General features: G+C 46.6%; 198 protein-coding genes, 1 tRNA gene and 1 riboswitch (1 of these 200 running past the window's edge). Of the genes, 83 read left to right on the top strand and 116 right to left on the bottom strand.

Annotation, left to right across the window (positions count from 1 at the left end; genetic code table 11):
• Positions 1-35: 35 nt before the first annotated feature.
• Positions 36-1,367 carry an epoxide hydrolase family protein gene (locus OI18_RS00205; RefSeq protein ID WP_240312686.1) on the bottom strand — a complete coding sequence of 444 codons (1,332 nt, stop codon included), beginning with the start codon at positions 1,365-1,367 and terminating at the stop codon, positions 36-38.
• Between the two features lie 301 nt (positions 1,368-1,668).
• Between OI18_RS00205 and OI18_RS00210 the strand changes: the two genes are divergently transcribed.
• The 4 genes from OI18_RS00210 to OI18_RS00230 all read left to right on the top strand — a co-directional run bounded on the left by OI18_RS00210 (position 1,669) and on the right by OI18_RS00230 (position 7,438).
• The gene (locus tag OI18_RS00210) at positions 1,669-3,201 is read left to right on the top strand and encodes an arylsulfatase (RefSeq protein WP_052272726.1); all 1,533 of its coding nucleotides are present in this window, start codon (positions 1,669-1,671) and stop codon (positions 3,199-3,201) included.
• Positions 3,202-3,346: 145 nt separating this feature from the next.
• Positions 3,347-5,329: a M1 family metallopeptidase gene (locus OI18_RS00215; RefSeq protein WP_039135987.1), complete on the top strand. Its 1,983-nt coding sequence runs from the start codon at positions 3,347-3,349 to the stop codon at positions 5,327-5,329.
• 325 nt (positions 5,330-5,654) lie between these two features.
• The gene (locus OI18_RS00225; RefSeq protein WP_039135990.1) at positions 5,655-6,458 is read left to right on the top strand and encodes a M90 family metallopeptidase; all 804 of its coding nucleotides are present in this window, start codon (positions 5,655-5,657) and stop codon (positions 6,456-6,458) included.
• On the top strand, positions 6,455-7,438 hold the full coding sequence (locus tag OI18_RS00230; RefSeq protein WP_052272727.1) for a CapA family protein: 984 nt from the start codon (positions 6,455-6,457) through the stop codon (positions 7,436-7,438). The genes OI18_RS00225 and OI18_RS00230 overlap by 4 nt, the downstream gene beginning before the upstream one ends.
• On the opposite strand, the gene OI18_RS00235 is transcribed toward OI18_RS00230, so the two are convergent.
• The 14 genes from OI18_RS00235 to OI18_RS00300 all read right to left on the bottom strand — a co-directional run bounded on the left by OI18_RS00235 (position 7,413) and on the right by OI18_RS00300 (position 27,752).
• A complete protein-coding gene (locus OI18_RS00235) occupies positions 7,413-8,411 on the bottom strand; it encodes a zinc-binding dehydrogenase (protein ID WP_039135992.1) in 999 nt (332 codons plus the stop codon). The genes OI18_RS00230 and OI18_RS00235 overlap by 26 nt on opposite strands.
• Before the next feature lie 46 nt (positions 8,412-8,457).
• On the bottom strand, positions 8,458-8,670 hold the full coding sequence (locus OI18_RS00240; RefSeq protein ID WP_039135994.1) for a helix-turn-helix domain-containing protein: 213 nt from the start codon (positions 8,668-8,670) through the stop codon (positions 8,458-8,460).
• Between the two features lie 3 nt (positions 8,671-8,673).
• Positions 8,674-9,198 carry a DUF2975 domain-containing protein gene (locus OI18_RS00245; RefSeq protein WP_039135996.1) on the bottom strand — a complete coding sequence of 175 codons (525 nt, stop codon included), beginning with the start codon at positions 9,196-9,198 and terminating at the stop codon, positions 8,674-8,676.
• 103 nt (positions 9,199-9,301) lie between these two features.
• The gene (locus tag OI18_RS00250; protein ID WP_039135998.1) at positions 9,302-9,628 is read right to left on the bottom strand and encodes a hypothetical protein; all 327 of its coding nucleotides are present in this window, start codon (positions 9,626-9,628) and stop codon (positions 9,302-9,304) included.
• Positions 9,629-9,680: 52 nt separating this feature from the next.
• Entirely contained in the window at positions 9,681-10,709 is a 1,029-nt protein-coding gene (locus OI18_RS23500) for a PAS domain-containing sensor histidine kinase (protein WP_052272728.1), read from the bottom strand.
• A gap of 44 nt (positions 10,710-10,753) precedes the next feature.
• Entirely contained in the window at positions 10,754-11,659 is a 906-nt protein-coding gene (locus OI18_RS00260; RefSeq protein ID WP_039136000.1) for an NAD(P)/FAD-dependent oxidoreductase, read from the bottom strand.
• The gene (locus tag OI18_RS00265; protein ID WP_039136002.1) at positions 11,649-11,873 is read right to left on the bottom strand and encodes a putative antibiotic biosynthesis monooxygenase; all 225 of its coding nucleotides are present in this window, start codon (positions 11,871-11,873) and stop codon (positions 11,649-11,651) included. The genes OI18_RS00260 and OI18_RS00265 overlap by 11 nt, the downstream gene beginning before the upstream one ends.
• A gap of 78 nt (positions 11,874-11,951) precedes the next feature.
• A complete protein-coding gene (locus OI18_RS00270; protein ID WP_039136004.1) occupies positions 11,952-12,812 on the bottom strand; it encodes an AraC family transcriptional regulator in 861 nt (286 codons plus the stop codon).
• 167 nt (positions 12,813-12,979) lie between these two features.
• Complete coding sequence (locus tag OI18_RS00275; protein ID WP_039136006.1) at positions 12,980-14,947, bottom strand: glycoside hydrolase family 127 protein; 1,968 nt, start codon at positions 14,945-14,947, stop codon at positions 12,980-12,982.
• An 11-nt stretch (positions 14,948-14,958) separates the two neighbouring features.
• On the bottom strand, positions 14,959-18,291 hold the full coding sequence (locus OI18_RS00280; protein WP_039136008.1) for an amylo-alpha-1,6-glucosidase: 3,333 nt from the start codon (positions 18,289-18,291) through the stop codon (positions 14,959-14,961).
• 10 nt (positions 18,292-18,301) lie between these two features.
• Positions 18,302-21,103, bottom strand: coding sequence for a formylglycine-generating enzyme family protein (locus OI18_RS00285; protein ID WP_052272729.1), 2,802 nt, complete (start codon positions 21,101-21,103; stop codon positions 18,302-18,304).
• 21 nt (positions 21,104-21,124) lie between these two features.
• Positions 21,125-22,468: a RagB/SusD family nutrient uptake outer membrane protein gene (locus OI18_RS00290; protein ID WP_039136010.1), complete on the bottom strand. Its 1,344-nt coding sequence runs from the start codon at positions 22,466-22,468 to the stop codon at positions 21,125-21,127.
• A 22-nt stretch (positions 22,469-22,490) separates the two neighbouring features.
• The gene (locus tag OI18_RS00295) at positions 22,491-25,529 is read right to left on the bottom strand and encodes a SusC/RagA family TonB-linked outer membrane protein (RefSeq protein WP_039136011.1); all 3,039 of its coding nucleotides are present in this window, start codon (positions 25,527-25,529) and stop codon (positions 22,491-22,493) included.
• Between the two features lie 207 nt (positions 25,530-25,736).
• A complete protein-coding gene (locus tag OI18_RS00300) occupies positions 25,737-27,752 on the bottom strand; it encodes a beta-L-arabinofuranosidase domain-containing protein (RefSeq protein ID WP_039136012.1) in 2,016 nt (671 codons plus the stop codon).
• A gap of 120 nt (positions 27,753-27,872) precedes the next feature.
• Here OI18_RS00300 and OI18_RS00305 point away from each other — a divergent pair, with 120 nt between their 5' ends.
• Positions 27,873-28,874, top strand: coding sequence for a LacI family DNA-binding transcriptional regulator (locus OI18_RS00305; protein WP_039136017.1), 1,002 nt, complete (start codon positions 27,873-27,875; stop codon positions 28,872-28,874).
• A 30-nt stretch (positions 28,875-28,904) separates the two neighbouring features.
• On the opposite strand, the gene OI18_RS00310 is transcribed toward OI18_RS00305, so the two are convergent.
• The 4 genes from OI18_RS00310 to OI18_RS00325 form a co-directional block, all read right to left on the bottom strand.
• Positions 28,905-29,192, bottom strand: a complete 288-nt coding sequence (locus tag OI18_RS00310) for a TFIIB-type zinc ribbon-containing protein (protein WP_039136019.1) — start codon at positions 29,190-29,192, stop codon at positions 28,905-28,907.
• 218 nt (positions 29,193-29,410) lie between these two features.
• Positions 29,411-30,208, bottom strand: a complete 798-nt coding sequence (locus OI18_RS00315) for a TerC family protein (RefSeq protein ID WP_039136021.1) — start codon at positions 30,206-30,208, stop codon at positions 29,411-29,413.
• A 35-nt stretch (positions 30,209-30,243) separates the two neighbouring features.
• The gene (locus tag OI18_RS00320) at positions 30,244-30,888 is read right to left on the bottom strand and encodes a DedA family protein (RefSeq protein WP_039136023.1); all 645 of its coding nucleotides are present in this window, start codon (positions 30,886-30,888) and stop codon (positions 30,244-30,246) included.
• An 81-nt stretch (positions 30,889-30,969) separates the two neighbouring features.
• The gene (locus OI18_RS00325) at positions 30,970-31,389 is read right to left on the bottom strand and encodes a hypothetical protein (protein WP_152616682.1); all 420 of its coding nucleotides are present in this window, start codon (positions 31,387-31,389) and stop codon (positions 30,970-30,972) included.
• Positions 31,390-31,452: 63 nt separating this feature from the next.
• Here OI18_RS00325 and OI18_RS00330 point away from each other — a divergent pair, with 63 nt between their 5' ends.
• Positions 31,453-33,480, top strand: a complete 2,028-nt coding sequence (locus tag OI18_RS00330; RefSeq protein ID WP_039136028.1) for a DUF5723 family protein — start codon at positions 31,453-31,455, stop codon at positions 33,478-33,480.
• A 64-nt stretch (positions 33,481-33,544) separates the two neighbouring features.
• Here the strand turns inward: OI18_RS00330 and OI18_RS00335 are convergent, their stop codons facing one another.
• From OI18_RS00335 to OI18_RS00345, 3 genes are all read right to left on the bottom strand, one after another.
• Positions 33,545-33,820 (bottom strand): hypothetical protein, encoded by a 276-nt coding sequence (locus tag OI18_RS00335; protein WP_039136029.1) that lies wholly within the window; start codon positions 33,818-33,820, stop codon positions 33,545-33,547.
• Positions 33,821-33,962: 142 nt separating this feature from the next.
• The gene (locus tag OI18_RS23505; RefSeq protein ID WP_052272731.1) at positions 33,963-36,332 is read right to left on the bottom strand and encodes a ChbG/HpnK family deacetylase; all 2,370 of its coding nucleotides are present in this window, start codon (positions 36,330-36,332) and stop codon (positions 33,963-33,965) included.
• A 38-nt stretch (positions 36,333-36,370) separates the two neighbouring features.
• Positions 36,371-37,282, bottom strand: coding sequence for a VOC family protein (locus OI18_RS00345; RefSeq protein ID WP_039136031.1), 912 nt, complete (start codon positions 37,280-37,282; stop codon positions 36,371-36,373).
• Between the two features lie 203 nt (positions 37,283-37,485).
• Between OI18_RS00345 and OI18_RS00350 the strand changes: the two genes are divergently transcribed.
• Both OI18_RS00350 and OI18_RS00355 read left to right on the top strand, forming a co-directional pair.
• The gene (locus tag OI18_RS00350) at positions 37,486-37,806 is read left to right on the top strand and encodes an ArsR/SmtB family transcription factor (protein WP_039136579.1); all 321 of its coding nucleotides are present in this window, start codon (positions 37,486-37,488) and stop codon (positions 37,804-37,806) included.
• Positions 37,803-38,240, top strand: a complete 438-nt coding sequence (locus OI18_RS00355) for an SRPBCC family protein (RefSeq protein ID WP_039136034.1) — start codon at positions 37,803-37,805, stop codon at positions 38,238-38,240. The genes OI18_RS00350 and OI18_RS00355 overlap by 4 nt, the downstream gene beginning before the upstream one ends.
• Here OI18_RS00355 and OI18_RS00360 read toward each other — a convergent pair whose 3' ends face one another.
• From OI18_RS00360 to OI18_RS00375, 3 genes are read right to left on the bottom strand one after another with little or no spacing between them, the layout of a single operon-like run.
• Positions 38,241-38,636: a VOC family protein gene (locus OI18_RS00360; RefSeq protein ID WP_039136036.1), complete on the bottom strand. Its 396-nt coding sequence runs from the start codon at positions 38,634-38,636 to the stop codon at positions 38,241-38,243. It abuts the gene before it with no gap.
• Between the two features lie 16 nt (positions 38,637-38,652).
• Positions 38,653-39,699 carry a toll/interleukin-1 receptor domain-containing protein gene (locus OI18_RS00365; protein ID WP_039136038.1) on the bottom strand — a complete coding sequence of 349 codons (1,047 nt, stop codon included), beginning with the start codon at positions 39,697-39,699 and terminating at the stop codon, positions 38,653-38,655.
• A 10-nt stretch (positions 39,700-39,709) separates the two neighbouring features.
• Entirely contained in the window at positions 39,710-41,113 is a 1,404-nt protein-coding gene (locus OI18_RS00375; RefSeq protein WP_052272732.1) for a patatin-like phospholipase family protein, read from the bottom strand.
• Between the two features lie 49 nt (positions 41,114-41,162).
• On the opposite strand from OI18_RS00375, the gene OI18_RS00380 reads away from it, so the two are divergent.
• The gene (locus OI18_RS00380) at positions 41,163-42,173 is read left to right on the top strand and encodes a hypothetical protein (RefSeq protein ID WP_152616683.1); all 1,011 of its coding nucleotides are present in this window, start codon (positions 41,163-41,165) and stop codon (positions 42,171-42,173) included.
• Here OI18_RS00380 and OI18_RS00385 read toward each other — a convergent pair.
• The 5 genes from OI18_RS00385 to OI18_RS00405 form a co-directional block, all read right to left on the bottom strand.
• Complete coding sequence (locus OI18_RS00385; RefSeq protein WP_039136042.1) at positions 42,133-43,704, bottom strand: membrane dipeptidase; 1,572 nt, start codon at positions 43,702-43,704, stop codon at positions 42,133-42,135. The two genes, OI18_RS00380 and OI18_RS00385, sit on opposite strands and share 41 nt — an antisense overlap.
• A 100-nt stretch (positions 43,705-43,804) precedes the next feature.
• Complete coding sequence (locus OI18_RS00390) at positions 43,805-45,217, bottom strand: RtcB family protein (protein WP_039136044.1); 1,413 nt, start codon at positions 45,215-45,217, stop codon at positions 43,805-43,807.
• Positions 45,218-45,248: 31 nt separating this feature from the next.
• On the bottom strand, positions 45,249-46,184 hold the full coding sequence (locus tag OI18_RS00395) for a hypothetical protein (RefSeq protein ID WP_039136046.1): 936 nt from the start codon (positions 46,182-46,184) through the stop codon (positions 45,249-45,251).
• A 36-nt stretch (positions 46,185-46,220) separates the two neighbouring features.
• Positions 46,221-46,514, bottom strand: a complete 294-nt coding sequence (locus OI18_RS00400; protein WP_039136048.1) for a GNAT family N-acetyltransferase — start codon at positions 46,512-46,514, stop codon at positions 46,221-46,223.
• A 16-nt stretch (positions 46,515-46,530) separates the two neighbouring features.
• Entirely contained in the window at positions 46,531-47,385 is an 855-nt protein-coding gene (locus OI18_RS00405; RefSeq protein ID WP_039136049.1) for a pirin family protein, read from the bottom strand.
• A gap of 98 nt (positions 47,386-47,483) precedes the next feature.
• Between OI18_RS00405 and OI18_RS00410 the strand changes: the two genes are divergently transcribed.
• Entirely contained in the window at positions 47,484-48,101 is a 618-nt protein-coding gene (locus tag OI18_RS00410) for a hypothetical protein (protein WP_039136051.1), read from the top strand.
• Between the two features lie 23 nt (positions 48,102-48,124).
• Here OI18_RS00410 and OI18_RS00415 read toward each other — a convergent pair whose 3' ends face one another.
• Positions 48,125-48,610, bottom strand: coding sequence for a DUF1203 domain-containing protein (locus tag OI18_RS00415; RefSeq protein WP_039136053.1), 486 nt, complete (start codon positions 48,608-48,610; stop codon positions 48,125-48,127).
• Between the two features lie 92 nt (positions 48,611-48,702).
• Between OI18_RS00415 and OI18_RS00420 the strand changes: the two genes are divergently transcribed.
• A complete protein-coding gene (locus OI18_RS00420; RefSeq protein WP_039136055.1) occupies positions 48,703-49,062 on the top strand; it encodes a cupin domain-containing protein in 360 nt (119 codons plus the stop codon).
• A gap of 79 nt (positions 49,063-49,141) precedes the next feature.
• Here the strand turns inward: OI18_RS00420 and OI18_RS00425 are convergent, their stop codons facing one another.
• From OI18_RS00425 to OI18_RS00455, 7 genes are all read right to left on the bottom strand, one after another.
• Complete coding sequence (locus OI18_RS00425) at positions 49,142-51,499, bottom strand: TonB-dependent receptor (protein ID WP_152616684.1); 2,358 nt, start codon at positions 51,497-51,499, stop codon at positions 49,142-49,144.
• Positions 51,500-51,510: 11 nt separating this feature from the next.
• Entirely contained in the window at positions 51,511-54,870 is a 3,360-nt protein-coding gene (locus tag OI18_RS00430) for a ThuA domain-containing protein (RefSeq protein ID WP_039136058.1), read from the bottom strand.
• A 57-nt stretch (positions 54,871-54,927) separates the two neighbouring features.
• On the bottom strand, positions 54,928-56,283 hold the full coding sequence (locus tag OI18_RS00435; protein WP_039136060.1) for an FGGY-family carbohydrate kinase: 1,356 nt from the start codon (positions 56,281-56,283) through the stop codon (positions 54,928-54,930).
• Positions 56,283-57,554, bottom strand: coding sequence for a sugar isomerase (locus OI18_RS00440; RefSeq protein WP_039136063.1), 1,272 nt, complete (start codon positions 57,552-57,554; stop codon positions 56,283-56,285). Before OI18_RS00440 ends, OI18_RS00435 begins: the two co-directional genes overlap by 1 nt.
• A 22-nt stretch (positions 57,555-57,576) precedes the next feature.
• A complete protein-coding gene (locus OI18_RS00445) occupies positions 57,577-59,691 on the bottom strand; it encodes a bifunctional rhamnulose-1-phosphate aldolase/short-chain dehydrogenase (RefSeq protein WP_039136065.1) in 2,115 nt (704 codons plus the stop codon).
• A gap of 21 nt (positions 59,692-59,712) precedes the next feature.
• Positions 59,713-60,768, bottom strand: a complete 1,056-nt coding sequence (rhaT, locus tag OI18_RS00450; RefSeq protein WP_039136069.1) for an L-rhamnose/proton symporter RhaT — start codon at positions 60,766-60,768, stop codon at positions 59,713-59,715.
• 65 nt (positions 60,769-60,833) lie between these two features.
• Positions 60,834-63,233 (bottom strand): alpha-L-rhamnosidase-related protein, encoded by a 2,400-nt coding sequence (locus tag OI18_RS00455; RefSeq protein WP_039136583.1) that lies wholly within the window; start codon positions 63,231-63,233, stop codon positions 60,834-60,836.
• A gap of 167 nt (positions 63,234-63,400) precedes the next feature.
• On the opposite strand from OI18_RS00455, the gene OI18_RS00460 reads away from it, so the two are divergent.
• Positions 63,401-64,420: a GntR family transcriptional regulator gene (locus tag OI18_RS00460; RefSeq protein WP_039136070.1), complete on the top strand. Its 1,020-nt coding sequence runs from the start codon at positions 63,401-63,403 to the stop codon at positions 64,418-64,420.
• A gap of 121 nt (positions 64,421-64,541) precedes the next feature.
• Here OI18_RS00460 and OI18_RS00465 read toward each other — a convergent pair whose 3' ends face one another.
• The 8 genes from OI18_RS00465 to OI18_RS00500 all read right to left on the bottom strand — a co-directional run bounded on the left by OI18_RS00465 (position 64,542) and on the right by OI18_RS00500 (position 78,226).
• A complete protein-coding gene (locus OI18_RS00465; protein ID WP_039136072.1) occupies positions 64,542-65,213 on the bottom strand; it encodes a DUF4412 domain-containing protein in 672 nt (223 codons plus the stop codon).
• Between the two features lie 37 nt (positions 65,214-65,250).
• Positions 65,251-66,519: an MFS transporter gene (locus OI18_RS00470; RefSeq protein ID WP_039136074.1), complete on the bottom strand. Its 1,269-nt coding sequence runs from the start codon at positions 66,517-66,519 to the stop codon at positions 65,251-65,253.
• 35 nt (positions 66,520-66,554) lie between these two features.
• Positions 66,555-70,442, bottom strand: coding sequence for a caspase family protein (locus OI18_RS00475; RefSeq protein WP_039136076.1), 3,888 nt, complete (start codon positions 70,440-70,442; stop codon positions 66,555-66,557).
• An 83-nt stretch (positions 70,443-70,525) separates the two neighbouring features.
• Positions 70,526-71,467, bottom strand: coding sequence for an NAD-dependent epimerase/dehydratase family protein (locus tag OI18_RS00480; protein ID WP_039136585.1), 942 nt, complete (start codon positions 71,465-71,467; stop codon positions 70,526-70,528).
• 70 nt (positions 71,468-71,537) lie between these two features.
• Complete coding sequence (locus tag OI18_RS00485) at positions 71,538-72,167, bottom strand: Crp/Fnr family transcriptional regulator (RefSeq protein WP_052272734.1); 630 nt, start codon at positions 72,165-72,167, stop codon at positions 71,538-71,540.
• A gap of 196 nt (positions 72,168-72,363) precedes the next feature.
• Positions 72,364-73,902 (bottom strand): RagB/SusD family nutrient uptake outer membrane protein, encoded by a 1,539-nt coding sequence (locus OI18_RS00490; RefSeq protein ID WP_039136079.1) that lies wholly within the window; start codon positions 73,900-73,902, stop codon positions 72,364-72,366.
• 39 nt (positions 73,903-73,941) lie between these two features.
• Entirely contained in the window at positions 73,942-77,088 is a 3,147-nt protein-coding gene (locus tag OI18_RS00495; protein ID WP_039136081.1) for a SusC/RagA family TonB-linked outer membrane protein, read from the bottom strand.
• A 133-nt stretch (positions 77,089-77,221) separates the two neighbouring features.
• Positions 77,222-78,226 carry a LacI family DNA-binding transcriptional regulator gene (locus OI18_RS00500; RefSeq protein ID WP_039136083.1) on the bottom strand — a complete coding sequence of 335 codons (1,005 nt, stop codon included), beginning with the start codon at positions 78,224-78,226 and terminating at the stop codon, positions 77,222-77,224.
• Between the two features lie 82 nt (positions 78,227-78,308).
• Between OI18_RS00500 and OI18_RS00505 the strand changes: the two genes are divergently transcribed.
• Together OI18_RS00505 and OI18_RS00510 are read left to right on the top strand one after the other, a co-directional pair.
• Positions 78,309-79,265, top strand: coding sequence for a glycoside hydrolase family 5 protein (locus OI18_RS00505; RefSeq protein ID WP_039136084.1), 957 nt, complete (start codon positions 78,309-78,311; stop codon positions 79,263-79,265).
• 98 nt (positions 79,266-79,363) lie between these two features.
• The gene (locus OI18_RS00510) at positions 79,364-79,543 is read left to right on the top strand and encodes a hypothetical protein (RefSeq protein WP_039136086.1); all 180 of its coding nucleotides are present in this window, start codon (positions 79,364-79,366) and stop codon (positions 79,541-79,543) included.
• A gap of 70 nt (positions 79,544-79,613) precedes the next feature.
• On the opposite strand, the gene pbpC is transcribed toward OI18_RS00510, so the two are convergent.
• Positions 79,614-81,887 (bottom strand): penicillin-binding protein 1C, encoded by a 2,274-nt coding sequence (gene pbpC, locus OI18_RS00515; RefSeq protein ID WP_039136088.1) that lies wholly within the window; start codon positions 81,885-81,887, stop codon positions 79,614-79,616.
• A gap of 97 nt (positions 81,888-81,984) precedes the next feature.
• Here pbpC and OI18_RS00520 point away from each other — a divergent pair, with 97 nt between their 5' ends.
• Positions 81,985-87,375 (top strand): alpha-2-macroglobulin family protein, encoded by a 5,391-nt coding sequence (locus OI18_RS00520; protein ID WP_052272735.1) that lies wholly within the window; start codon positions 81,985-81,987, stop codon positions 87,373-87,375.
• 23 nt (positions 87,376-87,398) lie between these two features.
• Here the strand turns inward: OI18_RS00520 and OI18_RS23510 are convergent, their stop codons facing one another.
• Complete coding sequence (locus tag OI18_RS23510) at positions 87,399-87,821, bottom strand: META domain-containing protein (protein WP_052272736.1); 423 nt, start codon at positions 87,819-87,821, stop codon at positions 87,399-87,401.
• A 60-nt stretch (positions 87,822-87,881) separates the two neighbouring features.
• On the opposite strand from OI18_RS23510, the gene OI18_RS00530 reads away from it, so the two are divergent.
• A complete protein-coding gene (locus OI18_RS00530; RefSeq protein WP_039136090.1) occupies positions 87,882-88,778 on the top strand; it encodes an aldo/keto reductase in 897 nt (298 codons plus the stop codon).
• Here OI18_RS00530 and OI18_RS00535 read toward each other — a convergent pair whose 3' ends face one another.
• Positions 88,779-89,162: a group III truncated hemoglobin gene (locus OI18_RS00535; RefSeq protein WP_039136093.1), complete on the bottom strand. Its 384-nt coding sequence runs from the start codon at positions 89,160-89,162 to the stop codon at positions 88,779-88,781.
• Positions 89,163-89,165: 3 nt separating this feature from the next.
• Positions 89,166-89,414, bottom strand: coding sequence for a hypothetical protein (locus OI18_RS00540; protein ID WP_039136096.1), 249 nt, complete (start codon positions 89,412-89,414; stop codon positions 89,166-89,168).
• 179 nt (positions 89,415-89,593) lie between these two features.
• Between OI18_RS00540 and OI18_RS00545 the strand changes: the two genes are divergently transcribed.
• Positions 89,594-89,797 carry a hypothetical protein gene (locus OI18_RS00545; RefSeq protein WP_039136098.1) on the top strand — a complete coding sequence of 68 codons (204 nt, stop codon included), beginning with the start codon at positions 89,594-89,596 and terminating at the stop codon, positions 89,795-89,797.
• A 15-nt stretch (positions 89,798-89,812) separates the two neighbouring features.
• Here OI18_RS00545 and OI18_RS00550 read toward each other — a convergent pair whose 3' ends face one another.
• A complete protein-coding gene (locus tag OI18_RS00550) occupies positions 89,813-90,196 on the bottom strand; it encodes an SRPBCC domain-containing protein (RefSeq protein WP_039136100.1) in 384 nt (127 codons plus the stop codon).
• A 53-nt stretch (positions 90,197-90,249) separates the two neighbouring features.
• Between OI18_RS00550 and OI18_RS00555 the strand changes: the two genes are divergently transcribed.
• Positions 90,250-91,260: an acyl-CoA dehydrogenase family protein gene (locus tag OI18_RS00555; RefSeq protein WP_052272737.1), complete on the top strand. Its 1,011-nt coding sequence runs from the start codon at positions 90,250-90,252 to the stop codon at positions 91,258-91,260.
• On the opposite strand, the gene OI18_RS00560 is transcribed toward OI18_RS00555, so the two are convergent.
• The gene (locus tag OI18_RS00560) at positions 91,249-91,725 is read right to left on the bottom strand and encodes a hypothetical protein (RefSeq protein WP_039136102.1); all 477 of its coding nucleotides are present in this window, start codon (positions 91,723-91,725) and stop codon (positions 91,249-91,251) included. The genes OI18_RS00555 and OI18_RS00560 overlap by 12 nt on opposite strands.
• A 63-nt stretch (positions 91,726-91,788) precedes the next feature.
• Between OI18_RS00560 and OI18_RS00565 the strand changes: the two genes are divergently transcribed.
• On the top strand, positions 91,789-93,111 hold the full coding sequence (locus tag OI18_RS00565; protein ID WP_039136595.1) for a DEAD/DEAH box helicase: 1,323 nt from the start codon (positions 91,789-91,791) through the stop codon (positions 93,109-93,111).
• 32 nt (positions 93,112-93,143) lie between these two features.
• Here OI18_RS00565 and OI18_RS00570 read toward each other — a convergent pair whose 3' ends face one another.
• The 3 genes from OI18_RS00570 to OI18_RS00580 all read right to left on the bottom strand — a co-directional run bounded on the left by OI18_RS00570 (position 93,144) and on the right by OI18_RS00580 (position 99,109).
• On the bottom strand, positions 93,144-95,471 hold the full coding sequence (locus OI18_RS00570) for a ribonucleoside-diphosphate reductase subunit alpha (protein WP_039136104.1): 2,328 nt from the start codon (positions 95,469-95,471) through the stop codon (positions 93,144-93,146).
• Positions 95,472-95,526: 55 nt separating this feature from the next.
• On the bottom strand, positions 95,527-96,498 hold the full coding sequence (locus tag OI18_RS00575; RefSeq protein ID WP_039136106.1) for a ribonucleoside-diphosphate reductase small subunit: 972 nt from the start codon (positions 96,496-96,498) through the stop codon (positions 95,527-95,529).
• A gap of 110 nt (positions 96,499-96,608) precedes the next feature.
• Positions 96,609-96,748, bottom strand: a riboswitch (cobalamin riboswitch).
• A gap of 105 nt (positions 96,749-96,853) precedes the next feature.
• Positions 96,854-99,109, bottom strand: coding sequence for an alpha-L-rhamnosidase-related protein (locus tag OI18_RS00580; protein ID WP_052272738.1), 2,256 nt, complete (start codon positions 99,107-99,109; stop codon positions 96,854-96,856).
• Between the two features lie 105 nt (positions 99,110-99,214).
• On the opposite strand from OI18_RS00580, the gene OI18_RS00585 reads away from it, so the two are divergent.
• On the top strand, positions 99,215-99,805 hold the full coding sequence (locus OI18_RS00585) for a peptidylprolyl isomerase (RefSeq protein ID WP_039136108.1): 591 nt from the start codon (positions 99,215-99,217) through the stop codon (positions 99,803-99,805).
• Between the two features lie 19 nt (positions 99,806-99,824).
• Positions 99,825-100,640, top strand: coding sequence for an ion transporter (locus OI18_RS00590; protein WP_039136110.1), 816 nt, complete (start codon positions 99,825-99,827; stop codon positions 100,638-100,640).
• Between the two features lie 40 nt (positions 100,641-100,680).
• Here OI18_RS00590 and OI18_RS00595 read toward each other — a convergent pair whose 3' ends face one another.
• The 7 genes from OI18_RS00595 to OI18_RS00625 form a co-directional block, all read right to left on the bottom strand.
• A complete protein-coding gene (locus tag OI18_RS00595; protein ID WP_039136113.1) occupies positions 100,681-101,370 on the bottom strand; it encodes an NUDIX hydrolase in 690 nt (229 codons plus the stop codon).
• A gap of 16 nt (positions 101,371-101,386) precedes the next feature.
• Positions 101,387-103,072, bottom strand: coding sequence for a sodium:solute symporter family transporter (locus tag OI18_RS00600; protein WP_039136114.1), 1,686 nt, complete (start codon positions 103,070-103,072; stop codon positions 101,387-101,389).
• A 24-nt stretch (positions 103,073-103,096) separates the two neighbouring features.
• Positions 103,097-104,596, bottom strand: coding sequence for an L-arabinose isomerase (gene araA / locus OI18_RS00605; RefSeq protein ID WP_039136115.1), 1,500 nt, complete (start codon positions 104,594-104,596; stop codon positions 103,097-103,099).
• Positions 104,597-104,618: 22 nt separating this feature from the next.
• Entirely contained in the window at positions 104,619-105,314 is a 696-nt protein-coding gene (locus OI18_RS00610; protein ID WP_039136116.1) for an L-ribulose-5-phosphate 4-epimerase, read from the bottom strand.
• A gap of 17 nt (positions 105,315-105,331) precedes the next feature.
• On the bottom strand, positions 105,332-107,008 hold the full coding sequence (locus OI18_RS00615; RefSeq protein ID WP_039136118.1) for a ribulokinase: 1,677 nt from the start codon (positions 107,006-107,008) through the stop codon (positions 105,332-105,334).
• Between the two features lie 169 nt (positions 107,009-107,177).
• Positions 107,178-108,320, bottom strand: a complete 1,143-nt coding sequence (locus OI18_RS00620) for an aldose epimerase family protein (protein ID WP_039136120.1) — start codon at positions 108,318-108,320, stop codon at positions 107,178-107,180.
• A 35-nt stretch (positions 108,321-108,355) separates the two neighbouring features.
• A complete protein-coding gene (locus tag OI18_RS00625) occupies positions 108,356-109,915 on the bottom strand; it encodes an alpha-N-arabinofuranosidase (RefSeq protein ID WP_052272739.1) in 1,560 nt (519 codons plus the stop codon).
• A gap of 125 nt (positions 109,916-110,040) precedes the next feature.
• Between OI18_RS00625 and OI18_RS00630 the strand changes: the two genes are divergently transcribed.
• From OI18_RS00630 to xseB, 3 genes are read left to right on the top strand one after another with little or no spacing between them, the layout of a single operon-like run.
• Positions 110,041-110,520: a YdeI/OmpD-associated family protein gene (locus OI18_RS00630; protein ID WP_082037802.1), complete on the top strand. Its 480-nt coding sequence runs from the start codon at positions 110,041-110,043 to the stop codon at positions 110,518-110,520.
• A gap of 22 nt (positions 110,521-110,542) precedes the next feature.
• Complete coding sequence (xseA, locus tag OI18_RS00635; RefSeq protein WP_039136126.1) at positions 110,543-111,922, top strand: exodeoxyribonuclease VII large subunit; 1,380 nt, start codon at positions 110,543-110,545, stop codon at positions 111,920-111,922.
• Positions 111,882-112,094 (top strand): exodeoxyribonuclease VII small subunit, encoded by a 213-nt coding sequence (xseB, locus tag OI18_RS00640; protein ID WP_240312687.1) that lies wholly within the window; start codon positions 111,882-111,884, stop codon positions 112,092-112,094. Before xseA ends, xseB begins: the two co-directional genes overlap by 41 nt.
• Here xseB and OI18_RS00645 read toward each other — a convergent pair.
• On the bottom strand, positions 112,082-112,432 hold the full coding sequence (locus OI18_RS00645) for an L-rhamnose mutarotase (RefSeq protein WP_039136130.1): 351 nt from the start codon (positions 112,430-112,432) through the stop codon (positions 112,082-112,084). The two genes, xseB and OI18_RS00645, sit on opposite strands and share 13 nt — an antisense overlap.
• An 85-nt stretch (positions 112,433-112,517) precedes the next feature.
• Here OI18_RS00645 and OI18_RS00650 point away from each other — a divergent pair, with 85 nt between their 5' ends.
• The 4 genes from OI18_RS00650 to OI18_RS00665 all read left to right on the top strand — a co-directional run bounded on the left by OI18_RS00650 (position 112,518) and on the right by OI18_RS00665 (position 114,865).
• Positions 112,518-113,423 (top strand): metallophosphoesterase family protein, encoded by a 906-nt coding sequence (locus OI18_RS00650; protein ID WP_039136132.1) that lies wholly within the window; start codon positions 112,518-112,520, stop codon positions 113,421-113,423.
• A 30-nt stretch (positions 113,424-113,453) separates the two neighbouring features.
• Entirely contained in the window at positions 113,454-113,891 is a 438-nt protein-coding gene (locus OI18_RS00655; protein ID WP_039136134.1) for a RidA family protein, read from the top strand.
• A 129-nt stretch (positions 113,892-114,020) separates the two neighbouring features.
• The gene (locus OI18_RS00660; protein ID WP_039136136.1) at positions 114,021-114,281 is read left to right on the top strand and encodes a hypothetical protein; all 261 of its coding nucleotides are present in this window, start codon (positions 114,021-114,023) and stop codon (positions 114,279-114,281) included.
• An 83-nt stretch (positions 114,282-114,364) separates the two neighbouring features.
• A complete protein-coding gene (locus OI18_RS00665; RefSeq protein ID WP_039136139.1) occupies positions 114,365-114,865 on the top strand; it encodes a GNAT family N-acetyltransferase in 501 nt (166 codons plus the stop codon).
• Here OI18_RS00665 and OI18_RS00670 read toward each other — a convergent pair.
• Complete coding sequence (locus OI18_RS00670; RefSeq protein WP_039136142.1) at positions 114,860-117,754, bottom strand: DEAD/DEAH box helicase; 2,895 nt, start codon at positions 117,752-117,754, stop codon at positions 114,860-114,862. The two genes, OI18_RS00665 and OI18_RS00670, sit on opposite strands and share 6 nt — an antisense overlap.
• Before the next feature lie 97 nt (positions 117,755-117,851).
• On the opposite strand from OI18_RS00670, the gene OI18_RS00675 reads away from it, so the two are divergent.
• Entirely contained in the window at positions 117,852-119,108 is a 1,257-nt protein-coding gene (locus tag OI18_RS00675) for a pyridoxal phosphate-dependent aminotransferase (protein ID WP_039136144.1), read from the top strand.
• A 55-nt stretch (positions 119,109-119,163) separates the two neighbouring features.
• On the opposite strand, the gene OI18_RS00680 is transcribed toward OI18_RS00675, so the two are convergent.
• On the bottom strand, positions 119,164-119,409 hold the full coding sequence (locus tag OI18_RS00680; protein ID WP_039136145.1) for a hypothetical protein: 246 nt from the start codon (positions 119,407-119,409) through the stop codon (positions 119,164-119,166).
• Positions 119,410-119,868: 459 nt separating this feature from the next.
• Between OI18_RS00680 and OI18_RS00685 the strand changes: the two genes are divergently transcribed.
• Entirely contained in the window at positions 119,869-120,672 is an 804-nt protein-coding gene (locus tag OI18_RS00685) for a glycosyltransferase (RefSeq protein ID WP_152616685.1), read from the top strand.
• Between the two features lie 3 nt (positions 120,673-120,675).
• On the opposite strand, the gene OI18_RS00690 is transcribed toward OI18_RS00685, so the two are convergent.
• Positions 120,676-121,170, bottom strand: a complete 495-nt coding sequence (locus OI18_RS00690) for a SixA phosphatase family protein (protein ID WP_039136147.1) — start codon at positions 121,168-121,170, stop codon at positions 120,676-120,678.
• A 205-nt stretch (positions 121,171-121,375) separates the two neighbouring features.
• Positions 121,376-123,223 carry an amidophosphoribosyltransferase gene (locus tag OI18_RS00695; RefSeq protein ID WP_039136149.1) on the bottom strand — a complete coding sequence of 616 codons (1,848 nt, stop codon included), beginning with the start codon at positions 123,221-123,223 and terminating at the stop codon, positions 121,376-121,378.
• Positions 123,224-123,279: 56 nt separating this feature from the next.
• Between OI18_RS00695 and OI18_RS00700 the strand changes: the two genes are divergently transcribed.
• Positions 123,280-124,404 (top strand): hypothetical protein, encoded by a 1,125-nt coding sequence (locus tag OI18_RS00700; RefSeq protein ID WP_152616686.1) that lies wholly within the window; start codon positions 123,280-123,282, stop codon positions 124,402-124,404.
• A 6-nt stretch (positions 124,405-124,410) separates the two neighbouring features.
• On the top strand, positions 124,411-124,848 hold the full coding sequence (locus tag OI18_RS00705; protein WP_240312688.1) for a DUF3127 domain-containing protein: 438 nt from the start codon (positions 124,411-124,413) through the stop codon (positions 124,846-124,848).
• Here OI18_RS00705 and OI18_RS00710 read toward each other — a convergent pair whose 3' ends face one another.
• Positions 124,849-125,181, bottom strand: coding sequence for a hypothetical protein (locus OI18_RS00710; RefSeq protein WP_039136153.1), 333 nt, complete (start codon positions 125,179-125,181; stop codon positions 124,849-124,851).
• A gap of 168 nt (positions 125,182-125,349) precedes the next feature.
• On the opposite strand from OI18_RS00710, the gene OI18_RS00715 reads away from it, so the two are divergent.
• The 3 genes from OI18_RS00715 (at position 125,350) to OI18_RS00725 (ending at position 126,994) form a co-directional block, all read left to right on the top strand.
• A complete protein-coding gene (locus OI18_RS00715) occupies positions 125,350-125,949 on the top strand; it encodes a DUF4142 domain-containing protein (protein ID WP_039136154.1) in 600 nt (199 codons plus the stop codon).
• A gap of 2 nt (positions 125,950-125,951) precedes the next feature.
• Complete coding sequence (locus OI18_RS00720; RefSeq protein ID WP_039136156.1) at positions 125,952-126,164, top strand: hypothetical protein; 213 nt, start codon at positions 125,952-125,954, stop codon at positions 126,162-126,164.
• A gap of 101 nt (positions 126,165-126,265) precedes the next feature.
• Positions 126,266-126,994, top strand: a complete 729-nt coding sequence (locus OI18_RS00725) for a hypothetical protein (protein ID WP_039136158.1) — start codon at positions 126,266-126,268, stop codon at positions 126,992-126,994.
• On the opposite strand, the gene OI18_RS00730 is transcribed toward OI18_RS00725, so the two are convergent.
• Positions 126,991-127,575: a DUF937 domain-containing protein gene (locus OI18_RS00730; RefSeq protein WP_039136160.1), complete on the bottom strand. Its 585-nt coding sequence runs from the start codon at positions 127,573-127,575 to the stop codon at positions 126,991-126,993. The two genes, OI18_RS00725 and OI18_RS00730, sit on opposite strands and share 4 nt — an antisense overlap.
• A gap of 22 nt (positions 127,576-127,597) precedes the next feature.
• Positions 127,598-128,089, bottom strand: a complete 492-nt coding sequence (locus OI18_RS00735) for a hypothetical protein (RefSeq protein ID WP_039136162.1) — start codon at positions 128,087-128,089, stop codon at positions 127,598-127,600.
• Between the two features lie 171 nt (positions 128,090-128,260).
• On the opposite strand from OI18_RS00735, the gene OI18_RS00740 reads away from it, so the two are divergent.
• Positions 128,261-128,611 carry a hypothetical protein gene (locus OI18_RS00740; RefSeq protein ID WP_152616687.1) on the top strand — a complete coding sequence of 117 codons (351 nt, stop codon included), beginning with the start codon at positions 128,261-128,263 and terminating at the stop codon, positions 128,609-128,611.
• A gap of 147 nt (positions 128,612-128,758) precedes the next feature.
• Here the strand turns inward: OI18_RS00740 and OI18_RS00745 are convergent, their stop codons facing one another.
• On the bottom strand, positions 128,759-128,911 hold the full coding sequence (locus OI18_RS00745) for a lmo0937 family membrane protein (protein WP_152616688.1): 153 nt from the start codon (positions 128,909-128,911) through the stop codon (positions 128,759-128,761).
• A 185-nt stretch (positions 128,912-129,096) separates the two neighbouring features.
• Here OI18_RS00745 and OI18_RS00750 point away from each other — a divergent pair, with 185 nt between their 5' ends.
• The 4 genes from OI18_RS00750 (at position 129,097) to OI18_RS00765 (ending at position 133,594) form a co-directional block, all read left to right on the top strand.
• Positions 129,097-130,008: a YihY/virulence factor BrkB family protein gene (locus OI18_RS00750; protein WP_039136166.1), complete on the top strand. Its 912-nt coding sequence runs from the start codon at positions 129,097-129,099 to the stop codon at positions 130,006-130,008.
• 53 nt (positions 130,009-130,061) lie between these two features.
• Positions 130,062-131,216, top strand: coding sequence for an NAD(P)/FAD-dependent oxidoreductase (locus OI18_RS00755; RefSeq protein WP_160290177.1), 1,155 nt, complete (start codon positions 130,062-130,064; stop codon positions 131,214-131,216).
• A 9-nt stretch (positions 131,217-131,225) separates the two neighbouring features.
• Positions 131,226-132,719 carry an alpha-amylase gene (gene amyA / locus OI18_RS00760; protein ID WP_039136171.1) on the top strand — a complete coding sequence of 498 codons (1,494 nt, stop codon included), beginning with the start codon at positions 131,226-131,228 and terminating at the stop codon, positions 132,717-132,719.
• A 206-nt stretch (positions 132,720-132,925) separates the two neighbouring features.
• Positions 132,926-133,594 carry a porin family protein gene (locus OI18_RS00765; protein WP_052272741.1) on the top strand — a complete coding sequence of 223 codons (669 nt, stop codon included), beginning with the start codon at positions 132,926-132,928 and terminating at the stop codon, positions 133,592-133,594.
• A 78-nt stretch (positions 133,595-133,672) separates the two neighbouring features.
• On the opposite strand, the gene OI18_RS00770 is transcribed toward OI18_RS00765, so the two are convergent.
• The 4 genes from OI18_RS00770 to rpoN are packed head-to-tail and all read right to left on the bottom strand — an operon-like array spanning position 133,673 to position 140,040.
• Positions 133,673-135,133 (bottom strand): hybrid sensor histidine kinase/response regulator, encoded by a 1,461-nt coding sequence (locus OI18_RS00770; RefSeq protein WP_039136172.1) that lies wholly within the window; start codon positions 135,131-135,133, stop codon positions 133,673-133,675.
• Positions 135,134-135,142: 9 nt separating this feature from the next.
• Positions 135,143-137,119, bottom strand: a complete 1,977-nt coding sequence (locus OI18_RS23515) for a sensor histidine kinase (RefSeq protein ID WP_052272742.1) — start codon at positions 137,117-137,119, stop codon at positions 135,143-135,145.
• Positions 137,119-138,594, bottom strand: a complete 1,476-nt coding sequence (locus OI18_RS00780; protein WP_039136173.1) for a sigma-54-dependent transcriptional regulator — start codon at positions 138,592-138,594, stop codon at positions 137,119-137,121. The genes OI18_RS23515 and OI18_RS00780 overlap by 1 nt, the downstream gene beginning before the upstream one ends.
• Positions 138,595-138,630: 36 nt before the next feature.
• Positions 138,631-140,040 (bottom strand): RNA polymerase factor sigma-54, encoded by a 1,410-nt coding sequence (gene rpoN / locus OI18_RS00785; RefSeq protein WP_039136175.1) that lies wholly within the window; start codon positions 140,038-140,040, stop codon positions 138,631-138,633.
• A gap of 198 nt (positions 140,041-140,238) precedes the next feature.
• Between rpoN and OI18_RS00790 the strand changes: the two genes are divergently transcribed.
• The 3 genes from OI18_RS00790 (at position 140,239) to OI18_RS00795 (ending at position 142,396) form a co-directional block, all read left to right on the top strand.
• Positions 140,239-141,633 (top strand): sensor histidine kinase, encoded by a 1,395-nt coding sequence (locus tag OI18_RS00790; RefSeq protein WP_039136177.1) that lies wholly within the window; start codon positions 140,239-140,241, stop codon positions 141,631-141,633.
• Between the two features lie 91 nt (positions 141,634-141,724).
• Complete coding sequence (locus tag OI18_RS24120; protein WP_072038920.1) at positions 141,725-141,889, top strand: DUF1328 domain-containing protein; 165 nt, start codon at positions 141,725-141,727, stop codon at positions 141,887-141,889.
• Positions 141,890-141,964: 75 nt separating this feature from the next.
• Positions 141,965-142,396 carry a response regulator gene (locus OI18_RS00795; protein ID WP_039136179.1) on the top strand — a complete coding sequence of 144 codons (432 nt, stop codon included), beginning with the start codon at positions 141,965-141,967 and terminating at the stop codon, positions 142,394-142,396.
• A 3-nt stretch (positions 142,397-142,399) separates the two neighbouring features.
• Here OI18_RS00795 and OI18_RS00800 read toward each other — a convergent pair whose 3' ends face one another.
• From OI18_RS00800 to OI18_RS00810, 3 genes are all read right to left on the bottom strand, one after another.
• Positions 142,400-142,792, bottom strand: coding sequence for a hypothetical protein (locus OI18_RS00800; protein ID WP_039136181.1), 393 nt, complete (start codon positions 142,790-142,792; stop codon positions 142,400-142,402).
• Positions 142,785-143,126, bottom strand: coding sequence for a phage holin family protein (locus OI18_RS00805; protein WP_052272743.1), 342 nt, complete (start codon positions 143,124-143,126; stop codon positions 142,785-142,787). Before OI18_RS00805 ends, OI18_RS00800 begins: the two co-directional genes overlap by 8 nt.
• 67 nt (positions 143,127-143,193) lie before the next feature.
• The gene (locus tag OI18_RS00810; RefSeq protein ID WP_039136183.1) at positions 143,194-143,463 is read right to left on the bottom strand and encodes a YtxH domain-containing protein; all 270 of its coding nucleotides are present in this window, start codon (positions 143,461-143,463) and stop codon (positions 143,194-143,196) included.
• Between the two features lie 202 nt (positions 143,464-143,665).
• Between OI18_RS00810 and OI18_RS00815 the strand changes: the two genes are divergently transcribed.
• Both OI18_RS00815 and OI18_RS00820 read left to right on the top strand, forming a co-directional pair.
• On the top strand, positions 143,666-144,013 hold the full coding sequence (locus tag OI18_RS00815) for a response regulator (protein WP_052272744.1): 348 nt from the start codon (positions 143,666-143,668) through the stop codon (positions 144,011-144,013).
• A gap of 53 nt (positions 144,014-144,066) precedes the next feature.
• A complete protein-coding gene (locus OI18_RS00820) occupies positions 144,067-144,654 on the top strand; it encodes a YceI family protein (protein WP_039136185.1) in 588 nt (195 codons plus the stop codon).
• A 203-nt stretch (positions 144,655-144,857) separates the two neighbouring features.
• Here OI18_RS00820 and msrB read toward each other — a convergent pair whose 3' ends face one another.
• A complete protein-coding gene (gene msrB, locus OI18_RS00825; protein WP_240312689.1) occupies positions 144,858-145,295 on the bottom strand; it encodes a peptide-methionine (R)-S-oxide reductase MsrB in 438 nt (145 codons plus the stop codon).
• Between the two features lie 273 nt (positions 145,296-145,568).
• On the opposite strand from msrB, the gene OI18_RS00830 reads away from it, so the two are divergent.
• Positions 145,569-146,150: an adenylate kinase gene (locus tag OI18_RS00830; RefSeq protein WP_039136189.1), complete on the top strand. Its 582-nt coding sequence runs from the start codon at positions 145,569-145,571 to the stop codon at positions 146,148-146,150.
• A gap of 34 nt (positions 146,151-146,184) precedes the next feature.
• Here the strand turns inward: OI18_RS00830 and OI18_RS00835 are convergent, their stop codons facing one another.
• Positions 146,185-146,652 carry a hypothetical protein gene (locus OI18_RS00835; protein ID WP_039136192.1) on the bottom strand — a complete coding sequence of 156 codons (468 nt, stop codon included), beginning with the start codon at positions 146,650-146,652 and terminating at the stop codon, positions 146,185-146,187.
• 101 nt (positions 146,653-146,753) lie between these two features.
• On the opposite strand from OI18_RS00835, the gene paaZ reads away from it, so the two are divergent.
• Together paaZ and OI18_RS00845 are read left to right on the top strand one after the other, a co-directional pair.
• A complete protein-coding gene (gene paaZ, locus OI18_RS00840; protein WP_039136194.1) occupies positions 146,754-148,799 on the top strand; it encodes a phenylacetic acid degradation bifunctional protein PaaZ in 2,046 nt (681 codons plus the stop codon).
• A 31-nt stretch (positions 148,800-148,830) separates the two neighbouring features.
• Positions 148,831-149,610, top strand: coding sequence for an enoyl-CoA hydratase/isomerase family protein (locus OI18_RS00845; protein ID WP_039136197.1), 780 nt, complete (start codon positions 148,831-148,833; stop codon positions 149,608-149,610).
• A gap of 24 nt (positions 149,611-149,634) precedes the next feature.
• On the opposite strand, the gene OI18_RS23520 is transcribed toward OI18_RS00845, so the two are convergent.
• The 6 genes from OI18_RS23520 to OI18_RS00875 are packed head-to-tail and all read right to left on the bottom strand — an operon-like array spanning position 149,635 to position 155,035.
• Positions 149,635-149,958, bottom strand: coding sequence for a hypothetical protein (locus tag OI18_RS23520; RefSeq protein ID WP_052272745.1), 324 nt, complete (start codon positions 149,956-149,958; stop codon positions 149,635-149,637).
• A gap of 13 nt (positions 149,959-149,971) precedes the next feature.
• Positions 149,972-150,748, bottom strand: a complete 777-nt coding sequence (locus tag OI18_RS00855) for a TIGR02757 family protein (protein ID WP_039136200.1) — start codon at positions 150,746-150,748, stop codon at positions 149,972-149,974.
• 20 nt (positions 150,749-150,768) lie between these two features.
• Complete coding sequence (locus tag OI18_RS00860) at positions 150,769-151,908, bottom strand: cystathionine gamma-synthase (protein ID WP_039136202.1); 1,140 nt, start codon at positions 151,906-151,908, stop codon at positions 150,769-150,771.
• Between the two features lie 41 nt (positions 151,909-151,949).
• Positions 151,950-153,809 carry an asparagine synthase (glutamine-hydrolyzing) gene (gene asnB, locus OI18_RS00865; protein WP_039136204.1) on the bottom strand — a complete coding sequence of 620 codons (1,860 nt, stop codon included), beginning with the start codon at positions 153,807-153,809 and terminating at the stop codon, positions 151,950-151,952.
• A gap of 11 nt (positions 153,810-153,820) precedes the next feature.
• The gene (locus OI18_RS00870; protein WP_039136206.1) at positions 153,821-154,384 is read right to left on the bottom strand and encodes a DUF2911 domain-containing protein; all 564 of its coding nucleotides are present in this window, start codon (positions 154,382-154,384) and stop codon (positions 153,821-153,823) included.
• Positions 154,385-154,432: 48 nt separating this feature from the next.
• A complete protein-coding gene (locus tag OI18_RS00875; protein WP_039136208.1) occupies positions 154,433-155,035 on the bottom strand; it encodes an acyl carrier protein phosphodiesterase in 603 nt (200 codons plus the stop codon).
• A gap of 389 nt (positions 155,036-155,424) precedes the next feature.
• Between OI18_RS00875 and OI18_RS00880 the strand changes: the two genes are divergently transcribed.
• From OI18_RS00880 to OI18_RS00890, 3 genes are all read left to right on the top strand, one after another.
• Entirely contained in the window at positions 155,425-155,871 is a 447-nt protein-coding gene (locus OI18_RS00880) for a hypothetical protein (protein ID WP_039136210.1), read from the top strand.
• A 57-nt stretch (positions 155,872-155,928) separates the two neighbouring features.
• Positions 155,929-156,381 (top strand): hypothetical protein, encoded by a 453-nt coding sequence (locus OI18_RS00885; protein ID WP_039136213.1) that lies wholly within the window; start codon positions 155,929-155,931, stop codon positions 156,379-156,381.
• Positions 156,382-156,474: 93 nt separating this feature from the next.
• Positions 156,475-157,449, top strand: coding sequence for a deoxyhypusine synthase family protein (locus OI18_RS00890; RefSeq protein ID WP_039136214.1), 975 nt, complete (start codon positions 156,475-156,477; stop codon positions 157,447-157,449).
• Positions 157,450-157,535: 86 nt separating this feature from the next.
• Here the strand turns inward: OI18_RS00890 and OI18_RS00895 are convergent, their stop codons facing one another.
• From OI18_RS00895 to tatC, 4 genes are all read right to left on the bottom strand, one after another.
• A complete protein-coding gene (locus OI18_RS00895) occupies positions 157,536-157,802 on the bottom strand; it encodes a hypothetical protein (RefSeq protein ID WP_152616689.1) in 267 nt (88 codons plus the stop codon).
• 92 nt (positions 157,803-157,894) lie between these two features.
• Positions 157,895-159,427: a M28 family peptidase gene (locus tag OI18_RS00900; protein WP_039136218.1), complete on the bottom strand. Its 1,533-nt coding sequence runs from the start codon at positions 159,425-159,427 to the stop codon at positions 157,895-157,897.
• A 63-nt stretch (positions 159,428-159,490) separates the two neighbouring features.
• On the bottom strand, positions 159,491-159,937 hold the full coding sequence (gene rpiB, locus OI18_RS00905; RefSeq protein WP_039136220.1) for a ribose 5-phosphate isomerase B: 447 nt from the start codon (positions 159,935-159,937) through the stop codon (positions 159,491-159,493).
• A gap of 44 nt (positions 159,938-159,981) precedes the next feature.
• Positions 159,982-160,833, bottom strand: coding sequence for a twin-arginine translocase subunit TatC (gene tatC / locus OI18_RS00910; protein ID WP_039136222.1), 852 nt, complete (start codon positions 160,831-160,833; stop codon positions 159,982-159,984).
• 122 nt (positions 160,834-160,955) lie between these two features.
• Between tatC and OI18_RS24610 the strand changes: the two genes are divergently transcribed.
• Complete coding sequence (locus tag OI18_RS24610; protein WP_160290179.1) at positions 160,956-161,129, top strand: hypothetical protein; 174 nt, start codon at positions 160,956-160,958, stop codon at positions 161,127-161,129.
• 103 nt (positions 161,130-161,232) lie between these two features.
• On the opposite strand, the gene OI18_RS00915 is transcribed toward OI18_RS24610, so the two are convergent.
• Positions 161,233-164,997 (bottom strand): DEAD/DEAH box helicase, encoded by a 3,765-nt coding sequence (locus OI18_RS00915; protein ID WP_039136224.1) that lies wholly within the window; start codon positions 164,995-164,997, stop codon positions 161,233-161,235.
• 148 nt (positions 164,998-165,145) lie between these two features.
• On the opposite strand from OI18_RS00915, the gene OI18_RS23525 reads away from it, so the two are divergent.
• The 4 genes from OI18_RS23525 to OI18_RS00935 are packed head-to-tail and all read left to right on the top strand — an operon-like array spanning position 165,146 to position 168,201.
• Positions 165,146-166,786 carry a M28 family peptidase gene (locus OI18_RS23525; RefSeq protein ID WP_152616690.1) on the top strand — a complete coding sequence of 547 codons (1,641 nt, stop codon included), beginning with the start codon at positions 165,146-165,148 and terminating at the stop codon, positions 166,784-166,786.
• Between the two features lie 36 nt (positions 166,787-166,822).
• On the top strand, positions 166,823-167,257 hold the full coding sequence (locus tag OI18_RS00925) for an IPExxxVDY family protein (protein WP_039136226.1): 435 nt from the start codon (positions 166,823-166,825) through the stop codon (positions 167,255-167,257).
• A 15-nt stretch (positions 167,258-167,272) separates the two neighbouring features.
• A complete protein-coding gene (locus tag OI18_RS00930; protein WP_039136228.1) occupies positions 167,273-167,512 on the top strand; it encodes a 4a-hydroxytetrahydrobiopterin dehydratase in 240 nt (79 codons plus the stop codon).
• A complete protein-coding gene (locus OI18_RS00935) occupies positions 167,509-168,201 on the top strand; it encodes a class I SAM-dependent methyltransferase (protein ID WP_039136230.1) in 693 nt (230 codons plus the stop codon). The genes OI18_RS00930 and OI18_RS00935 overlap by 4 nt, the downstream gene beginning before the upstream one ends.
• Here the strand turns inward: OI18_RS00935 and selD are convergent.
• The 4 genes from selD to OI18_RS00955 all read right to left on the bottom strand — a co-directional run bounded on the left by selD (position 168,198) and on the right by OI18_RS00955 (position 173,350).
• Positions 168,198-169,253, bottom strand: a complete 1,056-nt coding sequence (gene selD / locus OI18_RS00940) for a selenide, water dikinase SelD (protein ID WP_039136232.1) — start codon at positions 169,251-169,253, stop codon at positions 168,198-168,200. The genes OI18_RS00935 and selD overlap by 4 nt on opposite strands.
• Positions 169,254-169,258: 5 nt before the next feature.
• Positions 169,259-170,320, bottom strand: a complete 1,062-nt coding sequence (gene mnmH, locus OI18_RS00945) for a tRNA 2-selenouridine(34) synthase MnmH (RefSeq protein ID WP_039136234.1) — start codon at positions 170,318-170,320, stop codon at positions 169,259-169,261.
• A 137-nt stretch (positions 170,321-170,457) separates the two neighbouring features.
• On the bottom strand, positions 170,458-172,170 hold the full coding sequence (gene rho, locus OI18_RS00950; RefSeq protein WP_039136235.1) for a transcription termination factor Rho: 1,713 nt from the start codon (positions 172,168-172,170) through the stop codon (positions 170,458-170,460).
• Between the two features lie 193 nt (positions 172,171-172,363).
• Positions 172,364-173,350: a 2-hydroxyacid dehydrogenase gene (locus tag OI18_RS00955; RefSeq protein ID WP_039136237.1), complete on the bottom strand. Its 987-nt coding sequence runs from the start codon at positions 173,348-173,350 to the stop codon at positions 172,364-172,366.
• A 58-nt stretch (positions 173,351-173,408) separates the two neighbouring features.
• On the opposite strand from OI18_RS00955, the gene asnS reads away from it, so the two are divergent.
• Entirely contained in the window at positions 173,409-174,845 is a 1,437-nt protein-coding gene (asnS, locus tag OI18_RS00960) for an asparagine--tRNA ligase (protein WP_039136239.1), read from the top strand.
• 93 nt (positions 174,846-174,938) lie between these two features.
• Positions 174,939-175,484 (top strand): biopolymer transporter ExbD, encoded by a 546-nt coding sequence (locus tag OI18_RS00965; RefSeq protein ID WP_039136241.1) that lies wholly within the window; start codon positions 174,939-174,941, stop codon positions 175,482-175,484.
• Here OI18_RS00965 and OI18_RS00970 read toward each other — a convergent pair.
• Positions 175,450-176,508, bottom strand: coding sequence for a DUF3089 domain-containing protein (locus OI18_RS00970; RefSeq protein ID WP_052272748.1), 1,059 nt, complete (start codon positions 176,506-176,508; stop codon positions 175,450-175,452). The genes OI18_RS00965 and OI18_RS00970 overlap by 35 nt on opposite strands.
• Positions 176,509-176,552: 44 nt before the next feature.
• Between OI18_RS00970 and OI18_RS00975 the strand changes: the two genes are divergently transcribed.
• From OI18_RS00975 to OI18_RS00995, 5 genes are all read left to right on the top strand, one after another.
• On the top strand, positions 176,553-177,497 hold the full coding sequence (locus OI18_RS00975; RefSeq protein ID WP_039136245.1) for an isopenicillin N synthase family dioxygenase: 945 nt from the start codon (positions 176,553-176,555) through the stop codon (positions 177,495-177,497).
• A 142-nt stretch (positions 177,498-177,639) separates the two neighbouring features.
• The gene (locus OI18_RS00980; protein WP_039136247.1) at positions 177,640-181,098 is read left to right on the top strand and encodes an amidohydrolase family protein; all 3,459 of its coding nucleotides are present in this window, start codon (positions 177,640-177,642) and stop codon (positions 181,096-181,098) included.
• A gap of 588 nt (positions 181,099-181,686) precedes the next feature.
• Positions 181,687-182,055 (top strand): PadR family transcriptional regulator, encoded by a 369-nt coding sequence (locus tag OI18_RS00985; protein WP_039136249.1) that lies wholly within the window; start codon positions 181,687-181,689, stop codon positions 182,053-182,055.
• Between the two features lie 28 nt (positions 182,056-182,083).
• Positions 182,084-184,345 (top strand): PspC domain-containing protein, encoded by a 2,262-nt coding sequence (locus OI18_RS00990; RefSeq protein WP_052272749.1) that lies wholly within the window; start codon positions 182,084-182,086, stop codon positions 184,343-184,345.
• 196 nt (positions 184,346-184,541) lie between these two features.
• Positions 184,542-185,198 carry a response regulator transcription factor gene (locus OI18_RS00995; protein WP_039136620.1) on the top strand — a complete coding sequence of 219 codons (657 nt, stop codon included), beginning with the start codon at positions 184,542-184,544 and terminating at the stop codon, positions 185,196-185,198.
• Positions 185,199-185,215: 17 nt separating this feature from the next.
• Here the strand turns inward: OI18_RS00995 and OI18_RS01000 are convergent, their stop codons facing one another.
• Positions 185,216-185,953, bottom strand: a complete 738-nt coding sequence (locus OI18_RS01000; RefSeq protein WP_039136250.1) for an HAD family hydrolase — start codon at positions 185,951-185,953, stop codon at positions 185,216-185,218.
• Positions 185,954-186,202: 249 nt separating this feature from the next.
• Here OI18_RS01000 and gcvT point away from each other — a divergent pair, with 249 nt between their 5' ends.
• The 3 genes from gcvT to OI18_RS01015 all read left to right on the top strand — a co-directional run bounded on the left by gcvT (position 186,203) and on the right by OI18_RS01015 (position 188,606).
• Positions 186,203-187,288: a glycine cleavage system aminomethyltransferase GcvT gene (gcvT, locus tag OI18_RS01005; protein ID WP_039136253.1), complete on the top strand. Its 1,086-nt coding sequence runs from the start codon at positions 186,203-186,205 to the stop codon at positions 187,286-187,288.
• A 73-nt stretch (positions 187,289-187,361) separates the two neighbouring features.
• Positions 187,362-187,835 (top strand): SRPBCC family protein, encoded by a 474-nt coding sequence (locus OI18_RS01010; protein ID WP_039136622.1) that lies wholly within the window; start codon positions 187,362-187,364, stop codon positions 187,833-187,835.
• Positions 187,836-187,871: 36 nt separating this feature from the next.
• Positions 187,872-188,606: a 2-phosphosulfolactate phosphatase gene (locus tag OI18_RS01015; protein ID WP_039136254.1), complete on the top strand. Its 735-nt coding sequence runs from the start codon at positions 187,872-187,874 to the stop codon at positions 188,604-188,606.
• On the opposite strand, the gene OI18_RS01020 is transcribed toward OI18_RS01015, so the two are convergent.
• Positions 188,601-189,164 (bottom strand): GNAT family N-acetyltransferase, encoded by a 564-nt coding sequence (locus OI18_RS01020; RefSeq protein ID WP_152616691.1) that lies wholly within the window; start codon positions 189,162-189,164, stop codon positions 188,601-188,603. The two genes, OI18_RS01015 and OI18_RS01020, sit on opposite strands and share 6 nt — an antisense overlap.
• Positions 189,165-189,253: 89 nt before the next feature.
• Between OI18_RS01020 and feoB the strand changes: the two genes are divergently transcribed.
• The gene (feoB, locus tag OI18_RS01025; protein WP_240312690.1) at positions 189,254-191,383 is read left to right on the top strand and encodes a ferrous iron transport protein B; all 2,130 of its coding nucleotides are present in this window, start codon (positions 189,254-189,256) and stop codon (positions 191,381-191,383) included.
• Here the strand turns inward: feoB and OI18_RS01030 are convergent.
• From OI18_RS01030 to OI18_RS01040, 3 genes are all read right to left on the bottom strand, one after another.
• Positions 191,380-192,297: a DMT family transporter gene (locus OI18_RS01030; RefSeq protein WP_039136260.1), complete on the bottom strand. Its 918-nt coding sequence runs from the start codon at positions 192,295-192,297 to the stop codon at positions 191,380-191,382. The two genes, feoB and OI18_RS01030, sit on opposite strands and share 4 nt — an antisense overlap.
• Positions 192,294-194,531 carry a helix-turn-helix domain-containing protein gene (locus OI18_RS01035; protein WP_039136262.1) on the bottom strand — a complete coding sequence of 746 codons (2,238 nt, stop codon included), beginning with the start codon at positions 194,529-194,531 and terminating at the stop codon, positions 192,294-192,296. Before OI18_RS01035 ends, OI18_RS01030 begins: the two co-directional genes overlap by 4 nt.
• A 72-nt stretch (positions 194,532-194,603) precedes the next feature.
• A complete protein-coding gene (locus tag OI18_RS01040; RefSeq protein ID WP_039136623.1) occupies positions 194,604-194,954 on the bottom strand; it encodes a single-stranded DNA-binding protein in 351 nt (116 codons plus the stop codon).
• A 178-nt stretch (positions 194,955-195,132) separates the two neighbouring features.
• Here OI18_RS01040 and OI18_RS01045 point away from each other — a divergent pair, with 178 nt between their 5' ends.
• Positions 195,133-195,522, top strand: a complete 390-nt coding sequence (locus OI18_RS01045; protein ID WP_039136264.1) for a hypothetical protein — start codon at positions 195,133-195,135, stop codon at positions 195,520-195,522.
• Between the two features lie 115 nt (positions 195,523-195,637).
• A complete protein-coding gene (locus OI18_RS23530; RefSeq protein ID WP_052272751.1) occupies positions 195,638-196,315 on the top strand; it encodes a VOC family protein in 678 nt (225 codons plus the stop codon).
• Here OI18_RS23530 and OI18_RS01055 read toward each other — a convergent pair.
• Positions 196,293-197,705 (bottom strand): cation:proton antiporter, encoded by a 1,413-nt coding sequence (locus OI18_RS01055; protein ID WP_052272752.1) that lies wholly within the window; start codon positions 197,703-197,705, stop codon positions 196,293-196,295. The two genes, OI18_RS23530 and OI18_RS01055, sit on opposite strands and share 23 nt — an antisense overlap.
• Positions 197,706-197,757: 52 nt before the next feature.
• Here OI18_RS01055 and OI18_RS01060 point away from each other — a divergent pair, with 52 nt between their 5' ends.
• A complete protein-coding gene (locus OI18_RS01060) occupies positions 197,758-199,731 on the top strand; it encodes a glycoside hydrolase family 97 protein (protein WP_240312691.1) in 1,974 nt (657 codons plus the stop codon).
• Between the two features lie 391 nt (positions 199,732-200,122).
• Here OI18_RS01060 and OI18_RS01065 read toward each other — a convergent pair whose 3' ends face one another.
• Complete coding sequence (locus OI18_RS01065) at positions 200,123-200,518, bottom strand: winged helix-turn-helix transcriptional regulator (protein WP_039136269.1); 396 nt, start codon at positions 200,516-200,518, stop codon at positions 200,123-200,125.
• A 107-nt stretch (positions 200,519-200,625) separates the two neighbouring features.
• Here OI18_RS01065 and OI18_RS01070 point away from each other — a divergent pair, with 107 nt between their 5' ends.
• A complete protein-coding gene (locus OI18_RS01070) occupies positions 200,626-201,012 on the top strand; it encodes a DoxX family protein (RefSeq protein ID WP_039136271.1) in 387 nt (128 codons plus the stop codon).
• A 234-nt stretch (positions 201,013-201,246) separates the two neighbouring features.
• Here the strand turns inward: OI18_RS01070 and OI18_RS01075 are convergent.
• Together OI18_RS01075 and recQ are read right to left on the bottom strand one after the other, a co-directional pair.
• Positions 201,247-201,319: transfer RNA gene (locus tag OI18_RS01075), tRNA-Phe, on the bottom strand.
• A 106-nt stretch (positions 201,320-201,425) separates the two neighbouring features.
• Complete coding sequence (recQ, locus tag OI18_RS01080) at positions 201,426-203,711, bottom strand: DNA helicase RecQ (RefSeq protein WP_082037803.1); 2,286 nt, start codon at positions 203,709-203,711, stop codon at positions 201,426-201,428.
• Between the two features lie 343 nt (positions 203,712-204,054).
• Between recQ and OI18_RS01085 the strand changes: the two genes are divergently transcribed.
• From OI18_RS01085 to OI18_RS01125, 9 genes are all read left to right on the top strand, one after another.
• Complete coding sequence (locus OI18_RS01085; RefSeq protein ID WP_039136273.1) at positions 204,055-205,023, top strand: KpsF/GutQ family sugar-phosphate isomerase; 969 nt, start codon at positions 204,055-204,057, stop codon at positions 205,021-205,023.
• Complete coding sequence (locus tag OI18_RS01090; RefSeq protein WP_039136275.1) at positions 205,023-206,105, top strand: mannose-1-phosphate guanylyltransferase; 1,083 nt, start codon at positions 205,023-205,025, stop codon at positions 206,103-206,105. Before OI18_RS01085 ends, OI18_RS01090 begins: the two co-directional genes overlap by 1 nt.
• A 204-nt stretch (positions 206,106-206,309) precedes the next feature.
• Entirely contained in the window at positions 206,310-206,699 is a 390-nt protein-coding gene (locus tag OI18_RS01095) for a RidA family protein (RefSeq protein WP_039136277.1), read from the top strand.
• 27 nt (positions 206,700-206,726) lie between these two features.
• Complete coding sequence (locus OI18_RS01100) at positions 206,727-207,644, top strand: helix-turn-helix domain-containing protein (RefSeq protein WP_039136279.1); 918 nt, start codon at positions 206,727-206,729, stop codon at positions 207,642-207,644.
• Positions 207,645-207,826: 182 nt separating this feature from the next.
• Entirely contained in the window at positions 207,827-208,972 is a 1,146-nt protein-coding gene (locus OI18_RS01105; RefSeq protein WP_039136281.1) for a methionine aminotransferase, read from the top strand.
• A 105-nt stretch (positions 208,973-209,077) separates the two neighbouring features.
• Positions 209,078-209,767 (top strand): response regulator transcription factor, encoded by a 690-nt coding sequence (locus OI18_RS01110; protein ID WP_039136282.1) that lies wholly within the window; start codon positions 209,078-209,080, stop codon positions 209,765-209,767.
• A 1-nt stretch (position 209,768) separates the two neighbouring features.
• Positions 209,769-211,151 (top strand): sensor histidine kinase, encoded by a 1,383-nt coding sequence (locus OI18_RS01115; RefSeq protein WP_039136283.1) that lies wholly within the window; start codon positions 209,769-209,771, stop codon positions 211,149-211,151.
• Positions 211,152-211,273: 122 nt separating this feature from the next.
• Complete coding sequence (locus OI18_RS01120; RefSeq protein ID WP_039136285.1) at positions 211,274-212,074, top strand: universal stress protein; 801 nt, start codon at positions 211,274-211,276, stop codon at positions 212,072-212,074.
• A 16-nt stretch (positions 212,075-212,090) separates the two neighbouring features.
• On the top strand, positions 212,091-213,710 hold the full coding sequence (locus OI18_RS01125) for a tetratricopeptide repeat protein (RefSeq protein WP_039136286.1): 1,620 nt from the start codon (positions 212,091-212,093) through the stop codon (positions 213,708-213,710).
• A gap of 131 nt (positions 213,711-213,841) precedes the next feature.
• Here the strand turns inward: OI18_RS01125 and OI18_RS01130 are convergent, their stop codons facing one another.
• From OI18_RS01130 to OI18_RS01165, 8 genes are all read right to left on the bottom strand, one after another.
• Positions 213,842-215,089, bottom strand: coding sequence for a chromate transporter (locus tag OI18_RS01130; protein WP_039136288.1), 1,248 nt, complete (start codon positions 215,087-215,089; stop codon positions 213,842-213,844).
• A 48-nt stretch (positions 215,090-215,137) separates the two neighbouring features.
• The gene (locus OI18_RS01135; RefSeq protein WP_039136290.1) at positions 215,138-218,002 is read right to left on the bottom strand and encodes a PD-(D/E)XK nuclease family protein; all 2,865 of its coding nucleotides are present in this window, start codon (positions 218,000-218,002) and stop codon (positions 215,138-215,140) included.
• A 16-nt stretch (positions 218,003-218,018) separates the two neighbouring features.
• Positions 218,019-221,279 (bottom strand): UvrD-helicase domain-containing protein, encoded by a 3,261-nt coding sequence (locus OI18_RS01140; protein ID WP_039136291.1) that lies wholly within the window; start codon positions 221,277-221,279, stop codon positions 218,019-218,021.
• 29 nt (positions 221,280-221,308) lie between these two features.
• Positions 221,309-222,634, bottom strand: a complete 1,326-nt coding sequence (locus OI18_RS01145; RefSeq protein WP_039136292.1) for a sensor histidine kinase — start codon at positions 222,632-222,634, stop codon at positions 221,309-221,311.
• The gene (locus OI18_RS01150) at positions 222,631-223,311 is read right to left on the bottom strand and encodes a response regulator transcription factor (protein ID WP_039136631.1); all 681 of its coding nucleotides are present in this window, start codon (positions 223,309-223,311) and stop codon (positions 222,631-222,633) included. Before OI18_RS01150 ends, OI18_RS01145 begins: the two co-directional genes overlap by 4 nt.
• Before the next feature lie 10 nt (positions 223,312-223,321).
• A complete protein-coding gene (locus tag OI18_RS01155; protein WP_052272754.1) occupies positions 223,322-224,194 on the bottom strand; it encodes a hypothetical protein in 873 nt (290 codons plus the stop codon).
• A gap of 20 nt (positions 224,195-224,214) precedes the next feature.
• Positions 224,215-224,541 (bottom strand): hypothetical protein, encoded by a 327-nt coding sequence (locus OI18_RS01160; protein WP_039136294.1) that lies wholly within the window; start codon positions 224,539-224,541, stop codon positions 224,215-224,217.
• Between the two features lie 64 nt (positions 224,542-224,605).
• Positions 224,606-225,037: a hypothetical protein gene (locus OI18_RS01165; RefSeq protein ID WP_152616693.1), complete on the bottom strand. Its 432-nt coding sequence runs from the start codon at positions 225,035-225,037 to the stop codon at positions 224,606-224,608.
• Positions 225,038-225,188: 151 nt separating this feature from the next.
• Between OI18_RS01165 and dgt the strand changes: the two genes are divergently transcribed.
• Entirely contained in the window at positions 225,189-226,568 is a 1,380-nt protein-coding gene (gene dgt / locus OI18_RS01170) for a dGTP triphosphohydrolase (protein ID WP_240312692.1), read from the top strand.
• A 16-nt stretch (positions 226,569-226,584) separates the two neighbouring features.
• On the opposite strand, the gene nadD is transcribed toward dgt, so the two are convergent.
• Entirely contained in the window at positions 226,585-227,163 is a 579-nt protein-coding gene (gene nadD / locus OI18_RS01175) for a nicotinate (nicotinamide) nucleotide adenylyltransferase (RefSeq protein WP_039136300.1), read from the bottom strand.
• A gap of 46 nt (positions 227,164-227,209) precedes the next feature.
• The gene (locus tag OI18_RS01180) at positions 227,210-227,467 is read right to left on the bottom strand and encodes a FeoA family protein (RefSeq protein ID WP_240312693.1); all 258 of its coding nucleotides are present in this window, start codon (positions 227,465-227,467) and stop codon (positions 227,210-227,212) included.
• 25 nt (positions 227,468-227,492) lie between these two features.
• Here OI18_RS01180 and ybeY point away from each other — a divergent pair, with 25 nt between their 5' ends.
• Together ybeY and mnmG are read left to right on the top strand one after the other, a co-directional pair.
• Positions 227,493-227,939, top strand: coding sequence for an rRNA maturation RNase YbeY (ybeY, locus tag OI18_RS01185; protein ID WP_240312694.1), 447 nt, complete (start codon positions 227,493-227,495; stop codon positions 227,937-227,939).
• Positions 227,940-228,343: 404 nt separating this feature from the next.
• A complete protein-coding gene (gene mnmG / locus OI18_RS01190; RefSeq protein WP_039136302.1) occupies positions 228,344-230,212 on the top strand; it encodes a tRNA uridine-5-carboxymethylaminomethyl(34) synthesis enzyme MnmG in 1,869 nt (622 codons plus the stop codon).
• Between the two features lie 23 nt (positions 230,213-230,235).
• Here the strand turns inward: mnmG and OI18_RS01195 are convergent, their stop codons facing one another.
• Positions 230,236-230,686, bottom strand: partial view of a lipase family protein gene (locus OI18_RS01195; RefSeq protein ID WP_039136303.1) — the final stretch only. It continues 647 nt past the right edge of the window; 451 of the gene's 1,098 nt are visible here — the last part of the coding sequence; its start codon lies beyond the right edge, outside the window; its stop codon occupies positions 230,236-230,238.

The raw sequence follows: 230,686 nt of genomic DNA on the forward strand, positions 1-230,686 counted from the left end.
AACGTGGGTTCTTTGTTTCCGGCCTAATCGGAGCTTCAACGGACAGATTTGAAAGCGGCGCGTATTTCTTTTGTAAAGAGTTCGGGCTGTTCCCATGCCGCAAAGTGACCTCCCTTGTCGAGCCTGTTGTAATGGATCAGTTTGGGATATGCTTTTTCAGTCCAACTTCTGGGTGCCTGGAACAATTCATCGGGGAAAGCACTTACTGCCACCGGGATCTTAACTCCCATCGGTTTAAAAAAGACGACTTTGTTTTCCCAGTACAGGCGGGCAGATGAAACTGCAGTTTTCGTCAGCCAATACAGGGTGATGTTATCAAGTATATCGTCTTTTGTGAGCCCTTCCTTCTTATCATCAAAAGTGCGGGCAATGAGTTCATAGCTGCGCGCATCATGATCCAGGATCCAGGATGCTAGTCCGATTGGCGAATCTTCGATGCCGTACATTGTTTGCGGGCGACTTGCCATCTGCTGTGCATAAGAAAGACCTTTTTTGAAGAAGAAATCGATCTGGTCCCATGCTTTCTTTTCATCAGCTGACAGTGAAGCTGGTGCCGGTTGGTGCGTAAATAATGCTCCCAGGATCTCATCGGGAACAACGGATGGCAGGTTGGTATGAATTGCCTGCAATTCCGGCGGAGCTAATACACCCATTTTCTCTGTGACCGCATCTCCCCAGTCACCACCCTGCGCCACATAGCGTTTATAGCCAAGGCGGTTCATTAAGGTGATCCAGGCTTTTGCAATCCTTTCAGGCTCCCAACCACCTTCGGTGGGTTGTCCTGAGAATCCATAACCGGGAAGCGAAGGAATCACGAGATGAAAGGCATCTTCCGGTTTTCCACCATAGGCGGTGGGATTGGTCAGCGGATCAATGATTTTCAATAGTTCGACAACAGAGCCAGGCCAGCCATGTGTAACAATCAGGGGCAGTGCATTCGGATGTTTTGAGCGTACGTGGATAAAGTGAATGTCGAGACCATCAATGCTGGTGATGAAATTCGGATACGAATTCAACTTATCTTCTGCCTTGCGCCAATTGTATTCTTTAGCCCAATACTTTGCCAGCTTCTGGATGGTAGCCAGTTGCACACCCTGCGATGCATCAGCAACAGTTTCACTTTTCGGCCATCTTGTTGCCAGTATGCGCTGGCGAAGATTGTCCAGTTCACCATCGCTGAATTTTACCTTGAAGGGTCGGATGTTTTCGGGCGGACTTACATGATCCGTAGAGTCTGCCAGTGCAAAACCAATTGAGGCCTGCAGGGCGAGGGAAACCTGTTGGGCCTGGACCACACCTGGCAGGATAAACGCTGCCAGTCCTGCCAGCGCCATTACAAAAGCCATTAACATTCTTTTCTTTTTCATTGCTTCAATCATTTATGTGTAGAATTTTATTGCATGTCAAAACTAGTCCTGAGCGGAAGGGAAGTCAAGCTTCAACTAAGCCAGGCGTACGATGTAACCCGTGAAGCAGGCAATTCGAAGCCGAAGAACTTATTGCCTGGCTAAAGTTTTGTCTTCTATTTACTGTTTAATGCGTGCCCGACCTCAATTTTCTCATTTGTATTTGGCGAATAGTCAACGTGAGAAGTGTCATTGTTACTAATGAATACCCACGTACCGGTACTCATGAGTGAAGAATTTCAGAACTATTAAATCAATACAAATGGCAACAAAGAAAAATGGTAAACAAAAGCAACCCAACATCTTAGTCATTTTTGGGGATGACATTGGAGTTCCCCAGGTAAGTGCATATACCAGGGGGTTGATGGGTTATCAGACGCCAAACATTGACCGTATTGCTAACGAGGGTGCAATGTTTACAGATTCCTATGGCCAACAGAGTTGCACTGCGGGACGTGCATCTTTTATTCTGGGCCAGGAACCGTTCCGGACCGGCTTGTTAACAATTGGTATGCCTGGTGATCCACATGGTATCACTGACTGGATGCCTACGATCGCCGATGCGCTGAAAGAGCAGGGTTATACCACAGGCCAGTTCGGGAAAAATCACCTGGGCGACCGCGACTATCACCTGCCAACTATGCATGGTTTTGATGAATTCTTCGGTAATCTTTATCATCTCAATGCGGAAGAAGAGCCGGAGGGTTATTTCTACCCGAAAGATCCTGACTTCAAAAAGAAATTCGGACCAAGAGGTGTCATTCACTCCTGGGCAGATGGAAAAGGCGGACAGAAAACTGAAGATACAGGTCCGCTCAACACAAAACGAATGGAAACCATCGACGAAGAATTTCTCGATGCTACAAAAAAATTCATTGATAGTGCCTCCAAGGGTGATAAACCATTCTTTGTATGGTTCAATACCACCCGCATGCATGTCTTCACTCATTTAAAACCCGAATCCCGGGGCAAAACAGGTAAGGGAACACATGCCGATGGTATGGTAGAGCATGATGGTCATATCGGGCAATTGCTTGATCAGCTCGATAAACTCGGCATTGCAGACAATACTATCGTTTTGTACACAACTGACAATGGAGCAGAGATCGCTCTTTGGCCGGATGGTGCGATGACAATGTTTCATGGTGAAAAAGGTTCAACTTGGGAAGGCGGCTTCCGCATTCCGATGATGGTTCGCTGGCCTGGGGTAATCAAGCCGGGCACTGTTTACAACGAGATTATCTCACTAATGGATTGGTTCCCTACTTTCCTGGCTGCAGCAGGTGTTTCGGATATCAAGGAAAAACTTGCCAAAGGAACTACATTCAGTGGCAAAAAATTCCAGGTTCACCTTGATGGATATAATTTCCTGCCCTTTTTCCAGGGCGAAGAAAAGGAAGGGCCGCGTAAGGCGATTTACTATTTTGACCAGGGTGGTAATCTTAATGCCGTTCGCTATCTCGACTGGAAGGTTAGCTTCGCTACCCAGCATGGGAATATTGCTACCGGCGTCCGGTCTGTATCTGCCTGGGCATTGATCGCCAACCTGCGTATGGATCCATATGAACGGGGAATGGAAGAAGGTGGCGGTGCGATTGATTTCCTTGCCCGGAACATGTGGCTATTGGTTCCAGTACAGGCACAGATCAAAGAATTCTTCAAGGACTTCGGGAATTATCCTTACCAGGAGGGATCAACTCTCAATGCGGGAGGAATTAACTATGCAATGCTGAAACAGCAGGAAGCCATGAAACGATTGAAAGAAGTCGAATCCTTTGCGACAGGCGGTGTCTGAAAGGAACACATCATGATCATATGGATATCGTACTAAAAACCACGGAGCATCATTGTGTGCACCGTGGTTTATTCATTAAAGAGGAACAGGTTCAATGCGGTGAAATTGTTATTTTTAAAACTTCATACTTACAAAAAGCACAGACATGAGATTCACCAAACTTGGCTTTCCCCTGGCTATGTTACTGGTTTCAGCAAGCAGCTTTGCACAAACGGACACAACTAAAAAATCTGTTTACGACCAGCATGACGCGTTCGCACCGTTGTTTTATCCTTCACAGGGAGACGATATCCGGGCAGCCGACGGCACACCTGGTCCAAACTATTGGCAGAACCGAGCCGACTATGTCATTAATGCATCGCTCGATGATACTGAGCATTCAGTAACAGGAAATGTGACGATAAACTATACTAACAACAGCCCGCAGGCGCTCTCGTTTGTCTGGCTGCAGCTCGACCAGAATATCTATAACCAACAATCGCGGGGCGTTGCCACTACTGCCATTTCAGGCGGTCGTTGGGCGAACCGTAACGCATTTAACGGAGGTTATACGATCAGTTCAGTTTCCTTAATACAAAACGGGAAGCAAACGCCCGTCAAATTCGAAGTGTATGATACGCGGATGCAGATCAAACTGCCTTCAACCATTCGTGCCAAAGGAGGCAAGACCAGTTTCCGGGTTGAGTACAAGTTTGTCGTTCCTGAATATGGCACTGACCGGCTGGGCCGGTTGAATACCAAAAACGGTTGGGTGTATGAAATCGCCCAGTGGTTCCCGCGCATGTGCGTGTATGATAACATCAATGGATGGAATACCCTGCCATACCTGGGCCAGGGTGAGTTCTACCTGGAATATGGTGATATCACATACAATATCACCGCGCCTTCCAATCATATTGTGGTTGGCTCAGGCGAATTACTGAATCCGCAGGAAGTATTGACTGCAGAGCAACAAAAGCGCTGGGCTGCCGCAAAGTCTAGCGATAAAACAGTGATGCTGCGTTCGGTTGCAGAAGTGACAGAGCCATCTTCACGGCCAGGCGGAAAGAAAACACTGACCTGGAAGTTCAAATGCGTACAGACGCGCGACGTGGCCTGGGCATCTTCCACTGCATTCGTATGGGATGCCGCAAGAATCAATCTTCCGGGTGGTAAAAAAGCGTTGGCCATGTCAGCATATCCTGCAGAATCAGCAGGCGATACTGCCTGGAGCCGTTCAACAGAATATGTAAAGGGTGCGGTTGAATTCTATTCACGTTACCTCTATCCGTATCATTATCCCGTGGCTGTAAATGTTGCCGGAATTGTAGGTGGAATGGAATATCCGGGGATTGTGTTCTGCGGCGCGCGTGCAAAACGCGATGGATTATGGGGCGTTACTTCGCATGAATTCGGTCACCACTGGTTCCCGATGGTAGTAGGCTCCGACGAACGTCGCTTCCCCTGGATGGACGAAGGCTTCAACACATTTATCAACGAACTGGCGGACAGAGACTTCAATAACGGTGAATATGCCCGCAAGACAGCAACAAATGCGAGAAACTATGTGCGACCATTCTTCGGTCCCACCTCAGAAAGCATATTAACAGTGCCGGATGTAACTGCGGGGGCGAATCTCGGTAATGTTGCTTACGGAAAACCTGGTTATGGCCTGGCCCTTCTGCGTGAAAATATATTGGGCCCTGAGCGGCTAGACAGTGCATTGCGATATTATGTTCACAAATGGGCGTTCAAGCATCCTACTCCATACGATTTCTTTCATTGCATTGAAAACTATGCAGGTGAATCACTTGATTGGTTCTGGCGCGGATGGTTCATGAATAACTGGAAGATCGACCAGGAAATCCAGGGTGTCGCTTATGTGCAGAATGATTCCTCGAAAGGATCAATCATCACCATCGCAAATATGGAAAAGCTGCCTATGCCGGTTGTTCTTGAAATAAAAGAAGCCAATGGAAAAACAAATCGCGTTAAACTGCCGGTTGAAATCTGGCAACATGGAAATGTCTGGAAATTCCATTTTGCTTCGACCGATAAAATCACTTCTATAACATTGGATCCGGATAACACACTTCCGGATGTGAATTCGAAGAATAACGTGTGGACTGGCGAAAAGCTTGGGTTTTAAACTTTTTGTCTGATTGATTTCCAGACTAGCCTTGTACTTCGGTACAAGGCTTTTTTAATAAGACACAGCAAAATCGTATCTTAAAAGAAATCGTTCTTACCGTGTTCAGGCGAAACTCTTTTCGCGACATAATAATGGCTACAGTTATTATGTTCTGCGGCCTGGGATTTAGTGCCAGGTCACAGCAAGGTTTCTATATGTCTCCCGGCAGAGTTATTAAATCAATTGACGCTATGACACTCAACTGGATGGGTGGGGGGATGCACTGCGCATCGCAGAACGAGCCCAAATCAGCGCGGAAGAATGCGCGCTTAACTGAAAAAGAATGAGTATTTACCTGGCAATTGCATTTGTAATCGGCGGACCGATACTGGTATACCTGCTGCTTTCCCGCAGGCAAAAGTATGTTGCACCTCCAGGAACATTCCCTGAATCTTACCGCGAAATCCTGCTGAAGGATGTACCGTTTTATGCAAGACTCGACGCAACGGGAAAGACGTTGTTTGAAGAAAAGATGTGGCGCTTTCTAAGCCGAACAAGAATCACCGGCGTAAATGCGACTGTTCAAGACGTCGACAAAGTATATATCGCGGCCAGTGCAATCATCCCGATCTATGGATTTAAGGATTGGGAATACAACAACCTGGCTGAGGTATTGCTTTATCCCGAATCGTTCAGCCACGACTTCGGACAGACGGGCGACGGCAGGAATACATTGGGTGTTGTCGGTGAAGGTCCATTACAACGCATTATGGTTTTGTCGCAACATGAACTCCGGCAGGCATTCCTGAACAGAACCAGCAAGGAAAATACCGCTATCCATGAATTCGTGCACCTGATCGATAAATCAGACGGAAGTGTCGATGGCATTCCGGAATTTTTCGTGGACCGCCAATATGTGAAGCCATGGGTGCAACTCATTCATAAGGAAATCAGGAAGATCCTGGACAACAGGTCTGATATTGATCCATATGGCGCTACCAATGAAGCAGAGTTCTTCGCCGTGGTATCGGAATATTTCTTTGAACGACCGGACCTGCTGGAACTAAAACATCCTGAGCTATACCAGCTTCTCACGGAAGTATTCAATCAACAGCCTGCGGAAGAAGCAAGGCAGGATAAAATATGACCGCATCAACAGACAGCCTGCTCATCGGGTTTGCCGGCGACGTGATGTTGGGTCGCAATGTAAACGGGCAAATTACGAACAGCGATCACAGATACCCCTGGGGCAATTTGATACCGGTGCTCAGAAGTACCGACCTGAATATTATCAATCTCGAATGCGCCATCACCAATCACAACAAGAAGGCCGCCAAAACATTCAACTTCAAAATGGACCCTGCCAATATTGGTGTTCTGACTGCCGCGGGAATCGATGCGGTTAGTCTTGCCAACAATCATGTGCTGGACTATGGAATTCCCGGGTTATTGGACACCATGCTTTTGCTAAAAGCCGCCGGCATCAGTCATGCCGGTGCAGGACAAAATGCTATAGAGGCCTCGCAGGCTGTCCTACTCACCAGGAAGAATATACGCGTGGCGTTACTTGGATTTACTGACAATGAACCCGGCTGGCGGGCGGGCAACAACAACCCTGGTACGAATTACGTGGTGGTTGGTAATATTGAACCAATAACAACAGCCATCAGGAAAATAAAATCACAATGTGACCTGGTTATAGTGAGCTTGCACTGGGGACCGAATATGCGTGAAGCGCCAACGCAGGACTTTATTGATTTTGCCCATGCCATCATCGATAATGGCGCCGATATCATTCACGGTCACAGTGCCCACATCTTCCAGGGAATTGAATGGTATAAGGGAAAACTGATCATGTATGACACCGGCGATTTTATCGATGACTACCGGGTAGACCTGGTCTACCGGAATGACCGTTCATTCCTCTTCCTATGCGAAGCTGGCAGGCATGTCATTTACCAGCTTAAACTAGTGCCGGTTGTTATTTCAAACATGCAGGTGAACATGGCTTCCGGAAATGAATATGACTGGCTGTTAAAACGTATCAGGGAAATTTGTCAGCCGTTTGGAACGATCATAAGCGAACATAGCCGGGAAGGGATTATTTGTCGCCCACCTGCAGCATGATCTTACCAAAATGTTCACCGGAATTCATATAATCGCGTGCTGCGTTAACCTCATTCAACTGGAAGGTCTTATCAATCGTGGGGCCCAATTTGTGTTTGCTGTAGAATTCCAGCATGGCCTTGAATTCCGCAGGTGTGCCCATCATTGTTCCCAGGATCTGCAGCTGCTTATTATACACCAGCCAGGGTTTCAATCCATTGATATTCCCGGCTGTTCTACCGAAATTAACAATCCTGGCACCAGGGTTGGCAACATCTGCCAATACCGCGAAGCCATCGCCACCTGCACTGTCAATGATCACATCGAAGCCACCAATCTCATCCTTTGCTTTAGTCACCCATGCTGCGTCCCTGTAATTATACCCCCCTTTGGCTCCCATGGCTATTGCCCGCCGGATCTTCTCTTCAGAGGATGATGTAACATAAACCGAAGCTCCGGCGGCATTAGCGATCTGCAACAGGTAAAGTGCAGCGCCGCCACCGATACCGGTGATAAGAACTTTGTCAGACGGTTGCAGGTCTGCCCTGGAAAAAAGCGCCCGGTAAGCGGTCAGTGCTGCCAGTGGTAATGCTGCAGCTTCTTCCAGATTCAGGTGAGCGGGTTTTTCGTGTACATATTCCCGTGGAATCGTGATGTATTCTGCAAATGTTCCGTTTGTCGGGTTGCCCAGGATCTGGAAATTCTTTCCGGTGAACCGCTCATCGTCACCCCAATATAAACCCGGGTTAATGATCACTTCCTTCCCGACAAGTGATTTATCCACGCCTCTACCGACCGATTCCACTACGCCGCTACCATCAGCACCCGAGATCACGGGTTTCTCCAGCACTTTTTCCTGCCAGATCCAGAGATCAAGATGATTGAATGCGGCAAAAGCTAACCTTATCAACACTTCTCCGTCCGCGGGTACCGGCGTGGGAACTTCCTTAACTTCCAAAGGCAAATCCTTTGAAAGAAACTGCACTGCTTTCATTGCTAATAAATTTTCCGGTAAAGGAGAAGATAACAGCAAATTGTGCCTATTGTTTATTCCCTACAAATTCTAATATGTCTCCAGGTTGGCATTCCAGCACTTTACAGATGGCTTCGAGTGTACTGAATCGGATGGCTTTCGCTTTGCCCGTCTTCAGGATCGAAAGATTGGCCAGGGTGAGGTCAACTTTTTCTGACAGCTCGTTCAAAGACATTTTCCGCCTGGCCATCATGACGTCGAGGTTTACAACGATGGGCATAGGTTATACGGTTAATTCGTTTTCGGATTGAATTTCCACACCCTTCTTGAAGATCTGCGAGAACACAAAGACTACTCCTGCCAGGAAAATAAATTCACCCGGGATCGTGTTCAACTGGAGTCCATCAACCCTTTTTGACAACCAGTCGGTATGCACATTGGACAACATGGCAACGATCCAAATGCCCAGGATGAAGTAACTGATTCGTTCCAAAATGTGTGAAACTTCTATCGTAAAGGGATTCGCCATTTTTATTTTTGAAAGGGCGCTTGTCACCAGGAAAGCGACGTAAGCCTCAAGAATAAGTATGGCGACCATAAAGCTTACGGAAACTGTGTAATGAAAGAAACTAAACTCTTTCAGTTGAGAAAGGTCCAGACCCTTGTACAGGTTTTTTGGCGGAAACAGGTTAAATGTGCTGATGCCGTAGGAAACCAGGATCGCACCGGCCTTGACCATTAAACCAATGAATGTTATCCATGCCAGGACATTCATTACTGCGAGGATCTGTTCTGTCTTTGTTTTCATAAACCAATATTTATGTGTTTAAGAACAACACAAATATCGGTAAATATTTATCGATATTCAATAATTATATTACGAATTTCATTAAAATACCCGGAAACCCGCATTAGTCCCCTTCTCTTACGACCTCGATCCGCCGGATGAAATCATCATAGCCTTCCGCCTGGTCGGAGTCTGCTCCATATACATCGATGCTGTACCCGATAAGGCCGTCATTTGCTTCTATCAGGTAAATGATAGACATATCGGCGGGATTTGAATCTCCCTCGAAGCGGTAGGTCCTGATGATCTTCAGGTCTTCGGGCTGGTAATCTTTTCCTTTGCCAGCGTGGAATGCACCGTTCTCGTATTGAAACTCAATATCCTGGTTTCGCTTGCGCAGGTGTTCCAGGACTTCAGTAATAGTGGTCATTGGTGTGTTGGAAGTATCCATAATTCGCTTTTCCCCACATTATGCAAATCGGGGGCCCGACGAAGGTTAGGGATCAACCTGTTTTCGCCACGAGTAAAGTAATAGCGCTGCCGCCGTCCTCCAGCGGTAACAACGAGAGGCTACCATTGAAGGTTGCCGCACGACTATTGATATCTTTCAGGGCGGCGTGGGAAAATAATTCTTCGCCGTTGATTTTCTCTCCTGAGATGGCGATGGTCAGGCAATCTGATTCTTCTGCCGTGGTCAGGGTTATCTGCACCTGGCTTGCGTTGCCTGTGACATGCCGGAGGGCTTCCTGGCAGATGCGGAAGAAATCAAGTTTCATTTCATGGGTAAAGCGGGAATCTTCGAAGTCGCCTTCGAAGTAACAGGGAATATTGTGGTGCATGGAAAACTCCCAGCACAAGGCGTTCAATGCCGAATGCAGGCCGGTATCTTCAACCATATTCGGACTGATGGAAAAGGAAACCTTTCCAATAGTGCGGATCATGAGATCGGTAACTGCCATTGCATGTTCCATCCTGTTCTTCACCTGTCCGCCAGCTTCCGGGATGTTGTTCATCAGCCAGTCCATATCCATTTTGATAACGGTTGCAAGCTGCGCAATCTGTTCATGCAGTTCGGTGGCGATCAGCTTGCGATCCCTTTCGATGGACTGTTTAAAATGCGCAGTGAGTTCCCTTAGTTCCCGGTACTTGTCCTGAACCTGGCGCTCAATCAATTTCCTTTCTGTAATGTCTTTTGCAATGGCGAAAACAACTTCCTGGTCAGCAATATAAATGGATGTCCAATGGAGCCACACTACACTACCGGGTTTGGTAATGTACCGGTTCTGGAAATTAATCAGTGGCGTTCCATTAATGAGTTTTACCCGTTCGCGATGTGTAAGTTCCTTGTCTTCAGGATGGATAAACGAAGCAATCGGCCTTGAAAAAAGTTCTGCCTTATTATACCCGAGGCATTTGTAAACTGACTGGTTGACCTTCCGAAAGTAACCGTCGCGACTGGCAATACAGACCAGGTCGGGGGTCATTTCAAAGAATGGCGTCAATTCATATTGCATATCAGGAGCCTCGAACATGGGCTAAAAATAAACCTTACTATGCAAATTGAGGGCCGCGAAGTCTAGAAGTCCTCCTCGAGTAGCATCCTGTTTGCCATCATAGCGGCTGTGGTGCCTGTAGCAACTGCGTTTGACAGTGTCCGTAACCGGGAGGCATTGTCACCGCACGCTAAGATTCCTGCGACAGTTGTTTCCTGGAATGAGCCGGTTTGTATATATCCGTCTTCAGTCAGCTCACATCCGAGTATTTCGGGTATTGCACAGTTCTGATCAAAAGGTAGCCGGGCATAAAGAACTTTTGTCGGGGATTTAGCACCATCCTTGAATACAATGTTCCGGATCACGCCCATTTCATGCTCCAGCTTATCAATTTCATTTTCGTTTATCCTTATACCGTGACTGTTTAATTTTGCCGTTTGTTCCGTGGTCAATTCCGAATCGCCATTGGTGAACAGGGTCAGTTCATTTGTCCAGTTTGAAAGAAGTCTTGCGAACTCAAAAGCTATTTCACCGTTGGCAAGGATGCCCGTTACTTCATTTCTTACTTCATACCCATGACAATATGGACAGTGAAGTACGGAGATTCCCCAACATTCAGCGATTCCTTCGATGGGTGGAAACCTGTCTTTAATCCCTGAAGCAAAAATCAACTTCCGTGCGGCAAAAGTTTCACCCGTAGACACCCTGATTTCAAACCCTTTGTCCGTTTTTGTTGCACGGGAAGCAATGCCGTTGAAGAATTCAATTGTATTGTATTGTTCAACCTGTTGCCGGGCAACTGTTGCAATAACTTTCGGAGTGCTGCCATCCTGCGTAAGAAAGTTATGTGAATGCGGCGTTTGACTGTTGCAGGGTTCTTTGCTGTCAATGATCAATACCTGTCTCAATGCCCGGCCCAGGGCCATGGCGGCTGACAGCCCGGAGTAACTTCCGCCTACGATGATCACATCATACTGTTTATTTGCCATTGGATTCAGATGAAAAAGTTTTGAGAATAAAATCAACAAAGGGGACACCAATAAATACGATCCATGGTACGAGGGATATCGTTAAGATAAATGTTCTTGCATACAATGGCAAAAGAGATAATTGTTTCCCGAAAAAGAACAGGAACAGGGTAATGGAAGGATAGATCACAATCCAGATCTTTAAGGATGCCAGTAATCTTGCTTTTGTTTTCATGACAATGTTTTTTAATGAACACAAAAGTAGATGGTGCATGAGGCGGGGTGATAGGACAAACACGGAGTCGGACAGCACTTATACAGAATTTCTAAATGTCTCAGGTGTGAAGCCAGTATGCTTTTTAAAGAACCTGATGAAGTAAGACACATCTTCATAACCGAGGTGATCTGCTACCTGGTTCACCTGTTCAGAAGTTGCAAGAAGCAGTCGCTTCGCTTCCAGGATGATTCGTTCATTGATAAGATCAGAGCAAGTTTTACCAAGAGTGGATTTAGTGATGGCGTTGAGCTGGTAGGGAGTAAGGTGCATCCTGCCGGCGTACTGCGCCACCTGTTTCTCCGCCTTCAAATGGGTGTCGAGTAATTCGAGCAATTCTTCAAGCCGTTCCTGTGTATAGGAATTATTACCATTCAAAGGACTGCCAGGTTGCCGGCTTTGCCTCGCGAGTTCAATGAAAAAGATCTCCATATAGGCACGGATGGATTCATAATATCTTTCCTGCTTGGCATTGAACTCTTCGAGGATACTGGTTAAGGCCGCATATAGTTTGTTGAAACTGTGCACACCACTCTTACAATAATTTTTAGAACTCACTTTCCTTAACCCCTGGATGGCCGATTTTCCCTGCGGGGAATAGAAGGTATTATCGAACCCCATCATAATGCCTTTGCTTCCCTTCTTCAATGTAAGGTGGTGAACCTGACCAGGTCGCAGAAAATAAACTGAGCAGTTGCCCACCGGGTACGCAGTAAAATCTATTTCATGTTTTCCCTTCCCATTAGCAAGCGCCAGCACATAATAGAAATCATGCCGGTGAAGCTCCTGCACCAGGTCCTGTTCATGTAACAAAATGCCCAGATCCCGGATGTTAAAGCCACCGGTAAAAGCCGGTTCCTTAAGGGCTGGGGAGATACGTCTTACGGGAATTCTATCCATCGGCAGGTTAATGTAAGACCCCGAATATACAGCCTAAAAAATTTGCAGCGGATTGGCGGAAGCTTGTTGACTTTGGTGTCTTATTTATGTTTGTATCTGGTCAAAAACGAAAAAGGGGTCCCTGGTTTGCCGGGACCCTTTTCGTTTTCATACAGGTAAAGACGATACTATTGCTGGGTTGTATTCACTTTCAGTTGCTTAAAGGCAGTTGGCAGCCATACCTGCATTTCATCCGCACCGCGGTTGTTCCAGGCGAAATAAGGAATTGCCTTAACGGGAACTTGCGTAGTCGTGAGTGACTGTCCGTCAGCTGAAGCAGCAGCGCCTTTTGCAGTAAAGGAAATCGTGTTAACGCCACCCAGTAGTCCAGGTTCGTAATTCACGTTAAACGAGGGCGCGGAGGGAACGATAAAGTTCCAGGCATGTTTTCCGTTGTCAGCGCCTTCTACACAATATACCATTGGGCCATACTGGATGGCAACGCGATCGTTATTCTGCTTCAGTTCGGGGCGGCTGGAGATCATGCGGACTTCCATCGGCGTTGCTATTTCCACCACATCGCCTTTCTTCCATTTACGGGCGATCACGGCATAACCTTTCTCCATCCGGATGTCGACCGGTTTGCCGTTTAACTGTACCTGAATCTTTCCTTCAGTACCACCTTTGTAAGTGTAAAGGTCGCCGGGGGCGGGTTCTTTCATCCAACCCGGCTGGCGGAGCCGCAGTTCGCACGACTGTTTCGGTGCTTCGGTAATTGAAATAGTAGTTGTTCCTTTCCAGGGATAACCGGTTTGCATGGACAAACCAAGTGCTTCCTTAGCCATCGGGATCCTGACATTACTGCCGATATAGAGGTTTACCCAGGCTGCATTTGCCGAGTGACTGTAAACATAATTGCCGAGCGATGAAACCAGGCGGGCGATATTCGAAGGGCAGCAGGCGGTACCGAACCATTCGCGGCGTTTGTGTGTGGCCTGCGAAGCAAGCGGGTTGCCATAGAAGAACCGGTCACCAGAAAGTGATAATCCGTCGAGTGCGCCGTTATAGAGGCTTTTCTCCAGGACATCGATGTATTTGGAATCACCAGACAACATGTTCATGCGCTGGTTCCAGAATACCATACCAACTGACGCACAGGTTTCGCAATACGCGGATTCGTTCGGAAGGTCGTAGTCGAGGCCGAAACCTTCGTTCGTGCCCTGGGCGCCGATGCCGCCTGTGATATACATATTGCGGTACACTACATCTTCCCAGATGCTGTTCATAGCTTTTACATAGCCGGCGTCATTGGTAACCGCCGCAACATCAGCAGCCCCTGCATACATGTACATAGCTCTTACTGCATGCCCGGTGATTTCCCGCTGATCCTTAACTGGCAGGCGATCCTGGCAATAATCAGGATCTTTCCACTGATCCCAGATCACGCCTTTACCATGGCCTTTGCCCCTTTGCTCAAGGAACCATTGGGCGAGTTCGAGGTATTTTCTTTCACTGGTATGGTGGTAGAGACGCATGAGCGCCAGCTCGATCTCCTGGTGACCACTGACCCATGGACGGTTAGCGCGGCGGAAAGTGGAATCGATGTGTTCTGTGAACCGGGTTGCCACATCGAGAAGCTGGCGTTTGCCCGTAGTGTTATGATAAGCAATCGCAGCTTCGATCAGGTGACCGGCGCAATAGTCTTCATGCTTTTCCATGTCGGTCCAACGCTTGTTGAGGTCCGTCAGCTCATAGAATGTATTGAGGTAACCATCCGGGAGTTGCGCTGCTGCAATTTTGCTGATCCATTCGTCAGCTTTCTTTTCGATAGCCGGGTTTGGGTTGTTCTTTAGCGAGTAGGCCATCGCCTCAATTGCTTTGTACACATCTGAATCATCATAGTAGATGCCTTCATGCTTACCACTTCGGGTGGCAGCTTTCTCAAAATTGCGGATGCGCCCGGTCTTGTTTTCCGTATACAAAATACAGGCGTCGAGTGTGGCAGTTGCAACGGTCTGCATCCTGCCCTTCCAGAACGGGTCAGTGATAGCAACCTGCGAAAAATTTACGGGGTAGAGTTTCTGCAACGACTCCTGTGAATACGCTGAAGAACCAGCCAGTAAAAGTCCTAGTGAAAGAGTTCTGACAATTCTCATAATTCAAATCATTAAAAGGAAACCGTGATGGTTTGCCTGCTATAAATTTCCGGTGATTCCGGCATTTTTATTTCTAATGTGATAATATTCTCATTAACGGATAATACCCGTGCATTGCGGACTTCCTTAACCGGATTTTCCGCGAAAGCAGTGAAGGTATAAGTTTTACCAGGTCTTCCTTCTGCCAGCCATTCCATTTGATTGCCTGCGGAAATTTTTTCGGTGAGGATCTTCAGTCCCGAAGAAGGTTGGTTAACAACTGCAGCCGTAACGACTGGCAATACTCCTATACCACCGGATGTGGAGATCCGGAGATCGTGATGGCCCGCATCAATGGTTGTTTTCACACAGACCCTGATACCGTCAGCTTCCTGTCTAAGTGTGAAGGGAACCTGTTTACCATCGAGTTCAACAGCATTGATTCCAGTCAGTGGTGGAAATGCGGGTGAAAAATCGAGTCCGGTTTTCCTGTTTACATCAAATGAATAAGAAGTTTCGCCTTTAGTTCTCTTCATGTTCATAGACATCACTGTGCCGCCCATGCGAATATTGGAAACTTTGGCCGTGGGCCAATGCCAGGGGAAATAAGGTGCGAGCCGGATAACTTTTTTGATGGCATCGGGTTCAAGTCCCAGCATGCCTTCGATGGCAGGCTGCAGCACCATTGTTTCACTCCAGCACTGGTGACTGCAAACGCCATTCGGCTTGTATACCTGGCCATTCAATGTTTCTTCAATGCTGCCTGGAGACCAGTTTTTATATACCAGCATATTCGACAGAATATACTGGTAGCCTGCTTTATACAGTCCATTGCTGAATGCGCCGAGTGAACCCCAACCGCCGTAAAGGGGCCATACCATGCCGGCATGGTAACTACCGGCTTTATATTTCGGGTTGTCTTCTTCCAGCATCCTGATGCCCCAGTCGGTTGTGAATTTGCTTCCGGTTATGCTATGCATCACAGCGAAAGACTTTGCTGAGTCAGTGATGGCTTTCAGGTACATCGGAACTGTTGCAATGCCGGTTGAATGATCCATAAAGCTGCCGTCGGCCATCTTTCCATTGTAGAAATAGTTCTTGTCGCTGTTCCAGAATGCGGTGTTGATCGTGTTCCTGACATTGTCTGCCTGCTTACGGTAGTTCCCGGTTGATCTGCTGGTTGCGCCAGACATATATTCCATGGCATCAAGGGTTGCTGCCCAGCAGCCGGCGAGATAAAATTCAGTATGGGTCCCAAAGAGCGCGCCGCCTTCGATCCAGCCATGGCCAACATTGGTATTTTCAATAAGGCCGTCGCCGTCGGTGTCAGTGCTATAGCAGAACTTCATCGCGCTTTCGATCGCAGGCCAGATCCGGTTGATATATGCAACGTCACCACTGTATTTCAGGTAGTGAGCTGCAAGAATGATGAACAGCGGTGTAGCGTCTGATGCGTCATAGTGGGCAACGGCACTCGAAGTGAGTTCGTGGTAGATCTTACCGTTAAGGTCCTGGAACCGAACGAAGGTTTCCAGTTGCTCTTTTACCATTTTGAAATCACCGTATGCATTGATGGCCATTGCACTCCATTGGGCATCGCGGCCGAAGTACCAGGCATATCCGGGTCTTCCGCTAATTGCCTGGCGGCCATTCCAGCCGCGGGCGGTGGTGCCGAAACCAGCCATGAGTGCGGTTCCCAGTCCTGGTGTGGTCTGAAGGAACTGATCAGTACGTGCCAGTGCCCAGGCATATCCCTTGTTGAACATGGTGTCGGGTGTTTCAAAATTTACGAAGCCCGCCAGCAGGTTCCGGTAATATTCATTACTTGTTTTGAAGAGTGTATTAAACTGATCGCGGTTGGCATAAAATGGTTTCAAGGCATCAGCAAGACCCGTAGAGCTGCCGCTGAAATAGATGTTTACCGGCTTCGCGCTGGTAATGGCAAAATGAGCTGAAGCATGAACTTCATGTCGGGCAGGATTTGCTTCTGTCGATTGGCTGGCAGGTTTCTCACTGTATAGTACAGCTGTGTTCAATGCACCATCCTGGCCGCTGATGATATGACCGTTTACCGCCGCATCGAAAGCAAACTTGAGGCTTCCGGTTGCAAGGTGACTATAAGGCCACATATATCGTAGGTTGGAAGCAAATTTCACCTGCAGTTCCTCTATGGGTTCACCGCTGATTTCATAATGCGCCACCCCGTATGGCTGGTCGAAGGAAACCGTATAAATTTCTTTCAGGGTTGTTTTTCCAAGTGAATATGTTCTGACCAGGTATTCAGGCGTGACGAGGACTGACGCATGCATATGCTTTAGCCAGCTGACGCTGTCATTGCCTTTCAATTTCACTCCCGCTTCGAAATCTCGTAGTGACATATTGGGATGGATCCAGAGTTCTTCCATTCCACCGTTCAATTTTCCCATCCACAACATGCGCCTGCCTACGAGATCATAGAATGCGGTGGAGAGTGTATCAACACGCATGGATAGCGAAGGCTCAGGTAATTTCCACGGACCCGCCTTGATCGGGACAATTCTTTTAAGGTTGAACCTGGTGGTGATAAAAGTTGGCGCATTGTAATTCCAGTAATGTGCATCCCCTTTCAGATTTCCTGAGAGGTACCTGAATACATTCCCTGTGAATTTAGCGAGGTGATCCTGGTTGCGGTTGGGAGCTGCATAATATAGGTAAGCACCTGCAGCCAGTACCTTCCCTTTCCCTTTATCGAGCTCTAAAAGCAATTTGTTGTTCTCCGTGAAAGTGATGTAGGTCCAGTCGATGCCCAATACTTTAGATTTCGATGGAACAGCGTTACCGAAAAATCCATGTTTACGGACGATGTGATCTGTGGGTCGCTTTGACGTGTAGGCGCCGCCCTGTAATCCAGTGAAAAGCGGATGCGACTTAAATGCGTGGAACCCAAGCGGGCGACCGAAGCCATTATCCTTTACCGTATCGCGCTGCATGGTGATTGCGCCTGGTTCCCATCCCCAGTTATTGAGAAGCGGCATTGCTTCCATGGAAAGAAAGATCTTTCCGCCGGCTTCTGCGTAGGCCCCGAGTTTTTTACCAGCTTCCTTTTCAGTAGCATCAAAAGCCGTGGTATCGGTGCGGTGATACCAGATGTGTGAAAATGCAGCGAGGTTTCTTCCGTTCAATTCTTCCAATGAGAGAAGGTTGACCTTGAATCCGTGATCCTTTTCAAGCAACCTGCTGATTGCTGATAATTCATCATTATCGGTATGGTTCTTAATCACTGCGATGTTCACAGACAGCTGTGAAAAGGAATCGGCCGCTGTTACCAGCGAGCCGATTACAACCAAAACATACTGCAGAGAATCTTTAATACTTCGTAAACGCATTACTCTGAATTTATTTCGCATCCTTAATGCACCTGAAACCTACGGTGGCGTTCCGTTCGAATCCCTGGCTTACCCGAAGCAGGAACTGGCGGTAATGAAGTTCCCTTGCGCCACCCTGTACGTACCACCAGCTTGATGATGGCTTGAAATAGGAGCCGCCTTTCATCATGATATAACGATGGCTTCCGCTCATGTAGACATCATTTGTCAGTTGCCATACTGATCCTACCAGGTCTTCAAGTCCGTAAGGGTTGGCGCCAGCAGGATAAGAACCTACTGCGTGGGGTTTACCATCGCCCAGGTTACTGACACTTGGATCGATGCCTTCGAGATGGCTCACGGTAAGAGTATTGGTAACGTACTCCAGTTTGCGGGTTACAGGTTGCTTCTGCTCCCATGGCCATTCGCGCAGGGCCGGAGTCTGTGCTGCATATTGCCATTCAATTTCTGTTGGCAGTCTTTTTCCTGCCCACTTAGCATAAGCTCTCGCATCTTCATAACTGATATAAACAACCGGGAATTTTTCCTGGCCGGCAGGGATCTTTCCATTTTTCCAATGCTTCAGGAAATTCGCGGGATCTGATGGCTTGTATTTTGTAGCAATGAGGAATTTGCTGAATTGCTCATTTGTAACGGGATGTTTATCCATGTAGCAGGAAGGCATTTCGAATGTGCTGTCGACATCCTGTTTAGGATAGGCAATGAACTCATCACCGTTGGTGGCCTTGAACTTGAATTTCCCTGCAGGGATGCGAACCATTCCTGCGGGCACTTCGGGTGTACCGCCGGTTTTTGCAACCAGTGAAACACGCCTTGCTGTACCAGGCACAATTTTAACAACCTGTTCATCCATTAAAATACCCTCTTTCATCTGCTGGATAACGACAGCGCCTTCAAACCTGTCAAAGTGTTCGCTGATCCTCACCATGTGAGTCCCAGGTTTCAGTTTCAGGGGTTCTTTTTCATACGAAGGCGCTCCAGCCCAAATGCGAATTTCATCGCCGTCGCCATTGCTGGAAACGGCAAGCTCGTCACCATTAAGCTTTGCGGACAAGAGAATGGGCAACCTGGCTATACAGTCAACTTCGCCTTCATTATTTGTTCCCAGGTCGCTTGCGTTGAAGGCATCTGTAGAAGCTTCAATAAACCACTTGTTGTCTTTTTGTTTTGGTTCAAGTAAAGTATGGTGCCAGAGGTCAACATAGTGAAAGCCTGTTGCAGGCTGCACTTCAATAAGTTTTCCTTTAAAACCCTGTGGAATGATACTGTAAATGGTGTAGATGGTCTTTGCACCCAGCTCCCATTTGTTTGCCCAGATGCTGTCGGCAATAACCGGTACGATCGGCGTGTATCCACGCGATACAAAGTTGTGCGTGTTTTCGCGGAGGATTCGTGTTGTTCTGCCGAGATATTTATACTGTTCAATGGCCCAGTCTGGTTGTCCGGGAGCCATTATGTTTATCTCCGTTCCGTAGCCATTGAAGAATGATGTGGCAAATTCGCGGCGGATTTTTTCCTTGAAGAGTTCTGCCACGCGGTAGATCGTGAATTCAGGTTTGATCAATTTGTTCAGGTTCAGCATGGGCGCATAGTAGAGCGCGTTATGAACACGTCCGGAAACTATTCCTGCCATGTCTTTTGGAACAGCCATGCCTTCGCTGTACATGATCACACCGTCGCGGACAACGTCAGCGGCATCCTGCAGTTCGCGGCTTGATTCCCCTTTTGTATCCAGCACCACGCCGTCGGCAGAAGTTTCCGCTATCAGTTTTGACAACCCTTTGAAGTGATTCTCGCTCCTTGTGCTTTCGTCCCACGGGTTGTAACAGATAAAAAACTTTGTTCCCTGGTTACGGCTCAGTGCAGCCTGTTTTCCCATAGCTGCCGTGCCGCCCGGGAGATCGCGGAAAAGATCGAACTGGTTGCGCTGATCGAGTCCAAGGGTCGGCCAGGTCGGCCAGATGCTTACGATATCGTCGCCACCATAAAGTTTTTTACCACGTTGTAAAAATTCCTGCAGGTGGTACTTCCCATCTTTGATGTCAAAATAGAATTTATCCCATGCATCCACCAGGTGGAGCACATAAGTATGCCTGATCCACTTCAGGTCTTTGCGCTGGTAAAGGCTATCGTTGAAGGCCTGCTGGTCGTACAGCATTTTTTCCTGGAAGATCTTAACCAGGCCATTCTGCCAGTTTCCCTTATAAGGCTCTGCATAAAGTTTGTATTGCACTGAACCACCAGGATTGAGGATTGTCTCGAACCTTCTTCTTGAACCCTTTACAATCGTGTTCCTGTCGCGCCTGGTAAGCATCGCTATTTTCTGATCACCGTTGATGGTCAGAGAGCTGTAACCAAGGTCCCAGGCATTATCCGGAACGATCACGTTCACAGGCAATTTACCGGGGAGGAAAAGGTGGGTACGCGATAAACCATGCGTACCCAGTCCTGTTATGTAGGCATCTGTTCCTTCTTTATCGAGCGGCATTACGTTCCTGAGTTCTACAGTATCGCCGGAATTATTTTTGAATTCGACAATCGCGTATACCAGTCCGGTGGTGTCTTTCCAGTTCACTTCGCAGCTCACCCTGGCATCCTGCCTGTCGGAGCGGAAATATTTCTTATCCACTTCATAAGACACAATGGGCATGGCCTGGCTGAGTGATAAGCTGCCTGAGCTGAGTTTCACCGAGGTGATCCTCTTCTGTGGATCAAGCTGCACAGCCTGCAGTGTTTGTGCAACACCGGAAACTTTCAGGATCACCAGGTGAGCCAGGAGTGCACAACCGTTTTTAAAGAAGTTTTTTTTCATGATGCTTTTAAAAGATTACTCTTAATATCCTTCGTTCTGTTCAATCTTCTTATTCGTCAATACTTCTGTTCCGGGAATCGGGAAAACATATTTTTTGGAATCTGAAACACCCAAAACTGCGTTAACGCGGTTAGTGCGGATCAGGTCGAACCAGCGGTGCGGTTCAAATGCGAACTCTATCCTTCTTTCTTCTTCGATTGCAAGCAGCAATTCGTCTTTGGTTGTGGCGTTCGTTCCTGCTAGTCCTGCCCTGTCACGAACAACATCCAGGTCTTCAACTCCTTCCGTTGCCCTGTCCTGGTTTGCCCTTGCTTCTGCCCTGATCAGATACATCTCTGCGAGCCTGATGATGGGATAGTTGTCGTCTTTCGTTCCACCGAGTGCTTTGCGGAACCGGTTTCCGAATACAACACCGCCTTCTTCTGCAAGCAATACGCTACGGGTGCCGGCAACTAATGGATCTTTCAGCAGTGCTTCCAGTGCATCAGTTGGACCGGTACGATAGTACCCACCTTTAGCTGTCGGATAGAAATAAGCAGAGAGCTCATTCCTGTCGACCTGGTTATAATCCAGTTCAAAGATCGATTCAGTATTCTTTTTTTCTGTGATGATCTTTTCGAAAGGCATTACCAGGGAGAAATCTGTGGAGGCGTTGATCACCTCCGTTGCCATGCTTTCAGCCGTTGCCCAATCTTTCTGGTACAAGGCTACGCGGGCACGCAAAGCCTGTGCGGCTTTTTTGTGAGCGATATTGCGGTTTACCGTAGATGGTAGGTTAGATTCTGCAGCAGTAAGGTCACTAACCACCTGGGCATACACCTGGTCAACAGTGCTACGTGCAGGGAAGGATTCGTCTGTAAGTCCGCGTGTAGGTGTAAGTACCAGCGGAACACCACCCCATGTCCTGACCATATCGAAATAAACGAGTGCACGTATGAACTGCGCCTGGCCGAGGATATTCTTACGGTCTTCGTCGGTCATGGCGGGGTCGCTGACTTTGCCCGCTGCATCGATCACATTGTTTGCAGCATTGATGGCCTGGTACATTGACTTCCAGGTAATCTCCATAGTATTGGAGGATGCGAGAACGGCATGCCCATCGAACTGCAGGTCGGTTGTACCTGCGCTATATGGTTCCACGTTATCATCTGACAACCATACTGCGTTCGGCCATTCAGCGCCGTAATATTCGATAACCTGCAGGCGGCTGTATGCCCCTGTGAGCGCGCGCTGAATGCGCTCCTTCGTTGTGAGTGCCACTTCCTCACCAATCTGGTTGACAGGCTGGATCTCCAGGAATTTCTTACAGGAAGACAGCGATACTGAAGCGATCAATATGGCACCTATATAATGTTTTGCTTTCATGATGTTTTGCTTTTGCGATGAATTAAAATGTTACACTGATACCACCCTGGAAAGTGCGTGGCTGGGGAACGGTGAACATTTCCACACCACCAACTGTGCCTTTACCACCACCGGCATTGATCTCAGGATCAAGTCCGCTGTATTTGGTGAAAGTGAGCAGGTTAGTTCCCAGTACATAAACCCTTGCATTGCTGATACCGATCTTTTTCGTGATGTTACCCGGGATCGTGTAACCCAGAGTTACATTACGCAGTCGGGTGTAAGAACCATCTTCAAGTGCGCGGCTGGTAAACCTGCCATAGTTGTTGGAACGTTCAGCTGCTGTACCACCAACTTTCGGAATGTTGGTACGGTCGCCTGGCTTTTGCCAACGGCTCAGCTGTTCCGGATAATAGCCCCATGTTGCCTGGCCATTTGAACCATTCATCCTTGTACCACCGGAAACCATGAAAAATGTGTTCCAGTTAACGAGTTCCTGGCCCCACTCATAGTTGAAAGCAAAGGAGAAATCAAACCCTTTGTAACGGAGCGTTGAGCTGAGCCCACCAAGCAGGTTAGGCTGGTTTGATCCGAGGATGCTGCGGTCATCATCGTTGATGATACCGTTCTTGTCGCGGTCAGTGTATACTGCGTTACCAGTCTGCTCATCAACCCGCTCCTGGTTCCACAGCCAGAAGCCGTTTACAGGATGTCCCTCCTGGAAGAGAATGAAGCGCCTGCTGAATGGCTCGAAATAAGGAGCATCGAGTCTTTCGATCATGTTCTTATTGTGAGCTACGTTGAAGTTCACATCCCAACGGAAATCTTTTGTTCTCACGATTCCAGCGTTGATAGAAACTTCCACTCCTTTGTTGCTGATGTCACCGCCATTGTATGCCATCGTGCTGAAACCTGTTGACATTGGCACCGGCTTATTCAGCAAAACGCCGTTGGTCATTTTGTCGTAGTAGTTTACTTCAGCTTCAATACGGTTGTTGAGGAAGCCGAATTCAAGACCGATGTTGAATTGTTTGGTTTGTTCCCATTTCAGGTTTGGGTTAGCGATCTGCGAAGGCATTGTTCCCGGCTGCATGAGGTAGTTGTCGTTACCTACCCACAGACCGCGGCTTGCATATTCGCTGATGGTTTCCTGTGAACCAGTGATACCATAGCTGGTCTTGAATTTCAGGTTGGAGAACAATTCCTGGTTTTGCATGAAGTCTTCATTAATCACCCTCCAGGCAAAACCGGCAGAAGGGAAGAAGCCCCAGCGATTGTTGGCACCGAAGCGGCTTGATGCATCGCCTCGTGCACTCACATCAAAGATGTACTTTTCGTTGAGGGAATAGTCTACACGGCCGAAGAATGAAACGAGGGCACTTTGTGTTTCGCCGCCATTCCAGCCGGTTGATTGTGCAGCTGAACTGATGTTACGCAAGTCGTCATTTGGGAAGTTAGAAGCACTAACCCCAAAGTATTTGGTGGTGGTCTGCTGAACTGTGTTACCTGCGAGGAAGTTAAAGTTGTGCTGAGCTGAGGGACGCCAGTTATATCGCAGCGTTTGTTCGTTGATCCAGGTAACCTGGCGGTTGCTTTGTTCGTAAGCATTTGCAACGGAGCCTGGTCCATTCAGCTTAGTGCTGCTGAACGCACGGTTGTTGGCGTCATTGAAATCTAGGCTCCAGCTGCTCTTGAAAAGAAGTTTAGGAAGCACTTCCCACTCACCATAGATATTTCCGATGTACCTGATACCGGTAGAAGTTTCATCGCTTTCATTGATGAGGGCGATGGCGTTATTACCTACAGGTCCACGGAAGTATGTGCCATCGGGGTTGTAAGTGGGATAAATGGTTGAGTTACCAAGTCCCATAAGCAGCAAACCACCACCAGAGTTGTCATTGGGCACGATCTTGCGGAAGTTGCGAAGAATGGTATTTGATGTGCTGATCTTGAATTTGCTGGTCAGCTGGTTATCGAGGTTAAGCCTGAAGGTAGCGCGATTGAATTCCTGCGGCTTCAGAATACCTTCCTGGTTGAAATAGGAACCGCCGATAAAGTAAGAAGTTTTTGCATCGCCCCCTGTAACGCTTAGGTCAATATTGGATGTTGCTGCTGAACGGAACAAATCATTTACACGATTATACGTTTTAAGCGATGAAGGGTCTTGATAAGGAACTTTTGCGGGGTCTTTTCCATCATTGATCCAGATCTCGTTGAGGAGCTCTGCAGTTTGCGGAGCGTCGATCAGTTCAGGAAGTTTGGTGGCTTTTGACTGCCCATAGTATGCGTTCACACTTACCTGTGCTTTCTTGTTCCTTGATCCGCGTTTTGTAGTGATGATCACAACACCATTGGCACCACGGCTTCCGTAGATCGCAGTGCTGTTCGCATCTTTCAGTACTTCAACAGAAGCGATATCAGCCGGGTTGATGTCTGCGAGCGGGTTAGCTATCTGCTGTTCTGTTCCATAACCTGCAGGTCCGAGTGGTGTGGTATTCATGAATACACCATCAATGATATACAGTGGTTGAGATGCCGGTGAACCTGCAGAGAACGAAGAAGTTCCGCGAACCCTTACTGTTACACCACCACCTGGAGTTCCACTCTGGCTGGAAATCTGCACACCTGCTGCTTTTCCCTGCAACAGCTGGTCAGCGCTTGCCATTGGCATGTTTCTGATCTCTTCTGCATTTACGCGGGCAACAGAACCGGTGAGATCTTTTTTACTTTTCCTGCCATAACCTACTACAACAACATCTTCTTCCTGATCGGCAGCAAGATCAAGAGAGATAACCAGGTTATCGTTTCCGCCTACCTGAATCTCCCTGTTGGCATATCCAATGCTGGAGATGATTATTCGTGCGTTGTTGCCGGAAACTGTAATTGAGAAATTTCCTTCCGCATCTGATGCTGTTCCCTGCTGTGAACCTTTCACACTGACAGTTGCACCCTGGATCGCTGATCCATCTTTGTTGCTGCGCACTTTTCCCCTGATTGTTTTCTGTTGCGCCCAAACACTGGCGGTGCAACAAACCAGGACAAGCATGGTGCAAGCAATTCGCTTTAAAAATGATTTACCCATAGCAGTTTAGTTTTTAAAAATTTGCCTGACTAAATTAATTGCCTGCACACTTTAAAATTTTTTTTGAGGCCTGTTTCTTGCTTTTGGGAACCGGCAACGTTCTCGGAAAATCAAACAGATGGGAGTTCTTTACCATACAGCATTTGCTGGAAATCAAAAGGCTTCTCCATAGCGGAGAAGCCTTAACACAAAAAGTAATATAAAATGTTACTGAACTACAGGAAATTGACTTATTCGCAACGTAGTGCAACCATAAGGCAGTAATTCAATCTCTTCTTCGGGTGTTTCTTTCAAATACTTGATTCCGCTGTATGGAACCGGGCCTGCGCCATCGTTATACAACTGCCACTCAGGTATCCTTTTTCCTTTTGCTTTCAATGTAACCGGTGCGTTTTCAAGGTTCCATGGATTGCCATTAACCGGTTTCACTTTTCGGAACTGGAAGACACTATCCATCCTTTTTACCGCGAGATCTGTAAGCCCGTAGTTCCAGGGAGTTGAAGGATGAACTTCGCGGAAGTTGCCATACTTGTCCTGGTTTTTTACTTCTTTCCAGTTCTCACCAATCTTCAACGCATAAACAAGCGGGCCTCTTTCTACTACAACCGACTGGTTGAATAATCTTGAGTTGCTCAGGTGCATGGGCAGTTCCAATGTAACCACGTCCTTATCTTTCCATTTTCTTGTAAGTTTAACCACCTGGTTTCCATCAGCTTTCATCCACAATTCTCCATTCACATAAATGTTGGCTTTCTTACACCAGCCGGGAATGCGAAGGTGCATGGGGAAGAGCACTTGGTGCTTCGAATTGTACGTAAATTTCACTTTATCGTCGAACGGGTATTCTGTTTCTTCTGTGAACTTTACTTCTTTTCCGTCGGCAACTTTTACGGTTACTTCAGAAGAAGCATATTGAAGTGCGGCGACTCCTTTATCAGCTGTCGCGTGCCACAGCTGTTGCACGAACTTCGGCCAGCCCTGGTGCATGTTGGTAGTACAGCAGGGAAAGCCGGTAAGCAATCCGAAACACTGGTCTGTACCATCATAGTTGGTTACGAAGTTGCGGTGGTGACGACTTACCATCACCTGGTTGGCCTGTTGGTAATACTGGCGCGTTGCATAGTCGTCGCTTACCTGCGTTGGCAGTGCATTGAAAACAATTTTTTCGAGGTAGTCCATTTGCGAAACATCGCCGGTGATAGTGATCATATTCTCGAGCGAATACATCATTTCAACAGCGGTACACAATTCAGATCCGAGGTTGGGATCGTTACCACGTGTGAGTTCATCGGCGCCATATAGTCCATGTGCCTGAGCCTGATATGTACGGATATCCTGGAAGGCCTTCTTAACTGCGTCGAGGTAATGTTGTGAAGGTTGTTGCTGGTAGTAGATCACCGGCTCCTTGATCCCCTGCGCAAGGTTCACGCCATGGAATTTGAAATTGGTTGCGAGGTTGTTGGTGTAAAGGAAGGTATTGGTCCAGTCGAAAGATTGTTTGTGGATCATCTCTGCGAGTTCGAGGAGGAATTTTTCGCCGGTCACATTGTACAGCCACTGAACTATGACCAGGTTATCGCCACCGCGCTGCGAGCCCCACCAACTGTAATGACCAAGCGGAGTCACAGGGAGAGTTTTTAGCTGGTAACGCGCATACCTCAGCATCAGGTCAATGACACGCTGATCGCCGGTAGCCATATAGTATTGCTGCAAAACTTTAAGCATCACCATTTTAGGCCACCAGTCACGGGCGCGATCGCGCTGAAGTCCGGGCTCGGGTGAAGGTTCCTTTTCGGGTGGGATGGGTCCGAAATAGCCGTCTGCCATCTGGTTGGCGATTGACCATTCGATCCAGGGCTGCAATTTCTTTTGCAGTGATTTGTCGTCGAGAATATATGCAAGGGGTGCAAGACCGTCGAGCCAGTAAGGACCTCTTTCCCACACATCACCGTCTCCACCGAGCCAGCCATTTCTTTTTCCCAGAACTGTAGGATAAAGTTCATCGAGATTACCGCACATTCCATCTTTCATCTTTACGAGGTTCTCTTTCAGCCATCCTTTTGGCTGAATGCTGCCAAATGGCAGGTCGAGGTACGGTTTTTCACGGAGCGGCAGCCTGTTCTGAAGGTAGTTCGGTAGCGTATCACCACTGCTTTGATGAGCGCCGGCCTGCACAGTCGCAGTCAGAAACATCATTGAGGTGAAAAATAACTTAGCTTTCATGCTGAATAAATTTTCTATAAAACTTGAGGGGCTCAAATTAGTTATTCATAAACGTGGATGTACGAATTGAGCGACCGGGAACTCCGGTAACGTTGCCGGGATTTTTGAAGGAGATAAGTAATGATCAAACCAGTAACGATTAAAGATCTTGCCAGGCAGTTGAATATTTCCATTTCAACGGTATCGAGAGCTTTACGGAATGCGAATGACATCAACCCTGATACAAAGGAAACCGTGTTGAAACTTGCGCGGGAACTTGAATACGAGCCCAATTTCATTGCACAGAGTCTTGTCAAGAAACAGACCAGGATCATTGGAGTAGTTGTGCCATTGATCAATTCAAATTATTTTTCTGAAGCACTTAGCGGAATGACCGACCTGGCCATCGAACAGAATTACCATCTCATGATCTGCCAGAGCAATGAGCGGGTTGACCTGGAAAATAAAAGCATCCGCAAACTGGTGGCATGCAATATCAACGGGTTGCTGATTTCAGTATCGAAGGATACCAAATCGCCGGAAGTAATCAGGGAAGCGCAGAATAAGAATATTCCTGTTGTGATGTTTGACCGCATCATACCCGAAGTGAGCTGCACAAAAGTGATCGTTGATGAATATGAAGGTGCATATAAGGCTGTGGAGCATCTAATCCGCAAGGGATGCAAAAAAATAGCCCACATAGGCGGACCACGCGACCTGTCCGTTTCGAAAAAGAGGAAACAGGGATATCTTGATGCGTTGCGTGATTACAAAATAGAAGACGATCCCAAACTTATCATCCATTGCAAGTCTTTTGAAGAGGATGCATCCAACGCGATCCGGAAGGTCCTGGCGGAAAGCCCGGATGCAATATTCTGCATCAATGATCTTACAGCAATCATGGCAATCCAGTATGCGCGCAAAAAGGGCTTTTCGATTCCAGGCGATATACGCATAGTGGGATTTAATAACGACCCGGTAAGCGGAGTAGTGCAGCCGGCATTAACGACTGTAATGCAACCGGGTTATGAGGTGGGTAAACTGGCGATGGGGGTGTTGATTGATGAGATTGAGAAGAAGACTGCGAAGCATAAACTATTTACGCTTCGCACAAGACTGGTTACGCGACTGTCGAGCAGGTAGACCGTCAACAGAGATAGTTTCAATTTATTCTTAATCAAAATCAAAAAGATCGCCCAAAAAGCCTCCTCTCTTTTTATACGGTTTATTGCTATGCTCCCTTTTATGCCTGCCGAAAAAATCATCATTTAGGTCAGTGTCATCATAACGGTTGGGTTTTTGTAGCTGTTGCTGACTGGATTGATCAACAAAAGATCTTTCAATGATTTTATCCAGTTCCCCTTTGTCAAGCCATACACCGCGGCACTTTGGGCAATAGTCAATTTCGATTCCCTGTCTTTCGGTCATTACAAGTGTTTCATCACAATTCGGACATTTCATAATGGTTGTTTTTTATTTAAAAGATTATTGCGCGGATGCCAATATGACGGCATCCAGGGGCTAACGGATACCGGCCCTGGGGTTAAAAAGAAGTTTTTCAGGCATTCTATTCCTCCACTCATCCTCCACTCATCCTCCACTCATCCAATACTCAGGGTATTACCAGGAATTGCCGGATTTATGCCCCTGCCTTTTTGGCAAAAAACTCAGCGTCCGGATCATTCCTCTTCGACCTTTAAATTCTCAGGCTGTGGGTTCAGCTGTACATTTTCAGCCTTCCGGCGAAGGCGGATGTTCAGCATTTCAACACCAAGCGAGAAGCCAAGGCAGGAATAGATGATGCTTTTGCTGACTTCCTGGTGGAGGCCGCTTGCGATCAGTACGACGCCGATTACCACGAGGAACGACAGGGCGAGCATCTGCAGGGTGGGCTGTCGGTTGATCAGGGTCGTTACCGGGCCGGCAAACAGCATCATGATGGCAATGGATACGACAACGGCAATGATCATGATGAGCACATTATCGACCAGTCCGACCGCTGTCAGGATGGAATCAAATGAGAAGACCGCATCGACCAGCACGATCTGGAAGATGACATTGGAAAAACCGATGGCTTTCCGGCCGCTTTCCTTTTCATGAGCGCCGCTATCCTTCTGGAGCTTATGGTGGATCTCAAGTGTACTTTTGACGATCAGGAAGACGCCGCCTGCTATAAGTATTAGATCCTTCACACTCAACGGGATGCCGGCGGACTCACCGGAAATTGACGGAATGGTGAACAGGGGGTCCTTAAGGCTGATGATCCAGTTGATGCTGAGCAGCAGTCCCACCCGGAATACCATAGCCAGCAACAGACCGATATTACGGGCTCTCCGCTGTTGGCTTTTGGGCAATTTGCCGGCAACTATGGAAATAAAAATGATATTATCGATCCCCAGTACGATCTCAAGAAAGCTGAGGGTAAGTAAGCTGATCCATACCCCAGGGTTTGCAAAGTCGGGTATTATAAAGTCCATAACCTAAATTTTTTCAGTGAATAAAGTTAGTGCGGCTATACGCCCGGCCTGAATTTCTTTGTGATCATCTTCAGGATAACCGGTGCAGTCGCTGCCATCACAATTCCTATCACGATCCATTCCAGGTGCGACTTTACCCATTCATTCTCTCCAAGCAGGAAGCCGGCCGAAACAATAGTGCCAGCCCAAAGAAAGCTGCCGAGAATGTTATAAAATGAAAATTTCCCTGCATTCATTTTCACCACACCAGCTATTATCGGGGCAAAAGTCCTGATGACAGGGACAAACCTGGCCAGTACAATAGCGCCGCCGCCCTTCCTGTCATAAAAGGCCCTTGCCTGGGTAAGGTATTTCTGTTTGAAGATCCAGGTGTCCTTGCCCTGAAAAAGCAGTCCGTCGGATTTCCGTCCGAACCAATAACTGACGTAATTGCCAATGACCCCGGCCGTTGCAATCAGCACAATCCAGTATAACAGGTTCAGCAATGGCAGGCTGAAAGGGGCTATCGTGTTGGCTATGATCATACCTGCAATGAATAAGAGGGGGTCACCCGGTAAAAAGAACCCGAAGATCAGCCCGGTTTCAATGAATACGATGAGCACTACTATATAGAGTCCACCATTCTGAACGATCCACTGCGGATCAGTAAGGTTATTCAACAATTCGGTAATTATTTGCATAGAGAGAAAGCAATTTTGTAACCCACTTTCGAGTGGGAGTCAAAGTGAACAGGTCACTAGGTGAATAAATGAGTGGGCTTTCTAAAACAGGTTGTACCTGAACAGGAAGGCGTAATAAGAAGGTCTTACCAGTGCGGTGGCAACAAGTGAAACAGGATCATACAAGTTGCCTGAAGCCGGATTTTCATTCCCAGGCCCGGTGATTTTCACCGGACGGTCAGGGTTGTGCCGGCTTTTTGTGGAGAATATGCTACTGTGCAGATCCTTGGCAGCGTGTGTACCCTCCTCACCATCCGGGATACCTGAAGAAGTTTCTACGGGTACGGATACGATCATTTCCGTACCGGAATAGACCCTGTTAAGGGAAGGCAATGAAAAAATACAACCCAGCAGGAGCAGGTATACGCAGATCTGCTTAATCTTCAGACCAGTATGAATGCTTGACTTCAATGTATTATTTCCCAAATTACAGCCCGCAAAATTACCGGAAAATAGTTCCATAAATGTTAGTGTTTTAATAAACTGGCAAAGCAGGCTATCTTTGATATTAAGGCAAACGGTCATATGAAAAGGTTCTGCCTGTACTTTCTGCTCTTAATGGCGCCGGTTTTTTTGAAGTCCCAGAACTTTCCAGGCTACAGGGCTTCCAACTACACTGGTGTTACGGGTGTTTTTTTCAACCCGGCCAACATTGCCGACAATCGTTACAAATGGGATGTCAATATTTTTTCTGCTGACGGGTTTGCAGGCAATAACCAGCAGGGACTGACCTTCGGCGACGTATTTGATGCTTCTTTCAATATTGACACGCTTAAATCCATCCTGTTAAGCGGAACAGGTCCGGGCCTGCGAGCGCTGGGCAGGCTTGACATTATCGGTCCATCGGGCATGTTAGAGCTGGGCGGCAGGACCAGTGTAGCTGTCATGACCAGGGGACGGATATTTTCCAATGCGAGGGAAATTGACGGCCGGTTGGTATATGCGGTTATTGATGGCAGAATGACACCCGCTTACCCTTTCCGCTTTGATATGGAATCAGCACTGATCCATAGTGTTGGCTGGAATGAAATCGGGGCGGCAGTAGCCCATACCTTCACGAAAAAGCCCGGGCGGCATTTTATTAAGGGCGGAGTGACCTTAAAATACCTTGCCGGAGTTGCAGATACCTACCTGAGGGTACAGGACTTTACCGGAACTGCCGGTTTTGGCTCCCGGGGAACATATCTTACCGGCACTACCGGCAGACTGAAAATGAACACAACGAATGCCAACTTCGTGGATTTCCATTTTAATGATTTTTTCAAATTCAATGGGAGTGGTTTCGGCGGGGATATCGGTGTCGTTTATGAGTTTCGGCAGCCGCAGGACTATTCCGCATATACCAATGACCGGTTTGCCAACAAGTACAAATTCAAGGCGGGGCTGGCCATACTGGATCTTGGCTGGATCAGTTTCAACAGGAGTGGCAACCAGAATGCCCAGTATACCGTAAACATCCCGGTGGATCAGCAATACACCCTCGCACGGTTCAGGACCAGGTCTGTGAAGGACTATAAACAGTTTTTTGACAGCAGCCCGCAGTTCACAGCAACAGAGGATAACGATGACGCCTATTCGGTCACATTACCATCGATTATACATGTAGATGCTGATTACCGCTTCCGGAAAGATTATTACCTCAGCTTGTCAGGGCAGCTCGATCTGAATAAATCCGACGGACTGAACCTCTTTGCTTATAATTCGGTAACGCTTACCCCGCGTTTCGAAAATGAGAAATACACCCTGGCTGTTCCACTGTCCTACAGCGAGGTCACCGATTTTAACGCAGGCATATCCTTCAGGTACAAAACGTTCTTCATCGGCTCCGGCAGCCTGTTCACGGCGATCTTCGGGTCGAAGCAGGCGGATCTTCATATAGGTTTCCGGTATGGGTTGTTGCACCGGAAAACCCCGCGCCCTGACCGGGATAAGGATGGAATATATGATGATGCAGACCTTTGTCCGCTCGATTTTGGCCTGCCGAAGTACCGCGGTTGCCCTGTTCCTGACAGCGACCAGGATGGCATACCGGATGATGAAGATTCCTGTGCTACTATTCCGGGGCCAGTAAAATACCATGGCTGCCCGATCCCGGATACGGATAAGGATGGTATCGATGATGAGAAGGATCAATGCCCTGACACAGCAGGCACGCCAGAAAATAATGGATGCCCCGAGGCTGATAAGGCGAAGGAAGCGGAGGCAGTGAAGGAAATAGATACGATAACCGTTCGCTTTGAACATGGCAGTCCACGGCTTCTCCCACTTGATGAATACGACCTGCTGCAACAGATTGGCAGGATGAACATCCGGTATCCTGAAGCACATTTCTACATCGATGGATATACAGACAACACCGGAACTGCGGCAATTAACAACAAACTTTCCAGGCTCAGAGCGGAACAGGTTGCGATACTTTTCCGCAGGGCTGGCCTGGATTCGCATCGCTTTACGATTCGTTCATTCGGGATGACCAATCCGAAGTGCGGGAATGATACAGAAAGCGGCAAGGCCTGCAACAGGCGTGTGGAAATTATAAGACAAGGAGAATAGGTCAATAAGTGAATTTGGCGTGTACATATTCACTTATTGACCTATTTACTTATTCATTGGTCGGTTAACTTTCGGGCAAGACCTCATCTAATTTGTTTTCTTTTACAAATTTGTCGCGGGCTGCAGTAAAGTCTGCCTGCAATGACGTTACATCTGCCAGTGCTTCATCGATTTTTGCGTATACATCCGGCAGTTTCTTTTCAATCAGTCCGTTGCCAAGATTGATATTGTCCGCTTCTATCTGTCCGATCTTCTTCAGCAGTGAGGTTTCACTATTTGCAAGATCTTCCAGTTCACGAACCACCTTGTCCATTACTTTCATTTTTTCCATTTTGCCCATAACTGATGTATTAGTTCAACAGATTTGCCCCAAATACGATGCCCAAAGCAGGTTCATTTGTTAATTTCCCTTATGTTAAAAGCCCGCCAAAACTGCTGAACACGCGCGGAATAAAGCGAATGAAGGAAAAAGGTAGTGAATATCACTTTCCCATTGTCGTCAGCTCTTTATAGCTGACCAAGCGAATTCCCCGACGAACAATGGCTTCTTTCAGTTTTTCGCTGGTGAGCATGTCGGTTACTGCCTGCCGGTCCTGCGCGACATTTTCATAACCGATGTGGTGAATGGCTTTGAGTTCATCGTTATCCATTCCTGGGTGCTCCACATAAACGTAGGTGTGGCCAGGTTTCAGTTCATCAAGTTTGGTAATGAAGGCGTCGATGCGTTGGTCTGTCGACATATTCCTGCTGTCGAACCAGATGTATTCTGCATTGAATACGTTTTCACGTCCACCGTCTACCAGGGTAAGATTAAATTCTTCAGCAACTCTTTTTGACATTTCCTTTACTTCCCCTGAAAGTGATATCGATCCCATATGCCCGGAGATATGGCTGAGCCGCGGGATATACTTCAAAGCAAGTGCGAGCTGCGCCCTGAGTTCCTTTTCGATATCCTTCAACGCCGCGGCGTTCTCAACTACTGATTGTGACGGGTAATGTTTATTCGGAAAGGTCATCGGGTAGAAATAGCCATCGTTGTTCCGTAGGCTTGGTGCATCGCTGAGCGGCCGCCATTTAACATTATCCCATTCGCTTGAAACAGCGAAGTGGAGGCCAACATCGATCTGTGGATTTTGCTGCAGGTATTTTGCCGCTTCAGGGAACCAGGGAGAAGGCGCAATTACTTCGATTGATGTAAGTATGCCTTCTTTGTATGTTTTAATGAGAGCTTCGTTGGCGCTGTGTGAAAAGCCCATGTCATCGCCCCGGATTACGAGTCGTGCAGGTTGGTCAATAGTTTTTGTAAGGACAGCCTTATGCCGGATCTCTTTCTTAGTGAAACTGTTTGTAATAACAAGGTTTGCATAATCGTCGTTGAAGCTGCAGCGGATAGTTTCAGTATGTGGACTTTCCATATACCTCAGTCGCAGTTCAATCGTGTTGTCATCTATCCAGTCATAGTTTCCGGCAACCCGGAATGGTGCCAGGCCAACCCGGTTGTTCCGCGCAACAGTAACCAGGTAAGGGCCATATTTTCCAGTTACGCCCTGTTCCCATTTACCGCTTCCGAATTTAAGTGTATGTGACGCGCTGTCCGTTTTCATTATCAATTCACAGACGTCATTCTTAAAATTGAACTGAACAGATTCCAGTGTGCGGTCGGAAGAGAAGACACCGAATGTTCGCCCGGAAATCTGGCTTTCACGGCCCTGATTATTTTTCCTGCGGGGAGTCAGGCTCAAATCGGCAATCTGTGATTTCATCTGTTTGAGTGAACGGGAATCAGCCGGAAGCTTATCCTTGCTGAATGCAGGAAGCAGCAAGGACCACACGAGATTGATCTCGTTCTGCATATTGGGAGTTTCGGATGTAATGGCGATGACAGCATCCTGTTCCGGAAGAACCAGGATATATTGACCGAAGGCTCCGTCTGCGCGGTAAGAGTTGTTCCTGCTTCGCCACATCTGGTAAGCATATCCCTGGAGCCAATCGCTGGAATCTTTTTTTACCTGCGGAGCATCCGGTTCCTGTTCGATCTTGAGCGTTGAGGCTTCCTCGATCCACGAAGCAGGGATAACCTGTTTTCCTTCCCACTTGCCTTTCTGTAAAAAAAGCTGACCAAATTTGGCCATGTCTTCCGTCTTCAACCGCAGTCCCCAACCACCCACATTAATTCCGGCAGGATCGAGTTCCCAGTCGATCCCGGTTATACCGAGGGGCTTAAAAAGTCGCGGTTTCAGGTAGTCGAAAACCGTATTCCCTGTTACCTTCTGAACGATGGCCGACAACATATAGGTTGCAGCGGAATTGTAAAGAAACTTTGAACCGGGCTTATAGACCACCGGGATATTGAGAAAGGTCCTGATCCAATCATCTGTGGCTGCCACTTTACCTGTCGGATCTGTTTCGTGTCCTACACTCATACTGAGCAGGTCTTTGATCCGAAGTTCCCGCAGGTTCTCACTAACGGTATCGGGCAGCCGGTCAGGAAAAAAAGAGATGACCTTATCGTCGACAGTGAGTTTCTTCTCTGCTACGGCAAAACCAACGGCAGTTGCAGTAAAACTTTTGCTGACCGAATACATCGTGTGTTTGAGTTGCGGAGCGTATGGATTCCACCAGCCTTCCGCAACCACTTTACCATGACGCAGCACCATAAAGCTATGCAGCTCATTGCTGCCGGACTTAGCAGAGTCAAGGAAGCGAATGATTCCCTGTGAGGAAACACCTTCTGCTTCAGGAGTGCTGCGCGGAAGTGAAGTCGGCTTCTGGGCCAGCAGTGTAGAAGAGACACATGTGAACAGTACGAATATTACGATATTACGTGCACCGGGTATGCGCGGAATTTTCATGTCAGCGATTTTCCAATAAGGTAGTGCAAATCCCGGAACTATGCACCCTCAAAAGCTTCTTCCAGCTTTTCAATATCAAATTTTTTCATTTGCATGAATGCTTTAGTAACCCTTTGGGTTTTCGCCTTGTCCGGATCCTTAAGCATTTCGCTGAGTTGTACCGGTACAACCTGCCATGAAACACCAAACCTGTCTTTAAGCCAGCCGCACTGAACGGGCTCGCCACCCTCTGTCAGTTTTGCCCAGTACCTGTCAATTTCTTCCTGTGTTGTACAATTGATGCAAAATGAAACACCTTCATTAAAATTGAACTTATGGTCATGCGAACTATCCATTGCCATAAACACCTGGTCAAGCAGCCGGAACTGGGCATGCTTTACATTTCCGGGTATGTCCTGTTCACCTTTTTCATATTTCATGACCCCCTCGATTTTTGATTCTTTGAAAATGGAAGTATAAAATTTCATAGCCGCTTCCGCATGTCCTTCTTTGCCAACAAACAACAGGGAAGGAGTGATTCTCTGGCCGACCTCTTCAACCTTTCCCTGGGCTATCTGCCAGGATACACCAAACCTGTCTTGCAGCCAGCCATATTTTTCGCTCCACGGATATTTATCCAGGGCCATGAGTACGGAGCCTCCCTTCACGAGCTGATTCCAGACTTTATCAGTTTCTTCCAGCGTATCACAGACAGCAAAGAATGAAACTGAAGGATTAATTTTAAAGACAGGGCCACCATTCAGGCCAAGGAATCCAAGGCCGCCGAGCCGAAATTCAACTGTCATTACGGACCCTTCCGGTTGCCCATGGAACTCGAAACCCTCCTTGCCATAATAGGCGGTATTATCAATCCCTGAATCCGGGAATAAGGATGTGTAAAATTTTGCCGCTTCTTCGGCTTCTTTGTCAAACCACAAACAATTGGTGATCCTGTTCAGAATTTTTGCCATGACTACTGGATTTGAAGATGTGATTGAAAGATTAATTGACAAACCAAAAATAAGCCGCCTCCTGTTCTGATAGCGGGGGCTAAAACGACAAGTTAGCGGGTCGAATGCGCCTAGCCCGATAAGGACTGAAGGAAATATTTTGCGCAACCGATCGATTGCATTAATTTGCAACCGTTCAGTTGCATAATAAACAAACATTCAAGATGAGACGAGATGTATTCCAGGCAATTGCTGATCCGACAAGGAGGGAAATAATCGATGTCATCTCCCGTGGTTCCATGAACCTGAATGCGGTAGCAGAGACTTTTGACATCAGCAGGCAGGCAGTTTCGAGGCATATCAAGATACTTACGGAGTGCGGACTGGTGGTGATCAGGCAGCAGGGCAGGGAAAGATATTGCGAGGCCCGGTTGAAGAATCTCAACGAGGTGTCGGAATGGATCGACCAGTACAGGAAATTCTGGACAGGAAAACTGAACGCGTTGGAAACACATTTGTCAAAACCAAAAAGATCAAAAAAATGAGCAATGAACCGATTGTAATGGAAAGGTTGTTTGATGCGCCTGTTTCAAAAGTATGGAACGCCATTACAGACAAGAATGAAATGAAAAACTGGTATTTCGACCTGGAGGAATTCAGGCCGGAAGTTGGCTTCCGGTTCACATTTACCGGGGGGCCCAGTCCGGAAAAACAATATGTTCATCTCTGCGAGGTTACAGAGGTTGTGCCGGGAAAGAAGCTCGTGTACAGCTGGCGATACGAAGGTTACCGGGGTATTTCGCATGTAAGCTGGGAGCTGTCTGAAAAAGATAACAAGACACTCCTGCGCCTTACTCATACCGGTATCGATTCCTTCCCCAGTGACAACCCGGATTTCGATATCAGCAATTTCAGGCAGGGATGGACCGAAATCATCAACAAGAATCTCAAGGACTATCTGGAAAAGGCTGTGGCCTGATCAATCAGTATTCAGCTGGGTTCCTATTGCCCAGGTATTACCTGCAAAATCCTTAAAGGACCCACGCTTATCCGGATCGCCAGGTTTTACCGTTGGCTGTTCGTCGACGGTACAACCTGCTGCGATCGCCCTATCGAATACAGCATCTACATTGCTGACATAAACATGGATGAGATGGGTTATTGGTGGATATGAGTCATTGGACTCACCAATCATTATCACGGAATCGTCGATCTGCAATTCTGCATGCATGATGCTGCCATCTTCGTTTTCATATCTCCTCAGGGGCCTGGCATTGAAAATATGGCTGATGAGTTCAATGAATTTTTTTGCATCGCTTACTACAAAATAAGGTGACACTGAATTGTAGCCCTGAGGTTTGAAATCGGCATTCATATTCCTGGTTTCTGATTTAACTGATCTGTTGCGCGGCTGACCTGAATTTCTGGAGGTCGCCTTCTGTACAGTCGATATAGCTGTAAATGCCCATAATGGGAGGAAGTTCCTTGTCACTATACAGGTAAACCGTTTTGATGACGGGTTTACGTAGACGGTATTCCTTGAGCTTTGCACATTGGAATTCATCCCAGCAAACGTCTGACTTACTATATTGGGGCGACAGTACGTAGATGACTGATTCGGCCTGCTGGATCGCATCCGAGATCAGCCGGATCCATTGTCCGCCCGCCGGAATGCTGCTGCGATCATAAAAAATGCGAAGGCCCTGATTTTTCTCCTTCATTGCTTTTACAAATTCCTCCACCTCACTGGTATGAACATGCGCATAACTGATGAAGTAGTCGTACCCGGGAGGCGGTGGCGCTGCAGCTGCTGGTGCCAGGTCGCGGGTATCCGCTAATTTCTTTTGGTATGCATTTCGTTTTTCGCGGAAGATATTTTTGGCTGTGTCTGCATCATCCCCGTCAATTACACAAAATCGGATAACGTTCAGGGGAAGGTCATTTTCGAGCCAGAAAATTGCTGTGTCAAGCAATGCTGCAAAAACATTTCCTGCCTCGCCCCGCTGGTTGCCGGTTGCAACGATGGGCAGAGCTACAGAGGAAACAGCTTCATTGAATGCGAAGGTGTTGATGCACCGGAAAATATTTCCAACCAGTTCCTCAGGCTTCGCGCTAAGGTGACCTGATTCGAAACAGAGGATCCTTTCAAAATGAAGCCGGGACTGCAGATCCTGGTCAACAGGTGCTGACAGCCAACAACCCAATTGAGCCGTGAGATCTGCTTCCTTGTGATCAGCAAGAGACGCAACTGAGATTCCCTTGCGGTGAAGACTTCCGATTATTGTACCGTCAACAGGAGTATAATCGCCCGGAAAGGCGGATACAACCAGCAGGTCGACTGCATATTCCTCCGGTAATGCGGTAATGTCGCCCAGGAGTAGCTGGATGATTGCGCCACCACTGGTCCTGTGAACAGTAAGTTGTGAAAGCAATTCCATTAAAAATTATTTACGCCTCAGCAATATATGTTTGCTCAAAAACTTCTTTCGCGCAGGGATACATTTCACCGTTGATCCCGATCATGAGGTAATCGCCGGCACGGCCTTTCATCAGTCCCTCAAGGGTTTCCACTTCAAAGGCCTCCGCCATGCGGCAGCAACGGACAGCAATTGGCTTTTTGGTAACAAGTTGAAATTCGAATTCCGGGATTACGCCCTGTTTAAAATGCCGGATCGAATTGCCGGCCTGAGACGCTTCTGGTGAAGGCATGAACGATGTATCAAAATGCGTCGGGTCTACCTGCTTTTCTGCAGCTGCCAGGCCGATGTCATATAATTCAAACCTACTGTCTGCATTGCTCATCTCGACGAGCCTGGCGACGTCTTCACTGCTATAACTTTTCCCGGTCAGTTGCTTCAGTTCCTCCGCAGCAATCCAGGTGTTGTAACGCAGATAGCTGAAGAGACCTTTACCATTACTGTCTGCTACCAAAAGATCGTCGCGCATGTCACCGATCTCTTCATCAATTTGCCAGGCAGTAGGTGATTTAGCCAGCCATTGCAGGATGATCTGGTTGTTCCAGCTGGCATCCTGCATCAGCATATCCGGAATTTCCGCTGCCCAGTTAAGCAGGTGATTATCGGTAACATTCTCCGGCAGGCTTGTGAGCTTTCCCATTCCCGTACCGACCGATACCAATAGCAAATTACCCGCACCCATTTTCCACCTGAAGGGAAAACCCTTCAGGGTCGCAACCATCAGCAATTGAAGGGCGGGGTTATTGGCCATGCTTACTCCGCCATCAACAAACGCTGCAGTCGGCGCATTTCCTCCAACGTCAATTACCTGGGGCAAAAAATAAGTCGGTGCCGCAGCGCTTGCACGTACTGCCTTCCACAGTAAAACATTTTTATTGAGACCGAACTGGCTGTCGTAAAATTTACCCGACGGGTGATTGATGAGGGGCCACACACTATTCGTATCTGCGCGCTTTGTTACAATACATAACCCGGTCCTGATTTTATCACTGCCGAGGGTAGTATCACCGAAAACTGCCTTCAATTCTTTTTCGAGCGGACCAGCATCATACTTTGCCTTGATCAGTTTGGTTATCTCGTACCATTTGAATTTGTCGCCAAAAATCTTTCCTCCCAGGTCAAGGTACATGCTTTTGATGTCGTCTACTTTCATTCCAATGGACAGGCAGGCAGCAATGATGGATCCTGTGCTGGTACCGCCGATCAGGTCAAAATAATCGCAGAGCCTGAAGGCGGGGTCATTGTCGAATTGCGAGGCAAGGGAATCCTCGATTTTTTTCAGGTAGCCGAGGGTAAGAGCACCGCGGATTCCGCCGCCATCCAGCGCCAGAATTCTCTTCGGGCCTTCCGACTGCAATCGCTGTAACAGTGTCATATCACAAATTACGTTTTTATTACATACTTTTATCGGTCAACCGATGAACATGCATTCGATTTTAATCGTTTCTGTGTTAGCGTTATTCCTGTTCCTGGCGTGTTCTTCTGCACCGGAAAGCCAATCACCCGTTGCGATACAGGAGGAACTGGATAAACTGAAGCAGGCGCTTTTGGACCGCGACTTCATGACCGGTGTTGCAAGGGCACAGGAAGCGGCATACTACGATGCGCTGGGCCAGGCGGTACCGTCTTTTATTTCCGCGGAAGACAGCAGCCAGGTCATTTTGAAAAGTCTTCGCGATGAGCGAATAGCGGCAACGCTTTCATCGTTTTACGCCCTGGAGTGCGGAATTAGTGCAATGACGAGAAGGAAGCGGGGAACCACGCCTCTGACTATACTCCAGCAGGTTGAAGCATGGAGGATCGACACTACATCAAAATTATTACTGAGATGCTTTGCAGATGCGACGTGGAGGACCGGGCAGCCATTTATGAGTCTGAAAAGTATAGTGAAGGTTCAGCCGAATTATGAAGTTCAACTCAGGCTCGTTGCGAAAAAAATGATTGCGGACCTTGAAGATGTTGCCGGCGGAAGCTGCCAGATGCAGACAAAAAAGATCAGGCACCTTATGCAGGATTCCACCTATATGCATAAGATGGCAGAATACATCGATCCGGCAATACTGAAAACAGAAACAGGCATTATAGAAAGAAGCAAATACGAAGAGAAGGTTGCTACTAATCTTCCAGGCGCATTCGCGCTCGAATGTGGAATCACGTTCCTTGCGAAGACGAAACAACAGTTGCCATCTGCATTGATCCGTTCCATAAATGAAAACACTATTTCAGAAGAAGACATGATGTTGATGTGCAGATTTGCAAATGCCACCTGGAAATCATCACAACCCTTCAGGGGCCTAAACCGGATAAAAGGCAGTACGTTTATCCCTTTCAGTCAGCTGAGTGACGAAGAGGTAGAAAAAGACCGGGTGCAGATCAGGTCTGCCGCAGGTTTTTTTACACAAAATGTTTTTTCAGGAACTCAAAAGCATTATTAAAAAACAAGCCATCGACAAGTGCATCAATATCCAGGTCTGATTTGGAGAAAGACAGGCTTTTCCATAGCGTCCTTTTTAGCTGCAACCTGCGCCGGATTTCGCGTTTGAATGCTTCGAGGCTGGTTACGTCCGGACAAACATCCAGCGGGTTAATCAGGCCATCGAAGTCCGAACCGATGCAGATCTGGCGGGACACTTTATTGAGGTCAAGCCTGTTTCTTTTCGCAACATCCAGGATATGCAGCAACTGGTTTAGAAAATAAGAATAGTGAACTTCCATCGTGATCTCACCCTGGTTAAGCGCATCATCGCCGGACAAAACATTGCTCATATCCAGCCAGGGAGCGATATCGCCGGGGTCATTAAAGCCCCGGAAGAAAATATCCTGTTCCGCGTCGGCAATGTACTCGTGATCAAACGGAAGATCGTTCAGCTGGTATGCAATATTTTCGATCGGGAAACCGAGGATTCGCTGGTCAAGTGAAATCCCGATTAGTCCACCCGAGTTCAGGATCGCGACAATTTCATCATCATAGAGATTGATGCTGCTGTGATTAAACGCGGAATCAGGAACAAGGCCAGTTGATTTAAGGTGTTTGATCTTCCATACACCATCGGTTCTCTTCGGTCTTTCCAGCAGGCGATGATAACGGTCATTACTGTGTAGGCCTGTAACTCCTGCATGGGTGCAGATGAGAGGCCTGTCATCGAATCCAAGCTGTGAGCGCTGTGCTATGAGTTGGGTGCGGGTGAAATAACTCATGTGCTTGATATCGATCAGTATATCGTTGTCGTACATTTTTTTTATCATCCGCTTGCCCCAGTCGGGCAGTCCGCGCCGTTCCGGAAAGAACAGGTCTTCTTTTATGAATTGCATTCCGAAAGCATGGTTTGCAAATGGGAAATCCTGCATGTGGGGTATATTCACCGCGAAGATCCTCACTCCATAACGCTGCCTGAAGTCGTCAAAATTGTTTTCGAAGTCCGCCTCGCCATTTGCGCTGAAAGGATCATTACAGAAATTATGGAGGCCTTCCAGGATAAGCAGTCCATGAATTGTGCCTGCATCATCCGGGTTATATTCATTGATGGAATTAATAAATTTAAAAGCCGGTTTTCCATTTGAAGCGTTTGCAGGATGGGGGTTATTTACCAATGCGTCCATCGTTTTCTTTGTCCATTCATAGTAACTGTTACCATTGCTCAGCTGGCGCATTATTTCCGGGTCAAGAAGATTGATTTTCCCGCTGTTTGCAGCCTTTCTCAATAAAATCCCCTGCGCTATCCTGTTCTCGATAGAATAGATGATAACCCCCGCGAGATTCACATTTGCCTTATGCATCTGCATCAGGTTGCTTTGTGAATTCATCACTCCATTGAAAATCGTATTGATGCCAATTTGCGTTTCGCGGCCGAAGAGTTTCCCGATATTCAGTTTTACAGAAAGCTGATCCCAGGGTGTGAGCGTTGTACCGGGAGGTGCAAGCAATTGCTTGAGTGATGGATGGCAGTGGAAGTCAAAGAATGGCATGGCTAAAGGATTGGATAGTTAAAGCTAATACATTATGCAGTGTGGTTTTACCGCTTTAATCCCCTTGAAAATGCTATGGATTTTTGGTATATTAAATAGTTCAGTCTTCGCGGCTTCCGTCATCTGCCATCCGCACCATTTTTGGCGAGAAACTAGCCTGCACTTCAACCAGGTCCTGTTGGGCAGCCATTACCTGGTGAATGTCTTTGTATGCAGCCGGCGCTTCGTCGGTTCCTCCGCCGATAAGGGTAACCCCGCTTTCCTTCAACTGCTTTCGCATTGTCTCGGACGTGATAGTCTGGTTTGCTTTTGTGCGGCTCATCTGCCTGCCGGCACCATGGGATGCAGAATTCAGTGACGCAGGATTGCCTTTCCCCCGTACCAGGAAGCCGGGAGCTGTCATTGATCCAGGAATGATTCCCAGTTCCCCTTTACCCGCGGGGGTGGCTCCTTTGCGATGAACGATCACATCACGGCCGTTATGATGTTCTTTCCAGGCGAAATTGTGGTGATTCTCCACTCTTGCGAGCAGTCCTGCGCCAAGTGATTTTGTGATCTTGTCATGAATGATCTCATGGCACGCAGAGGCATAGGCGCCTGCAAGGTTCATTGCCCGCCAGTACTCCTGACCTTCTTCGCTGTCGAGGTCAAAGTAAGCCAGGTGGGCTGCTTCCTTCGGAAGCCTGGATACCGACCTGGCAAGTTTCGTGTAATGATTGGCGATTGTTGCCCCGAGGCCCCTGGAGCCGGAATGTGATAACAGGGCTATGTATTTCCCTTTTGGAATTCCCAATTCGTTTTCCTGCGCAAGCATTTCCAGAATGCCGAATTCCACGAAATGGTTGCCGCCGCCGGAACTGCCTAACTGCGTATAGGCCTTGTCTTTAAGTTCGCTGACGAACCGCGTGGTATTAAAACCGTCATCACTAAGCACCTGGTGGTCGGAACGATCGGAGCCGCTGAACCCGGATCCTGCACCGAATTTCGTATGGGCGATCAGTTCGCGTTTATATTTTGATTCATTGGTGTAGAAATGTGACTCAGGAATGTCGTAAATACTCAGGCACATCCGGCACCCGATATCCACTCCAACGCCATAGGGAATCACGGCATTGTCAGTTGCCAGGACTCCACCGATCGGCAGTCCATAACCCTGGTGAGCGTCAGGCATCAGCGCCCCAGCCACAGCTACCGGCAGGCGAACAGCGGTTTGCATCTGGCCTCGGGCCCCTTCGTCTATAAATGCCTCGCCGTAGGAAGTGTAAGGCACAGGTGGGATAAGGGGAACTGTTTCGTTCTGCTGACTTATCAGGGCCAATGCAACATCTGACCAGACGGCATCGGAAGTAAAAAGGAGTGGTTGCAACAGGACCGATCTTAATTGTTCCAGTGCGACATTACGTTGGTCTGCTGGAAAGCTGCGTTGTACAGCTTCCATAGCTTTTGCAACAGCAGGAGACGGAGTGAACCCGATTGCCAGCAATTCCTTTCCCGATAATACCAGTTGTTCCATAGTAAAGGCATTTGTAATATGGGTACAAAGTTTATACCCGGCACAGCTTATACAGCAATTCAATGCCGAATCCGGATATAAGCAATCGTTCCTTTTTGTTGCCCAGCAATTGCTGCGTCCAGTCAACGAATCCACCATCTGCTATTTCCAGGTCCTCACCACCGACATTGATCACGACCTTGAACTGCAGACCCTTGTAATAATTGTTTGACTCAGCGTTTTCTTTTACTTCGATGGGGATGCCCTGCAGCTGATCGTTTAACGCCTGGTGCAGATGGGAGATAAACACCTGTGGCGTGGGGTAACCATTCCGGGGTATCATTCTTAACGATAATTCGTTGATGCCAAAATATTCGGAGAGCAGGATTTGCCAGGTTTCAAGGTGATGTACCAGCGACCTTGATTCGAAACTGAAATTGCCTGAATCGAGTGCCGAGGATACCAGGCAACCAATTGTAAAATGCGCGGTAAATTTCGGTGATGGCAGTGGCTGTGAACGTACATGCCGCTGAATTGTGGAATAATGGGTTGAAGTGAGGCCGGTAATTTTACCCGCCTGCCTTTCGGCTGCGATATGGAGTGCAATGGCATTGGTAGCGTCAGCCATTACTTCGGTGCTGCGTGCAGCGCTGATCACTTTATCCTGGTTCACTGTGCCAGGTACGGAACATGCGCCGAACGGTGCAAGGGGAGATAACAGAATGGGCTCGAATAGCTTTTTCCTGAAGATCTTAAGTGCCGCTAGTTCTGCTTCCATAAATGCAATACTATCGACGGATGCTGGCTTTACAAACCTGTTAAGGTTATACTGCTGCAATAGCTGTACAGGGGTAATCGCGGAGGCACGACGGTTGTAAACTTCGAGCATCAGGGTATTGAAATCAGCACCAGGCAGTTGCGAGAGTGCTTCAACAATATCCTTGTTCTGCAGTTGACTCGTTATCCGTTGCAGTTTAGATGATGGCATGCCGGTATTTTGAAGCAATTTACAATGACTGCTTTGTTATACCGGCTTCAGCCTGTTCCATTCAGGATGCCTCTTGAGATAAGCTACAACAAGCGGACAAAGCGGAATCAGCTTTAAATGATTGTCTTCAATGTATTGAAGGGTTTTTTCTATAATAGCAGTCCCGGCACCTTTCCCTTCCAACGCGGGCTCCACCTCAGTATGAATCAGGGTCACCCTGTCTTTTGACTGCCTGAATTCTATTAGGGCCAACATGCCGTCGACTTTCATTTCGAATCGGTGCTCGTCATCGTTCCTTATTAAAGGCAATGAAACATATTCTTCTTTCATATTCCAGTATTAGTGGTTAATATTCGAGTGTACCAAAGACGCCGTTACTATAATCGATTATAGCCTGCTCAACTTCCTCCTGGGTGTTCATGACGAAATTATCTTTAGCGGCAACCGGTTCATTGATGGGCTCTGCCGACAGAAACAAAATTATGGAGTCTTCTTCCGCTGAAAAAATGATCTCATTGTTGTTCTTTTCAAAAACTACGAGGTTGTATTGGTCAACCTGCTCCTGGTCGATACAGAGTTTTCCCTTTGCCACATAGAGTAGTGTCCAATAACCTGGGGTTGCGTTGAATTGCACACGCGCACCTTTCTTTATTTCGCCCGCAATGGATATGATGTCGGTGAAAGTCTTCATGGGACCGGTATAACCATCATAAGTTCCACTGGCCAATCGCATTGACACCCCATCCTGTTGTATCACCTGGGGCAGTTGGTGCTTCTCTGCTGACTGGTAGGAAGGTTCGTCCCATTTATGGGCCGCTGGCACGTTTATCCACAGTTGAATCAGCTCCTGGACCCCTCCTGTAGCGAGCATTTCTTTGGTCGGACCTTCACTGTGAAGGATCCCCCTGCCAGCAAACATCCATTGAACATCTCCTTCGCGGATGATTTCATCATGTCCAGCATTGTCTTTATGATAACCTTCACCCTGCAGCATGAATGTAACCGGCGCAAATCCACGATGAGGGTGCGGATGGAGGCGCATGGATGAACCGGCTTCTATCTTTTGCGGGCGCATATGATGCAAAACAATGAAAGGATTGGCAAAACGGAAATCCTTGTGTGGCAAGGGCTGAAGTACGGTTTCGTCTTTGCCTATCAGTTTTTCCCGGCCCTCAAGGATATGCATGATGGCTTTTTTCATGCCTGGATATTTTATAATTACAAAACTAACCGGGAGGCTGAACGGTTCCCAATAATCTGGATTAAGAATCCTAAATTTCTTGTGTAAAACCGACTGTCATGAAAAGGCTCTTCAAGGAACTGAAAGACACGATCCTTGCCGGGGTTGTGTTTCTATTACCACTGCTTATCCTGATTGTATTATTGGGTAAAGCTTACCAATTGCTGACAGGAGTATCTACTAAGCTGGCCAGTCTTTTCGGGGTCAAAACCCTGTTAGGTCTACCCGGGCATACCATCGCCAGCAGTGTTTTGATCCTCATAATGCTATTGGTATGTGGATACCTGGTTCGACTTACTTTGTTCCGGAGGATGTATAACTGGCTCGACCGTAAGCTGGCGGAACACCTTCCACCTTACAAAGTATACCGCGAACTTGCCATGTCAAAACTGAATGTGCAGGAGGAGATGCTTCCTTATAAAAGTGCCGCGAGCATTGTAAATGACGGTACGGCACAGCCCTGTTTCATAATGGATGAACTGGCAGATGGCAGTTATGTCGTTTTCATTCCGACAGCGGGGAATGTTAAGGAAGGAAATGTCGCCATTCTTCCTGCAAACCGGATACAGCTATTTCCCGGAATTGATATTAAACTGTACCGGAACGCGCTGGCAAACCAGGGACAGGGAATTGGCAAGCTGATGGTACCGGGTGCTGGACCGGGGGTAATTCAATAAGTCAATAAGTGAATAAAGAAGGATCAACCTGTTACACGGTCGATCCGGCAGATATAACAGCATGCTTTTGCATTTCTTGCATGCAGGTATTCCACATCTGCATTATTTTCAAAAATTTCACTGATAAGTTCATCCACATCACGGTCACCGACGAGTTCCGTGAGGAGCATCTGCTGGTCGGGATTATAACCGATCAGTGATAAGGGAAAACTTGTCTTGTTGGCCTTAATTTCCGGTGGGAAGCGGTGAATATCTCTATACGGCTCAACACTTTCACTACTGATAAAAATCGGTCCGGGCTGGTTGAATGCATTGTCTACTGCAAATGGGCTGTGGCTGAGTAAAAGCCGTCGATCTTTTCCTTTCACGAATGGTTTTAGTGAGACCCTGCAGGGACCACTGCCTGTTGCAATTTGTTCAACTACTTCGTGGCCAAAATCATCTATCCGTGTTTCGCGGATCTTTTCTGCGTATTCAGCTGAAAGCGGAACAATTCTGAATCTGGTCATAACTTTATGTTTTGTTATGCCAAAATTCACTCTCCGCAGTCGCATAAAAAACCCGTTACTTGCGGAGTTTCATTCCTTATTAAAAAAGCATTATGGAGAAAATAAATCTTGCTGAAAAGTTCGACCGCATCGATGCTTATTGGGATCCCCGGATCGCTTGTGAATTGAATAGCCAGCATGTAAAGCTGGTGAAGTTCAAGGGCCCATTCGTGTGGCATCACCATGAGAATGAGGATGAATTGTTTTTTGTGGTAAAAGGTCGTTTTAACATGGAGTTCAGGGACAGAACGGAAATTGTGAATGAAAACGAACTGATAGTTGTTCCGCGTGGTGTGGAGCACAGGCCGGTTGCTGATGAGGAAGTGTGGGTTATGTTGTTTGAACCTGCATCAACACTGAACACCGGTAATATAGAAAACGACCTGACAAAAAAGAACCTGGATCTGATTTAGCAATGGGCTAAAAATAAAGTGGGCCAGCTGGAGGGATCTCAGCTGGCCCGGAAGTTATTCAATAAGTGAAATGGTTTCATCAGAAGCGCATACGCCAGGTAATTCCCGCGTTGGATGGATCTCCAAGGTGAATACCGCCAAAATCGTACGCATAAGAAATGTAGCGGGTATCGAAAAGATTCCGCACCCATAAGGCTGCTTCCATTTGTTTCCAGGTTACTCCCCCGCGAATATGTACAAGGTGATAGGCCGGCTGACGGATTCTGTTTGCGAGATCGAAGTAGGTTGTACCCAACCAATACCATTCCGCGCGCAGAAGGCCAGAAATTGAGTGTTTGCGCGACAATACCGGCATATACTGAACTGCAAGCAGTGAAGTTGTAGCCGGAGTAAAGACCTGCCTGTTCCCGGACAGGTCAGTTTCCGAACCCTGGGATGTTGTTTTATAATCCTGGTAACGCGAATCAGTATACGCAAAATTGTACTGGAACTGCAGTCGGCTGAAAGGCACTGCTGTAATTTCCGCTTCCATTCCACGTGAACGCAGTTTTCCGGTATTTTTTATTACAGTGATTGCATCAGGCAACTGAAGTGTAGGCACCTGTGCATCATTCACTATAGAATAAAATGCTGCCAGGTTTACCTGCAATTTCTTCTGCCACCAGTCCGACTTCCATCCCAGTTCCAGGTTGTTGCCATATTCCGGATCGTAAGGAAATAATGGAGGCTGGGAAGGATCTGAACTGAGTTCAGTTAGTCCACCTGTCCGGAACCCCCTGCTGTAGCTGAAGTAGAGATAATTTGATTCATTCGACTTATATCCTATTGAGGCGCGCGGTGAAAGTGCGGTGTAGCTGGTATGGGCTGAAGTATCCGGAAGTGTTACTATTGGTTCGGTCATGCCGTCTTTCATGTACAACCCGCTTACTTCCTTTTGCTGGCGATTGGTTTCGGCACGCAATCCTCCTCTCAGGTCCCACTTCGGATGCAGATTGTACGTTAATTCGCCGTACAATGCAGCACCTGTATTATGGGTAATACTGATATTGGTAGTTGTGAAGAGGGAATCACCTATGCCTATCAGGTTCGCATCCTGGCCAAAGCGTGTTGACTGACGAACAGGTGACTTCTGGTAATACAGGTAAAGACCGGTATTCCATTGCACGCGTGATCCTGTTCCTTCAGGTGAAGTAAGTCGCAGTTCTTCCGTTAGGACACGGGTCCTGTTCCATTCATCTCCATAATCATTGATGATAGAGATAGCATCAAGCGGCGAAAAGTCAGCATCAATAGGTTGTTGATAGATCCGTTTGTTCTGTTGAAAGGCAGTCTGACTGCTGAATCGAAATTTTTCTGCCTGGTGCATGACAGACAACGATGCGTTCAGGGTATTGTCCTGCATAGTTGTAGTTGCATTCTGGTTCAGGTGAAAGGGATTTGACAATGCTTCATCTTTGCCGATCACTAGTGGAAATGCGCCCTTGTTGTTTGCATTCAGGTGTTTGAAATTAAGATTCAACTGCCAGTTATGTGCGGGCTTATACAGCAGGTAATAGTTACCAGAGGCCATGATCTGCTTATCATAAGGCTTGCCATTGAAATCATTGGTGTAAAAGCCCCGCTGATCGTGAACCAGTCCTGCAATACCAAAATAAAGCTTCTGTTTGATTATCGGAGCTTTATAACCGGCACTCAGCCGCCATTGCCTGTTTCGCTGGCCAGCCGAGGCTTCTACAAAACCGGTCGCGTTATCAGCAGGTTTTCTGGTTACAATATTTATCACTCCACCCATTGCATTGCGCCCGAAAAGAGTACCCTGCGGTCCACGCAGGACTTCAATCCTTTCTATATCATACAAGGGAGAAATGTAAGTGTCCAGACCGAACTGGTTTACTCCATCGATATACGTAGCAACGGCAGGATCATAGGACGTTGACGTTATACCCCGGATGCTGATGACATTGCGGTTGTCACCGGGATTAGCGGAATACAAAGCGGGTGAAATCGCTGTAAGATCCCGGTTGTCCCACAACCTGAAATCCTGGACATCCCTGGCAGACAGGTGAGAAATGCCTGCCGGAACTGTTTGCAGGACTTCCTCTTTTTTCTGCGCGACCACGACTACTTCATCCAACCGTTTGCCGCTTACCGGGATGACAATATTCAGCCCATTTTCTTTCGGGTTCACTTCCACGATTGTGGCAGCATATCCTGTTGCAGTGACCTGGAGCCGTAGTTGCCTGTTGCTGATAGCCGGGAGACGAAAGTTTCCACTACTGTCGGTAATTACAAAATCGCTGCCGTTCAATACATGTACGCTGGCAGCTTCTACGGGTTCGGATTTTTCATTGAGTACACGACCCTGGATGGAACGCCCGGTCTGTGCGACCAGGCTTCCGCAATACAGGGACAAGATCATTAACAATAAAGCTTTCATTTTCCGGGTTTTCACAGTGCAGGCAGGTATTCGATTGAGGTTAAAGAAGGGGTTTTACCTGTTTCAGCAGTGGTGCGCTGCACCACAATATAGAGCGTATGCAGGCGGCCGTCGTTCACAGGCGTAACGGGAATAACAGATACGTCAGATCCGCCGGCTTTTGTTGCTGCGATTACCCGGCCATCCGGTGCATCGAGTCGAAGCTCAACGGTCGTCAGTTTCCCGCTCCCCTGCTGCCATTGCACCTGGAGTGCGCGGATATTGGTCAGGTCAACGCTGTCAACAGCGAACCAGCCCGTCTGATCATCCAGCTGCAGCCAGTTACGGCCCTCTTCAGAACCTTTGCTGAAACCTTTCATTGTAGAGAACTGGTTCGGGCGCATCCGGCTGTTCAGCAACTGAACTGACCCATTCCCCGTAAGCGGGCGGATTTTCTGATTGCCCTTATCTGTATAGGAGGCGGACAAAACCAGCGTTTGCTGCGGGTTAGTTCCTGCAGGTACAGGCACCGATCCTGTTGGAGGGAGTGTGTTCTTCTTCGCATCCTTGCCAAGCGACAGGATATATTGAACTATCATTTTGGCATCCTGCTCTTTCATATCAGGGTGTGCTGCCATCGCTACTTCGCCCCATACTCCACTTCCGCCTTTCATGATCTTTTCAGCCAGGTAAGCAGGTGCGGTCTTATCCTTTGCATAACGGTCTGCCACAGCTGTAAATGCTGGTCCCACAGACTTTTCGTTTACTTTATGGCAGGCCATACAATCGGATGAAGAGATCAGGTTTTTGCCTTGCAGCGGCTCGGACAGGATCTGGTGACCAAGTTGTGCGCGGTCAGCACTCTCCAGGAAACTTGCAGAAACAAAAAGATCAGCTGGATCAACAACCGCGGCATTACCCGGATCGGTCACTTTCACTTCATACTGTACCGGCCTTCCTGGGAAATAAAAACTCCGGTTGCCTTTCACTTGTATGTCAACTTCAGGAGCTGCATTACCGGCGTATACTTCGATTGGTGTGCTGCTTGCAGCGGCACCACCTGCATCCACAACTTCTGCATACACTTTAAAGCTGCCAATGTCATTTATTGTATATTCCAGTTCCGGCGTTTTTGTCTCCTTCACGACATTATTGATATGCCAGCGGTAGGTCAGGGCATCCTTTTCAGGATCCTTAACAGTGACTGTGGCTTTTATAGTGAGAGGAAGATTGCCGGTGGCGGGGGTAACCGATACATCGCTTATAGCTGGTTCGCGGTTGCCGGCATTGTAATCGATCCGGGCAAGGCCGGCATCGGCGTTTTTGGAAAACCAGCCACTGCCATATTCCAGGACATATATCCGTCCATCCGGGCCCATCTCCATATCAACAGGAGCATTGAATTTAAGATGGGGTACGAAAGGCTCCATTTTATCGAAATCACCGTTTTCCTTCATTGTAACGGCCATAATCCATCCACGGATCCATTCATACACGAACAATTTCTTATCATAGTATTCTGCAAGGCGTTCTTTGGTGGAATAGAGGTCGGTGTAAAAAACAGGGCCAGCCATAGCTGTTCTTCCACCTGTACCTACCTGGGGAAAATCAGATGAAGGGCCATAGGGATACCAGATGAATGCGGGTTGGGCCGGGGGCAGTTGCTGGAGGCCTGTATTATTACGCGACTCGTTAACTGGTTGTTTTGCATCAAAGGGTTTACCCGACTTTCCAGTTGTATAGTCATAAGAGACATACGGGTAATTGTTTCCAACAAAATAAGGCCAGCCAAAATTGCCTGCAGTCCGTGCCTGGTTCACTTCATCATAACCCATCGGACCGCGAATTCCAAGACTATCAATATTGGAATCCGGGCCAACTTCGCCCCAGTACAGGAAATCGTTCTTTTTATCTACGGAAATACGATATGGATTCCTGTTTCCCATCACATAAATTTCCGGTTTGGCTTTGCTTTCGTTTTTTGCAAACAAGTTGCCATCAGGAATGGAATAAGTGCCATCCTCATTAATCCTGATACGCAGGATCTTTCCGCGCAGGTCGTTTGAGTTACCGGCGCCGCGGCGGGCATCATATTGCTGGAGTCCGGGCCGGTCATCAAGGGGCGAATATCCATAAAGGTTATATTTTCCTTCCGGCTCATTGAATGGGGTCGAGTTATCGCCTGTTGACACAAATAAGGTCCTGTCTTTCCCAAAAGCGATAGATCCACCGGTATGACAACAGATATCACGTTGAACCGGAACATCGAGAATCACTTTTTCGGAAGCAAGATGAAGTGAATCATCTTTGAAAACAAAACGTGAAAGCCTGTCCACAGGGGCGCTGACCGGGCTGTAAAACAGGTAAATGAAATTGTTCTTCCCGAAATCCGGATCTGCCTGGAGGCCGAGCAGCCCTTCTTCAGAATTCACTCCCGGAGCGTCTGTTTTCCAGTATACATTCAACGATCCAACCTGGCTGGTCTTTTTCGTTGCAGATTTGTACAGCATCAATTCACCACGCCGTTGCGCAATCAGAACATCGAAGTTGGGAAGAATGGTCATCTCGGTAGGTTCGAACAGTTCGCCGAGCACCAGCTGAGTTTTTTTAAAGCGATCATTCTCGGGTACCCGGAGGGTGTGAGCTTTCTTATAGTCGAGCTCTTTCCGGTCGCCGATCGCATAACGGATACCTCCCAGAAGGTGATTCAGGTAAAGCGGGTCTGAAAAAGATTCGTTTGTATGCCCCAGGGCGGTATACCAGGCCCGGCCACCGTCGTATTCGTGGTACCAGGCAACGGGGTGGTTGTCGCCATTGGTACCACCAGTATAACTTTTTTCGTTAAGCTTCATCAGCAACTTAACACCAGGATTGAGCTTTTTGAAATTATACCATTCATCCTTACGCTTCCAGGTACGGGGCAGGTGACTGGTAGAAATGTGCGTGCTGTCGATTACCTGGAGTTCGGCCTCCTGCTGAGCCGGGTGGCTTGCGAAATAACCACCGACCAGTCGACCATACCAGCCCCAGTCGTATTCTGTATCCGTAGCAGCATGAACGCCTACATAGCCGCCGCCAGCCTGGATATATCTTTCAAAATCAGCCTCCTGGAAATTGTTAAGCACATCGCCGGTTGTTTGGAGGAATACAACGGCGTTATATAATCGAAGACTGTCTTCGTTAAATAACGCTGCGTCTGTGGTGGTGTCTACTGTAAACTGGTTTTCCTGTCCCAGTTTGCGAATAGCTTCAATTCCAGCCGGGATGGATTCGTGATGAAAACCGGCAGTTTTCGTGAAGACCAGTATGCGCGACGGACCGGAGCGTTGGTTACACGCTGCCAATACATACACGCAACAGAAAGTCAAAATGCTCAAAGCAATCCTGTTCATGATGATGATGGTGATTTTTAAGCTTTTAAAGTTAGGCCAGAAGATGTCACCAGCCGCCTATTTTTCAAATTGCCGGTGAGGGAAAAAAGTGAGCTTTACCAGGTTATTCAGAATCGGGAGCGGATTCCAGCTATCGTGAATGGACAGGGCTGCACCGAGAGCAGTAGCCTGGGGAACTTCTGCAGCGAAAATTTTGTAAGCTGGCAGGCGCTCCGCAAGCAGGCGCATGAAAATTTCATTCCTGCTGAACCCGCCATCAACATAAATGCGATTAATGGAATTGTCATTCTGAACCAGCCTTATGCAGCCGAGTTGCTGTTCTACCAGTACAGACACCAGGAAATGGTATGCTTCCTCAACAGAATTAAATATAGCTGGATTGAAAGTTTCAGGATCCGGGATTTCGCCAGGAATGGCATTACAATCTGAAAGCAAGTGCGGATCGAAGCTGATATTTTTGTAAAAGCCCTTTTTCAGGTTGAAATGAGCAGCGATGCGATCGCAAAATTTGTCGTGAAGGCGACCAGCAAATAGCCGGGCAGCTTTTACGGGATTGCCGGAATAACTCAGATAATAAAGGCAGCCGGATTCAATCTCAGCTGCAGTAAGCGGATCACTATTAAATGGATTAAGGGTGATGTTCCATGTTCCTGTTGAAACCAGGATAAACCGTGCAGGATCCAGCACCAGGTAGGGTATCAGCGCCGCTGAGCTATCATGCAACCCGATCCCGCATTGAATTGTTTTACCGTTCAGGGTAACAGGAAATGTCCTGCTGCTGTCAGCCAAGGGTGCAAGCTTTGATGAAATGCCTTCATCGCTTACCCATCGGTGGTATGCCTTTTTACTAAAATCCCATAACAAAGTGTGGCAGCCGATGCTGGTCAGATCGGAAACAGGCTGGTTGTTAACAAGCCATGACAGGTATTGGGGCAGATGAAGGCTAAAATGAATCCGGTCAAATATCCCGGGTTGCTCTCTTTTTAATCTCAACAGCTGAAGTGCCGAGTTCAGGCTTCCCAACATCGGAGATGAGACTTCCGTACAAAACTTGTCTGAACCGCCATAGATTCTCAGCAGTTCCTCCTGTAAATGCGGCGGGCAGGGTTTAAGATAATTATAGAGCGGTGTAAGTTCCCGGCCATTTTCATCGATGTGCACCAGGCTTGCACCATATGCGGAAAAATTTATAGCCTTCCAGTTGACATCATTGTTCCGTGATAGCTGGCTTATTGTTTCCGAAATATATTTTTTTAACAGGCGGATGTCTTCACAGGGAAATCCGTCTTCGTCGTTCGTCTCAGGAAATGTTACCGTTTCTTCATTCAGCACCTTATATTCTGCATCGAAGAGAAGCACCTTTTTATTGGTCTTCCCGGAATCGATGACCGCTATGACATCGGGTTTATTCATTATAATCCGGTCGCTACTGTGTGGATGCCTCTTTGTTCGGTAAGTGTGCGGCGAAGCTGCATGTCACGGAAGATCCCAAGCGGATGCAATGCGCCACCAGAGCGGAGCCGCGCTTCAGCAAGTAGTGGTCTGCAGTCGGTGCGAAAAGCGTCCTGTAAGATCTCCTGGGCTTTTACAACGTCATTTTCCTGCTGGGCATGGTAAAGGGATTGCCTGTCAACCAGCAGTGCCTGTGCATAAGCGAGAAGAATTGCTTCCACAGACTGCAGCAGGTCTTCGAGTGGATCTTTTACATTATGGCTGGCATCGATCATCCATGCCAGCTCAAGTGCATGATCCATTTTTCTTGCGTCCATTCCCTCAACTAGCTCATTGAAGATGAGAAAGAGCTGGTAAGGTTTTATCGAACCGACAGTAAGGTCGTCATCGCCATACTTGCTGTCATTGAAATGAAAGCCACCGAGCTTACCTTCCATAAGCAGCAATGAGACAATCTGCTCGATATTCGTGTTGGGATGGTGATGGCCCAGGTCGACAAGGGTGTAGGCTTTGTTGCCAAGTTTGGAAGCGAGCAGGTGCGACTGGCCCCAGTCGCCTACTGTTGTTGAATAAAAGTTCGGTTCGTACGCTTTATACTCCACCAACATTTTCCAGTCAGCAGGTAGTGCCGCATAAATCTCCTGCAGGCTTTCAAGTGTGTTCAGAAATGCGCGCCTGAAATTCAGCTGCCCGGGGAAGCATGAACCGTCTGCAAGCCACACGGTAAGCGTGTTTGAACCCAGGGCTACCCCATGCCTGATGACTTCAATATTATGTTCAATGGCCTGTTTCCTTACGGCCTTGTCTACGTGCTGCAGCGAGCCGAATTTATAACTCTGTGCCTGCCCGGGCTGGTCCTGGAAGGTATTTGAGTTCACTGCGTCGAAGCGGATCCCATATTTATCGGCAAGTGACCTGATTGAATCCGGGTGGTCGGGAATATCCCACGGAATGTGCAGTGAGATTGCGCCGCTACTGCGATTGAGCTGGTGAAGCAATGCCACATCAAGGATCTTTTCTTCAAGCGTGCCGGGTTCACCAGGTCCAGAAAACCTTCCGAATCGTGTACCCCCGGTACCCAGAGCCCAGCTGGGAATAGCAACCTGGAACGCAATTAATTTGCTGACGATATCTTCCGCAGCCGGAATATTTTCCCTGAGAAAATCAAACCGTCTTACGTGATCTTTAAGCAGGCTATCGTTATGAGCCTGGATACTTCCAGATAAAATCATAGGATAAATTTATGATTTTGCATCAGCGTACAAATGCCATTGCTACGCCGCCATCAACGTTCAGGACGTTTCCGGTTGATTTATTTAATAAGCCACCTACAAACACAAAGCAGGCATTGGCAATATCATCGGGTTCGATGATCGCGTTGAGGAGTGTCCTTCCCGCATAATATGCAGGCAGTTCTTCCACGGTCACGCCATAAGCTTTTGCCCGTCCAGCCGCCCATTCACCCTCCCAGATCTTACTGTTAAGGATCACTGCATCAGGATTAACGACATTCACACGAATGTGGTCTTTGCCAAGTTCGGCAGCATTGAGCCTGCTGAGGTGTAGCTGCGCACTCTTTGCGGATCCATAAGCGGCATTGTTGGGACCACTTACCAGGGCATTCTTGCTGACAATGTTCAGGATGTCGCCGCCGGTCTGTTGTTTCCGTAAAATTTCAACTGCCTTCTGGGTTACGAGGAATTGTCCTTTCACCAGGACATCATACAGAATATCCCAATCCGCCTCTGTATGTTCTTCCAGCGGTTTTGAAATGGATAGTCCTGCACAATTCACGACGATATCCAGTCCGCCAAAAGCCAGGCAGGATTTGTCCACCAGCGATAGTAAGCTGTTTTTATCTGTAACATCAAGGAAACCCGCAATTATATTGTCCCTGCCGAACTGTGAGATAAACGCCTGCTCAGCGCTTTCAAGCCTTTCAGCATCATTGTCATTCAAAACAATGCAGGCGCCTTCATCCGCAAATTTTTTGGCGATAGCCTTGCCGATTCCACCGGCACTGCCCGTGATAAGCGCAACTTTTCCACTCAAAGGTTTCGGCTTTGGCATCCGTTGCAACTTCGCTTCTTCCAGAAGCCAGTATTCAATATTGAATGCTTCCTGTCGTGGAAGGGAAGTGTATGTTGAAATGGCCTCTGCACCCCGCATGACATTGATAGCATTCGTATAAAACTCAGCTGCCACCCTTGCTGTTTGCTTGTCTTTTGCAAAAGTGAACATACCAATGCCGGGATAGAGTATGACAACCGGATTGGGATCCCGCATCGGCGGACTGTCCGCATGCCTGCATGAGTTATAATATTCTGTGTATTGAGCGCGGTATAAATCGAACTGGCCGGCAATTCTATTCCTTATAGCGACAGCGTCTGAAAGGTCATCACCTGGTTGCAGGTCAAGGATCAGCGGGGCGATCTTAGTGCGGAGGAAGTGATCGGGGCAACTCGTTCCCATTGGCGCCAGGCGCTGCAGGTCGTTTGAGTTAATGAATTCCAGTACCCTTTCGTTATCCGTGAAGTGACCGATCATGTGCTGCACGGACGAACATAATCCCCGAAGTACCGGTGCAACTGCTGCTGCCTGTTTCCATCGATAGGGCTCTTCAGTAGCGGGTAAATGTTGCCCTCCGAATGCTGGCTTCCGGGAATTGTCCTCAATATAACCTGCACATCGTTCGATAACCTCGAGCGTATTGAGGTAACATTCATAAGCCGTGTCGCCCCAGGTAAAGAGACCATGTGATCCCAGCATGATTCCCCTTATTCCGGGATTTTCTTCCAGGCATTGGCGAAGCCTGAGCCCGAGGTCAAAACCAGGGCGTTGCCAGTCTACCCAGCCGATTGTTCCACCAAACAGTTCCCTGGTTATGGCTTTGCCGTCTTTTGAAGCGGCAATAGCAATGGCCGCATCAGGGTGTAAGTGATCTATATGGTTAAAGGGGAGGAATCCATGTAATGGCGTATCAATAGATGGAGCTTTGGACTCAAGGTCATAAATGCAATGCTGGAAGAGACCGACCATTTCATCCTCATGTTCAATACCACGATAGACCTTTTCCAGGCTATGGAGCCTGTTCATGTATAATGCAGCAAGTCCATTCCGTTTCATGGTACCCAGGTCGCCGCCTGAACCTTTTACATACATCACCTGTGTTAAACTGCCGCTAAGCGGATCCGTCGCCATCAGCTTGCAGGATGTATTTCCCCCGCCATAATTTGTAAGACGAAGATCTTGCCCGAGCAGGTTCGAACGGTAAACGAGGAGGCCCACCTCATCTCCTTCCAGGCCAGCCGCCATTTTCTCATCCCACAGGTAGCTAACGTGTTTAAATTCTTGTGTTTGAACGGGCATATCAGTTGCTTTTTCGTGAAACTATTGAATCAGTGAATTACCATAACCTACCAGTATAACCGAAAAAATTATAACGGTAATTCCTGCTATGATTGTAAACAATGTTTTTTTGCTAACGCCTTTCCATTCTTTGAGAGTCAGTCCCCACATGGTGGAGACCAGGATGATAAATGACATATGCAGGATCCATGAACTGGCACCATTGCCGAGTTTACTTTCACCCATCCCGTAAAAGAAGAATTGCATGAACCAGGTTGCACCTGCCAGTGCAGCAAAGAGGTAATTGGAAAATAACGGTGTTGACTTATTGGAATAATCGCCAAAGGACCGGTTGCGGATATTCAAAAGCAGGCACCAGATGAAATTGGTTGTGAGGCCACCCCAGAGAATAACCACGAAGATGACATTATTCTGAAAAAGTGGGTTGGTACCTCTCGCCACGGCTTCCACCGCCATTGGCTTGCCCGCTTCTATGCCAAAATTGAAACACGCGCTAAGAATACCTGAGATAGTAGCGACCACCAATCCTTTTTTAAGGGTGAACTCGCTGATGCTTTTCTTCTTCATTTCATCGCTCAGTTCTTTTTCCTTGCGCATTCCGGCCTTTCCGCAAATTGCTATGCCAACGAGGCAGAGTAATACCCCAAGAAGGATGATGCGACCTCCGGTGGATGCCATCATATGAGTAAAACGGACCCCTTCAGCGCGGGTCAAATCGCGATAAACAGAAGGAACGAGGGCGCCAAAGGCAGAAGTGAAACCAAGGGCCACAGACATTCCCAATGACATTCCGAGGTAACGCATTGACAAGCCGAAGGTTAATCCGCCAATTCCCCAAAGCAGTCCCATCAAGTAAGTCCAGCCCAGGGTAGATACATCAGCGGAAGTGATGATCGACATATAATTGGGGATCGTCAGCCAGGCGGACAGAAAAGGTACGATCAGCCAGGAGAAGAAACCCCCTACTATCCAATAACTTTCCCAGGACCAGCCTTTTACTTTTTTATAAGGCAGATAAAAACTCCCGGAGGCAAATCCACCGATGAAATGAAATATGATTCCCATTATGGCCTGCATACCTGCAATTTAATTTGTGATGATTATTTAACTATGATGCACTGTCATGTGTTTTTAATCACACATTACCTGATCTGTTTCAATAAATTATTCCCGCTTTTTAAGGGGTATTCTTTCCCGTTCCAGACGAACGTACCTGAGGTTCCTCCGGGTAGTTTAATGTCAGCGTTCACTGATCCATTTTTTCCTATTTCGTAACTCACTTCGATTGTTCCTTTTGGATGCGGCATTTTTCCAGTCAGCCTGGAAAGTTTCCCCGGATGAGGTGCTATCCTGATCCTGTTGAATCCGGGTGCATCTGAATCAATACCCAGCACAATCCTGAAGAATTCTATGTTTGGACTTGACCCCCATGCATGGCAATCGGATCTTGACTTGTATATGTCACTCATCTCTGCCCATGTTGTCATACCATACTTCAGATTTTCTTCCCAGATATCGAGCCTTTCGAGATACAAGTTTCCAAAACCGGCCCTGCAAAGTGCCTGGTTAACGTAATACAGGAAGTAAATAGTTGCCTTCGAAAGCGAAGCATCATTCATGAGTTTGTTGGCAACGGACTTCGTTTCTGCCGCTGTTGTAACCCCAGTCAGTATAGCGAGTGTATTTACATGTTGCGAATACGTGTCTTTGTTACGGCTATCTGAAAACATATTTTTTGCAGCATCCCAATACGTACTGCGGATAGTTCTTTTTAGTGCATTAGCCTTACTGCTGTAATGTTCCGCCATGCCTTTCATGCCAAGGCCGGCTTCCAATCTGGCAGCGAGTTGGAATGCCCAGAGTAACTGAAGGTCAACTGCAGCGGAGCAGCCATCTTTCCCTTTGGGCGCCATTCCGCTTTCCCAGCCTGTTTCGCTGGTCCAATCGGTAAATACCCAGTAGGGTGGGTTTTTCAATCTGCCGTCCACCTGTTGGATTTTTTCAAAAAAGGAAAGCACCTGCCTGATACCCGGGAGCATAGAGCGAATAAATGCTTCATCATTACGATACATCCAGTAATCATGTATCATGCCTATCCACCAGAAGGAAAAAGTCGGTATTTGTTGAGCATTGCGCGTAGGGTAGCGACTGAGGGTTATACCTTCTGCCATCCGGGACCAGTCCAGTTGTTCTATTGCATTCCGCATGAGCCGGTCATCCCCACTGTTATATAAAGAGACGAGGGCCTGGATGCGGGTATCGCCGAGGTATTGCAACTGTTCATAATAGGGGCAATCCATATATGTTTCAACTGCGCATAATCTTGCAGTTCGCCAGCCGGTCTCAAGAATCCTGTCATGCAGTTCGTTTCCCGAACTGAAACTGGCATTGAACCTGAAGGGATAGCCGGTAAATACATTGAAGAGAGAATCAATCCGGATACCCTGTGTTGCGGTTTCAATTTCCAGCTGCACGTAACGAAAAGTCCTCCAAGCCAATGGGACGAATGATTGCGACTGCGAACCATCCGAGATGCAGAGATCCTTCACTCCCACCATTCGTTTCCCCTCAACTTCATTCCTGTCACCCTTTGCGATATGCTCTTTCCATTTTGTGCTATCCTTTTCCGGTACGTATAGTGCTTCTGCATAGGTAAGCGTGAGTTTCGCATCCTTCCCCCCCTGGAAATGCAGGTTTGGATAAGCGTTGGTCAGGAAACCCTGGTCGAATATTAGTGAGGCTTTCGTGTTTGCTGGAATTTCGAGCGGAGACCTGCCTTCAACGAACCCTTCTGTAGAACGGATATTAACTGATTTTCTAACCGCATTAAACTTTTGACTTTTCAATTCCATTTGAGGAAGGGCTGAAGGTACCAGCATCCAGCCATCGGCATAGGAAAAAACATTTTTAGGGAGGCCCTTGTATCCGGCCTCGGCATCCTGCCAGTGACTATCATCAAAATTGCCACTCATCCAGCCTTTGGGTGAACGACTGTTTTCGACCCTATCGCCCGGACCAGCAACATAGTAGGCGTAAATGAGATCGGGTGTAAGGGGACTGTATCCTTTGTCTACCGTTGCTTTCCAGGTCGCGTTCGTATTGCACACGGCCTCGGTCGCGCTATTGCCCTGGAGAATAAATCCAGGCTGAAAAGTAATCTGGGCTTCCGGCGCCCTGGATGCGAAATACCAGACCGTTGCAGATAACGTATTATTCCCTTCTTTCAGCAATGGGGCGAGATCTACTGTTTCAAAATTCCAATGATACAGGTCTCCGCGGGCGGGTCCCAGTGAAACCAGCTTTCCATTTACATACAATTTGTAACGGTTATCGGCGGAAACATGAACAATAAAGGTCGAGGGACGCTTTTCCAGCCTGAACGACTTCCTGAAATGAAATACGCCGTAATCATTTCGCGAAACGTCCTTTGGCGTTATCCAGTTAGCATCCCATTGCCTGTTCAGGATGGAATCAGCTGGTTTTTGTGCAACTGCGCAGATTGTACAGCAGAGGAAAAAAGTGACCAGGTTAATTTTATACATATGGCTTGCAAGTGAATAGGTGAATGGAGTCACTTATCATATTACCCTAATTTAAATAACAAAGGGCTTGGAAGATCGGCAGGAGCGAATTTTACCTACAGCACAGTACAGGACAGTTTGATTTTATTTGTAATTTCCTATTTTACGATTGCCTGAATGTTTGCCACATGTCAACTGTTTTTAATATTGAGGATGATAAAAAAACTCCGAAGTACATGCAGATCGTACGTTCGGTTACTGATGCGATTCGTGAGGGAAAACTTAAGAAAGGTGATCCCATATTATCCATCAATGAACTAAGTGATGAATTCATCTTGTCCCGAGATACCGTGCAGAAGGCGTATATGCATCTGCGCAAACAGGGATATTTAGTATCAGTAAGGGGAAAGGGATTTTTTATTAATCGTACAGATGTAGCGACTCCTTTCCGCATCCTGCTTTTATTCAACAAGATCAGCAATTATAAAAAGCAGATCTACAATGCATTTGTTCATGCGATGGGCGAACAGGCGGTGATAGATTTGAAGATCCATCACTCGAACGTCAGGCTGTTTGAGAGCTTTGTGATCAATCATCAATTCGAATACGACTACTATGTGATCATGCCGCATTTTTATGATCAGCCGGAAATTGTGGAAGCCATAATAAAAAAGATCCCGGCGGAAAAGCTGATTATTCTCGATAAGGATCTCACAAATAACTATAGCAAATACGCCGGAGTTTACCAGGATTTCAAAAACGATATTTACCAGGCGCTTGAGTCAGGACTTGACCTGATTAGAAAATACAACCGGCTCGTGCTGGTTTATCCTAAAATGGTACCGTATCCACCGGAAATCAAGATCGGGTTCCGGTTCTTTTGTTCACACCACCAGGTTGATTATACTATCATCCCCGAGCTGGAGGAGGGAATGGATGCGGAGAAAGGAACTGCCTACATCGTAATAGAAGAGACCGACCTTGTTAACCTGATAAAAAATTGCCGGTCACAAAAACTTGTGATCGGCAAGGACATTGGGATTATTTCCTATAATGAAACTCCGCTGAAAGAAATTTTGCTTGACGGTATTACGGTAATTTCAACAGATCATGTGAAAATGGGTGAAAATGCAGCCCGGATGATCCTCGATAAGAAAAGGGAAAAGGTTAAGAACCCTTTTATGCTGATCCGGCGAAACTCCTTGTAAACTCAGTAAATGCCTGCCCACGATAGGTGTCTGGAAAGGGCCTGCAAAGGGTCTGCTAAGGGCCTGCAAAGGGCCGGCTCGTCTTCTCCCTATCTGCATTCTAGCTGCAGGAAGAAACTGATCACTGACCCGGCATGTTCATTTTTTTGAAACCCGTAACATCAACTGACTTACCATCTTTATGAACTTTGGTCGCTACCAGGGTGGCTTTTTCTTTCGAGTCCTTTTCCGTTACCTCCATTTTCATCATTACGCCGCTGAGTCCATAGGTGTTGATGGGACTCGAATTGTCCTGGTTGCCCATAATTTCACCGAAACTTTTCGCAAAGGCCGCACCGTCGATACCCAGGTCTTTTGTAACCCATACCAGGGATTCGGATTTATTGGTTTTGATCAGGTACTGCTCGCAATTATAACCGAGGATTTTCTCAGTTTTACCGGTTTTGGTTATGACTGGTTTTTCGCTATCCGGGTTTTCTGTTTTGGACTTCATTTTCTCCTTCATCTTCTTCAGGTCCATTACCATGTACATTTTTTGGGCAGGCATAATGTTCACAGCTGCCTGGTTTTTCATATCATAGACCATGAAAAAGGCGGACTGTCCGCCCATTTCGACGCCGCTGTACTGGTTGTCGGCAAACCACATTGTCATTTCATTCGGACCTGAATTGCTGCTGTTGCTCATCGAATAGGTGATACCTGATTTAAAGTTGAAATCTTTATACTCCTGGGAAAAACCCGAGCATACAAAGACCACCTGCAATAATGCGAAAAGCAAAAAGGAGCGCTTCATAATATGATGTTTTTCACAATTTATATAATTCCGGTGATCAGGCCATTTCCATTTGCGGAGCGGGATTGACTGAAGACATTTTTGATTTAATCAGCCTGTGGACGCGGAAAATCAGGAAGATGCTGACGAGGGTAATTGTCATAACGACATATCCGACCGTGTTATAATGTTCGAGTGGGCTATATTGGTCTTTTTGTGCAACGATCATACCTGCTACCGCTGCTGCGACCCCGCCGGCGATCTGCTGCAATGAGCTGTTGATACTCATGAATGCACCACGGTCCTGCATTTCAGGAATTGCACTAACCAAAGCGGTTGATGGAACCATGCGGCTCATGATGCCGATCATCATCAGCACATTAAAAGTCACCACGATCCAGAATGAAATTGGCGGAAGGTTGGTATAAATTCCTACCATAACCATCATCCATACCGATGCAAATGCGAATAGTTTGAATTTGTCGATCTTGTCGCTTAGCCGACCTACCAGCGGCATGACAACAAGGGAACTGATACCAGCGATCATGAAAAGTTCAGGTAATTCCTGTTGACTAATTCCAAGGTTATTTACTGAGTAAGCACTTCCGAAGGGCATCATCATGAATCCGCCAATAGACAGCAATGCGGTGGCGGTAAATCCAATCCGGTAATGCCTGTTGGATATAGTATGAACCAGGTGGATTATCGGTGAACGGTCATGTTGTACGGCAAGGTGCGAAATGACTGGCTTAAGCCCAAACCCGATGAGTGTGGCGACAACGACAGCGAGGGCAGCCACCATCCAGAAAGGTGCTTCCCAGCCCCAGGCGTTGGCCAGGTACAGGCCGATGGGAATACCAAGCACCTGGCTGGCACCGAATCCCATCTGTACAAAACCCATTACCCTGCCCCGCTGTTGCAGCGAAAACAGGTCGGTGATTATGGCCATTGAAATCGACCCGATCACTCCCCCGAAAAGGCCGGTAATGATCCGTGCAGCTACAAGGGCAGGATAGCTTTGTGCGAGTCCGCAAAAGACGGTCCCCACAATAAATCCTGAATAGAAGAACAACAATAATTTCTTACGGTCAAATTTGTCGGCGAACCCCGCTGTAAGCAGTCCAGAGATTCCTGCACTGAAAGCATATGCAGAAACAGCAAAACCGAAATCTTGAGGTTTCAGCTTTAGCGATTTCATGAGCAGATCACCGAGCGGTGACATGACCATAAAATCGAGGATGACAGTAAACTGTGTTACTGCCAGGATGAATATGACAAACTTCTGGTAACGAGTCATCGCGGGTACATCCGCTTTCTTTGTTTCCATGGGTCTCATAACGTTTTGGTACCGAAAATGTTGAATTAGCTTTTCCTCAATCTTTCTATTTCTGCAATGAATTTATCCGCAACTAATTGGAAGCCGCTGTTGGTCGGATGGATCTCATCGAACCAGCTGTCGCGGGGCACGAGTCCGCGCACATCAATGTAGGTGATCCTGTTTGGAAATCGTTGCACTGCGACCTGGAGGCGATCGTTGAACTGATCGACCATGAAACTGATCAGCTGTTCCCTTTCAGCCTGCGGTTCAATTTTCTTTTCAATCATGTATTTGCCCAGCCAGCTTGTTTTTTTAGGTTCTGCAGTTGTGTTAACAGGGATAATATAATCATAACTATGTGTGAGTATATGTATCTGTGGATGGGTGTTAAGTAATTCAGCAAACATTTCGATGTACCAGTCCTGGAGCTTGTCCAGCTTATTGAAAAATGTTTCGTTCAGGTATCGTCGTGGTGTATTGTCATTCGCATCCGGAGTTTCTCTCAACGATCCCCTGAACTGTTCACCGAGAATATCGTTACCACCGCCGCTTACCAGGAAGAAGTCAGCCTTTTCACGGTTCAGGGCCGGCAGGTACTCTCTTTTTTTCATATAGTTTTCCAGGGTATCGCCTGCTTCTGAAAAACTGCAAACAGCATACAGCCTGTACAGATGATCAAGGATATCCCTCACCAGGATGGGATATTGGAACCATGAATCACCTTCTGCAACGATCCGCAGTTTTCCGGTTGCTTTCAGTTTCTGGTAAAGCTTTCTCCTGTGCATGGTTTCGATCGTATTGGCAAGCCACAATTTGACATCACCCCAAAGTCCACGCTGTTCCTCCGGAAGTTTAATTCCCTCCTTAAGAACGAGCTTTGTTGGCTGTCCGTTTTCGTCCGATACCAGATCGTAATACAAACCGGCAGCAAACCAGGCCATGTCTTCGTTGTTCAACATCGCCTGGAGGGAAGCGGTATCGGGAAGGTTATATACGGGGTTCTTGTAAAGGAGGTGAAGCGGCTGGGTAGTCCAGCCGGTAAAGCTTACCACTTCCTTGTCAATCTCGAGTCCCCTGGTTTCCAGCGACAATGATTTAGGTTTGTTGAGCGTTACCGGTGGAGGCAAGGGCCCCAGTACAAGTTCTTCAGCGTTGAACAGGTCAGTACTGGCAATGAATTTAACAGACTCGACACTTACTGGCCAGTTGTATTCTTTTACAAAATCATCAAGCGAGTATGGGATTGTCGACTTACCATTAATGCTTAGTTTGAACGATTCACCAGCTGCCAGCAGCTTCACCCTATCAGGAACAAGATCAAGAAAGCAGCGGAATGCATTTGTGAGGTAAACTGCAGCCACATAGAGACGCTGATCGCTTTTATTGTGAACTGTAATTTCTATTGCGCCTGCCCATTTGCCGTTCACATTTTCATATTCTAGCGTTACTGTATCAGCGTTAGGTTCAAGCTGCACTTTATCTTTATTATTCAAAACGCGGTTTACAGTGATCTCCAGGGGTCCGGTTACATTAGGGGCATCACGGTTTTCCAGCTGTCGGATAAAATGCCAGCGGGATATATGACGAAGCTGTTCGACTAGAGGATCAACATCATCTTCACCAACAAATGAAACAGGCTGAACAAGAGGTCGGAATTGATCACCGGGACGAGTTAGGATAGCTTCGCCACCCCTGATGTGAAGCGTATAGTCAGCAGCACGGGTAAATGTTCCGTCGGTTCCCTGGAATTCAAAATGCCCACCTGATTTCGCGATCAGTTTTTCAACCAGTGATTCGAGGTCACTCGGGTTGCCGTTGACATTATTCAGCTCCAGGTAGATCTTTTGTGACATCAGTCCGCTTACGGTCGCTTTCAGGACGCTGTTCTTATCCGCCTCGAAAGGAATTTTTATCCTGGAAAAGTCGATGAATACTTCTTTAATCACCGCCTCGTGTAAACGCAAGGGGTCTTCAGGATCATGGATTGTGACCTTCGACTGTTTATCCACGCCGTGAATAGCACCGACATTAAGTTGCCAGCCTTCTGCGTCGTTATAAGTTGCTTCCGCGAAGCCGATCGATGGATCAATTTTCCTGTTAAGGAAACCGGCCGACAAAAGCCGTTCAGCCTGGGTTGAGGTGTAGATCCGTGGCGTCTGCTCAAAACCAAAACGCAGGTACTGACGGATACGGTTTGCCAATGTATTGTAGGAGATGTTGCCACCGCTTGATTCCAAAACTTTAATTAGAGCTTTCGTGAATACTCCTTCACCATTCACCTCAACTGCTGACTGGTCACTTTCACAAGCGGCAAATTGAACATGCACTCCTTCAGGCAGAAACCCTTGTGCCTTGCCGTTCATTACGCTAGTGACATCAATGGACTTGCCAAAGATGAATTGCTCCCAGTTTCTTTCCGGAAAAGCTCCGGACGGGCGGTTTTCATTTACAGCGAGCCTGCGGATCACTTCCGAATCTGCGGAATAAGCCGCTTCAATCAATGCTGCATTCCTGGTGTTGTCACCCGAATGACAGCAATCAAAAATGGTTACAATGTGTGCGCCGGTCTTTTCATACAGTTTATGAATAAGGAATCGCAGCTCCTTATCTGTAAGCAGAAATTCAGCGGCGCTGCTTGTGCCTCCGTCATGACATACAAGACATTCGAGGGTGCGGTCGGATTCGTCCCACATTTCACCGGCTTCTTCCAGCGTACCATGGCCGGAGTAATAAACAAGGATGGTGTCATTGCTTCCTGCCTGCGACAGGTGTACTTCAAATGCACTGATGAATGCCGGCCTTGAGGCCAGTTCATCAGTCAGTTTCAGGATGTTCCGTTCATTGGTCAGGCTATTGAGCCATGCTTCAACAGTCTCCACATCATGAATGCATCCCTTAAGTTTCCGGATCCGGTCATAGTTGTTTATTCCCACTAGCAACCCGAAGATCCTGCCTTCAGTTGTTGTTTCCTGTCCGTTCAGGCTAAGGTTCTCGAAATCATTTGGATTGTACCCTTCGTTATCCGTTGCTTCTGTGGAAATTTCCCGTAATGATTTTGAAACCGGGAATTCTGACTCAATTTCCTCTTCTGAGTGGAGAGCAACTTTTTCTTCCTGTAATGACTTTGTTGCTGTTGCCGCCGTAAATGAAGAAGCCTTAACACCGGCCACCAGTTTATCCCAATCAAATGCAGGACCGATGTCCCACTTTCCGCTGCTGCGGTAATTGACATGACTGACTATTCCTTTGAAACCGAGGACATCATTGGTGGTGATGAACCGTTTGTCCTCAGGAAGAAATTCCCGCGGAATATTATACCGGGCGGTCAGATAACGCATCAATATGATGGTGCTTTCAAGCTGCTGGTCAGTAAAAGAAGCATAGTGGGTCAGTCCACGAAAAGGCGAGTTTATTTGCCGGAAGGCATTATTGTTCTGAAGACTGCAGTATAGGTCTTCCCTGCCGGGCTTGCCGGTTTTAGGGTCGCGGAGACGGGAATAGATGGTTTCAAGGTTTCCGTCTTTTTCTACCAGGTAGCCGTAATTGGAGATTTCAATACCAATTGTCGCCTTGTCCTGGCTGTTTCCTGTACCGGCGTTCCCAACTCCGGCGCCAATGTGACCAGACCAGTATTTAGAAGGAAAAAGCTGGTAGATGGTTCCATCGCGTGCTATAACGAACGCAACAGAAACATGCCGGTCCTGCTGGGTCAGGCTTAGCATATCGGACCGGATATTACCGGCTGTGAAATGCAGAACGATCCTTTCCTTCGGGTGTTCGGCTGCGAAAAAATAGTTGGAGCGGCCTGGTTTATAAAGGCTGCCGTTCAATACAAGAGATTCACCGGGGACTTCAAGGGAAAATCGTTTCAGCAGCGGGCCTGCTTCCCTGTTGAATGTCGATTCGATCTGTGGCAATGTATCGAAGCGCATGAGTTATTTATTTACATGGTGAAGTAAAGGGCAGGGAGCAGGGTTCGGTTGGATAATTAAATTTACTTCTACCTATGTTAATCTCAAACGGGATTTTTCCCATTACGCTGCCAGAAATTTTCAAACAGGGTACTGATTCCTGTTTCGTAGGCCGTCGGCTTTACTCCGAATGCATTTTCAAATTTCGTTGAATCAAAAACGTAGTCAAACTGGTATTGGTAATACAGTTCAACGGTTTCCCCGACTAAAGGATTCATTAAGCCAAATGCCTGCAACATAAGTTTGCGAACTTCGAAATACCGGGGATTTGTATGGAAAATCTTTGCGGCAAGCGCAATGAAATCTTTTCCGGTCATAGCTTTTTCGGTGGGAACATGCCACACCTGGTTACCTGAAGACGGTTGCTGACCGAGCAGGTACATGGCCTTTCCCGCATCGGGCACATAAGTAAGTGAGTGCAGTGTGTCAGCATTTCCCATCCACATTGCTTTCTCTTTCTTTGAAAATTTCTGCAACACCATTGTATCAAAAAAGGAGTTCAATGATTCTGCGCCGTAAAAATCTGCGGCCCGGGCAATAGTTCCATTGATGTTACCGGATTTAGATTCGTCCAGCAGTTTGCGTGCAATACGTGCACGGATCTCTCCCTTAACCGATTTGGGATTGTATGGCGTCTCTTCAGTCATGGGGCCTTTCACGTGGCCGTACATGTATACGTTATCGAAGAAAATAAGGCGGGCGCCGGTTTCTTTCGCAGCGGCGACCAGGTTATCCATAATCAGGGGCCATTCGGCGGACCAGATCTTTTTGTTGTATTGAAGACCGGCGCACATGTAGATCACTGTTGCGCCTTTTGTTGCGGCAAGAGTTTCCTTCAGATCTTTCAGATCAGCTTTTTTCCATTCGACTGTTGGGAAAGCGGTAACAGGTTTCCTGCTCACCAGCATGGGGGCAATACCGTTCTTCAGCAATTCCTTTGTCAGTTCGTTTGATACCGGTCCACCGGCTCCAAGTACAATCTGCATGATTTCTGATTTTGACATGCAAGCTAGCAACACGACCCAGCGCAATACGTTAACAAAGGATAAGAAAAAATCAGGAGGCCAGTTTTTGTTTTGACCTGCTTTCGTGGATGCGTTTGCGGATCCGTGAAAGCGAGACAGCGGTAACACCCAGGTAATTGGCCAGGTAATGCTGGGGAATGCGGTTCAGGAAATGAGGCTGTTCATCGATCAGTCGCTTGTAACGCTCTTCAGGCGTCTGGGTGAGGAATGAAAAGACACGTTCTTCGTAACAGCAGATGAGATATTCAGCGATCATCCTGCCGAAATGTTCCATGGCAAATGATGTGCGTTCATCTGCCAGGAGTTGCTGCAGGCTGTCATAAGTAAAGCATATCAGCTGCGAATCCTCCATTGCGTCGATGGAAATTATGCTGGGCGTGCGCTTCAGAAAAGAACGGTATGACGACATGAGCTCATTCTGGAAACAGAAATAATTGGAAAGTTCGATGCCATCTTTAACAAAAAAGAAACGGAGGGACCCCTGCAGGATAAATCCAACTTCATTGCAAACTTTGTCTCCTGAAACAAATAGTTCCTTTTTCTTAATGCTTTTCAGGTAAAGCAGGGAGGCTATCAGATCCCACTGCTCATCCGAAAATTCAACAAACTTTGTCAGTTGTGCCCTGAATTGCCTGAGTTGAAGGGCTGTTGGTGATTGCATGACCAAAGATAGAAAAGTCAAATGGTGAACAGGTGAATAAGTGATTGCCCCCCTCCTCAGACCCCAACGATCTCCCTTTCATTAAGTTTTACGTCGGTGGAAATGCTTCTTGCGATGAGGGCAAAAAGAAGCCCCGTGTGAATACACGGGGCGAAACGATAAATAAACGCTCAATTAAAACTAACTGCCAGAGAAATCAGTATCCGGGGTTATTCGGTCTTAAGTTCTGGTTGTTCTGCATTTCCGATGTCGGAAGCGGGAACAACAGGTGTTTTTCCTGGAGAGTTGCTCCGTTACCGGGGAAACTGTGACCAACGAAGCTGTCGAATCCTTTGGTTGTGGTATTGAACACCTTCTTCAGGCGAACCATATCGAACCAGGAAACACCTTCAAAGCACAGCTCGTACCAACGCTCACGCCATACTGCCTGGCGGAACTCATCCTGCGTAAAGGTTGTGGGTGTTGTCAGATTTGCACGATCGCGGATTGCTTTCAGGGCGGCAACCGCATCAGCATTGGGAGAACCACCTGCTTCGTTCTGTGCTTCTGCATAAGTCAGCAACACTTCAGCGTAACGGAGTTGGTTCCAGTTCAGGCTGCTGTTACCAGTACCCGGGCGACCAGAAGTACCATGACCAACAGAATCGAAATGTTTATAAATGTACAATGATGAAAGGTCCCTGAGTGCACCATCTCCTTTGTCAAAATAGCTGGTATAGAAGAATCCTACCCTTTCAGCTGTGCGCAGGTCACCTGCTTCATAGCTGTCGTAGAATGCTTTCACGGGCACCATGGAACCTACTTCAGTACCGAACTTTGAAATATCCTTGAAGTTAGGCAGCATAATAGCCTGCATCGGGTTATCGGCAACACCAACCAGGTATTGGATCTGGAAGATCTGTTCACCTTTATTCTCCATTGATGGGTTGTGCAGGTCAGCATATTTCGTGAAAAGGCTGAAGGCGTTACTGTTAATAACTTCCAGTGCCTTGTCAGCTGCAAGCTGGTAATGTGAAGTACCCTTTTTCAGCGGTTCTCCAGCCATAGTGAGGTACACTTTAGCCAACAAAGATTTCACTGCACCAAGCGACGCCCGGCCAGATCCGTCTGTCATGCCAAGCCCGGATTCTTCTGCAGTTTTGAGATCCTGCACGATGAGGTTGTAAACCTCTTCCTGGCTTGCGCGTGTCGGATAAAAATCAGGAGAGGAGGTTGTTTGAGGTTTTGTGATCAAAGGCACATCACCCCAGAGACGAACGAGATAGAAATAAGAATATGCACGGAGGAAATAAGCTTCACCCAGGATTTTCTTTTTCTGAGCTTCATCCATCGGTTGGATGCCCGGCACATTCTCGATCACCAGGTTTGTCTGTGCAACAAGGTTGTACAAACCATTCCACCAGTTATTCACGAAAGCATTGTCACCATTATATGCAAGACCGAGCAGGTTGTTCAGGTCAGAATTCTGACCTGTTTCAGTACCTACCGTTCCGGTAACGGCGTCAAGCATCTGGAAGTTGTTGGCGAAGATTCCCGTACCACCGCCAATGAAGCGGGTCTGGGCATATGCCGCTGCAATGGCAGCGGTTGCGTGTTCGGGAGTGGTATAATAATCATCAGGATTCAGGTTAGAGGGATCTGGTCCTGCATCCAGGAATTTTTCGCAGCCGGTTGACGCCATCAGCGTAAATCCGATTAAGGCTAATGATATTTTTCTGTTTATATTAAAACGCATGTTCTTTCAATTTGGATTAAATGAATCACTTCTACCAGGTTACAGACTAACGTTCAGTCCAAATGTGTAGATTGTTGGTTTCGGATAATCAAAGAATGTTTGTCCCTGTGCAAACGGGTTGCTGTAAGTGGTTACTTCAGGATCATTACCACTGAATTTGGTGCTCAGGAAGAAGTTCTGAGCAGAAACGTACATCCTCAGCCTGCTGAGTCGAAGAGACTTTGCAACCTCAGGTGAGAAGTTGTATGCCAGCAGCAGGTTACGTCCCCTTAAGAATGATCCATCCTCGATCCACCTTGTATCAACGTTGGTTACATATCCTGCTTTTGTATCGCGGATTGCAGCAATCATGGAATTTTCATTCTGCGGAGTATATGCACCCAGCACTGAACTGTAGCTGTTTGCTATGCCAACACGATCTTCACCGGAGTGCTTTGTCATGTTGAGCACATCGTTACCTACGCAGTATTGGATATCCAGAATGAGTTCGAAATTCTTGTAGCGGAAGTTGTTGATAAATGAACCCCACGCATCCGGGTTACCGTTACCGATAATCATCCTGTCCGCGTCGTTGATTTCATAGTCACCGTTTACATCCAGGTATTTGATGTCACCGGGAAGCATTGTCTTACCACCGCGATAGCTTGTGAATTTCGCAGCTTCAGCCCTTTCCTTCTCGCTCCAGGTACCAAGACGAACCAATCCCCAGAAAGATCCAACAGGATCTCCTACACGGATAATACCAGTCTGGTTTGTAAATCCTGGGTTACCCACACCGAAGATCGGGGCTGGCGTCGCAAGTGTAAGAACCTTGTTACGGTTGAAGGATACGTTGAAAGTACTTGACCAGGTGAAATCCCTTTTGCTGATGTTCACTGTATTAAGACCAAGTTCAATTCCCTTGTTCTCCATTGACCCGATGTTCTTTGTGATGGTTCCTGCACCGGAAGTACGTGGAACAGGCGCATCGAGCAGCATGTCCGTGGTCTTGCGATAATAGAAATCCATTTCAAGGTTGATACGGTTATTCAGCAAGCCCAGTTCAAAGCCGGCATCTGCCTGCGCTGTTTTTTCCCACTGCAGATCAGCATTGCCAAGTCTGCCCAATCCGATACCAGTTACCCGCGCGTCGCTGAAAATACCAGCGTACGTTCCCAGGGACGGCAAATACCTGTATGATCCTATCTCTGAGTTACCAGAGAAACCATAGCTGGTTCTCAGTTTCAGGTTGGAAATGAGGTTGCTGTTTTCGAGGAATGGTTCGTCAGACACACGCCATGCAAGCGCTGCTGAAGGGAAGAAAGAGTATTTGTTGTTAGGACCAAAACGGTCAGATCCGTCGGCCCTGCCTGTGAGCGTCAGGAGATACTTGTCCTTGAAAGTGTAGTTAACCCTTCCGAAAAACGAGTTAAACGCAAATCTGAAAGCGCTTGAAGAACCAGGGTTCTGCTGACTACCGGCACCAATGTTATTGTACTCGAAATAATCAGTAGAGAAATTCTGTGAACCCGCTCCCATGTTAAAGATATTCGTCTCCTGCCATGACATACCAGCCATTGCATTCAGGTCGTGGTCGGAGCCAAATGAAGTTCTGTAAGTGAAGTAGTTTTCAGAGCTCCAGTAAGATTCGCGGTTATTAAATACGTTGGCAATACCGTTCTGTGAACGTGAGATCTGGTCGAGTGTGCGGCCATTGTATTCACGGACACCACGAGTAACTATATTCGCGCCCAGCTGGCTGCGGAATTCAAGACCTTTTGCCAGGTAGATATTCACATGGGCTTCACCAAGCAGGTTTTGAGTATTCAGCAGTGCTTCACGCTCAGATAAAATATGCACCGGGTTTGAACCACCTTCCGCACCGGGATAATGGTAGTTCTCAGCCCAAGTTCCATCTGCATATTTCACTGGCAGGAAGGGGAACGATTCAGTGATCATGCGGACAGAGTTCAGACCGCCTGTGCCCTGGTCAACAATATTTTCTTCCTGGTTATTATAGCTGAGTGAACCACCGATTTTAAGCCAGTCCTTTACTTTACTGTCAAGGGTAAAGCGTGCTGAATAGCGTTTCAGGTAGGAATTCAGCAACAAGCCCTGGTCATTTCGGTAGCCGAGGTACAATCCATAGGTATTGTCCTGGTTACCACCGGAAAATCCAAGCTGGTGGTTCTGGCCTATTTTGTTTTGTGTAGATTCTTTCAGCCAGTCTGTGTCATACAAAGGGTTGCCGTTCGCATCAAAAAGAAGGGGAAGATTCTTTCTTTTTTCACGCGGATCAACAAGAGATGCATAATTACCCGCTGCCCATCCTGCCGGGTCGTATACTTTAATATTATCGTAGGCGAGATTTTCTACCTGGAGGTATTCCTTGGCGTTCAGCATTTCCACGCGATGAGGGCCGATGGTGGGAACAAACAGGTCCATGTCATAAGTTAATCTTGGACCTGCGCTGGTACCTTTTTTGGTGGTGACCATCACCACACCGTTTGCGCCACGTGCACCGTAGATAGCAGTTGCAGAGGCGTCTTTCAGGATCTCAACAGAGGCAATATCGTTCGGGTTAATGAAGTCAATTGAGTTACTGTTGTTGTTCTGTGTTCCAACGGGTAGTTGTATACCATCAATGATATACAATGGGTTGTTGGAAGAGTTGATAGAACTGAAACCACGGATCCGCATGGTGGTCTGACCACCCGGACGACCCGAGTTTGTATTAACCTGCACACCCGGAACCCTTCCGGCGATTGCCTGGTTCAAAGATGGAGCAGGGCGTTCCTGGAGTTGGGCTGCCTTAACTGATCCAACTGATCCGGTCAGGTCAGATTTTTTAGCCGTTCCATAACCGATTACCACAACTTCATCCATTGAAGTTTGTGTTGCGGTCATCTGCACATCAATGCTTGTGCGGTTTCCAACTTTGATTTCCTGTGTGCCGAGTCCGCTGTAAGAAAAAACAAGAACAGCGCTCTGTGAAGGGACTACAATACTGTAGCTACCCTGCTCATTGGTGACTGTTCCGGTGCTTGAGCCCTTAACCTGAACGGAGGCACCGGCGAGTCCATTGTTGTTTCTTGAATCAATTACTTTTCCGGAGACGGTAATGTTCTGAGAGAAGGCATGGGGGGCTAATATTAGTAAAAGGCCCATCCAGCATGCCAGTAAAAAGTAGCGTTGTACTCTTTTCATATAGCAGATGTTTGGTTAGCAACGTTTATTGCAAAACATAAATATAGCGCTAAATCGATTTTGCAAAAACGTTTTTGCTAAACTTTTTTTTAATGAAACCTGCAATCTGATATATAATTATTAATGGAAATGTTTAAACCGATTTGCGCCGGATGAGTTTACCCATGATTTCAACCTGCTGTTCAGTCACTTTCTTTTCGATACCCATCTCACCCATAAGGATCTTAACTGCGAGCTGAGCTATATCCTCAACCGGCTGCTTAACAGCTGTTATCTCAGGAGTATTGATCTGGAATAATTCATGATCATCAAAACAGACCACGCCAATATCTGAAGGGATCGTCCACCCAAGCTTCTTTATGGCCTCCAGGCCATAAACGCCGAGGTAATTTGCGGCGAACATGACTGCATCGGGCCGTTTCTTTTTTAAGTACGCCGCAATAGAACGTACCACCTGCCCCTTCTCCCCCATATAGGGTGTTGCCAGTATACTGTCTTCACCTACCTGCATCTTTGCCGAAATCATCGTCTCCACGAAACCCCGCCGGCGCTCAGCCATCTGCACAAGCGAAATGTCATTGCACACAAACGCGATATTCCTGCAACCTGCTTTAATAAGATGCTTTATACCAGCAGCTGTACCTTCATAATTATTTACCAGTACATAAGGTAATTTAGTGTCCGGAAAGTAGCTGTCCATCAGCACGACCGGCCGTTTCCTGCTTGTTAGTTCAGATAACTGCTCCTCCATCCCTGCCGCAGGAATAACCAGGTAGCCATCAACGTTATGCTGGAAAAGGATCCTGATCAAAGTTTCAACTTTGGATTCGTTGTTACCTGTGCTGCAGTATAAAACCGTGTAACCGTATTTCTCCAGCTCCTTTTCGATTGTGTTGGCTAGTGAAGCAAAGAAGGCACCGGAGATATTATCGACGATCAATCCGATGATTCTGGACTTGCCGGTCCTCAGGCTTACCGCAACCTGGTTGGGATGATAACCCGATTCAAGCGCAAACCGTTTGATCTTATCAGCAAGTGCGGCATTGATGCGTCGTTCTTTTTCTTTCCCGTTCAGTACTGATGAAACAGTAGCTATCGACACGCCAAGTTTGGCTGCTATTTCTTTTATAGATATCATGAATCTTGAAAAAGGTACAAAAATAAAAAAGCCCTTTCGCGGAATAATTTTCAATTTATAGCATCAAAAAAATATCTCTTTCATGAAAAAAACGATTTTGTTGCTCACTTTTTCCTTTGCCACTGTGGTGTCACTATTCGCCCAGACTGTCAGCAAACACGGATCATTGCGGGTAAACGGAACGATGCTGGTCAATGAAAAAGGCGATCCGGTTATGCTCAGGGGCATGAGTTACGGCTGGCATTGCTTCTGGCCACGGTTTTACAATGCGGAGTCGGTTGTGTGGCTGAAAAAGGATTGGAAGATCAATGTGATCCGTGCTGCAATGGGCATTGAACCAGGCGAAAACAGCTACCTGAAAAGAACAGAATGGTCAAAAGAAAAAATGCGGGAGGTGATTGATGCAGCCATCAAAGAGGACATTTATGTTATCATTGACTGGCACAGCCACAATATTAACCTGAAAGAAGCAAAAGATTTCTTCCGGGATATATCAGCCACTTATGGCAGGCATCCACATATTATATACGAGATATTCAACGAGCCCGATGAAGAGAGCTGGGAGGCCGTAAAAGAGTATTCAACGGAAATAATCCGCACTATCCGTGAAAATGATCCGGATAACATCATCCTTATAGGCTCGCCGCACTGGGACCAGGACATACATATAGCCGCAGATTCACCGATCACCGGCTTTTCCAACCTGATGTACACCCTTCATTTCTATGCCGCCACACATCACCAGTTCCTACGTGACCGGGGCGACTATGCCCTCAGCAAAGGACTGCCATTGTTTATTTCGGAGTCAGCCGGGATGGAAGCAACCGGCAATGGGCCGCTGAATGAGAAAGAATGGCAGTTGTGGATTGACTGGGCTGAAAAGAACAAGATCAGTTGGATCACCTGGTCGGTTTCTGACAAAGATGAAACTTGTTCTGTTCTACTACCCTCCGCATCTTCGAAGGGCAATTGGAAAGACCGCGACTTAAAGCCTTCGGGTATGAAAACACGCGAATTGATCCGGAAATACAACCGGTGACTTAGTTCATGCAAGCAGCGGCAACCTCAATTTCAAGCTGGCACGATATTTTTGGTACAATGTCAGATATCATGATTTTATCACTTAAAATATAGATTATGAGAACCAAAGGAACAACACTGTTGCTGGCAGGACTTGCAGCTTATGCGTACTACAAGTTTTCAAAAATGAGCCGCGAGGACAGGGATAAAATGGTGGGTAACCTAAAAGAAAAAGGAAAGAAGTGGATGAACCAGATGCGCCATAGTGATGGTACTACCAAATCTGTACACAGCTAATAAAATGTGTGTGTGTTTTATGTTTTACTAACCCATATAAATAGGGGGCTGCCTGTGCAGCCCTCTTTTTTTAATAATACTTCACTACAATCCGTACATCCCTGTTACGTCCCCTGTCGTCGCTGCAGGTAATTTTCACCTGTCCTTCTTCCGGTATGAAAAAGATCTTCTGCCTGGCACCGGCGGTTTTGTAATACCTGTCATTTACATACCAGTGAACCCGCTCAACTTCTGTTCCAGCATTGCAGGCCAGCTGCAAGGGTTCGCGGTGATTCCTGTCAATCAGGTATTCAGCATTGTTCTGTGGGGCAGTAATGGTCGGAGCACCTTCACGGAAGATTTTTTCACAGCGGCTGTTGTGCGGTGGAATATTATTATGAACGATTTGCTGCTCTTCCATCCAGGCGAGCATTTCCGGTGCATATGCTGGTAACAGCATTTTCCTGTAACCGCTTTCAGGCATGCAATTGATACAATATGAGATCTTCCCGTCCGGACTTACAACCACTTCCTTCATATGGTCACATTTAGCAGTGGAGGAATACATCGGTATAAAATAGTCATTTACCTGCTCAGTACAGAATTCACCAGGCGGCAAGCCGGATGCGGAGCACACAAAACGGTTGTTGCAATCTGCAGGTTGCGTGAACCAGTCCTTCTCCGAATTATAGTCAACTGAATTGAAGATCCGGAACAATAACGGAGTCGCAATCTCTGCTCCGCTTAAAGACGGTACGCCTCTGCCCGAAAAATTGCCAACCCAGACACCAATAGTAAAGTGTTTGTTGTACCCGATACTCCATGCATCCCGCCGGCCATAAGAAGTACCGGTCTTCCATGCGATACGGGGCATTTTCTCAGTGCTTTGCCAGCTGAGCGGAAAATCAGGCCTGTTAATCTTTGAAAGCACATCGCTGATCATGAAGCTAGCAGCCGGCGAAAGTACCCTGTGGGATTTGTTCTGCGGGTGTCCATCCATGAAATCCGGCTGCATAAAGATTCCTTCGTGCGCAAACATGGAGAAAAGCGCAGTCAATTCTTCAAGCGTCGCTCCACAACCACCGAGAATCATGGACAAACCGAGCTTACCACGATCAGCCTTCACCTGCCGGAAACCAAGTCCGGAGAGGACTGAGGTGAAGTGATCCTTACCAACCGACCTAAGGCATTTTACGGCAGGGATGTTCAGGGAATGATCAAGTGCATATTCCATAGTAACATACCCATTGAATTGCCGATCATAATTCTCCGGCGCATAGCCATTGTAGTTAATGGCAACATCGGTCATAATGGTTTTGGGAGTAAGTAAGCCGGCATCTATTGCCAATCCATATACCAGTGGTTTTAGCGTACTGCCGGGTTGCCGTACCGCAGCTGCGCCATTAACCTGTCCACCATCAGTACTGTCGTTAAAATCAGCCGACCCCACATACGTTATAACCCGGTTCGTCCTGTTATCAATGATAACCACCGCTGCATTGTGAATGCCGAGGGCTTTTTTTGAACGGACATAATCGCTGACAAGCTTTTCAGTTTTAAGTTGCGTATCCAGCCGGATGAAAGTGGGAATATTGGCTTGCCCGGATTGCTTCAATTTAACCGCAAGGTGTGGTATCTCATGTGGAACCGTGTTACGAACTGCTGTAAGCGGTTCTTCCAGCGCATCGCGGATCTCAGTTGTTGAAAAAAGCCCATCTGCCAGGAACCGCATTAACCATTTGTTTCTTTCCCTGACAATGGCGTCATTGCTTCTGCCCATAACCAGGTATGAAGGCCGGTTTGGAATCACTGATAATGCGGTGATCTCAGCAAGTGAAAGGTGATCAGGGCTCTTTCGAAAATAAATCACAGCGGCGGACTTCACGCCTTCTATATTGCCACCGTAAGGTACCAGGTTAAGGTAAAGTTGAAGGATCTCCTGTTTGCTTAACGCTATTTCAAGTTGAAAAGCACGGAATACCTCGATGATTTTTGACCAGATGTTCCTTGGCCTGGGTTCCAGCGCGCGGGCAACCTGCATGGTTATCGTGGATGCACCAGACGTACGTTCAAGAGAAAAAACATTATTAAACAACGCCCTTGCCATAGCGAAAGGATTAATCCCGGGATGAAAATAGAACCATTTATCTTCCTTGTGAACAATTGCCTTTTGCAATAAAGGAGAGATTTCATTCAATTCCGTTTTCATCCGCCATTTCTGCTGGCTTGTCAGGTAAGCATTCAACACCGCATCCTTTTCATCAGTAATAACAGTAGAATATTCGACCTTGAGCGGAACGGGAAAAATGAAATGCAAGGCAACCATTACAACCAGCAGTGAACCTATAGCAATAAGCTTTTTCATCTTTAACAAACTTACAATAAGAAGAGATTTGGGAATGGATTAGCCATTGAATACATTTACTTTAACATTCTCACCCTACTTTACAACGCGCACATTTATGTATCCCAGATTCGTTGCTTTCACAGCCGCCTTATCCCTGTTATTTATTGTTTCCTGTAACCGCAAATCGGCGACATTAAAATATACCAATGCCGACAAGGAAGTGAGGCAGCTGGAGAACCTGATTTTCCGATTTGATCATCCACTCGTGTCGGATTCGATGCTTCATCTCTGGGATTCTACTGAATATGTACTTTTTGAACCTGCAATTCCTGGAAAATTCCGGTGGGAAAGTCCTGACCAGTTGATCTTTTCACCTGCAGCTCCGCTCGCTCCTGCTACGCAATACAAAGCCAGGCTTCAATATTCACTGCTTGCGCATTCACAGTTTACAAAACTTGAGGATCCGAAGGAACTCAGCTTTTACACTCCTTCCTTAAACCTCGACCAAACAAATATTACCTGGATCCTGCAGGATGAAAACAGCCGGCTCGCGGTGCCACAGGTAGAGCTTTACTTCAACTACCAGGTAAAACCACAACTATTAAAAGAAAAGCTGAAGATCGAATCAGAAGGCAAGCAGGTAAACTATTCAATGCTTACCGTGTCGCCGGACAATAAAATAACCATCCGCCTTCAGAATTTTCAACAGCTGGATAAAGACCGTGAGATCTCGGTAGTAATAGACAAGGGCCTCCTGCCATTGGGTGGTGGTATGGGTACAGCTAAACTTATCCGGTCAGATGCCGCAATTCCTTCCCCATTTCGCCTCGTCATAAACGACTTAGAAACCGAACATGATGGCAGTATGGGAAAAATTCACGTAAGGACAAGCCAGCAGATCGAACAGAGCGGACTTGCGGCCCTTGTGAAACTGGATCCTGCCGTGAAATTCAATACAGAAATCACGGACGACGGTTTTATAGTCTCGGGTGAGCAGTTTGATGCAGACAAAAGTTATGAACTGACACTGGCAAAAGGAATCAGGGGCATACTCGGCGGTCAATTGAAAGAAGACTACATCAATAATGTTGCTTTCGGCACGCTTGAACCTGCTATCGGTTTTACCAGCAATAAGGCGGTGTACCTGTCTTCGGAAGGTGCCCGGAATATGGAAGTACGCATTATCAATGTGCCAAAGATCAAGCTGGTCATTTCCAAAATATATGAATCGAACCTGCTTGCTGCGCAACGCTATGGCTACTATCCAAAGGAAACCAAAGATGGCCGGGACGAATATTATTATGAGGAAGGCGGCGACGCCATGTTAGGTGATGTTATATATGAAGCGGAGCTGGAAACGGCCTCCCTGCCGAAATTTGGTAACAGCCGGCTTCTGAATGTAAATGTCCTCGACCGCATTCCGGAGCTTAAAGGCATCTATCATATCAAGATCAGGTCGGCAAAGGATTACTGGCTTGCCGACAGCCGGTTTGTTTCTCTTTCAGACATTGGTCTTGTAGCAAAGGAGGGAAGAGATCAGATGTATGTGTTTGCAAATTCAATCCGTTCCGCGAAGGCAATCAGCGATCTGAGTGTAGTTGCCTATGGGGCCAATAACCAGGTGTTGGGAATGGGGACTACGAATGCTGATGGGGTGGCCACACTATCATATACCCGAAAAGATTTTGCAGGGTTCAAGCCTGCGATGATCGTTGCCCGCAGCGGTGGCGACTTCAATTACCTTCCCTTTAATACAACCGGTGTGAATACCTCGCGTTTTGAGGTGGGTGGCAAAAGACTTAATCCTACAGGGTTCGATGCCTTCATTTATGGTGAGAGGGACATTTATCGGCCGGGTGAAAAAATAAATTTTTCCGTCATCCTGCGAAATGCGATGTGGCAATCACCTGGAGATCTCCCGGTCAAGTTCAAATTCCTGATGCCAAACGGAAAAGAATTAAAATCTTTCCGGAAAAACCTGAATGCGCAGGGATCAATGGAGTCTGTTTTAGACATCCCGACTGCCGCGATAACCGGTAACTACCAGCTTGAAGTGTATTCAGGAAATGATATCCTGCTTTCTTCAAAATCGTTTATGGTGGAAGAGTTTGTGCCGGACAGGATAAAGGTATCGGTGAAGCCGGATAAAAATGAACTCAAGCCAGGTGAGACAGTGAGTATGAATGTGCAGGCGATGAACTTTTTCGGACCGCCGGCTGCAAACCGGAAATACGAATGTGAGATCCAGTTAAAACAGAAAGCGTTTACATCTAAGAAATACAGCCGATATGATTTCAGCATTACCAACCAGCAGGGCTTTTTTGACAAGAAGGTGCTGGAAGGCAAAACTGATGCTGCAGGAAATGCGGGCATCAGTTATACAGTACCAGATATGTTTCGCAATATTGGACTCCTCGAAGCAGCATATTACACGACGGTATTCGATGAAACCGGACGTCCCGTCAGCAGAATCACAAAAATTGACATTTACACCCAGCAGCAATTCTTTGGTCTCGCAAGTGATGGCTATGATTATTTTCCGTTAAACCAACCGATCAGGTTTCCGCTGATTGCGGTGGACAAAAACGGGAACGTACTGACCGGGACAACTGCAAAAGTGGAAGTTATCAAACATGAGTACAGGACGGTGCTTACGAAAAGTGACGGTTATTTCAGGTATGATTCCCAGGTGGAGGATAAAGTTGTTGTAAGTGGCAATACCACCGTCTCAGGCGAACAGTCAACGTATAATTTTGTTCCCCGCTCACCAGGCAATTATGAAATCCGGGTGTCAGTTCCGGGTTCGGGGAGTTATGTCAGCCGGAAGTTTTACAGTTATGGCTATTGGGGAGGTGACATTAATTCTTTCGAGGTGAATAATGAAGGCCAAATTGAAATTGAAACGGATAAACCGGTATACCGGTCAGGTGAGACCGTAAAACTGCTGTTCAAAACACCCTTCAGTGGCCGGATGTTGGTGACCATGGAGAAGGATAGGCTGTTGCATTACCAATACATTGATGTGAACAATCGTTCTGCCACACTAGACCTTAAGCTTACGGCGGAACACCTGCCCAATGTTTATATTGCAGCCACTCTTATCAAGCCCCATACTGTTTCCGATATTCCGCTTACTGTGGCTCATGGCTACCAGTCGGTACGTGTTGAAGAACCGGCAAGAAAACAACAGGTTGAAATAGTTGCAAAAGAATCAGTACGTTCAGCAACCAGGCAGAAAATTACTGTTCGTGCGGAGGAAGGCAGTATGGTTACCCTGGCTGCTGTGGACAATGGGGTGTTACAGGTTACCGATTTTGAGACACCTGACCCTTATAAATATTTTTATGGCCGAAGAGCCCTGGACGTGAATTCCTTTGACCTGTATCCATTGTTATTCCCTGAATTGAAGGCAAAGTTGAGCAGTACCGGTGGCGATGCCTCCATGAAGATGGATCAGCGGGTGAATCCAATTCCGAACAAGCGAATAAAAATACTTTCATACTGGAGCGGAATCCGACCTGTGGGCAAAAGCGGCGAAATCAGTTTCGATATTGATATACCCAGGTTCTCAGGTGAAATGAGACTGATGGCAGTTACCTATAAAAATGACCGCTTTGGCGCTGCGGAAAAAGCGATTAAAGTTGCAGACCCGCTGGTGATCAGTACGGCAATGCCAAGATTTATGAGTCCTAAGGACAGTATTTCAGTGCCAGTCACCATTTCCAATACTACTTCAAAAGCTACGACGGCGAATGCAGTAATTACAGTTACAGGTCCATTGCAGGTTGCAGGGGTAAATACGCAATCTTTAAGTATTCCTGCAAACAGTGAAGCGTCGATCAAATTTGGGGTTGTAGCAAAAGCAGCTATCGAAGCCGGGCAGGTGAAAATAGATGTGCAAGCAATGGGAGAAAAGTTTACCGAATTAACTGACATAACCGTACGGCCAGCATCAACATTACAACAGCGCACGGGTAGTGGAGTAATTGCCGCCAACAAATCGGAGTCAATCAACATTTCCGCAGCGGATTTTATACCATCATCAGCCAATTACAGATTGGTAGTCAGCAGGTCACCCGCACTTGAAATAGCGAATCAGCTGAACTACCTCGTGCAATATCCTTACGGCTGTACAGAACAGGCGATTTCATCTGCATTTCCGCAGGTATACTTTACCGACATGGCTGAATTGCTGCATAACTCAAATGTTTCAGTAACCAGTGCCCACGCAAACGTCATGGAAGCAATCCGGAAAATAAAAATGCGACAGCTATACAGTGGTGCCATTACCCTGTGGGAGGATGCAGGATCGGAGAACTGGTGGACCAGCGTTTATGCGGCCCACTTTCTGATCGAGGCAAAGGCTGCCGGTTTTGATGTGGATCCTTCTTTAACTGCATCACTGCTCAGTTTCATCAATAACAGGCTGGCCAGCAGATCATCTATTAATTATTATTACAATAGGAATCAACAGAAAAAGATTGCTCCGAAGGAAGTGGCCTATAGTCTTTATGTTCTTGCCCTTGCAGGAAAACCGAATGTCTCCGTAATGAACTACTATAAAGCAAGGCCGGACCAGCTGAGCCTGGACAGCAGGTACCTGTTAGCTGCTGCTTATGCCCTTTCCGGTGACAAACTTAAATCCCGCGAGATCCTTCCACCCGCATTTACGGGAGAAGAGTCGGTACCGCAGACAGGCGGCAGTTTCTACTCCGACATCAGGGATGAAGCGATTGCCCTCCACGCATTGGCCACAATAGATCCGAATAATGCCCAGGTTCCTGTTATGGCCAGGCATGTAGTCAGCAAATTAAAGCAACGCCGCTGGTATAGTACGCAGGAAAGCGCATTCAGTTTCCTGGCGATAGGCAAGCTGGCTGCAAAAGCAAAAAAAACAGACATAAAAGCTTCCATTAAAGTGAATGGTAAACAAGTTGGCGAGCTCAACAATAATTCGGTACAGCTGTCAGCAAAAGACCTTAAAGGAACGAACATAGAAGTGCAGACAAAGGGAACCGGACAGTTATATTACTGGTGGCAGAGTGAGGGAATAAGCCAGGACGGCTCATATAAGGAAGAAGACAGTTACCTGAAAGTCAGGCGCAGGTTTTTTGACAGAAACGGCCAACCACTTGCGGGTCACAGCTTTCAACAGAATGACCTGGTCATAGTGCAGCTGTCACTCGATAAAAGTTTTGCAGGAACAATTGAAAACATTGTAATTACTGATTTGCTCCCGGCGGGATTTGAAATTGAAAATCCACGTACAAAGGAAATCCCGGGGATGGACTGGATCAAAGATGCTTCGACACCAACTTCGATGGACGTGCGCGATGACAGACTGAACCTGTTTGTGGATGCTGAAAAGAGCCACCAGGTTTATTACTATGCGATAAGGGCTGTGTCGCCTGGTACATACCAGCTGGGACCTGTGAGTGCTGATGCCATGTACAATGGTGAATATCATTCGTACCATGGTGCGGGCAAGATTGTGATCCGCCCATAGACAAGATACCGGCAGGCGGCTGCCTATTTCTTTTTCATGAATTTTGCAGCCGCCGCCATTTCCTTATTACGAAGGGTCAGCATGCTTCCATTAACCGAATAGGTCTCGGTAGATTTCAAAATCTCCAGGAAGAGGTTTTCTATTTCGGTCTCCGGACAGGACACCATCGTGCCAATAACATTGGCGAATGTAAGGTGGTTGTCCTTCACCTCGTAACTACCGCCTATACTGTTACACCCTGCAAATCCTTCAAGGAGGTTGCCTTCTTTTTTGAGGATAATATGAATTTCCTCTTTTTCATTCGCTGCAGGTTTTAATTCCTTTCCATTAAGTTCCACCAGTCGCCAGTAGGTGTCCAATAACTGGGTATTAGATGTATCCCCCATTGTTCCTCTGGCAAAGAAAAGGCAACACAATGCCATACTGGTAATCAGTATCCTTTTCATAAGCTATGCTTTTATCGGGAAAAGGGGAAACAACTGATATTTGCAAAACAAAGGCCAAAAATGCAGTACAAAAGACTGGGACATTCTGACCTGGAAATCAGCAGGATAGGATTCGGTTGTATGTCGCTCAAGGCAGGAAATGCTGATACACAACAATTGCTGCAACAGGCGGTTGAAGCAGGAATCAACTTTTTTGATACGGCAGACCTCTATGAAAAGGGTTTAAATGAAGAAAGAGTTGGCGAGGCACTCAGGCCATTCCGCAACATGATTATTCTTGCTACGAAGGTTGGAAATCAATGGCGCGAGGATGGAAGCGGGTGGGACTGGAATCCCCGAAAAGAATATATTCTTGCGGCTGTTGATAAAAGTCTTGCCCGCCTGAAAACTGATTATATTGACCTTTACCAATTACACGGTGGAACCATTGAAGACCGGGCAGATGAAACCATAGAAGCATTTGAAATCCTGAAGGACCAGGGAAAGATCAGGTATTATGGAATCAGTTCAATAAGGCCCAATGTTATCCGCACTTACCTTCAGAAATCACATATCACCAGTGTAATGATGCAATACAGTCTCCTCGACAGACGTCCAGAGGAAGAAATGCTAAACCTTCTAAAGGAGAGTGGCGTCGGTGTATTGGTTAGGGGGACGGTTGCAGGCGGACTATTAATTGACAAAGAACCGGTTAACTACCTGCAGCATTCGGCAGAAACTGTAAAGAAAGCAGCTGCAGCAATGCGGGAAGTTTCTACAAACGGGCGACACCCCGTTCAAAGCAGTATCTGTTACGCACTAATGCACCAGGCGGTAACCTCGGCTGTTGTGGGCATCAGAACCAGGGAACAATTGGAAGAAGCACTTGCAACCATCGAATCGCCATCGCTTAACGAAGATGAATTCCGTCACCTCCAGTCAGTAGTACCCCTTATTCGTTATCAGGAACACCGGTAATCACATTAGCGGCTTCATCTTGTTTTCCCTCATGTCTTTCAGTTTAGACTGAAATAAAAGGCTCATTCTTCCCGCCCGAAACTTAGCGTCTTCTGCCCGTTCACCGGAAAACAGGTCATCAATAGTGTGGTAAAAAAGCTGGATCCACCGGTCAAAATGGTCTTTATCAATTGGCAGCGAAGTGTGTTTCATGAAGGGATTGCCCATATAGCCGGGCTCACCAAAGAGGACAGTATACCAGAATTTCCTGAGGGTTTGTAAGTGTGGTTCCCAGTCACCGGGAATCTTCTCCATAAATACAGGTCCTAACAACTCATCTACCTTTACCCGACGATAAAATTCATTTACCATCATGGTTACATCCCCATAGTTACGAATATCCATATTTCAGCATTCAGAGTAATCTGATGAGAACATACCGTTTATGGCATACAACTTACTAATGTCGACTTCAAGGCCATTATCGAATTTCATGATGCTTTTGCCATCTTTTTCGAATACCTGCTCAATGAACCCGTTTGCACGGGTAACGCCATTGTCTTCATATAAAATTGCAGCTTTCTGCTTCTCGTTGAAAAGTTTCACAACGATTGCGTAAAAGCTGCCGCCGGACGGTAATGTTTCTCTTACATCCATTATGCAAAATTAGTCTAGTTTTTTATTGCGAAACATGACGTTGCTCAGGTGTGGAACGACTTTCATAAAACTTTAATAAACCAGATCGTGTGGAATCACATACACATGTTTGTCCATCAATAGTGGACCATTTAGCTGGCCTCAAATTTGACATATTAAAAAACCATAAAATCTTATCAATGCTATTACTCGCGAAGTACAGGAACCCGACAACCAATCTTTTATCCGGTAAAAGAAAAAAACAAACAGGTAAGAAAAGAAATCCATCCCCATCTGACGCTCCGACATTGACTAAAGTAGTCAATATCAATCCTTTTGCGGGGTGGACCATGCCGCAAACTCCAGGCGGTTATATTAAAGGAAGAGAAAAAGACTGCTTTTAGCGGAGTCTGAATGATTTATTCTCCATAGAAATCCAGAAGGGATGCGAAGTATACATCGTTCCATCCTTCTACAATTTCCTCATAAGCTTCATCGGGTATGTTCGTGTGTCTGAGTTCCACGGACGTTCCCTGAGCATGTGAATGTAATTTAATTGTCACGATTGAAGGAGTTTCTTCTTCTTCGCCGAAGTACCATTGCTGAACTATCTTTTTGCCGATTTCAAATTCGAGGTTGCGACCTACGATGCTGTCTTCCCAAAGGGAAAATTCAGAACCCGGCTCCAGTGACATTACTGCCGGCTCGCCTGTCCACAACTGGATGGTCGCGGGATTGGTAAGTGCAATGAACAGTTCTTCCGGTGGTGCGGGGATAATGAAATATTTCTTGTAATCTTTCATAATGGCGTTGCAATTTAAGCCCAAAACAGAGCCCTGCGATTATTTTTGCGGGAATGATCACGCATCCATCCGAAAATATCCCTTCAGAAATCGTCGAAACCCTTCGTGAGCAGGCGCTTTCAGCAGAACAAAATAAAAGCCTGACACCGGGACAATTGGCTCTGATCCGCAATCAACGATGGTTTGACCTCTTCGTTCCGGAACACCGGGGTGGCCTGGGCAAAAATTTTCCCGAGGCTGTACGACTCCTTGAAGCAATTGCCTGGGCAGATGGCAGTACCGGCTGGACGGTTACCCTCTGCAGTGGTGCAGGCTGGTTCATTGGATTTCTGAATCCCGCTTCTGCAGACAAAATCTTCCATGACCCTTTGCATTGCATTGCCGGCAGCGGTAAAAATACCGGTGAGGCGAGGCTGGTTCAGGACGGTTATGAAATTTCTGGAACATGGAGCCATGCAACAGGAGCACCATATGCGACCGTCTTCACTTTCAACTGCATGACAGATAACGAGTTGCGGAGTTTTTGGGTACCACGAAATCACGTGACGATACGGGAAAACTGGGACGCGATGGGAATGGTTGCCACAGCTAGTCATTCATTCGAACTAAGCAGGGTGTTTGTGCCTGCGGAAAACAGCTTTAGTATTGACCCATTTTCAGTATACCTGGACGACATTATTTTCCAATTTCCCTTTCAACAGTTTGCAGAGGCTACGCTTGCTGCAAACATTTCAGGCATGGCCATGCGTTTCCTGGAATTGTGTGCAAGCTCAGATCGCCCGAAACGCATTTTACCGGAAGCCATAAAAACGTTGCAATCTGCCAGGAATGTATTTTACCAATGCGTGGAGGAGTCATGGGCAGAGCTGGCCACGACCAGGCAATTGAGCGAAGGCCGGGCAGCATCCCTAACCTTATCCTGTAAAGAGCTTGCAGCTGTTTCCCGATCAGTTGTGAATGACATTTTTCCCCTTTGCGGATTAATTGTTGCGCAGCGCACAACTGAAGTCAACAGGGTCTGGAGAAACCTTCAGACAGCAAGCCTACATGTATTACTCACCTAATTTTTTCAGTTCCCGTGATATATCGTATTGCAGGTCCTCATGAAATCCTTCCTGCAACTTCCTGATTTTCTTTAGCTGGGCCTGGAAAAGATTCACAAGCGCCTGGCTGTTTTTGTAGGGAATTCCAGACTCTTTAAGGCTGATACAGAAGGTGAGAAGAAGTTCGGCTTCAGATTCCTTTGAGGAGATATACTTCACCTGCTTGCTGATATTCCGGAGGATGCGTCTTAAACTCTTTTTTGCAAAATAGAGCTGAGATGAATTAATCAGGCTGAAATCCTGCCTGATTTCCTTTTTTACTGCTTCGAGGTAGTCGGCAGCTTGCCCGGACTCAAACAACAAATAAGTTACCAGTTCCTTGTTATCCTTCTTAAATTTCACAAGCCTCAGGCACAGGTCGGCAACCTGGCCCGGCGGCAGGTGATTAAGCGCTTCTTTGATTTCCTGGACTGTCGCAGCTTTCATATCAGCAATTGAATGCTTGTGAAGATAAGGCCGGTTCCTTTAAAGTCCGTTACTTTTGCAGCAATGCGAAAAACTTCGACCTCCACACAAGACATACTTGCCGCCTTAAAAATTGAATCATTAAATGAGATGCAGCAAGCTGCTCAAAAAGCAGCCACAGAACATGATGAAGTGATCCTGCTTTCAGCTACCGGTACGGGCAAAACTCTTGCATACCTGCTTCCTTTAGTTAATGAATTGAAGCCGGTTGATCATGTAACACAGGCCCTGGTTATTGCGCCGACACGGGAACTTGCACTACAGATAGAGCAGGTATTCAAGTCTATGAAGACCGGTTTTAAGGTAACATGTTGTTATGGCGGTCACCTTCGGGAAACTGAAGAAAACAACCTAATGCAGGCGCCGGCACTGATTATTGGCACACCCGGGCGTCTTGCAGACCATATTCGCAGGGAGAATATTAAGACCGGCGAGATAAAAATGCTGGTGCTGGATGAATTTGACAAATCACTTGAATTCGGGTTTGAAGAAGAGATGGCATTTGTAACCGGCTCCCTTCCCGGACTTCAAAAGAAGATACTTGTGTCCGCTACACCTGCAATTGAGATCCCTCCCTTTCTTAAAATGCGGAAGCCGGTCAGCATCAACTTCCTGACTGATGAAAAAACTGATGCTCTGACGATCCAAATGGCAAGAAGTGACAACCAGGATAAGCTGGAAAGCCTGTTCAGACTCATCTGCCAGCTTGGTAACAGGCCTACAATTGTATTTTGCAATTTCAGGGAGTCGGTTGAAAGAACCAGTACCTACCTTAAGGAGAAAGGAATTGTCAACGTCTTTTATCATGGAGCATTAGAACAGGATGAGCGCGACGCAGCTTTGTGCAAATTCCGGAATGGCACATCTAATGTACTTGTGACGACGGACCTGGCGTCACGGGGACTTGACATTAAACATATCCGATACATCGTGCATTATCACCTGCCGGCTACCGAAGAGGTGTTTACTCACAGAAATGGCCGAACTGCACGAATGGAGGCCAGCGGCACTGCGATCCTGCTTGTCGGACCAGACGAGGATGTTCCGGATTTCATTGAGGGAGAAGTGGAAGAAATCAAAATTGCAGAGGACGCGGTACTCCCGGAAAAGCCCAAATGGAGCACACTTCATATTTCAGCAGGCAAAAAGAATAAGATCAATAAAGTAGATATTGTTGGTTTTCTCTCGCAGAAAGGCGAACTAAAAAAGGAAGATATCGGGTTGATTGAGGTTAAAGATTTCCACTCGTTCGTAGCAGTAAGAAAATCAAAAATGAGCCACACACTGCACCTGATTAAAAATCACCGCATAAAAAACCAGAAGGTCAAAATAGATATTGCCAGGTAAGTGTTTCCCATGCGCAATGTGTGGCCCACTAATCAGGATCCGCAACTGATACAGCCATCCTGCATTGTGCAGACTGCGCCTTCCTGTGGAATTTCAGCAACTGTTTTGTCAACAGTAAATTGAACTGCCTGTGCTGCCGCCTGTGTTCTCAAGTAATACATACCGGTTTTCAGTCCTTTTTTCCAGGCATAAAAATGCATGGAGGTCAGTTTTGAGGCTGTCGGACTGGAAACAAACAGGTTAAGTGATTGCGATTGGCAGATAAATGCGCCACGGTCAGCAGACATATCGATAATAGTACGCTGGCGGATTTCCCAAACAGTTTTATACAAAGCCCTGATATTCTCAGGAATTGATGAGATGTCCTGTACGGAGCCATTTGCTGCTATGATCCGGTTTTTCATCTCACTATTCCAAAGGCCAAGAGAAACAAGGTCCTTCAGGAGATGTTTGTTCACGATTACAAATTCGCCACTCAGGACGCGTCGGGTATAAATGTTGGAGGTGTACGGTTCGAAACATTCATTATTACCAAGTATCTGGCTTGTTGAAGCAGTCGGCATCGGGGCAACCAGGAGAGAGTTTCTTACCCCATGTTTCATCACTTCATTCCGCAACGATTCCCAGTCATGCCGGCTGGAAGCATTCACACCCCACAGATCAAACTGGAAAAGTCCCTTTGACAACGGAGAACCTTGAAAGCTTTCGTATGCGCCTTCCGTTATGGCCAGGTGATTACTTGCTGTCATTGCGGCGAAATAGATTGTCTCGAAAATATTCCTGTTGAGCAATGCTGCGAGGTCCGATTCAAAAGGAAGCCTCATCATGATGAATACGTCTGCCAGTCCCTGTATTCCAAGACCTATTGGCCGATGTCTCATGTTTGAAGTCCTGGCTTCTTCAACAGGATAGTAGTTGTTGTCAATTATCTTGTTGAGGTTTACAGTAACCTGGTAAGTCACTTCAAATAACTTATCAAAATCAAAATTGCCTTCGTGCACAAAACGCGGTAATGCGATGGATGCGAGGTTACACACCGCAACTTCATTGGCATCCGTGTATTCCATAATCTCCGTGCAGAGGTTTGAGCTCTTAATGGTACCCAGGTGTTGCTGGTTGGATTTACCGTTGGCTGCATCTTTATACAGCAGGTAAGGGGTTCCTGTTTCAATCTGGGCATCAAGTACCGCAAACCACAGTTCCTGGGCCTTGATAGTTTTCCTTCCCCTTCCTTCACGCTCATATCTTTCATACAATTCAACGAAATCTTCTCCGAAACATTCATGAAGTCCGGGTGCTTCATTCGGGCAGAACAGCGTCCAGTCTCCATTTTCTTCAACGCGTTTCATAAAAAGGTCCGGGATCCACAATGCGTAAAAGAGATCACGGGCACGCAGCTCTTCCTTTCCGTGATTCTTGCGTAGATCAAGAAAAGAAAAGACATCAGCATGCCAGGGTTCCAGGTAAATTGCAAAAGCACCTTTTCGTTTGCCACCACCCTGGTCAACGTACCTTGCCGTATCATTGAATACGCGCAGCATGGGGATGATCCCGTTACTTGTTCCATTCGTACCGCCGATATAACTTCCGGTTGCCCTGATATTGTGAATAGAGAGCCCGATTCCACCGGCGCTTTGAGAGATTTTTGCCGTTTGTTTCAATGTATCATAAATGCCATCGATGCTGTCATCCTTCATGGTAAGCAGGAAGCAACTCGACATCTGGGGCTTGGGCGTTCCGGCATTGAATAAGGTAGGTGTAGCATGTGTGAACCACCTCTCACTCATTAAGTGGTAGGTTTTTATCGCCTGCGTAAGATCGTTTTTGTGAATGCCTATTGCCACTCTCATATAAAGATGCTGCGGTCTTTCTGCGATCTTGCCATCAATTCGAAGCAGGTAGGATTTTTCGAGTGTTTTGAAACCGAAAAAATCGAAGCCGAAATCGCGGTCGTAAATGATGGTACTATCAAGCACTTCTGCGTTTGCTTCAATGATTGCCATTACATCATCTGCGAGCAAGGGAAGTGGCCTCCCGGTTACAGGATCAGTATATGCATGAAGCTTCCGCATCGTAGCTGAAAACGACTTCTCGGTGTTTTTATGAAGATTGCTTACAGCGATCCTACTGGCCAGCAATGCATAGTCAGGGTGACGGGTGGTAAGAGCAGCAGCGGTTTCCGCGGCAAGGTTGTCGAGCTCCGTTGTGCTGACGCCATCGTAGATCCCTTCGATAACTTTCTTTGCCACATCGATTACGTCTACGAGGGGACTTAATCCATATGACAATTTCTGAATCCTGGCAGTGATCTTGTCAAATTTGACAGATTCTTTACGGCCATTACGTTTGATTACTTGCACGTGATAAAATATTAATAAGTAAAAATTTAAAATTCAAAAGGAGCACCGCGGGGGGTTAAAACTCTTCATCAAGGGAGAAGGTCTGGGCCACGGGGCCCGACATGACACCTGCTTTCTGGTAATCACCTACTCGTTTTTCAAAGAAGTTTGTTTTCCCCTGTAAGGAAATCATCTCCATAAAATCAAACGGGTTTGTGGCATTATATAATTTCGGGTACCCGAGTTCTGACAGCCAGCGATCAGCGACAAATTCAATGTATTGCTGCATCAAACGGGCATTCATACCGATCAGGTCTACAGGGAGTGCTTCGGTTATGAATTCCTTTTCGATAGTAACGGCATCACTGATGATTGCATAAACCTGGTCCTGGCTGAGTCTTGCAGACAACATGTTGTAAAGCAGGCAGGCGAATTCGCAGTGAAGACCTTCATCGCGACTGATGAGTTCGTTGCTGAAAGTGAGGCCTGGCATCAGTCCTCGTTTCTTAAGCCAGAAAATTGAGCAGAAGCTTCCACTAAAGAAAATGCCTTCAACAGCAGCGAATGCAACAAGTCTTTCAGCAAAAGACCCGTTCTCAATCCACCGCAATGCCCATTCCGCTTTCCTTTTAACAGCCGGAACAGTATCTATTGCGTGGAATAGTTTATCTTTTTCAGCAACATCTTTAATGTAGGTATCAATGAGGAGGGCATAGGTTTCCGAATGAATATTTTCCATCATGATCTGAAAACCGTAAAAGCAGCGGGCTTCTGGGAGCTGCACTTCGCTCATGAAATTAACGGCGAGGTTTTCATTAACTATGCCGTCGCTGGCAGCAAAAAAAGCAAGAACATGTGAAATAAAATGCCGCTCTCCGTCATTGAGAGAAGCCCAATCGCCCAGGTCAGACGACAGATCAATTTCTTCAGCCGTCCAGAAACTGGCTTCATGCTTTTTATACATTTCCCAGACACGTGGATAGTTAATTGGCAGGATTACAAAGCGGTCTTTGTTTTCGCGGAGTAACACTTCATTTTCGTACTGCATGGTAGTCAGATTTTATTCGTTAATGCGGTACGACAGAAGACAGTACGACTGTAATCGGAAAGATTAAGAGTTGAATTGCCTTTGCCTGTACCTTATGCGGGAAGGTTCCAAACAAGCAGATGTTTTAGGCAGGTGTCTGGCTTGTAACGTTGGTTACTTACAGTTGCCCGTCAGCCCGTGAATTGCACACGGTTCCCTTTTAAGCAGGCCAAATGGATTCCTGGCCTGCACCCAAACATGCTTATTGCAAGAACTGAAGCGAATGTATCTGGAAAAAACAAAGGCAGTGATCTAACTTTTTCACAGCCTGTGGAAAGTTAAATCGACTTGTTGTCCGGGCCTTTCTGTAACGGGTTTATTGGCGTCTCAGCCTGAAGTGATCGACAAAGGCTGAATTGATTTCCCCATTCATGTTCTGGTTTTCGGGAAGCAAAATCAGTTGTAACAGATTTTGGCCTTTGTTTAACCGAACCCTTAGACTATTGGTATAACCCCAGGATGACCAGTCATTCGTACCCCGCTGCGGAAAAACAAAAATACCCTGGTTAACCTGGTTGACGAGGAGACTGCGGATTGCACATTTATTTTCCGTATTCACCGGCCCGTTACCATTGGCATAACGGATGTCGACATAATACATTCCGGGTGCATCGACCTGAACCGGAACATTGACCAGTGTATTGTTTAAGGGGCTGATTTCAACGTATCCGTTACCGGTATAGCCGGCATTTACAGGCCCAGGTACTTTTAACCGGCCTTCTGCTTCTATGATCCTGAGGCTGGAAGGCTTGATCTCTTCCAGTGGTTCACTTGCAAATGATTCAACACCATGTTCTGAGATTGCAATGACCTGGTAAACTGAAAATCCTGATGAGTCTATCCTGATGCGATGTCCCTTCCCGTGCTGGATAGTTTCTCCATTCCTTATAAGCCGGTAACCAGCGGCCCCTTTAACAGGATCCCAATCGAGGTGATCAGCACCTGCCTTCAACCTTGGGGTAGGCGGAGAAAACAGGGTGTCTGCTTTCAGGATTCCGGATGGTTTGGCAAACCGGTCGTTCATTCTTATCCTGATTACGTGCTGGCCTTCGGCAGAAGCCGGAATAACAGCTGTCCGTGTCTCCTTTCCATCAATCACAAATGACCTGATACTATCTCCGTAACCTTCCAGTTCAATATTCAGGACGGCATTGCGGTACCTGAAATTCGTGAGAGTGCGGATACCGTCGAGCGCTCCGGGTATAAATGGCCGGAAAGTGAGGCCATCCGTTTCGAAATGAATTCCAAAGAGGACTTTATGCACAAGGCTGATATTACCAGCCAGGCTCCATAACATGTTGCTGCTGTTGATCTCTGTGCCTGAATAGTCGCCGTCGGACGCAACAAAATTCTCTTTGTTGGTAAGAAATAAACCCGCAGCCCGATAGATCGCAGAGATGCTTTCCATCACAGCTGTTTCGTTTCCTGCGTTGGCAGCAGCCAATGCCCAGAATGCCTGGACGAATGGCCAGACAGCATCATTATGATAAGGAGGTATTCCGGGAATATTGGGATATATACAGTTTATGCCAAAAGGTGTAAAGGGTGCATTGGCAATAATCACCTGGCTTTTTTCCGGGTCTGCGATTCCCATAAGGATACATAACGCTTCACCCAATGCTTCAAACTTTGGTGAAACAATTTTGTGGGTGCGACCATAGAGGAACTGGCCATACCTTTTCCTTTCTGCAATCCAAAGTTTTTCGTTGACGGCATTCCTGATGCGTTCGGCGTTTGACTGGAATTTTGTTGTTCCTGAGGTGTCGTTAAGTAACCGGGCCATCCGGCTTAAGGAAATATTGGCGCCATAGTGAACCGCATTGGTACCAAGGCATTCGGATTCAAAAATGTCTGCTGGTTGCATCCAGGCGGGGTATGTCTGTTCGCGCCAGTCGAGAAATGACGATTCTCCCCTGACAAGCCCAGTCTCCCGGTCGTAGATGGTCTTCATGTCATCTTCAACCGAATTCCGGCCGATTTCATATGCCTGGCGAAGCCATGATGTATCGCCATTTGCGAGATATAGCTCCCATGCAGCGCAGATCCAAATCGAACGGTCACTTGATACTGGCCAGGCACCGCCGGTGCCGGTGTCCTGGATTATCCTCTTTGCTTCATTTACTTTACGGAGCAGGCTTTTTTTGGCGACTTCCGGCTGTAGGTAGGCCATTGACAATATGATGCTGTAACTGATGTCCCTGGTCCAAACGCCCGCCCATTCCTGGCCCGTCCTGAATGTGCTGTCTGGCTCGATCGCCCGTTGCATTTCTTCAAGTGACAGGTTGTAGATGGCATTGGCAATAAGCTCTGCCGACTGGTACTGCGGGAACGAATCTATCGGTTTTGACAATTTCCAGGTTTTGGTGGCTGCAGAACCGGAATCATGTGGATTGCGGTAGTCGGATCGGATTTCCGTAGCCGAAACAGCGACTGCTTCAAACTTGCCTTGTTTAATCCGGTCGGAGAAAAAAGAGTATTCCCGACTTTTCCAGACAGCGTCCGGCTTCGCACTTTCACATGCCGCTATGGTAATGGCAACACCCATTGCAGTTACTATCCGGGTTATGAGCATATCAGTGAGTTGCTGTATTGAAGATAAAAATTTTTCACCCGTCGGGTGGCACCCGACGGGTGAAAGCTTAAATACCTGAAATTTGAAAGGTTATAACTTTATATAATGAGGCGAATTTTTGTGCTGCTACTTATTTCAATGGCCGCCGGAACAGGGTGCCGTTCGGATAGCGATAATGGTAATATCAGGGTGGAGATCGAAACGGGTGAAGGCGACATCGTGATTGAGCTCTATCCAAAAAAAGCGCCTCAATCAGTAAAGGCCTTTCTGGAAATCGTAGATAAAGGTTATTATAATAACTGTTCATTTTACAGGGTGCTGAACAACGACAACCAGCCATCCAACGCGCCGAAGGCAGAATTGGTGCAGGGCGGCTTATGGAACCGGACGAAAAAACGTCCTGAGCTTCCCAAGGTGGTCCACGAAACCACACAGCAAACGGGTTTGCATCACAAGCGGGGTACTGTATCCCTGGCAAGGGAATCGCCCGGCACGGCAACTTCAGAGTTTTTTATTTGCATGGAAGACCAGCCGGGGCTTGATTTCGGCGGAGAAAACAACCCTGATGGGCAAGGCTATGCTGCATTCGGAAGGGTGATCAAAGGCATGGATGTCGTGAACAAGATCTTTCGGAAGCCGGAGTCTGATCAATATTTTGATCCACCCGTGCCGATTTATTCAATAGAACGTTACTGATCACCAGAATTCAAGTCATATGCAACAGCCCACAGGTTGGAAACAGAAACTGTTCACTATAATTTTTGAGGCCGACACCAAAGCAGGCAGGAGTTTCGATCTTGCGCTCTTATTTTTCATTGTTGTCAGCCTGGTCGTGGTAATGCTTCAAAGTATTCCGTCGGTAAATGCACGGCATGGTGAGTTATTGTATAGTATTGAATGGATAATCACCATCCTGTTCACTATTGAATATATACTGAGGATGGCTGTCGTTAATCGTCCATGGAAATATGTAACCAGCTTTTATGGAATAGTTGATCTGCTGGCGATTCTCCCGACCTGGTTCAGCCTGGTATTCCCCTTTTCACATTTTTTACTGGCCATCAGGGCGTTGCGGCTGATCAGAGTCTTCCGGATTCTTAAACTGAGTCAGTTTGTTCATGAAGGCAATTCCATAGTGCTTGCCATGAAAGCAAGTGCCCGCCGGATCGGGATATTCCTGTCATTTGTATTACTGCTGAGTGTTATTCTTGGCTCACTGGTATATGTAGCCGAAGCAGGTGACAATGAGCGTTTCAGCAGCATACCCCAGAGCATTTACTGGGCAATCGTGACCATTACCACGGTCGGGTATGGTGACATTTCTCCGGTTACTGTCATGGGTAAATTCATCGCATCTTTTGTAATGCTGTTAGGATACGCAATTATCGCCGTTCCCACAGGTATTGTAACAGTTGAGTTGTCGAAGGGCCTGCATAAAGAAGAAGTAAAATCCCAGGCATGCCCGAACTGTGCAGCATATGGTCATGATTTCGATGCCAAATATTGTAAATTCTGCGGGCACCAGCTATAAAAAACTGTCCCGTCGGTGGTGCCGACGGGACAGTAAAAATTCAGATCATTTTTATGCCTTCGCTTTCCAGCTGCTTGTACTTTTTCTTATCAAATACATAGTAGAAGGCACCTTTTTTGGAAGATTCTTTTTCCTTTTCATCGAGTCGCTGCAGGATACCAAGCGAAAGGATCTTTCTTGTAAAATTCCGTTTATCGAAGCTTGTTTCGTAGACCGCTTCGTAGAGACCCTGCAATTGCTGGAGGGTGAATTTATTTGGCAGCAATTCAAAGCCGATCGGATGATTTGCAACCTTTTGCTGTAAACGCTCCTTTGCAAGTCTGACCATTTGCTTATGGTCAAAGATCATTGTCGGGAGTTTTTTGAGATCGAACCACTTTGCATTATGCAGGTCGAGGGTCTCTCCGTTGGATTCTTCGATCTTTATGAGCGCAAAGTAAGCTATAGAAACTACCCTACCGCCCGGATCACGGTCCACATCACCGAAACAGTGTAACTGTTCCATATAAATTTTGTCCATGCCCGTCAACTGCACCAGAATCCGTGCGGCTGCCTGATCAATGCCTTCCTCTTTATTTGCAAATCCTCCCATCAGGGACCATTTGCCCATTTCGGGTTCCAGTCCGCGTTTGACCAGTAATGCTTTCAGCCCCGATCCATCGAACCCGAAAATGATGCAATCAACTGCCAGCAGAATTTTATCATGATGTTTATAATCTATCCTTGCCATAGTGGTGAAAACTGAATTACCAGAATTTTACATACAGAGCCATCAGGATCATAAGAATAATTATGATCTGAATGAGTGTCACAGGTTTCACCCTGAACATGGATGTATCGTTATTGAAAGCTTTCGGATTAATTTTAGGACCTGTAAGACTCATGGCGATCATGATAGCCAATGTAAAGAAGAAGGACAGGCCCATACAGAGCAGGAACGGAATCTCGTATCTGCCATCTTTATTCAAATAAGCGGTATACAGGAAGGTTTCGTTACCGAGCAGGTATGGGGCAGCTTCGTTAAAGAACACAGAGAATGCAAATCCGCACAGGATACCTGCAATTGCTGCAGCACCTGTAGTGCGTTTCCAGAACATACCGAGCATAAATACAGCGAAAACACCGGGACTGATGTAACCGGTATATTTTTGAATGAAAGTGAATCCGCCGGCACTACCGATTCCCAGCAGGTCGTCCCAGGTGAAGATGATTGCAACGATCATGGAGAAAACAACCGCAAGTCTTCCAGTCCATACCATCTTTGCTTCATCTGCATCCTTCTTCATATACTTTTTATAGATATCAAGCGTGAAGATGGTAGAGATGCTGTTTGCCTTCCCGGCAAGAGAGGCCACAATGGCAGCGGTGAGAGCCGCAACTGAAAGTCCTTTCAATCCGGAAGGCAGGAAGCTCAACACTGCTGAGTATGCTCCATCCATTCCGCCTTTAAGCTGTGGAAGGTGGCCATTTTTATACAGAACGTACGCGGCGATGCCCGGAAGCATAACGATTACCGGCATCATTAGTTTCAGCATAGCTGCAAACAGGATTCCTGTACGGGCTGTCTGTAGATCGGCGCCGAGAGCGCGTTGAGTAATGTACTGGTTACATCCCCAATAGTTGAGGTTAACGATCCACTGCCCGGCGATATACATCAGAATTCCCGGAAGTATCAGGTATTTGTCGACTTCTTCCTGTGGTGAAGATGCTGTCGGTTTATCCAGGATCATGTGGAAATGATTCGGTGCATCTTTAAGCAGTACGTTAAATCCGGCGAGAGCGTCGCTTCCCATTCCAAATTTTTCGCTGACGATGCAAAGAGCCATGTATGTAGTGGCGAGTCCACCAATAATCAGTACTGCCACCTGGATTACATCGGTATACCCGATTACTTTCATTCCTCCCAGTGTAATGATCACTGCAGCAAGAGCGAGTACTATCATTATGGTATGAAGGTATTGCCCGCCCAATAATCCGTCGATGGCGATAGCGCCCAGGTAAAGGATTGATGTCAGGTTTACAAACACATACAGAAATAACCAGAATATGGCCATGATCAGGGCGACCGTCTCGTTATACCGCATCTTGAGAAACTGCGGCATGGTATAGATCTTGTTTTTGAGGTAGATCGGGATGAACCATACTGCAATGATTACAAGTGCGAGTGCTGCTATCCATTCGTAGGCGGCAACTGCAATACCAACAAAGAAGCCGTTTCCACTCATGCCGATAAACTGTTCTGCGGAAATGTTGGAAGCTATGAGTGATGCCCCAATTGCCCACCAGGTAAGTGAACCCTCGGCGAGAAAAAAGTCGCGGGTATCCGCTACAGCTTTCTTTTTACGATTGTAAATCCAGAATCCATATGCTCCGACTACTAAGATATATACAAGGAATACGGAAATATCCAGAAGCGTAAGTTGGTTGTTCATGGCAAGCGCGAATGTTAGTTTGGTTTATGAATTAATCTGGTAATATACGTCACTCCAGCGCAATTCATTCCTGAATTGGTAGAGATTTGTTTGTTTTCCAATAAGCACATATTCGATTTGTGCGATATCTGCGAAATCTTCCATATGTTCCGCTGTCAGATTCTGGCTGTAACAAGTATGATGGGCTCCCCCTGCAAGGATCCAGGCTGCACAGCCTGTCTGCATGTCGGGCATTGGTTTCCAAAGGACTCTTGCGACTGGCAATTTTGGAAGGTCGAGTTGGGGCTCAACTGCTTCCACTTCATTCACAAGCAACCTGAACCTGTTGCCCATATCAATGATTGAGGCATTCAGCGCTGCTCCGCCGGCAACGTTAAAGATGAGGCGAACGGGGTCTGCCTTACCACCGATTCCCAACGGGTGAACGGCACAGTCAGGCTTTCCCGCAGCAATCGAGGGGCAGATCTCAAGCATATGCGCACCGAGCACGAGTTGATTTGCCGGATCAAAATGGTAGGTATAATCTTCCATGAAGGAATTGCCTCCCTTAAGTCCTGTTGCCATCACTTTCATGGCGCGCACCAGTGCAGAAGTTTTCCAATCGCCTTCGCCGCCAAAGCCATAACCGTCTGCCATCAGCCGCTGTGCGGCAATTCCCGGAAGCTGCACCATACCGTGCAGGTCTTCGAAAGTATCCGTAAATCCTTTGAACCTGCCCTGTTCCATGAAATACCTCAGGCCAATTTCGATGCGTGCTGCTTCGGCAAGGGAGTTCCGTCTGGATCCGGTCTTTGCCAGGTCGTTGACCAGTTTATACTGATCATCATATTCCGTACATAATTTCTCTACTTCAGCATCGGTTACTTCGTTTATCACTTTTACCAGGTCACCAATGCCATGCGTATTCACAGAGTAGCCAAATTTCATTTCGGCTTCTACTTTGTCTCCTTCGGTTACTGCCACCTGGCGCATGTTGTCGCCAAAACGTACGAATCTTGCTCCCTGCCAGTCGTGCCAGCCTGCTGCTGATCTGGCCCAAACATTAATTCTTTCCTGAACCTGTGGATCTTCCCAGTAGCCAACAACCACTTTCCGGCGAAGACGCATCCTGCTCATGATAAAGCCAAACTCGCGGTCGCCATGCGCACTCTGGTTCAGGTTCATGAAGTCCATGTCTATTTCACCCCAGGGGATATCTCTATTAAACTGTGTGTGGAGGTGAAGTAACGGCTTTCGCAAGATCTTTAGTCCGCCTATCCACATTTTTGCCGGTGAAAAAGTATGCATCCATGCTACTATACCGATACAGTTTGCTGCCTGGTTGGCTTCCTGGCAAAGAGCGTAAATCTCTTCTGGAGTTTTCAGTACAGGCTTATAAATAACCGAAACGGGAATGTGTTGCGACGCGTGTAAGGCACCGGCAATTTTCTGTGAATGTGCTGCCACCTGCTTAAGGGTTTCTTCACCATAAAGAAACTGGCTACCGGTAACAAACCATACTTCAAGACTTTTAAGATCAGCCATATGCTAGTTTTATTTTTTATTATTATTGTCCGTAATAGGAATCTGGTCCATGTTTTCGTTCAAAATGTTTGCGCACCAAAGCTTCTTTCAATCGGGGTGCTGACGGATTGATCTGCTCCGTGTACATGGCCATTTGAGCAACTTGTTCCAGGACAGCGCTGTTATAGACTGCCTTGTCTGCAGTTTTCCCCCAGGTAAATGGCGCGTGGTTACCTACAAGCATCATTTCCACTTCACGGTAATCCAACGAGCGTTCCTTGAAACAATTGATGATCTGGAATCCTGTTTCGTATTCGTAGTTTCCTTTGATCATTTCATCAGGCATGGGTGGTGCGCAGGGAATGTCAACAGTATTGTGATCGGCATGAGTGGTTCCAAAAATTGGAATATCCCGCAGCGCCTGAGCCCAGGCAGTTGCGTAAACAGAATGGGTGTGCACGATTCCACCTAAACTGGTCCAGTGCCGATAAAGTACTGCATGTGTTTTGGTATCGGAAGAAGGCCGCAGTGATCCATCTACTACCTTTCCATCGAAATCCACTATCACCATTGATTCCGGTGTGAGTTTATCATATGGAACGCCGCTGGGCTTGATGGCGAATACACCCCGCGTACGATCTACTGAACTTACGTTTCCAAATGTAAACAGCACAAGTCCGAGCCGGGGAAGCTGCATATTACTTTCATAAGCTTCCTGCCTGATTTGTTCGTATAACATAACAAAGAAAAAGTAGGTTAAGAAATAGTCTGGGTAGTCGCAATATATTCCCCCAGTGATTTGTACCGCCCGTATCGTTTATTGAAATGATCTGCGTTGGATTTTTCCGGATAATAAGTTGCGTCAAAGCCCTGGCCCATTGCATTCATTGCATCCTCCACACGGTCATATATACCTGCCGCCGTTGCGGCGAACATGGCAGCTCCCGCTGCGCAAGTCTGTTCGGACCGGTGAATACGGATAGGCATCTGCATCACGTCAGCCATCATCTGCATAATATATGGTGCTTTCCTGGCCACGCCGCCCAGGCCGATAAGTCCTTTCACCGGAACACCTTGTTGATTGAAGCGTTCCACAATGGCCCTGGCACCGAAACAGGTTGCTTCTATGAGAGCGCGCATAATACGCGGCGCATCCGTTCCCAGGTGTAGTCCTGTCAGCGTACCCTTCAGCAACTGATCCGCATCGGGTGTACGCCTGCCATTCAGCCAGTCAACCGCAAGCTCATCTTTGTCTGACAGGGGAAGAATTTCCGCCTCTGCTATTGTTTCGCGGATAAAACGGTCATTCATTTCCTGGCTGAGCTTCGCTGCCAGCGAAGCATCAATGAGAGACGAGGTATTCAACAGCCTGGTTATTGCACCGGTAGTCAGGTTCCGGAACCACGCGTACGTGTCACCGAAAGCGGATTGCCCCGCTTCCAGTCCCATCATTCCGGGAATAATCGAACCCGGAACCTGTCCGCAAATGCCTTTTACCAGTTTTCCGTCCACTTCATCCAATGGCGCAACCAACATATCGCAGGTTGATGTGCCCATTACTTTACTTAAGTGGTAGGGCTCGATCTGTCCACCGACTGCCCCCATATGTGCATCGAATGCACCTATTCCAACAACCACATCCGTGCTCAGACCCAGTCTTTGCGCCCATTCAGCCGACAAGCGGCCAGCTGCTTTATCAGCAGTATATGTTTCTGTAAAAAGTCGGGATGTAAAGCAATCAAGTATGGGGTCAAGCGATGCAAAGAAGCTATTAGGCGGCAATCCTTCGAATTCCTTCGACCAGAGTGCTTTATGACCTGCCGAACAAACTCCTCTTTTCAGCTGATTAACATCGTTACCCCCGGTGAGCAAAAAGGGAATCCAATCGCATTGTTCCACCCACGAGTAGCAGGCTGCGCGTACCTTTTCATTTGATCGCAGAACGTGCAACAATTTGGCCCAGAACCATTCCGATGAATAAATCCCGCCGACAAAACGCAGGTAATCCAATGGATGGCGGGCGGCATGGGCGTTGATCTCTGCTGCTTCCTTAACCGATGTGTGGTCTTTCCAAAGAACGAACATAGCATCAGGGTCTTGTTCGAACCCGGGCAACAGGGACAATGGGGTGCCGGAACGATCCACTGCGACCGGAGTAGATCCTGTTGTGTCTACTGATATGCCGCGAATGTTTTCGGCAACTGAATTTCCCGCAAGCTTCAGGCAGGTTTTAACTGTCTCCTCAAGACCTTCAATATAGTCGAGCGGGTGCTGTCTGAACCGGCTTAATGACGCGTCACAATATAAGCCATCGCGCCACCGGGGATAATAATAGACAGCAGAAGCAAGTTCATTACCATTGGAAGTATCGACTATTACGGACCGGACCGAATCCGTGCCGTAGTCCACACCAATAACAAAATTTCTGGACATGTTAGCTAATTATGACAAGCAATATGACTGCCAATATACGACATAAATTATTTTAAGTGTAGTTTGTACATTTATTTTTTATGTAAGCCGGTAGATTCATTCGAAAGAGTAAAGAAAATGGCGGCCGAACCGACCGCCATCATCATACCATCTCATAAGTGGATTTCTCTTACTTCGCCACATTTACCTTGTATACGGTTTCCGTATGATATTTCGCGCCAGGCTGTAATATGGTGGAAGGAAATTCCTTTTTGTTTGGAGAGTCAGGATAATGCTGAGTTTCCAGGCACAAAGCAGTCCTGAAATTAGCAGGAGTGCCTGTATGGTTAGTGAATTTGCCGTTAAGGAAATTTCCGGTATAGAACTGCAAACCAGGCTCAGTAGTATACACTTCAAGCGACCTTCCGCTTTTATCGTCAGAAAGTGTGGCTACTTTTCTCAATCCGCCACCTGAATTGTTCAATACCCAGTTATGATCATAACCACCTTCAACCGAATCGATACGGCTGCCAATTGACCGGGGTTCCGTGAAATCGAAAGCTGTTCCTTTCACGTTCCTGATTTCACCGGTGGTTATAAGTCCTTTGTCTACAGGCGTATATCCATCTGCATCAATCTGCAATTTATGATTGAGTATCGTTTCACGAACATCGCCTGTCAGGTTAAAGTAGCTGTGATTGGTAAGATTTACGGGGGTTGCCTTGTCGGTTTCCGCATCATAAACTATTGACAGCTCATCGTTATCCGTGAGGGTGTATTTAACCTTTACCTGCAGGTTACCGGGATATCCTTCCTCACCGTCCCTGCTTAAGTAATTCAGTGTAATTGAAGGAACTGAATCTAATGGCGGTACCACTTCCCAAATAACTTTATCAAATCCCTTAATCCCACCGTGGAGGTGATTTACATCGTTATTGGCTGCCAGTTTATATTCCTTTCCATCAAGATCAAATCTTGCCTTTCCGATACGGTTGCCATACCTGCCGATAATGGCCCCGAAATACGGCGGCGACTGAAGGTAAGGGGACAGGCTGTCAAATCCTACTACAATGCTGGACATGGAATCATTCTTATCGCGGGTAACGAAGGACGTTACAATGCCTCCATAATTTGTGATTTTAACAGTTGTGCCATTTTTGTTAGTGAGGGTATAAAGGCTTACGGGCTGACCGTTTGCGTGCCCCCAGTCGTTACGGGTTATACCAGCTTTCATCTTTTCAGTGTATTCTTTTTTTTCTTCGTTACTGCAGGAAATGGTTGTAGCGGCAAGCACGCCTACTGTAACCATGGCGGTAATTAATTTCGTGGCCATTTAGTTTGGATTGTATTTTCTGAAATGTAATAATACTAGTTCATCTTTAAAACCACCACAGATGCGGGCGGCAACTTAATCGTAACCAGGTCGGAGGTGTTTGTGAATCCATTAAAGGGAACCGGTCTGATCTTATCGGGTTGTTCGAAAGAATTAAAATCCTGGATTTTGGGTGACGACAGGATCCTGCCACTGATTGCTTTATGTTTGATATTGCCGGCAGAGAATCGGACTTCATGGGACCTGGCCGGATCGATATTCACCAAAGAAATATGGGTATTTCCGTTTGTATCCGTTGATGCAGAAATGGAAACAGCTGCCAGGGTATCATTCCCAAGAACATAGTCTGGGGACCTGAAAGTTACCGGAACAAGGGCGGCATCCTGGTGCACATTGTACATTTCCATTACATGGTATGTGGGAGTCAGCAACATCTTTTCCCTGTTGGTGAGAATTACAGCCTGCAATACATTTACAGTTTGTGCAAGATTTGCCATTCGCACCCTGTCCGCATGGTTGTTAAAGATGTTCAGTGTCACACCTGCGATCATCGCGTCCCTGATTGTATTCTGCTGAAATAGAAAACCAGGATTCGTGCCAGGTTCAACATTGTACCAACCACCCCACTCATCAACGATCAAGGCCACTTTTTTAGCTGGATCATATTTATCCATTATTGCAGAATGTTTTGTCACCAGTTCTTCCATTTTCAACGCAGACTTTAGCGAACTCATATATTGTTGTTCCGTAAAGGCGGTGGAACTGCTCTTGTTATTCCAGTCAATTACTGCATAATGGTGAAGAGCAACACCTTCCAGCATATGGTGTGGAATATCGCGCATCAATACTTCGGTCCATTTGAAGTCGCCTGAATTAGCACCGGAAGCAATCCTGAAAAGCTTGGATGAGTTTCCCCAATCACTCATGAAGGTTGCATATTTCCGGTATTCATTGGCATAATATTCAGCGGTCATATTACCACCACAGCCCCAGGCTTCATTTCCCACGCCCCAGAACTGTACATTCCAGGGATTTTCACGACCATTGTCCTTTCTCATCTTACTCATAGGGCTGGCTCCGCCGAAGTTGACATATTGTACCCATTCTGTAAGTTCCTGTACAGTGCCACTCCCCACGTTTCCAGCCAGGTAAGGCGCCGCACCGATCTTTTCACACATATTGAGAAAATCGTGTGTCCCGAAACTATTGTCCTCGGTTACTCCCCCCCACCATGTATTGACGATTGATGGCCTTTTTGCTTTTGCACCAACCCCATCTTTCCAATGATAGGTATCTGCAAAGCATCCTCCGGGCCACCGCAATACAGGAACCTTTAATTTTTTCAGTGCATCAATGATATCGTTTCTTACTCCCGCACTGTTCGGAATACGGCTGCTGTCGCCCACAAAAAAGCCACCATAAATACATGCACCAAGGTGTTCGGCAAAATGACCATAAATGTTGCGGTTGATCACCGGTTTGCCAGCCTGAGAATCTATTGTGACCTGGATTGACTGGCTTTTTAGTTGCAGGCAGGAAATAATCGCAACCAGAGGTAACATCGCGTAACGCGACAGAACGGCGTGCAATCTCATACGTTAGACAATTAAAGTTGAGCATCTAATTTAAATGTAATTATCACATTTATTAAATTAATTTAATAAATGCCGTCTTTTATGTTCTGCTGGGGGAAATAATTAGATTGCATACATTACAGTTCATGCGGAGCTTTTTAATGAAGGAAATATTTGTCCTGCAGCGATTTCCAGGAAAAGGCAGCTGGACGTATGCACTGTTGCCGGCTTTAAAGAGTGACAGCAACCTGAAAGTTATGCTTTCGTCCGTGATTGTGGTGATCGACACGATTGAGCTGCCGCCAGGCAAACTCATGAAAATAAAAGATGGCCGATTATTCCTACCGGTGAACGCGGGGCTTAGAAAAACGATTGGTAAGGAGGCAGGTGACGAGGTGGTAATAGAATTGTTTATTGACGGCCAGGGAACAGACGCAGTGTCTACATTAATGGAATGCCTCGCTGATGAACCAAATGCACTGACAAATTTTAAGGCACTTCATCCGGATCTTCAAAAAAGGCTGATTGAATGGATCAGCGAATCCAAATCGGAAAAAGTGATTGTTGAACGCATAGCCAAATCGGTGACGACGCTTTCTTCAGGAGGATTCCCTTTCAAGCCATGAATGCATTGCTTAACTTTACCGGATGGCTGCTCCAATACGTCTGTCACAATTAAGCCTGCTGATACAGGACACGTTACAGAACAAATTTGCCTTTCAGCGATTTCTCGTGATTGCGGAAGTCGCCAACCACAGCTATTACACACAAAAAGGCTTCCACTACTTCGACCTGGTGGAGAAAGACACGGGAAGTGGCCGGTCCCTGTTAGCCCGTATTCCGGCGGTTGCATGGAGTGCCGGAGCTCAATCCATCCGGGCTTTTGAACAGGCAACGGGTCAGCGATTCGGAAATGATATCAGGGTGCTGGTAGAAGTAACCGTTGATTTTCATCCCGTTTACGGGCTCAAACTAACGCTTACTGCTATTGATGCAAGTTTCACCCTTGGCGCGATAGAACTGGCCAGACAGGCCACGATAGAACGATTATTGACTGAAGGGGAGTCGTGGGTTTGGAAACTTGGCGACCAGCTGCATAGCTTCAATAAGGATCGGCGTCTTCCGGCGGCTATTCGCCGGATCGCGGTGGTAAGTTCTGCAAATGCGGCAGGACTTGAGGATTTTATCCACAGCCTGGAAAATAATGTCTTCGGCTATAAATTTTCAGTAACTCCTTATTTCACACAGGTACAGGGAGAAGCCAATTCTGCTGCCTTTGTTCAAACGCTTGAACAAATCAGACGGGAGGCAGCGGCTGGTGAGGGTTATGACCTGGTAGCAGTAATCCGTGGAGGCGGCGCGGGAACAGACTTACTGTTGTTTGACGTATATGAACTCGCCCTTTCTGTAGCGTCATTCCCAATTCCCGTAATTACCGGCATCGGGCACCAGAAGAATGAAACGATAGCCGACATGGTGGCACACACTGCATTGAAGACACCCACGAAAGCTGCCGAGCTCATTGTTCAGCACAACCGTAGTTTTGAAGAAAAACTAGTTAGCCTGCGCCATAACCTTGTCATGTATGCGCAACAGATTCTTGCAAATTCCAACCGCGACCTGCACGGTTTAAGATCCGGGGTTTTACAGCAGTCGGCTAACCTGGTCTATCGTCACAGGCAAACGCTGGAACATTATAAACGATTTATCCTTGCATATCCGCCGGTGATGCTGGCGAACAGGAAAGTGCAAACAGGCCACCTGCAAAACCAGCTAATACTGACAACAAAGAATCTCGTCAGGCATCGAAGCACCGAACTCGCCGGTATGGAGAGACTGGTGCGTCTTGCCTCACCGGAGTCTGCCCTTCAGCGGGGTTTCGCTCTTGTTAAATACAATGGGAAACTGGTCCGGGGTCCTGAAGAAATCGATGTCGCCGACGAGATCACAGTTATTATGTCAAGAACTTATTTATCTGCTACTGTAAATGAAAAAAAAGACTATGATGGAAGCCCCATTGACATATGAGTCTGCATATGCCGAATTGCAGGAGATTGCCCTAGCGATCGAAAACGAAACTATTTCGGTTGATCAGTTGGCAGAAAAACTCAAGCGTGCAGCACAGCTTATCGAATTTTGCCAGTCCCGGTTACGAAGTACTGAGCAGGAAGTGAATAAAATAATCAGTCAGCTCGAATGACCTGCCTCCGTAAGCCTGAATACAGGATCCATCAGTAGCCATTTCTGACCAGGCTGTGCCCAGGGAAGTGGTTTCTGGAATTGTGACATCAGGGCTTCCCACTTTTGCACGATTGCATTGGAAGCATCTGCCTGCGCCTTATCAGAAAAAGAAAATTCAGGTGTCGTTTCCATGACCATAACCAGGCGATTTCCTGTACGATATATTTCCATTTCAGTTATTCCTGACGACCGGATACTTTCCAATATTTCTGGCCATACCTGCTTATGGTGATCTTCATAGGCAGCGATAGACGCCGGGTCGTCAACGAGGTCAAGTGCAAGACAATAACGTGGCATAAAGAATTCAGTTTAGCAAAAATCTACAACATACAAAAATTCATGAAATAACTGGGAAGAAAGAAATTGCTCTAACTTCAACAGTATGGAAAGAAGTGAATTTCTCGGTGCATCAATGGCCGGACTCGGTTCACTAATATTACCCGTGTCCCACCTGTCATCATTGACAGCCAAACATTCCCTGCGCTTTCACTTCGTAACAGATATGCATCTCCCTGAAACTCCGCCTGCAGAAGTATATAGAAGATTTATAAAGAAGCTGAAGGGAAACCGTGTTGACTTTATTCTAAACGGTGGTGACAGCATTTATGATGCCTTAAAAGCAACGCCCGAATCCGTAGATGGACAATGGAAGAGTTACGCGTCTTTTCTGAACGAAATTTCATTACCTGTTCATGGCTGTTTAGGTAATCACGATATAGAAAAATGGGAGCTCACCGGCTATACCGGAAGTAACCCGACAGAGGAGAAAAACCGGGCGGTAAAAGAAATGGGAATGCCTCATCGGTACTACCGTTTCAAGCGTGAAAACTGGCATTTCATTATTCTTGACTCATCCACCTACGTGAAAGGGGGATATGAAGCACGACTGGATGACGAGCAGTTTTCCTGGCTGAGGAATGAGCTGTCTAAGATTCCTTCAAACGAACATGTACTTATACTTTCTCATATCCCTCTTTTCAGTGCCTGTTACAGGCATTACCTGAAAGATGATCCCAAGGGAATATTTCCAAAAATTGAGTCGAGGTTACTACACCAGGATGGCTATGCAATCACTGAACTGCTTTCCCGGTACGCGAATATTCGCCTCTGCCTGTCGGGTCATCTGCACATGCAGGAAAAGATCGAATACAAGGGTTTGCCTTATTATTGCCTTGGTGCTGTTTGCGGCAACATGTGGAAAGGCGAGTTTAATGGATTCGTCCCCGCATTCTTCACTATTGAACTCGGAGGAAATGGGGCAGTAAAATTATCCCGTACAGATTACTGATATATTCACTTAACATTATAAACGAATGCCATGAAAAATTCCATGTTATTTTTCCTGTTGATCTTATTTACCTATTCAGCTACAGCGCAGGGTCCTGTAGCCAAAACAAAATTTCATTTCGATAACCCGCTTAAACAAGACACCAGTGCCGGCTATGCCCAGGCTGTACTTGTTGACAACATTCTTTATGTTTCAGGAACTGTTGCGCGTGATGTGACACCAGAAGGTATTACCAGGCTTTACAGTACGATTGAAAAAACGCTGGCATATTATGGTGCAGGCTTTCAACATGTTGTTAAAGAAAACCTGTACACCACAGACATTGAAGCCATGAAAAAGCATAACGCCGCACGAAAAGTATTTTACAAAGGCGACTTTCCAGCCGCAACCTGGGTGCAGATTTCACGCCTTTTTATGGCAGATGCCAAACTGGAAGTAGAGGTAGTTGCGCATTTACCGCGGAAATAGTACTGAACAAAATATTGTTTTGTTAAAGAAAGCTGAACAAATTCTAAAAAAACTGCCGGCTGGCACGGAAAGGCATAGTTATTGAAAAAGTAAGGATGTATTTGATTTTATTCACTAAAACGCATGACTATGAAAAGGCAGCAAAGAATTGAGGCATTGAGCTTTGAGCTGAATATTGAAGGTAAACCATTGGAGGTAACCGCAAAACCATATATGGCAGCCAATCAGCAGCCACGTTTTCGTGTAAGCTATAACGGTAGTCCGGTACACATTTTCGGATATAATGAAGACCTGAAAAAGGTAATCGTAATGGACAGTGCAAGCGCTGACATTCACCCGAAAATTGAAAACGCAATTGGTCAGGCTCTGACTCACAAATTAGCAGCATAAGACGGTTGTGTATTAATAAAAGCCACCTCATGAGAGGTGGCTTTTATATTTAATTTAATGCTTCCGGTCGTTAATTTTGTCCTATGCTGAAACCGGCCAAACCATCAGATTTTTCCTTTTTCTATGGGTTATATATGCACCCAGAAATCAACCCTTACCTGCTTTATGAGCAGATGAGTGAAGAATCATTCATTCCAATCTTCGAAGACCTGTTGCATCAGAAGGTATTGTTCGTCTATTATTCGGACGAACAGCCAGCAGGCATGTGCAAGCTGGTTCCTCAAAAGCACCGTAATGCCCATTCCTTTTACCTTGGCGGAGTGGCCATCCATCCCCAATTTTCAGGCAAGGGCCACGGATTGCAGATGATGAAGGAAATCCTGGAATATGCAAAACAACAGAATTGCCGGCGTATTGAATTATCAACAGCAGCGGTAAATGAAAAGGCACTCAGATTATACGAGCGGGCAGGCTTTGAACGCGAGGGCTTGTTGCGCAATTACACCTGGTTCCGCCCAGAGAATCGTTATATTGATGAAATACTTATGAGCTGGCTTGACAAAGAATATTTTGACAAATTATGAGAACAGGTATTTCAGATCATCTTCATTCAGCTGCTTCAGGAAACCTTCATCTTCTGTAACAAGTGCGTCAGAAAGCTGACGTTTCTTCTGTTGCAGTTCAACTATTTTTTCTTCTATACTATCCTTGCAGATCATTTGATAAGCAAAAACATTTTTGGTTTGTCCAATCCGGTAAGCCCTGTCAATTGCCTGTTGCTGTACCGCTGTATTCCACCATGGGTCGACAAGAAAAACATAGTCAGCCGCGGTCAAAGTTAGACCGGTATTGCCGGCTTTCAGGCTGATGAGGAAGATATTCACATCATTTGCCGGGTCCTGGAATTGTTCCACCAGTTCGCTTCTTTTTGCCGGCGGAGTTTCCCCGTCAAAATGGTAATATTTCAATCCTGCCCTCGAACACGCATCACCAATCATCTTCAGCATTCCCTTGAACTGCGAGAATACAAGGACTTTGTTCTTCCTGAGGTTGTGCTGCAGCTCATCAACCAGTACTTCTGCTTTTACAGAAGGAGTATTGCGTAAGCTACCTTCGTTCAGCAGTGCAGGGGCGGCACAGATCTGGCGAAGGCGCTGCATTCCCTGCAATATGGAAAGCTTGCTTTTATTCAAACCCTCATTTTTAATATGCAGAAAAAGGCTATCCCGGATCTGCGATTTCGTCTCTTCATACAATTCCTTCTGTTCTGGACCCATTTCACACCACAACACCATCTCCGTTTTCGGTGGAAGATCAGTAGCAACCTGTTGTTTGGTCCTTCGCAGGATAAACGGAGCAGTCAGCTTTCGGAGTGCATTGATCTTTTCTTCGTTCTGCTCACGATCGATCGGATGTGCGTACTCCTTCCTGAAAAATTCAGCGCTGCCAAACATGCCCGGTACCAGGAACTGCAATTGTGAATACAGGTCAAAAGTATTATTCATGACAGGAGTGCCACTAAGTGCCACGCGTGCCTTTGCTTTAAGATGATAGACTGCCCGGGTTATCTGTGCAGACGGATTTTTTATGGTGTGGCTTTCATCGAGGATCGCAGCTTCCCATTGGACTGCCCCAAGCTTGTCAAGGTCCGAACGTAAGGTGCCGTAGCTGGTGATCAGCACATCAGCACCGGAACTATAGAATGATTCCATGCTGCGGGTATTGCTGTGATAAACAAAAGGAATGAGACCTTCGGTAAATTTTTCCAGTTCACGTCTCCAGTTATGCAAAAGGCTTGCAGGACAAACGATAATAAACTTAGCACCACCGGATTTATTGACTGTTGAATCCTTAAGCCATGAAAGGAAACAGATTGTCTGAAGGGTTTTACCAAGTCCCATATCGTCGGCGAGGCAGGCGCCAGCGTCAATTTCCGACAACAGGCACATCCATTCAAATCCCTTCTGCTGGTAAGGCCGCAGGGCTGCCTTTACCGTTGCAGGCACCCGATACACTACTTCACCATCCTGGCTCCATTGCATCCAGCGCAACCACCATTCCGGTGGAATAACTGTTCCTTCGGACCTGCCCGAAGTGTCATTGTTTCCTTCGCCCAAAGCGAGCCAGATCCATTGCGGAACCGTTATTTCGTTTTTGCTGATTCGTCCATGTTTGATGAGAGTACTGTATTTCATCAGCCATTCATCATTCAGCACCGCAATCGAATGATCTTTCAGTAATAAGCTTTTTTGCGATGCGAGGAGCAACTTTTGCAATTCAATCAGCGAGATCTCTTCCGTGCCGAAAGTTACTTTTAACTCCAGGTGAATTTCGCTTCCCGCTGTTTTAACTATGCGCATCGAGGTTTCAGCCTGGAATTGTGAGTACCTGAATTGCTGGAGAAACTCCATTCCAAGTAATTCAACATTTTCATCCAGAAGCTTGTGATACGTTTTCAGGAACCAGTGCTTTTTTTTTGCTTCAGCAAAAGGAAGATTAAAAATACCGTTCAGTTGCCGTGAAAAATTCGGGTGCATCGATTGCAGGTAATCATGAAAAGCCTTTTCCTTTTCTGCATTCCTATGAACTACATATATCTCACCGTTGCGATTAAATTCTTCGGTATGCTGCCATTTGCCTTCTACCCAGAATCCATCATAGTTCCACCTGGGCGTGAGCATGAGAAAACTACCGCTGATCTCACTCAGGTAAACTGCGTTTTCCGGCTCAACTTTAATGGATTGCTTGTCGCCAATATTATCCATCTCAACCTGGTAGTCTGCAATGAGCCTGTTAAGAATATGTTCTGAAAATCCTGCAGCATCACCAGCGTAGGCGGAAGGATCATTCGCTGCAAGCCATTGCAATGTCTGGTAGTCCTGGTAAGCTAACAGGAAATAATCCTTGTCCTGCTGCAGAAAAAAATATTCGCGTTTAAAATGCTCGAGCGGCGAGGTGATGTTATCAATTGTGACCAGTGACTGGAGATGAAGGTAGCCATCATCCGATCTGCTAACGCGGAATGAAATAATTGGTTGCTTTTTATGCAGGGTACAACCGGCGGTTAGGTGGTTACCTGTGGCAGGATTCACGGCCTGGTGATACCACCTTGTATCCAATTCGATAGACTGCAACTGGATAAACAATTGGTGAACCTGCCGGAGAAATGACCTTTCAATATAGGCATTGAGAGAGGTGCCTGCTTTTTGACGGGCATGTGTTTTAGTCAGCTGGTTGATGAGCTGCGTGAGCGATTCGTCGCCTAGTTGGATCAAGACCTGTTTCTGGTCTGGTGTAAGGTATGCGAAAGATGAATCAATTACTTCTGCTGAAAGCTGATCCTTTGCATAATCGATACCCCGTTCGGTGCGGACAACAAACAACACTTCAATGGGTGACCACCTGTTCTTCAGCCTGGAAGGCTTTAAGAACAGGCCTGTTTTAGTTTCGGTTTTTGCTATTGGATTTTTCATTATATCAGTTACTGCGCGGTTAGCGGGCAGCAAAGATAGTGTACAAGAGCCCCCGCCTGAAATTCGTACCTTCGCAGCGCAAATAATTAAACGCTACATGAAACTCAGTCATTTATCGGAAACTTTGATCGGTTCCGAAATTGTAAAACTCGGCGGAGAGATCAGGGAAAAGATAAGTCAGGGCGAAAAGATCTTCAACTTTACAGTCGGAGATTTTGATCCAAAAGTCTTCCCCATTCCTAAAGCGCTTGAAGATGAAATTGTGGAGGCTTACCGCCAGCATTTTACGAACTATCCTGCCGCTGAGGGCAATCTTGACCTGCGTGAGGCAGTAGCGATGTTTACAAAAGAATGGGAGAAACTTGAATATGTTCCCGGAGAAATCCTGGTCGCAGCGGGTGGCCGTCCGTTGATTTATGCCTTATTCAGGGCGATTGTAGATAAAGGAGACAAAGTCGTGTATGCCGTTCCGTCCTGGAATAACAATCATTATACCCATTTCGTCGAAGCCGAGCATGTAGTAGTTGAGGCGCGTCCGGAAAATAACTTCATGCCGACTGCCGCCGACCTGGAACCGCTGCTGAGGGGAGCAACTTTGCTGGCGCTTTGCAGTCCACAGAATCCCACTGGTACCGTGTTCAATAAGGAAGAGCTGGAAAAAATCTGTGACCTGGTTTTAGCGGAAAATGCCCGGAGAGGTGATGGTCATAAAAAGTTATATGTAATGTATGACCAGATGTACTGGCACCTGACCTATGGTGATATCAGACATTACAACCCGGTTAGTCTCCGTCCTGCGATGCGGGAATACACTGTTTTCATTGATGCGATCAGCAAAGTATTTGCAGCTACCGGGGTACGGGTAGGATGGAGTTTCGGCCCTGCGGGAATCATCAATAAAATGAAAGCTATTCTGACACACGTGGGTGCCTGGGCACCGATGGCAGAACAAAAAGCCGTTGCCAGATTCCTTTATAAAAAAGACGAAATCAGTCAATACCTGACTGCTTTCAAATCTGAAGTAGAAGAAAGGTTGCAGCGGATTTACGAGGGTCTCATCACATTGAAGAAAGCGGGTCACCAGGTTGATGCTATCGCACCACAAGCGGCTATCTACTTGACTATCAAGGTCGAACTAGTGGGAAAAACAACTGCATCAGGCAAAGTACTAGAGAGCCAGGCAGATGTATCCGCTTACCTTCTTAATGAAGCTAAACTGGCCGTTGTACCTTTTTATGCTTTCGGCGCAGCAAAAAATTCGCCCTGGTACAGGCTCAGCGTGGGAACCTGTAAGAAAGAAGATATTGACGGAATGCTGAAGTTGTTGAAGAGTGCCCTGGAGAAATTGTCCTGATATAATAATAAAGCCGCTGAATAGCGGCTTTATTATTTCCCTGCCTGCCTTCGAATCAGTTTTTATTATTCAGAAATACGAATGCTGATTCTCCTGCTGAGATGGCATGCATAATATGTTTACTGTCTGTATAAACCTTGAACCTGTTGCAATCAATAACTTCAAACACGTTGGAAAATGTACGCGGGTTCTCCACATCAAGCAGCAGACTGTGCAGTTGAGTCAACTCCTGCTCCATCGCTTCCTCATTATCACGGGCATGCTTAACCAGGACAAGCAAATCTCGATTCGGTGCTTTCATTTCATCAGATTTTAATAACCAACGAAGCCTTTATTTAAATTACATCCGCAATTCTTACCGGAACGCGTTCTATTACTTCCGGAACAGCTCGCCGCAATGCTACCAATCACCACTACAAGAATGACGTATATAAGCGCCTTCTTCATATTTTAGTTTCTAATTTAAACTTATTTCCAGATAAAAAAGTATATCGGCTTGAGTGATTTTCCAAAATTCCCCGAAAATATCCGCCCGAACTCTACGATCCTGGTGGCACCTTTGGATTGGGGATTAGGTCATTCTACCCGATGCATACCTATAATCCGGCACCTTATTCAAAGATACAACGCTAATATACTGGTTGCTGCTGACGGACCTCAGAAAGCAATAATCCAGGAATCTTATCCGGGGGTCAAATTCGTAAAACCCCCTGATTTTCAAGTCAAATACCACAAAAATCGAGCCGTAACAATTGTAAAAATGGTCATTTCGGTTACCCGATTGTTAAAGCTGATCAGGGCTGAAAGAGCGTGGATATCAGACCTAGTGAGCCGCCAACAGGTAGATTACATAATAAGTGACAACAGGTATGGGATGCATCACGACAATATTCCCAGCTATTTCATATGTCACCAGCTGCTGGTGAAGACGCCGTTCGGATTGCAGGCTGACCGGATTGTGCAAAGGAGGCTATATAAGTTTATCTCAAATTTCACGGCCTGCCTTGTTCCCGACTACCAGGATGAGCCTTCACTGGCTGGCGAGCTTTCACATCCGCAAAATCCGCCGGCGGTACCAGTATATTATATAGGACCACTTTCCCGGATTATGCCTGTTGGTACATCCGGCAACCTGCAATTGCTGGTTATTTTATCCGGCCCCGAGCCACAGAGGACGATTTTTGAGACTATGATCCTGGAGCAATGGACCGCCAGGCCAGGAAGATCGATGGTGATGGTCAGGGGGCTGCCTGAGCAGGATCCTAAATCCAGTTTTCCTTACAACAAGGCCGTTCCGAATGCGGAAATCTTCGGTCACCTGCCAACTGAAAAACTATCCGGCTTAATAGCTAATGCGGAAATAGTATTGTGCAGAAGCGGGTATAGCAGTATTATGGACCTGGTTCCAATCGGGAAAAACTGTTTCATGGTTCCGACTCCCGGCCAGATTGAACAGGAATACCTGGCTGATTTCCTGTCAGCCGACGGCCGGATACGGACTTGTCGCCAGGACAAATTTCAACTTAGCGAAGTATTGGGATTGCAGGCTCAGAACAGGATTTAGATCTTAGGAGCCAGCTTTGGGTGAGTCGAAAAACAGGAATTTATTATCAGTGGCTGGAAACTCTCTCCACAGTTTAATATCAGCCTTAACCGCAAAAATGCCACAAGTGGGCATCTCGTCAATGGTTGTGGGTGTAAGCAGGTTAACGAAAGTGGTAATACCAGGGTTATGTCCGAAGATTGCGATGGTTTTATAATCATCATTAAGTGCCCTGATCACATCAAAGTAAACATTTGCCGGGGCGTGATAAAGTTCTTCTCGGAGAATTAGTTCCTTCTCAGGACGATCATACACCCTGATAAAGTGTGTAGCTGTCTGCATCGCACGTTTTGCAGTGCTGGTAACAAATGCATCGATGCCAATTCCCTTTTTAAGCAAACGCGTTGCCATTTCAGGTGCATTTCGCTGACCCCGATCATTTAGGGGACGATCAAAATCCGGTAACGTTAAGTCACCCCAGCTACTTTTAGCATGTCTAACCACAAGAACGGTCTTCATATCCTAAAGGTAGCCGGGTTTTGTGATTCTTTAACAATCTTCGATAGGTACGGTGAGATGCTGGGTAATTTAAACAGGCCTGTTTATTGGTCCCTCATAGGTTGTGTATTAAAAACGGTCGGTCGCGTTAGAGTCACAAAAATTTTGCCAAGAACCAAAAGGCCCAGGAAATATCACTGCGTTTTCGCATAAGTATTGACGGCAATCAATACCCTCTTTCGTTCTTTCCCTCCATATAATTCATGAAAGCTTTGTTTACCACCCTGTTACCGCCTGGCGTTGGGTAGTTGCCTGTGAAGTACCAGTCACCAGTATTCGTAGGACAGGCATTATGCAGGGATTCAATTGTCTGGTAGATGACTTCAACTTTGAAGTCGATATCAGCAGGCGTGATCAATTCTGCAATTTTTTCCGAGATCTCTTCGGCGGAGAACGGTGCATAAAGTTCCTTTACCACATTCCTGCATTCAAGTTTTCCTGCGCGGGCCATTTCCTTGCAATCGTCATGAAGCTTTGTAAGCAGGCTTTCCATTCCGCGCTCTTTTATCAACTCAATAGCTGCACGAAATGCGATAAAGTCTCCCAGCTTACTCATATCAATACCATAACAGTCGGGGTACCTGATTTGTGGGGCACTGGATACAATGATGATTTTTTTAGGCTGTAGTCTTCCAAGCATCCTGACAATGCTTTCTTTCAGCGTTGTGCCCCGTACAATAGAATCGTCTATTACTACGAGTGTGTCCTGTTTAGGAACAACAGTTCCGTAGGTGATATCGTATACGTGCTGTACCATTTCATTACGGCTTGAATCTTCCGTAATGAACGTCCTCATCTTAACGTCCTTGATAGCGATCTTTTCAATCCTGATTTTGCGGTTGATCATCTCCGCGAGCTTCTCCTCATCGAAGTCCTTGCCCCATGACTGAATCCGCTGAATTTTTATTTTATTGAGATAATCTTCCATGCCTTTCAGCAGGCCATAAAATGCCACTTCAGCGGTATTGGGAATAAAGGAGAAGATGGTGTTCTTAAGGTCGTTGTCAATAGACTTCAAAACCGGGTCGCTCAGGTTATAACCCAGTTTGCTGCGTTCCCGATAAATCTTTTCATCGTTACCGCGTGAAAAATAAATCCTTTCGAAACTACAGGCCTTACGCTCCTTAGGTTCGAGTATCTGTTCAATTGCGTAGTTGCCATCGGCTGTAACGATAAGTGCCTGGCCCGGCATAAGTTCTTTCACTTCATTTTCTCCGACGTTAAAGGTCGTGCGTATCGCAGCCCTTTCGGAAGCCGCTACAATCAAATCTTCAGAAATATAGTAGTAAGACGGGCGGATACCATGTGCGTCACGCATTACGAAGCTGTCGCCGTTCCCAACCAATCCTCCTATATGATAACCTCCATCGAATAGCCTGGCTGATTTGCGCAACACTGCGGCAATATCGGGATGGTTTGGCCGGAGTTCGTCTTCCTGCACCAGGAAGTGATGCACCACTTCCATCATGGCTGCGAGGTCGCTCTGCCGTTGAAAAACTCCTGGATCAATGTTTACCAGGCCAAAAAGCTCTTCCGTATTTACCAGGTTGAAATTACCTGCAAGCGCGAGGTTCCTGGATTGAATCGTATTTCTTTTTATGAAAGGGTGGCAGAACTCCACGTTGTTTTTGCCCTGTGTGCCGTAACGGAGGTGACCGAGCATCAGTTCGCCCATAAACCTGACGTGGCCCTTCAGGAGGCCAGGGTGTTTACGGATGTCGGGTTGGTATTTTTCAAGTTCCAGGATTTCTTCACTAACCTGCCGGAAAATATCCGAGATCGCCTGGTTGGCAATACTTCTCATCCGGTGGAGGAAAGGGTATCCGGGTTCTACATTCAGTTTTACAGCAGCAATTCCTGCACCGTCCTGTCCGCGGTTGTGCTGCTTCTCCATGAGGAGGTAAAGCTTGTTCAACCCGTACATTACTGTACCATATTTTTGCTGGTAGTAAGAGAAGGGCTTTCGTAAACGAATAAAGGCAAGCCCGCATTCGTGCTTTATAGCGTCACTCATGGTTTGAATTGAGGCCGCAAAGTTAGGGAAATTCAATGTTGGTAAAAGATCGCGAGATGTTAAACATTCCTCGTATATTTCCAATAACTCCTGATGCATTGCTGACCAAACGACTGTATATCAGTCTGATCATTTTTACCCGATGCTTATCGGGAAATGATGTTTTTGCCCAGTCTTCCAAAGGCCAACCTGTTCCACTTTTTGCGTCAGACAAACCCATTCGCCTGGTTATCAACGGGAACATTACTGCGATACGGAATGACAGAGACAAACAGTCGACTTATCACCCTGTTCAACTGGAAATAGAAAACAATGAAGGTGCCTTGATAAAAATGCCGGCTAAAGTGAAGACAAGAGGGCACTACCGCAAAATCAGTAAGTTCTGCGAAAATCCGCCACTTCTTATAAACCTGAGCAAAGATGCGTCCCTGAAAGGAACGGTGATGGAGGGACAGAACAAATTGAAGCTTGTTGTTCCCTGCACCACAAATGAGCTTGTGATTCGCGAATACTTGTTGTATAAGGTTTATAATCTGTTCACAACCAATAGCCTGAATGTCAGGCTGACCCGGGTGATACTGGTAGACAGTTTGAACAGGACACCTGTTGACAGTATAACAGGCTTCCTGCTCGAACCAATTACACAAGCTGCAACGCGTAACCAAATGGTGCCGGTTGACAAAAACGGCCTGAAACCGCAATACCTGCCTCCATCTGATTTTCACCTTATGGCCGTATTCCAGTATTTCGCCGGAAATACGGACTGGTCAATCCAGTACCGCCAGAATATTGAACTTGCCAGCCATTCTGTGAACACCCCCCCAGTACCGATTCCATATGATTTTGATATGAGCGGTCTTGTCGGAGCCTCTTATGCCCGCCCACCTGAAGAACTCAATCTTTCTTCTGTTCTTCAGCGGCGTTACAGGGGTTATTGCCTTCCCTCGATGGATGCACTTGAACCTGTTTTCAAATTGTTCAATGAAAAACGGGCTGAAATCGAAAAAATATACCGTGAAACAACGGGATTATCAGACAATTACAGGAAAAGAGCCCTGGAATACATCGAAGACTTCTACAGGGTTATTAATAATCCAAGGAAAGCTGAAAAGGAATTCACTTATCCCTGCCTCCCCGAAGGCACCGGCAACATAGTCATCAAAGGCTTAAAAGAGGACTAAAAAACGGTGTTTTCACTAATTTTCACCCGACGGGTGAGTGCCGACGGGTGGCACCCGACGGGTGAAAAAGTTTTCCTTTCTTTGCCAAAAAACAAGATGGATATAAACGGTAAAATTGTTCAGCATTTAGGCGTACAGACGGGGCAAGGAAAAAACGGCACCTGGAAGAAACAGGAATTTATTCTTGAAACCGGGGACACCTACCCGAAGAAAGTGTGTATTGCAGTTTGGGGAGATAAGATTGATATGAGCCAGTTCCGGATCGGAGATGCGGTACAGGTTTCATTCGACGTTGAAAGCAGGGAATACAATGGCAGGTGGTATACAGATGTTAAAGCCTGGAAAGTAGTAGGTCAAAATGCAATGGGCGGAGCCGGCAATGCTGCACCCCCACCTTTCAGCGGTCCTATTGATCCTATGCATGAAGACGACCTGCCCTTCTGATTACACTTTGACAGTTGTCGTGACTTTGTCAGGTAATTCATTTTCCCGCGAGGCCAGCAAAGCAACCTGCTGGCCTATATGCTGAACCGCCTCATTGATTGAATTCACATAATTCTGAGTGCGGGAGTGTGTAAAGAGATTTTCGCCGAAGATGGTCACCTTGATCTCGCAGACTTTATTTTCCCTGGCATTTACCAGTTGCTCTTCCCGTAAAATGAACTCTATCCGGGATATAGATTTGTATTGATGAGACAGGCGGATCATAGCCTGCTTAATATCCTGGACCATCTCTTCATTCAGACCTTCGTGAGGTGTGTGAATCTCTATCGTCATAGTTTACTTCTTTTTCAGTCCCTGAATCAGAAAAACCAGCACTATTATAAAGTTACAGACCAATTCTGAATCATTGGCTATTTCGTGGCCTCACAGGCAATATTTAACCTTATTCAGGGGCAAAGGCACACTTTTTTAATATTGCCGGTTACAACAAACTTCAAACATATGAAGCAACTTAGGAAATTACTGTTACCCGCGATAACAGGTATCGCTCTTTCCCTTGCGCTTATTTCCTGCGACAATGCAGGGACAGACAACGCAGGAAACGACAAAACAGAAAACAAATCTTCGGAAGAAATAGCCGAAGAAAAAAATGACGCAAAATTCAACACCCGCGCCGGAGAAAAGGAAGCAAATTTTGTAACGGAAGCTGTCTCAGATCACTATGCAGCCATAAAGTTTGCACAGCTTGCCCAACAACGTTCCACTGACACTAAAGTTAAAGCTCTCGCCAGGGATCTGGAAAAAGAACAGGAAACGCAACTTTCACAATTGAAGTCACTAGCAAATGCCAAATCAATCTCAGTTCCAAACGGAGAAAACGAGGAGGTACAGAAAGAACTGTCCCGGTTAACCGATCATAAGAATTTCAGCAATGAATGGTGCAAGAAAATGATCGATGAACAGGAAGAAACTATCCGGAACTATGAAAAGGTGGCTAATGAAAGCGTGGATGCTGATATCAGAGACTGGGCTGCGAAAACGTTGCCGGACACCCGAAAAAAACTGGATGAACTTAAACAGCTTAATGAATCAAATAAATAAACATGAAAACGCTGGGAATCATACTAATTGTAGTCGGTATACTAATGCTGGTCTTTAAAGGCATCAGTTTTACAAGGGAAAAAGAAGTAGTTGACCTCGGTCCTGTCGAAATAAACAAGAAGGAGAAGGAACGAGTCAACTGGCCGCTTTATGCCGGAGTGGTAGTAACCATAGCAGGCGTGGTAATCACATTTGCGGGCAACAAGACAAGATAGACTGCGGAATTGCAACTAACCTACTTACAGCACCGGCATTAAAACACGCCGGTGCTTTCTTATTTTTCGATAATATCAGTAGATTTAATAAAACCGCTACAATGAAACGTTTGCTTTACGTTTTTCTGTCTCTACTACTGACCGCATTCGCCAATATCAAAAGCTACAGCCAGCAATCACAGATCACAGGTGCATGGACCATGAAAGCAGAAAACCTTGATCACGTGCTGCTGTTTACCAATGGACATTATTCCTATAGCGTTTACAGCGTTGAGGACAAGAAATTCCATCACACTGACGGTGGCATATGGCGTGGTGATGGAAATAATAGGGAATCCGGAAACCTGCAATTGACTACAGAATTCAACACTTCGGAAAAGTCGCTTGTTGGAAAAACGTTTACCTGCGTATATGCTATTAAGGAAGGACGCCTGGAAACAAACATAACAGGGAAACAATTGACTTTTACGCGAATAGATGCAGGCAACGGGCCATTAAATGCCACCTGGCGAATTTCTGCACGTGAACAGAACGGAGAATTGTATAATATCCCTCCGGCAGCCAGGAAGACCATAAAAATCCTGACAGGTACCCGGTTTCAATGGGCTGCCATTAACACCGAAACAGGAGAGTTTTTTGGAACCGGTGGTGGCACTTATTCTTTTACAGATGGTCGTTATACTGAAAAGATCGAATTCTTTTCACGTGATGGCAGCCGGGTTGGGATGCAATTGTCATTTGAAGGTAGCGTAAAGGAAGACAAATGGCAGCACAGGGGTAAAAGTTCAAAAGGTGATCCGATCTACGAGGTTTGGACAAAGGAAGATTAGGCCTTCGGCTTGTCCTTGTTTTTATCAGCGCCCGAAGCCGAGAAGATGCTTTCTATGGTATGTGCAAGACCCGACATCGGTCCTTCCATTTTATTTGCCCTGTCATCAATTGTTGAATCCTGTAACAGGTAACCCATCTGGAGATCCTCAGGCAAATGAGACAGGATATCATGCCTTTGAGACGAGAAATATTGCTGAACTGTGTCCGGCTTTAAAGTACTGCCGAGTTCGTTTCTCAAAAACCGCAAGGTCTCGTCCGCAACAGCATCCATTACATTCTTCGCCTGCCCGGTTCCTACGCCTGCATATTGCGCAACTCGTTGCATCGCTGTCTGCTGCAGATCACCCAACACAAAGTCAAGTGGTGAGATATTTTTGTTGTACGAGGCAATTCCGGCTGCACCTTCGGGTGTGCGGGTAAATTTGTAAAATGCTACCAGTACAGCGGGCACAGATGCCTGGGCTAGAAGATCATACTTGTGACGGTGATCTTTGTCGTCTATCGCCTGTGTGTTGGGATCAATCTTTTGAATGTGTGCACCAAGGTACTCCCTGAGGTGCAGTATAATATTCTTCGCCATAACTGATGTTTAACGTGATGATTTAATGAGACAGTACATGATGTGGGTACACTGTTTCGCCTACTTGTCTGCCTGAGATCCATTCATTGAATCCATCAAACATGCGTTGGAAAAAATTCCTCCTGGCAATTCTTCCTGCTTCCTTTACAGTTGCCTGGAAAATTCTGAATCGCACGATCAGTCCGTGGTAACGGAGCGCCTTGGCCATTCCATATGAGATCTTGGTACAACGGGTCCAATCGATAGGATCCCGAAGTAGCTCAGCTTTTCCATTGGCTTCGACGTAACAATCCCTGCCCTTTTCATACAACCTGATTCTGGCAGGTGACTCAGTTTCATAGAGACCAGTGTCGTCAACGGAAATATGGAAAAGAAACCAACAACATCCGCTGTCGTCAACATCCAGCAAACGGGCTATTCCATTGGGCAATTTCCATTCTTTGTCGCTCAGGTTAAAAAACAGGCAATGCTGAAAGCTATTCATCAATTGCTGTAATGTATTATAAGTGGTCATATAACAGTCGTTTCCCGGATACTTAAAAAAAGAGTACCATTTCAGTAAATCAAGTCCAGCGTTAACGGATGTAGAATTTCTTTCCCGGATACAGAACCGGATTTGTAAAGAGATGTGTATTTGCTTCGCTGGAATAAGATTTTAAAGAATCCCGGGATAAACCATAATATCATGGAAAAACTAAAAGCAGTAAAGGCTTTGGGTGCAATGCGCAGCCTTGCTTATTGCATGGAAAAAGCAATTCATAACGGCTTCACGGCAAATTTCAACGTGATGGATGGTTTATTGTACCATGCAGATAGTGGAAAATCCTATCAACCAGACCAGGTACATGTTGTTGACTTCTATCGTTTCGAAGGAGTATCTGACCCTGACGATAATGACATCCTTTACCTCATACGAACTAACGATGGCAGAAGAGGGACCCTGGCTGATGCGTATGGAATCTATGCTAGTCAAGATGTCGGTGAATTCTTTATCGAGGTAGAAGATATTCAAAAGAAGAAGGCGGTTGCTGACTAATACCGGCAATTGGAAATCGTATCACGTTAAATCAAAAACGGCTAAAAAACGTAGTGCATGCACTACGTTTTTTTTATCCATTCCAGGCACCACATAAAAAAGGCCATTACTACAATGGCCTTGCGTGAGATATATAGAACCAAGATTCTATTCCACGCCCCGGCGAATCAAACTCAGTAAGATCGAAACAATTGCCAGTACCAGCAGAATATGAATCAGACCTGATGCGCTATAAACGAACACCCCCAACAACCAGCCTATTATCAATATTACCGCGATGATATATAGTATGCTTCTCATAACATGACCTTTTATAGTGAATAAATTGGTTTGTTCCCACATGAAAAAAAATGATGCCGGTAACACTTGAACGGAGCGAGATAATCATTCCTGACCAAACTGTAGAAAGTTCTCAACGAAACGGGTAAGAAATCAGAGTATAAGGAAACATTTATTGCGGCATAGTTTATTACTGTTTCCTGTTGATGAAAAGAATAGGCGACTTTTTCAGGCTCATTAAAACGGCAGCAAAATCTTTTATTGAAGATGACGCAATGAAGCTAAGCGCTTCACTATCGTATTACACAGTATTCGCCCTGGGACCCGTATTATTACTGATCATTTCACTGGCAGGTATCTTTTGGGGAAGGGAAGCACTTGAAGGAAAGATCTTTCATGAGATCCGGGGACTGGTAGGAAATTCTGCAGCTTACCAGGTTCAGCATATGATTGGTAGCCTCGCAAGGTCTGAAAACACAACAGCCGGCGCTGTTGTCGGCATCATAATGCTGGTTATCGGAGCCACGGGAGTATTCACTGAAATCCAGAGTTCAATCAATTATATTTGGTCGATCAGGGCGAAACCGAAAAAAGGATTGGTTCGCCTGCTGCTGAACAGGCTGATTTCCTTCTCTCTCGTGGTTGCCACCAGTTTTATCCTGTTGGTTGCCCTGATCATCAACGCCCTGGTCGAACTCCTGAACGATAAGCTGGCATCAATATTTCCCGATACGGCTGTGATCATCTTTAATATCCTCAACTATATTACCATCTATGTCGTGATTACGGCATTGTTCACAATAATATTCAGGGTGCTGCCTGATGCATCAATATCCTGGAAGGACGCCATACGGGGAGCTGCCTTCACTGCGATACTCTTCCTGCTGGGAAAGTTTGCCATTGGATTCTATATTGGCAATGCTTCCTTTGGTAAAACATACGGCACAGCAGCATCCATTATCATCATCCTGGTATGGGTGTATTATTCTTCCGTAATCCTTTACTTCGGCGCCTCATTCACAAAAGCATATTCCCTCCGATACGGCAGCGGAATCAAACCGGATAAGTCTGCCGTATTCATCATCAAGCGGGAATCGAAGGAAGTCCCGGTTAATTAACCAACATGGATCTGCGCTCACACAGCCCTTACTGGCTGCTCAAAAATGGTTTGATGTCAAATTACCCATCGTTGTCATCAAACCACCGGACAGATATTGCAATAATAGGAGCAGGCATCAGTGGGGCATTGGTGGCATGGCATCTTTGCCGTGCCGGATTTGATGTCACTGTTGTAGACAAGCGGCACGTTGGAATGGGCAGCACTGCGGCAAGCACGGCACTGCTTCAATATGAGATTGACATGCCACTGCACCGGCTGATTCCACTTGTAGGAGAAAAGTCCGCCGCCAGGAGTTACCAGCTGTGTGCCGAAGCCATTAAAAAGCTGGAAGAAATTTGCCGACGATTTGACAACAATTCCGGTTTCCGCTTCCGGCCAAGTCTCCAGGTTGCATCCTATAAAAAAGATGTTGCAGACCTGACCAGGGAATACCGGTTAAGGAAAACGATTGGATTTAAACTACAGTTATGGGAAAGCAAAGAAATAAAAAACAAAATGGGATTTGATGCTGATGCGGCTCTTTATTCCACTCTTGGTGCAGAAATGGATGCCTACCATCTTACCCACCAACTGCTTGACAGCTGCCGGCGCCAGGATGCTGCTGTTTTTGACAATACGAGGGTTACGGCCATCAAACATTTAAAGAAAGGCATTGAACTAAAAACAGAAACAGGAGCAATGATCCACGCCCGGCATCTCGTGATCGCCAGCGGGTACGAATCCCAGCAATATATCCCGTTCAAGGTGCAGGACCTACATGCAACATATGCTTTGGTCAGCGAGCCTATGCCGGATATAACCCTGTGGCACAGGAGATGCCTTATCTGGGAAACTGCCGACCCTTACATGTACATGCGGACGACTGATGATCACCGGATTCTTATCGGTGGTAAAGATGACAATTTTTACAACCCCGATAAACGGGACTCCCGCATCCCTTTAAAAACAAAACAATTGATTAAGTCTTTCAGTAAAAAGTTCCCAACCATTCCCCTCAAACCAGATTTCCAATGGTCAGGAACCTTTGCTTCAACAAAAGATGGCTTACCCTACATTGGAAGTATCAGGCAAAGGCCGCATACTTTTTTCGCCCTGGGATTCGGCGGAAATGGAATCACATTCAGCCTGATCGCAGCCGAACTGATCACGTCATACCTGTCGGGACAAGAAGACGCGGATTTAAAAATCTTCTCCTTTAACCGTTAAAAGAAATATATGGAACGCATTACCATGCTTCAGTTCTTTCATTGGTACTATCCGGCTGACGGTTCACTATACCATTTCCTTTCTGACCAGGCAGATCAACTGAAACAAAAAGGATTCAACGCTGTATGGCTTCCACCTGCATACAAAGGTTCACGAGGAGGTGAATCGGAGGGTTATGATACTTACGATCTGTTTGACCTCGGTGAATTTAACCAGAAAGGCAGCGTACGCACAAAGTATGGGTCGAAGAAAGAATATATCGCTGCCATCCGGAAATGTCACAAAGCAGGATTAAAGGTCATTGCTGATGTGGTATTTAACCATAAGCATGGCGCTGACGAGCTGGAAAAGATAATGGTGCGGAAAGTCAATCCAGAGAACCGGGAAGAATTTATCAGCGATCAGATGGAAATCGAAGCCTGGACTAAATTCACGTTTCCGGGAAGAAAAGGAAAATACTCGCGTTTCATCTGGGATCACCGGTGCTTTTCTGGCATCGACCATTCTCATAGCCCGGATGAGCAGGGAGTTTTCTCCATCCTTAACGAATATGGGGAAGGGTGGGAAGAGCTGATTGAACAGGAGCTGGGAAATTACGATTTCCTGATGGGAGCCGATGTAGAATTCAGAAATCCTGCAGTCCGGGAAGAATTGAAATATTGGGGAACCTGGTGTCTTCAGAAAACGGGAGTTAATGGTTTCCGTTTAGATGCCATTAAACATATGACACCAAATATTGTAAATGAATGGGTCGATCATGTACAACATTCGACACCGGAACATCTATTTGTTGTGGGCGAATATTGGCAAGGCGATAACGCCGATGCCCTGAAGCAATATATTGAAGTAACCGGCGGAAGAGTCCAGCTTTTCGATGCCCCGCTTCATTATAATTTCCATACGGCAGGCAAGGAAGGAAAATCATATGATCTTTGCAAGATCTTCGACAATACGCTGGTAGGAATCATTCCACTCCTGGCAGTAACTCTGGTTGATAACCATGACACTCAGCCATTACAAAGCCTGGAATCTCCGGTTGACCAGTGGTTCAAACCGCTTGCATACTCAATCATCCTTTTGCGGGAGCAGGGTACTCCCTGCGTCTTTTTTCCTGCATTATATGGTGCCACGTATAAAGATAAAGGAGGTGATGGGAATGAATACGAGATCCATTTAGCGAAGGTTGAAGAACTCGAAGCCCTTCTCCTACTTCGGAACAGAGCTGCCCACGGTGAGCAGCGGGATTATCTCGATCATCCAAATTGCATTGGGTGGATCCGGGCAGGACACGAATCCGTACCCAACAGTGGGCTCGCCGTGTTGCTTTCGAACGGTGACGATGGATTCAAATACATGGAAATGGGAACCGCAAATGCGGGGAAAAAAATGGTCGATGCTCTTAAAAAGCGTGACCAGATAATCACATTGGACGAAAAAGGCGGGGCAAACTTCTTTTGTCCCGCCGGATCCGTCTCAGTATGGGTTTTTGAAGGGCTGGCATAGAATTTTAAGTATGATCTGGAGACTTTGGATCTATTACGGTATACCCGATTCATCCGCACCCTGGAAGAACATATATCCATACCCAAAGGGTTTGCAAACTGTGGTTGATAAGAACAGGATTTACGAAATAAGTTTTAGGCCATCAAGGGACATATGCATAAAGAAGCGGGATTGGAAAATTAGTTGTAAACCTAAAAAACGTACTTATGAATCAGCCTAGGAAAAACAGGTTAATACCCGTACTCATGATTGCTGCGATGCTTTCGGGAGTAGTAGCCCGTTCCCAGGAACAACAGACACAGGTGGAACCAAGATTATCGACAAAAGCAGGATTTAAAGGCGGAATTAACCTTAGCAATTTTTACAACGACGATATTAATGACAACAATCTGAAGGCTGGACTAAATGCGGGACTATTTGCTAAACTTCCTGTCTCGAAAGGCTTTTCCATTCAACCGGAATTGTTATACAGCAACAAAGGAAGTAAAACTAAGTATGATAATGTTTTGATGGGTAAGGGTGAGGTTCGGACAAATTTGCATTATGTGGAACTACCTGTACTTGGAGTGTTCAATATCGTACCCAATTTTAATATCCATATGGGACCATACATCAGTTACCTGGCTGCAGTCAATATCAGGGATATGGAATCAGATGGATCATCTGATGAGATCGCTGACCTTGATGCAGATAATTTCAACAGGTTTGATTACGGTGTTGCCGGAGGAGTTGGAATTGATTTACAGAATGTGTCCTTAGGCGCCAGGTATACGATCGGGTTAAATGAAATAGGCAAATCCGGAAGCGTTAGTGGCGAGGCTTTCAAAGGAATAAAAAATACAAACCTTAGTTTTTACGTTGGCGTTGGTTTTTAGGGTTGGGGGTCCAGTACCTGTTAAATGTCCCGCTGTTGGTGCGGGACATTTATTTTTCCAGTCTGATTTAAATGGCTATCACTCCTGGTGAAGCGGGAGATTGATGGTAAAGGTCGTTCCTTTCCCGAGTGCAGAATTAACATCAATGTACCCCTTATGGGACTGTATAATATTCAGCGTGGATGCCAATCCCAATCCCATCCCATTTCGTTTTGATGTATAATAAGGTTCGAACAGGCGGCCCAGGTTTTCGTCGGAGATACCGCAGCCGCTGTCCATAACTTCAATAATTGCGAGCCCTTCCTTGCGGTCAATCCTTATATAAAGATGCCGGCCTTCTTCCGGTTGTTCTTCCATCGCTTCCACAGCATTGACAATTATATTGATAATGGCTATTTTCAATTTTTCCATGTCAGCAAGCACATATAACGGTTCCTGCAGGATGTGACTTTCAACTTTTACCTGTTTCAACCTGATGCTGTCTGCACAGATAGCCATTACTTCCTCCATGAGATTCTGAAGGCAGATAACTTTCAGTTCTATATCTGTCGGTCGTGCACTATTCAGCAATTCAGCAATGATGTTACTTATCCGGATACTGTTCCGCCTGATGACATTTATATACAGAAGGCTCCCTTCATCATTTACTTCCTGCATCATTTGTTCCGCAGACAATGTGATATTATTGAGCGGATTCCTTACTTCATGAGCAAGCGTTCTGACGAGCCGGCCGGTCGCAGCAAGTTTTTCAGCCTGCAAGGTCAGCCATTCATTCTTCCTGAGGTTGGTTATGTCGTGCAGGATACCCTGGATGTATGACTGACCTTCTTCATCCGTTTCGACGGAGGCTGAAAGGATACACGACTTTTTTTCGCCTGAGCCGGTTTTTACGTCAACCTCCCTGTCATTTATTCCACGACCTGCCTGCAATAACTGGCGCAACCTGGCAGAAGTCAGTTCATCATCTATGATTTCCGGCAATTCGAGATTATAAAGTGTCTCTGTTGAATAACCCAACAGGTTCTTGGCGGCGGGATTAACATCCCTGAACTTAAGGTCCATGTCGGCTATGAATACCGCATCCATTGACTGCTCAAAAATATTGCGGTATTTCCGTTCGTTCCTTTTGATAGCATTTACATAGGATGACCGTTCAAGAGCATACCGGATTGTCCGTTCCAGCTTTTCGGTATTCAATTCCGATTTCACCAGGTAGTCGAATGCGCCAAGCTTCATGGCTTCACGGTCGATTGCCCTGTTTCCCTTCCCCGTCAGTAAAATAATCGGCTCTTCACATTTCGAAGCTATAGCTTCCTTCAACAACTCCACACCCGTTTTTGCACCTAGCCGGTAGTCGACAAAATAAATATCAAAGGCGTGTTCCTTCATGTAGGAAAGCGCCTGCTGGTAGGTGTTAGCCCAGGCAATTTCGAATTGCCCTTCCTCAATTTCCCTGATGTACTCGCTGGTAATAAAATAATCGTCCTGATCATCATCGACAAGGAGGATGCGTGTTTTCTTCTGGAGAAATGGCGACATTCAGCGGTGTTATTGTTTATCTGGTAAAATTACACTGAATACAGCACCATCACCATCGATTCCACGGGCGAAGATCTGACCGCTATGCCGTTCAGCAATTCTTTTGCAAATTGCCAGTCCGATGCCCGATCCCGGATATTCTGATTTGCCATGTAGTCGTTGGAAAATCTGGAATATCCGCTGATCGTATTCCTGGTCAAACCCTATACCATTGTCGGCTATATCTACCTGGTAATAGTTTCTATCTGTTGACAGAAGGTGCTTTTCCTTTTCTTTCCTGTTAAGTTTTGTCGCCTTTACCTGTATAAGCGGTCTCACCTGCGGCTTTCTGAATTTCAATGCATTTCCTAACAGGTTGTTGAACATCTGGCGGAGCTGCGATGGTATTCCTTCAATCTGCGGCAATTGATCAACTGAAATTGTAGCGCCTGACTCATCGATTGGCAGCTCAAGGTCAGACATTGCTTCATCTACAACTTCATTAAGGTTTGTTGATTCAAACTGTTGTGCAGTCCGTGTTACACGGGAAAGTTCCAGCAGGTTTTCAATCAGGTTACGCATACTCTCAGAAGCTGTTTCCATTCTTTCAATATACATCCTGCCTTCGTCACCCAGCTTGTCTCCATATTTATTCATGAGTCTCGACCCGAATGTGGTAATCTTCCGCAGGGGTTCCTGGAGATCATGAGATGCGGCATATGCAAATTCTTCCAACTCCTTGTTGGACCTGTTTAACTCACGTACGTGACGCTTCAATTCATTTTCAACCTGTTTTACCCTCGTCACATCCCTGATGTTGCCCACAACCCTTATTGGGGTATTGTTATCGTCCACCAGGACATTCCCCTTTGAGTTAACGGTCTTATGATTTCCCCTTTCAGTGATTATATCATACTCAACTTCAAATTCACCGTTATTCGTTATGGCGGAGGCTACAGCCGATTCTAGCTTTTCCCTGTCCTCTTCAACAACATGCTGCAGGTACCAGTCATAATTCACACCCGGCTTATCCGCATCTCGCTCTACTTCAAAAATTTCATAAAGCCCATCAGACAGATTTGCACTTCGGTCTTTCACATCCCAGACAAATATGCCATAGTTCAACATTCTTTCAGTCTGCTTTTGTAGCTCTTTGTTGGCCTTGTATTCAAGGACCTGGTAATAGTTCTCCGAAATGTCCATGTCAATGCCTGTAAGTTTTACAATATTTCCTGACGCATCACGAACCGGCCGGCCCATAGCATTTATATATAATTTCCTTCCATCCCTGGTTTGGATAGAAAAATCCATCCGGTATTCATTTCCTGTTGACAGGGCCTCTTTCACTTTGAGATGTAGTTTGTTTCTATCGCCTTCATTAACATGCCTGTAAAAAAGATCCGGAGATATTTCAGGCAATTCTTCACGCGTATACCCGAGCAATACATACATCCCTTCAGACCATTCGGTTCTTTCGGAAACCGGATCCCAGTTCCACAGGCCGATCTTCAACATGCTTTCTGTATTATCAATTATTTTCCGTGCAGCAACTTTATCAAGTTCTGACTGCACGTTGTTGGTTATGTCCTGCGCAATAAACAGAAGTGATGATGCCCCACCCGATTTATTTCTGCTGAGTATGGTACCAACGGTTTTAAAATATCGACAGTCACCGGCTTTATTTGCGTACCGGCAATTATAAGTGTGAGTGTTATCATCGCCGAGCGAGAGATATTTTTCCAGCTCGGAGCGAACAAGTTCGCGGTCTTCTTCCAATATGAGACTGCTGAAATCGTTATGCATATCTCCAAGATCTTCCCACGCGTAACCCAACAGTTCACTTACCCTGCGATTGATAAAACGCATCTTCTTCTTCTCTGCATCATACACGTAAATGATCACCGGAAAAAGGTCCGTGATCTGCTGCACCAGCGATTCATTACTTTCTCCGGTTGCAAGTAGGTCTCTCAGTTTCTGGATGGGAAAAATGTCGTTTTCAGAATCCATTAGAGATTATTGAATTGCTGGTATTGCTTCATCTTGTTATATAAGGTCTTGCGGTCAATATTCAATAATTTGGCTGCTTTTGTCTTGTTGAAGTTGGACTGCTTCAACGCTTCAATAATCATTTCATATTCTGCATCGATGCTTACAGACTTCAGTGATTGCTCATTTAGGACCGGTCTAACAGGATGTTGCGCACCGCCTTCGACAATACGTGGTATGGCGGCCTGTGACTCATAGTGTGCCTGGCCGTCGAAGTTCAATTTGTTATAGTAAGTTATTTCAAAAGGCAGGGATTGTATTTCTACATAACTTCCGTCGGTAAGCAAGGCTGCCCTTTTCACGACATTCCTTAATTCGCGAAGGTTGCCATACCACGGATAGCTGTTAAATACCTGCTGTACCTCACGACTGAAATCAATGATACTTTTACCAAGTTCCGCATTTGTCGTGGCAAGAAAGTGCCGTGCATACAGTAAGACATCATCAACTCTTTCACGCAGTGGCGGAAGGCTTATACTGAACTCATTGAAACGATGGTACAGGTCTTCGCGGAACTTGCCGTTCCTGGCCGCATCCCATAATTTTTCATTGCTGGCCACAATTATCCTTAGATCAAGGTCGATGTCTTTATTGCCTCCTACTCTACGGATCTTACGTTCCTGGACCACCCGCAATAATGCCACCTGGATGTCATAAGGAAGGTTCCCAATCTCATCAAGAAATACAGTACCTCCGTCTGCCAGTTCAAGACTTCCTATCTTCAGGTTCAATGCGCCGGTAAATGATCCCTTCTCATGACCAAACAATTCACTTCCTGCGAGCTCCTTTGAAAGTGCACCACAATCAATTGCAATAAACGGCTTATTCCGCCGGTTACTTTGTTCATGGATCTTGTTTGCGATCGCTTCCTTTCCGCTGCCGCTCTCGCCATAAATAATGACGCTGTAGTTTGTAGGAGACACCAGCTCAATCTGCTTGATTATATTCTTCATTTCAGGGGATGACCCGAAAATGTATTTGTCCTTCGGTGGCGGCGGCACCTTAGGATCCCTTGATGCTGCCTGTACGACCGGCGCAGGTTTCTTTTCAGGCTGACTCGCCGTTACACCGGTTTGAGGCGATTCAAGAGCTTTCCTGATGGTGACCAGGATTTCATCAGGGAATACCGGCTTGGTCACATAATCGAATGCGCCCAGTTTTAGCACTTCGACTGCAAGCTTGACATCGCTATACCCGGTGATAATGATGAAAGGTATGTCCGGATACATTTCACGGGTTCGGGTGAGCACCTGCTTGCCATCCATGTCTTCCAACCGGAAGTCACAAAGGACAAGGTCAGGCCTGTTTTGTGCAAGATAATCGAGCGCCTTTTTGCCGTTGTAAATTTCCATTACGTCAAACCCCTGTCTTGTCAGGAAGCGGTTGAGTAGCATACACATATCCCTGTCATCATCTATTACCAGAATTTTCTGCATGTCGTCGAGGTATTTGTTTAAAATTACTGATTAAAGTTAAGCCCACATGGCCCGCACCTGGGCGACCGGGATTTGCAAAAGGTCTCTGTATTTTGCCACTGTTCTCCGCGCCACTTTATACCCTTTGTTCATCAGGATTGCTACCAGTTGCTGGTCAGTATATGGGTTTCGTTTATCTTCCATTCCGATCACTTCTTCCAACGCATGACGAATCACCCTGTTGCTGATCACTTCTCCACTCTTGTTAATAATACCTTCTGTGAACAGGTCCTTAAGGTGAATGGTTCCGAAATGTGTATCCGCATATTTATTGCTGGTTAGTCTTGAAACAGTTGAGATGTCGAGGCCTACCTGGTCAGCAATATTCTTGAGGATCATCGGCTGCAGTTTGTTCACATCACCATCCTGGAAATAATCTTTCTGAAAGCGGATGATCGCCTTTGTGATCTTCATCATGCTTTCATTTCGCTGGCGCAACGCATACATAAGCCAGTTGGCCGACTGCATCTTGCTTCTAAGATATTGCAACGCACTTTTGTCCTTCGTTACCTTGATTGTTTCATTCAACTCGTCACTCACCCGAAAATTCTCTGCTGTTATGCCGCAGATCGTAATGGTAAACTCATCACCATCATGACTGACCTGGATATCCGGAATTATGCTGTCTTTTGGTGAAATGGAGGTAAGATGTTCTGCAACAGGCCGCATCGGAAGCCTGCCCAGAAATTGAACTATAATCCGAAACTCCTCCTCATCCAGCTGAAGCATATCCATGATCTTTTCGAAACGTCGGGATTTGAAATCTTCATAGTGATTCTTCAGCAATAGTATTGCATTGGCCACATCAGGCCTCTTCTGATTCATTTTTGCCAGCTGTAAAAGCCAGCATTCGCGGATATCACGACAGCCTATACCAACAGGTTCCAACTCATGAACAGTTCTGAGTGCGAGCTCTACTTCTTCCGGTGTGGTCAGAAAATACCGGAATGAAAAATCATCGGCAATTGTGACCAGGTCTTTCTGCAACAGGCCCGTATCTTCCAGTGAATCGATCAGGTAGCAAGCCAATGTCTGTACTCTTTCGTCGACATCCTTGTAAGACAATTGTTTTTTAGCCTCCTCCCTGAAATCGAGAACATCTGCAATCGGTCTGTCAGGCCTGTTACTTTCATTAAAGTAATTCGCATACTCCCGACAATAATCCGGAACGTCATTGTCTGCAAATTCCTCCCAGTCTTTATAATCCTGTTCAGCCTCGTGATCACATTTGTCAGCCTTGGCTTCACTGCCCTGGTCAAGAATTTCCTCCAGGTATGGATTCTGCTCCATTTCCTGACGGATGTGCATCTGCAGCTCCAGGCTATTCAATTGAAAAAGATTCAGCAACTGAATCTGCTGAGGCAATATCTTTAATGTATGCTGTTGTTGTTGGCTCTGGCTTATCATACGACTATGATTATGGTTACCTATTATAATTCAATAGGGAAGCCAAAGTCGATTAAGCCCGATTTCTGCATGAAAAAATATATAAATCGTTAATTTTCACTGGAGTATATGCATTAAGAAACAGTCACATAGGCTGTTTGCAGGCAATGATTCTTAGCGGTGTAGAACCATTTTCCCAAATCGGGGAATGGGTTGTATATGAAAAAAAGTAATTTTATATATCTGATCATCGGGTTTTCCCTGGCACTTCTGGTAATGTCGATCCTGTCGATTATCAGCTATAAACGCCTGACTTCCTTTATTTTATTCAGTGACCAGATTGAACACACGTTTAAAGTGCTGGATGTAGTTGAGCGGGTCGGATCTTCAGCGCGGGAGGCTGAATCATCGCTGAGAGGTTATGTACTGACCCGCGACAGCACGTACCTCACGCCATTGTTCCTGGCCCATACTACGCTTCCCCCAATGCTCGATTCCCTGGCAGTACTGGTTCGGGAAGATAAAATGCAATTGATGCGACTTTCTTTACTACGCCATAACCTCAACTTACGGCTTAAAGTACTGGAAAGTACTATCCCGATGGTCAATGACGGAACTTATGATTCTGTATTGGTCGATAAGATGGCATCAGGCAGGCGACTGATGGAAGATTTCAAGGGAGTGCTCAACCAGATGACAGCGGCGGAGAAAAAACTGCTTGCAAGCAGATTCACGCAAAAAGAAATGTATCAGCAAATGACCCCCTATGCTTTCCGCCAGGTGTTCATCGTAGTAGGACTGGTTTGCTTGCTGCTATTCATATTACTACTTAGGGAGCTGTTTGAAAGAATTAAATCACAAAATGCTCTGCAGCAGCAGGTTATGGCATTAAAACAGAGTTATGCCGAACTTGCTCAGCTAGCTTTTGCCGCTTCCCATGACCTCCAGGAGCCCGTTCGCAAAATCCGGATGTTTACCGACAGGGTGATCATTAAGCAGAAAAACAAGCTCGATAACGAAGGGCAGATGCTTTTGGGCCGGCTGGATGCTTCGGCCAGCAGGCTGCAGGGCATGCTTGAAGATATTTCTGACTTCATGACTCTTATCGACTCATCGGAGGAAAAAGAACTGGTTTCTATAAATAAAATCATAGAAGAAGTGATCGATCTTTTTGATGCTGAACTCCACAGTAAACTTGCAAAAATTAATATCAGCCCATTACCGGTCCTTGAGGTATACCCCAGCCAGGTGAGGGCATTGTTCCGGGCAATGTTTGACAATTCACTGAAATTCGCCCATCCACAGAGACCACCGCAAATCGACGTCACTTCACGGTACCTTGAAGAGAAAGAGGTGGACGCTTTTCTGCAGCCCCATCTCAGCAAAGCTTACCTGGCAATAACCATTTCGGATAACGGGATTGGCTTCGATAACCGGTTCAGCGAAAAGATCTTCCAGCTATTCAGAAGGTTGCATCCCAATGATACTTACACCGGTAAAGGCATTGGATTAGCAATCTGCCAGCGGGTAATGGCCAATCACAATGGTTTTATAGCTGCTGAAGGACTACCTGACCAGGGAGCATCCTTTACCCTCTTCTTTCCGAAAGGCTGACGGTCATTTTCTTATAATTACAGGCGAAAGCTGGCATGGTTCTTTATTTTATCCGTGTGTAAACTTCATCACCCACCCGAAATCCACTAATATGTTACGATGGACATTGATCTTCCTGGTAATCGCTTTAATCTCGGCGCTATTGGGTTTTTCCGGTGTGTCAGCAGGAACTGCCAGCATAGCAAAAATTCTCTTTTACATTTTCATAGTTTTTTTCCTGCTGTCATTGATCGTCGGCTCCATGAAACAGGGGTAATAATTCTACATGTCATCCTGATTATCGGAATATTTGTGGTAATTTAAACTGAGCAGGAAATTAAGCATTGTCGAAATGAGCAAAGTGTATATACTAGTCGCCGAGGATGACGCTGATGATCGATTTCTACTGGAAACGGCGTTTGCGGAAAAAGGATACGGAGAGAAACTGACATTTGTAGAGAATGGAGTTGAATTGCTCGATTACCTCCGGAATATTAAGTACGATGAAAAGACAAACCAGCACAATTTACCTGGGTTTATCCTGCTCGATCTGAACATGCCCAAGAAAGATGGAAGAGAGGTTTTGAAAGAAATAAAAGAAGATCCCCGCTTTAAGAAAATTCCGGTTATTGTTTTTACTACAACCAAAAATGAAAAAGAAATAAACCGGTGCTATGAACTCGGGGCAAACACTTATGTAGTAAAACCGGTGGGATTTGAATCTTTATTACAAACTATCGAGGATATCCGATCCTACTGGTTCAAAACGGCACAAATTCCATGATCATTAGTTCTTCTTTCTGCTAAAGATATTCTTGATTGATTGAAACAGTCCTTTGCCCTTACCAGAGGCAACATTTGAAGAAAAGTTGCGCAATAATACAGGCATTGCCATCCGCGTTACAAAACCAGCCTTATTAAATATTGTTCCTCGCAGCAACAAATCTATTCCAAGATCCAGTCCCAGTTTCAGCAGTCCAGGTTTTGAGTTTGACTTTCCGTCGGCATTTCTGCTTCCGGTGAACATACCCACAGTGCGAAGAATAGCCGAGGCAGGTTCAAGTTGTTTTTTCAACAGTCCAAAATCAGTTTTGAGCTGCTCCTTTTGAATTTTGAGCAATCCTTCGAGCCTGTTCTTTTCATGCTGAAGATCGTCGTGGGTGTGGATGACGCTATTCATACATTTTACGAATTAAGAGGTTCCTCAGTTTTGGAAAGAACACCTGTTTTCGCGTTACTATCAGGATTAGCAACAAGACGAGAAAAGCTCCGCCTACAATGAAAAAACCCATCTTCATGTCGTTCATTGATTCACCTATCCACCAGGCAAGACCGATACCTGCAAAAAACAAAATGATCAGGCCCAGGGCACATGCAGTAAGTGCTAGCAACCCTGACGAGGCAATGCCCGATGCTTTGTCAGCAGCCTTTACTACCGTCAGTTTATAATAGGTTTCAACCAGGTCGCCGGCATGATCGAAAATATCTTCAGCGGTGGATTTAATAGTATCCATCTCACATTTACGTTTGATGAAAAAAATTACCGCACAGGCAACCCGGCCTGTGCGGTAAGCGTATTATTTATCCCATGGAGTTCTTAGCCCTGTTCCATTCAGAACCTGCTTCATTCGCCAGGTTTTCAGCTTTTGAAGCCACGGTATTTTTTACGTTTTTCAGGTCATTGCCTCTTGCATTCAGCCAATCTGCAAATTCGTTTGCCCAGTCGCGGGCATTGCCGGCAATTTTATTTCTGAGATCACAACCTTTTTCAGGAGCTACGAGCATGCCAATCACTGCTCCTGCAGCCGCTGCCCCCAGAATGCCTAATACTACTTTTGAAGTCGTTGTCATAGCGATAATTTTTAGAATTAAGAATTACTTTCTTTACCATCAACGGGTTAAAACTTCATGCCAGCGAAAAGAATCATTATCTTGGAAAGATGTACGGAAAATTACCGGGCTTGATTCGGGCAATATATTGCCCGAAAACCCGGATTCCAGCCGCCTCGAACAGGCGGTTAATATTGGCACTGATATTTATAAGTAGTACTGCATGAGCGGTTTGAAGAAAATACTTATCGTGGATGATGAAGAGGACCTTTGCCTTTTGCTTAAGATCTATTTTACCCGGAAGAAATACCAGGTGGAAGTGGCAAATAACCTGAAAGACGGACTAAAGCAACTTGAACAATGGCACCCCGACATTTTATTCCTGGACAATAACCTGCCCGACGGACTCGGGTGGGAAAAGGCACCCCAACTGCTGGATAATTACCCGGCGTTGACCATTCATTTAATCAGTGCCTTTCATCCTGCTATCCCGGAACACACCGATAAAAACCGACTGCATATAATAGAAAAGCCTTTCTCCCATCAACAACTGAACGATTTAGACCTCTGATCACTTTTGCGCATATTCCATTATCTTAGTGTTGTAACAGTAAAACTAGTAATATGAAAAAATGGAAGATGCTGCTTTTCGTAGCAGGCTCATTATTTGCGACCTCTTTATCTGCCCAAACCAAATGGAAACTGGATAAAAATCACTCCAACGTTCGTTTTTCCGTAAGTCACATGGTAGTTTCTGAATCTGAGGGAACTTTTAAGATCTGGGACGGTTCGGTTGAAAATGGCAAACCGGATTTTTCAGACGCTAAAATCTCCTTTTCCATTGATGTGAATTCCATCAATACAGAAAATGAAAACCGCGATAAGCACCTGAAAAGCGATGACTTCTTTAACGCTGAGAAGTATCCGACCATCAAGTTTGAAAGCACGTCCATGCAGTCGTTGGGTAACAATAAATATAAACTCAATGGAAACCTTACTATCCGAGAAGTGACCAAACCGGTGACATTTGATGTTACCTATGGCGGATCAATTGCCGGTCAGCGTGGAACAAAGGCTGGCTTTAAAGCAACAACTACTATTAACCGGTTTGATTACGGACTGAAATGGGATCGTGCCACTGAAACCGGTGGACTGGTAGTTGGAAAGGATGTCGATGTAACTGTGAAGGTGGAACTGGACCAGGTTAAATAACATTCAATAAGCCGAAAATAAAAAGAGGTCGACTTCCCTGACGACCTCTTTTTTTTTACAAAACCAGTTCCAAATACGTAACAACCTGAATAGTTTCGATTTATTTGGTATCTACCCTGTTTTGCTACTCTAAGATTGAAATTTGTCTGGCCGGAAGAGAATTTATTCGCTCACTGGGCGAATTTGGCCGGCGAACTGACCGATTACTTCGATTTGTCAAAATCGAGGATTACACCATTTATGCAATAGCGCAATCCGGTAGGCGGCGGTCCGTCTTCAAATACATGTCCGAGGTGGGCTTTACACCTGCCGCACTGAACTTCGGTCCGCACCATCCCATGGGTATTATCCGGTGTGTAAATTATGCTTCCTTTGCTGATCGGCTCGTAAAAGCTGGGCCATCCGCAACCGCTTTCGAATTTTGTGTCACTCCTGAATAACGGGTTACCACATGCTTTGCAATAGTAGGTACCGATCTCCTTTGACAATTCAAATGGACTGCTCCACGGACGCTCTGTTCCCTTTTGCCTTGCAATATGGTATACGTCTTCAGGCAGGATCTTCTTCCATTCTTCTTCACTTAAATTCACCTTTTCTGTGGAGTTCCGCGAGTAGACGGAGTTCTTTTTTGATGTGTCCATTGCTTTTGATTCTTTTTTGTCTGACGACTGCGAATAACTGCACTGCTCGAATAACAGTACGCAACAAATCAATATTAAATATCTGGCCATATTTTTACACTTATCACTAACAAACTTACGGCAACAAGGTTGCCTGTTATTCAACACTAACAAACGTTTGCATTCATTTAAATGAATGCCCGGTTTGAATAATATTCAACCCTAGTGGCAAAATGATCGATCATTTTTAAACAGCATGCACTAAATTTGAGCCTCATTAGGTTTTCAGCTATCATGTTCAATTTAATCTTATTTGGCCCTCCCGGTAGTGGAAAGGGCACACAATCAGAAAGGCTTATTTCCCGCTATGGGTTAAAACATCTTTCCACCGGTGACCTCTTAAGAAGTGAAATTGCTAACCAGACTCTGTTAGGCCTGGAAGCGAAATCTTTTATGGACAGGGGAGAACTCGTTCCGGATGAAGTTGTGATCGGCATGATCCGGTCAGCCCTGGATGCCAATCCACAGGCAAAAGGCTTTCTTTTCGACGGTTTTCCGAGGACTAAAGCACAAAGTGAGGCCTTAGACACGCTTTTGTCAACCCGGGGCGAAGCCATTAACGTGGTACTGGCATTGGAAGTTACTGAAGAAGAGTTGGTTAAGCGCCTCCTGAACCGCGGACTGACCAGTGACCGGAGTGATGACCGTGACGAACAGGTTATCAGGGCGAGGATCGCCGAATACCATAAAAAGACTACAGCAGTAGCCGACCACTATCGCCAGTTTGGCAAGGTGGTAAGTATAAAAGGTGAAGGAACTGTTGACGACATTTTCGATGCGCTTTGCGGAGAAATAGAAAAAAGAAAAGCAGCCTGACGGGCTGCTTTTTTAAGTTTCCTCTTTTTACATTTTACTTTTTGAACAGTGAGTCGGCTCTCTGCAGGCTCAGCTGGATATTGTTCTTCACCTTTTCTACTTTTTCGTGTTCAGTCTTCAAATAGGTCAGGCGGCCTTCTGGGTTATCCTTTGCAGAATCCGGAATAAACTCTTCCATCCAGGTGTTCATGCTGTACTCGGCAAAATTCAGGTCTTCCTGTACTCCCATAAAAGTCTGTTGCAGGCGCTCCTTCGCTGCTGACGCCGGCAATCGCTGGATACTGTCAAGAGCCTTCTGGGCCTGCTGCTGGTATGACCGGATCTTTCCCATCTTCGCCATTCCAACGTCATGACCATCCATTACAAGCTGGTAAAGGCTGTCCTGAGGTGTTTTTGCATTGTCGGAAAAGCCGTCTTTCCTGTGTTCCGAATGATCAGTCGCATTGTTGCAACCTGTGGAAATAACACAAAGGACTAAGGCAGATATATAGATATTCTTCATAACAACTAAAATATTACTACAAATATGCAGTGCTTTTGCGAATGCCCCGCTGCAACAACACCTCAATTTTCTGCTAATTTGCAGTAATAAATGCTTGCTATATGAATAAACTGGGAAATTATGTATCCGGGGAATGGGTCACGGGCGATGGCGACGGACAGTTGCTTTTTAATGCGGTAACCGGCGATCCGATCGCAGCCGCCTCTACCAAAGGACTGGATTTTAAAGCCATGACTGACTATGCCCGGAGAACCGGTAACCCTGCATTACGAAGAATGACTTTCCATGAGAGGGGGCGAATGTTGAGAGCCCTTGCATTGCATCTTCAGCAGCACCTTCCTGAATTTTACGACATAAGCTACAAATCCGGGGCAACCAAAGCCGACAGCTGGGTCGATATCGAAGGCGGAATCGGGAATCTTTTCTCTTATGCGTCGCTCCGGCGTCGTTTTCCTGACCAGTCATTTTATGTAGATGGTGAATCTCATAACCTAAGTAAGCAAAACAGTTTTATGGGTACACACCTCATGGTTCCGAAGGAAGGTGTGGCAATACATATCAATGCCTTTAATTTTCCTGTTTGGGGTATGCTGGAAAAAGTGGCCGTGAACTGGCTTGCCGGGATGCCGGCGATCGTAAAACCGGCCACAATAACTTCCTTCCTTACGGAAGCGGTTGTACGCGTTATCATCGACTCAGGCATTCTGCCTGATGGCGCATTGCAGTTAATCTGCGGAAGTGCCGGCGATCTGCTCGATCATGTGCATCCCCAGGATGTCATTAGTTTTACCGGGTCGGCATCAACAGGTCACCAGTTAAAATCTCACCAGGCAATACAGAGGGAAAATGTTCCTTTTAATATGGAAGCCGACTCATTGAATTGTATAGTCCTTGCCCCGGACGTTGAAAAAGGGAGCCTGGAATGGGACATTTTTATTAAGGAGATAAGGAAGGAGATGACAGCGAAGGCAGGACAAAAGTGTACCGCCATCCGGAGGATCTTTGTACCTGAAAACAGAATGGAAGAGGTGTGGATGGATGTAGCGGGAGCCCTTAAACAAACAACAATCGGTAATCCACTCAATGAAAAAGTACGTATGGGTGCGCTTGCCGGACAACAGCAGCGTAATGAAGTGCGCGAACAGGTGTCTAAACTTCTGGCTGGATCAAGCCTGGTTTATGGTTCACTTGACAGTGTTGAAGTAATAGATGCGGATGCCCGGAAAGGTGCATTCCTGAGTCCTTTATTGCTACTGAATGAACGGCCGTTTACCCATAGAGAAGTTCACGAAGTAGAGGCGTTCGGACCGGTGAGCACAATTATGCCATACAGAAACATGGATGAAGCGATCGAACTTTCCCGGATGGGTAAAGGTTCCCTCTGCAGCAGCATCGTTACCAAAGATCATTCGACAGCGCGGAATTATATATTAGGTGCGGGCCCCTGGCATGGGCGCATTCTCGTTCTGAATAACGATTGTGCCAGGGAATCTACCGGTCATGGTTCTCCGCTTCCTTTACTGGTACATGGAGGGCCGGGCCGGGCAGGCGGGGGTGAAGAAATGGGTGGGATCAGGGGGGTGAACCACTATATGCAGCGTATTGCGGTCCAGGGCTCACCAGACATGATCACCGGTGTGACTGGTGTTTACCAGCCCTATGCGAAAGGTAATGAAGACGTGATCCATCCTTTCCGTAAGCACTTTGAAGAAATCCGGATCGGAGACCAGCTGATAACCGGCAATCGTACGATAACCGAAGCTGATATCGTCAATTTCGCGAACCTGAGCTGGGATCATTTTTATGCACACACGGATCATACGGCCCTGGAAGGAACTCTTTTTGAAAAACCGGTGGCACATGGTTATTTTATTCTGAGTGCAGCTGCCGGGCTCTTTGTGGATGGCAGCGGTAAAGGACCCGTACTCCTGAATTATGGAATTGATGAACTCCGGTTTTTAAAACCTGTGTATGCCGGTACGACAATCAAAGTAAGGTTTACCTGCAAGGAAAAAATCGAACAGGAACAGAAATCAGATACTGACGTGCCCAAAGGAATCGTTAAATGGTACGTGGAAGTTTTGGATACCGATGGTGACCAGGTGGCTGTGGCCACCATTCTCACCATGGTGCGTAAAAAACAATGATTAACTTTATTATCCGTACAAACATTGACACATGATCCAGGAAGTTAAAGGTGGATACGTCCAGTCAGAAATTCACAAGGGAGTTGCTACCATCGAGTTTTTTCACCCACAAAGCAACTCTTTACCAGGAAAGCTTCTCGACGAACTTGCGAAGGAAATTCTCTACGCAGGCAATAATGCCGAAGTACGGGTAATTGTACTCAGGTCTGGCGGCGAAAAAGTATTCTGTGCCGGCGCGTCCTTTGATGAACTAAGCGCAATACGCACTTCTGAACAGGGATTCGCTTTTTTCAGTGGTTTTGCCAATGTTATCAATACCATGCGCAAGGCTCCCAAACTCATAATTGGCCGCATTCATGGGAAATGTGTAGGAGGTGGGGTCGGATTGGCAGCAGCAGTGGACTATGCAATTGCCGTTGAAGGGGCTGAAGTGAAATTAAGCGAACTCTCGGTTGGAATCGGCCCGTTTGTAGTCGGACCTGCAGTTGAAAGAAAGATCGGCCTATCTTCATTTTCACAAATTGCTATCGATGCGGGAATGTGGCGAAATGCCGATTGGGCCAGGAGAAAAGGCCTCTTCGCCGAACTGCATCCGAATGTGGAAAGCATGGATGAATCAATAGAGCGCCTTGCGGCAACTTTGGCGGCTTCCTCACCCGAGGCGATGACCGAAATGAAGAAAGTGTTATGGAGGGGTACAGAAAACTGGGACACCCTGCTTTATGAACGAGCAACCATTAGCGGCCGGTTAATTCTGAGCGAATTTTCCCGCGCGGCCATCGACCAGTTCAAATCAAAAGTGAAGGCCTGATCCTCACATCTTAATACGAAAACATTACCATCGCTCCTCCTCGTCATCGGGAGGCGGTTGCCGGAACATTTTGCGGCTTTCAAGTTTCTGCAACTGCCTTTCGATCACGAGGTCGGCAATAATAAGGGCAGCATCATCACTTACTTTTTCTCTAAGCAGGAACTTTAGTTTGTTTTCGTTTATATCTACCCGGTATAACATTTGAACCAGCTTGTCAAAATCCGTCTGTATCCAATTGTTTATGTGTGAAGCAAGTCCTTCCCTTAACCGGCCAAAATCCTGTATTTCCGGAAGCTCTATTTCCAGCTGTTCATTTAGTATTTGTATGAGGTCCTGCCCAGGTTGCATTTGACTGCTGAAATTAGTACTTCTCGACAACGCCTAATGCGAAAAGGGCAAAATCATACTTTACGGGATCAGCAGGGTCGAGCTTTCGCAACCAGGTGGTGAGTTCCACAGCAGCCTGCCAATCGACGGCTTCGCGTTTCAGCAATCCGAACCTGCGGGTAACCCGCGCCACATGTACATCGACGGGGCAAATGAGCCGGGAGGCACCGATTTTTTCCCAAATGCCGAAGTCCACTCCGCAATTATCTTTCCTGACCATCCATCTCAGGAACATATTCAGCCGCTTACAGGTGGATTTTTTAAACGGTGCTGCGATATGTTTCCGGGTTCTATCCGGAACATGTTCCAGGGAAAAGAAATGTTGATAGAACCCATTCAATGCATTTTCCGTATCCTGGTCACCCGGCAGCATTCCTTTCAAAAAAGCATCCTCAAGCGACTCATGCCGACTGTAGTGCCAGTTGAGGAACTCTATAAAATACAGCAGGTCAGTTGTATTGAAAGTACGATGCCTGAAGTCCAGCAGCGACCTTGCCTCTTTTTCACTATGATTTAAAACAAAAGCGTGGGGGGCATCGTCCATCCGCCTCATCAGCTCATTGCTTTTGTTGATGATAGTAGTTCGGTTTCCCCATGCAAACACTGCCGCAAAAAAAGCAGCAATCTCAATATCTGCTTTTTTCGAAAAGCGATGCGGAACTGAGACCGGATCGTCTGCGATAAACCGGGGCTGATTGTATTCAGTTACTTTCCGGTTCAGGAAGTCAATAATATTCTGAGCTTTCTCCATACCGTGGCAGATCTGGATAATCAGCCTATTGCCTGTTCGAGGTCGCTGATAAGATCGTCCGCATCTTCCACACCTACGCTTAATCGTATCAGTGAGTCAGTCAGCCCGTTCCTGATCCGCTCTTCACGGGGAATCGATGCATGGGTCATTGTTGCCGGGTGATTGATCAGTGATTCAACACCACCCAGGCTTTCTGCCAGCGCAAAGATCTTAGTGGAGGATAACACAGCCATTGCCTTGTCGGTGTTGTCATCCTTCAGCTCAAAGCTCATCATGCCGCCAAAGCCACGCATCTGGCGACTTGCGACTGCATATCCCGGATGGTCCTGAAAGCCACACCAATACACTTTGCCGACCTTTGGATGATTACGTAACCAGTTGGCAATCTTTTCTCCATTCTCGCAATGACGCTGCATCCGAAGGTGCAAGGTCTTAATACCTCTTAAGACTAGGAAGCAGTCCATCGGTCCCGGCACAGCCCCACAACTCTTTTGAATAAAATACAGGTGCTCCCTTAGGGTATCATCATTCATTACCAGTGCGCCCTGGATCACATCGCTGTGCCCGCCGAGATATTTTGTTGAAGAATGCATCACGATGTCTGCACCAAGGTCAAGCGGGTTCTGAAGGTATGGTGATGCAAATGTGTTGTCAACGCACAGCAGGCAGCCGGCAGTCTTTGCGATATCCGCTATGGCCCTGATATCGCTGATATTCATCAGTGGATTTGTCGGGGTTTCGAGCCAGATAAGTTTCGTCTTTGATGTGATTGCGTTTTTTACATTTTCGGGATCTGTTGTATCCACATAAATGAACCTGATCCCGAATTTCTCAAACACTTTAGTGAACAGCCTGTAGGTTCCACCATACATATCACTTGCAGCAATTACTTCGTCGCCAGGAAGCAAAAGCTTGATCACTGCATCGGTCGCTGCAACTCCACTACTGAAAGCTAACCCGTGCCTGCCATTTTCAATTTGTGCAAGTGCTTCTTCGAGCGCCTTCCGGGTTGGGTTTTGCGAACGGGCATATTCAAAACCTTTGTTTTTGCCAGGTGCCTCCTGTACATAAGTCGATGTCTGGAAGATTGGCGTCATGATCGCACCGGTACCAGGATCAGGCTCTGTACCTGCATGAATGATCTTTGTTGCAAGCTTCATCGGGGATAAAATTTTAAGGAACAAAGGTGCGGTAATTTATTCTAACCCGGCAACACGGACAAAACCCAATACCGCCAGTCTGATTCCCAATTGCCATTTCCGGTGTTTGTTTTAACGTTTGCTTTACGGGACAAAATTCCCTTTGAAGCCAGCTTTTCCCTGGCTGAGATTATCTGGGCTTTAACCGAGGGATGGTCCATCCAGGACCGCTGCGGTGGTTCAAAAGCAATCTTTCTTTTTTGCCAGGTAATCTTCTCTGGCAGCAGGTTGCCAATGGTTTTACGAAGGATCCATTTTGTGTAGCCTTCGTTCAATTTGAAAGCAGCAGGTAGTGAAAAAACAAACTGGACCAGTTCTGCCTGGAGATAAGGCAGGCGGACTTCAATACCATGGGCCATGCTGTTCCTGTCCGCATACCGCAACAATTCAGGAAGCCTGGCCATCGATATGTCAAAGTACAGGATATCATTAAGGGAGGTCACCAGCGGCTTGTACACTTCCGCTTCCGGCATGTAGGCTTTAAGGTATTCAGGGTTAATGTCTGGTTGGTTGCTGATCAGCTTTTTTTGCCGCCGGATGAGAGATTCCTGCGCAACATGCGGAAAAATTGCAGCAAGATAGTTTTTCAATCCCGTTGTATCTTTCCAGCCGTTTTTCCTGAATTCAGCCTTTTCGTAATAGTGTTGGGTCCAATCGCCTTTGCGCCATGTTTCCTGCAAAAACCAATGAATGTAGGGCTGGTAACCGGCAAAAAGTTCGTCCGCACCCTGGCCATCAAGGAGAACCTTAATACCGGCATTGGCCGCCAGTTGGTATACCTTATATTGTACGAGTACACTGGCCGAACCAACAGGTTGCTCCTGGTGGTACATCATCCGTTCGAAATCATCTGCAAGAATACTGTGATCGGGGTTGATCCTGTGATTAGCTGTTCCAAGGTATCTGGAAACTTCATCGATAAATTCAGTCTCATCCTTCTCAAACCCGGGAAAGCCGGCAGAAAAGGATTCCAGGCTGGTTCCGGAAATCCTTTTGGCAAGTGCTGCGAGACTACTGCTATCCACGCCGCCGCTTAGGGACAGGCCAACCGGTACATCTGATCTCAACCGCTGGCGGACGGACCTGCTCAATAACTCATCAAGTTTCACCATGGCCTCTTCGGGGGTCATCCGGGAAGTCGCCGTCTTATCTATATCCCAATACCGGTACATTTCCGGTTCGGCATTTTCCTCGACGGTGCTTTGCATGGTCAGGTAATGACCTGCCGGAACCTGCCGGATATCTTTATAAAAGGTAGAACTGTTTTGCAGGGGAAACCCCGTATTGCCAGTGGCGGTAAAAAGGAGAACCTGGCTTTCATCCATTTCGGCAGGGATCCCTGCCGCCCACAGGGCTTTCATTTCGGAGGCGAAAATAAATTTACCTTCAGCTGACCAGGCAAAGTATAACGGCTTTTCCCCAAACCGGTCACGGGCAAGATAAAGTCTTTTCGCCTGGTCATCCCAGATCGCAAAAGCAAACATGCCATCAAATCTTTCAACGCAGGCCTCACCATAGCAGTCAAAAGCTGCAAGGATTACTTCGGTATCCGACTGCGTATGGAAGTCATAGCCGGCTTCCCTGAGCTCGCTTCGAAGCTCAATGAAATTGTACAGTTCTCCATTATACACGATGGTAAATCTGCCGGCAAAATGCATAGGTTGCGTGCCTGCCGGACTGGTATCAATAATCGCCAGTCGCCTGTGCCCAAAAAATGTTCTGCCATCCGTGCTGTTCCAATATGCCTCGCCGTCCGGTCCACGGTGGCCGATGGAACGGATCATTTTCCGGACTAACGTGGATTCCGTGTGAACCTCCACGTTTCCCCCAGTTTGAGCTATAATACCGGCAATTCCACACATGTTAAAAGTGGTCAGAAGAAGCTGATGGGCATCCGGACGGTTTCATCATCCCAACCCATCACCAGGTTAATATTACCGTTGGTTTTTTCAAAATACATGCTGAAAGCCTCCAGCGGGTCAGCCACCCGTTGTACCGGAACTTCGGTCCTGGCCACGTCTTTCTTAGAATCGTACCGGAAGGCACCCCATACATCGTTGTCCTTATTAAGAATGATCGTCCACTTTGACGATGTTGGAATCGCGAACAAAGTGTAGCGACCCTTTTTCACGCGCGTGTCACCAATCTTTGCATCCCGAAAAAGCTCAAGTTCTGTGGCTTCGTTTGCTCCCAGGCGCCAGATCGTTCCGTATTCTACGAGTTCCCCGAATACTTTCCGGCCGTTTTTCTGCGGCCTGCTGTACACAACGCGGGCAAGCAGCGGCTCAGCGGCCTTATCCTGAATTTTCAGAATAGGGTAATTTGCCGGATAATAGCTCATGTCCATCGGACTCTTGTCAACAGTGGGAAATCGCGATTGTGCCGAAACAAAAAGGCTTCCAAGCATTATACCGGTTAACAAAATAGTCTTTCTCATTGCTTATCACGATAATATTAAGGGTCAAAAATAAAGAAGGCTGCTCTTTTAATCTTTGCCAGTAGTCAATAATTTTTGGTAATAATTATTGACAAACAATAATAACTCGGGAAAAAACGCCTGGTAGTATTTTTCCAGCTTTTCATAGTGTTCCCCGAAAAGATAAAAAACCCCTGTACTGTCATCCAGGAACTTTGCGCGGCGTACGAGTCCTTCCATGCTCCTTTGAATTCCTTGTCGTTGCCGGTAGTTGTATAGCCAGTCGTGGTTCTTCATATAAGGAAAGACCACTGCGAATCTTTCGGGAAAGTTCAATTCAAACTTTTCCAGCGTGGAATATACCCATTGGCTGAAAACCGGAAGGCTTTCCCCGGGAAAGGCAATCTGGTCGATGGCAAGGAAATGGTCATACGCCACATCCAGGAATGCACCGGCATACAAACCCACCGCAGGCCTGAAAATCTTTTTTGCTTCGCTATTCAGTGGATGGTTATCGGTGAATGTGTCGATCGCGCGATGAAGCATGATTCCCTTTTGGATACCCTCGGGGTAGTCAAATCTCGATTTGCCTTTAACAAAATCAGAGATCATATTGCCTGCAAGGATCTCAGGCTGCCGGAACGAAAGGTATGCATGAGCGAGAAAGTTCATGATGACAAAAATGAGATTACCATTCGGCCTTAGTTTAATCCGTTCATCATCGCTGGATAATGAAGGAGTTATGAAGATACAAACGCTTCACCAACTTTTCGTGATTCGTTCACTCGTCATTTTCTGTACATCAATTTCCACTCTACTAATTTAACCATCGGTTAACCGAGATTTACTTTTTATTTAACAAATTTTAATAAATGCAGTACTGGCGCTGCTTTCAGCGGATTAATCAATACCCGAAAAGGACAATCTTATCAGGCTCTTGCAGTTTCTTTAATGTTCCTCACCACCAGTCAATATTTGCTTGACCGAAGCTGTAACCAAAATACTTTTACATCGTCATACTATCAAACGCACATTGATCATTAAACCTTCAAATTTTTACTATGAAAAAGATTTTTGTAATCGCTGCGGCTACTTTTATCAGCCTCGCAAGCTTCGCCAACGTAGATCCTATTACAGGAAAAGTTCTTGAATCATTTCGCACTGAATTTGCAGAAGCAAAAAATGTACAGTGGAAATCTCTTGATGATGCCGGACTGTTCCAGGCTACGTTCAACTATCGTAACACTGAACTCAGCGCATTTTACAATGCAGAGGGAGACCTGGTTGCTACTGCCCGTTACATCAGCAAAGACAACCTGCCCATCATGGTTGCAAAAGAAATCAGCAACCGTTATCCTGACCATATTGTAAGAAGCGTGATTGAACACATCAGCAATGGATCTACTACTTACCATGTTACCTTGTATGGTGAGAAGTCTTCACTGATCGTTTCAGCAAGTCCTTCAGGAGAATTAAGTGTCTTCAAAAAAGTAAAGAACAGACTGTAACCTTGAGAATGCAAGCCTCGTCCTATAGGTATTAAGCATTCTATAAACCTTATCACAATGAAAAAAGTAATCACCGGTGTAGTAGTATTGGTAATGCTCTCCTTTACAACCACCTTTGCAAACACAATCGACAACAACGAATCTGTAAACAAGCGCGTAGAAAGATCCTTCAAAAAAGAATTCGCATCTGCAAAACTGACAAGTTGGACTAAAGTAAGCAACCTGTTCAAAGCGGAATTCACAATGAACGGCCAGGTAATGTTCGCCTACCTGAACGAGGAGGGAGAAGTTGTGGGTGTTTATCGTAACATCCTTTCAGATCAGCTTCCCATTCAACTCCTTACCGAACTTAAAGATGACTATTCCGATTATTGGATCACGACACTGTTTGAAATGGTGAAAGACAATGGAACAAGCTACTATATAGCTTTGGAAAATGGAACTCACCAGCTGGTACTGAAAAGTGACAACAGCAACAATTGGTTCGTTTATTCCAAAATCAAAAAATAAATCAGCCTTTTCTCTGAGGTTTTGTTGGAAAGTAAAAGCCCTGCTATTTGGCGGGGCTTTTCATTTACCTTTGTTTTCCTAAAATAAGTTATCATGAGCAAAGGTCCCGTTTCACAGTTTATTCAGCACCACTACCGGCACTTCAATGCTGCAGCTCTGGTAGATGCCGCCAAAGGATATGAACAACATTTACTGGATGGAGGAAAAATGATGATCACCCTGGCGGGTGCAATGAGTACTGCCGAATTGGGCGTTTCACTCGCAGAAATGATCAGGCAGGATAAAGTACATATCATTTCCTGTACAGGAGCGAATCTTGAAGAAGATATCATGAACCTGGTTGCGCATACGCATTACAAAAGAATACCCAATTACCGTGACCTGACACCACAAGAGGAATGGCAACTGCTGGAGGAAGGTTTGAACAGGGTAACTGATACCTGCATACCGGAACATGAAGCTTTCAGGAAAATCCAGCATCATATAGCCAGGCTATGGAAAGAAGCGGACAAAGCCGGAGAACGTTACCTGCCCCATGAGTTCATGTACAAACTGCTTCTTAGCGGTGTAATGAAAGACGATTATGAAATTGATCCGAAAGACAGCTGGATGGTTGCTGCTGCAGAAAAGAATCTGCCGATAATTGTTGGTGGATGGGAAGACAGCACGATGGGAAATATTTTCGCTTCCTATGTGATTAAAAATGAGGTGAAGGCAACCACCATGAAAAGCGGAATTGAATACATGGTCTGGCTTACTGAATGGTACCGGAATAACAGTGGCGGCAAAGGCGTAGGATTTTTCCAGCTTGGAGGCGGTATCGCCGGAGATTTCCCGATCTGTGTGGTGCCGATGATGTACCAGGACCTCGAATGGCATGATGTTCCGTTCTGGAGTTATTTCTGCCAGGTAAGCGATTCTACGACTTCCTATGGATCTTATTCCGGTGCTGTGCCAAATGAAAAGATTACCTGGGGAAAACTGGGAATTGACACGCCGAAGTACATTGTAGAAAGCGATGCAACAATTGTTGCTCCACTGATCTTTGCGTATATATTAGGATGGTAAGTAACGGCATTTGATTTGCCGGAATGTTTTATAAAAAAGGGCGCCCTTCAGGGCGCCCTTTGATTTGGGGATACGGATCAAAAGAATTAATTCCATGATGGTTTTTTCGGATACCTGGTATTGTTTCGATATGGGTAGCCAGGATAATAGCGGTGGTCATTGCGGTCATACCTGTGACTATATCGGCGGTCAATATGGTGGCTTCCACATTTTTCCCTCCTTTGAACTGCATGTCTTCGCTTGTCCTTCCTGTCTTTTTTCCCGTCATGTGCGAAGCTGTCCGCACCCATCATTAAGCCTCCGATTGTGAGGACCATTACAAGAACCCTTTTAAGAGTGGCGGTCGTGTTCATAATTTCTGTTTTCCAGTTTGGTACAAAATTGTTTACATACATATTGACCACCACAGGGAAAACTGGTTTAACCGCTACTTGCAAAAGAATTCTTAACGTTCCATGGCCGGTAATTCAAGATCACGCTTCATCATCTGGTCACGGTTCGCCATTTCCCAGGCAGTATAGAAAATCAGGTGTGCTCTTTTCTTCAGGAGGGTATAGTTGATTTTATCAGGAGTATCGCCAGGCTTGTGGTAATCAGCCTGCAACATTCCGTCATAATAGAAAATAACAGGAACACCTTTTCTTGCGAAATTGTAATGGTCGCTCCTGAAGTAGATCTGGTGTTGATCCTGGGGGTCGTTGAAACGGTAGTCAAGCGCCAGTTTAGTGTATTTTTTGTTAACTGATTCGCTCAGCGGTTTAAGTTCCGTGCTCAACTTGTCGTCGCCAACAACATACACGTAATTCAACGTGTCCGTTGTCTTACGTTCTGTGTCAACCCTGCCGATCATGTCGATATTCAGGTCTGCGGTAGTCTTATCAAGTGGGATGGAGGGATAATTGCTGAAATATTCAGAACCCCAAAGTCCTTTTTCCTCCCCACTTACTGTCATGAACAGCACATTCCTCCGGGGTCCGTTTCCGGCAGCTTTTGCTTTTGCAAATGCTTCAGCCATTTCCAGTACTCCTACTGTTCCAGAGCCATCATCATCGGCACCATAATAAATCACGTTTCCACGCTTCCCGAGGTGGTCGTAGTGTGCAGTGATCACCAGCCACTCATCTTTCTTATCTGATCCTTCGATATATCCCATTACGTTGGTGCTTTCGAGCATCTGCACGTCTTTACGCAAATCGAGCATTGTGTTGGCCTTATACACATTTGCCGGCACCTGGGCCGTTTTGGCTTTTTCCTGGAGGGAGTTCCATTCACTACCTACCAGTGTTGCGGCAACGTCAGGTGAAATGGAATAAAGTGAGGGCTGTTGTTCTGCTGTGTACAGGTTTGTATACATATTTCCGAGCGCAGGCTGCTCTTTACGCGGGAAACCTGGAGCAACGATAAGTACTCCGGCAGCGCCTTTTTTTACTGCACTGAAATATTTTCCATACAAGCCGCCCGGTGCCCTGAATCCTTTTTTGTTGGATTTGTAGCTGGAAGGAGCGCCGTCGAGCAGCAGTACAAGTTTTCCACGGACATCCTTACCCGCATAATCGTCATACGCAGAGTCCACGATTCCATGCCCTGCAAATACTACTTCAGAAAAAAATTGAGATCCGGACCTCGTCAGCTGCAGCAAAGGCTGAAAGTCACGGTTAAGCTGGTATTCCTTTCCATTCACGCTGACCCGGCTTCCGACGAGTGAATCCCTGTATACAGGAAATGCCATCTGGTAACTTCCGTTGTTGCCTGGCAGTAGTCCAACGGACCGGAAGTGCTGCTCAATATAAGCGGCCGCCTTGCGCTGCCCTTCTGTAGCCGTTTCCCTGCCTTCCATTTCTTCACCTGCAATTATGTACAGGTGTCTCTTAAGGTCGTCTTCAGTAATGGATGCAGCAATTTTTTGTGGATTTGCCTTCTTCTGGGCAAACACCATAGAGGCCGGGAACAGGCCCAGCACTAAAATTAGCTTTCTCATGCAATAGATAAATTGAAGGAGCAATTTAATGATCCTGTCAATCAGATGTGGACAAGGAGGAACTTAATTGCAGGAAATTTTCGCCACCCTGTTTGCATGACGGCCACCTTCAAACGCAGTTGCCATGAAGATTTCTACCATCGAAATAGCGGTCTGTATGTCAACAAAACGGGCGGGAATACAAATAATATTGGCGTCGTTATGTTGTCTTACCAGGGACGCGACTTCTGTATTCCAGCACAGGCCGGCCCTGATTTCCGCGTGTTTGTTAGCTGTAATGGCAACACCGTTGGCACTACCGCATACCAGGATTCCAAACGCTGCTTCACCACTGGCAACACTCTGTGCTGTAGGGTGCGCAAAATCGGGATAGTCTACCGAAGCGGGTCCGTTGGTGCCAAAGTCCTTTACCTGGAAACCTTTATCCCTCAGGTATGCTGCCAATGCATCCTTATACTCGAATCCTGCATGGTCAGCTCCAATAGCAACCGGTAGTTCTTTCGAAAACACGCTAGAAATTTATAAGTGAAAACTGAAAATTCTAAAACCCCTCCTTAGCTCCAATCAGCTGGCAGGTTGTCCTGTTCCTGTTCCTTATTCACCCGCGCTGCAATACTGATGCTGATCTCGTAAAGGAGCCATAAAGGTACGGTTACAATAAGCTGGCTCACCACATCGGGTGGTGTGATTACAGCGGCTATAACCAGTATAACGACAACGGCAAACTTGCGATAGGTGCGCAGAAATGTTGCTGTTATAATCCCGACCTTGGCGAGGAAATACACAACAAGCGGAAGCTGAAACACGATACCGGTTCCCAATACAAGAGACACGATATTATCGATGTAATCACTTACTGTAAAAGTATTCTGGATCATCGGGCTGAGCGTGTACGCCGCAAAAAAGTTCACGGTGTACGGTGCTATCAGGAAATATCCAAAACCCACCCCTGAAAAGAATAGCAGTGATACCCAGAAGATCACCCCCCTTGTTCTTTTCAGTTCTTTATCTGTCAGGGCAGGTCTGACGAATCTCCAGAACTCCCAAAACACATACGGAAAAGATATAATGAACCCGCCGACAAATGCTATGGTGAAGCTCATCATGAACTGGCTGCTCATTTCCGTACTGATCAGTTTCAGGTTAATGTCGGACAGGCATAAAGCATCGCCCAATCCAAGTCTGTGACTTGTAGAGCAAAGCAATCGGTATGTAATAAAATCCTTATTTGCAGGGCCCATCACGATTTCCCCAAAGAAGAAATCCATGTATACAAACACGATTATAGCACCTACGAATACCGAGAGCAAACAGCGCATGATATGCCACCGGAGAGCCTCGAGGTGATCGACAAAAGACATTTCAGCCGCTGTGCCACCCTTTCTGTTGAATAAACTTTTAGCCATATGGAATGAAAGCGGGCAAATTTAAGGAAACATTGGCTGCTACAAAGCCCATGCTCTTCAACCCGCAATAAAAAAGAATTATATTCGTTATCCACATGTTAATCACCTAAACGCCGATATCAATGAAAAAAAATGCCATGTATTTCAACACACATGCCATCAAGATTCACAAGGACAGCTACCGTCCTGGTTTGAACATCTCCCGTTTTTTCAAATATCTCTGCTTTGTAATGTTCCATGGCGTGTCACCCATCGAACACCGTCCAGGTTATGCCCGGAAATCAAAACGTTACTAACCCAAACACATATTGGTACTTACCTCTGAAACCACTTGTAGGTGCCAGGCCCCACTTCGGTGGGGCTTTTTTATTTCCTTCTTTCTGTTCCTGGAATTCGGCGTTAGCTGAACAGGTACTCCACATCTTCCCTGGTAAGATTCTTCACAAAACCTTCGTCATCGGCGATCAGGTCTCGCGCCAGGACCCGCTTACGGTCCTGCAGCTGGAGGATCTTATCCTCTATTGTATCCTTACAGATCATGCGGTAGGCGAAAATATTTTTCGTCTGCCCAATCCTGTGCGTCCGGTCAATCGCCTGCTGTTCAACGGCAGGATTCCACCACGGATCAACGATATACACATAGTCTGCCGCTGTAAGGTTGAGACCCACACCACCGGCCTTAAGCGAAATCAGGAAGACGCGGCAGTTCTCATCATTCTGGAATCGTTGGATTGCTTTTTCGCGGTCCACCGCTGAAGTGCTTCCGTCAAAGTATTCATAATCGACGCCCAGTTCTTTCAATTTATGACGGATGAGAGCGAGCATACCGAGGAACTGTGAAAAGACGAGTGCCTTGTGGTTGCTGATATTTTCCGTGATCTCCCGTCCGAGCTCTTCCAGCTTGATGGAATGGTTTTCGAATTTTTCCTGTTCATTCAGGATTGCCGGTGAGTCGCAGATCTGCCTGAGCTTCATCAGGCCCTGCAGGATTGTGAGCTGGGATTTCTGCATCCCCTGCGTTTCGATGGTACCCAGGATCTTATCCCTGAAATCATTCCGGTAGGCATCATAAATTTTCCTTTGCTCATCTTCCATTTCACACCACAGGATGGTTTCTGTCTTTTCGGGAAGATCTTTCGCCACCTGCTCCTTGGTTCTCCTGAGGATGAAGGGGAACAGGATTTTACGAAGGTGATCCTTACGGTCCTGTTCACCGAATTTATCTATCGGTATTGCGAACTCCTGCCTGAAGAACTCCATACTCCCGAGCATTCCGGGGTTGAGGAAGTTCATCTGTGCATAGATGTCAAATGTGTTGTTCTGAAGTGGCGTACCACTCATACATAAGCGATGCTTTGCCCGTAACAATGAAGCGGCCTTAGTCACTTTGCTACCCGGATTCTTGATTGCCTGCGATTCATCCAGCACTACATAGTCGAACTCCAGGTCAACCAGCATCTTGATATCACTGCGAAGCGTTCCGTAAGTTGTGATGATAACGTTCTTGCTTTCCAGCAGCGCCTTGTTCCGGCTGCGTTCCCCACCATGGTGGATATGGTAACTTAAAGTCGGTGTAAATTTTTTGATTTCGTTTTCCCAGTTGAACATCAGGGTAGTCGGACAAACAACCAGTGCCCTGAGGTTATCATTGCTATCTTTAAAATGCTGGAGAAAACTGAGGGCCTGCACTGTTTTACCAAGACCCATGTCATCTGCCAGGATTCCGCCCCAGTTTACTTCATGCAGGTAGTTAAGCCACTGGAAACCGAACGACTGGTATGGTCTTAAAATAGACTGCAGGTGGTTCGGGGGTTCCACATCCCGGATGCTTTTAAAGCCGCGAAGGCGATCATATTTTTCTTCAAGCTGAACAAACAGCTCTTCTTCATTACGTTCATTATACAACTCGTCGATCACACTCATGTGATACTTGGAAAGACGCAGGTGTTGTGCCTTGCCTTCTCCAATCCGGAACAAGAGGGAGTATTTCTTGATCCATTCTTCCGGCAGAATCCCCAATGTGCCGTCATCAAGCTGAACGAATTGCTGCTTATTGGCCAATGCCCGTTTCACTTCGGCAATAGTAACCTGCTGGTCACCGAAAACAATATCAACCTTGGCATCAAACCAGTCAGTATTGCTGCTGATCTGGATCCGGGTTTGTGGTTTCGACGTATTGAATTTGAAATTCTTCAGTGCTTCAAACCCATATACCGGTATTTTCATCTCGTTCATGGCATCCACGAACAGGAAGAACCAGTTGTTTCGCAGAACGTCGGCTCCTTTCAGAACCAGGTTTTGGGATCCGTCAGGACGGATGAAATTGGAATGCAGTGCTTCGAGTTTCTGAAGGAACTGCGCCTCAACTTCTTTATTGCGGTGAACAATCATCACCTTATCACCGTCCGGCACAATAATCTCGTCCTTATCACCCGGCTTGGTTTCAAAACCTTTATAAGAAAAAATAGGTTGGAATACCAGGTAATCACCTTTTTCCTGGAGCATTAGCCGGCGTTCCGGTTCGCCATCCTTATATGAAGAGATCAGTGTACTCTCAAATTCAACATGGTAGTGCTTGGCCAACGGTAATACAAGCTGTTTCAGCTGAAGTGGCCAGGTTGTTTTGGTGATAGTGATGGTACCTTTCGGCATAAATGTTTCCACCCTGTTCACGTCTTCCTCATTACGCCATCCGTACAGGTTCTCGTTGTGGAAAAAAAGCAGGTTGCTGGCCAGCTGGTTCTCAGTGATTTTTATCTCAGAGCCATTTATACGAACCCAACAACTGATCTCGTATTGACGCTGTTTTTGCTGCACTTTAAAAAATGGAACAAGTGGTTCTGTAACTATACCGATGGACTGGAGGTTCTCAGTCTTAAAAGTTTTTTGTGACGGAAGGAAGTAAACAAACGGGCTGTCTGCCACTTCGTTCATCAGCTTGCGCAGCTTCGGCTGCATATATTCCACAACCAGGTGTTTGGTCTCTGCCGGAAGGTCTTCGCTTTCGTGGTGGATGATATTTTCCCAGATACCGCTGAATGGAGAATTCCTGTTAAGATATTTGGTGAGTTCACCTTCCTGCATGCGCCTGAGGGCTGGGATGAGTTGCCGGTCCGATTCAGGAAACACCTCGATATTGACATATTTGGAGAGATCAATTTTTTCAACCTTTCCGATGAATTGCTGTTGCTGCTCCTCTGCCTCACCCTGCACCGCGTCCAGCGCGAACCCGGGGTAATTCTTCTGGTGAAGGTTCAAGACTATTCCAACCCGCTGTGCCGTCAGTGCCTCTTTTTCATTAATCTCCGGCAGTGGTTCTGTTTCGGCAACGACCACTTCGAGCGGTCGCGGACGTCCATTCGTTTGCGCAGGCTGGATCCGCTTGATGGAAGTATCCAGCACCCGAAGAAAAGGCTTACCCTCTTTGTATGCAAATTCAAACTTACCCCTCAGGTCATCACTCAGGCTGTATCCATAAGCCTCGAGCAGTTTGTTTTTTTCCTTGTCCCAGTTACGGATGGTATCAAAATAATTGGGGCCGTATGCATTCAACAACTGCAGGAATACGATCACCTTTGGCAGGGCAAGCGGATGCTTTGTATCTACATAGTCACTGTTCGTATCAAAATTCCGCTCCTCGTTTTTCCGCAATACAACTTTGTAGATCGTCCCATCCAGGTCTACCGAAGCTTTCACCACCTCATCTGCCGCTGATTCGATATTTGCCTTGAAAGTGCGCAGGTATTTTTCCGCCTCGAGAAAAGCCTCCTGGCCGCTCAGGAGCCTGATCGTTTTCAGGTCGATCGTCTTCATTTTGATGACGGTGTGACGCTGGTCGTATTCAACTTCTTCCGCCTGCAGCATATTCCTGTCGAGCAGCTCCTGCAACTGGATCAGCGCGGCAGCTTCATGCCGGCAGATATCTCCAAGGTTATAGGGACAACTGCACCTGACAGAGAGGGACTTAGGATCCGAAAATTTCTGGATGTATACTTTATAGTAGGTCGAATAACTATCGTCTTTTACACGGAAGGTTACGGAACCAATCAGTTCATCATATTCCACCAGCTCAACAAAACCAATTGCGTGAATTTTTTTCCCTCTTCTGATCACTTCATCGGTTCCGTTTGTATATACATATTTAATAAGGTGCGGTAACGCCATTCGGTATTCTGTTTGTTAAAGCCATTGCGGACAGGCCAATCTGCAAAAGTAACGGAAAGTACGCCAGATAACCATATTATTTCTTGGTTTTTGCGGCACGGTATTAGCCTTCACAATGATACCTTTGCTCACCAAAGACTTGAACTGTATGAACCTTTTAGCCCGTCTTGCGTTTGCTGCATTCATTGCAAACGCACTTCCCGCTCAGTCCCAGAAACTCAAGAAAAACGACAAACTCACTATTTCAAACCTCCGTCAGCACGTTTCCTACCTGGCAGATGATAAACTTGAGGGGCGCAGGGCAGGCACCAAAGGAGAAGAACTTGCCAGCACTTATATCGCAAAACAGTTCGAATCAATTGGTCTTCAACCTAAAGGAGATAATAATACCTGGCTGCAGGCATTTCCCATTTTCGATGGAAAAGATTACAAGCAAAACAGTTACCTGTTTATAAACGGCCATGAGATTGGAAAGGATCACTTCTTTCCACTGGCTGTATCGCCTGATAAAATGCTTGAAGCAATGCCATCTATCGCGCTGAAGGAATCCGGTGTTCCCTGGTTCCTTGACCTGGGCGATGAGAAAGAGGCCAACCAGTCAAATCCACATTTTGATGTGGAAAGCAATATCATCGCAAAGGCCAGGGATGCGGCATCCAAAGGCGCGACCGCCCTTATCCTTTACAATGATGGGGACCAGCATTACAATGCTAAAATGAAAGGGGAAACCCTGCCTATCCCGGTTATTTTTATTGATGAAACTGAATCGAAGAAATATTTCAGCGACGAAACTGCAGTCCTCGAAATTAAACTGAAGACGGGATTCACGAAACAGGAACGGACCGGACACAATGTGATAGGGTTTATTGATAACGGCGCGCAGCAGACCGTTTTGATTGGCGCACACTATGATCACCTGGGTTATGGAGAAGATGGCAATTCCATGTTACGCAGTGGGGAAAAACAAATCCATAACGGGGCTGACGATAATGCCAGCGGAACAGCGTCGCTGATCGAACTGGCCCGGACTCTTAAAAAGAACAAATCGAAAAAGTCCAATTACCTCTTCATCGCCTTTTCAGGTGAAGAGCTTGGTCTCTTCGGTTCCAAATATTACACGGAAAATGCAACCCTTCCATTGACCTCTGTGAACTATATGATCAATATGGACATGGTGGGAAGGTTGAACGATAGCAGCCGGGTGCTGACGGTAGGTGGATATGGCACTTCCCCCGAGTGGCAGAAATCCTTCTCCTCATTGGGCGACAACAAATTCCTCAGGATTAAATTCGACAGCAGCGGTACCGGTCCGAGTGATCACAGTTCCTTTTACCGGAAAGATATCCCTGTTCTCTTCTTCTTTACAGGCCTGCATACGGATTACCACAAGCCTGGTGATGATGCCGGAAAGCTAAATTATGAAGGCCAGTACCGGATCCTGCAACTGATTGAACAGGTCGTTAAGAATACCGGGAACGACAATAAGCTAGCCTTTACAAAAACGCGCGAGCAGCAGACCGGAACAACCGCCAGGTTCAGTGTAACCATGGGCATCATGCCTGACTACAGCTACAGTGGAAATGGGGTAAGGGTGGATGGTATCTCGGATGGACGGCCAGCCAAGAAAGCCGGAATCCAGGCTGGAGATATAATCCTGCAGCTGGGCGAGTATCCGACCGCATCCGTTGAACAGTATATGCAGGCACTTGGCAAATTCAAAAAAGGAGACAAGACCAATGTCAAGTTTATGCGTGCTGATTCGGAACTGACAGCTGCGGTTGAATTCTGATGTTTTCAATCGTACCGGAATTATAAATTTGATCTCATGAAACTGAAACTGGATGTGGCTGAAATGGCCGAAGAATTTTTCCAGGATGCCCACCTGCTGGGGATCGTGGCACCCATCCGTGATTACCAGTTTTGCTGGTACCTGAACCAGCTATTCCGCTTCCGGTTCCGGGCGAACAATGATATTGAGATCCAGATGACAAAAAAGAGCCGCAGCTATTATTTTCCCATTTATGAGTATGCGGAGCCAAACCAGTTCCTGGTGCATTACCTTTATAAGAACCATCATGACGGGGAATACCTTTTACCGGAATTCCGTCACCTTGATTTTCTCTGGCTCATTAAAGGAGATAATGTGCAGGCCGCTTTTATTGCAGAGATGATCAGTTCTATCCGTACTATTAACGGTGTACAACTTGTGGTAGAACTGACCAATGAGAAGATCAGGAACAAGGAGCACCTGATTTTTTAACCATAATCATTTCGCATGTGGAAAGAATCCAACAATGCACTTTACCGGAAATTTGAATTCAAAGATTTCTCGGAAGCATTTGCCTTCATGACAAGAGTGGCCATGGAAGCGGAAAAAATGAATCATCATCCCCGCTGGACGAATGTATATAATACCGTCGAAGTATGGCTTAACACCCATGATGCGGGGGACACTGTTACTGAAAAAGATCACAAGCTCTCCGCAAGGATCGACAGGCTGGTAAAATCAGAATGAACAGGGAAGACATTATACTTAAAAGCTGGAACAGGAATGCTGACGCATGGAGTAAAACAATTGCCGATGCTGCGATTGAGTCGCGGAAATTGGCAACGGATCGTGCGGTAATTGAAGCTGTTTCAACATGCAATCCTGGAAATGTACTTGACCTCGGATGCGGCGAAGGCTGGCTCATCCGCGCCCTGCAAACACAGTTGCCACAAACTTCCTTCACCGGCCTGGATGCAGTTCCCGGGCTGATTTCCCGGGCCACAGAGCTATCCGGCAATGCTCATTTTGAAGTATGCAGTTACCAGGACCTGATCAAAAAATCATTTGCGCCTTCGAAGCCTTTTGACCTGGTTGTCATCAACTTCGCCCTCTTTGGGAACGAACTGGTAAGTGAGCTGTTAATCAGCCTTCATTCTCTCATTGGCATTACTGGAAAACTGGTAATCCAAACGCTGCATCCTTATGTTTCAAATGGAGATGGCCCGTATGAAGACGGCTGGCGGGAAGGAAGCTGGAGTGGATTTTCATCTGACTTCACAGATCCCGCGCCATGGTATTTCCGCAAAATGGAAAGCTGGCTAATGCTTTTCAAAAAAACAGGTTACCACCTGGAGGAGCTCCGCGAACCTATCCATCCTGTATCCGGATTTCCAGCTTCTGTTATTTTTATTTTGAGCCGGCCTGGCAAGGTCTAAACCACGTTGACCAGCTTTTCGCCTGTTTCATGAAGCAGCCCGATGGGTTCGAGAAAATGTTGTAATCCGTTCGTAGTAAATAATTCCTGCACTTCGGTCAGGGATGCCGGTGATACGGCTATCAGTAATCCACCGTTCGTTTGTGGATCAGGAAGCAGGTTAAATGCCTCCATCACATTTAATCCCTTACCAAAAGATACAAGATTGCTGTGGCTGTTCCAGTTCCTGAAAGTAGCATCCGGCACGATTCGCTTTGCTGCCAGTTCCTTAACTCCTGGCAGAAGCGGCAGTTTATTGTAATAAACGGTAGCGCCAAGCCCGCTCCCGGACGCCATTTCCACGAGATGTCCCAGCAGGCCGAACCCGGTCACATCCGTCATCGCATGTACACCTGTTATTGCACCCAGTTCTTTTCCAATGCTATTCAACTTCGTGAGCTGGTCAACCAATTGCTGATAATGTTGAGGCTCCAATAGTCCTCTTTTTTGAGCGGTGGAAAGCATGCCGGTGCCCAATGCTTTGGTGAGCAGGAGAACATCGCCATTTTTAGCAGTATTGTTTTGTTTCAGCTGTTGACGGCCCACCATGCCATTGACGGAAAGTCCGAATACCGGCTCTGGCGAATCTATGCTGTGGCCACCGGCAAGCGGAATACCTGCCAGCTTACAGGTTGTTCGGGCACCTTCAAGAACCTGCTGCGCCAACGAAGCAGGCAGCTTCTCAACAGGCCATCCCAGAATTGCGAGTGCCATTAATGGAGTTCCACCCATCGCATATACATCACTGATTGCATTTGCAGCCGCTACCCTGCCGAAATCAAATGCATCATCCACAATAGGCATGAAAAAGTCGGTGGTTGCGATCAGGAGCTTATCATCACCAAGATCATAAACGGCAGCGTCGTCCTTTGCCTGGTTACCGACAAGCAACTGGTGAAATTCTTCATAGTTGTTGTCTGTCTGCAGGATCTGTTCAAGCACCTGCGGCGCAATCTTGCAACCGCATCCGGCACCATGCGAATATTGGGTTAGTGCGATTTTTGTTTCGCTCATGTGTTTCAATTCAGATTGTTCAATAATATCTGGGAATTACGGACAGGGTCAACCGAAGCAGCCGGAATATTGACAGGCAGTGGCGCCCCTGGCTCGCGGCTCGAGAGACCTTTTTCGTACCATTTGTCATAGTATTTCAACAATACGCGGAAAGCGCCTTCCACATCATTTTCCAGCAGGCAGTTTACCGCAGTTTTTGTTTCCAGCCCACCGAGTCTCTTCTGGATCCGGACAATGCCGTTGATAAGCTTATCCCTGTCTGCCTGGCCATAGCCTTTTACAATATACTTAAGTCGTTCATGGAAGGGAATCTCCAGGAAATAACTGTCAGCAGTCCGCATTTGCTTGTAGAAAGGCTGGGGAATAAACAGGCTGCCGATCCGCAGGCTTTCATCCTCGAGCCAGAATGTTTTAGGCTCGATGGGCTTGCCTGATTGAGTGCTCATCCGGTGCAGCTCAAGGGCGAGCATGTTCTCAAACATTTCCTGGCTGGGTTGCTCCGGTTGCCCCAGATGACCAAAGGCGGATCCTTTGTGCATAGCCAGCGCTTCAAGATCAATTACTGTTTCCCCGAGGCGTTTAAGCTTCTGAAGGATGTCTGTTTTCCCGCTTCCTGTGTATCCACCCAGAATTCGCATCGGCCATTGGCGGCTGAACAATTCGACTGCATAACGCCGGTAGCTTTTATAGCCACCTGAAAGGGTATAGACTTTGAAACCATATAGATCCAGCAGCCACGCCACACCGGCACTTCGCATGCCGCCTCTCCAGCAATGAACAAGAATAGCATCTGCTCCATTCCCCGACGCCAGCAGTCGCTCCACCTCTTCGATCATCAACTTCATTTTAGGCCCGAAATAATCGAGGCCTGTTTTGATGGCATCCTCCCTGTTCTGTTGTTTATACGTTGTGCCTACTATTTTTCTTTCTTCATCCGTAAACAACGGCAATGAATACGCGCCGCTGATATGGGCATGCTTGAATTCAGCCGGACTACGCACATCAAGCACAGGGCATTTTTCTGCCAGGTTCAGAAATTCCTCCAGTTCTATTTGCCGGACTGACATAGTTAAATATATAAGTTCTATCTGCGGTGATCGAATTCATTGAATAAGTCAATAGGTCAATAAGTGAATGATTCACCTATTGACCTATTGACTTATTGACTCGTTCCGGTATCACCTGGGCAATACCCGATTTTGATTTATCCGTTCATACTTGCCAGGAACTCTTCGTTGCTCTTCGTGCCCCGCATACGTTTCAGCAATTCACCCATTGCTTCTTCCGTATTCATATCATTCAGGTAAACACGCAACAGGTTCATTCTTTGAAGAACATCTCTTTCAAGCAAAAGATCATCCCTTCGCGTTGATGAGGAAACCAGGTCAATCGCAGGATAAATACGCCTGTTTGCAAGTCGGCGATCCAGCTGCAATTCCATGTTACCAGTTCCTTTAAATTCTTCGAAGATCACTTCGTCCATTTTTGAACCGGTATCGATCAGTGCGGTAGCGAGGATTGTTAAGGATCCGCCGTTTTCAATCTTACGGGCAGCACCAAAGAATTGTTTGGGTTTCTGCATGGCATTGGCTTCAACACCACCACTGAGAACCTTTCCGGAAGAAGGGGCAACAGTGTTGTGTGCACGGGCAAGACGTGTGATGGAATCGAGCAGGATCACCACATCGTGACCGCATTCCACCAGTCGCTTTGCTTTCTGAAGCGCAATCGTAGACACTTTAACATGTTTTTCGGCTGGCTCATCGAAAGTGGAAGCAATTACTTCAGCCTTCACACTTCTTTCCATATCGGTCACCTCTTCCGGACGCTCATCGATCAGCACTACCATAAGGTAACATTCGGGGTGGTTAGCAGAAATGGCGTTGGCCACTTCTTTAAGCAACACCGTTTTACCGGTTTTTGGCTGTGCCACGATCAATCCACGCTGACCTTTTCCAATCGGGGTGAAAAGGTCGATCATGCGCGTACTGTATTGATTCGGCCCTGTGAAAAGGTTAAGCTTTTCAAATGGGAAAAGTGGTGTGAGATAATCAAACGGTACCCTGTCCCTTACTTCCTCTGGCGTTCTGCCGTTGATTGTTTCCACTTTCAACAGGGCGAAATACTTTTCACCTTCTTTAGGCGGACGAACAGAACCATTCACTGTGTCACCGGTCTTAAGTCCGAATAATTTGATCTGGGAGGGTGAAACGTAAATATCGTCGGGAGAGGAGAGGTAATTATAGTCGCTGCTGCGGAGGAATCCATAACCATCGGGCATCATTTCGAGAACGCCTTCAGCAGGAATTACACCATCAAATTCTATGTTGAAGAAATCGCGCTGTTCCCGCCTGTGCTGTATCGGCCTGGGAGCAGGTTCAGGTGCAGCCACCGGCGCGGGTTGTAAAACCTCGCTGTTAATTTCCGCGGCTTCTGACTCAGCTGAAACAGGTTCGAAATCAACTGCTTCTTCTTCTGTTTCTAATGGTAGTTCAGGAGATGCTGATGGTTCGTTCGTTTTTTTCCTGCCTTTTTTTATCGGGGACTTTTCCTCTTTCCTTGCTTCTTCCTTGCGTGCTGCTACCACAGGTTCCTTCCGGGCATTATCGTCTTTGCGTGGACCATCCTCTTTTTTTGCATTGACCTTCTTAGGTTCCTGCCTCCGGGGTTTTTCCTCGCTTTCAACAACGGCTTCTTCCGTGGAATTGGCTGTAGTGGCTTTAACTATGCGTTTGCGTTTGGATTTGTCCGCAGGATCCGAACCTTTACCCTCACTGGCAACAATGGCTTGTCTGTCCAGGATTTTATAGATCAATTCCTGTTTATCCAGCTTTTTTGAATTAGGGATTTTTAGTTGCTCCGCAATATCGAGCAACTCAGGAACGAGCATGTCGTTCAGTTGCAAAATGTCATACATACTAAGACTTGTGCGTTTTGTGAGATTTCAATCGGCCTTACTTCTTGAAAAATAATCGAAATGAGTTTTGACTGTGTGTACTTCAAGTGATGAGTCGGTGAGCTGGGAGAGAACTGATCAGCTTGGTTCCAATTGCAATTTTATGCTAAAATGACCAAAATCAAAAATAATTATCCCGGTTTTTTCTGCGGTTCTAAGACAACACCTTGTTCTTCAGGGGTTCTCCGGATTCAAATAAAGCAATATTTGCAAGCGTGGTCCTGGCAATCTCAGTCAGTGCTTCATTGGTAAAGAAGCCCTGGTGCGAGGTGATGAGTACATTTGGAAAGCTCATCAGGCGTAGTATTTCCTCATCAGGTATCAATTCTTCACTCCGGTCATAAAAGAATAGCTTTTCTTCCTGTTCGTATACATCGATTCCCAGGTAACCGAGCTTGTGCCGTTTCAAAGCTTCTATGACATCAGCAGTATTGATAAGCGCACCTCGGCTTGTATTGATCAGCATTGACCCGGGTTTCATCATTTCAAGCGTGGAAGCATTTACCAGGTGATGTGTCTGTTCATTCAGCGGGCAATGGAGTGAAACAATATCGCTTTCCCGGAACAGATCAATTAGCGGCAGATACTCTACACCTTTTTCTTCGAGCTGGCGGTTTGCCACCAGGTCAAAAGCAAGTACCCTGCAACCGAATCCCAGCATGATGGTCGCGAAAGCAATCCCGATCTTCCCGGTACCTACAACACCGACCGTCTTTCCATAAAGATCAAAGCCGGTCAGCTTATCTAGCGAAAAGTTTCCTTCTCTCACCCGGTTATATGCCTTATGGATCTTACGGTTTAATGTCAGGATCAGGGAAACGGCGTGTTCAGCAACAGCATGGGGAGAGTAGGCGGGAACGCGGACAATGGTAAAACCCATCTCAGCTGCGGCTGCAAGGTCAACGTTGTTGTAGCCTGCACAGCGGAGCGCGATCAGTGTTACGCCGAGACTGTGTAACTCCTTCAATACTCCCGCATCCAGCTGGTCATTGACAAATACACAGACGGCACCGCTTCCGGCAGCGAGGGAGGCGGTCTGCCGGTTCAGTCCTGCCTCGAAATAACTGATCTCGTGACCTTTATTGTACCTGTTGAAGTACTGCCGGTCATATGGCTGAGTGGAGAAAAAGGCGACTTTCATACGCGCTAATTGAACGTAAAATTAAGCGGCTTATCTTTGCCGTCCTTAAATTTAGGCTATGTTCAATAAGCGCGTCAAAATCAAAGAGCTGCTCACCATGCAACCGGATGGGCAGGAAGTTACAGTTATGGGATGGGTTCGAACCTTCCGCAATAACCAGTTTATCGCCCTGAATGATGGCTCAACCAATACCAACCTGCAGGTTGTTGCGGGTCTCGGAGAATTTGATGACAGCCTGTTGAAAAGGATCACCACCAGCGCTTCATTGAAGGTGACCGGTACTGTTATTCCTTCACAGGGAAAAGGCCAGAAGCTCGAAATCAAAGCAACCGCCATTGAAATACTTGGTGACAGCGATGCCGAAAAATATCCGCTTCAACCTAAAAAGCACAGCCTCGAATTCCTTCGTGAAATAGCTCACCTGCGATTCAGGACAAACACCTTTGCTGCGGTATTCAGGATCAGGCATTCGCTTGCTTTCGCCATCCATAAGTTCTACCACGAGAAAGGTTTCCTTTACCTGCATACGCCGATCGTTACCGCGAGTGACGCGGAAGGCGCAGGGGAAATGTTCCGCGTTACAACACTTCCGTTCGATAATCCGCCGCGTAACGAAGATGGCAGCATCAACTTCAAAGACGATTTTTTCGGCAAAAGCACTAACCTCACTGTGAGCGGACAGCTCGAAGGCGAGCTCGGCGCAACTGCCTTCGGTGAGATCTATACCTTTGGCCCAACTTTCAGGGCGGAAAATTCCAACACCGCGCGCCACCTCGCTGAGTTCTGGATGATTGAACCTGAAATGGCTTTCTGTGACCTCGAAGACAATATGAACCTCGCCGAGGAATTCATCAAATACATCATTCGCTTTGCCATGGATAATAACAGGGAAGATCTCGAGTTCCTGGCATCGCGCCTCGCAGAAGAAGAAAAACAGCTGCCTGCAGATAAGCGTAGTGAAATGGGATTGATCGAGAAACTGGAGTTTGTTGTCAATAATAATTTCGAAAGGATTACCTATACTGAAGCTATTGATATTTTACTGCAGTCACCGGCATACAAGAAAAAGAAATTCCAGTATGAAGTGAAATGGGGTATTGATATGCAGAGTGAGCATGAAAGATATCTGGTCGAGAAACATTTTAAAAAGCCGGTGATAGTAATCAACTATCCAAAAGATATCAAGGCGTTTTACATGCGCCTGAACGATGATGGCAAAACAGTGGCGGCCATGGATATTCTTGCACCGGGTATCGGCGAGATCGTTGGCGGGTCGCAGCGTGAAGAGAGAATTGAGAATCTTGAAAAAAGAATGAAGGAAATGCATGTTCCGGCTGATGACCTTTGGTGGTACCTCGATACCCGTCGCTTCGGAACTGTTCCTCACGCCGGCTTCGGACTTGGCTTTGAAAGGATGGTATTGTTTGTTACGGGCATGACTAACATCCGCGATGTGATCGCATTTCCAAGGACACCAAAAAGCGCTGAATTTTAATTCGCATACATTTTACAATATCAAACGCCGGTTGATCCGGCGTTTTTTTATGGAATAAACTTACCCTGTCATCTTAGAAGCAAACCACTGTTTATGGCTGAAATAAATACTGCATCTTCGACCGGTAACAGGTCGCGCACGCACGGAAAAAAACTTTCAACAAGGGTTGATCTTACACCAATGGTAGACCTGGGTTTCCTGCTTATCACATTTTTCATCATTACCACAACCATGACGGAAAACAAAGCGATGAACCTGGTCATGCCGGCCGATGGCCCTCCTATGCCTTCTGCTGAATCAACCACCATAACCTTATTACCCGGCCGCCATGACTCGCTCTACTATTTTTCAGGGCAATTGGCCGATGCCCTTGCTGCCAATCATTCCGGATGGAAATCGTATCATGTTTCCACTGGTGTCGGCGACCTGATCCGGACGAAGAAAAAGGAACTTGGAATCTCCGGAAAGCAAAATGACCTGATGGTGATCATTAGTCCGACCGACAACAGCTCCTATAAAAACATCGTCGATCTCCTCGATGAAATGCTCATAAATGATGTGAAAAGATATGTGGTCTCTACAGACAGGGAGGCTATAGCTTCACTCAAGGCCTCAGGAAAGCTTCCTCATGATTTTTAGTCTTCCGGAATGCCCTAACTCGCTGATCGAGATTTTCGCGGATGTTGATATAAAAGAGATTTATGTCACCGATATGATAATTGCGTGCACGATAGAACTTACTCCCCGGGAATCTAGGCCTGCTGATCCACAACAGGTCCTTGTAAACGACCGCATCATTTACTTCTGGGGCGATCTCATTGAAGTTTCGCAGAATCGCGCCCCTGTGGTAACGTTCAGGAACATACGAAGTATCGAGAGTCCAGCTTAATGGATTTACTACAACCGAAGTCCGGGCAGATGGTCCATAATCCGGTTCAAAACCGCGGCGGAATGTTCTCCATCCAACGAAACATCCTGTCTGTAATGAGTCTTTACAAGGCTGCAGGGTCGGGAAATAATCCGGCTCTACATTGATTCCAATAAGGTAAGCGACCACCAGTTTATCTTTCAGTGGGGTATTGTCAAAAAACTCCCTGAGTAATCTTTTGGCATGTGTGGTGCCCTGGCTGTGGGATGCAATGATTACCGGCTTGCCGTTGTTATAATGTTGCAGGTAATATTCAAATGCCCTGCGTACATCGCTATAGGCCAGGTCAAATGCTTGCTTCGCCAGCACAGTATCAGTTGTGAAATATGCCTGTATATGCGCCTGCCGGTACCTGGGAGCATAAACATTATACCTGTTGAAAACGGACGCCTGGTAAAGGATACTTGTCCGGTCTGTCTTTGCATTGATTTCCACATCGTCCGCATCCGCATTCCATTCAACAGCTTCGTGTTGGGTATAACTGGTGGGATGAACAAAAAAAACATCGATAGAAGTATCCCGTGTATAGACATCCCGCAAGGGAAGCGGGATACTGTCGGAGGGATCCTGCAATCCAGGCAATGCCGCCCAATACGAAGTTTTGCTGTAATCCGGAATCTTCTTTTCAATACTTACCGGAGATGCTGCCATATGGTATTTGCGTGCACATCCGTTAAGCACCAGGAACAGCAGTAACAGGCCAGTCGCACTGTGTAACTTATTGACTAATTTCACTATCCAAAGTTCGCACATTTCTTATCTTTTTAAAGCGATTTCATATGTCCATTCCGGTAGTAAACCTTGCAGATTTTCTGAGCGGGGATCCGCAATTAAAACAACAGTTTGTTCAAAAATTGGGCAGAGCCTATGAAGACGTGGGATTCGTCGCGGTCAAAAATCATGGAATACCGGATGAACTTATCGAGGAGATCTACTCCCGTGTGCAGCAGTTCTTTTCAATGCCGGCAGATAAGAAGAAAAAATATGAAATCCCCGAACTGGCCGGTCAACGTGGTTATACTTCATTTGGCAAGGAACATGCCAAAGGCAGCGAGGCGCCTGACCTCAAAGAGTTTTACCAGCACGGCCAAACAGTCGGACCGGATGACCCGGAAAAACATGAATATCCGGATAATGTTCAAATAGAAGAAATACCCGATTTTACAGAAACCTTCAACCAGGCATACCGGGCTTTCGAGAAATCCGGGAAGTCGCTGCTGCAGGCGATTGCCATTTACCTCGGACTGGATGAACACTATTTCGACAACCAGATAAGAAAGGGTAATTCGATCCTGAGAGCAATTCATTATCCACCGATCACGCATGAACCCAAATCGGCGATCAGGGCGGAGCAGCATGAGGACATTAACCTTATTACCTTATTGGTCGGGGCAAGTGCGGATGGACTGCAGATCCTCACCAAACAGGGCGACTGGGTCGGCGTCACGTCACTTCCTGAACAGATTGTTGTGAACGTGGGCGATATGTTACAGAGACTAACCAATAACCGCCTCCGGTCTACTACCCACAGGGTTGTAAATCCACCCCGCGAATTATGGTATACCAGCCGCTTTTCCATTCCCTTCTTCCTGCATCCAAAAAGCAAGATGAGTCTCGCCTGCCTCGAAAGCTGCATAGATGAAAAGCATCCCAGGGGGTACCCGGATACTTCCGCCGGCGAGTACCTTGATGAAAGGCTTAGGGAAATCGGCCTTAAGAAATAGCCGGTTTATAAAATGCCCGGAATCAGGGAAGTAAAAACACCCTTTTTTCCGGCAGCCTGGGTTAAATTTGACTAAGGGTTTTCTATTATCAGGAATACTGCTTAATTTCTGGAGTTAAACCATTAACCTTATGCGCTGCCGTATGTCTTTAGCAACCGGCTGTCTCCTTGCTGGCGGAATGTTGCTGAATTTCTCAATTACCAACGCTCAGTCAGATTTCGGAGGACCAAATATTTCCCCGGTTTCCGATACGCTCAAAAAAGATACGCTGGGATATTCCACGTTCAAGAACCTCCCGCTGAAGCCCAAACGAAAAATTAAACTCACCACAAGTGAGGGCACCTGGATCTCAGTAGATGTGAGTCCGGATGGCAAGACAATCGTTTTTGACCTGCTTGGTGACATTTATACCATCCCTGCAACCGGTGGAAAAGCTGTGGCCGTTACCAAAGGACTCGCTTTCGATACTCACCCGCGGTACAGTCCGGATGGCAAGCGAATTCTTTTTACCTCGGATCGGAGCGGAAGTGAAAATCTGTGGTACATAGACAGTGACAGGCAGGATACCGTTCAGCTTACAAAAGACCAGAACATGAACTTTCCCAACGCATCATGGACACCGGACGGTGAATATGTTGTATATGCGAAAGGCAGGCTGAATGTCCAGCTGTATATGATGCATAAGGATGGCGGGGGAGGAATCCAGCTTGTTGATGCACCCCCCGTTTTAAAAACCATTGATCCTGCAGTGAGCCACGATGGCCGGTACATATATTTTTCCCGCAGGATCGGATCCTGGAATTATAATGCACAGATGCCCCAGTACCAGCTTGGTGTCTACGACCGGCAGTCAGCCAAAATCAATACTATAACTGCGAGGTATGGATCTGCATTCACGCCGGTACTCTCGCGCGACGGCAGGTGGCTGGTATATGGCACCCGGTATGAAGATAAAACCGGACTTATACTGAAAGACCTGAAATCGGGCGATGAAAGATGGCTGGCATATCCCGTTCAACGCGACGAACAGGAATCAATTGCCACCATGGGCGTGTTACCGGGCATGGCATTCACCCCCGACAACAAGGCAATCATAGTGTCAATGGGCGGCAAAATTAAACGCATACCCATCGATGGCAGCGCCATAACCGATATACCTTTTACAGTAGAAACAGAACTCGAGCTCGGCGAGCGGCTTGAATTTAAATACCCGGTTTCCGACTCATCACACGGATTGATCACACAGATCAGGGACGCCGTTCCTTCCCCTGATGGGAAAAAACTGGCATTTACAGCTTTAAACCGTTTATATGTCATGGATTTCCCAAATGGAAAACCCAGGCGCATTACTACCAATAATTTTACGGAAGCCCTTCCGGTGTGGACGCCAGATGGTTCGGGTATAGTCTTTAGCAGCTGGACTCCTGACGGAGGTCATCTTTACCGCGCAGCTTTAACCGGGAAAAGTGCAACAGTACAACTGACCAGGACTCCCGGAATGTACCAGTTTGCCAATTTTAACCCCGAAGGCGACCGCATCGTCTTTATTCGCAGCCAGGCTGAAACCTACCGCAAATCAATATCCCCGTTCTACAATGATGCGGAAGATGAGATCTGCTGGATCCCTGCTTCAGGTGGTGACATAACAATTATCGATAAAGCAATGGGGCGTTATAACCCGCATTTTGTAAAAGGGCAGAACCGGATCTATCTAAATAACAATGGCCAGCTTTCTTCAATTCAATGGGATGGCAGCGATGAAAAGATACATGCTAAGATCACCGGCATCACCACTTATGGTATCAGCATTATGAAATATGGAAGGCCTGTGCCGGATAAATGCATCCTGACCGAGGAAGGTGCAGCAGAAATGGAAACACTCAGTCCTTCCACAGCAGCGCTGATCACCATGTCGCCTTCCGGCCACCAGGCTTTCGCAAAAATCAACAATGAACTGTATTGGGTGTCGATTCCACAGGCAGGCAAAACTGTGAACATCAGTGTGGCAGACGCAGCAGTGGCGCAGTTTCCTGCGCGTAAGCTTACCACAATAGGGGGAGAGTTTCCTTCCTGGTCTTCAGATGGAAAGAAGATCCACTGGAGCCTTGGCAATGCACATTTCGTGTACGACATTGATCGCGCAAGATTTTTTGAGGATAGTATCAAGGCTGTGAAAAAAGCTGAAGCCAGCAAAACACCGGACAAAAAATCAGACAGTCTCCAGAAGATTATTGACACCCTGAAAATCCGGAAAGACAGTACAGCTGCAAAGAAAAAAGAAGAACCGGCATATAAACCTGCCGAAACAGTTGTCAGAATTTATTTTGAAAGGGATATACCAAAATCTGCCCTGTTGCTAAAGAACGCGCGCATCCTTACCATGAAAGGCGAAGAAATCATTGAAAAAGGAGATGTGCTGGTAATCAATAACCGCATCAAGGCAATTGGCAGTTCGGGAAGCTTGCAGGTTCCGGGTGGCACCCATGAGATCGATTGCAGTGGCAAAGTCATCCTCCCTGGTTTTGTAGACACGCATTCGCATATGTGGCCCAACTGGGGAATCCATAAAAACCAGATCTGGATTTATGCCGCAAATCTTGCTTATGGTGTAACCACAACGATGGATCCGCAGACAGGTACCACTGATGTGCTTACATACGGGGATATGGTGGAAGCGGGAAATATGGTCGGACCTCGCATCTATTCTACCGGGCCGGGTGTCGGTTTCTGGGCCTATAATATTAAGGACTCCCTTCAGGCGGAAAACATCCTGCAGCAGCACAGTAAGTATTTCCATACGAAATACATTAAGATGTACCTGACGGGCAACAGGCAACAGCGCCAGTGGATAATTATGGCAGCCAGGAACCAGGGACTTCATCCCACTACCGAAGGGGGATTGAATTATAAACTGAATATGACCAACCTGCTTGACGGCTATCCCGGGCATGAGCATGCGATTCCTGTTTACCCGCTGTACAGTGACGTGGTAAAAACAATTGCGGAAGCAAAAATGTCCGTTACCCCCACGCTGCTCGTTTCATATGGCGGTCCGTTCGCCGAGAACTATTTCTTTGAAACGGAAAACCCTTACCATGATGCCAAAATGCAATATTTCATGCCGCATGAAGAGCTTGCAGAGAAAACCCGCCGTGTGCAGGGATGGTTTATGCCGGAAGAACATGTGTTCCAGAAACACGCGAAGAATATGAAGGCACTTGTGGACAATGGAGCACTGGCCGGAATCGGAAGTCATGGCGAATTCCAGGGTCTGGGTTACCATTGGGAAATGTGGGCGATGCAAAGCGGGGGAATGAAACCTTTTGACGTGCTGCGGGTAGCCACTATAACAGGAGCAAAGGCCCTTGGACTCGATGGTGACCTCGGAAGTGTGGAAGCCGGTAAACTGGCAGACCTGGTGATCCTGGATAAAAACCCGCTTGAAAACATCCGGAATTCCAACTCGGTGAAGTATGTAGTTAAGAATGGGCGGGTTTATGATGGCAATACCGGGGATGAGGTATGGCCCACTGCCCGGAAACTCGACCGCCGTGAATGGACATCCGGACCTCCCAAACCAAATACTGGTATAAAAGATTGATAACCAGCAGCCCCGATCAAATTTGATCTGGGCTTTTTTCTTAAAAACCTCCCGGGCTCCAATCCCGAAGCCTATTAAGTGTCAATTGTGCACTTATATAAATAGTTGTTTTTCAATCTAATATATTTTAATCCTTGCTTTAACCATGCTTCAACCATGTATTATCCCTTCTGTAGCCGGCATTTTAAAGCATGGTTAAAGCAAGGATTAAGCAAGGTTAATGCAAAGTTCAGCACTGGTTGGCCTGCGCCAATTCAACCGGGCGGTAACACGATTTTGCCTCTTTGGCAATAAAAAGCTGGTTTTTCATCATCAAATAATGCCGTTCATCCAAAACAAAAAAATCCCAATAGTAGCCCATTCCTCAGCAAACCCAATACCAGACTACATTTCAGCCATCACCCATTATCTTTTTATAAGAATTACCTTCAATAAGTAGGTACTTTAGTTTGCATAGTACTGAAACCTTCTGTATGTTTGTGTTGTCAAAGGAATATAAAGGGGCTGGCAGCGATACAAACCTTATCCGCTAAACAAACCTTATCCAGCGAAAAAAATCGTTGCCAGCCCAAAAAACCCAAGTTCGCCATGAATATAGAAAACACACAAAGCCAGATGCGGAAGGGGATACTGGAGTTCTGTATCCTGTCCATAATCCGCCGCGGCGAAGCCTATCCGAGTGATATCGTGGACGAGATGAGGGCGGCCAACCTGCAAATATTGGAAGGTACCCTCTATCCCCTGCTGACCCGCCTTAAAAATGCCGATATGCTCACCTACCGTTGGGTAGAAAGTAATTCCGGTCCGCCCCGCAAATACTTCTCCCTGACCGACAAAGGCGAGGCATTTTACCAGGAACTCGAGGCCACCTGGAAAGAACTCGCTAATGGAGTAAAAGCTCTAACCAATAAAACTGAATCGCTTCCTTCCGTTCCTGAAAACCCAACTACCAACTAAAACTTCAACCCGTTAATACTTATCAATTATGAAAAAGGTCATCAATATAAACTTCCAGGGCAGGGTAATCCCGATAGAGGAGACTGCTTTCGACCTGCTGAAGCAATATACAGAGAGCCTGCGTCGATATTTCGCCAATGAAGAAGGGCGTGATGAGATCATAAACGACATTGAAGGCCGTATAGCCGAACTGTTCTCAGACCGCCTAAAAAAAGGCGCCATTTGTATAACTGATGAAGATGTGAATGCCATTATCGCTAATATGGGCCGTCCGGAAGACTTCGACGCCGTTGAAGCAGAAGCAGCCAGCGGCCCGTCCGCTCAAAGCAGCGAGTCTACCCAACCAGGAGCAGGATCCTTTAGCTCAGCAGCTTCCCAACCACGTGGTCGCGGTCGTCTTTACCGCAATGCCGATGATAAAATCATAGGCGGTGTGTGTAGCGGACTTGCCAATTACCTGGGTATAGACCCTGTGATCATGCGGATCGTTTTTGTACTGCTCTTCGGTGCTTTGTTCTGGGTGTACATTCTTCTCTGGATCATCGTACCCTCACAGTCGCTCACCTCAAATGTTACCAAGAGGCTCTACCGCAATCCTGACGACAAGGTGATTGCAGGTGTGTGCGGTGGCCTGGCAGCCTATTTCAACATCCAGACCTGGATCCCAAGGCTGATCTTCGCCCTGCCACTTATACTTGGTATCATCGGAGGAAGCTTTAATGCCTTTTTCTGGGACTGGGATTACAGTTTCGGACCGAGATTCATCTCCGGAGGCCTGGGCAGCACTTTGTTTGTTGTATATATTGTTCTGTGGATTGCGGTTCCGTTTGCCAACAGCGCAGCGGAAAAGCTTGAAATGAAAGGTGAGAAGATAGACCTTAATTCTATCCGGGATACCGTAAAAGGAGATCTCGAAAATTTTAAGAGCAAGGCACAAAGCTGGGGCGCCGAAGTAAAGGAAACTGCTCAGCAATTCGGGCAGCGTGGTCGCAGCTTCTCTGCAACTGCAGGTGAGCGTGCCAGGGGTTTCGCATCAGAAGCTGGTCCCGCTGTCGGCCGGGCCGGATCCGGAATCGGCAATGCCATAGGCATCCTGTTCAAGGCCTTCTTCCTTTTCATCGCTGCAATTATTGCGTTCTCACTTTTTGCGGCTCTTATGGGCATCCTGTTCGGTGGAATGGCTGTGTTTCCTGTAAAGGATTTCTTCCTGGAAGGATTCTGGCAGAACCTTCTTGCCTGGCTTAGCCTCATCCTGTTCCTTGGTGTTCCTGCTGTTGCAATGATCACCTGGCTGGTGCGCCGCATCATGGGAGTGAAAAGCAACAACAACTACCTTGGTTATACATTCGGTGGCTTGTGGATCATCGGCCTGTTCAGTTTCATCTTTCTTGCTGGCATGTTTGCCCGCAACTTCAAAAACCGCGCTGGTATTGAAAATGAGGTGAGTATGGTTCAGCCTTCAAACAATAAGCTGTTTGTAGCAGCTATTGGAAACAACATCAGGTACTACAGCGATGATTTCTTTGATTTCGGCTGGGATGAAGATGCTCCTTTCTATGGCATCAGTCACGACAGCCTTATGCTGAAGACAGTGCGCGTGAATGTGGTAAAAAGTAAGGACTCTTCCTTCCACGTATATACCGTGAGGTTCAGCCGCAGCAACACCAATGCAAAGGCAAAAGAACTGGCTGAAAAAATCACTTTCTCTGTTCAGCAGAAAGACAGCGTTCTCGAGCTGCCGAAAGGATTCGCAATTACCCGTGATGATAAGTTCCGTAACCAGCAGGTTCTTGTTGTAGTTGAAGTGCCGGTCGGAAAGAAGATTGAACTGGACGAAAGCCTTGATGACTACGAATGGTTCACTGTCAACTCCAACCGCAGAAGGGGATTCAATGTAAGCTGGGATAATAACTGGGACGACTCTTACCATTGGGACAACAATGTGGAATATGTAATGACCCGCGATGGTCTTCAGCGTACCAATTCTCCATTCGAACCTGAGCTGAAAGATGGAAAATTCAAACTGAAAATAGATGAGAACGGAGTAATCATCGAAGGCGAAGGCGAACTGAAAAACAAGAATGAAAACTACGAGTATAAAGCTCCGGAGAAGAAAGAAAGCAAAGACACTGTCGTAGTAAAATCGGATATCCGGGCAACTACCAAAGTTGAAATCGAAGGTGAAGTTGGAACCAGCCTGCTGGACAAGATCCCACAGATCAATAAAATCCGCAGCGTTGGTGAGGCCGAAGTTTCACCGCTGCTGGTCCTCAGCACCTTTCTGAGATAATATTTACCAACCCTGCCGCCGCCTCCCTTTGGGAAGGTATGCGGGGTTGAAGTTGGAACAACCCCGGGCTTCTGCCCGGGGTTCTTTTTTTGCATGTGCACCCGGGTGGCTGGGAGACTGGGGCGACTGGGGAAAATACCCTCTTAATGGTATTGGCTTAACCCTAATTTTAAAGGATATTCATTTTTGGTTTAGGATGAACAAGGCTCTCCAAAAAATAGCAATGGTTGATGACCATAACATGCTGCGCGCAGGTTTGGCCACAGTCCTCAACACGTTTGAAGGATTCGAAGTAGTTTTGGAAGCCAACAACGGCCGGGAATTTATCGATAAATTACAGACTCATCCCCATCCGGACATCATTCTGCTTGATATACACATGCCGGTCATGAATGGTTATGAAACGGCGGAATGGATCAAAAAAAATCTCCCGACAGCGAAGATACTGGTGATTACTATGCTTGACAGCGACCTCGCTATCATCAAGATGCTGAACTTTGGTGTCAAAGGTTTTGTATTCAAAGACAGTCATCCCGACCAACTTCGGAAAGCGCTTATCCAGTTGCGTGATAAAGGTATCTGCCTGGATGAATTTTATGCTTCAAGGTATAACCCTGAAACGGATAGTTACGAAGCGCTGCCTCCGCCAACGCCTCCCCAACTGTCGGAAAAAGAGGTGGAGTTTTTGAAGCTGGTGTCAACCGAGCTGACTTACCGTGAAATCGCTGAGGAAATGGGAGTGAGTCCACGTACAGTCGACAGCTACCGTGATACATTATTCAAAAAGCTGCACGTAATTTCGCGGGTTGGACTTGTGCTTTTTGCGGTCCGCAACGGAATTGTAATGATGTAAAAGTTCTGCCCGCCTGGTTAGTTCCAGGTGAGAGCAAGGTCATACTTAGTGAAGATCCCTAATGATTTGAAGGCTTCCAGGATTCCGCCGCAACCTGCGCTGGCAGCATGATAGATATGCTCCTGGTCAACAGTTGCTTCTATAAGCGCCGGCTCTGCTTCACCGACAACCACACCCTTGTATCCGGTACGGAAAAGGGACAGATCGTTCAGGGTGTCACCCGCAACAAGAATATCATCTTCCTTTACGCCAAGGAGTTTTACCAGTTTCCTGAAGGTCGAGCCTTTATTGATGCCAGGGGGTAAAACATCGATGTATTTTCCAGCTGACACCACGACGTCACATCCCAACGCGTCAGCACTAAGCTGCAGTTGTTCCATATCGGTATGGTCAGAATAAAAGTAAGAGGAGCGCCGGTTCATTGGAACCCGCTGGAGTTGCAGGCCGGGAATATCTTTCAGTTTATTTCCTACAACCAGGGAGCCGGGCCACAATTGTTCTATTTCTGCCTGTAGTGGTTGCACGGGTTCGAGTGTAAGTCCATCCACAACTGTAGCACCTACGTCACCTATAATGAAGTCTGGAGTGGGGATTCGGGGGTCATTCAATAAGGAAACGACTGAGTCCACGCCACGACCGGTTACAAAAACCAGCCGGATGGACGGATGTTCCTGGATTAACCGGTACAATTGCTGCCTGTCTTCATCACTTCCTCCTAAAAACGTTCCATCAAGATCCGTTGCCAGTACTAACATCTACACGCTTTTGTATTTATAATGTCCGGGAATCCATTCTTATTGCTAAGCTTTCAATTCTTTTGCCGGAAAGTAGGGTAACGGTGCAAAGTTAACCCGAATGCGCATTTCGGCTTACCCCGCGGGTTGTTAATTGTATCAATCCGGTGGTTACCAGTGTATTAAATTATTGTTTTTAATCACATTTTCATCTGTGAATGGTCATTCAGCTGCTTTCCGCTACATTTGCGCCCGTATAAGCGCAGCTATATGAAAAACACAGCATTCACAAAAAAACATGAAGCTCTCGGCGCGAAAATGGCGCCCTTCGCAGGTTATAACATGCCAATTTCGTATTCCGGTATTAACGATGAGCATGCAGCAGTCCGTACAAATGCGGGTGTGTTTGATGTGAGCCACATGGGAGAATTCATCCTGAAAGGCCCCATGGCGCTTGACCTTATCCAGCGTGTTACTACCAACGATGCTTCGAAGCTGACAGCAGGAAAAGCACAATACAGCGCGCTGACAAATCATGAAGGCGGCATTGTCGACGACCTTATCATTTACTGTATTGAAGAGAACAAGGTGTACATGCTTGTTGTGAATGCCAGCAATATTGAAAAGGACTGGAATTGGATCAGCAGTTTTAATACTGCGGGTGTCGAGATGCATAATATTTCCGACAAAACCTGCCTGCTGGCAATCCAGGGCCCGAATGCCACAAAGATCCTCCAGTCTCTAACGGACATGGACATCCTGAATATGAAATACTACACTTTTGCAAAAGGAAAATTTGCAGGTGTGGAGAATGTACTGGTGAGTGCAACCGGCTATACCGGCGCCGGTGGTGTTGAAATTTATTTCGAGGACAGCAACAACGCTGCGGATATTATCTGGGATGCGATTTTTGAAGCCGGAAAGAGTGCAGGTATCAAACCGATCGGGCTGGGTGCCCGTGACACGCTCCGCCTCGAAATGGGTTATTGCCTTTACGGTAATGATATTGACGATACTACCTCACCACTTGAAGCAGGGTTGGGATGGATAACCAAATTCACCAAAGAATTTATGGCCAGGGAAATCCTGGAAACGCAAAAAGCGAATGGCGTTACCCGTAAGCTCATTGCATTTGAAATGGTTGAAAAGGGAATTCCCCGCCATGACTACCCGATCACGGACGCAAACGGAACAGTAATAGGCAAGGTTACCAGTGGAACCCAATCGCCCTCTCTCCAAAAAGCTATCGGGCTTGGTTATGTGACTACAGACCATGCACAAACAGAAAGTGAAATCTTTATTAGGGTAAGGGACAAGCAATTGAAAGCGAAAGTAACAAAGCTGCCCTTCCAATAGCGCTTAGGGTAAACCGCGAGTTTGGAACATTTTTTGAAGGATAATGGGTGTAAGGCTCAAAATCTGCGCTCCTATGCCCACCATTCATCTGACTACTTTCATTCAAGCACCTGTTGAAAGAGTTTTTGACTTGTCACGCAGCATCGATCTGCATAAAAAAACGATGGCCCATACCAAAGAGGAAGCAGTTTCCGGCTGTACGGCGGGACTGATCGGGCTGGACGAAACGGTAACCTGGAAAGCGCGCCACCTGGGCAAGACGAGAATCCTGAAATCGAAGATTACCCAGATGAAGATCCCTCAGACCTTTACTGATGAGATGGTTTCAGGTGATTTCCGCAAAATGCACCACGAGCATCATTTCAAGGCTGTACAAAACGGAACCCTCATGATCGACTATATGCATTACGAAGTGCCCTACGGTTGGGTTGGCAAACTGGCCGACACCCTGTTGCTTCGACGCTATATGAACAGGCTTCTGGAAAGACGGAATGCGTCCTTAAAAAAAATAGCAGAATCTGAATTGTGGAAACAGTTCATCTACTAACAATCCGGGCGCAAAAGCATCTTATCTTTGCAGCCCATGAATAATAAGCCCCAGCTATTCACTGCTCTTTCACCAGCCCTTCTGCATCTTTATGATGTAAAAGAAAGCATTGTAGTAATTATTGATGTGTTGCGTGCAACATCTACAATTGCCACTGCGCTGTTCAATGGCGCCGCTGCTGTTATCCCGGTCGATTCAGTGCCTCATTGTATTGATCTTGGTAAGCAACTCGGCGGAATTACCGCTGGCGAAAGAGATGGCAAGGTAGCTGAAGGACTTGTATACGGCAACTCACCATTTGAATATCCCCGCAGTTTCATAGAGAACAAAACGCTTGTCCTCACCACGACTAATGGCACCAAGCTGTTGCATATGGCGTTGAATAGCGGTGCCCCGGGCATTATTACCGGCTCTTTTCCAAATCTATCAGCAGTTTCTGAATATCTCATTAAGGAAAAACGGAATGTTATTCTCGGTTGTGCTGCCTGGAAGGACCGGTTCAATATAGAGGATACATTGTTCGCCGGCGCTGTAGTGTCAAGGATTAAGGATCATTTCAATATCAATTGTGATTCCTCCAATATGGCCGAAGGGCTATACCGGGAAGGAGAGAACGACCTTTATGAATTCATGAAAGCGAAGAACGCCTCGCATTATCACCGGCTTACCGGCTATGGCCTTGAGAAGGATATACGTTATTGCCTCACCGCAGATATCGCCAATGTGTTGCCGCTCTATGACGATGGGAAACTCATTGCAGCCGGCCTATAATCTTTTTCTGAATATATAACTCGTTAACCCGCTTGATGCGGCAGCAGATTCAAACAGTTCCATTCCATGCAGTTCATAGAATGCATTGTTACAATTGTTTTCTGTACTAAGCCAGCACTCCTTTAAACCGGCTTCACGCATCTGGTCAAACCCGTTTTCCATCAGCATGCGACCGTACCCTTTTCCCCTGACGGAGAAATCAACTGTCAGCAGCCAGCAATAAGCAAAGGAGTTTGCGTTGGCAGCAATAATGGCTTCCGGAGTACTTTCATGATTATTCAGTCTTTCCCAGGCTTCCTGAACATAGGAGGGCTGGTTGCGGATCCTGGTTTGGTCTATATGCGGCGGAAAAGCGCTTCCGGGGATCCATGCAAGCAAACCCCTGTTCTCCGGAGCTATTATTATTGACCCTTCCTGCAGGCAATAGTCCAGCGCAGCGCTGAAATATGCTTCCATTCCGCGGTGCCTGTTAGTCTCCGGGCCTGTAAATGCGAATCTGAACAACGGATCATCAGAAAAATTACTGACCAGCAGGAGACTGCTTTGCAACATATTCATAACCCGAAGATACAGAGCAGTGTTCCCGAATTCGTAACCCGAATCAACTTCCGCGTGGTATTTTTGTTCCTTATCCAATGGCGGAAGGAATGATTCAAATAGGATTAGTTGGCAATCCCAACAGCGGGAAAAGTTCCCTGTTTAATGCGTTAACAGGTTTAAACCAGAAAGTTGGGAATTTTCCCGGGGTCACCGTAGATAAGAAAACCGGAAAATGCCACCTGTCTGAAGGAGTCGAGTCCACCATTACCGACCTGCCAGGCACTTACAGCCTTTACCCCAAAAGAGCTGACGAGTGGGTAACCTATAGGGTACTCATGGGGCAGGACAACGAGATCCAGGTGGACATGCTGGTATTGCTTGCAGATGCCAGTAACCTCAAACGCAACCTGTTATTTGTTTCACAGATTATTGACCTGAAATTGCCGGTTGTGGTTGCGCTTACCATGATGGACCTGGCAAGAAGTAAAGGTATAGAGATCGACATCGAAGGCCTGGAACGCGAACTTGGCGTTCCCGTGGTTGCAGTGAACCCAAGGAAAAACAAAGGCATTGCACAATTGAAAAAAGTGATGGCCGCAACCGCGCGTCACCAATATAAATCCCCGGCGCGCGATTTTATTGCCAATAATGAACTGGCTACCGGTGCTATTGAAAAAGTAAAGACACTGGTTCATGGACTAAGCGATTACAAAGCAGTACACTACCTCATCAATCATGAACATTTCCGCCTGGACGATTCTTTGCAGGTAAATATTGAAGAGACTGAAAAGGAGTTCCAGTTTAACCATACCAAAACACAGGCAGAAGAAATCCTTCACAGGTATAACCGCATTAAGCTGATCATGCAGCAAACGGTTGCAGAGCCTGATCCTTTGCATAAAAGCCTTTTTACCGAAAAGCTGGACGACCTGTTACTTCACCGTGTCTGGGGCTATTTCATTTTACTTTCAGTTCTGTTCCTGTTGTTCCAGAGTGTCTTCATGATCGCACAATACCCGATGGATGCCATCGAATGGGCATTCGGAAATTTCAGCTCCTGGCTTTCTACAACGCTGCCGGGAGGATGGTTCAGCGATCTCCTGATCAATGGTCTCGTTGCCGGCCTTAGTGGCATACTCGTATTTGTGCCACAGATCATGATCCTGTTCGGGCTTATTACCATTCTGGAAGACACCGGCTATATGGCGAGGATAAGCTTTCTCACTGACAAGCTTATGCGCAAGGTGGGACTTAATGGTAAAAGTGTAATGCCCATGATCAGTGCATTTGCCTGTGCCGTTCCAGCCATCATGAGTGCGCGGAATATAGAGAATACCAAAGAACGCCTGTTAACCATACTGATAACACCACTGATGAGCTGCAGTGCAAGACTGCCCGTTTACACCATCCTCATTGCGTTGGTTATTCCCGCAAAAAAGATCGCGGGGTTTATAAGCCTTCAGGGGCTGGTAATGATGGGCTTATATTTATTGGGGCTGGTAATGGCTATGCTGGTATCCTGGGTCGCCAAATGGTTCATCAACATTAAGGAGAGAAGCTTTTTTATTCTAGAACTTCCTATGTACAGGGCGCCCAGGTGGAATAATATATTTACCACCATGGTACAGAAGGCAAAGATTTTTGTTGTTGACGCCGGTAAGGTGATCATGGTCATCAGTCTCCTTTTGTGGGCGCTTAGCAGCTATGGTCCAGGTAATCGCATGGAAGCTGTTACCAGCCAATATGCGCAACTGAAAAGCAGCCAGCCTGAAAACGTTGAGCAACTTGAAAAAGAAGAAGACGCTGCCAGGCTTGCAAATTCTTATGCAGGGATCCTGGGAAAATCTATTGAACCTGTAATTGCGCCGTTGGGATACGACTGGAAAATTGGCATTGCATTAATTACTTCATTTGCTGCGCGCGAAGTATTTGTAGGCACAATGGCAACCCTGTATAGCGTTGGCGAAGACAGTTCAGAAGATGGTCTTTTTCTGCGCGAAAAAATGAAATTGGCGAAGAAGGCAGACGGATCACCCGTTTATACACTAGCTACCGGCCTGTCGCTGATGGTGTTCTATGTGTTTGCCATGCAATGCATGAGTACACTGGCTATAGTTCGCAGGGAGACCCGCTCATGGAAATGGCCGGTTGTACAGCTGATTTATATGACAGCCCTCGCTTACCTTATGAGCCTGCTTGTATACGAGATTTTTAAAGACGTTACCATTACCCTTTAATGTTTTAGCGGCAATTTTGCCGGAGTCCTTTTGGAAATGGAAATGACTATTCCGCTGGTTACGATCAGCAGGATTCCAATAAAACTTACCATATCGGGAAATGCATCCCCGAGCAACAATCCCAGGCAAATACTAAAAATAATATTGGAATAACTTATTGCTGAAACGATACTGGCCTGCTCGGCCCCATATGCCCTTGTAACAAAGTATTGGCCGAATAGTGCTGCCAGTCCCATCAACGCAATCCATGCCCATTCATAGCCATCCGGCCATCGCCAGCTAATCAGAAAAATCCCGTCTTCAGGAAGTCCGGAAACATTTTTAACCAACATGGACATGAGTGGGATCAGGATTCCTCCACATATGAAGGACAAAACAATCAACCTTGCGTCATAGTACCGGTTCAACTTACCTACTGTAATGTATGCAATTGCTGAACTGATCCCGGAAAGCAATCCCATCAGATGATAATGCCATGGCATCTGCATATTGGGTTGGTATATGCAAAGCATACCGGTGAACCCGATGGCAATAGCACCGATGATCTTTAAGCCGGCATACTCACCAAAGAACAGGAATGAAAACAAGGCAATCCAGATAGTCGAAGTAAGGTTGTAGGTCATTGCAGTTCCGAGCGGCATAACAATCACGCAATACAACAGCGTATACAATGCTACTGTTCCCATGAACCCTCGGAATATGAGCCAGCGATCTTTACCACCAATTTTTCTAACTGGTGGTTTAAGAAGTAATCCCGGAACCAGAACCATGGCACCAATAAGGTTTCGCCAGAAAACCAGCTGCCCTGCATTAAACTGTTCCCTGATCACTTTTGCAGCTGCGCCCATTACAGAAAAGCCCAGCGCGGCAAGCAGCATATAATAGATACCTTCATGGGACCTTGATATCTTCATACCTGCTCCTTTTGATTTTCAAACCTGATTCTTGCGATTACCGCTTTAATGTCCACATAGGAATATTGTTCACCCAGCTTTTGTTTAATGACCGACAGCTGATTGTTGTCAGATGACCTGATCACATTCCTGATCACAGTTGATTTTTCACTGCTTACCAGGGTTTCCAGGTCGAGCTCTCCCGATTCAACAAAACCAACCAGGTGACCTGCGATGGTAGATGCTGCGAGGTGCCGTTCAAATGCGATCTCATCAATTGTCTTACCTGATATAAAGAGTGTAAGGCTTAAGCGCGTGGTTTCACCCTTAACCCGTTTTTCCCCTGTTCCTTTCTTACTCCTCTTTTCGGTTTCTTCCTCAATCTTTTCTTCGATTTCAACACGTTTATCGACCATCTTCAGCAGACTGTCCAGGCTGTCTCCTGCAGCTAATGCCTGTGAAAGGCTTTGCGACTTCCCGATATAGTCAAGCCGGATCAAAAACATTGACCTGAGTGATTGTAGCTCCTTTATATATTTACCCGTTCTTTTTTCTCCTTTCATTTCTTCCATATGTACGTCCAACCCATCCATGATCCGTCTTAGCGCCATGGAAAAATAGTTGGCTGCAGCCGCAGTTCTTTCAGCAAGTACAGACAATACCTGGTCTCCCGATTCATAATATTTCAGCAGGTGCGCGATTGTTTTCTCCGCAACAGGAACCAGTTGCCTTACTTCTTCCCGGAATCGCAATGCCCACTCCAATGCTTTAATACTGACCGGATTTCTTTTTTCTGTATCCAGTACCCACATTTCTGCCTGCTCCTTCAAAGAATTCAGCTGGAAGGCGCTCAACATAGTGTTCCGGATAAACTCACCCTCTGATAACAACAGTTCACGTTCGAGCTCTTCCGATCCTTTTTCTCCTGAAATAAACTCGAGCACCCTGTGGTCTGTCTGGACCGAAGCTTGGGTGATCCGCGAACCCAGGCTCAGACCATCTAAATTCGTCAACCTGCTGAGTGCAACATATACCTGTCCGGGCGCAAATGCAGATCCCGCATCAACAACTGCCCTGTCGAATGTCAACCCCTGGCTTTTATGAATGGTTATCGCCCATGCCAGCCTTATAGGGAACTGCGAAAATGTTCCCAGCTCTTCCTCTTCGACGCGGTCACGGGACTTGTCATACCGGTAACGGATGTTCCGCCATGTCTCTCTTTCTATTTCCAATAGTTCGTCACGACCAGCAATTGATACTTTAATGGTATTTTGGTCAATTTCATTTACCCGAGCCAGCAGCCCATTGAAATAACGCCGGTCTTCGCCCTTGTCATTTTTGATAAACATAACCTGTGCTCCCAGTTTCAATTCCAGCTCCGGATCTGCAGGATATGCGTTTTCCGAGAAATCACCGGTTATGACAGCGGAGAACCTGAAAACAGGAGCAGTGAGTTTATGCAGTGCCAATTGGTTTAAATGATCTGCGCGGGCATTGTGTGTTGTCAACGTGATAAACTGCTGATCCGGACCAGGTTCGAAATCGTGCCTGTACCTGCTGTTGAGTAAGTGCAGATCTGACGCTTCCAGGATATTATTCCTTACCCGGTTCAACAGATCAATGAACAACTGTTCACTCTGCCGGTATATTTTTTTCAGCTCGAGGAAAACAGGGAGGTTTTCCTTCATAACATGTGCATCAAAAAAGAACGGGCTGGCATATACCTCTTTTAGAAACGTCCACTCCTTTGCCTGCACAACAGGAGGAAGCTGAAACAGGTCCCCGATGAACAAAACCTGGACTCCGCCAAACGGTTGGTATGGATGCTTTCTTACATGCCTGAGTACGGCATCCATGGCATCGAGCATGTCTGACCGAAGCATACTCACCTCATCGACAATTATTAATTCCAGCTCACGCATGAGTTCCCGTTTCGCTGATGATAGTCGAAGGTTTCTCAACAGCGTTTGCCGATTATTGAATAACTGTTCGCCGCTGTCAGGGATTGATCCTGTTGGCACATAAGATCCTAAAGGCAGTTGAAAAAAAGTGTGAATAGTAACACCGCCGGCATTGATCGCTGCAACACCGGTAGGAGCAACAACCGCGATTTTTTTTGAACAATTGTCACGGATATATTTCAGGAATGTTGTTTTTCCTGTTCCAGCCTTTCCAGTCAGAAAAATATTCCTTCCTGTATGGCGCACATACCTTGCAGCCAGATCAAAATGATAATTACCCGAATCCGTACCCATATAACTGTAAAACTACTGATAAAGGAAGGCATGCCCGAATCAGAATCCCGTCGGGCATACCCTCATGGTTTTTCACACTTCATGTTTTGCACCGGCCTCCAATACCGTGAACTCAAATACATTCACTTCAGTAACGTATTTCTTAACCCCATCCTTATCAAGGTAGGACCTGTAAACAATTTTACCTTCTACAGACACCTCGATTCCTTTCCGCAGATCCTGCTCTGCCTGGTCTGCAAGGTGCCCCCACCCAACCAGGTGATGCCATTGTGTTTCGGTCACTTTCTCACCCTGGCTGTTCTGGTAAGTTTCATTCGTGGCAACATTAAACCTCGCCACTTTCTTCCCAGTAGTGGTGACCCTGATTTCAGGATCCGCACCAAGATAACCCACCAGCTGCACTTTGTTCTTACTCGCACTCATACCCATTGTTTTTTACGGCAATTGCCGTGATTATTAAATAAAAGTTCCATTGTCGCATCTGGAAGTAAAGATCGCCGGGAGTGGAAATAAGAACCGGATGATAATTGAATAAAACCGATAATAACCGTTATTAAACGGTTGTGTGAAAACCGGCAGCCGGTTATTTTGGCAGAAAAAAATGTACAGGCAAACAGAAAAACGCAACTGCAACTGGTGCGGCAAAGAAATAAAAGGGCGGACAGACAAAAAATACTGCGACGATGCCTGTCGCAGCGCTTTCAACAATCAACGGAATTCAGGGGAAAATAATGTCGTCAAAAATATCAACTACGCACTTGCAAGAAACAGGCGCATACTCTCAGACGCCATCCCACCCTGCCATCCTGCTGCGCAAACTTCACGCGAATACCTGGTTCAACAGGGATTCCAGTTCAAATACCTCACCCATCTGCTCACCGATAAAAATGGACGCCAGGTCTTTTTTTGCTACGAGTTTGGTTTATCTCCCTTGCCCGACGAACAGTACCTGCTGTTCAGGCACGAGCATACATCCCGGATTTCAACATAGTCATCAGCTCTTTCGTCCGGCCGGAAACCGGTGCACTTTCTTTCCTGACGAAAAACTTTTTCCTCGTCATAAAAGACAGGAAAAATCGAGGTGTGTTGTACCTTCAGAAAACCGTATGCAGATCACCGAACTGATACTCAGGACAAACAATATCAGCCGGCAGCTTCGGTTCTATACCGGGCAGCTCGGCATGCCAGGCGTACATCAGTCATCCGAATCATTCAGCATTCGCGCCGGCAAAAGCATACTCACATTCCAAAGCCAGAACAACCCGCTGCCATCTGTTTACCACCTTGCTTTCAATGTGGCAACTGCGTCACTTGCCGGTATCCCCGCCTTCCTCGATAAAAATGATATCAGTCCGATCGTTGCAGATAATGTGCTGATCCACGATTTCACTGACTGGAATGCGCGCGCAGTATATTTTAAAGATCCTGATGGCAACATTCTTGAATTTATTGCAAGATTCAACCTCTATCCCTCCGATCCCGTGAGAGCTTTTTCCGTTGAAGACATTTTTAGTATCAGCGAAATGGGTATCGTCGTGTATGATCTGCCCGGATTCGTGGAAGTTGCCCGCAAACACCTGCACTTGGATATTTGGAAGGAATATGGGCCTGATTTCAAAGCGATAGGCGATGAAGAAGGTTTACTTATTTCAGTACCACCTCACCGGAACTGGTTCCCGACAAATTCACCTGCATTGCCCATGCCTGCATCGATAACACTTGAGCGGGAGGGACTTCCACTTCAATACGACCAATATCATTTTACCCAGCAGCTTCTGCTTTAGTGCTGTTTCTTCTCCTGAAAGTAAACTCCACCAGGTCCATGAGCGGACCCGTCATTACGGTGGTCAGGATAGCCATGATAACCAGCATGGCAAAGATTTCGGGTGACAATATTCCAAGGTCATATCCTATATTCAGAACAATCAGTTCCATCAGTCCACGCGTATTCATCAGGATTCCGATCGATAACGAATCTTTCCAGTCCTGCCCAACCCAGCGCGCAGCTAAAAAACTACCCCCGAATTTTCCGATAACTGCCACAAGGGTTATAAGGATGCAGGTCCACCAGTAATGCCCCTCTGTCAACAACCCAATCTCTGTGCGCAGTCCGGTGAATGCAAAGAATACCGGCAATAAAAGCAACACGCTAAGGTCTTCCACTTTGTTCGTCAGTGTTTCCTTGAACAGTGCATTCTGCGGCATAATAACCCCCGCAATAAACGCTCCGAATAAGGCGTGAATTCCGATGATTTCAGCGAGCCATGCGCTGGTCAGCAAAACAAAAAACGAAAGTGCCACTACAGGTTGCCCGTTCGGATATTTTGCAGAAAGGTAGTCAACAGACTTCGCCACCCAGCGGCGCACCGGGAACAGCATTAAGAATACAAAAACCGCTGCCAGCAGAATGGATGTGACGGCGCCAATAAGGCCACCGGCTTTAACGATTGCGATCACGACAGCGAGAATGCACCATGCGGTAACATCATCAGCCGCCGCACAGGTTATGGCCAGTGATCCAAGGGGAGTTTGCGTCAGCTTGCGTTCCTGCAGGATCCGTGCAAGTACAGGGAAGGCCGTTATACTCATCGCAATACCCATAAACAAAGCAAAGGAAAGGAAGCTGGTACGCGTCGCGGCAAATTCCTGGTAAAGGAAATAGGCGAGGAGCATACCCAGGAAATATGGGAAGACTATACTTGCATGACTGATAACTACTGCCGCTTTCGCTCTGTGCTGAACCTTCCGGATATCCAGTTCCATCCCGATCACAAACATGAAAAGAATGAGCCCGATCTGGCTAAGGAACTGCAATGGCTGTAACGAGCCTTTGGTAAAAACATATGCAGACGCTTCCGGCAAAAGCCAGCCGAATAGTGAAGGGCCTAGAATGATTCCCGCAAACATTTCACCTACAACCGAAGGCAGGCCGCTCCTTTTTGCAAGAACTCCAACCAGCCTGGCAACAACGAGTATAACGATGATCTGGAGCAGCAATTTGCTCAGCGGATGCTCAAGGTTGTATTTCAACTGAACCCACATTCCCTGGTCAGCCGACTTGCTGATTTCTGCTGTTGTATGTTTCACAAGTTGTTCACCACGCAGAACGATCAGCCACATCATTGCAATGAATGCCAGAAACACCGACAGGTAAACCAGTACGTATCTTTTCATAAGCGACTTAATAGAACAAAGAAAACGATAAATTCAACCTAAAATGGAAAGTATGAAGGTAACCTTGCTTGCCATTACATTTTTAATTTCGTCGGCCGCTGCAGCACGGGACAGCCTGCAGCTAAGTTCGCCGGCGGGAAATATTGCCATCAGGATCTGGAAAGAAAAGGAACTCAAATACCTGGTTCGCCACAACGGCAAGACGATCTTAGGCCCTTCCACAATTGACATGCTACTGGATGACGGAAAATCAATTTCCGCTTCCGGGTCAATACAGTCCCATAGCTTGTCCAGGGTGCGGGACAGCATCATTTCTCCTGTGCCCGAAAAAAGAAGGGTGATTCGCGATAATTATAACCAGGTAACTATTCGTTTCAGCCAACCCTTCAGCGTGGCATTCAGGGCATATGATGATGGAGTGGCTTACCGCATCATCACATCTTTCCGGGACTCTATTATTGTAAGGCAGGAAACCGCATCATTTCACCTGCCTGGTCAACCAACCATTTATTTCCCGGTTATCAGTAAACGCGAAAATGCCGATATCTTCCATACCAGCTTTGAAGAACTGTACCGGGTGACCCGGCTCGATTCACTGAGTGATACTGCCCTCGCGTATTCGCCAGTGCTTGTCGCGCCGACCGAAAACCCGAAGATTGCAATCATTGAATCTGACCTAGATGATTATCCCGGTATGTTCCTGCAGCGAAAAAACAGCAATTCGCTTGATGCTGTATTTGCACCTTATCCACTCGAAGAAAAAGTGAATCCCGGTGAATTTCCTCAACGGATCGTTACCCGTCGGGCTGAATATATCGCAAGAACATCCGGTAACAGGACCTTTCCCTGGCGTATAGCTGTGATAGCAAAAGAAGACAGGGAACTTGCGTCAACAGACATCGTGTATCGCCTGGGCGCCGCCTCAAAACTAACGGACCCCTCATGGATCAAACCAGGAAAAGGAACAGACGAATGGATCATCGGCATCAATTTATTCAATGTGCCGTTCAGGGCGGGAATAAATACAGCCACCTACAAGTATTATATCGATTTTGCCAAAAGATTCGGGTTTCAACGCATCATGCTCGACGCAGGGTGGAGTGATAATAGTGACCTTTTTGCCGTGAACGCCGCCCTGAATATGGATTCACTTTCATCTTATGCCAGGGAAAATGGAATAAGGCTCAGCATGTGGACACTGGCGATGACACTCGACCGGCAACTGGACAGCGCGCTGCGGCAGTTCAAAAAATGGGGTGTGGATTTTGTAATGACTGACTTCATTGACCGCGACGATCAGCTGGCTGTCAGGTTCTATCATCGCATGGCTAAGGCTTTTGCGGACCAGAAGATCATGCTGATGTTTCATGGTGCCTTTGCTCCCAAAGGATTAAACCGCACCTATCCCAATGTCGTATCCACAGAAGGAGTACTGGGTTCAGAGTATAATATCTGGAGCGATAAAGTGACCCCGGATCATGACCTTGTACTGCCGTTTACCCGGATGCTTGCAGGACCAATGGATTATGAGCCGGGGATCCTTAACAATGCTACCCGTAAGGGTTTCAGGGCAAATGACCAGCATGTGGCGAGTATGGGTACACGTTGTCACCAGCTGGCTATGTTCCTTGTGTATGATAACCCGGTACCTATCTTTTCAGGTAACCCTTCCCAGGCTCACCTTGAACCAGCCTTCATGGAACTATTGGGCAGTATCCCAACCACCTGGGATGAAACAAAAATCATCGACGCCCGGGTCGGCCAATACATCCTCACTGCACGGAAAAAAGGAAAGGATTGGTACGTGGGTGGAATGAACGACTGGACTCAACGCGATGCAGATATTAAGTTTGATTTCCTGGAAGATGGAACTTACCAGGCTACACTTTGCCAGGATGGTATCAACTCAGACAGGTATCCTGCCGATTACCAGATCACTACGGAAACCGGGACACAGAAAAATAAGACAAAATCAATCCGGATGGCACCCGGGGGCGGATTTCTCCTCCGGCTGACAAAACAATAAGATTCCGCTGCTGTGAGCTGGGTTGGTTTACATCAGAAATGGGGATTTAGATTCCAACTCTGCAGAATTCAGATTAAAAATCAAATAGTTTCCCAACCAACAATTGATGATTTTTAGTTAGTTATGCCCCATTTCCCAAAACGGGAAACTTGCTTTGGCAATGTTTTTGAGTAGTATACCACATCCGTCAGCGTTTGGCATGTCTGCCTTCGTTCTACCCCCAATGATAACTTTACTTTTATTGCAGGATCAGTTACCAGACCTATCCATTATATTATTTTGAAGGGGAGAAAGTGGCCAACGGGAATGAACTCCGACTTAGGTATAAATTAATTGTACCCCCAATCCCTCAAAAAAACCCCGGTCGTTTGACGATCGGGGTTTTGTATTATTAATTATTTTGGGTTGCAGCCTGCCGGCTATCCTGCCTTATTTTTTCACGGTGCATCGTTCCCCACTCCACAAGAGACTTCAGCAGGCCATCAAGTGTGTCGCTATACCCTGTAAGCTGGTATTCGATTACTACCGGCGATTTGGTGTACACATTCCGTTTGATAAAGCCATTCAGCTCAAGATCTTTCAGTTCATTGGAGAGCACCCTGGCCGAAATGCCTTCAACTGTTCGTTGCAACTCATTAAACCGCATCCTGCCATGTTCTTTGATTGCAATGATGATCTTCAGCTTCCACTTCCCGCCGATAACATAAAGCGTGTCTTCGACCGCTGACAGGGCTGCTGTACATGCGTTTGTCGAATGTTGTGGCTCATTTACTCCTGGATTTTCCATCTTTTGTCTTTTACCCGCTAACCTAATGGTTACTACTAACCTTTAGTATACTAGTAACTTCTAGTAACCAAAGGTAGGTAGTTTTGTGAACACAAATCACATAAAAAATGAAAACGACAAAAATCACTTACTGGATATCCACCGGCATTGTGGCGTTGATGATGACCTACTCGGCCCTGGCTTACCTGACCCAACCGATCATGGCGCAGGCATTTGAGCACCTGGGATACCCTTCTCACTTCCGCGTTGAACTGGCTGTAGCCAAGATCATTGGTGTTGTTCTGTTGCTGGCACCAGTTGGACTGCTGGCCAGGCAACTGGCATATTCCGGTTTCGCTTTGGTCTTTATTTCGGCATTCATTGCGCATACAGCAGCGGGTGACCCGGTTTCAGCACGGATTATGCCGCTGGTCTTTTTGGCTATCCTGGCTGTATCCTTTGCTTCCTACAACAAATCGCAGCAGCAGAGCCTGAGGTTTAAAGCATCGGCATAAAGCGTATAAGCCTGTCCTTACCCATTGAGGTGTAACGCGAAACCCCGTAAATCACAATTGCGGGGTTTTTAATTGTGGTTAATCCTTATCGTTTCTGTACCGGAACGAAAAAATCATAATAAGGATATTCATTAGCGCAGTAACGCTATTGCCGCCGGTTAACCCGAAGCCGGCGAGGGAGGAAAAAGAAAAACCGCTTAAGCAGATTGCTTAAGCGGTTTGATTTCATTTCTGTGGTGTGGGCCGGAATCGAACCGGCGACACAAGGATTTTCAGTCCTTTGCTCTACCAACTGAGCTACCGCACCATCCGTGATAAGACGGTGTTACCATCAAATCGGGACGCAAAAATAGGAGGTTTAACATAAAAAACCTCGGATTGTGAACATTATTTTCACAAAAAGTAATTCCTGCTTACATGCCATACTGTGCGAGGAACTTGATCCGCATGATCTTCAGCTGTTCCCAGGTAAAATTGCTATCGCTCATTTCCTCCTGTGCCACTTGCAAAGATGATGTTTCACAACCCTTGAAATAATCAAGGATTTCTTCCTGTTCATATTCATCGAGCATTTCATCAATAGCGTAATCCAGGTTGAGCTTTGTTCCGCTTGCTGCAATTGTTTCCATCTCTTCCAGCAGTGCATCAAGCCGCAGTTCCTTATTGCGGGCAATGGTTTCAAGCGGGATCCGTTTATCCGTTTGCTGGATGATATATACTTTCAGCCCGCTTTTATTCACTACGCTCTTCATCACGAAATCGTCAGGTTTAACGATGTCATTCTCTTCCACATATTTAGCGATCAGCTCAACAAAGGGCTTGCCATAGCGGATGGCTTTACCCTTGCTGACTCCCTGGCATTTATCCAGTTCTGCAACAGTTGTCGGATATATTGTGGCCATATCCTGAAGGGAAGTTTCAAGAAATATCACAAATGGCGGCAGGCTCTTTTTCTTCGCTTCTTTCTGGCGAAGTTCTTTCAGCAGCTCAAATAGTTTCTCGTCAGTTGCAGAAGCACTTCCGCCTCCAGTTTCAACGCCCTCGTCGTCATCTTCATTAGCGTCTTCAAAAAGGTTATTGAGGACAATCTTAAAACTTTTCGGCTTTTTAAGGTATGCCTCGCCGGCTTTTGTTATTTTGATCACGCCATAGTCTTCAATATCTTTTGAGAGGAAGCCGGCAAGTAGCATTTGGCGAATCAACGTGCTCCAGAAATGATCCGGCTTGTCCTTACCTGCACCAAACATTTCCAGGCTTTCATGGCGGAACATCTGGATCTGCGGAGTAAGCCGGCCAATCATGATATTCACTGTGTATTCTGTTGCAAATCTTTCGTCAAGCAGCTTCACCAGCTTCAGGACCTTTACCGCATTCTCTTTTGCTTCAACCTGCTCTTTGGGATTCCGGCAGTTGTCGCAATGACCGCAATTCCCGTTTTCCCATTCTTCGCCGAAATAACTGAGCAGGATCTTTCGACGGCAAACGCCGCTTTCGGCATAAGCAACCGTTTCATTGATCAGCTGGGCGCCTACTTCCCTTTCGCTCAGGGGCTTGTCGCGCATCAGGTGCTCCAGTTTGGCGACATCTTTATGGGAATAATACAGGATACAGTTTCCTTCGAGCCCGTCACGCCCGGCCCTGCCTGTTTCCTGGTAATAATTTTCAATGCTTTTCGGAATATTATAATGAATCACAAACCGTACATCCGGTTTGTCAATTCCCATTCCGAACGCAATGGTAGCCACAATAACCTGGATATCTTCATTCAGGAACTGGTCCTGCCGTTCAGCCCTGAGCTTGCTGTCGAGCCCCGCATGGTACGCCACCGCCTTAATGCCGTTTGCTACCAGCACTTCTGCCAGCTCTTCAGTAGTCTTACGGTTCAACGTATATACGATACCGCTCTTGCCTTTATTCTGGACAATAAAACGGACCATGTTTTTAATGGTCTGCTCTTTTTTGATCTTCGGTTGGATTTCGTAGTAAAGGTTGTCGCGGTTAAATGACGAAATAAACACTTCCGGGTTGCGAAGTCCCAGGTTTTTCAGGATATCACTCTGCACCTTGGGAGTCGCTGTGGCGGTAAGTGCAATAACGGGAATTTCTTCATTGATCTGGTCCATCATTTCACGAAGCCTGCGGTATTCCGGGCGGAAATCATGTCCCCATTCCGATATACAGTGTGCTTCGTCCACAGCAAAAAAGGAGATCTGCAGGTCACTGAAAAACTCAAGGTTTTCCTGTTTCGTCAGTGTTTCGGGAGCCACATACAACAACTTGGTCCGGCCGCCCAGAAGGTCGTCGTGCACCTCCCTGATTTCTTTCTTCGTCAGCGTCGAATTCAGAAAGTGTGCAATGTCATCCTTGCTGCTATAACCTCGAACCAGGTCCACCTGGTTTTTCATCAGTGCGATAAGCGGTGAAACAATTATAGCCACACCGGGAAGGACCATAGCCGGTAGCTGGTAACAAAGGCTTTTTCCGCCGCCGGTCGGCATGATCACGAATGTATCCTTACCACTGAGGAGACTCTTGATGATAGTCTCCTGCTGACCTTTAAATTTATTGAAGCCGAAATGCTCCTGAAGTGCGTCAGTCAATGACAGGTTTTCCGCACTTAACGGTTTAGATTTTGCTGAAGGTTTTTTTGCCGCAGGTTTTGTTGCGGTGGTTTTTCGGGATTTTGTAGATGTTGCCATGCGCATTGGTTTTCAAACTCACATAAATACAGACTCTCATAAGATACCAAAAAAAGCGGCTGGTTACTGGTTAAGAACGATAAACTGGCCACTGCCAATGTTTCCTGCAGATGATGCCACTTTTAATGGAAGGATGGCGAAATTAATAAAAAAATAAGCCGGTAGTTAGGCCGATTTGTTAATATATAAACCCTATACCCGGATTCATCCGATTATAACCGGTTATAAGCAGTCCCTGAGGGAAAACAACAAACAGTTTAAATAAACGTCTAATGTGTTTCGCAAAGATTGCGCTGAATGACCTTTTCACTTAATTACCTATTGGTTACTTTTGTCCCGCTTTATGAACACGCAACAGATTCAGGCCATTGGCCGCAGGACCATCGAGCTGGAGACCGCATCGGTCAACGGCCTGCAGGCTTTCATTAATGAAGATTTCTGCAGGGCCGTACAGTCGGTTTACGACAGCAAAGGCAGGCTGGTAGTCAGCGGCATTGGCAAAAGTGCCATCGTCGCGCAAAAGATAGTAGCCACCCTGAACTCTACCGGTACTCCGTCACTCTACATGCACGCTGCGGACGCCATCCACGGCGACCTGGGAATGGTGCAATCTGCCGACGTGGTTATGGTCATCAGCAAAAGCGGGGAAAGTCCGGAGATCAAAGTTCTGGTTCCGCTTCTAAGGAATTTCGGGAACACTCTTATCGGCATGGTTGGTAACGACCAGTCTTTCCTGGCAAAACAGGCAGACATTGTGCTCAATACAACGGTTCCCCAGGAAGCCTGCCCGAATAACCTGGCACCTACCAGCAGCACCACAGCGCAAATGGTGATGGGCGATGCCCTTGCGATCTGCCTGATGGAACTGAGCGGCTTCAATGGTCAGGATTTCGCCAAATTCCACCCGGGAGGAAACCTTGGAAAAAAGCTCTATTTGCGGGTACGTGACCTGTATGTTCACAACCAGCGTCCGGCAGTCGCAGCCGATGCCGCGCTTAAAGAAATCATTATTTCCATCTCGGGCAACAGACTGGGGATTACAACTGTTGTTGATCCACAGGAAAGTGTCCTGGGTGTAATCACAGATGGTGACCTGCGCAGAATGCTGGAAAACGATATTCCGCTGCAGGGTGTACATGCGCAGGATATTATGACCCACAACCCTAAAACCATCGTTGCCGATGCAATGGCAATTGATGCCCTTGACATTCTCAGGAAACACGATATCACACAGTTAGTTGTAACGGACGACAATAAAAGATACCTGGGCGTCCTACATTTGCACGATTTAATAAAAGAAGGTCTTATCTAATGAACAAGCACAATTATGTGGCCATTATGGCAGGAGGCATCGGTAGCCGTTTCTGGCCAATGAGCCGTACCAATTACCCCAAACAGTTCCTTGATATCCTGAATACGGGGAAGACCCTTATTCAATGGACATATGACCGGTTTGCTGATTTCATTCCGGCAGAAAACATTTTCGTCGTGACTTCCGATGAGTATTCGGATATAGTTGCAGAGCAGCTTCCTAATCTTCCAAAGGAGAATATACTTGGGGAGCCTTCACGAAAAAATACAGCACCCTGTATCGCCTATATTTCTTTCAAGCTGATGCAGAAAGATCCGCAGGCATCCCTGATAGTTGCACCTTCAGATCACCTGATCCTCGACACAATGGCTTTCAGGAAAGTCTGCCTGGAAGCCCTGAGTTTTGTTGGCAAACACAACGCATTCATTACCCTGGGAATCCAGCCCACGCATCCGAATACCGGTTATGGATATATCCAGTTTGAACAGCACTCCATCACGGACAACGTTTACAAAGTGAAGACCTTCACTGAAAAACCGAGCCTGGAAATCGCAAAAACGTTCCTTTCGAGTGGCGAGTTTCTGTGGAATGCCGGGATTTTCGTGTGGCAGGTTAAAAATATTCTCACGGCTTTCGAGCATTACCTTCCAGAAATGTACGAGGTATTCGTGGCAGAAAAAGACAAGTTCAATACCGAGGAAGAAAAGGAAGCGCTGGAAGCCATCTACCCGCAATGCACCAATATTTCTATTGATTTCGGTATTATGGAAAAGGCCAACAATGTTTACGTAATTCCGTCATCATTCGGCTGGAGCGACCTTGGAACCTGGAACAGCGCCTACGATAATTTCAGCAAAGACTATTTTGATAATGCCGTTGCGGGAAATAATGTGGTGGTTATCGACTCAAAGAAATGCATGGTTCATGTGCCTGACGAAAAGCTTGTATTGCTCCAGGGACTTGATGATTTCATTATTGTTGACACCCCGGATGTACTGCTGGTTTGCCAGAAAACCAAAGAGCAGGAGATTAAGGAATATGTTGCTGAAGTAAAGCGCAAAAAGGGCGAAAAGTACCTGTGACGCGGCATTCCAGCAACTCGTAATTCTTACCGTTCATCATTTTTTTAAAATACCCGGCGATATTTGCGCCGGGTATTTTATTTTTACCAGTAACATTCACAGATTGCCAGCAGGCATTCTGACCCAAAACTACCTGCCCTTTTTTTCCGTCGCAGCAAACGAATTTGTTTCGGCGGGGGTTATATTCCAGTAAAACCAAGCATCATGACCCGGTTCAATTATTCTTCAGGAGCTCCCTGGGAAAACATCGTTGGATACAGCAGGGCTGTAAAGGTTGGTAATACTATTGAAGTTACCGGCACGGTCGCCATTAACGAAAGCAACGAAGTGGTAGGCAAAGGCGACCCCTATACCCAGACAAAATTCATCATCGAAAAGATCGGACGCGTACTCGAAAGTGCCGGTTCCGGATTGAAGGACGTTGTCAGGACCCGTCTTTTCGTCACTGACATCAGTAAATGGGAAGAATACGGAAGGGCACACGGTGAGTTTTTTTCCCGTATCAGGCCCTGTACCACAATGGTGGAAGTTTCCGCACTTATTTCTCCCGAATATCTTATAGAAATTGAAGCCACAGCAATTGTAACCAGTTAGGACAACCTCCTATCCAAATTTCAACTCATGCAGAAGCAGGTAACCTATTATGAAAACCTCGTTGATTCCTTTAAACATACTAGTTCAATCGAACCAACATCTCCGCACCTCGATATACAAAAGTTCGAAGAGATCCCGAACCTCATCCAGGACAGTGCAGGAAACCCTTTCAGACTGAATGCATTCGTGATAGGCTTCGTTACCGGGGGCAATTTCAAATTAAGTATCTCCAACGAGGCGTATGATATCTCCGCTAACCAGCTGTACTTCACATCACCCTGGCATATCCGGCAGTATTCCAACGTTCGCGACTGGAAAGGATATATCCTGTTCTTTACACCTGACTTTATCTTCCAGTATCCGCAGGGAGAATATATATTCAGGGAGTTCCGGTTTTTCCATACGGAAAACGGAATGGTGGTTCACCCGGACCAGGCAAAGCAGGAACTGCTCCGCAGCCATCTCGACAATATGTATGTCCTTCTCCGCAGTGACCACCCGGAAAAAATGAAGATGCTGTTCCATTATATCAATATCTTCCTGTACGAATGCAAGGCGGCGTTTTCTCAGAATAATCCGCAGACTTCCACTAAAGACACGACCCTGAATAATTTCCTGCATTCACTCAACAATTACTTTATTGAGCTGAACAAGGGAAACATGGATAAGGCGCTTACGTTGAAATATGTAGCAAATGAAATGCACCTGCACCCAACATATCTCAGCAACCTGCTGAAGCAGCAAACAGGAAAAACAGCTGCGCAGCTCGTAAGGGAAAGACTTGTGCTCGAAGCACAGTCTTTACTTAAGAATACGGATATGACTGTGGCCGAAGTGGCATATTACCTTCATTTCAAGGACAATTCCAACTTTGCAAAATTCTTCCGTCACCAAGTTGGGGTAAGTCCCTCTGACTACCGCGAGCAGGCAAAAAACCCGGGTTAATCAGAAAAATTTACCATATAAAATCGATATGCTACCCCCCGTTAGAGCTAATAGCAGACTAACTTCAATATGCAGTCTGTAAGCAGCAGACTGTAAAACCTCTTCTTCATGCAGGTTTTAGGGTGGTCCTTAAATAGAGTCCGATCCGGGCTCTATTTTTTTGCGTCCCTATCTTTGCTCACATGTTATCCTTCCATTCGAAACTCCCAAACGTCGGAACGACGATTTTTACGGAAATGAGCGCGCTGGCTGCCGAACACAATGCGGTGAACCTCGGGCAGGGCTTCCCCGACTTTCCCATGAGTGAACAACTGATCGATGCCGTTAGCAGGGCCATGCGCAGCAACTGCAACCAATATGCGCCGATGCCGGGCTGGATGCCACTCCGGGAAGCGCTTTCCGAAAAAATCAACCGCCTTTATGGGGCTTCGATAAATCCCGATACTGAGATCACTGTTACGCCGGGTGGCACTTATGCCATTTATACCGCACTCACCACGATATTGAGGCCGGGCGATGAGGTGATTGTACTTGAACCCGCCTACGACAGTTATGTACCCAATATAGAGGTCAACGGCGCAAAAGCTGTCCTGGTGCCATTGAATACGCCGGATTTCAGCATCAACTGGGATGCGGTAAGGCGCGGAGTAACGGAAAAAACCAGGGCGATCATTCTGAATAGTCCGCATAACCCCACAGGATCGATACTCACGGAGCAGGACATCTCCTCTCTCCGCAGCCTGGTCGCCGACCATGATATGTATATCATCAGCGATGAAGTATATGAACATCTTGTCTTCGATGGAATGCTGCACCACAGTATGTTGCGGTACCCGGACCTGTTTCAGCGGAGTTTCGTGTGCTTTTCCTTTGGGAAAGTCTATCATTGCACCGGATGGAAGTTGGGCTATTGTGTAGCACCAGAAGCTTTTACAAGGGAGTTCCGGAAAGTACACCAGTTCAACTGTTTTAGCTGCCACACCCCGTCACAGGTCGGAATAACAGAATTTCTCAGGGATGAGGAAGCTTATCTCGGCCTGGGCACTTTTCTTCAGAAAAAGCGGGATCATTTTATACAATTAATGCATTCCACCCGGTTCAGCCTGCTTTCCTCACAGGGCAGTTATTTCATCTGTGCAGCATATGACCGCATCACGGATGAGTCTGATACTGCATTTGCGCGGAGACTGACCCGGGAGTATGGAGTGGCAACAATCCCTGTCTCTGCCTTTTACCAGGAGGGAAGCAGGAACCGGATCCTGCGTTTCTGCTTCGCAAAAAAAGAAGAAACGCTGGAAGCAGCTGTGGAAAGACTTTCCCGTTTATAGCGCTATCGGTAATTTAACCCGTTTTTAATCATTTTCTAATTCTGCGTCTCCCGTACATGGGGGTGAATAGCCGTAATTTTATAGGTGAACTACCACTATGTAAGCATGTCAGATACGAGGATTCTATTAGTAGAGGATGAAAAAAAGATTGCTGAGACCTTGAAAAAAGGTCTCGAAGAGCAGCAATACCAGATCGATCTTGCCTACGACGGTAATATCGGTAAAAAATTATTCGATCAGAATAATTACGACCTGGTAATTGCCGATATCAATGTGCCTGGTCTTAATGGCTACGAATTACTGAAGCATATCAGGCTGATAAATCAGCAGGTGCCTGTTTTGTTACTTACTGCTCTAAACAGCACCGAAGACAAAATCGAAGGCTTTAATACAGGTGCGGATGATTATATTGTGAAACCATTCGACTTTGCCGAACTGGTGGTCAGGATCCGCGCACTGCTGAAAAGAGCACAACATAATGCTCCCGTTGGCAAGAGCATCCGCGTCAATGATCTTGTGATTAATCTCGACAGCAAGGAAGTATCACGTGCGGGAAAGCCGATACAGTTGACCGCCAAGGAATTCCAGTTGCTCGAGTACATGATCAAAAACAAGAACAGGGTAGTATCAAGGGCAGATATTGCGCTTAATGTCTGGGATATTGATTTTGACACGGGAACAAATGTAATTGACGTTTATGTCAACTTCCTTCGCAAGAAAATTGACCGCGATTACGAGCAGAAACTGATTCACACGCAGGTTGGTATGGGCTATGTGCTGAAAGAAAACAGCTGAAGTGACCATACGCACTAAAATAACTTTACTGTTCACATTACTGGTTATAGCGCTCCTGCTACTGACCGCGTATTCCGTTTACTATCTTTCCAGCGTTCAGAGAAAATCGGTGTTCAAGCAACGCCTATCCGGCCGCGCCCACAATGCAGCGCAACTCTTTGCGATCCTGGGCGACTCGAGCCAGTCATCATTGCAAAGAATAGATGCGAGCAACGCGAGGTTCTTTACATCGAAAAGCATACACATCTTCTCGCCGGAAAAGAAAAAGCTGTATGCCTTCAATACCAGTCCAACTGACGATTTTACGCTTACTGCTGCCACCCTTGATGATATTTCCGCTCATGGCGAGCTTTCGTTCCAGATCGGTAAGCGCGACGCATTCGGCGAAGTCGCAAGTGTTATAGGAGGCCCCTATATCATTGTTGTTGCGGCATATGATGCAGATGGACATCAATGGCTGAAAGACCTTAGGCAAATTCTTGCTACCAGTCTCGTTGCCGGTATGGCATTGACCATGCTGGTCGGTTATGTTTTTTCCCGGCAGCTCATCAGGCCCATTTCATCCATTATTGAAGAAGTAAACAACATCTCGTCCCACAACCTGTCGCACCGTATTGATGCAGGCAGCGGCCAGGATGAGTTATTCCGGCTTGCAAATACCTTTAATGACCTGCTTAACAGGCTGCATGAATCCTTCACCATTCAACGCAGGTTTATTTCCAATGCTTCACACGAACTTTCCACTCCACTGACTTCCATTTCTTCCCAGCTTGAGGTCACCCTACAAAAGCCGCGGTCGCAGGAAGAATACCGACAGGTGCTGGAATCCGTCCAGGAAGATGTTCAGCAAATGAGACAGCTGACCAAGAGCCTGCTGGAGATTGCAAAAACCGGTCACCATGGAAGCATCGAATTACACGAGATCAGGATCGACGAAGTGCTGATAAAAATCACCGGGGCTGTCCAAAAACTTTCCGCGGATTACCAGGTACTGCTCAGGTTCGAGGAATTTCCTGAAGAGGAGGGAAGGTTCCTGGTATTCGGAAATTCTGACCTGCTGTTCAGCGCACTCGGGAACATCATTGAAAACGGCTGCAAATACTCGACGGATCACACCAGCCGCGTCTTTTTGCGCTTTGGTGAAAACGAATTGATCATTGAAGTTCTTAATAATGGCGATGTGATCATGCAGGAGGAAATAGAACACATCTTCCTTCCCTTTTACCGTTCTCCACGATCCATAGAACATAAAGGCTTCGGCCTGGGACTCGCACTTGCCAAGCGGATCATCGGACTACACCGCGGACAAATCGAAGTGAGCTCGGATGAAAGCTCAGGCACACTGTTCCGTATAACACTTCCCTCCGCAGGAAAACAGGTCTAACCTTTTAATATGCTTTTAATGCTGCTTTAATCACAGCTTAATCCCTGCAATCCATATTTGGAATAAGGCTAAGAATGGCCAGGGATGTAAGTCGCATACCTTGCCGGTCCTGTAAACCAAAGATGGAAAAGTTACTGAAGCAGATAGCAATTGTGGTCGATTTCTCTGATCACTGCGTTCGCGTACTGAATGATATCATTCCTCTGACCAACGAGCTTCAGTGCGATATCCACCTCTTGCATATCCCTTCAATATCTATTAATCCGGATCATAATGCAGTAGCCTCACTAAAGCTTATGCAATTACAAAGCTCCTTTTTACCAAAACTGGAAAAAGGAAGACTGCTGTTCTGTCATTGCGAAACAGGAAGAGAAGAAAAAGTGATCAGGGACTATTGTATCCGCAAGCACATTGACCTGGTTATACTGATGCAAAATAATCGTGTTTCCCTGGCCAGTCTTGTATCTCCGGTAAACATAAATCGCCTTACGGTAAAAGCACATTGTCCCGTTCTGAATTTGCCCAGGCCACGGACGATCAACAATATCCGGAACATCGTATTGCCGGTTACGGACGTACTCCCGTTACGGAAGATCATGTTTGCGACCTACCTGGCGAAATTCAATAATGCACGGATCCATCTTGTTTCCCTCAGCGACGAGTCGCCTGATCGTGGAGTAAATAAACACATGTTGCTGCTGAAGGCTTATCAGCTGCTGAAGGACAACACAACCTTGCCGGTTGAATGCCATCCGCTGACGGGTGGAAACATTGCGGATACAACTATTGAATATGCCGAAAGGGTAAATGCAGACCTCATAGTGGTGGAACCCGGTCCTGAGGTCGCATTACCCGGAATCATCAATAAATTTTTTTCACGATTAATATTTTCTGCCTCCCGTATCCCGGTAATGGCGGTATAACACAAAACAAAAGAACATGCGGAAACTAATCTTCCACTCTCTTGCCTGTGCAGGCTGCCTGACCGCCTTTACAGCATCTGCACAGACCATTGACGAAGCCAGGCAGCTATTATATTATGACCGGCTGGAAAGCGCTGAAAAAGTGCTGGTAAAAGTTATCAAGGAGCACGAAGATGAAAAGGAAGCTTACTACTGGCTGACAAAAGTTTACCAGGAGAAGGACAGTATTAACAAGGCAAAATCTCTTCTGCATAAGGATGCGGGGAATATCCTGGATGCACATCCGCTCAACCGCGTTGCACTAGGGAACATTCTTCTTGCAGAAAACAAAAAACCAGAAGCAATAGCGCAATTCGAAGAAGCGCTGAAGGCTTCCAGGAAAAAAGATGAAGGTGTTATTAAAGCTATTGCCCGCGCGCAGGTTGAAAACGATCACGGTGATGCAACCTATGCACTTACATTACTGAATGAGATCAGGGAAAAACAACTGGACGCAGAAGCGCTAACCTTAAAAGGCGACAGTTACCGGAAGCTCATGCAGGGCAGCGAAGCAGCCAAGGCTTACATGCAGGCTTTGATCAGGGATGATCATTATGCAGAGGCTGCCTATAAGCTGGGAAAGATCTATGTCACCCAGCAAAACCCCGAAATGTTTCTTCAATACTTCAATAAAGCCATCACAACTGATCCGAAGTATGCAGCAGCGTATTACGAATTGTACTACCATTATTATTTCCGCGATGTGAATAAGGCAAAGGAGTACCTGGACCTGTACATCGCCAATACCGACCCTTCCGTAGAGCAACAGTATATGCAGACCGATCTGATGTTTGCATCAGGTAAATACACTGAAGCAATCAACGGTGCCAATACAATATTGCAGGCAGAAAAGATGAAGGCAAAACCCCGGCTCTTCAAGTTGCTTGCGTACAGTTATGATGGGCTCAGCGACTCGCTGAAGGCAAAAGAAAACCTGCGCCTATATTTTGAAAAGGAAGCTGACAGCAACCTCGTTGCGAAAGACTTTGACCTGCAGGCAAAGCTGCGGCACAAAACCGATGAGGATTCACTTGCTGCCATAAGTTGGGAGCGCGCCATCGCAGTTGACACAGTCGTGGAATACAAAGTTGCTTACATGCAACAACTTGCACAGCTCTACAAAACGAATAAGGACAAAAGCAGGGAAGCACACTGGCTAGGAAAAATATTTGAAACGAAAAAAGAGACCAACAACCTGGATATCTATAACTGGGGACTGGCACACTATGCTGCGGCAGAATTCCAATCCGCTGATTCTGTTTTCGGTTTATACACCTCAAAGTACCCCGAACAGATCTATGGATATTACTGGAAGGCCAGGAGCGAAGCACAACTGGACACTACAATGGAAAAAGGCCGGGCTATAGCTGATTACAAAAAAGTTGCGGAAATAGGCGAAAATGATAGGGAAAAAAACAAGAGTCTTTTGACCCAGGCCTACGGGTATCTCGGTGCTTATGAAGCGAATGTCAGTAAAAACTATCCGGCTGCTCTCGACTGGTTCAGGAAAATCCTCGAATTGCAGCCTGCCAATGCAGATGCACAGAAGTTTGCCGGAATCCTGGAGAAATGGATTCGTGATGGCGGACCTAAATAACTAAGTCTTTAACTCAGTTTCTCTAACCGAAAGGTTGGTTTTTTTGGGTGTAAGCCCCTCTTGTCAAGGAGGGGCTTTTTAATAGCTGTTCGATTGTACTATCGAATTGGGTGTTGAATTGAATAAGTCAATTAAAAGAAGAATCCCAAAGCGAGACAGAATATAACAATTAAAGGTGAAGGCAGTTTGGAGTAGGCAAGCAGGAGCCATGTTCCGGTTATCACGGTTATGTTCATCCAGCCATGATCTGTCCATTCGGACGAAGTGATATCCTTCAGCATGTACAGGGTTGATGCCACGAGGAAGCCTACGATTGTAGCGTTGATTCCCTCCAGCGCCCTGAATACGACGGCATATTTTTTCAGGTTATTCCAGATCGGGAAGAAAAACAGAACCAACAACACGCTTGGCAGGAAAATAGCGATGCTCCCGATTATACAGCCGGCAACCTGCCATCCTGTTCCACGGTCGCTCATAGCCATGCCCCCCATGAACGAAGCGATGGAAAATACAGGTCCGGGCATTGCCCTGACGATTCCTGCACCTGTATAAAATGCTTCCCGCTCGATTCGGATCATATTCGGGTTCTTCTGGATTCCTTTTTCGGATTCGGGACGGATGACAAACTGCTCATACATCAGGGCCACCAGCACTTGTCCTCCGCCAAATACGATGCTTCCAAAACGATAGGTGTTTTCAAAAAGGTTGAGGGGCCTCCGGTTCGGCCAGTCGTTTTTCCGGGCCTGTTCACTGAGAAACCCCGCAGCAATGAACAGGAAGGCAAAAAGCCAACCATTTGCCCAGTTGATCTTCCTGGGTTTCTCCTTGCCCTGTGGTATTCTCCGATCGCTCAGGTTTGTGATAAATCCCCCGGTCACAATCAGTAGCGGGATCATCCAGGGAATCTTGAAAAATGCAAAACACAGCACAGCACTCATTACCATGATAACACTTGTTATCGTGTTGTTCACGGCTAGCCGGAAGGCAATTACCGAAGCATACCCCAAAAACCCTATAGTCATTGGGGCTACATATTTGAACACGTCGTGCTGAAGAGATTTATTGTCAATATGCCTTACCAGGAAAGAAAGTGATCCCATCAGCAGGCATGCCGGGGCCATCCAGATCAACAAGGTTAACAATGCGAGCTGAATACCGCCTCTTTTATATCCTACCAGTGTAAGTACCTGGGTGGAAGAAGCTCCGGGCAACATATTGCAGAACGCATTGTACTCCATCAATTCTTCCCTCGAAATGTCTTTGCGTTCGGCAACAAAGGTCTTAAGCATCATTCCGAAATGACCCTGCGGACCGCCAAAAGCAGTTAAACTATGCAGGAACACAGCCTTGAGAAAAGAAATGTGCCGGAATAAAACCATCCCAATAAAAGTATAGAATAATTGGTGACAGCGGATTGCATTCCTTCTTTATCTTCCGCAAATTGTCTGGTATGGACAATACTGGCAACGATCAGTAATGGCTGTCTGATCAAAAGGAATATTCTCATCAAAGATTTCCTCAATGACTGATTGCAATAACGGAAGGGTTTCACCAATGATTTCGTCCATACGGTCATGATCAACCGCAACCTGGTTCCCTTTACCCTGCTGCACTTTGAACCGCCAGTCAAATGCCAGTCCTTCCTTCCTCATATTTCTCACGTCGTAAAGCCCCGCAACTACCGGAACGGCCTGGCTAAATTGTTGGCGCAGAATATAGGAATAGATAAAAGTCTGGAGCGCTGCCTTGTTCCTTTCCTTCGTTTCCCGCCCAAACAACTCTTCCACAGTCTTGAATTCTTTTTTGTCCTTCCCGGTCTTGTAATCAATGATCCTGTAGACCCCGTTCTTAATATCTACACGGTCGATTATCCCACCCAGCCGGATCTTCCATTCTTTCCCATTCGGATTCACGGTAACTGTAGTGTATACATCTTTCTCCAGTTGGCGGACAGTGAATGGCGCATATGTTTTGTCATGAACCAATACTTCGTTTACATACACGGAAATTACTTCCCTTATTACCCGGTAGCTTCCTGTATAATCTATCGGCTGTTCGGGGTCCCTGGCGATTTCCTGGCTGAACGCGCGGTCTACTGCCCAGCCTGTCCACCCGGCCATCGTTTCAATATCCGTTACCGTAACTGATTTATTCATTGCCTTCGACTCGGCCAGTCTCTCGTACAGGTACTGGATTGCCCGGTGCAGGATGTTTCCCAACATGCGGGCATCAATTTCATCCAGGAAGCCTTCCGGCTCCCTGATCCGCATCAGGTGTTGGAAGTAGAAGCGTAGCCTGCATTCCAGGTAATTATTTATGGCTGAAGGAGAGAGGAGGTTCCCCTTATATTGTCCTAGCCGCTGCATAATATTGTCATCTTTCGGAATAACAATTGGTTGCCTTGCTTCAGGATTTACCCGGATGTCAACAGTATCCTTCCTTATCGGGATGTCCGTTTCATATTCCAGCTGGGCGAGAAATCGGCTTGGCTCACCGGTGCTATTGTCATCGACTGTTGAATTGTAGAGGCTGTGGACCGTTTTGCTCCGTTGAAGCAGGCGATAAAACACGTAGGCGAATATGGCATCCTGTTTTTCCATTACACTCAATCCGAACGCCCTCCGGATACTGTCAGGAATAAAAGTCGGAGCAGCAGCCTTTCCCGGCAAAACGCCTTCGTTTACGTTCAAAAGGATGATATGGTCAAAGTCGAGGCCCCGGCTTTCCAGCAGACCCATTATTTGCAGACCCTTAAGCGGTTCGCCCTCCAGCGCAACGTTCACACTCCGTAACACCTGCAAAACAAGCGAGCCCATGAATGGCAGGCTAAGCGCATAACTGAATTGACCCAAAAGATCTTCAAGACGGTTCAGCTGGAAATATGCCGAAGTGATGAGCTGGTTGTCTAATATTCCAAGCGCATTGTCGGTAGGCGCTGCCGCCTGGATCTCCAGTACCGATTTGATAAGCTGGATCAACATGGCGGATTTCTCAACTGGCTGCAGGATAAGTTGCAGTCTCTTGTCGGCAATATGCATCCATCTCTCTGCCGGAATGGATATAAGGCTTCGCTTATTGATTTCCGTAACCAAAGCCTGCGATTCTTTATTGTCGTGAAGGTAGGGATGTTGTAACACCTGAAGGAGGTATTGATAATACACCCGCTTGCCGTTGTGTTGAGCCAGCGATTCCTGCACTCTGATAATGGCCTGTACCAGGCTGAAAAGCGGCGAATGGGATAAACTATAACCCATGGTTACGTTCACCTGTGAAACTTCATCAGGAATTGCATGAAGTACCGGCATCAGCTGGTTTTCATCGGAAAGGAATACTGCGATTCTTTCCGGCTGGCTGTTCAGTGTGGGAAACTGTTTCAATAACTGTGGAAGTAACCTTACCTGCGCCGCATTGCCTTCAGCTGCAATAATGTTAATTGGCTTTGTGCTTTGGCGGATACTGTTTGACGCTTCCATTTCATTGCCAAACTGTTGAAGATTGTTGCGAAGAAAAAGTCCCGCTTCCTGGCGGCTATCCTCGAGATAATGGATATCTGCATCGAAATAAAACAATGCTTTGCCAGCCTGCTTCCATTTTGTAAGCATCTGGAGCTCCGCACGGTTAAAAGCATTGAATCCAACAAAGATGATTTTATCATATGCATCTGCAAAACCAGGGGTGTCGTTTCGACCGGCAACGAGATCCCTGTAAATCGTACCGGTATTCGTTAATCCACGTTGTTCGAGTAATTCCGCGAATCGTTGATAAATCGCTGGCAGCTTTTGCCACAGGTGCAGGAACTTTTCCTTCTGCCTGCTCAGGCGCTCGGTTGAAAAGCTGCTCCAGAAACGTTGCAGAAATTCCTTCTGTTCATCAGAAAGGTAATCGAAGCCGCTGTCGATCGCTGCAAGGCTTGCCATGTTACTGTAAACATCTGCAATGGACACCACATTTGATTCCAGTTCCGTGTAGTCATTCAATAATATTTCGCCGAGGGAAAAGAGTCTTTCATAGTCTGTAGTTGCCCCGGAACCGGAAGCCTGCATCACTTCTGAATATGCGTTAAACAACAGGAAGGATTGCATTAGCCTGTCAGCAGGCAACTTACTGGTTGATAATTGAATAAATTCATGGATGGTAAAGAGATGGGGACTCCACATCGGGCCACTGATCTGTCCACCCAGGTAGCGCCTGAAAAAAACCGACGGCCGCTTATTGGGAAACACAATCGCCATATCCGACAGTTTACTGCCGAATCTTTCATACAACTGCTCCGCAACTTCTTTCAAAAACATTCTGTAACGTTAATCATTAAACGAATAGCTGGCCTTGTTTCACAGCAAGCATAGTCAATGGAACGAGCGACTGGTTGAAGCCGTAATACACATAAGATTTCACTGAGGGATAACCCATCTGTTTCAACAGGTCTTCATATTCACCGATTTGCCGGGCATGCGATTCTGACGGTTCGTGCGTAAATTTAAAATCAAGCAATATGGTTTCGGCTTGCGAAACCAGTACTTTATCGGGTCTCCTGACCTCACCCCCCCTTACAAGGATGGAACGCTCATTGATCATCGTGTACGCACCGCCGAACCATTCGGACAATTGCGGATGCCCAAGCGCCTGGATTACACTTTCCCGTACCTGCTCCCTAAGCACAGAGGTAAGCACGCCTTCCAGTTGCATACGATCAAGGACCTTTTCAATTTCTTCCCTGTTGGTGGACCTTGATAACGCAAGGTGCGCCAGCTGGCCGATTTTTAACTGGTCCGTTCCGGAAGCATTTAACAACATGTCTTCTCTTGCCGGCTCCCTCAAATTCTGAAGCAGTTTTGTATTGGCGCTGTATGGCCTGATCTGCAAAGCACCAGCCGCAGGTTCTGAATTACCTGCAGGGTCCGTTTTACCATCAACAAAATATCTTTCGTTTTCAAATGCTGCCTGGATGCTCAGTGTTTTATACAACAGGTCGCTCACAAGTTTACTGCTACCGTTACTGCTTTCTGCGGGGAGTGGTGCAGCAATGTAAATAGCCTCACGCGAACGGGTAAGCGCAACGTACAACATATTGAGGGCATCCATTCTTGCCATCAGCTGTTCCTCGAAATACTGGAAGGCAAAGTGGGTTTGAACGAGTTTGCTGCTGATGGAAACCGGCAGCACTTCAATGTCGCTGTTGTCGTCGTACCAATCGCACCACAGCGTTCCGTTGTCGTTCTGCATTTTCCAGTCGGCATAAGGTAGAATAACGACATCGAATGCAAGTCCTTTCGATTTATGAATTGTCATTACCTGCACGGCATCCAATGCCGATGAAAGCGGCAATGCTTTCTCAGAACATTCATCATTCCACCACTCCAGGAATTCACGGATATCCGGTTTCCCTTTGGCGCTGAATTGATTGATGATGTCGCGGAATGTAAGAATATAAGCCTGCTCCTGTATCCACTCATCAAGCGAAAATATGCTGATCAGTTTTTCCGTGCATTCGTACAATCCTGATTGCAGCAAAGTTTTATGTTCTTTCCTGAAGCTCTCAGGTAGCTGGTTGAAAGCATGATTCATTTCAGGCCGGTACCAGTCGTGGTTGCTTAAATCCAGGCCAAGCCGCAGGGCATTTGCCTGTACGAGTTCTACCAGTGAAAGGGAATCCTTTTCATTAACAAGGAACCGGAGCGCTGAAAGCAGCAATTGAATTACCGGTGACGCGTTCAGGACCAGGGCGTCTGCTGATATAAGTGCATAGCGGCATCGTGCTTCACTGCTTTGCTGGTGTTGTAACAACAGGTCAATCAGGTTGCGTGCGTCGCTATTATTTCGGGTGAGAAGGGTTAGCTGCGAGGGACTGAATCCTTTATCAGCTATCAGGCTGTCCATTAATTCGCAGATCCAGCGCTCTGCGGCGGGCCTCCATGAATTCGGCGAACGCGCTTCCTCTTTCGGAAAGAAGCGAATATCAATTACTCCTCCTTCGAGGCAGGCAGGTGGTTTTTGCTGTTCCGCATCTGCATACGCGCGCGAAATAATGCTGTAATAACCGGATGTCTCTAATTGCTGCCGGGTGACTTCATCTGAAATGCCAGCCATCTCCTCATTGAACTGCCGCTGCAAAATTTCAGGAGCGGTTGAAAACAGGTGATTATTGAAATCGATGATGCCTGCCCGGCTCCTGTAATTATCCTGCAGGCTCTTTTCCAATACATTGAGCCTGCCGATATCCTGCCTCACCTGTTCCTGCAAAAGCCGCCAGTCACCGTTTCTCCACCTGTAAATGGACTGTTTCACATCACCTACAACCAGGTTAAAATTTCCACTTGCAACGGACTGTTCAACCAATGGCCTGAAATTATCCCATTGAAAAGTGCTCGTATCCTGGAACTCATCCAGCAAAAAGTGCCGGTAACGGGTCCCGGTTTTTTCGTAAATGAAGGGCGCATCATTATCTTTCACAAGTTCTCTCAGCAATTGCTGTGAATCGGTTATCAGCAAGGCATTGTTCTCCCTGCGGTAATCCGCAAGCAGGTCTGCCAATACCCGAAGCAGGTTAAGGTTATCCACCTTCTGGAGGATCGCCTTTGCGGTCTGGTAATCTGTGTTCTGTTCACGGTAAAGTTCAACCGCTTCTTCGAGCAGGGGATTGAGAAGAGGATATAGGGAAAGTATGTTGTCTTTTGTTGCAGGGGAGGCTGACTTCTTCAACCATTTATCCGGGTTACCGAGCGCCTCCAACACCCGTGAACCTGGTTCAAACTCCTTATCTTTTTTGATCTTGTTGAAGTAGTTGATGAAACCACTTTTCCCATAGGAAAAATCATCAGGGGAAAGACCAGACTCCGCCAGTATCGATATCGCTTTTTCGGCGAGTGAAATCATTGGCAATTCCAGTGAGCGGGCAACAGACAACATTGAGGCACGAAGGGCTTCGAATGTCGCCTGGGGATCTTCAAGACTTCTCATGTTCGCCTCAAACCTGGAAAATTTCTCCTGGAAAATTTCCCCTGCGAAATCCAGCATTTCACCCCTGAAATCCCATGGCTTGCCATTTTCAATCCGGTCCACGGCTATCCGCCTGATCCAGTTGAACAGTTCCTCGTTGGTTTCCAGCATGTCGAACAACCGTTCAGCAAGGTCTTCTTTCACGACCTCCTGGTTCATCTGTAACTCATAACCGGAATCAAGACCAATCTCGTAAGAGAATGCACGGATTACCTGTTGTACAAACCTGTCGATAGTGCTTACCGAGAACCGTGTATAATCATGCAGAATGGAACGGTAAATCGCATCGGCCTGCACCGCAAGACCGGTTCCTTTCAATTGAGGATGGCGTTCTGTGATGATCCGTGCATAAGGAGTATCCTTCCCTTCCGCCAGTTTCCTGAGTTCACTGATAATCCGGTGCTTCATTTCCTCGGTCGCCTTATTGGTAAACGTAACAGCAAGGATTTCACGGAATTTCAGTGGATGTTCAAAAAGCAGGCACAGGTATTCCGATGCAAGCAGGAATGTTTTCCCCGATCCTGCAGATGCCCGATAAATATGTAACGGCGGAGTAATCCCTGCTTCTTTCATAAAGGCCAAACATAGCTAGACTTATTCACTTATCGACCTATCGCAGCAGGAAAAACAATACTAAATGCTGTTCCGACGTGCAACCTGGAGCTGACTGAAATCTCAAGTCCGAGGAAATTCACGATGCTTTTAACAATGGCCAGGCCCAGTCCATATCCTTCGCTCCGTGCATTTCCCGATTTCCTGAACCGGTTGAAGATGTGTGGAACGTCCTCCGTGTCGATCCCTGATCCCGTGTCAGTTATAGTGATGCAGTAGCTGCCATCATTCATCGACGCATCTGAGATGGAAATATTTCCACCCGTTTTATTATACCGGATCGCGTTGTTGACCAGGTTATAAAACAGTTGAAACAAAAGATCAGGATTCAGGTTTGGAATATGGATGCCTTTTGAAAGTTGGAGCGACAGGTGGATCCTTTTTTCTTCAATGCGATCATCAAGGTCCGCCACCACTCCAGACATAACAGTTGAAGGCGAAACCGTTACCGATTTTGCGAACTGTTCGTTTTCTATGCGTGAAATATATAACAAGGCGTTCATGATCTTTTTCAGGCGGTTGAGTGAATTCATCATCTCCATAACCCGATGCTGTGCGGCCTCTGGCATGTCCTTTTCCATCATCAGGTTTTCAAGTTTTGTCTGCAGGATACTGATGGGAGTCATGAGTTCATGCGAGGCGTTTGAAGTAAATTCTCTCTCCTTTGCGAACGCTTCACTGACCTGGTCCATAAGTTCGACCAGCGACCTGTCAAGATATTTGAAATCCTCAGTTGAAGTTTTAACCGGAGGCTCATGTTCATTAAATGGAAACCTTCGTTTCACGAGCCTGGATCTGATGATAAGTCCAAGCGGCCGCAGCATGTATCGTGTAAAGACGAGGTCGATAATGACGGTGATCAGGATCAGCGCAGACAGCACATACAGGGCAACACGCTGCAGCGAACGGTTATACTGGCTGATGGTTGCTGTTGTTTTCCCTATTTCCAGCAGGTAATTTTTTTTGCCGATTGAAAAGCCGTGACTGAGTACGCGGTAATTCAGTGTGTCCTGTTCAATTATCCTGCGGCTGGTTTCGATCGTATCTGTTTTCGTGAGATGATCAACCGGCTCCAATGCGATGTACTCTTCTTTCAGCATGGTATAACTTCCATAGTTATCTTCACCCTGCAGGTAATAGTCAATCCCATTCCGGTCAATGGTTTTCAACACTTTCTTCTTTTGCTCACGCAGGTAATGATTTGTATACTGGAAAGCGATGCCATCAACAAGAAACGGTAGCAGCAGAACAAAAAGCACAACAATAGCGGCTTTCGAAAGCGTTATGAACAGTGTCAGTTTGGTTAACAGCTTCAATTGTGCAGTTTGATTTTGTAGCCAATGCCTCTTATTGTTTCGAGCCAGTCGACAGGTGCGTGAATGGAAAGTTTCTTCCTGATGTTTTTGATGTGCACATCAATATAATTAGAGTCATAATCATCGTCACTGAAATTTCCCCAGATGTGTTCACTCAGCTGCATGCGTGTCAGCGGCCTGTTCCGATGAAGCAGCATATAACTAAGAAGGTCAAATTCTTTCTTAGATAATTCGATGTCACTCTTCCCATAAAAAACCAGCCGCTTACGCAGGTCGATACTGAAGTCTCCAAGTGGAACCAAGGTATCATTCAATCCTGACTTCCTTCGGGTAATGGCCTGCATCCTGCTCTGCAATTCAAGCAGGCTGAATGGCTTTGCCATATAATCATCAGCACCCAGGTCAAGGCCCTTGATTCGATCTTCCAGGTTTCCTCTTGCCGTGAGTATGATGTAGGCTGCATCGGGATGATATTTTTTTGCTTCTTTCAGGACGTTCAATCCATCATTATCAGGCAGGCCAAGATCAAGAAGAATGAAGTCGTACACATTATCTTCGATCATAAGGTTCGCCTGTTTGGCTGTGTATGCTACATCGCACAGGAAAAAAGCTTTTTTCAGGAAATCTACCATTTCTATAGCGAGTGCACGTTCATCTTCTACTATCAAGACTTTCACTGGTTTCAATTTAGAATTGGTAATAAAAACTACAGGTGAAAAACGACATCGGCTTGTCAGTAAATGCCTGGGCATCATTTGCAAGAACGGATACCTGGTAAGCTGCTTCAATCATATAACGTGAACGACTATACGCTACCGGAACTGCCAGGTTATAGGAGAGAAGGCTGAAACTGGTTGATTTACGGGTAACCGTAGTTTGCTCCGTTTCCTGTCCACCGGGAAATATCGGAATAATCCCGAGCAGGCTGTCGCGATAATTTTTTTCTGTGATGTATGTTTCGTAAAAATGCTGCGTACCAATGGTTATTTCAATCGCCGGTGTAATAGAGATTACATCTTTCCCTTTGGCCAGGGAACCAAGAACGATATATTTTGAATTGGAAAGAGAGGCGAAATAATCATTCTGTTTGCCGAAGGCATAATCGCCACCGATCGTGGTTGTTAGCCAGTGATTATAGGTGAATGAAGCTCCTGCGTTGCTTGCATTGGCAATTTGCAGAAAGGGTGAATTGTCAGGAAAGAATGTATGACTGAAAGCCAGCCCGATGCTGGTTTTTTTGCCTGTCCGTATATCCATTCCCGCCCCTGCATTTATTGCGGAAACAGTCGACGATGTTTTATCCAGCAGCTTGTATACTGAGGTTGTCAGATAGATCCCGGACTTAAATCGCAGTGTTGCATTTGCCAGGAAATAAGGCAGTTTTTCCTTGCTGGTTTGACCGTAATAACTGGCATTGCTGTTATATAAAGCTCCGAGCGTTAGCGTTGTCTTTGTTGTTTCCAGCTGACTGGAATCCGTAACTGTAGCGGAGCTGTCTGCCTGGGCGAAACAAGCGGTTACCAGCAGGCAGTTTATTACAGTGAAAAGAGTTGTTTTCATGAGGGTAGTTTCAAAACGGGCTAGAGAATTCCGGTGCGCCTGATGATCTTTGGCTTGATGATTTTTAGTGGTGGTGTTTTTACACGTGGAGTAACAATCACAGGCTTCGACTGGCGGCGGGATTTTGGCACTTCTTTAATGATGTCTTTTTTTTCTTTGTTATCCTCAGGCTGTACAACTGCCGGCGGATTCGGTGCCGGAACAGTATCCGTCAAGGCTCTCAATGATATAACTGTTTTGCACAACCGAAATGGTTTGCCTGGTGACGCAGTGCCGGCTATCGTCAAAGAATAACTGCAGGTGAAGAACACCGTGGTGAGGAACAATCGGAAATTCAGGGTACTCATTGCTTTCAAAATTAAATGACTGCCCGTTTTACCAGCCTCGGGCAGTCCTTAATTTTATATGTTATTATTTATTAATATTTAAGCCGGCATTGCCTGTAACCCGCGCCCGGATTGGTCTTACGCAGACTGCAGGTGTTTTGACAGCAGGAACAGGTGCTATTGCCTGGCTGTTCACGCGTACGGCAGTTTTCGTGCCAGCTGCGGTGTTGTTTGACGCGGCGCTGGATTCAACATTAACGCCGGCATCGATTTTTGTATTATCCAGTTGCTGTTTAACATCTTTTCCCTTTTCTGTAACTTCCTGGGCCGCCTGTTTTCTGGCTTTCCTGGTACGTTGTTTCGCATTTGTAAGGCTTTCATTTGCCTTGTTAACGGCAGGACTTGCATCAGCAGAAACAGTTGTTTCACTTTTTAATGCAGCAGATGAAGTAGCGCTTTGTGCGAAACAAACTGCTGTGAACAGGAGGGAAGCAGAAATAAAAAATACTTTTTTCATGTTAGTTGTTTTCATAAAAGTTGATTGAGTGATTTTCACATGTACATGGTTGTTAAAATCAAAACTAGAATGGCAAGATGAAGGCAGGATGAAATTTGAAAATTTCCTGTTCCTTTTGTCTGATTAATTTCACCGCTGCAACTTTGTGAATATGATGAACTGGAACACTTGCTTTTCGCATGGCCGATTCGGCCAGGGATATATTTCAACGACCCCCCGTACTCCCTACGAGAGGGATTTTGATCGACTGATCTTTTCAGCTGCCTTCCGCAGGTTACAGGACAAGACGCAGGTATTTCCATTGCCGGGACCCGTACTTGTGCATAACCGCCTTACCCATTCGCTGGAAGTTGCCAGTGTGGGCCGGTCACTGGGAAAGCTGGTAGGAGAGCAGCTGGTAACGGTTCTTGGTAACGGGCTGAATGAGAACGCAAAACATTTTTACCTCACCGACCTGTCAAGTGTCATTGCCGCCGCCTGCCTGGCACATGACATCGGTAATCCTTCCTTCGGACACTCGGGCGAAGCGGCAATTTCCTCGTACTTTATAGAGCAGGCCGATTCGCATTTCGATAAAGTTCCTTTGAAGGAATATTTTTCCGCACAGGAATGGCAGGATATTACCCACTTTGAAGGAAATGCCAATGCTTTCCGCATTCTTACACACCACTATGCGAACCGCCAGAAAGGGGGATACCAGCTCACCTTTTCCACGCTAGCGTCAATTGCCAAGTATCCCTGTGAGTCAGTTGCAACAGATCCCAGTCAACTAAGCAGGAAGAAATATGGTTTTTTCCAGGCAGAAAAGAGTTCTTTCCGGGAAGTCGCGGAAGCGCTGGGAATGGTGCCGGTTTCTGAAGACCCATTAATTTATAATCGCCATCCGTTTGTGTACCTCGTTGAAGCGGCTGACGATATCTGTTACCGGGTAATAGACTGGGAGGATGCACACCGGCTGGGTATTATTGATAGTACTACGGCCGTTGGTCTTTTCACTGCCCTCCTCGAAACTTCCGGTCGGGAGAACCGGGACAGGATCCGGGCGACTTTAGACGACCTGTCCGGCGATCCGCGTGAACAGTTGGCTTATCTCCGCGCCAAATGCATCAACTTCCTTGCTTTAAGCTGTGTGGATGCGTTTATAGAGAACAGGGATTCCATTCTTACAGGTACCTATAACCGATCCCTGATCGATTCGCTGGACACTGCTGCTGCGAAGGCCCTGGAAGAAATAAACCAGGTGACGATTCGCAGGATCTACAACCATGCAACAGTGGTAAAGATCGAGCTGGCGGGCTACGAGGTGATGAATGCCCTATTGGAGTCTTTCATTCCGGCCGTACTGCATGCCAGGCCATCCCACCGCGAAAAGAAGATACTAAAACTGCTGCCGGCACAATTCCATGGACAGGAAGACTCGGCGTATGTAAAGGTTCTTGCGGTGATTGATTTTATTTCAGGAATGACTGACTCCTACGCAATGGAATTATATAAAAACCTTCGGGGGATTTCATTGCCAACTCACACCTGAGTTGGCTTTACTCTGTTCACCTGTAGTACAGGTTTTTTTCAATTTCTTCTTTCACCGGGTCCGGCACAAGAAACCGGATGTCTTTCCCATTCCTGATCATATTCCGGATAAATGTGGCCGAAATATCCAGCATCGGTGCTTCTACAATGGTCATATTGGGTAGGGGGGCTTCCGTACCCGATTCAACCGGGAACCCTGGCCTGGGGTAAACGTAAAAGTTATACTTCTCAGCCAGCCTCCCGGCATTCTTCCATTTAGAGAAATTCTGGAGTCCATCACTCCCCAGGATCACAGAAAAACTATGCTGCGGAAACTTTTCTTCCAGGTAGGTGAGGGTGTCGATTGTATAGGAGGGGCGGGGAAGGTGGAATTCTATGTCCGATGCCCGCAGGTTGGGCATATTGTCTATTGCCAGTTTCACCAGGTGAAGACGGTCGTATTCATTAAGTAATGCCGCGGCAGGCTTGAATGGGTTTTGCGGAGACACTACAAACCACACCTGCTGGAGGTCGGTGTTGGTCGCAATAAAATTGGCTATGATACAATGTCCGGTGTGTATAGGGTTAAATGACCCGAAGTATAGGCCGATTTTCATGCATTCAATTTAACTGGCGGAAGGGGATCACACAAAAAAAAAGAGGTCAGGCGACCTCTTCAACAAAAATATTCCTGGCCTCATCCAACCTGAGGCTAAGGTTATATCCTGACACGGTGATAGCAATCGGATCACCAAGGGGTGCTTTTTGCTCAACCCTTACGTGCTCGCCGGGCACACAGCCCATCTCCATAAGCTTCAGGAAGATCTCATTATTCTCAAAGCTTTTAATCACAACAACGCGGCCGATTCCGATATCCGATAAACGTTTCATCATAACTGCCTCAAAACTATGCTGCTCCATTAAGAATGTTTTACGATTTTTGGAAATGATGCACAAAACTACCGATAATATCCAGTTTCATTATCTTAAAAAGGACTTTCCCTTCACCCGCCGGGGTGAGTGCAAACAATTCATCCGCGGTATGTTCAGGAAGGAAAAGGTTCCTTTTGAATCCCTCAGTTACATCTTTTGTAGCGACGAATACCTACTGGAGATCAACCGTGCACACCTGGACCACGATTACTATACTGATATTATCACCTTCGACCTTTCCGAACCCGGGGCACCTACGACCGGTGAGGTATATATAAGTATTGACCGGGTAAAAGATAACGCCAGGGACCACAACGAAACATTCGCCCGCGAACTCCACCGGGTAATCTTCCATGGCGTTCTGCACCTCTGTGGCTTTGGCGACAAGACAGCGCGGGAGGAGAAGATTATGCGCCAAAAAGAGGACTTCTATTTAGATAAATACTTTGGTAGCAAATAAAACCAGGCAACTTAAAGCTCTTAAACCGCGCAACTCACCCTTTCTTCATTTTTTGAATCAGCTTTTTCTTTCTTTTTCACCGGCTTTTTCCCTTTTCAAAAGTCCACAACTGTTGCAGCCGGAAGATACACGGAAGGAACACGGAAGGACACCGTAGTATTTCCTTAGCTAATCCCTACCTACACCCTAGTTACTTTTCTTAATACCTTACAAAGTAATGAGTTAGGGAAAATCCGCTGTTTCACTCCAAATCTCCCTGTAACTATCTCCTTTTAGGTTTTTCTTTTACCCTTTTACTCTTCATCTTTCCTGTTCCACGTGGAACATTCCACGTCGTTAATAGAACCCTAACACAGTTCGTGTTCCACGTGAAACACCGTAATTTTGCCTCTCAAATAATCAGGATGTTTCCAGTTTACGATGTAATTGTTGTCGGTGCAGGTCACGCAGGATGTGAAGCCTCGGCCGCTGCAGCTAATATGGGCAGTAAGGTTCTGTTGGTGACAATGAATATGCAAACCATCGCCCAAATGAGCTGTAACCCAGCGATGGGAGGTATAGCCAAAGGCCAGATTGTCCGGGAAATTGATGCCCTCGGTGGATACTCAGGTATTGTCACTGATCGTAGTATGCTCCAGTTCCGCATGCTTAACCGGTCCAAAGGACCTGCGATGTGGAGCCCCCGCGCACAGAACGACAGGATGTTATTTGCGGCAACCTGGAGGGAAATGCTCGAACAGACCGGGAACGTAGACTTTTACCAGGACATGGTAAAGGGCCTTATCATAAAAGATGGCAGGGCTGCGGGTGTGGTTACCGGGCTGGGGCATGAAATTAGTTCCCGTGCAGTGGTCGTTACCAGCGGGACTTTCCTGAACGGCGTTATCCATATAGGTGAGAAGAAATTCGGAGGTGGCAGGGTAGCAGAGAAGGCGGCATCCGGGATCACCGAACAGCTCGTTGAACTGGGGTTTGAAGCAGACCGCCTTAAGACCGGCACACCTCCGCGCGTCGACGGAAGGAGCCTGGACTACTCTAAAATGGAAGAGCAACCGGGTGATGATACAATTGTGGGCTTCTCCTACCTCGACGTTCCCACAATCCGCGCTGAACAGCAAAGGAGTTGTCATATTACCTATACCAACCAGAAAACCCATGATCTCCTGAAGACCGGGTTCGACAGGAGTCCCATGTACACAGGGAGAATCGAAGGCGTCGGACCAAGATATTGCCCGAGCATCGAGGACAAGATCAACCGGTTCGCCGACCGGGAAAGACACCAGATTTTTGTTGAACCCGAAGGCTGGAATACAGTCGAAATCTATGTGAATGGGTTCTCCACATCCCTGCCTGATGATGTTCAATACAAAGCACTTGTAAGCATCCCGGGGTTTGAGAACGCCCGGATGTTCCGACCCGGCTATGCCATTGAATATGATTATTTCCCCCCTACACAATTGAATTATTCCCTCGAAACCAAACTGATCGGGAACCTGTTCTTCGCCGGTCAGATCAACGGAACAACCGGGTACGAAGAAGCAGCATGCCAGGGACTAATGGCTGGAATCAATGCTCACCTCAAAGTGAAGGAACTGGAACCATTTATTCTTGGAAGAAGCGAGGCCTATATTGGTGTATTGATCGATGACCTCATCAGCAAGGGTACAGAAGAACCCTACAGGATGTTTACCAGCCGGGCTGAATTCAGAACCCTGCTAAGGCAGGATAATGCTGATATCCGTCTTACAGAAAAGAGCTACCGGATGGGACTTGCAAGCCAGGAAAGAATGGATAAGGTAATTGCCAAGAAGGAGGGAACGAGTGCAATCCGGAAAATCCTGCAGGACTTCTCCATCGATCCGGCAGAAATTAATGGTTACCTGGAATCCAGGCAATCTGCACCTCTCCAACAAAAACAAAGGGCTGCCCAACTTTTGCTGCGACCCAACCTGGAACTGACTGAGATCCTGGATGCCCTGCCTTCACTTAAAGAAGCAGTGTCCGTTTATCCTTCATCAGCTTTGGAACAGGCCGAGATCCAGCTTAAGTATGATGTCTATATCGAGAAGGAAAAGGAGTTGGTTGACAGGATGAACAAAATGGAAACTCTTGAAATACCAGATACGTTTGATTACACCAAGGTTTCTGCTATCAGTAATGAAGCAAGGGAAAAACTGAAGAAAATCCGCCCGCGTACCCTCGGCCAGGCAAGCAGGATCAGTGGCATCAATCCTAGTGATGTCCAGATCCTCATGGTGTACATGGGCAGGTAAAAACCGGGATCACCGTACACCACCTATTTACTGTCCGGGAAATACTGATCCACCAGTTCCAGGTAGGGAGTAGGCAAGTGGTGAAGGAAAATATTTTTTCCATCGAACGGATGCTTTCGAAAGTAAGCCGAATCGTTTTGCAGGATCACCGGATTTCCGGCGGTCATGTATTGCATTGTCTTCGCGTACACCGGCTCCCGAAATTGCGGGAGCACTTTCTTAACCCTTCCGAATAAAAGGTGCCCAAGCGTTTTTCTGTATCGCTTTTCTGCTTTCACTGTCGCACGATCAAGCTTGCGGTATTTCGATCTCAGGAATACCCGGACTAACCAGGGTTGCTTTTTCAAAGCCTTGTCAATATTCATAAATGGATTCACTTCGTTCATGTCATTAACCGTCTGAATGGTGAATGGCGTTTCGGGAACCCAATCTGCATTGTTGACAATACGGTGCGACCAGTAACCCCTGGATATA

It is taken from the genome of Flavihumibacter solisilvae, from assembly GCF_000814475.1.
GTDB lineage: Bacteria > Bacteroidota > Bacteroidia > Chitinophagales > Chitinophagaceae > Flavihumibacter > Flavihumibacter solisilvae.

Bases quoted from the DNA above. Each gene is read 5' to 3' on its own strand.
- OI18_RS00205 (WP_240312686.1), bottom strand. From the start codon at position 1,367: ATGAAAAAGAAAAGAATGTTAATGGCTTTTGTAATGGCGCTGGCAGGA.
- OI18_RS00210 (WP_052272726.1), top strand. From the start codon at position 1,669: ATGGCAACAAAGAAAAATGGTAAACAAAAGCAACCCAACATCTTAGTC.
- OI18_RS00215 (WP_039135987.1), top strand. From the start codon at position 3,347: ATGAGATTCACCAAACTTGGCTTTCCCCTGGCTATGTTACTGGTTTCA.
- OI18_RS00225 (WP_039135990.1), top strand. From the start codon at position 5,655: ATGAGTATTTACCTGGCAATTGCATTTGTAATCGGCGGACCGATACTG.
- OI18_RS00230 (WP_052272727.1), top strand. From the start codon at position 6,455: ATGACCGCATCAACAGACAGCCTGCTCATCGGGTTTGCCGGCGACGTG.
- OI18_RS00235 (WP_039135992.1), bottom strand. From the start codon at position 8,411: ATGAAAGCAGTGCAGTTTCTTTCAAAGGATTTGCCTTTGGAAGTTAAG.
- OI18_RS00240 (WP_039135994.1), bottom strand. From the start codon at position 8,670: ATGCCCATCGTTGTAAACCTCGACGTCATGATGGCCAGGCGGAAAATG.
- OI18_RS00245 (WP_039135996.1), bottom strand. From the start codon at position 9,198: ATGAAAACAAAGACAGAACAGATCCTCGCAGTAATGAATGTCCTGGCA.
- OI18_RS00250 (WP_039135998.1), bottom strand. From the start codon at position 9,628: ATGGATACTTCCAACACACCAATGACCACTATTACTGAAGTCCTGGAA.
- OI18_RS23500 (WP_052272728.1), bottom strand. From the start codon at position 10,709: ATGTTCGAGGCTCCTGATATGCAATATGAATTGACGCCATTCTTTGAA.
- OI18_RS00260 (WP_039136000.1), bottom strand. From the start codon at position 11,659: ATGGCAAATAAACAGTATGATGTGATCATCGTAGGCGGAAGTTACTCC.
- OI18_RS00265 (WP_039136002.1), bottom strand. From the start codon at position 11,873: ATGAAAACAAAAGCAAGATTACTGGCATCCTTAAAGATCTGGATTGTG.
- OI18_RS00270 (WP_039136004.1), bottom strand. From the start codon at position 12,812: ATGGATAGAATTCCCGTAAGACGTATCTCCCCAGCCCTTAAGGAACCG.
- OI18_RS00275 (WP_039136006.1), bottom strand. From the start codon at position 14,947: ATGAGAATTGTCAGAACTCTTTCACTAGGACTTTTACTGGCTGGTTCT.
- OI18_RS00280 (WP_039136008.1), bottom strand. From the start codon at position 18,291: ATGCGTTTACGAAGTATTAAAGATTCTCTGCAGTATGTTTTGGTTGTA.
- OI18_RS00285 (WP_052272729.1), bottom strand. From the start codon at position 21,103: ATGAAAAAAAACTTCTTTAAAAACGGTTGTGCACTCCTGGCTCACCTG.
- OI18_RS00290 (WP_039136010.1), bottom strand. From the start codon at position 22,468: ATGAAAGCAAAACATTATATAGGTGCCATATTGATCGCTTCAGTATCG.
- OI18_RS00295 (WP_039136011.1), bottom strand. From the start codon at position 25,529: ATGGGTAAATCATTTTTAAAGCGAATTGCTTGCACCATGCTTGTCCTG.
- OI18_RS00300 (WP_039136012.1), bottom strand. From the start codon at position 27,752: ATGAAAGCTAAGTTATTTTTCACCTCAATGATGTTTCTGACTGCGACT.
- OI18_RS00305 (WP_039136017.1), top strand. From the start codon at position 27,873: ATGATCAAACCAGTAACGATTAAAGATCTTGCCAGGCAGTTGAATATT.
- OI18_RS00310 (WP_039136019.1), bottom strand. From the start codon at position 29,192: ATGAAATGTCCGAATTGTGATGAAACACTTGTAATGACCGAAAGACAG.
- OI18_RS00315 (WP_039136021.1), bottom strand. From the start codon at position 30,208: ATGGACTTTATAATACCCGACTTTGCAAACCCTGGGGTATGGATCAGC.
- OI18_RS00320 (WP_039136023.1), bottom strand. From the start codon at position 30,888: ATGCAAATAATTACCGAATTGTTGAATAACCTTACTGATCCGCAGTGG.
- OI18_RS00325 (WP_152616682.1), bottom strand. From the start codon at position 31,389: ATGGAACTATTTTCCGGTAATTTTGCGGGCTGTAATTTGGGAAATAAT.
- OI18_RS00330 (WP_039136028.1), top strand. From the start codon at position 31,453: ATGAAAAGGTTCTGCCTGTACTTTCTGCTCTTAATGGCGCCGGTTTTT.
- OI18_RS00335 (WP_039136029.1), bottom strand. From the start codon at position 33,820: ATGGGCAAAATGGAAAAAATGAAAGTAATGGACAAGGTGGTTCGTGAA.
- OI18_RS23505 (WP_052272731.1), bottom strand. From the start codon at position 36,332: ATGAAAATTCCGCGCATACCCGGTGCACGTAATATCGTAATATTCGTA.
- OI18_RS00345 (WP_039136031.1), bottom strand. From the start codon at position 37,282: ATGGCAAAAATTCTGAACAGGATCACCAATTGTTTGTGGTTTGACAAA.
- OI18_RS00350 (WP_039136579.1), top strand. From the start codon at position 37,486: ATGAGACGAGATGTATTCCAGGCAATTGCTGATCCGACAAGGAGGGAA.
- OI18_RS00355 (WP_039136034.1), top strand. From the start codon at position 37,803: ATGAGCAATGAACCGATTGTAATGGAAAGGTTGTTTGATGCGCCTGTT.
- OI18_RS00360 (WP_039136036.1), bottom strand. From the start codon at position 38,636: ATGAATGCCGATTTCAAACCTCAGGGCTACAATTCAGTGTCACCTTAT.
- OI18_RS00365 (WP_039136038.1), bottom strand. From the start codon at position 39,699: ATGGAATTGCTTTCACAACTTACTGTTCACAGGACCAGTGGTGGCGCA.
- OI18_RS00375 (WP_052272732.1), bottom strand. From the start codon at position 41,113: ATGACACTGTTACAGCGATTGCAGTCGGAAGGCCCGAAGAGAATTCTG.
- OI18_RS00380 (WP_152616683.1), top strand. From the start codon at position 41,163: ATGCATTCGATTTTAATCGTTTCTGTGTTAGCGTTATTCCTGTTCCTG.
- OI18_RS00385 (WP_039136042.1), bottom strand. From the start codon at position 43,704: ATGCCATTCTTTGACTTCCACTGCCATCCATCACTCAAGCAATTGCTT.
- OI18_RS00390 (WP_039136044.1), bottom strand. From the start codon at position 45,217: ATGGAACAACTGGTATTATCGGGAAAGGAATTGCTGGCAATCGGGTTC.
- OI18_RS00395 (WP_039136046.1), bottom strand. From the start codon at position 46,184: ATGCCATCATCTAAACTGCAACGGATAACGAGTCAACTGCAGAACAAG.
- OI18_RS00400 (WP_039136048.1), bottom strand. From the start codon at position 46,514: ATGAAAGAAGAATATGTTTCATTGCCTTTAATAAGGAACGATGACGAG.
- OI18_RS00405 (WP_039136049.1), bottom strand. From the start codon at position 47,385: ATGAAAAAAGCCATCATGCATATCCTTGAGGGCCGGGAAAAACTGATA.
- OI18_RS00410 (WP_039136051.1), top strand. From the start codon at position 47,484: ATGAAAAGGCTCTTCAAGGAACTGAAAGACACGATCCTTGCCGGGGTT.
- OI18_RS00415 (WP_039136053.1), bottom strand. From the start codon at position 48,610: ATGACCAGATTCAGAATTGTTCCGCTTTCAGCTGAATACGCAGAAAAG.
- OI18_RS00420 (WP_039136055.1), top strand. From the start codon at position 48,703: ATGGAGAAAATAAATCTTGCTGAAAAGTTCGACCGCATCGATGCTTAT.
- OI18_RS00425 (WP_152616684.1), bottom strand. From the start codon at position 51,499: ATGAAAGCTTTATTGTTAATGATCTTGTCCCTGTATTGCGGAAGCCTG.
- OI18_RS00430 (WP_039136058.1), bottom strand. From the start codon at position 54,870: ATGAACAGGATTGCTTTGAGCATTTTGACTTTCTGTTGCGTGTATGTA.
- OI18_RS00435 (WP_039136060.1), bottom strand. From the start codon at position 56,283: ATGAATAAACCCGATGTCATAGCGGTCATCGATTCCGGGAAGACCAAT.
- OI18_RS00440 (WP_039136063.1), bottom strand. From the start codon at position 57,554: ATGATTTTATCTGGAAGTATCCAGGCTCATAACGATAGCCTGCTTAAA.
- OI18_RS00445 (WP_039136065.1), bottom strand. From the start codon at position 59,691: ATGCCCGTTCAAACACAAGAATTTAAACACGTTAGCTACCTGTGGGAT.
- rhaT (WP_039136069.1), bottom strand. From the start codon at position 60,768: ATGCAGGCCATAATGGGAATCATATTTCATTTCATCGGTGGATTTGCC.
- OI18_RS00455 (WP_039136583.1), bottom strand. From the start codon at position 63,233: ATGTATAAAATTAACCTGGTCACTTTTTTCCTCTGCTGTACAATCTGC.
- OI18_RS00460 (WP_039136070.1), top strand. From the start codon at position 63,401: ATGTCAACTGTTTTTAATATTGAGGATGATAAAAAAACTCCGAAGTAC.
- OI18_RS00465 (WP_039136072.1), bottom strand. From the start codon at position 65,213: ATGAAGCGCTCCTTTTTGCTTTTCGCATTATTGCAGGTGGTCTTTGTA.
- OI18_RS00470 (WP_039136074.1), bottom strand. From the start codon at position 66,519: ATGGAAACAAAGAAAGCGGATGTACCCGCGATGACTCGTTACCAGAAG.
- OI18_RS00475 (WP_039136076.1), bottom strand. From the start codon at position 70,442: ATGCGCTTCGATACATTGCCACAGATCGAATCGACATTCAACAGGGAA.
- OI18_RS00480 (WP_039136585.1), bottom strand. From the start codon at position 71,467: ATGCAGATTGTACTTGGAGCCGGTGGACCGGTATCAAACGAACTGACA.
- OI18_RS00485 (WP_052272734.1), bottom strand. From the start codon at position 72,167: ATGCAATCACCAACAGCCCTTCAACTCAGGCAATTCAGGGCACAACTG.
- OI18_RS00490 (WP_039136079.1), bottom strand. From the start codon at position 73,902: ATGCGTTTTAATATAAACAGAAAAATATCATTAGCCTTAATCGGATTT.
- OI18_RS00495 (WP_039136081.1), bottom strand. From the start codon at position 77,088: ATGAAAAGAGTACAACGCTACTTTTTACTGGCATGCTGGATGGGCCTT.
- OI18_RS00500 (WP_039136083.1), bottom strand. From the start codon at position 78,226: ATGATATCTATAAAAGAAATAGCAGCCAAACTTGGCGTGTCGATAGCT.
- OI18_RS00505 (WP_039136084.1), top strand. From the start codon at position 78,309: ATGAAAAAAACGATTTTGTTGCTCACTTTTTCCTTTGCCACTGTGGTG.
- OI18_RS00510 (WP_039136086.1), top strand. From the start codon at position 79,364: ATGAGAACCAAAGGAACAACACTGTTGCTGGCAGGACTTGCAGCTTAT.
- pbpC (WP_039136088.1), bottom strand. From the start codon at position 81,887: ATGAAAAAGCTTATTGCTATAGGTTCACTGCTGGTTGTAATGGTTGCC.
- OI18_RS00520 (WP_052272735.1), top strand. From the start codon at position 81,985: ATGTATCCCAGATTCGTTGCTTTCACAGCCGCCTTATCCCTGTTATTT.
- OI18_RS23510 (WP_052272736.1), bottom strand. From the start codon at position 87,821: ATGAAAAGGATACTGATTACCAGTATGGCATTGTGTTGCCTTTTCTTT.
- OI18_RS00530 (WP_039136090.1), top strand. From the start codon at position 87,882: ATGCAGTACAAAAGACTGGGACATTCTGACCTGGAAATCAGCAGGATA.
- OI18_RS00535 (WP_039136093.1), bottom strand. From the start codon at position 89,162: ATGGATATTCGTAACTATGGGGATGTAACCATGATGGTAAATGAATTT.
- OI18_RS00540 (WP_039136096.1), bottom strand. From the start codon at position 89,414: ATGGATGTAAGAGAAACATTACCGTCCGGCGGCAGCTTTTACGCAATC.
- OI18_RS00545 (WP_039136098.1), top strand. From the start codon at position 89,594: ATGCTATTACTCGCGAAGTACAGGAACCCGACAACCAATCTTTTATCC.
- OI18_RS00550 (WP_039136100.1), bottom strand. From the start codon at position 90,196: ATGAAAGATTACAAGAAATATTTCATTATCCCCGCACCACCGGAAGAA.
- OI18_RS00555 (WP_052272737.1), top strand. From the start codon at position 90,250: ATGATCACGCATCCATCCGAAAATATCCCTTCAGAAATCGTCGAAACC.
- OI18_RS00560 (WP_039136102.1), bottom strand. From the start codon at position 91,725: ATGAAAGCTGCGACAGTCCAGGAAATCAAAGAAGCGCTTAATCACCTG.
- OI18_RS00565 (WP_039136595.1), top strand. From the start codon at position 91,789: ATGCGAAAAACTTCGACCTCCACACAAGACATACTTGCCGCCTTAAAA.
- OI18_RS00575 (WP_039136106.1), bottom strand. From the start codon at position 96,498: ATGCAGTACGAAAATGAAGTGTTACTCCGCGAAAACAAAGACCGCTTT.
- OI18_RS00580 (WP_052272738.1), bottom strand. From the start codon at position 99,109: ATGCTCATAACCCGGATAGTAACTGCAATGGGTGTTGCCATTACCATA.
- OI18_RS00585 (WP_039136108.1), top strand. From the start codon at position 99,215: ATGAGGCGAATTTTTGTGCTGCTACTTATTTCAATGGCCGCCGGAACA.
- OI18_RS00590 (WP_039136110.1), top strand. From the start codon at position 99,825: ATGCAACAGCCCACAGGTTGGAAACAGAAACTGTTCACTATAATTTTT.
- OI18_RS00595 (WP_039136113.1), bottom strand. From the start codon at position 101,370: ATGGCAAGGATAGATTATAAACATCATGATAAAATTCTGCTGGCAGTT.
- OI18_RS00600 (WP_039136114.1), bottom strand. From the start codon at position 103,072: ATGAACAACCAACTTACGCTTCTGGATATTTCCGTATTCCTTGTATAT.
- araA (WP_039136115.1), bottom strand. From the start codon at position 104,596: ATGGCTGATCTTAAAAGTCTTGAAGTATGGTTTGTTACCGGTAGCCAG.
- OI18_RS00610 (WP_039136116.1), bottom strand. From the start codon at position 105,314: ATGTTATACGAACAAATCAGGCAGGAAGCTTATGAAAGTAATATGCAG.
- OI18_RS00615 (WP_039136118.1), bottom strand. From the start codon at position 107,008: ATGTCCAGAAATTTTGTTATTGGTGTGGACTACGGCACGGATTCGGTC.
- OI18_RS00620 (WP_039136120.1), bottom strand. From the start codon at position 108,320: ATGGCCACGAAATTAATTACCGCCATGGTTACAGTAGGCGTGCTTGCC.
- OI18_RS00625 (WP_052272739.1), bottom strand. From the start codon at position 109,915: ATGAGATTGCACGCCGTTCTGTCGCGTTACGCGATGTTACCTCTGGTT.
- OI18_RS00630 (WP_082037802.1), top strand. From the start codon at position 110,041: ATGCGGAGCTTTTTAATGAAGGAAATATTTGTCCTGCAGCGATTTCCA.
- xseA (WP_039136126.1), top strand. From the start codon at position 110,543: ATGGCTGCTCCAATACGTCTGTCACAATTAAGCCTGCTGATACAGGAC.
- xseB (WP_240312687.1), top strand. From the start codon at position 111,882: ATGAAAAAAAAGACTATGATGGAAGCCCCATTGACATATGAGTCTGCA.
- OI18_RS00645 (WP_039136130.1), bottom strand. From the start codon at position 112,432: ATGCCACGTTATTGTCTTGCACTTGACCTCGTTGACGACCCGGCGTCT.
- OI18_RS00650 (WP_039136132.1), top strand. From the start codon at position 112,518: ATGGAAAGAAGTGAATTTCTCGGTGCATCAATGGCCGGACTCGGTTCA.
- OI18_RS00655 (WP_039136134.1), top strand. From the start codon at position 113,454: ATGAAAAATTCCATGTTATTTTTCCTGTTGATCTTATTTACCTATTCA.
- OI18_RS00660 (WP_039136136.1), top strand. From the start codon at position 114,021: ATGAAAAGGCAGCAAAGAATTGAGGCATTGAGCTTTGAGCTGAATATT.
- OI18_RS00665 (WP_039136139.1), top strand. From the start codon at position 114,365: ATGCTGAAACCGGCCAAACCATCAGATTTTTCCTTTTTCTATGGGTTA.
- OI18_RS00670 (WP_039136142.1), bottom strand. From the start codon at position 117,754: ATGAAAAATCCAATAGCAAAAACCGAAACTAAAACAGGCCTGTTCTTA.
- OI18_RS00675 (WP_039136144.1), top strand. From the start codon at position 117,852: ATGAAACTCAGTCATTTATCGGAAACTTTGATCGGTTCCGAAATTGTA.
- OI18_RS00680 (WP_039136145.1), bottom strand. From the start codon at position 119,409: ATGAAAGCACCGAATCGAGATTTGCTTGTCCTGGTTAAGCATGCCCGT.
- OI18_RS00685 (WP_152616685.1), top strand. From the start codon at position 119,869: ATGGTCATTTCGGTTACCCGATTGTTAAAGCTGATCAGGGCTGAAAGA.
- OI18_RS00690 (WP_039136147.1), bottom strand. From the start codon at position 121,170: ATGAAGACCGTTCTTGTGGTTAGACATGCTAAAAGTAGCTGGGGTGAC.
- OI18_RS00695 (WP_039136149.1), bottom strand. From the start codon at position 123,223: ATGAGTGACGCTATAAAGCACGAATGCGGGCTTGCCTTTATTCGTTTA.
- OI18_RS00700 (WP_152616686.1), top strand. From the start codon at position 123,280: ATGTTAAACATTCCTCGTATATTTCCAATAACTCCTGATGCATTGCTG.
- OI18_RS00710 (WP_039136153.1), bottom strand. From the start codon at position 125,181: ATGACGATAGAGATTCACACACCTCACGAAGGTCTGAATGAAGAGATG.
- OI18_RS00715 (WP_039136154.1), top strand. From the start codon at position 125,350: ATGAAGCAACTTAGGAAATTACTGTTACCCGCGATAACAGGTATCGCT.
- OI18_RS00720 (WP_039136156.1), top strand. From the start codon at position 125,952: ATGAAAACGCTGGGAATCATACTAATTGTAGTCGGTATACTAATGCTG.
- OI18_RS00725 (WP_039136158.1), top strand. From the start codon at position 126,266: ATGAAACGTTTGCTTTACGTTTTTCTGTCTCTACTACTGACCGCATTC.
- OI18_RS00730 (WP_039136160.1), bottom strand. From the start codon at position 127,575: ATGGCGAAGAATATTATACTGCACCTCAGGGAGTACCTTGGTGCACAC.
- OI18_RS00735 (WP_039136162.1), bottom strand. From the start codon at position 128,089: ATGACCACTTATAATACATTACAGCAATTGATGAATAGCTTTCAGCAT.
- OI18_RS00740 (WP_152616687.1), top strand. From the start codon at position 128,261: ATGGAAAAACTAAAAGCAGTAAAGGCTTTGGGTGCAATGCGCAGCCTT.
- OI18_RS00745 (WP_152616688.1), bottom strand. From the start codon at position 128,911: ATGAGAAGCATACTATATATCATCGCGGTAATATTGATAATAGGCTGG.
- OI18_RS00750 (WP_039136166.1), top strand. From the start codon at position 129,097: ATGAAAAGAATAGGCGACTTTTTCAGGCTCATTAAAACGGCAGCAAAA.
- OI18_RS00755 (WP_160290177.1), top strand. From the start codon at position 130,062: ATGTCAAATTACCCATCGTTGTCATCAAACCACCGGACAGATATTGCA.
- amyA (WP_039136171.1), top strand. From the start codon at position 131,226: ATGGAACGCATTACCATGCTTCAGTTCTTTCATTGGTACTATCCGGCT.
- OI18_RS00765 (WP_052272741.1), top strand. From the start codon at position 132,926: ATGAATCAGCCTAGGAAAAACAGGTTAATACCCGTACTCATGATTGCT.
- OI18_RS00770 (WP_039136172.1), bottom strand. From the start codon at position 135,133: ATGTCGCCATTTCTCCAGAAGAAAACACGCATCCTCCTTGTCGATGAT.
- OI18_RS23515 (WP_052272742.1), bottom strand. From the start codon at position 137,119: ATGGATTCTGAAAACGACATTTTTCCCATCCAGAAACTGAGAGACCTA.
- OI18_RS00780 (WP_039136173.1), bottom strand. From the start codon at position 138,594: ATGCAGAAAATTCTGGTAATAGATGATGACAGGGATATGTGTATGCTA.
- rpoN (WP_039136175.1), bottom strand. From the start codon at position 140,040: ATGATAAGCCAGAGCCAACAACAACAGCATACATTAAAGATATTGCCT.
- OI18_RS00790 (WP_039136177.1), top strand. From the start codon at position 140,239: ATGAAAAAAAGTAATTTTATATATCTGATCATCGGGTTTTCCCTGGCA.
- OI18_RS24120 (WP_072038920.1), top strand. From the start codon at position 141,725: ATGTTACGATGGACATTGATCTTCCTGGTAATCGCTTTAATCTCGGCG.
- OI18_RS00795 (WP_039136179.1), top strand. From the start codon at position 141,965: ATGAGCAAAGTGTATATACTAGTCGCCGAGGATGACGCTGATGATCGA.
- OI18_RS00800 (WP_039136181.1), bottom strand. From the start codon at position 142,792: ATGAATAGCGTCATCCACACCCACGACGATCTTCAGCATGAAAAGAAC.
- OI18_RS00805 (WP_052272743.1), bottom strand. From the start codon at position 143,126: ATGGATACTATTAAATCCACCGCTGAAGATATTTTCGATCATGCCGGC.
- OI18_RS00810 (WP_039136183.1), bottom strand. From the start codon at position 143,463: ATGACAACGACTTCAAAAGTAGTATTAGGCATTCTGGGGGCAGCGGCT.
- OI18_RS00815 (WP_052272744.1), top strand. From the start codon at position 143,666: ATGAGCGGTTTGAAGAAAATACTTATCGTGGATGATGAAGAGGACCTT.
- OI18_RS00820 (WP_039136185.1), top strand. From the start codon at position 144,067: ATGAAAAAATGGAAGATGCTGCTTTTCGTAGCAGGCTCATTATTTGCG.
- msrB (WP_240312689.1), bottom strand. From the start codon at position 145,295: ATGGACACATCAAAAAAGAACTCCGTCTACTCGCGGAACTCCACAGAA.
- OI18_RS00830 (WP_039136189.1), top strand. From the start codon at position 145,569: ATGTTCAATTTAATCTTATTTGGCCCTCCCGGTAGTGGAAAGGGCACA.
- OI18_RS00835 (WP_039136192.1), bottom strand. From the start codon at position 146,652: ATGAAGAATATCTATATATCTGCCTTAGTCCTTTGTGTTATTTCCACA.
- paaZ (WP_039136194.1), top strand. From the start codon at position 146,754: ATGAATAAACTGGGAAATTATGTATCCGGGGAATGGGTCACGGGCGAT.
- OI18_RS00845 (WP_039136197.1), top strand. From the start codon at position 148,831: ATGATCCAGGAAGTTAAAGGTGGATACGTCCAGTCAGAAATTCACAAG.
- OI18_RS23520 (WP_052272745.1), bottom strand. From the start codon at position 149,958: ATGCAACCTGGGCAGGACCTCATACAAATACTAAATGAACAGCTGGAA.
- OI18_RS00855 (WP_039136200.1), bottom strand. From the start codon at position 150,748: ATGGAGAAAGCTCAGAATATTATTGACTTCCTGAACCGGAAAGTAACT.
- OI18_RS00860 (WP_039136202.1), bottom strand. From the start codon at position 151,908: ATGAAGCTTGCAACAAAGATCATTCATGCAGGTACAGAGCCTGATCCT.
- asnB (WP_039136204.1), bottom strand. From the start codon at position 153,809: ATGTGTGGAATTGCCGGTATTATAGCTCAAACTGGGGGAAACGTGGAG.
- OI18_RS00870 (WP_039136206.1), bottom strand. From the start codon at position 154,384: ATGAGAAAGACTATTTTGTTAACCGGTATAATGCTTGGAAGCCTTTTT.
- OI18_RS00875 (WP_039136208.1), bottom strand. From the start codon at position 155,035: ATGAACTTTCTCGCTCATGCATACCTTTCGTTCCGGCAGCCTGAGATC.
- OI18_RS00880 (WP_039136210.1), top strand. From the start codon at position 155,425: ATGAAAAAGATTTTTGTAATCGCTGCGGCTACTTTTATCAGCCTCGCA.
- OI18_RS00885 (WP_039136213.1), top strand. From the start codon at position 155,929: ATGAAAAAAGTAATCACCGGTGTAGTAGTATTGGTAATGCTCTCCTTT.
- OI18_RS00890 (WP_039136214.1), top strand. From the start codon at position 156,475: ATGAGCAAAGGTCCCGTTTCACAGTTTATTCAGCACCACTACCGGCAC.
- OI18_RS00895 (WP_152616689.1), bottom strand. From the start codon at position 157,802: ATGAACACGACCGCCACTCTTAAAAGGGTTCTTGTAATGGTCCTCACA.
- OI18_RS00900 (WP_039136218.1), bottom strand. From the start codon at position 159,427: ATGAGAAAGCTAATTTTAGTGCTGGGCCTGTTCCCGGCCTCTATGGTG.
- tatC (WP_039136222.1), bottom strand. From the start codon at position 160,833: ATGGCTAAAAGTTTATTCAACAGAAAGGGTGGCACAGCGGCTGAAATG.
- OI18_RS24610 (WP_160290179.1), top strand. From the start codon at position 160,956: ATGAAAAAAAATGCCATGTATTTCAACACACATGCCATCAAGATTCAC.
- OI18_RS00915 (WP_039136224.1), bottom strand. From the start codon at position 164,997: ATGGCGTTACCGCACCTTATTAAATATGTATATACAAACGGAACCGAT.
- OI18_RS23525 (WP_152616690.1), top strand. From the start codon at position 165,146: ATGAACCTTTTAGCCCGTCTTGCGTTTGCTGCATTCATTGCAAACGCA.
- OI18_RS00925 (WP_039136226.1), top strand. From the start codon at position 166,823: ATGAAACTGAAACTGGATGTGGCTGAAATGGCCGAAGAATTTTTCCAG.
- OI18_RS00930 (WP_039136228.1), top strand. From the start codon at position 167,273: ATGTGGAAAGAATCCAACAATGCACTTTACCGGAAATTTGAATTCAAA.
- OI18_RS00935 (WP_039136230.1), top strand. From the start codon at position 167,509: ATGAACAGGGAAGACATTATACTTAAAAGCTGGAACAGGAATGCTGAC.
- selD (WP_039136232.1), bottom strand. From the start codon at position 169,253: ATGAGCGAAACAAAAATCGCACTAACCCAATATTCGCATGGTGCCGGA.
- mnmH (WP_039136234.1), bottom strand. From the start codon at position 170,320: ATGTCAGTCCGGCAAATAGAACTGGAGGAATTTCTGAACCTGGCAGAA.
- rho (WP_039136235.1), bottom strand. From the start codon at position 172,170: ATGTATGACATTTTGCAACTGAACGACATGCTCGTTCCTGAGTTGCTC.
- OI18_RS00955 (WP_039136237.1), bottom strand. From the start codon at position 173,350: ATGAAAGTCGCCTTTTTCTCCACTCAGCCATATGACCGGCAGTACTTC.
- asnS (WP_039136239.1), top strand. From the start codon at position 173,409: ATGTTCAATAAGCGCGTCAAAATCAAAGAGCTGCTCACCATGCAACCG.
- OI18_RS00965 (WP_039136241.1), top strand. From the start codon at position 174,939: ATGGCTGAAATAAATACTGCATCTTCGACCGGTAACAGGTCGCGCACG.
- OI18_RS00975 (WP_039136245.1), top strand. From the start codon at position 176,553: ATGTCCATTCCGGTAGTAAACCTTGCAGATTTTCTGAGCGGGGATCCG.
- OI18_RS00980 (WP_039136247.1), top strand. From the start codon at position 177,640: ATGTCTTTAGCAACCGGCTGTCTCCTTGCTGGCGGAATGTTGCTGAAT.
- OI18_RS00985 (WP_039136249.1), top strand. From the start codon at position 181,687: ATGAATATAGAAAACACACAAAGCCAGATGCGGAAGGGGATACTGGAG.
- OI18_RS00990 (WP_052272749.1), top strand. From the start codon at position 182,084: ATGAAAAAGGTCATCAATATAAACTTCCAGGGCAGGGTAATCCCGATA.
- OI18_RS00995 (WP_039136620.1), top strand. From the start codon at position 184,542: ATGAACAAGGCTCTCCAAAAAATAGCAATGGTTGATGACCATAACATG.
- OI18_RS01000 (WP_039136250.1), bottom strand. From the start codon at position 185,953: ATGTTAGTACTGGCAACGGATCTTGATGGAACGTTTTTAGGAGGAAGT.
- gcvT (WP_039136253.1), top strand. From the start codon at position 186,203: ATGAAAAACACAGCATTCACAAAAAAACATGAAGCTCTCGGCGCGAAA.
- OI18_RS01010 (WP_039136622.1), top strand. From the start codon at position 187,362: ATGCCCACCATTCATCTGACTACTTTCATTCAAGCACCTGTTGAAAGA.
- OI18_RS01015 (WP_039136254.1), top strand. From the start codon at position 187,872: ATGAATAATAAGCCCCAGCTATTCACTGCTCTTTCACCAGCCCTTCTG.
- OI18_RS01020 (WP_152616691.1), bottom strand. From the start codon at position 189,164: ATGAATATGTTGCAAAGCAGTCTCCTGCTGGTCAGTAATTTTTCTGAT.
- feoB (WP_240312690.1), top strand. From the start codon at position 189,254: ATGATTCAAATAGGATTAGTTGGCAATCCCAACAGCGGGAAAAGTTCC.
- OI18_RS01030 (WP_039136260.1), bottom strand. From the start codon at position 192,297: ATGAAGATATCAAGGTCCCATGAAGGTATCTATTATATGCTGCTTGCC.
- OI18_RS01035 (WP_039136262.1), bottom strand. From the start codon at position 194,531: ATGGGTACGGATTCGGGTAATTATCATTTTGATCTGGCTGCAAGGTAT.
- OI18_RS01040 (WP_039136623.1), bottom strand. From the start codon at position 194,954: ATGAGTGCGAGTAAGAACAAAGTGCAGCTGGTGGGTTATCTTGGTGCG.
- OI18_RS01045 (WP_039136264.1), top strand. From the start codon at position 195,133: ATGTACAGGCAAACAGAAAAACGCAACTGCAACTGGTGCGGCAAAGAA.
- OI18_RS23530 (WP_052272751.1), top strand. From the start codon at position 195,638: ATGCAGATCACCGAACTGATACTCAGGACAAACAATATCAGCCGGCAG.
- OI18_RS01055 (WP_052272752.1), bottom strand. From the start codon at position 197,705: ATGAAAAGATACGTACTGGTTTACCTGTCGGTGTTTCTGGCATTCATT.
- OI18_RS01060 (WP_240312691.1), top strand. From the start codon at position 197,758: ATGAAGGTAACCTTGCTTGCCATTACATTTTTAATTTCGTCGGCCGCT.
- OI18_RS01065 (WP_039136269.1), bottom strand. From the start codon at position 200,518: ATGGAAAATCCAGGAGTAAATGAGCCACAACATTCGACAAACGCATGT.
- OI18_RS01070 (WP_039136271.1), top strand. From the start codon at position 200,626: ATGAAAACGACAAAAATCACTTACTGGATATCCACCGGCATTGTGGCG.
- recQ (WP_082037803.1), bottom strand. From the start codon at position 203,711: ATGGCAACATCTACAAAATCCCGAAAAACCACCGCAACAAAACCTGCG.
- OI18_RS01085 (WP_039136273.1), top strand. From the start codon at position 204,055: ATGAACACGCAACAGATTCAGGCCATTGGCCGCAGGACCATCGAGCTG.
- OI18_RS01090 (WP_039136275.1), top strand. From the start codon at position 205,023: ATGAACAAGCACAATTATGTGGCCATTATGGCAGGAGGCATCGGTAGC.
- OI18_RS01095 (WP_039136277.1), top strand. From the start codon at position 206,310: ATGACCCGGTTCAATTATTCTTCAGGAGCTCCCTGGGAAAACATCGTT.
- OI18_RS01100 (WP_039136279.1), top strand. From the start codon at position 206,727: ATGCAGAAGCAGGTAACCTATTATGAAAACCTCGTTGATTCCTTTAAA.
- OI18_RS01105 (WP_039136281.1), top strand. From the start codon at position 207,827: ATGTTATCCTTCCATTCGAAACTCCCAAACGTCGGAACGACGATTTTT.
- OI18_RS01110 (WP_039136282.1), top strand. From the start codon at position 209,078: ATGTCAGATACGAGGATTCTATTAGTAGAGGATGAAAAAAAGATTGCT.
- OI18_RS01120 (WP_039136285.1), top strand. From the start codon at position 211,274: ATGGAAAAGTTACTGAAGCAGATAGCAATTGTGGTCGATTTCTCTGAT.
- OI18_RS01125 (WP_039136286.1), top strand. From the start codon at position 212,091: ATGCGGAAACTAATCTTCCACTCTCTTGCCTGTGCAGGCTGCCTGACC.
- OI18_RS01130 (WP_039136288.1), bottom strand. From the start codon at position 215,089: ATGGTTTTATTCCGGCACATTTCTTTTCTCAAGGCTGTGTTCCTGCAT.
- OI18_RS01135 (WP_039136290.1), bottom strand. From the start codon at position 218,002: ATGTTTTTGAAAGAAGTTGCGGAGCAGTTGTATGAAAGATTCGGCAGT.
- OI18_RS01140 (WP_039136291.1), bottom strand. From the start codon at position 221,279: ATGAAAGAAGCAGGGATTACTCCGCCGTTACATATTTATCGGGCATCT.
- OI18_RS01155 (WP_052272754.1), bottom strand. From the start codon at position 224,194: ATGAAAACAACTCTTTTCACTGTAATAAACTGCCTGCTGGTAACCGCT.
- OI18_RS01160 (WP_039136294.1), bottom strand. From the start codon at position 224,541: ATGAGTACCCTGAATTTCCGATTGTTCCTCACCACGGTGTTCTTCACC.
- OI18_RS01165 (WP_152616693.1), bottom strand. From the start codon at position 225,037: ATGAAAAAAGTATTTTTTATTTCTGCTTCCCTCCTGTTCACAGCAGTT.
- dgt (WP_240312692.1), top strand. From the start codon at position 225,189: ATGATGAACTGGAACACTTGCTTTTCGCATGGCCGATTCGGCCAGGGA.
- nadD (WP_039136300.1), bottom strand. From the start codon at position 227,163: ATGAAAATCGGCCTATACTTCGGGTCATTTAACCCTATACACACCGGA.
- OI18_RS01180 (WP_240312693.1), bottom strand. From the start codon at position 227,467: ATGGAGCAGCATAGTTTTGAGGCAGTTATGATGAAACGTTTATCGGAT.
- ybeY (WP_240312694.1), top strand. From the start codon at position 227,493: ATGATGCACAAAACTACCGATAATATCCAGTTTCATTATCTTAAAAAG.
- mnmG (WP_039136302.1), top strand. From the start codon at position 228,344: ATGTTTCCAGTTTACGATGTAATTGTTGTCGGTGCAGGTCACGCAGGA.